This is a genomic window from Herbiconiux oxytropis, from assembly GCF_024979315.1.
Lineage (GTDB): Bacteria > Actinomycetota > Actinomycetes > Actinomycetales > Microbacteriaceae > Herbiconiux > Herbiconiux oxytropis.
Genome location: NZ_JANLCK010000002.1, coordinates 113,187 through 338,782, shown reverse-complemented (window position 1 = coordinate 338,782; position 225,596 = coordinate 113,187). Strand labels below are relative to the sequence as shown.

Here is a 225,596-nt window from a genome sequence, read left to right as displayed (position 1 = left end):
CCTCGATGCGGGCGTGCCCGCCTTCATGTACGGCCTCGACGTCTTCAACCAGGTCACCATCGACGAAGCGGATGCGGATGCGCTCCGCGACGGCCTCACCGCATCCGGCCGGCTCGCGGGAGCGCTGCTGCACTTCCAGATGGCCGACGACCCCGTGAGCGCCTCCTATGGCGGACACATCGGCGACGCCGGAGCGGTGTGCGCGCTCGTCGACCCCGCGGCCCTGCGCGTGGAGCGCCTCCCCGTGCGCGTCGAGCTCGCCGGGCACAGCCGCGGCCAGACGGTGGTCGACCGCCGGCAGCGGGCGGGTGAGGACACCGTCCACGGGGGTTCACCGGCGGGTGGTGCGGCCGCGCACCCGGTCGACGTCGCCCTCGACGTCGACGTGCCCCGCTTCGCCCGGCTCTTCCTCGACACGATCGCCCGGCTGCCGTGACCCCCGGCCGCCCCGCGCACCTCCTCCGGCCCCTGCAGGCCCTCGACCCGGAGGAGCTGCGTGCCGAGGCGGAGGGCGACCGGGCACCGGGAGCCAAGGAGATCGGGCCGGGCCTCTGGGTGCTGCCGCAGCCCACCGGGTTGGAGCATCCGCCCCGCTTCACCCTGAGCTACCTCCTCGAGGACGAGCGGGGCGGGCTGCACCTCATCGACCCCGGTGTCGACGACACCGGCAACCGCGCCCGGCTGAGCGCGCTGCTCACGAGCATCGGGCACTCCGAGTCCGATCTCGCCGGCACGATCGTGACGCACCTCCACGTCGACCACATCGCCCTGGCCGAGCGGCTGCAGCGCGAGCACGGCGTGCCCCTCGCCCTGCACCGGGCAGACCAGGAGGCGGCACGACGGCTGGCCGAGGCGGAGCCGTCGCGGGCGGCCACGACGAGAGCACGGCTGGGGGAGTGGGGCGTGCCCGAGGAGCAGCGTGCGGCACTCGAAGCGGCGGCGGCCGGCATGGCCGACTCCGGCGTGCAGCGCACCCGCCCGGTGAACGCCGACCTGCTGCTCGACGACGACCAGCTGCTCGAGATCCCCGGCCGGGCGATCCGCGTGCTGCCGACCCCTGGCCACACCCCCGGGCACATCGCCCTCGTCGACACGACCGAGCGCCTGCTCTTCACCGGCGACCACCTGCTGCCGTCGATGTTCCCGGGCATCGGGCTGGGCGGCCCCACCCCGGATGCGATCGGCGACTACCTGCGCTCGCTCGAGGCGCTCGAGCCGTTCGCGAGGGTCGAGACCGACGATGACCCCGGCTACCACGTGCTGCCCGGCCACGGGTACCGCTTCACGGGCCTCGCCGATCGTGAGGACACCACCCGGCGTCACCACCTGCGCCGCTCGCAGGAGGTCGCCGCGGTGCTCGCGCGGGCCCCGGATGCGTCGATCTGGCAGATCGCCGAGCGCATCCACTGGACGGCGGGCTTCGAGAACCTGGCGGGGTTCCACCTGCTCTCGGCACTCGCCCAGACCGCGATGCACCGCACCCACCTGGTCATCGAGAGGGCGGAGGGGCGCTGATGCCCGAGTTCGTCGACATCCCCTCGCCCGGCTGGCCGTTGGAGTTCGGCCAGGCCGGCCGACCCGTCGTGGTGATCGTGCACGACGCCTACGGTCGGCTGCCGTACCTCGAGGCCTACGCGAGAGCTCTCGCCGACCAGGGCTTCTTCGTGCAGGTGCCCGACCTCTTCGACGGGCTCGCGACGATCGATCCCGAGGGCGCCGCCGAGCTCGTGGCCGGCCTCGACGAGGGCTTCGCCGTGGCCGCGCTCGAGACGGCCCTCGACCTCGGCCGGGCGACCGCCCCGACGGGCCCGGATGCGCCGCGCGCCGGCGTGATCGGGCTCGGGATCGGCGGTCACCTGGCGCTCCGCCTTGCCCAGCAGGGCGCCGTGGATGCGGTGGTGGTCTACTACGCCTCGCTCACCGAGGAGGAGGCCGGCCTCATCCCGTGCCCCGTGCTCGTGCACCGGCCCGACGACCCGCGCTGGCCGCAGGGGCACGACGCCGACGAGTTCCTCAGCCGCCTCAAGGAGCACGGCACCCCCGTGACCCAGCATCGCTACTCCGGCACCACCGAGGGTTTCGCCAACGCGACCGTGCAGGCGCTGCTCGATCGGAACGCCGCCGCACTGTCGTTCGCGCGCTCGACCTATTTCCTGCAGGCTCAGCTCCTGGACTAGCGTGTGGTGCCGTGACCACTTTCTCGCCTGACATCGTCGACGCCATCCTCCGCCACATGAACGGCGACCACACCGACGACAACCTGCTCATCGCCCGCGCCTTCGTCGACCCCGCCGCCGAATCCGCCACCATGACGGGTCTCGACGGCGACAGGGGAGTGTGGGACGTGACGATCGGCGGCGCCGTGCGGAGCGCATCCGTCGCCTGGCCCGCGGGCCCCATCACCGAGCGCGGGGAGGTGCGCCGCGAGATCGTGGCGCTCTACGACGGCGCCTGCGCGGCTCTCGGAATCGAGCCCCGGCCGCATTCGTGACGAAACTCGTAGGTGTTCCGGGGCGTTCCTCCGCTAAAGTTAGGGCACACTAACTTCGTCTCGAGCGTCTTGGATTGATCGTATGGCTGCTGTAATCCCCTTCTCGCAGGCTCTTCGTGAGCGCACCTGGACCGGTCACAGCGACTCCGAGGGCGCGGGCTTCATGACCGACCTGATGAGCGGCAAGGGCACGCGCGACGACTACATCGCTCTCGTGGCCCAGCACTTCTTCATCTACGAGGCCCTCGAGGCCGCGGCCGACCGCATGAAGAACGATCCCGTGGCCGCCGCGTTCATCTCGCCCAAGCTCACGCGCCTCCCCGCCATCGTGGAGGACCTGCGCTTCCTGATCGGCGACGGCTGGCGCGACCAGATCACCCCGCTGCCCACCACCGCCCGCTACGTGCAGCGCATCAACGAGGTCGCGGCCACCTGGAACGGCGGCTTCATCGCCCACCACTACACGCGCTATCTCGGCGACCTCTCGGGCGGCCAGATCATCCGCACCCTCATGCAGCGCCAGTTCGGCTTCGAGACCAACGGCGTGGGCTTCTACCTCTTCGGTGACATCGCCAAGCCGAAGGAGTTCAAGGAGACCTACCGCACCCAGCTCGACGCGGTCGACTGGGACGACGCGGAGCGCGACCGGGTCATCGACGAGGTGCTCGTGGCCTACCGCTTCAACACCGAGCTCTTCCTTGACCTGGCCGACGCGAAGGCCGCTCAGGTCGCCTGAGCCGACCCGGCGAAAGCGCCTAGGCCGGCTGCGGGGCCACCGCGATCACGGTGCTCCGTGACCTCGCCCGCATGACCGCGATGAGCGAGAGCACGAGCCCGATCGCCGCGAACACGAGCAGCACGAGCGCTTCCCGGCCCGCGCTCGCAGCCGCACCGCCACCGATGAGCGCCTGCATGCCCGCGATGGCATGCGACAGCGGCAGCAGCTCCGCGAGCCCGGTGTAGAGCGGAGAGCTCAGCCCGTTGGGCACGATCACGGCGGCCGCCGCGACCTGCACCACCACGAGCGCGAGCGAGATCAGGCGCCCGGCCTGCCCGAAGAGCGCCACGAGCCCCTGGTGCAGCATCACGAAGCTGAGCGACATCACGAACGAGAACAGGATGCCTCCGGCGAGGTGGGCGGGCTGGGCCCCCACCGCGAAGAGCACCACGGCCACGACCGCCGCCTGCACGAGCGCGAGCAGCGCTGCGGGCACGAGCGAGCCGATCACCACCCGGAAGGTCGACGCGGTCGACGCGAGGTCGCGGCGCCCGAACGGCGCGAGCAGGAGGTAGATCGCGAAGGCGCCGATCCACAGCGCGAGTGGCACGGCGACGGCGCCGATGGCGGCCGCGGGCGAGGGCGGCGCCTTCAGGTCGCTCTGCTCGGTCACGATCGGCTGGGCGACCACGGTCGAGATCGTGGTCTGCTGATCGGTGGTGTAGCTCGGGATCTTCGCGGCGGCCTCGCCGAGCCCGGTCGCCAGCTCGCCCACCTTGCCCGCGAGGTCTGTGGAGCCGCCGGCGATGCCCGTCGCCGCGGTCGACAGGTCGCCGAGGCCCTTGGCGAGCCCCGCGGTCCCGAGAGCCAGCTCATCCGTGCCGTCGGCGACCTTGGTGAGAGTGGTCGTCAGCAGCGGCAGGTCCTCCGCGAAGGCGGCGCTACCGGTGGTCACCTGGGCGGAGAACGCCTCGAGCGCCGTGACACCGAGGGCGTCGACGCCGAGCCCGAGGGTCACGCCGAACGAGGCGACGCGGATGCCCGCAGCCGTCTCCTGCACGCCGGCCAGACGCGTCTGGATCTCGTCGGTGGTGAGGTCGGGCACGGCGGCGCTGAGCGCGGCGATCTCGGCCTCGAGATCCTTCTGCCGTTGGTCGATCGCGTAGCTCTCCAGGGTCTCGGTGGCGAGACGGCTCTTCACGATGTCGATGCCCCCGGTGACACCGGCCGATCCGGTGGCGATGTAGCCCGCGTAGACCGGCAGGTCCTCGGTGCCGACCGCGATCTCACGCATGCCACCAGCGAGGCCCTGCACGGCCGTGTTCAGGTCGGCACCGCCCTTCGCCGCCCCGGCCACACCCGTCGCGAGGTCGCCGGTGTAACCGGCAAGGGTGTTCGCGCCCGCGGCGAGCTGGGCGGCGCCGCCCGCCGCCGTGCCGAGCTGCGTGCTGAGCTCGGTGAAGGCGCCCAGGGTGCCCGTCACGTACTGCTCGGTCGCCTTCGCCGAGAGCGTCGCCTGCAGGTCGGTCGAGAGCGCGGTGGCGAGCAGGCCGGTCACGTAGCTGTTCGCCCCGTTGGTCTGCACGCCGAGCTGGGCCTGCACGGGATCGCTGGTGGCGGTCGAGACGTAGGCCGCCGAGAAGTCGGCGGGCACGGTGACGACGGCGGCGAACTGGCCGGAGGCCAGGCCGGCCGACGCGGTGTCGGCGTCGGTGACCGTCCAGCTGAAGCCCTGGCCCGACGTGCCCGCGGTGAGCTCGCTCACGAGGCCCTTGCCCGCGGCCACGGGCGTGCCCGCCTGGTTCGGGTTCGATGGGTCGGCGGGCACGATCGCCCCGTCGTCGAGGTAGACGATGGCGTCGAGGTTCACGACCGCGGCCGGGAGCAGGGGAGTGGCGGCAGGCGCCGGCGTGTCGGCCGCGGTCGTGGCGGTGGGAGTCGGCGCGGGGACGGCGCCGGCGGCCGCATTCGCGGAGGGGTCGGAGTGCAGCGCGGTCACGGCGACGCCGGCGATGAGCAGAGGCGTCAGCACGGCGAGCACGACGGCCACGCGCCGCGCGAGCGGTGAGAGGGCACCGCTGTCGCCACGGCGCACGAGGGAGCGGAGGCTCGTCATGCGGTCACCTCTTCTCGGGGATTCTGGTCGGTGGGGGAGTCCGGCGCGTCCGGGTCGGAGGCACCCGACGGGGAGGACGGCGGTGGCGACGCCGATGGCACCGACGGTGGGGTGGGCGGCTCCGGCTTCACGGCGGCGAGCGCGATCACGCGCACCGGCCTGCTGCCCGCCTCGAGGCGCGCTCCGTGGTGCGCCACCACGAGGGTGGTCTCGAGCGGGAGCGCCTGGTCGATCACGGCGAGCGCGTGCTGCAGGTGGGCGGTGGGGATGCCCGTGGCATCGATGGCGATCAGCCGCACCCGCGCCGCGCGCCCCGGACCGACAGAGGCGGATCCCGCTCCGGCGGCAGCCGTGGCGACGGCGACCTGGCGGATCCACTCCGCGGCGAGCTCGCGCCCCCACAGCTCGCGGAGCTCCTCGCCGACCTCGTGCTCGAGGCGCTCCACCACGCTCAGGGCGCCCGTGGGCAGTCGCCGGAGCGGCACGCGCTCCGGCAGCAGGTCGCCCTCGACGGGCCGCGCCACCAGCACGCTGTGCCGGCGGAGAGCTGCTGCGTGCACCGGCAGCGGCTGGTCGAGCACCCGCAGGTGGCCCTCCAGCAGGCGCTGGCGCCCGGTCACGGCCGCGGCGACGGCTTCCGGATGCGTGCCGGCGGCCCCGGTGACCACCACGAGCGATCCGGTCTCGGCGCGCACCGAGAACGGTGCCACGAGGGCACCCTCGGCGGCAGCCTCCACCACGGCGTGCTCCGCGGCCACGGCGAACGGCCGGGAGTCGCGTCCATCGGAATCTGCGTCGTCCGACGCCTCCGCCTCGCCCACGAGCGGCCGCCAGGCCACGGCGTCGAGCATCTCGCGCACGCCCTCGCCCTCGAGGTCGACGTTCGGCAGCACCCTCTCGAGCCGCTTCGGGATGGCCCAGCCCACGCGGCCGAGCAGCATCATGAGCGCGGGGATGAAGGTCATGCGCACAAGGAACGCGTCGATGAACACGCCGGCCGCGAGTCCCAGGGCGATCGGCTGCAGGATGGCGTTGCCGCCCGGCACGAACGACGCGAAGACCGCGAACATGATGCAGGCCGCCGCGGTCACGACGCGCGCCGCCCCGATGAAGCCGTGCGTGACCGAGTAGTGCGCATCCCCGGTCTTCACGAACTCCTCGCGCATGCGCGAGACGAGGAACACCTGGTAGTCCATCGCGAGGCCGAACAGCACGGCCATCAGGAGGATCGGGAAGAAGCTGATCACGGGGCCCACCTTCGCCACACCGAAGACATCGGCGAGCCAGCCCCACTCGAACACCGCGGTGACGATGCCGAACGAGGCGGCCACCGAGAGCAGGTAGCCGATGGTGGCCGAGATCGGCACGGCGAGCGAGCGGAACACGATCGTGAGCAGGATGATGCAGAGCCCCACCACGACCACCGCGAACGGCAGCAGGGCGTCGGCGAGCTGCGCCGAGACGTCGATGCCGAGCGCGGTCTGCCCTGTCACCATGTAGGTGAAGCCGTTGGCCTCCTCGAACGCGGGTGCGGCATCCCGGATGGTGTGCACGAGCTGCTCGGTCTGCACGCTGTCGGGCGCGCTCGAGGGGATGATGGAGACGATGGCCATGTCGAGCGTGGGGTTGGGGATGGCCTTGCTCACGCTCGCCACGTCGGCGAGGCCGGCGAACTGGCTCTCGAGGGCGTCGAGGGCGGGGGAGAGGTCGGTGATGGTCGAGATGTCGGCGGTGATGAGCAGGGGCCCGTTGAAGCCGGCTCCGAAGCCGTCGGTGAGCTGCTCGTAGCCCTCGCGCGACATCGAGCCCTCGGGGTTGTAGCTCGCGTCCGGGAGCGTGAGCCGGAGCGACGTGGCGGGCAGGGCCACGATCACGAGGCCGACCACGACCACCACGACCGTGATGACGGGCTTCGCGGTGGCGAGCGCCACCCAGCGGGCACCGAGGGTGCGCTTGGTCGAAGAGGGATCGCTCGAGGCGAGCTCGCGCCTGGCCGCACGGGAGGTGGGCTTCGGGATGAGCCGTCGGCCGAAGAGGCCGAGGACGGCGGGCAGCAGGGTGAGTGCCACGAGCACGGCGATGACGACCGAGATGGCGGCGCCCACGCCCATGACCGTGAGGAACGGGATCTGCACCACCGAGAGCCCGAGCAGCGCGATGATGACGGTGAGGCCCGCGAAGACGACGGCGCTGCCGGCGGTGGCGACGGCCGTGGCCGCCGACTCCTTCGGATCCATGCCGTGGATGAGCTGCGTGCGGTGCCTGGCCACGATGAACAGGGCGTAGTCGATGCCGACGGCGAGCCCGAGCATGGTGGCCAGCAGGGGGGCGGTCGACGAGATCGAGACGAAGCCGGAGACGATCGTGATGGAGGTCGAGGTCACGGCCACCCCGATGATGGAGGTCACGAGCGGCATGCCGGCGGCCAGCAGGGAGCCGAAGGTGATGAGGAGCACGATGAAGGCCACGATGAGGCCGACGGCCTCGGTGTAGTCGACGGCCGCCTCCGGGGCGTCGGTGACGCCCGAGAAGTAGACCTCGAGGCCGTCCGTGGCGGCCGCGTCGCCCGCCGCGACCACGGCCTCGTTCTCCGCCTCCGTCAGCTCGGTGGAGGCCACGTCGTACTGCACCGTGGCGTAGGCCATCGTGCGGTCGCCGTTGATCTGGGCCGTCGCGTTCGCGGAGAAGGGGCCCGTGACGCTCGTGACGTGGTCGAGCGGCGTGAGCGCCGTGACCGCGGCGGCGATCTGGTCCTCGAAGTCGTCGACGGTGCTGCCGGCGGGCGGCACGAAGATGACCTTCGCCGAGCCGCCCGACGCCGCGGCGAACCGCTGGTCGAGCATGTCGATGGCCGTCTGCGACTCGGTTCCCGGGATGGCGAACGACGACGACATGGTGCCGCCGAGCGCCCCCGCTCCGGTGATCGCGAGGCCGAGCACGACGACCCACCCCACGATCACGGCGATGCTCCGTCGTGCGGCGAATCGGCCGATGCGGTACAGCAGTGTAGCCATCTCTGTCCCCTCCTCTCGAAGGGTACCGGTCGCCGGAGGCGGCTCGAGGCCCAGGTCACGCCCCCGTTCAGGGGGTCGGAGGGCCCGCCCGCCTCGCCATGAACGACCGCACGGCCGGGTCGACGATGATGTCGGAGGGGCGGAGCGGGCGCGTGAGGTAGAGGCCCTCGAGCGAGGTGAGCCGGGAGAGTGCCACGTAGGTCTGCCCGGGGCTGAACACCCGGCTGCCGAGGTCGACGACCGCCTCGTCGTAGGTCTGCCCTTGCGATTTGTGGATGGTGACGGCCCAGGCCAGGCGCAGCGGGAACTGCGTGAACTCGCCGATCACCTCCTTGGTGAGCTTCTTCGACTCGGCGGAGTAGGAGTAGCGGTGCTTCTCCCAGGCCACCGGATCGACCTCGTGCACCTCGCCGTCGACCTCCACCCACACCGTCGACGAGATCTTCGTGACCGTGCCGACGGTGCCGTTCACCCAGCGCTGCTCGGCGTCGTTGCGCAGGAACATCACCTGGGCGCCGACCTTCAGCTCGAGCTTCTCGTCGGCCGGATAGGCCCGGCCGCCGAAGTCGCCCGAGATCCCGGCCTTCGCCGACAGCACGCGGCCGGGCAGGCGGCCGAGGGCCGTCTGATTGATGCGGTTGACCGAGTCGTTGCGCGTGGCGAGCGTGATGGCGCTCGGGGGTGCGGGGGAGCGGGCGCCCGTGCTGTTCAGCACGTCGGCGATCTCCTTGGTGACCATGCCGAAGCGCACCGCGTTGAGCATGAACTTGAACTCGTCGTCGTGCTGGCGGTGGATCTCGGTGAGCTCGACGATCTCGAGCTCCGTCTGCTCCCACACCTTGGCGTCGAAGAACCACATCGAGCGGTAGTGGTCGGTGAAGTAGGCCCGCTCGTCGCTGTCGCCCGGAACGGGCGCCAGCTGATACGGATCGCCGAACAGCACCACCTGCACGCCCCCGAAGGCCTCGAGCGGGCGCTGCCTGGCCTGGCGCAGCGATCTGTCCACTGCGTCCATGAGGTCGGCGTTGACCATCGACACCTCGTCGATCACGAGCGTGTCGATGGTGTTGAGGAGCTTCTTGACCTCGCGGTTCTGCTCGATGTCGTGGTCGGCCACGACCCCGATGGGCAGCTTGAAGAGGGAGTGGATGGTCTGCCCGCCCACGTTGAGGGCCGCGACCCCCGTGGGCGCCGAGATGACGAGCTGCTTCTCGGTGTTCCAGGAGAGGTGGTTGAGCAGGGTCGACTTGCCCGTGCCGGCGCGACCGGTGACGAAGACGTGGCTGCGCGTGCCCTCGATCAGGTCGAACACCCGCTGCTGCTCGGCCGAGAGGGTGGGACGTGCCATCAGGCCAATCTACCGCGCCGCCGGGCGCGATCCCGGCCGCCGCCTAAACTGTGCACATGGATCCGGCCGTTGTGGACAAGCGCACAGCGCTGCACCGCTCGATCGTGATCTACACCGGTCTGCTGCTGCTCACGCTGGCCGCGGTGTTCGCGTCGGTCGGCATCCTCAACCGCGAGCTCTACAGCGCCTCCTCGTTCGTGCGCATGTACCTCGAGGCCCTCGCCGAGCACGACGTCGAGGCCGCCCTCGCCACCCCGGGGGTCGATCTCGGCACCGACGACGAGCCGGGAACGGGCTCGGCCTCGCTCGTGGTCCCGGATGCGCTCAGCCGGATGGAGGCGATCACCGAGGTCAGCGACACCGAGATCGTGCCCGGCCGGCACCGCATCGTCTACTCCTACACGCTCGCCGCCGGAGGAGCCGACGGCAGCCCCGCGGTCACGGTGCCCGGCCAGACCGAGTTCGACGTGGTGCAGACCGGCATGAGCTGGTTGTTCTTCCCCGAGTGGGAGTTCTCCCGCTCTCCCACCGCCCACGCCGGCATCACGGTCTCGCACGCCGCCGACATCCTGGCCGGCACCTCCCGGGTGGCCGTGGGAGCGCCGGGCGACTTCCGGGCGAGCGGTGAGTACGAAGTGCTCGTGCCGAGCCTCACGATGCTCTCGCACCGCTCCACCTACCTCGGCGCCCTGCCCACACGCCTCACCGCCACCAAGCCCTCCGCGAGTGTGAGCGCGATCGTCGATGTGCAGCCCACCACCGCGTTCGTGAGCACGGTGCAGGCGACCGTCGACGAGTTCCTCGACTCCTGTGCCGACGAGCCGCTGCTCTACCCGCCCGGCTGCCCCTTCGGTCTCGATGTCGACGACCGCATCGTGTCCGAGCCCTCGTGGTCGATCGAGGCCTACCCCGTGCTCACGATCCTCGCCGGCCAGGAGAGCTGGGTGGTGCCGAACGCGACCGGCGCCGCCCGCGTGAAGGTCGACATCCGCTCGCTCTTCGACGGCACGGTCTCCACGCGGGACGAGCTCGTGGCCTTCGACACGACCTTCTCGCTCTCGATCGACGCCGAGGGCGCGATCGTGTTCGGCCCCCGCGGCTAGCGCGCCTGCCGCGGCGGTCCGCTCAGGTCAGCGGATGCACGCCACGAGCCGGTGCACGAAGGCGAGCTTCTTCGCCACCGGCGCCACGATGCCGAAGGGGTAGAGGTCGCGCAGCCCCATCGAGCGGTTGACGCGGTTGAACATCAGCGAGAGCCAGCGCCAGTCGGCGAGCACCTCGTCGAACCCCGCGTTCCGGTACGACACCCGCGGCTCGACGTCACCGTGGTCGAAGCCGCCGATGCGCTCGGCGCGCAGCACCACACCGGCGTGAGCGGCCGTCGACAGCGTGCCCGTGATGTGCAGGTAGTGCGCGAAGGTCTCGGCGAAGTCCTCCCAGGGGTGCATCGTGGCGTAGTCAGAGATGTACTTCTCGATCCAGCCCTCGGGCGCACCGTCCCGGTAGTGCCGCTCGAGCGCGTCGGGGTAGCTCGCGCGATCGTCGCCGAAGAGCGCACGGCACTCGTCCCAGCCCTCGCCCGTGCCCGGGGCCGCGCCCGGCTCGTCGAGCAGGATGGGCTGGAAGTAGTGCCCGATCTCGTGCCGGAAGTGCCCGAGCATCGTGCGGTACGGCTCGCCGAGACGCACCCGCAGCGCCTCGCGGTGGGCGTCGAGCGACTCGGCGAGGTCGATCGTGATCACGCCGTTCGCGTGCCCGATGATCACGGGCTCCCCGCCCACGCTCGACACGAGGTCGAACGCGAGCCCGCCTGGCTTGTCGTAGTAGGGCTCGATCGGCAGGCCGAGGTCGATCAGCTGCACGAGCAGCCTCCGCTTGTCGACCGCCGCGGTCGCGAGCTTGCCGAGCGCCACCTCGTCGTCGTCCGGCGGCCGACGACGGGTGAGCCGGCAGCTGAGGCACTGCCCGCTCGGCTCGTCGGTCTCCGCGAGCCAGTTGCAGCGCCGGCTGCGGTTCACGCAAGCGCGCCACGCCGGATCCTGTTCGACGGGCCGGAATGAGCCCGACGGCGGGTGGAAGCCCAGCTCGGTGGAGCAGCCGGGGCACTCGAGCGACTCGAAGAACACGACGGAGCCGCAGACCGGGCAGTGCGGGTCGACGCCGGCATCGGCGGAGTCGCTCACGACCGGCCTTCTCGCCGCGCGAGCTCCTCGAGCATGGCGTTGTACTCGCCGAGCTCGGCCTCGTTCGTGCGGTCGGCCTTCCGGTCGAGCCGCTTGGTCTCCTTCTTGTCGCTGCGCGACCACTGCACGGCCACGATGAGCGCGAGCGCGAAGGTGGGGATCTCACCGATCGACCACGCGATGCCCCCGCCGGCCCGCTGGTCGTCGATCGCGCTCGGCCCCCAGTCGCGGCCGGTGGCGCCGTACCAGTCCGAGAGCAGGAGCCCGTCGCCCTCCATCAGCGCGAGCCCGAAGAAGGCGTGGAACGCCATGGTGGCGAGCAGGAGCAGCAGCCGGAACGGGTAGGGCAGCTTGTAGGGCACCGGATCGATGCCGATGAGGGCCTGCACGAACAGGTAGCCCACGATCAGGAAGTGCACGATCATCCACTCGTGCCCGATGTGGTTCTCCATCGCCCAGCGGAACAGCGGCGTGTAGTAGAACGCCACGAGGCTCGCGGCGAAGAGCACGCCCGCCACGATGGGGTTCGCCACCACGGTCGCGAACTTCGAGTGCACCCCGATCAGGATCCACTCCCGGAAGCCCCGCGTGCCGTCGTCGCGCTTCTTGATGGCGCGGAGGGCGAGGGTCACCGGCCCCGCCGAGACGAGCAGCACCGGGATGGCCATGCTGAGGGTCATGTGCCCGAACATGTGCATGCTGAACAGGTACTTCTCGTAGACGTTCAGCCCGCCGTTGGTCACGTAGAACAGCATCAGGAGCCCGGCGACCCAGAGCACCGAGCGGTACCACGGCCAGCGGTCGCCGCGCCGGTGCAGGCGGATGACGCCGGCCAGGTAGAACACGATCCCGAAGGCGCAGACGAGGATCCAGATGAGGTCGAAGTTCCACTGCGCGAGGAAGGTCGACGCCGTGAGCTCGGGCGGCAGCGGCTCGCCCGTGAGGATCTGCGCGGCCGTCTGCTCGGGCGGCACGGTCTCGGGGATGGGCGTGGCCGTGCGGGCAAGGGCGGCCCCGAAGCCCGTGGCGATGCCCATGAAGCCGAGCTCGGCCACCACGAGCCACCAGAAGTGGTGGCGACGACCGGTGCCGGCGAGCTTGCGGATGACGAAGCGGCGGTGCACCGCGCCGATCAGGCCGAGCGCCACGAGCGCGCCGACCTTGACGAGCACGATCAGGCCGTAGGGGGTGAGCAGGCGGTCCAGCGAGCCGATCCGGAGCTCGGCGCTCACGTAGCCCGAGGCCGCCACCACGATGAAGCAGACGAGCGCCACCGACGAGTAGCGGCTCACGACCGTCACGAGGCGGGGCGTGTCGAGCCCGCGGCTGAGCAGGGCGATCACGAGCAGGCCGCCGAGCCAGGCGGCGGCGAAGACGAGGTGCAGGCCGAGGGCTGCGACGGCCGCGTCGTGCCCGTCGGTGCCGGCGGCGTGCCCCTGCTGCGCCATCGGCACGAGCGCGACCACGGCGAGGACCCCGACGAACAGCAGGGCGGTGAGATTGCGCACGGCGAAGCACAGCACGGTCACGACCGCACCGATGAGGGTCGTGGCGAGCCAGGCCTGGCCGAGCTCGATCTGGGTGAGGAACTGCCCGAGCCCCTGACTGAACGAGTCGTCGAAGCTCAGGGCCCTGGCGGTCACGCTGAGGTAGCTGAAGAAGCCCGTGAGCGCGGAGGCGATCGTGAAGAGAGCAGCGGATGCTGCGGCGACGTCGAGCGAGCGGGTGAACGACGGGCTCGCGGGCGGGATCGCGAAGAGCGCGAGACCGATGGCGCCGATCATGCCCGCGGCCGAGAGGTTGACGAGCAGCTTGGCGATCGGGAGCCCGTAGCGCACGACTTCGCCCGGATCCTCGAGCAGCTGGGGTGCGGCGCCGCCGCCAATGGCGAGGCCGGTCAGCAGTGCCACGAAGGCGACCACGACGAGCGTGGCCGGCCCGGCGATGCGTACGACTCTCAGCACCTCACTACTGTACGCGGCGCATCCTGAGCACTCGCACGGTGGGCAGGGCCCGGGAACGACGAAGGCGCCGACCGGAGTCGACGCCTTCGTGTGTGTGCAGCCCGAATTACTTGGCGGCGGCCTTCAGCTTGGAGCCGGCCGAGATCTTGACCGAGTGACCGGCCGGGATCTCGATGGTGGCGCCGGTCTGCGGGTTGCGACCGGTGCGAGCGGCACGCGAGGTGCGCTCGACGGCGAGCCAGCCCGGGATGGTGACCTTGGTGCCGGAGGCGACCGAGTCGGCCAGCGTGGAGAAGAGAGCGTCGAGGACCTCGTTGACGGAAGCCTGCGTCTGGCCGGAAGCGGCGGCGACGGCTGCGACGAGCTCGGTCTTGTTGAGTGACTTGTCAGCCATTTGAAGTGTCCTCCTCGGACCTTTTCGCTGCAGGTGCAGCTGTTTACGTGGAACGGACCCGGCCTCGCGGGCCAGTTCGGTTGGTCTGTTCGACCGGGGGTAATTTACCAGCTGGACTTCGTGATGCCCGGCAATTCGCCCCGGTGAGCCATGTCGCGGAACCGGACACGGCTGATTCCGAACTTGGTGAGGACACCGCGGGGGCGGCCGTCGACGGCGTCGCGGCTGCGCACGCGGATCGGCGAGGCGTTGCGGGGGAGCTTCTGCAGACCGAGGCGAGCGGCTTCGCGCTCCTCGTCGGTCGACGTGGGGCTCACGAGAGCCTTCTTCAGCTCGAGGCGCTTGGCCGCGTAGCGGTCCACGATCACCTTGCGCTGCTCGTTGCGGGCGATCTTGCTCTTCTTGGCCATGTGGTTACCGCTCCTCTCGGAAGTCGACGTGCTTGCGGATGACCGGGTCGTACTTCTTCAGCACGAGACGGTCGGGGTTGTTGCGACGGTTCTTCTTGGTCACGTAGGTGTAACCGGTGCCCGCCGTCGAGCGGAGCTTGATGATGGGACGGACGTCCTGCTGCTTTGCCATTAGAGCTTGATCCCCCGAGCCTGGATGTCCTTGACCACGGACTCGATGCCGCGGGCGTCGATGACCTTGATGCCCTTGGCGCTCAGCGTCAGGGTCACGTTACGGCGGAGCGACGGCACGTAGTACGTCTTCTTCTGCACGTTCGGGTCGAAGCGCCGCTTGGTGCGACGGTGCGAGTGCGAGATGTTGTGACCGAAGCCGGGAACGGCTCCAGTCACCTGGCACACTGCTGCCATTGTTTCCTCCGTTGATTACCGTGAAGCGAGTGCCTCACCCAAGATGACTTGTCGACAGGTCCTGCCGCGCTCTTTCGAGCATCGTGCACGACCCGCAATGGGCGGAGGATTCCACCCAACCTGTGAAGCTTACACCATCACGCGGGAACGGGCGGAACGCAGGCGGAGCAGAAGCCGAAGATGTCGACGACGTGCTCGGGCCGGCTGAAGCCGTGCTGCTGAGCGGTGCGACGGGCCCACTCCTCCACCTCGTCGGCCTCGATCTCGACCGTGAGACCGCAGCTTCGGCAGATCAGGTGGTGGTGGTGCTCGAGCGAGCAGGCGCGGTAGAGCGACTCGCCCTCGGGCGACTGCAGCGAGTCGGCCTCACCCTCCTGGGCCAGGTCGGCGAGCGCGCGGTAGACGGTGGCGAGCCCGATGTGCGAGCCCGAGTTCTTGAGCGAGGAATGCAGACCCTGCGCGCTCACGAAGCCCATCTGGGTGCCGAGCGCCGATCGCACGGCCTCCCGCTGCCAGGTGTTGCGCTTCACGACCGCACCGCCTCTTCCGTTCCCGCCGACGACCTTCCGGCCGGCCGCTTCCACCGTAGCCGCTGAAGCCGGGAGATCCCCAGGGCGAGCACGAAGAACAGAGCGGCTGTGAGCGAAATCGAGGCTCCGGCCGCCACCCCGAGACTCCGGGATGCCACGACGCCGATCACGCCGGAGAGGGCGCCGATCACGGGGGCGAGCACGAAGATCTGCGTGGTGGTGCGCGCGAGCAGCCGGGCTGCTGCGGCGGGCGCGGCCACGAGCGCGAGCGCGAGGATGGCGCCGACCGCCGGCATGGCCGTGACGACCGTGATCACCACGAGGGCGAGCGTGATCGCCTCGACCACCCACTCCCGGTAGCCCGCGGCCCGGAAGCCGGCCGGGTCGAGAGTGGAGAAGAGGATCTCCTTGCCGGTGAGCAGCAGCGTCACGGTCGCGACCACGAGCACCGTGGCGGTGGCCGCGAGATCCCCGTCGGTGGCGTTGAGGATCGAGCCGATGAGGTAGCTGTCGACGTGGATGGGCAGTTCGGGGAAGAAGGCCTGCAGGAACACCCCGAGGGCGAACCCGGCGGTGAGCACGACTCCGGATGCGACCTGCGAGCCCTGCCTGTGCACCCGGCCGAGCAGGGTCATCGCCACGATCAGGACGACGCTCGAGGCGAAGGCGCCGAGCATGACGTTGGCGCCGAGCGCGGCCGCGAGCACGGCTCCCGGGAAGGTCGCGTGCGTGAGCGCCTGGGTGAAGAAGGCGCGGCGGCGGAGCACCACGACGGTGCCGACGAGGCCGCAGACCACGCCCAGGAGGATCGCGATCACGAGGGCCCGCTCGTAGTAGCCCATCAGCGCACCCGTCCGGCCCTGGGGTGGTCGTGGTCCAGGCGCCCGGTTGCGCCACCGGCCCGGACCCGCCGGAGCGCATCCGCCACCACCCGCACGACGAGCACCACGAGGTAGCCCGCCACCACCACGAGCACGACCGTGGCCCCGCTCGGCGCCGGGATGCCGGCCCCCACCGAGAGCGCGAACGCCACCGAGAGCCCGAGCCAGCCCGCGAGAGCGGCGAACCCGCCTGCGACCGCGAAGATCAGCCCGATCCGCCCGGCCACGAGCCGCCCCACCGCGCCCGGCACGATGAGCACCGCGAGCACGAGCAGGTTGCCCACGGCGTTCGAGGCCGCCACCACCACGAGCGCGATGGCGACGTTCAGCACGAGGTCGAGGCCGAGCACCCGGTAGCCCGCCGCCGCGGCCCCCGTCGCGTCGAACGCGCGGTACACCTGGCCCTTGAGGGTGACGAGCACGAGCACGAGGGCGATCGCTGTGACGATGACGGTCTGCACGAGATCGGCATCGGTCACCGTGAGCAGGCGGCCGAAGAGCAGCTGGTCGAGCTGCCCCACGTAGTCGCTCTGGGTGGAGACGACGATGATGCCGATCGAGAACATGCCGGTGAGCACGATGGCGGTGGGCGCATCCGACGACCCGGCCCGGCGGCTCACGAGCGTGAGCACGACGGCGGCGATCACCGCGGCCACGACGGCTCCGACGTAGAGGCCCTCCCGCCCCGAGACGACGTAACCGATCACGAGGCCGGGGAACACCGCGTGCACGAGCCCGTCGCTCACGAACTCGAGCGCGCGCAGGTTCACGAGCACGCCGATGATGCCGGCGACCACCGAGAGTGCGAGCAGCACGCCGAGCGCCTTCGCCATGAAGGGCAGGGCGAAGGGATCGATGAGGAAGGCGGCGGGGTCCACCGTCAGGGGGTCCGCGGCGGTGCGGGCGGGAGCTCGCCCACGGCCATCCGCCCGTGCTCGAGCAGCAGCACGCGATCGCAGACCTGCTGGGCGAGGTCGAAGTCGTGCGTGGAGACGAGCACGGCCACGCCCTCGGCCTTGAGGGCCGCGAGGGTGCTCACGAGTGACGCGCGGTTCTCCTGGTCGAGGCCGTTGAACGGCTCGTCGAGCAGCAGCAGCGACGGGTCCGACACGATCGAGCGGGCGAGGATGCCGCGCTGCTGCTGGCCGCCCGAGAGGTCTCCGAAGCGCCGCTTCGCGCGGTCGGTGAGGCCCACCGCGGCGAGGGCAGCGGCCACCGCGGCCCGATCCGCCGCACCCGGCAGCCGGAACCAGCCGATGGAGCGGTAGCGGCCCATCATGACGACCTGCTCGAGGGTCACCGGGAACTGCGGATCGAGATCGTCGTGCTGGGGCATGTAGCCGATGCGGGAGGCGTAGCGCTGCCTCGAGGTCTGCCCGCCCACCTCGATCGTGCCCGCCACGAGCGGCACCTGGCCGAGCACTCCCTTCAGGAGCGTGGACTTGCCGGCACCGTTCGGCCCGATCAGCGCGACCGCCTCGCCGGGAGCGAGCTCGAGGGTGACGCCTTCGAGGGCGGTCTCTGCACCGTACGCGAAAGCCGCCCCCGTCACCCGGAGTGCGGGGGAGGGAGCGGCGGAGTCGCGAGCGGTCACCCGGTCAGTCTTCCAGGTCTCGAGGCACCGCGCTGGGGGTCACTCCCCACGACTCGAGGATGACGGTCGCGTTGTGGATCTGCGAGGCCAGGTAGGTGGCTCCGTCGCTGCCCTCGGGGCCGAGCGAGTCGCCGTAGAGCGCCTCCTCGCCCGAGTACACCGTGACGCCCGCCTCGGCGGCGATGGTGTCGGCGGCCTTCGGCGAGATCGATGCCTCGGAGAAGACGGCCTTGACCCCGGTGACCTTGATGGCGGCCACGAGCTCGTCGATCTCGGCCGCGCTCGGCTCGGCGTTGTCGTCGAAGCTCGGGATGACGGAGCCGACGTAGGTGATGCCGTAGGCGTCGACGAAGTAGGTGAAGGCGTCGTGGTTCGACACCAGCAGGCGATCGGCCTCGGGCACGGTGTCGACGTTGGTGTGGATCCACTCGTCGAGCTCGGCGAGCTTCGCTTCGTAAGCCGTGGCATTGGCCTCGAAGTCGTCGGCGGCAGCGGAGTCGGCCTCGGCGAGACCGGTCTCGATCGTGGCGACCATCTGCTCGGCGCGGTGCGGGTCGGTCCAGATGTGCGGGTTGCCGCCCTCGTGAGCGTGCTCGTCCTCCGCGTGCGCCTCGTCTGCGTGCGCTTCGTCGGTATGGGTCTCGTCGTCGGCGTGCTCGTGGCCGTCGCCGGCCTCGTCGCTGGAGAGCTCGATGCCGGTCGAGGCGTCGATCGTGGTGCCCGAGAAGCCCGAGGCCGAGATCGCGTCGTCGAGCCACTCCTCGAGGCCCGCGCCGTTGATCACGAGCACGTCGGCCGAGCCGAGCGCCGCGAGATCGGCCGCGGAGGGGTCGTAGCTGTGCGCGCTCTGGTTGGGCTGGATGAGCTGGGTCACGGTCGCGGCGTCGCCCGCCACCTGCCTAGTGAAGTCGGCGACCTGCGTGGTCGTCGCGACGACCTGCAGCTGCTCTCCTGCGGCTGCGGTCGCACCCGTCGCCCCTCCACCCGAGGCGCACCCGGCCAGAGCGAGCGCGGTGGAGGACAGGAGCACGGGGAGGACCAGCGTCTTCTTCTTCACTCGCCCAGTGTATTGATAATGATTTTCAATACCAAATCCGAGTCACCGTGCCGTTGTTCGTGCCCACTACGCTGTGGCCGTGCATCCGGACTTCGCCGCGTATCACCGAGCTCGTCGCCGCGCCGTGCTGCCCGGACGGATCGCGCTCGTGCTCGTGGCGGTCCTCCTCGTCGGAGCGGCCGGCTGGGGGATCGTCACCCGCCCCGTGCCGGTCTCGGCGGCCGCGGCGAGCGTCTCGGGCGACTCGATCGGAGTGCTCGCAGGCGCCCCGGCCGGCGGCGCTCCGGCCGGAACGGTGCCGGAGCCCCCCGCTGCAGACCTCCCGGTCGCGCCGGCCGCCGAGCCCGGGCCGGCACCGGCACCGGCACCGGGCGAGCCCCGCGCCCCGCTGAGCGTGGCGATCGGGGTCACCGCGCGCGGCCACCAGGCCGAGCTCGACCTCTGCCAGTGGGTGCGCATGGACATCGGGGCCGTGGCGCCGATCGTCGGGGCGCACAATTACTGCCGCGGCGACGTCGTGCTCGATCTGCTGCCCGGCGACCTCGTGGCTCTCACCGGCACAGAGCTCGACGGCGACTACCAGGTCACCGGCAGCCGTGACGCGCAGGCGGGCGACGACCCGGCGGCAGCCACCGCGGGTCTCGAGGCCGACCTGCTGCTGCAGACCTGCTACTGGGGCGACACGGGCCTCCGCCTCGTGGCCCTCCGCCGGGTCGACCTCTCGCTGCCGCCGACCCCGGCGCCCTGAGCCTCTGTCGAGGCGCACCGCATCTGGAGAGCAGCAGCGCGTCAGTCGAGCAGCAGCGCCGGCTCCTCGATGATCGACGCCACGTCGGCCACGAAACGACTGGCCACGTCGCCGTCGACCACGCGGTGATCGAAGCTTGCACCGATCGTCGTGACGAAGCGGGCGCGCACCTCACCGTCGACCACCCAGGGCTTCTGCTTGATCGTGCCGAGCGCGACGATGCCCACCTCGCCCGGATTCAGGATCGGGGTTCCCGTGTCCATCCCGAAGACGCCGATGTTGGTGACCGTGATCGTGCCGTCGGACATGTCGGTGGGGGAGGTGCGACCCTCGCGAGCCGTGATGGTGAGCTGCTCCAGAGCGCCGGCGAGCTCGCGCAGCGACATGTCCTGGGCATCCTTGATGTTCGGCACGATGAGACCGCGCGGGGTGGCCGCGGCGATGCCGAGGTTCACGTAGTTGCGCACGATGATCTCTTTGTCGGTCCAGGCCGAGTTGACCATGGGGTTCCGGCGAACGGCCCAGATGATGGCCTTGGCCATGATCAGGAGCGGGGAGACCTTCACACCGACGAAGTCGGGTGAGGTCTTCAGCCGCTTCACGTACTCCATGGTGCGGGTGGCATCCACGTCGACGAAGAGCGAGACGTGCGGCGCCGTGAACTTCGACGCCACCATCGCCTTGGCGATCTGCTTGCGCATGCCCTTGACCGGGATCCGCTCCTCGCGCACGGGCGCCCACTGCGGCGTCTCGATGTTGTGGAACACCTTCGCCTGGTCGGCGTGCCGGATGACGTCCTCCCGCGTGATGTCGCCGATGAGCCCCGTGGGGGTCACCTCGTCGAGCGCGACGCCGAGGTCTTTGGCGAGCTTGCGGATGGGCGGCTTGGCGATCACCGGGATGCCCGGGATGGGCTGGTGGATGCGGGCCGGGCGCTGGGACGGCGACTTCGCATCCGGCGCCTCGCCGATGGCCGGGATGGCCGTGCGGCGGGAGCGGCCCGTGCGGCGGCTCGAGACGTGGCCCTTGATGCCGTAGCCCACGAGCACGGCGCCGGGCTTCTCGGCCGGAGCCTCGGGGGCCGCAGGCGTCTCCGCGGCGGCGGTGGCCTGCGCCGTCGCTGCGAGCGTGGTCGTGGCCTTGAGATCGGGATCCGGCGCGTCGGTCTCGGGCGGAGCAGGCGGCGGCGCCTCCTCGCCCTCGGTCGCGGAGACCGTGATGATGGCGGTGCCCACGTCGACCGTCATGCCCTCCTCCACCAGCAGGCCCTCGACGGTGCCCGCGAACGGAGACGGAAGCTCGACGAGCGACTTGGCGGTCTCGATCTCGACGATCACCTGATTGATCGCGATGGTGTCGCCCGGGGCGACCTTCCACGAGACGATCTCGGCCTCGGTGAGTCCCTCGCCGACATCCGGGAGGTGGAACTGTGAGCTCATGCTGATCTCCAGGCGCTCTAGTAGGCCATGGCCCGGTCGACGGCTTCCAGGACGCGGTCGGCGTCGGGCAGGAAGAGCGTCTCGAGCTTCGCGGGCGGGAACGGGGTGTCGAAGCCGGAGACGCGGAGCACCGGCGCCTCCAGGCTGTAGAAGGCGCGCTCTGCGACCGTCGCGGCGATCTCGGATCCGACGCTCACGAAGCCTGAGGCCTCCTGGGCGACGACGATCCGGCCGGTCTTGGTGACCGAGTCGAGGATGGGGCCGTAGTCGACCGGGCTGAGCGATCGCAGGTCGACGACCTCCACGCTCACGCCCTCGCCCTGGGCGACCTCGGCGGCCTGCAGCAGCACGCTCACCATGGCGCCGTGGCCCACGAGGGTCACGTCGGTGCCGGTGCGCACGATGCGGCTCGCGTGAAGCGGCGCGGCGGAGGCGGTGAAGTCGACCGGGCCCTTGGGCCAGTAGCGGCTCTTCGGCTCGAAGAACATCACGGGGTCGTTGGAGGCGATCGCCTCCTGGATCATCCAGTACGCGTCGTTCGGGGTCGACGGGCTCACGAGCCGGAGGCCGGGGGTGTGCGCGAAGTAGGCCTCGGGGCTCTCCTGGTGGTGCTCGACCGCACCGATGTGCCCGCCGTAGGGCACCCGGATGACGACGGGCATGGAGAACGCGCCGCCGCCGCGGTTGGTGAGCTTGGCCAGCTGCGAGGTGATCTGGTCGAAGCCCGGGTAGATGAAGCCGTCGAACTGGATCTCGCAGACCGGGCGGTAGCCGCGGAGAGCCAGGCCGATCGCCGTGCCGATGATGCCGGACTCGGCGAGCGGGGTGTCGACCACGCGCTCCTTGCCGAACTCGGCCTGCAGACCCTCGGTCACGCGGAACACGCCGCCGAGCGGGCCGATGTCCTCGCCCATCAGCAGCACCTTGGGGTCGTCGGCGAGCGCCTGCCGGAGCCCGGCGTTCAGCGCCTTGGCCATCGGCAGCTCGTCGAGGGTCGTCTCGGTGCTCATGCCTGCTCCTTCGTGACGGACGAGGCCTCGGGCGAGGTGTCGAACGAGGCCTCGTAGCGCTCGAGCCACTGCTTCTGCTCGGTCACCACGGGGTGCGGCTCGCTGTAGACGTTGTCGAAGATCAGCGCCTTGTCCGGCGGAGTCAGCGCGAGGGTCCGGTGGCGGATGTCGGCGGCGAAGTCCTCGGCCTCGGCGGCGACCTCGGCGAAGAAGGCGTCGCCCTCGCCGAGCGAGCGCAGGTACTTCTCGAGCCGGATGATCGGATCGCGCGACACCCAGAGATCGTGCTGGGCCTGGTCGGCGTACTTCGTCGGGTCGTCCGAGGAGGTGTGGGCGCCGACGCGGTAGGTGAGCGCCTCGATGAACTGCGGGCCGTGGCCGGCGCGGGCCTCGTCGAGGTGCTTGGCGGTCACGGCGTAGCTCGCGAGCACGTCGTTGCCGTCGATCTGCACGCTCGGCACGCCGAAGCCGCGCGAGCGCAGGTAGAGCGGGGTGCGCGACTGCACGGTCACGGGCACCGAGATGGCCCAGTGGTTGTTCTGCAGGAAGAAGACGTTGGGGGTCTGGCTCGAGGCCGAGAACACGAACGCCTCGCTCACGTCGCCCTGCGAGGTGGCGCCGTCGCCGAAGTAGGCGAGCACGGCGGAGTCGACCTCCGGATCGCCCGTTCCGACGAGCCCGTCGCGCTGGAGCCCCATGGCGTAACCCGTGGCGTGCAGCGAGTGCGAACCGATCACGAGGCAGTAGCCGTGGAAGTTGCCGTTCGAGGGGTCGGTGGGATCCCAGCCGCCGTGCGTGTTGCCGCGCAGCAGCTCCACGATCGCGAGCACGTCGATGCCCCGCACGAGGCCGACGGCGTGCTCGCGGTAGGAGGGGAAGATGTGGTCCTGCGGCCGGGCGGCGTAGGCGGAGCCCACCTGGGCGCCCTCCTGACCGTGGCTCGGCACCCAGAGCGCCATCTGGCCCTGGCGCTGGAGGTTCGTGCCCTCCTGGTCGAAGCGGCGCACCACGGCCATGTCGCGGTAGAAGCGGCGCAACTCCGTCTCGCCGATGCGCTCCAGGTAGGAGGCGTACTCCTCCGCGCCGGGGGTGGGCTCGAACGCGCCCCCCGCGGTGAGGAAGCGGACGGTGGGGGAATCGGTCATCCGAAGGCCCTCGCAATCTCGTCTGAAGCGGCCAGCACATTCTCGACCGACTCGGCTTCGCCGATCGTCAGCCTGATGCCGTCCGGCAGGTAGGCGCGCGCCACGATACCGTGACGGCGGAAGATCTCGAGCGCCTCGGCGCTGCGTTCCCCCGTGGGGAACCACACGAAATTGCCGTGCGGGCGCGGGATGCTCGACCAGCCCTGCTCGAGCAGAGCCTCGTAGACGGCGTCGCGGCGGGCGGCGATGTCGGCCACCCGCGCGCGCAGCTCGTCGGCGCGGTCGAGCGAGGCGAGGCCCGCCATCTGGGCGTGGTCGGTGAGGCTGAGGGGCACGCTCGTGGTGCGGGCGGCCGCGAGGATCTCGGCGGGGCCGATCCCGTAGCCGAGCCGGAGACCGGCGAGCCCGTAGGCCTTGGAGAAGGTGCGGAGGACGACGAGGTTGGGGTAGCGGCCCACGAGGGTGCGGCCGTTCACGGCGGCGGGGTCGGTGACGAACTCGGCATAGGCCTCGTCGAGGACGACGAGCACGTCGGCGGGCACCTTCGCCATGAAGCCCTCGAACTCGGCTGCGGTGACGGCCGTCGAGGTGGGGTTGTTGGGGCTGCAGACGAGCACGAGCCGAGTGCGGTCGGTCACGGCGGCGGCCATGGCGTCGAGGTCGTGCCGGTGGTCGGCCGTGTTGGGCACGGCGACCTTCGTGGCTCCCGGGAGCACCGTCATCCAGGGGTAGACCTCGAACGAGCGCCAGGAGTAGACGACCTCGTCGCCGTGGCCGGCGGCCGCGAGGGTGAACTGCATCAGCAGGGCCACGGATCCGGCGGCCACGATCACCTCGTCGGGTTCCACGCCCCATTCGGCGGCCAGGCGCGCCGTGATCTCGGGCGCTGCGGCGTCGGGGTAGCGGTGAAGCCGACGGCTCGCGGCGTCGACGGCCTCGAGCACGCCGGGCAGTGGATCGAACGGATTCTCGTTCGAGGAGAGCTTGAAGCCCTCGGGAGCGGCCAGTCCCTGCCGATAGGCGGGCAGCGCCAGGATCTCGGGGCGCAGCTTGACGGGGCCGGTGGTCATTGCTTCATCCTAGTTCGGCCCGTCAAAGCGCCTTCGGAATATGTCCCGCCCGTCCGTCCGGGTTCTCCCGCTGCTCCCACTCCTCCGCGAGCATCGCGAACACGAGCGTGTCGGTCCATTCCCCTTTGAAGAACTCGTCGCGCACGAAGTGGGCCTCCTGCCGGAGCCCCAACCGTCGCAGCAGGCGGGCGGATGCGTCGTTCCGGGCATCCAGGCGCGCCACGATCCGGTGCAGGCCGAACTCCTCGAACCCCAGTCGCAGCACCGCTCGGGCGGCCTCGGTGGCGTAGCCGCGGCCGGCCACGTCGGCGGTCATCGCGTAGCCGAGCTCGCCCCGCGCATCCGTGGTGCTGTCGAGCTTCAGCAGCACCTCGCCGATCACGCGGCCGGCCTGCTCCTCCGAGGCGCCGAGCTCGATGGCGAGCACGAGCCACTGGCCCTCGGCGGTCACCTGGCCCTGACGGGTGCGCGAGTCGAGCGCCGCCGCCGTCTGCACCCGGTCGCGCACGGGCCACGGGATGTAGCGGACCACCTCGGGGTCGGAGTGGTAGACGAGCAGGTCGTCGAGATCGGCGCTCCGATGCGGCCGCAGCTCGAGCCTGGGGGTGCGGATCGGCAGGTCGGGACTCCACGGCAGGTTCACCATCCAGCGACTCTATGCGCCCGGTGCCCGGTCTGGGATAGTGGGGGCATGCGCAGATTCCTCGTCTCCCTGGTGGCCAACGCGATCGCCCTGTGGCTCACGACGCTGATCGTCGCCGGCGTCAAGATCGACCCGTTCGGCGAGGGCGGCACGGGCGAGATCATCCTCACCTACCTCATCGTCGCCTTGGTGTTCGGCCTCGTGAACGGCATCATCGGCTCGATCATCCGCGTGGTGGCGTTCCCGCTCTACATCCTCACCCTCGGCATCATCTCACTCTTCGTGAACGCCCTCCTGCTCTGGCTCGTCTCCGTGGTGACCGGCTGGTTCGGCTTCGGCCTCATCCTCGAGGGCTTCTGGTGGACCGTGCTGGGGGCCCTCGTGCTGGCCATCCTCTCGGCCATCATCGGGGCCATCCTGCGGCCGCTGGCAGGAGACAGCCGCCGCCGCTGAGTGCCACAATGGGCAGATGCCCCGTGACCTGGACGAGCCCCTCGACGAGGCCTTCCGCATCAGCATGGTCTGCACGGGCAACATCTGCCGCTCGCCCATGGCCGAGATCGTGCTGCGCGATCTCGTGGAGAAGGCCGGGCTCTCCTCGCGCGTGATCGTGACGAGCGCAGGCACCGGTGAGTGGCACGTGGGCGAGCACGCCGATCCCCGCACCGTGGCGGCCCTCGAGGCCCGGGGCTACGACGGCCGGAGCCATCGGGCCCGTCAGTTCGACGCCGAGTGGTTCGACACGCTCGACCTCGTGATCGCGCTCGACCGCAGCCACGAGCGGGTGCTGCGCTCGTGGGCGCGCACCGAGGAGGACCGCCAGAAGGTGCGCCTCCTGCTCGGCTTCGACCCCGAGTTCGCGGGCCGGTCGGACGTCCGCGATCCCTACTACTCCGACGCCGCGATGTTCGACGCCGTGCTCGCCGAGATCGAGCATGCCTGCACCGCCCTGTTCCGCCAGCTCGAGCCGGCCTTCCGCCGCTCACCCGCCCGCTGACCCGCCGACACGCCGACCCGTACCGCCCTCGACCGGAAGCCCCCATGCCCCCTCTGCCTCCCCAGCCCATCAGCCCGCTCGACGGCCGCTACCGCCCCGCCGTGACCGCGCTCGGCGACCACCTCTCGGAGGCGGGTCTCAACCGCGCCCGCGTGCACGTGGAGATCGACTGGCTGCTGCACCTCACCGACCACTCGTTCTTCGGCTCCGCACCCCTCGACCCCGAGCTCGCCCGGCGCCTCCGCGCGGTGGTGCAGGAGTTCGGCCAGGCTGACATCGATCGCATCGCCGAGCTGGAAGCCACCACGCGGCACGACGTCAAGGCCGTGGAGTACTACGTGCGCGAGAAGCTCGCCGCACTGGGACTGAACGCCGTGGCGGAGCTCACCCACTTCGGCTGCACGAGCGAGGACATCAACAACCTCTCCTACGCCCTCACCATCCGCTCGGCGGTTCAGGACGTCTGGCTCCCCGCCTTCACCGCGGTGATCGAGGAGCTCCGCCGCCAGGCGGCGGAGTACCGCGACGAGCCGATGCTCTCACACACCCACGGCCAGCCCGCCACGCCCACCACCATGGGCAAGGAGCTCGCGGTCACGGTGCACCGCCTCGAAAGGGTGAAGGCGCAGATCGAGGGCACCGAGTACCTCGGCAAGTTCTCGGGCGCCACGGGAACCTTCGCCGCCGACCTCGTGGCCGATCCGGAGACCGACTGGCAGGCCGTCTCGCGTGGGTTCGTGACCTCGCTCGGACTCACCTGGAACCCGCTCACCACCCAGATCGAGTCGCACGACTGGCAGGCAGAGCTCTACAATCGCATCAGCCACGCCAACCGCATCCTGCACAACCTCTGCACGGATGTCTGGACCTACATCTCCATCGGTTACTTCACCCAGATCCCCGTCGCGGGAGCCACCGGGTCGTCGACGATGCCGCACAAGGTCAACCCGATCCGGTTCGAGAACGCGGAGGCGAACCTCGAGCTCTCGAGCGCGCTGCTGGACTCCCTGGCCTCGACCCTCGTGACCTCGCGCCTGCAGCGCGACCTCACCGACTCCAGCGCCCAGCGCAACATCGGTGTGGCGCTCGGCCACTCGGTGCTCGCGCTCGACAACATCAAGGGCGGCCTCGGCCAGATCTCGCTCAACCGGCCGGCCCTCGCGGCCGATCTCGACGCCAACTGGGAGGTGCTCGGCGAGGCCATCCAGACCGTCCTGCGCGCCGAGGTCACGGCGGGCCGTTCGTCGATCGCCGACCCCTACGCCCTGCTCAAGGAGCTCACCCGGGGCCGCCGGATCGGCCAGGCCGAGCTCGTGGAGTTCGTCGAGGGCCTCGACATCGGCGCCGAGGCGAAGGCCCGGCTCGTGGCGCTCACCCCTGCGGCCTACACGGGTCTCGCGTCAGAGCTCGTCGACCACATCCTGCCCACCACCGACTGAGGGGGAGCGAGGGGGTCAGTGGCCCTTCGGGTGGTCGCTGTCCTCGTCGTCGATCTCGTGCTGCTCCAGCTCGTTGGGCTTGATCGAGAGCGAGAACATCGCCATCACGACGAGCACCACGATGAACGCGACGCCGAAGAAGATCGCGGCGAGGATCAGGTCGCGGGTGGTCAGCAGCACCGTCAGCCCCACGAAGAGCGACAGGATGGCGGACAGGACGAGCAGTTCGGCCGGCTTCAGCCGGTCGCGCCTCGAAGGTTGGTTCACGGTGTCTTTTCGATTCGGGTGGGGGACGCCTGGGCCTGGACGCCCCAGCGCAGGGAGAGACCGGCGATCACCAGCAGCAGGCCGACGATCGCGGCGTAGGCCCCGAGCATCCCCACCGCGAACACGGGATCGGTCGGGAAGAAGATGAGCACGAGTGCGAACACCACGGTGAGCGCCCCGGTGATGGCCCAGTCGCGCGCCGCCGGGTTCGTGGAGTTGCGGAGGCCGGCGTAGAGCTCGAGGAACCCGCAGATCGCCGAGTTCATGGTGGCGCAGAACAGCAGGAAGCCGAGGCCGCCGCCGTTCACCGCCAGCGCCAGGGCGCCGAACACGATGCCGGAGATGCCCTGGATGAGGAAGTTCACCCGCAACGACCGCTCGGCGAGCGTGCGCCAGGAGAGCACGGCGGTGAGAACGCCCGAGATCAGCGCGAAGACGCCGTAAGCGTAGAGACCGACCTGGGCGGAGTGGTTCGACGAGAACGTGATCACGAGCGCAGTCACGATGAACGGGATCGCCCGTGCCACCGGAACGCCCCAGTAGGGCGACCGCGGGAGGGTGCGGGGGGAGTCGGTCACTCCTGATTCCTCGATTCTGCTGGCACGCGTGCCACCAGTTTACCGAGCCGCGGCTGAGTGCCTCGCGTGTGCGGGGCCGCCGCCATCCGTCGCCCCACCCGTCTCACCGTCGCGCGAGGCATCCTGCACGGCGTTCCGCGCCGGCCGGGACGGCCACCAGAACCAGTCGCCGGTGAGGAAGACGAGGGCCGGCACGAGCACGGTGCGCACCACGAGGGTGTCGAGCAGCACGCCGATGCAGACGATCACGCCGATCTGCGTGAGGGCCACCACGGGGAGCACGCCGAGCACCGCGAACACGGCCGCGAGCAGGATGCCCGCACTCGTGATCACGCCGCCGGTGGAGCTGAGTGCCCGCACCATGCCGGCGCGCGTGCCGTGCTCGACCGTCTCTTCGCGCGCTCTCGTGGTGAGGAAGATGTTGTAGTCGACGCCGAGCGCCACGAGGAACAGGAACGCGAACAGGATGACGTTGGAGTCGAATGCCGGGAACCCCGACAGGTTCTGGAAGATCACGTTCGAGGCCCCGAGGCTCGCGAAGAAGGTGGCGAGCACGCTGGCGATGAGCAGCACGGGCGCCACGAGGCTCCGCAGGAGGAGTGCGAGGATGACGAACACGATCGCGAGGATGAGCGGGATGATGAGCGCCTGGTCGTTCGCCGCGGCCGTGTTGGTGTCGAGGGCCGTGGCATCCGCCCCGCCCACGAGGGTCTCGCCGACCTCCCCGCCCGCGGCGGCGTAGTCGGCGCGCAGCTGCTCCACGGTCGCGAACGCGGCGTCGCTCTCGGGCTCGGCCGCGAGGGTGGCATCGAGGCGGGTGAGACCGTTCGCGCTCTCGCCCGGGCGCACCGACTCCACGCCGTCGACCGACTCGGCGACGGTCGTGGCCTCGGCGACCACCGCATCCGGGGTCAGGATGACGGTCTGACCCGTGAGGCCGGCCGAGAACGAGTCGTCGACGATGCGCTGGGCCACGACCGACTCGGGGTCGCCGATCAGCTGGTCGGTCTGCGAGAGCCCCACCTGGTAGCCCGTGAGGCCTACGGCGAGCACACCGATGCCGAGGGTGGCGACGATCGCGACCACGGCGGGGCGGCGGCGCACGCCCTCGCCGAGCCGGGTCCAGAAGCCCGGCTTGGCGGCGGCATGGTGGTGCCCCTCGGCTCCGTGCACGCGCGGCACGAACGGCCAGAACAGTCCGCGGCCGCACACCACGAGGGCGGCCGGCAGCACGAGCAGGGCGAAGAGGATGGCGATGGCCACGCCGATCGCGCAGGCCACTCCGAGCGCGCGGTTGCCGGCGAGCTCGGCGAACAGCAGGGTGAGGAGGCTGAGGGCCACTGTTCCACCGCTGGCCGCGATGGCGGGGCCAGCGCTCGTGACGGCGGTGAGCATGGCGCGGTTGCGGCTCTCCTGGCGCGTGAGCTCCTCGCGGTAGCGGGCCACGAGCAGCAGGGCGTAGTTGGTGCCCGCACCGAAGACCAGCACGCTCAGGATTCCCCCGATCGACGCGTCGATCGTGATGCCGAGAGGGTCGGCGAGGCTCGTCACCACGACGCGTGCGAGCCCGTCGGCGATGCCGACGACCGCGAGCGGCACGATCCAGAGCACGGGGCTGCGGTAGGTCACGATGAGGAGCACCGCGACGACGATCACCGTCACGAGCAGCAGCCGGAAGTCGGCTCCCGCGAAGGCGTTGGTGATGTCGGCCTGGAATCCGATGGGCCCCGTGAGGAGGGCCTCGAGGCCGTCCGGAAGCCCCGCGTTCGCGTCGTCACGGAGGGTGGTCGCCGCCTGCTCGATGCCGCCCTCGGAGTCGGGGCCGTACTCGGCGCCATCGAGGGGCACGGCGAGGAGGGCGGCCGTGCCGTCGTCGCTGACCTGCGGCACCACCGCCTGGGGGGCGAGGCTCAGCTCGGCGAGTCTCGCCGCGCTGGCGGTGATGGCCGCCGTGTCGGCCTCGGTGAGGGCGTCGCCACCCCGGCTGTAGACGAAGATGGCCGCGGTCGTGTCGGCATCCGGGAACTCCTCGAGCAGGGCGCTGACCTGCTTGGCATCGCTCGAGTCGGGCAGGCCGCTCGGCGGGTAGGCGTCGCTCTCGCCCTGGGGGAGGAGGGCGAACAGCAGTGCGATGGCCACGGCGGCGGCGCCGAGCGCGATCCAGGCGGTGCCGCGACCGCTCACGAAACGGGCGATGGCGCGCATGACTCTCCTAGTGGCTCGGAATATAGCTAAGCAACTTAGCTACGTATGGGTTTAGCATGTCAGTCATGGTGGATGACCGCAACTCGCGCCCCGCCGCACCCGCCACGCCCGCCACCCCTGCAACCCCCGCGGAGGACGCGCCGTGGTCGCGCGACGAGCTGCGCAACCAGCAGCCGATCGAGCCGAACCCCATCAACGACTCGCTGCGCGAGATCAACACGCTCTCGCGGGCCTTCGAGCGGCGCCTCGGCAGCGTGCTCACCGTGAATCCCACCGATCTGGCGGCCATGGAGCACCTGATCCAGGAGGGGCCGCTCACCCCGAGCGATCTCGCAGCACGCCTGGGCGTGACCACGGCGGCCTCGACCCTCGTGGTCGACCGACTCGTCGCGCTCGGCCACGTCGAGCGGCATCGGCACGCGTCGGACCGCCGGAAGATCGTGGTCGTCCCGTCCCGCTCGTCGGTCGAGCGAGCCATCGACGAGCTCATGCCCGTGATCGCCGGGGTCGCCGGCCTCGTCGACGACCTGGCCCCCGCCGAGCGCGAGCTCATCGCCGGCTTCCTCGGGCGCGTGATCGCGCTCTACCGCTCGGCGGTCGCGGCCCCCCTCGACCTCCCCTGACCTCGGCCGAGACGACGGAGATCGCGGGGGTGGGTGGCGAACGACGGAGCCTCCGCGACTGTTCGCCACGAAGCTCCGTCGTCTCCGCCAGCGGCCGGCTAGGCCGGGGGCATGTCCGCGAAGCGGGAGAAGTGGCCGTGGAAGCCGACCGTGATGGTGGCGGTGGGGCCGTTGCGGTGCTTGGCCACGATGAAGTCGGCCTCGCCCGCGCGCGGGTTGTCCTTCTCGTAGGCGCCCTCGCGGTGCAGCAGGATCACCATGTCGGCGTCCTGCTCGAGCGATCCGGACTCACGAAGATCGCTGATGGCGGGCTTCTTGTCGGAGCGCTGCTCGGGGCCACGGTTCAGCTGCGAGAGGGCGATCACGGGCACCTGGAGCTCCTTGGCCATGAGCTTGAGCGCCCGGGAGAACTCCGAGACCTCCTGCTGGCGGCTCTCGACCTTCTTGCCCGACGTCATGAGCTGCAGGTAGTCGATGACCACGAGCTTGAGGCCGACCTTCTGCTTCAGCCGCCGGCACTTCGAGCGGATCTCGACGAGCGTCATGTTGGGACTGTCGTCGATGTAGAACGGCGCGTCGTTGATGCGACCCCGGGTGGAGGCGAGGGTGGTCCAGTCGCGACCTTCGATGCGGCCCTTGCGCATGCTCTGCAGGGGCACGGATGCCTCGGCCGAGAGCAGACGCATCGCGATCTCCGAGCGCCCCATCTCGAGCGAGAAGAAGATCGAGGGCATGTCGTTCTTGATCGACGCCGCGCGGCAGAAGTCGAGCGCGAGCGTCGACTTTCCGAGGGCAGGTCGCGCGGCGACGATGATCATCTGGCCGGGGTGGAAGCCGTTGGTGAGGTTGTCGAGATCGGCGAAGCCCGTGGGCACGCCCGTGAGGGAGCCGTCCTTGCCCGCCGCGGCCTCGATCTCGTCGATCGCGGCCGTGACCGCGATGTTGAGCGGCACGTAGTCCTCGACCTCGACCCCGCCGTTGACGGAGTAGATCTCGGCCTGCGCGTTGTTGACGAGGTCGGTGACCTCACCCTCGCTCGCGTAGCCCATCTGCACGATGCGGGTGCCCGCCTCGACGAGGCGCCGGAGCACCGCCTTCTCGGAGACGATCTGGGCGTAGTAGCCGGCGTTCGCTGCCGTGGGCACGAGCGACGTCAGCGTGTGCAGGTACTCCGCTCCGCCCGCCCGTGACAGCTCACCGGACTTGGTGAGCTCGTCGGTCACGGCGATCACGTCGGTCGGCTCGCCGTGCGAGTACAGGTTGAGGATCGCCTCGAAGATCACCTCGTGCTTCGGGATGTAGAAGTCGACCGAGCGCATGACCTCGACCACGTCGGCCACGGCGTCTTTGCTCAGGAGCATGCCGCCGAGGGCGCTCTGCTCGGCGAGCAGGTCGTGCGGGGGAGTGCGCTCACCGGCGCGGGGCTGACGCTCGCCGCCACGACCACCCTGGTCGCTCGGCCCCCACTCGCCGCCGCGGTCGCTCGGTCCGTCGCCCGCTAGTCCCAGGTGGGCAATCGACACGTCTACTCCTCGTCTGCCGCGCCGTGCGCACGGCCCAACTTCTGCTGCGACCCCATCCGACCACCCGCCACCGACACCACACAAACACACGTGTGGATAACTCTGTGGAGGAACTGCGCGAAACGCCGGGCGGCTTGTGCGAAAGGTGTGCAGTATCCTGTGGAGAACTTCACCAGTTCCTGCCTAATAGCACGCATGACCAGGGTTTTCACATTTCTACACCCTGTGAGTGAAGACTTCCTTCGACCGGCACTTGAAGCTTCGGGAGGCGGTGGAAACCTGTGTATAGAACTGGGGAGAATCCGGGCAGCGAAAAGGGGTGCCCCGCGCCCGAAAGCGCGGAACACCCCTTGACAGGCGGTGCTACTTGGCGGCGACCACCAGGAGCGAGATCGTCGCCGAGAGGTCATCGCGCAGTCGCACGGTGGCCTCGTGGTTGCCGACGACCTTGATGGCCACCGGGATCTCGATCTTGCGCTTGTCGAGCGATCCGATGCCGGCCGCCGACACCGCGTCAGCGATGTCCGAGGTCTTCACCGAGCCGAACAGACGACCGCCCTGGCCCGCCTTGACGGTCAGCTTGACCGTGGCGTTCTCGAGGGTCTGCTTGAGGTGCTGGGCCTCTTCGACCGTGGCGAGCTCGCGAGCGGTGCGGGCGGCCTTGATCGACTCGACCTGCTTCTCGCCACCGCGGCTCCACGCCACGGCGAAGCCCTTGGGGATGAGGTAGTTGCGGGCGAAGCCGTTCTTGACCTCGACGACATCGCCGGGGGTTCCGAGACCGGTCACCTCGTGGGTGAGAATGAGTTTCGACATGGTGCTGCTCCTTAACGGCCCGAGCCGGCGTAGGGCAGAAGTGCCATTTCGCGGGCGTTCTTGACGGCACGGGCGATGAGGCGCTGCTCCTGGACGGAGACTCCCGTGATACGGCGAGCGCGGATCTTTCCACGCTCCGAGATGAACTTGCGGAGGGTCGCGACGTCCTTGTAGTCGATCACGCCGACTCGGATGGACTTCGCGGGGGCGGCGTTCTTCGCGCCCTTGGCGCCGCGGAGCGGCTTGCGGCGGTCGCCGCTTGACTTTCCAGCCATGGTTGGATTCCTGTTCTAGAAGAAGAGAAGTTTAGAAGGGGGTGTCGTCGGAGTAGCTGCCCGGAGTGTTCCAGACGTCGCCACCACCGTTCGCACCGGCCGAAGAGGGAGCGGATGCGGCCCACGGCTCGTCGACAGCAGGCTGCCCACCGCGGTTTCCGCCGCCACCGCCGCCGAACGATCCGCCGCCGCCACCGGCGCCACCACTGGTGGCACGGGTGACCTGCGCGGTCGCGTAGCGGAGCGAGGGACCGATCTCGTCGACCTCGAGCTCGATCGAGGTGCGCTTCTCGCCCTCTTTCGTCTCGTAGGAGCGCTGACGCAGGCGGCCGGTCGCAACGACCCGCATGCCCTTGGTCAGCGAACCGGCGACGTGCTCCGCGAATTCGCGCCACACCGACGCCCGGAGGAACAGCGCTTCGCCGTCCTTCCAGTCGTTCGACGCGCGGTCGAAGGTGCGGGGCGTCGACGCGATCGTGAAGTTCGCGACCGCGAGCCCGTTCTGCGTGTAGCGCAGCTCAGGATCGGCGGTGAGGTTGCCCACCACGGTGATGACGGTTTCGCCGGCCATGACGGACTACTCGCTCGCCTCGGTCTTGGGCGCCTCTGCCTTGGGGGCCGCGGCAGCCGGCTTCGACTCGGCGGGCTCGGCCTTCGCGGCGGGCTTCGACGCAGCGGCCTTGACGGCAGCGGCGGGAGCAGCCGTGCTGGCGGCACCGGCGGGAGCAGCAGCGGCCTTCGGGTTGGCTGCCTTGCGGGCGGCCTTCTCGTCGGCGAGCTTCTGAGCGGCGGCGACCTGGGCGATGGCCTCCTCGGCACGCAGCACCTTGGTGCGCATGACGGCCTCCGACAGCTTCAGCTGACGGTCGAGCTCCTTGGTGGCGTCGGCGTTCGAGGTGAGCTTCACCACGGCGTAGATGCCTTCGGTCTTCTTGTTGATCTCGTAAGCCAGGCGACGGCGACCCCAGATGTCGACGTTGTCCACGGTGCCACCATCGTTGCGGATGACGTTGAGGAACTTGTCGAGACTCGGGGCCACGGTGCGCTCATCGATCTCGGGATCGAGGATGACCATGAGTTCGTACTGATGCGTCACAAACCCACCTCCTTCGGACTAGAACGGCCACAGACTCTCTGTGACAGGAGGGTTATGCATCGGTCCGGCACACGCGTGAAGAGCTCCACTGGGCGCAGGACAACCTGGTTAGCCTAGCAGACATGAGCTTTCGTGTCGCCCTGATCTCGCTGCACACGTCTCCGCTCGCCGGGCCGGGGTCGGGCGACGCCGGCGGCATGAACGTGTACCTCGTGGGACTCGCCGAGGCATTGGCCCAGGCGGGCACCGAGGTCGAGCTCATCACGCGGGATGCGGGGGAGGGGGCGACGGACGCCCGGACGCCGGGTGGGGTGCTCGTGCGGTTCCTGCGGGCGGGCCCTCGCGCCCCCGTGCCCAAGGGGGAGTTGCCGGCACAGACGCCGGAGTTCGCGCGCTCTCTCGCGCAGCTTCCGCGCTTCGACGTCGTGCACTCCCACTACTGGCTCTCGGGGCTCGCCGGGCTCGAGGCCGCCCGCGCCTGGCGCGCTCCGCACATCCTGAGCCTGCACACGGTGGCGGCTCTGAAGAACGAGCGGCTGGCACCCGGAGACCGGCCGGAGCCGGCCGAGCGGCTGAGCGGCGAGCGGATGCTCGTGCGGGCCTCCGCGCGCACGGTCACGGCCACCGACGCCGAGCGCCTGGCCGTGCTCGACGCTGCCGGGCCGGACCTCGACGACGGGCGGGTCGTGGTGGTGGCCCCGGGTGTCGACCCGTCGCTGTTCCATCCACGCGAGCCTGCCGCACCCGATCCCTATCTCCTCGTGCTCGCGCGCATCCAGCCCCTCAAGGGGATCGAGCTCGCGATCGAGGCGGTGTCGGCCCTCCCCTGCCACCGCAGGCCCCGGCTCATCGTGGCGGGAGGCACGAGCCCGGGGCATGACGACTACGCCGCCGCTCTCCGGGCGCTCGCCGAGCGGAGTGCCGCCCGGGTCGAGTTCCTCCCCGCCCAGTCGCGGTCCGCCACGGCCGGACTGCTCGCCGGGGCCGCCCTGCTGCTCGTCCCGTCCCGCTCCGAGACCTTCGGCCTCGTGGCCCTCGAGGCGGCGGCGAGCGGCACCCCCGTGGTGGCGGCAGCGAGCGGCGGTCTCGTCGAAGCCGTGGCCGACCGGTTGAGCGGAGTGCTCATGAGCGATCGCGATCCGGTGCGGTGGGCAGCGGCGATCGATCGGCTGCTGGCCGATCCCGCGCGCCTCGCGGCGCTCGGCGCCTCGGCGGCCGAGCACGCCTCACGCCACACCTGGGCGAGCACCGCCGCACAGCTGCGACGGGTCTACCGCCACGCGGTCGGGGAGTCGCTCCCCGAGTAGGGTTCGGGGAATGACCGACCTGGCCGCCTTCGGCGACGCTCCCTTCTTCCTGCACGCGCATCCGGATGACGAGTCGATCTCCACGGGAGGCACCATCGCTGCCCTGATCGAGGCCGGAGCCGAGGTCACGGTCATCACGGGCACGCGCGGGGAGCGGGGCGAGGTCGTCGCCGGCGAGCTCGAGCACCTCGAGGGCACCGACGAGCTCGCGCCGCACCGCATGGGCGAGCTCGCCGCAGCCCTCGACGCACTGGGTGGGCCGACCCACGCGTTCCTCGGCAGCGCACCGGCGCGCATCCCGCAGGCCGCCCGCCGTCTCTATGCCGATTCGGGAATGCGCTGGGGAGCCGATGGCTTCGCCGAGCCGGCGACGGATGCTCCGGTCACCGCCCTCAGCCTCGCCCCGCTCGCCGACGTGGTGGGCGACCTGCTCGCGGCGATGCTCGACGATGCGCGCCGCCCCGCCTTCAGCTCGATCGTGAGCTACGACGCCCGCGGCGGCTACGGGCACCCCGACCACGTGCGCATGCACGACGCCGGCCTCGAGATCGCACGTCTGACCGGCCGCCCTTTCCTCGCGATCGTCGAGCCGCGCATCCACGACGCCCCCCTGCCCGCCGGCGAGGAGCTCTCGGTCGACCTCCCGCCGGCGGCGCTGGCGGCCAAGACCGCGGCGATGGCAGCCCACCGCAGCCAGCTCACGGTCGACCCGGATGCCGGGACCTTCACCCTGAGCGGCGGCCAGACGCATCCGGTGGCGGAGGTCGAGCATTTCCGCAGGGTGCACCCGGATAGGATCGTTCAGTTCTGTATACAAGAAGGAAGCTGCACCGAATGAGCATCAAGGTCGCCATCGCCGGGGTCGGCAACTGCGCGAACTCCCTGATCCAGGGCGTCACCTACTACGCCGACGTTGCGGAGGACGAGGCCATCCCCGGTCTCATGCACGCCCGCTTCGGACCGTTCCACGTGGGTGACATCGAGTTCGTGGCCGCTTTCGACGTCGACGCCGCGAAGGTCGGAGCCGACCTCGCCGACGCCATCTGGGCGAGTGAGAACAACACCCTGAAGTTCGCCGACGTCGCGCCGACAGGCGTCACCGTCAAGCGGGGCCCCACCCTCGACGGCCTCGGCGAGTACTACGTCGACATGATCGAGGAGTCGGCGGCCGAGCCCGTCGACGTCGCGGCTGCGCTCCGCGAGAGCGGCGCCGAGGTGCTCGTGTGCTACCTGCCCGTGGGGTCGGAGCAGGCCGCCAAGCACTACGCCCAGGCCGCGCTGGATGCCGGGGTCGCGTTCGTGAACGCCATCCCCGTCTTCATCGCGAGCGACCCGGAATGGGCCGCGAGGTTCGAGGCGGCGGGCCTGCCGATCGTCGGCGACGACATCAAGAGCCAGGTCGGCGCCACCATCACGCACCGCGTGCTCGCCCGCCTGCTCGAGAGCCGCGGCATCAAGCTCGACCACACGTACCAGCTCAACGTGGGCGGCAACATGGACTTCAAGAACATGCTCGAGCGCCGCCGCCTGGACTCGAAGAAGATCTCGAAGACCCAGGCCGTGACCTCCAACATCGACATCGACCTGCCCGCGGGCGACGTGCACATCGGCCCGAGCGACCACGTGCCGTGGCTGAACGACCGCAAGTTCGCGTTCGTGCGGCTCGAGGGCCACGGCTTCGGCGGAGCTCCGATGAGCCTCGAGTACAAGCTGGAGGTGTGGGATTCGCCGAACTCCGCCGGTGTCATCATCGACGCCGTGCGCGCGGCGAAGCTCGCCCTGGACGCCGGACTCGGTGGCCCGGTCGAATCGGCGAGCGCCTACTTCATGAAGTCGCCTGCGGTGCAGCTGCCCGACGACGTGGCGCGGGCCGACCTCGAGGCCTTCATCGCCGAGAACACCCCCGCGACCTGATGGGTCCGGCGGCTAGGAGCGGGCCGCCCACCAGGCGAGCAGGCGCTCCGTGGCCTCCTCAGGGGGCAGCGGCCCCTCGTCGAGCCGCAGCTCGAGCAGGAACGCGCGCGCCTGGCCCACCTCGCGGCCGGGCGCGATGCCGAGGATCCGCATGATCTGCTCACCGTCGAGGTCGGGCCGCACCGAGTCGATCTCCTCCTGCGCCGCGAGCGTCGCGATCCGATCCTCGAGGTCGTCGTAGGCGAAGGCGAGCTGGTCGGCCTTCCGCCGGTTGCGCGTGGTCACGTCGGCCCTGGTGAGGATGTGCAGGCGCTCGAGCTGGTCGCCGGCGTCTCGCACGTAGCGCCGCACGGCCGAATCGGTCCACGCCCCGTCGGTGTAGCCGAAGAAGCGCAGGTGCAGCTCGATCAGCCGCGAGACGGCGGCGATCGTGTCGTTGTCGAAGCGCAGCGCCCGCAGCCGCTTGCGGGCGAGCTTCGCCCCCACCACGTCGTGGTGGTGGAACGACACCTGACCGCCTGGCTCGTTGCGCTTGGTGGCGGGCTTGCCGATGTCGTGCAGCAGTGCGGCGAGGCGCAGCACGAGGTCGGGCGAGGGGGAGGTGTCGCGCGAGCGCTCGAGGTCGATCGCCTGCTCGAGCACCGTGAGGCTGTGCTGGTAGACGTCCTTGTGGTGGTGGTGCTCGTCGCTCTCGAGCTGCAGCGCCGGGATCTCGGGGATGATCAGCTCGGCCAGCCCGCTCTCGACGAGCAGTTCGACTCCGCGGCGCGGCGCATCCGTCTTGAGCAGCTTGGAGAGCTCGTCGTTGATGCGCTCGACCGAGATGATGGAGATCGACTCGCGCATCTCGGAGATGGCGACCGCCGCATCGACCGCCACGGTGAAGCCGAGCTGGGCGGTGAACCGGATGGCGCGGAGCATGCGCAGCGGATCGTCGCCGAACGACACCTCGGGGGTGCCCGGAGTGCGCAGCACTCCCGCGATGAGGTCGTCCATGCCGCCGGAGGGGTCGACGAGCTTGAGCTCGGGCACCCGCAGCGCCATGGCGTTGACGGTGAAGTCGCGCCGCAGCAGGTCGCCCTCGAGGGTGTCGCCGAACTCCACGGCGGGCTTCCGCGTGGTGTGGTCGTAGCTGTCGGATCGGTAGGTGGTGATCTCCACGGTCTCGCCGTCGATGCGCGCGGCGATGGTCCCGAAGGCGCGGCCCACGTCCCACTGCGCCTGGGAGATCGGCGTGACGATGGCGAGGATCTCGTCCGGGGTGGCGTCGGTCGTGAAGTCGAGGTCGGTGATGGCCCGGCCGAGGAACGCATCGCGCACCGGGCCGCCGACGAGAGCGAGCTCGTGACCGGCGGCGGCGAAGGCCTCCGCGAGCAGACGGACGGGGCCGCCGGCGGCGAGCTCCGCCAGGAAATCGAGGGACTGCTGAACCGGCTGCACCGGCCCATTTTAGCGGGGCCGCCCGTGCCCCTCCGCGGCCGGCGCGGGCGCGGCCCTGCGGCCGGTCCGGGTGCGGCCCTGCGGCTGGCCCGGGTGGCTCGCACTTCTTCCAGGCCCGTTCTCCTACAATCGGCAGTACGGACGGAACCGGCTTCGAGCCCCGCCCGCCATCGACTATGTACTCACCTGCGCGACGACTTGCTCGAGTTGCGCCCGCGATCGCAGCCACCGCGCTCATCGCCGGTGCTCTGCTGGCGACCCCGATGACCGCCCGGGCGACGGAGACCCCCGCCCCGGTCGCGACCGACGCCCCCGCAGCACCGGCCGCAGGAGACGCCGGCGTCTTGCTCGCCCTCGCGCCGGCCTCGAACGGCGTCGTGGCGGCCGGCGCAGACCTGGTGCTGACGGTGGAGGTCACCAACGCCGGCAGCGCAACCCTCCTCGAGGGCTCCCTCGAGATCGGGGTCGCCGACGAGTCCGTCTCGAGCGGCACCGAGCTCACGGCATGGCTCGCTCCCGACGCACCGGATGCGGCGGCCGGCAGCGCCGACGACGTCACCTCCACGATCGCCACCGGCACCACTCCCGCCCTCGCCCCCGGCACCTCCCACACGGTGCAGCTCACCGTGCCCGCGGCCGCCATCGACTCCGGAGCGGGCGTGCAGGGCATCGACGCACAGCTGACGGTGGCCGGCACGGTCGCCGCGGCCGCCCGCTCCACGATCGTGATCGACGACGGCTCCCTCGCGGCGGGGGGAGTCGCCGACGTGACGGTCATCGCCCCCATCACCTCGGTGGCCTCCACGACGGGCCTCATCCAGCCGGCCGCCCTCGAGGCGTTCACGAACGACTCCGGTCTCCTCACCCGCGAACTGGATGCCGTGGTCGGTCGCCCGGTCACCATCGCGATCGACCCGCGCATCATCGTCTCGATCCGCGCGCTCGGCAGCACGGCCCCGGCCTCGGCGGTCGACTGGCTCGAACGGCTCGCGGCGGCCCCCAATCCGATCATCCCGCTGACGTTCGGCGACTCCGACCTGAGTGGCGAGCACCAGGCCGGAGCGGCCGCCGTGCTCGCACCCACCTCGTTCTCCTACGCCCTCGACGCCGCCGACTTCGCCGAGGCCGACGACGTCATGGAGCCCGAGCCCGCCGCCGACGGCGCCGAGGGCACGGAGGCCGGCACGACCAGCACCCCGACGCCGTCCGCCACGCCGACCGACGACGCGCAGCCCACCGAGCCCGTGGTGCCCACGCTCGAGCAGCTGATGGCGTGGGACTACACCTCCACGGCGATCGCTTGGCCCCGCGCCGGGAGCGTCGTCGGCTCCGACCTGCCCTGGTTCGCCGCGTCGGGCCTCACCACCACCATCCTCGACTCCGAGCAGCTCGCGGTCGCCGACGATGCGGCGGGTGATGACGCGCTCCCCGCCGTCGTCTCGGCAGGCGATCAGACGGTCCTCGTCTCCGACCACGCGGTCTCGTCTGCTCTGCAGGGCGCACTCGCGGCCTCGAACGACACCGCGAGGGCCGAGGCCCTCGCCGAGCTGAGCTCCGCGCTCGCCCTCAGCGCGACGGATGCCGGTGCCGGCGCGGGCGACGTCCCCGTTGCATCCACTCGCCCCGTGCTCGCCGTGCTCGACCGCACGAACCTCGACCACACACAACTGGGCCAGGCGCTCGACGCGCTGCAGTCACTGCCCTGGGCCACCACCGCGCCCCTGCAGGGCCTCCTCGACACAGCCCCCACCACCGCGGCCACCGTGGTCGACGCCCCGCAGCCGCCGGAGCGCGTGGCGAGCATCGCGCGCCTGCTCGGCAGCTCCCAGGCCGTCGACGCCTTCTCCTCCGTGCTCGCCGAGCCCGCACTGCTGAGCGGATCCGACCGCGCCGACCTGCTCGCCCTGTTGTCGAACTCGTGGACGACGAACACCGGCGGCTGGAACGTCGCGGTCGACTCGAGCGTCGAGGCGTCCGCCACCACTCTCGCCTCGGTGCAGGTGGTCGAGGGTTCCAACATCAACCTGCTCTCGAACCAGGCCGACCTGCCGATCACCCTCAGCAACGAGCTGCCCTACCCCGTGACCGTCGTCGTGCAGGTCACGCCCTCCAACGGCCGGCTCGTGGTCGACGAGAACCGCACCGAGGTCACCATCGAGGCGTCGTCGAGGCGCGGCACGCAGGTGCCCGTGACGGCCGTGGCGAACGGATCGGTGACCCTCACCATCCAGCTGCTGAGCCCCAGTGGCGTGCTCATCTCGGCTCCGTCGCCCGTGCGGGTGAACGTCAGCGCCGAGTGGGAGACGCTCGGCACGGTCTCGGTGGCGGCCCTCGCGGTCGTGGTGTTCGGCATCGGGCTCGTGCGCGTCATCCTGCGGCGTCGCAAGGCGGGGCGCACGGCCGGCGACGACATCCCCGCACCCACTGCCGAGACGACGCCGCGTGGCTGACGGCATCGGCCGCGCCAGCGCCCTGCTCGCCTCGGGCACGACGGTGTCGCGCATCCTCGGCTTCGTCAAGGCCATCGTGCTCGTGCAGACGATCGGCGCCTTCAGCCTCGGCGGCAACGCCTTCGCGATCGCCAACCAGCTGCCGAACACCATCTTCGTCATCGTCGCGGGCGGCATGCTCAACGCCGTGCTCGTGCCCCAGATCGTGCGGGCCTCCTCGCACGCCGACGGTGGCAGCGGCTACATCAACAAGCTCGTCACCGTGGCGCTCACGGTGCTCGCGGCGGCCGCCGTCGTCGCGACGCTGCTGGCACCCGTGCTCGTGCAGGTGGTGGCCGGGCTCGCCGGCGAGACGCCAGACTCCGTGCTCGAGCTCGCCGCATCCTTCGCCTACTGGACCCTGCCGCTGATCTTCTTCTACGGCCTCTACTCGGTGCTCGGCGAGGTGCTCAACGCCCGCCGCTCGTTCGGGCCCTTCACCTGGGCGCCGGTGCTCAACAACATCGTCGCCATCCTGGGGCTCATCGGCTTCAACCTGCTCTTCGCCCCCACGGCGGCGGATGTCGACACCCTCGTCTACTGGACCCCGGACAAGGTCATCTGGCTGGCCGGCACCGCCACCCTGGGCGTCGCCGCGCAAGCGCTCATCCTGTTCGCCTTCTGGCGCAGGATCGGCCTCCGCTACCGCCCCGACTTCCGCTGGCGGGGTGTGGGCCTCGGCCGCACCGGACGCATCGCCGGGTGGACCTTCGGCATGCTCATCGCGACCCAGATCGCGGGGCTCGTCGAGACCAACGTGGTCGCCACGGCGGCGGGCGGCGGCGACGCCTCGACGGCCGTGCTCACGAACAGCTGGCTCATCTTCATGCTGCCGCACTCGATCGTGGCGGTCTCCATCGCCACCGCTTACTTCACGCGCATGAGCGAGTACGCGAGCACCGACGACCTCGCGGGCGTACGCACCAACCTGTCGTCGTCGCTGCGCATCATCACGGCGTTCATGATGCTCGCGATGATCGGCCTGATCGTCTGCGCCTACCCGATCTCGAGCTTCTTCACGAAGACCTTCGGCGAGAGCGTCTCGATGGGCCAGGTGCTCATCGGGTTCCTGATCGGACTCCCGGCCTTCAGCGTGCTGTTCCTCGTGCAGCGCGCGTTCTACGCGCTGAGCGACACCCGCACGCCGTTCTTCATCACCCTGTTCCAGGTGATCGTGTTCTCGATCGCCGCCCTCGGAGTGCTGTTCCTCGTGCCCAAGGAGTTCGTGGGCGTGGCCGTGGCCATCGCGCTGTCGGCCGCGGGCATCGTGCAGACGCTGGTCGCCGCCATCCTGATCCGTCGCCGACTCGGGGGAGTGGGCGGGCGCACCGTGCTGCTCAGCCTCCTGCGCTTCACCGTCGCCGCCGTCCCGTCGTTCGCGGTGGGCATCCTGCTCGGCGCCGTGCTCGGCATCGCCTCGCCCGAGGGCTTCGGAAGCGCCTCGGTCTTCGGCTCCATCGTGTCGATGGTGATCATCGGCGCCGCCATGACGGCGGTGTACCTCGGGTCGCTCCTCCTCCTGCGATCGCCAGAGCTGAAGGATGCGCTGCGGCCCGTCCTCGGGCGCCTGCGACGCTCCTGAGCGCCGGAATACTGCGCCGTTAGGATGGGTTGTACCGGCAGTGAGCGCACTCCCGGTGTGCCCGCGATCATCCTCCAGGAGTAACGACATGCGCGAGATCATCATCATCGGCTCAGGGCCCGCGGGCTTCACGGCGGCCATCTACGCCGCTCGTGCCGGGCTGTCACCCCTCCTCCTCGCATCGAGCGTCCAGGCCGGCGGCGAGCTCATGAACACCACCGAGGTCGAGAACTTCCCCGGCTTCCCCGACGGCATCCAGGGCCCGGAGCTCATGATGAAGCTGCAGGAGCAGGCCGAGAAGTTCGGCACCGAGGTCATCCTCGACGACGTGACCTCGGTCGACTTCACGGGCGAGGTCAAGAAGGTCGAGACCGGCTACAGCGGCACGTTCGAGGCGCGCTCGGTGATCTTCGCGACCGGATCCGCCTACCGCAAGCTCGGCCTCCCCGACGAGGAGCGGCTCTCCGGCCGCGGCGTCTCGTGGTGCGCCACGTGCGACGGCTTCTTCTTCAAGACCAAGACCATCGCGGTCGTGGGTGGCGGCGACTCCGCCATGGAGGAGGCTACCTTCCTCACCCGCTTCGCCGACAAGGTCTACGTGGTGCATCGCAAGGACACCCTGCGGGCCTCGAAGATCATGCAGGAGCGGGCGTTCGCGAACGAGAAGATCGAGTTCGTCTGGAACTCCGAGGTCGTTGGCATCTCGGGCGAGAACGCGGTCGAGGGCCTGACGCTGAAGAGCACGACCGACGGCAGCACCTCTGAGCTGCCCGTGCAGGGCCTGTTCGTGGCGATCGGCAACGACCCCCGCGTGCACCTCGTGCACGGCCAGCTCGACCTCACGGTCGACGGCACCATCGCGGTCGCCGGCCGCTCCTCGAAGACCAACCTCGAGGGCGTCTTCGCGGCGGGCGACGTGGTCGACCCGCAGTACCGTCAGGCCGTCACCGCGGCGGCCTCCGGAACCGTGGCTGCCCTCGACGCCGAGCACTTCCTGGCCGCGCTCGACCAGGTGGAGGACGGCGAGACGGCTCGTGTCATCGCCGACGTGGTCGACGAGCTCGTCGCCGCCGACTGACCCGATCACCCTCGAAACCGAGAATTCCAGAACTCACACACGTACGATCCCCACGAAAGAAGGAACGATGTCCAACGCCAAGGCAGTCTCCGACGCCAGCTTCGATGCCGACGTCCTGAAGTCCGAGAAGACCATCCTCGTCGACTTCTGGGCCGAATGGTGCGGCCCGTGTCGCGCCGTCGCCCCGATCCTCGACCAGATCGCCGACGAGCACGGCGACAAGATCGAGATCGTGAAGCTCAACGTCGACGACAACCCCCAGACCGCCATGAAGTACCAGATCACCTCGATCCCGGCGCTCAAGGTCTACCAGGGTGGCGAGGTCGTCAAGACGATCATCGGTGCGAAGCCGAAGGCGGCCCTCGAGGCCGATCTCGCGGCCTTCATCTGAGGCCCGCCCCACCAGTTCCACCGAAGTGGCCCGTCGCCTTTGGCACGGGCCACTTTCGCATGTCCTACGATGGAATTTCGGTCTACGTCGGGATGTATGTCAGTGAGCAGCCAGAACCCCCCACAGCAGTCGGGTAACAACCTCGATCCGTGGTACTCCAACTATGCCGCGCGCACCGCGGGCCTCGCCGCCTCGGAGGTGCGCGCCCTGTTCGCCGTGGCCTCGCGACCGGAGGTGGTCTCTCTCGCCGGTGGCATGCCGGCGGTCTCGGCCCTGCCTCAGGAGCTCGTGATCGAGTCCATGAACCGCGTCATGCGCGATCAGGGTTCGGTGGCGCTGCAGTACGGCTCTGGCCAAGGGGTCCCGAAGCTCCGGGAGCAGATCCTCGAGGTGATGGCCATGGAGGGCATCAAGGCGAGTGCCGACGACGTCGTGGTCACCACGGGTTCTCAGCACGCGCTCGAGCTCGTGTCGAAGCTCTTCCTCGATCCGGGTGACGTGGTGCTGGCCGAGGGCCCGAGCTACGTCACGGCCGTCGTGATCTTCCGGTCCTTCCAGGCCGAGACCCATCACGTGGCGATGGATGCGCACGGCATGATCCCGGAGTCGCTCCGCGAGAACATCGCACGGCTCAAGGCAGAGGGTCGCCGCATCAAGTTCCTCTACACGATCCCGTCGTTCCAGAACCCCGCCGGGGTCACGCTGTCGTGGGAGCGCCGACTGGAGATCCTGCAGATCGCACGCGACAACGAGATCCTCGTGCTCGAGGACAACCCCTACGGCCTCCTGCACTTCGACGCACCGCCGCCGCCCGCGCTCCGCTCGATCGAGCAGGAGGGCGTGATCTACCTCGGCACCTTCTCCAAGACCCTGGCGCCGGGCTTCCGGGTGGGCTGGGCGCTCGCGCCGCACGCCATTCGCGAGAAGCTCATCCTCGCCAACGAAGCAGCCGTGCTCTCGCCCTCGTCGTTCAGTCAGCTGGTGGTGTCCGAGTATCTCGACAGCATCGACTGGCGTGCTCAGGTGGACCGCTTCCGCGGTGTCTACCGCGAGCGAAAAGAGGCCATGATCAGCGCTTTGAGTGAGTACCTGCCGAATCTGTCGTGGACGGATCCGGATGGCGGCTTCTACGTCTGGCTCACGCTGCCGCCGAATCTCGATTCGAAGCAGATGCTTCCGCGCGCGGTCAAGGAGCTGGTGGCCTACACCCCCGGCACCGCGTTCTACGCCGACGGGGGAGGGCGCAACAACATCCGCCTGTCGTTCTGCTACCCCACGCCCGAGGCGATCCGGGTCGGCATCCGTCGCCTGCAGAACGTCATCAACGGGGAGCTCGACCTGCTCGAGACCTTCTCCGCCACCGGGCCGCTCCAGACGGTGCGCGACCGCAGCTTCTCAGCTCCGCCGCCGAACCTCGACTAGCCCTCGACCTTCCCTGAGAACGAGAGACCATCATGAGCGATTTCCTTCCCGCCGCTTCCTCCTCGGCCGACGCCTCGACGGCGACGTCCGGACCCTCGCGAAATGTCGTCGTCCTGGCGGGCGGCATCTCGCACGAACGCGATGTCTCCCTCCGCTCGGGTCGTCGTGTGGCCGACGCGCTGATCGAGCGCGGCCACTCCGTCGTGCTGCGCGATCCGGATGCCTCGCTGCTGCCGTACCTCGCCGAGAACCGCCCCGACGTCATCTGGCCCGCGCTGCACGGCGCGAGCGGAGAAGACGGCGCCCTGCGCGCGCTCCTCGACATGCTCGCCATCCCCTATGTGGGTGCTGAGGCCAAGGCGGCGCGGCTGGCCTGGCAGAAGCCGAGCTCGAAGATCATCGTCGAGCGCGCGGGCCTCGCGACGCCACGCTGGGTGACTCTGCCTCGCGACACCTTCCGCGAGCTCGGAGCCACGCAGGTGCTCTCGCTGGTGCTCGACTCCTTCGGCCCCGAAGTCGTGGTCAAGCCCGCGATGGGTGGATCCGCCCTGGGCGTCGGCGTTCTCGATTCGGCGGATGATCTCCCGCGTGCGGTGGTGGATGCCTACACCTACGGCGAGGTCGCGCTCATCGAGCAGCGCGTGCGCGGCGTCGAGGTCTCCATCGGAGTGCTCGATCTGGGGGAGGGGCCGTTCGCCCTTCCGGCCGTGGAGATCGAGCCGCGATCGGGTGTCTACAGCTTCGAGGCGCGCTACAACGCCGGCGAGACCCGCTTCTACGCTCCGGCACGCCTCGACGAGGCGACGGCCGCGGCAGCTCGCGAGGCGGCACTCACGATCCACCGCACGCTGGGCCTCCGGCACATCTCCCGCATCGACCTCATCATCGACGCGGCCGGTACGCCGTGGTTCCTTGAGGCGAACGTTCTTCCGGGTCTGACCGAGACGTCGACCGTGCCGCAGGCGATCCTCGCGGCGGGCCATTCGCTCGGTTCCGTCTACGAGCAGCTCGGCGAGGTGGCGATCGCGGCAGCGACCGTCTGAGCCCGGACCGACAGAGAGATCCGCCCCTCACCTCGCAGGTGGGGGGCGGATCTCTTTGTCTTGTCTCGATGTTTCACGTGAAACGTTCAAACCGACACGGCAGGCGGTGGTTTCACGTGAAACATCGGTCAGACGAAGTGTGGTCCCTTTCGAGGTGAATTGCTCCCGTAGCCATCCTCACCGAGCTCCGTGAGGATTCGGTTGAGATCCTCGATCGTCGCGAAGTCGATCACGATCTGACCCTTCGAGCGCCCCAGGCTCACTCGCACGCGCGTGTTGAGCCGGTCGCCCAGGCGCTCCCCGATCTCGTCCAGGTGTCCGCGTTTCGTTCCCGCGGTCGTCTTCGCGCGTCCCTGCTTGGGTGCCTCAGAGGCCAGAGCCTCAGCCGCCCGCACTGACAGGTCTTCGTTCACGATCTTGTCGGCCAGCTTCGTCATCGCGTCGACGTCACCCACAGCGAGCACTGCGCGTGCGTGGCCGGCGCTCAGCACACCAGCGGCCACGCGCGACTGCACGGCCGGCGGAAGGCGGAGAAGCCGCAGAGTGTTGGTGATCTGGGGACGGGAACGTCCGATCCGCTCGGCCAACTGCTCCTGGGTGATCCCGAAGTCGTCCAGCAGCTGCTGATAGGCCGAGGCCTCTTCGAGTGGGTTGAGCTGCGAGCGGTGAAGGTTCTCGAGCAGCGCGTCGCGCAGCATGTCTTCGTCGGCGGTGTGTTTGATGACCGCCGGGATGGTGTCGAGCCCGGCCTCCTTGGTGGCGCGCAGTCGCCGCTCGCCCATGACGAGTTCGTAGCGCTGGGGCGCATCCGCTGCCTCGTCGGGTTCGCGGGGGAGCTCACGTACGATGATGGGCTGGAGCACCCCGATCTCGCGCACCGAGTGCACCAGTTCGGCGAGATCCGCGGGGTCGAACACGCTACGGGGCTGCTTGGCGTTCGGCACGATGCTGTTCGGATCGAGCTGGGCCAGGCGGGCGCCGGGAACGGCCAGCAGCTGCGTGGCGTCGTCGCCGGCCGGCACGCGGGTGTCGCCCACGCCCGCGCGAGTTCCGTCGGCGCGTGGAGCGTCGAAGAAGACGTCGACAGGGCGCGAGCCTTCGACCCGGGGAGTGTCGGTCGGGATGAGGGCGCCGATGCCCCGGCCGAGTCCTGCTCTCTTCTTAGTGGCCACGCTGTGGTGCTCCTCTGTCTGCTATCTCTGCGGCTGCCTCGAGGTACGAGACGGATCCCGTGGAACCGGGATCGAAGCTGATGACAGTCTGCCCGTAGCTCGGTGCTTCCGAGATTCTGACAGACCGGGGGATGACCGCGCGCAACGTCTGCTCGGGAAAATGCTCCCGCACGTCCTCCGCCACCTGAAAGGCGAGCCGCGTTCGCCCGTCGTACATGGTGAGCAGGATCGTCGACACGGCGAGCTCGGGATTGAGGTGCCGCTCGATCAGGCTGATGTTGTTGAGCAGCTGACTCAATCCTTCGAGCGCGTAGTACTCGCACTGAATGGGGATGAGCACTTCGCGCGCCGCCACGAAGGCATTGATGGTGAGGAGCCCCAACGACGGAGGGCAGTCGATGAAGACGTAATGAAACGGCGTGCCCGCCTCATCCATCGTGGCGAAGAAGCGTTCGAGACTGCCCCGAAGCCGCTGTTCGCGCGCCACCATAGGCACGAGTTCGATCTCGGCTCCGGCGAGGTGGATGGTCGCGGGCAGACAGAACAGATTCGGCGACTCGGGGCTCTGCTGCACGATGTCGGCCATCGGCTCGTCCCGGATGAGCGCGTCGTACACGCTCGCCACCTCCCCGCGGTGATCGATACCGAGAGCCGTTGATGCGTTCCCCTGCGGATCCAGATCGATCACGAGCACTCGCGCACCCTCGCGGGCGAGCGCCGCGGCCAGATTCACGGTCGTCGTGGTCTTGCCCACGCCACCCTTCTGGTTGGCGACCGTGAGCACGCGCGGCGAGGAGGGGAGAGGGAAGACCCGGCCCACCAGTCGGCGCTTGCGCTGCGAGAGATCCGCGAGTTCCCGTGCCAGCGGCGTCGACGCATCGAAGGCGGTTGAGTCACTGGTCATTCATGAATCCTGTCGGTATGTTTCACGTGAAACATGGAGGGCTGCAGCCCGAAACGAACGACTTCGATCGTACCGAACAACGCTGACAGTCGCGGACCGCGGGGGAGTGGTGACGGGCGAGCCGCACCAGCCACCGACGCAGACGACGGAAGAGCGTCGCACAATCGACGCGGAGCTCCGTCGACTCCCACCCATGCCCCCAGACTCCGTAGACCGCGCCGAGCCGCCCTCGGGCTTCCTGTGAGATCGGTCCAGCCAGCCCGCCCGCAAGCGGAGCGCAAGACACGATCTACGCGCCAGGCACCCGAGCCGTGATCACGCGAGTGACGTCGACCCCGAGGTCCTCGCCGAGCTCCACCACTGCGACGTCCTGCAGCCTGTACTTGCGGATCGCCTTCTCCGCCGCCGCGATCTCGCCCGCAGCCCCGGCGCCCTTCATGAGCACCATCTCGCCACCAGGCCGCAGCAAGGGAGCACACATGGGGATGAGCTTGCTGAACGCGCTCACCGCGCGCGCCGTCACCTGATCGAGCCGCGGCTCCGGATGGAACTCCTCCGCCCGCGCGCGCACCACGGTGACGTTCGACAGCCCCAGAAGGGTCACCTGCTCGTCGAGCCATGCCACGCGGCGCTCCATCGGCTCCACGAGTATGAAGGAGACGTCAGGTCGAGCGATGGCCAGCACGATTCCCGGGAGCCCGGCACCGCTGCCGATGTCACCGACGAGCCCTGGTCGTAGCAGGGGAGCAATCACCGCACAGTTCACGACATGGCGACTCCAGATGCGGGGGAGTTCGAGCGGCCCGATCAGACCGAGCTCTTCCCCGCGCCGCGCCAGGTCGTCCGTGAAAGCACGGGCCAGTGGCAGCCGGTCACCGAAGACCGTCGCCGCTACTGCCGGCTCGGCCTCCGCCGCCTCAGATTGTTTCACGTGAAACTACCCGCGCGACAGCACAGTATGCCGGTCGCGGCCTTCACCCTCGGACTCCGACGTGAGCCCTCGCTCAGCCGCGATGTCGTGCACCAGCTTGCGCTCGTACGACGACATGGGCTCGAGCGCTGCAGCAGTCGCCCCGCCGTCGAGCGTGGCGACAGCTTCGTCGACGAGCTTCTCGAGCTCGCGCTGACGACGCTCGCGGCTTCCGCCGACGTCGAGGATCAGCCGGGAGAACTCACCCGTGCTGGTCTGCACCGCCAGTCGCGTGAGCTCCTGCAGCGCTGCCACGGTGTCGGGCTGCGACAGCACCCGGAGGTTGCTCTCGCCCGAGGCATTCACCGAGATGTAGGCGCGGCCGTCGGTGACCTCGATGTCGATGTCGCCGTCGAGGTCGCAGATGTCGAGGAGCTCCTCGATGTAGTCGGCTGCGACGTCGCCCTCGTCCTCCCCGGCATCGGCCGTCGAAGCGTCCTCTGCCTCGGAGAGCTCGAAAGTGCCGGTGTCATCCCCGGAGGCATCCGCGGCGACCACCATGTCGCCCTCAGCGATGCCGTTCAGCGCCGCACTCTCGTCCGTCGTCACGTCGTTGCTCACTTCTTTCCCCCTTGCTTCTTCGCCCGGTTCTTGTTCACAGGCTGCTGGCGCTGAGTCGGCTTCGGCGGCTCAGGGATCTCCTCGATCGCCGGAGCGCCCTTCTTCGGTTCGAGCTTGCCCTTCTTCGCCAGGCGGGCCTCGCGGGCCTTGGCGGCCTCACTGCCGGGCGTGGGCATGTTGCGGATGACGATGAACTGCTGACCCATGGTCCAGAAGTTCGAGGTGAGCCAGTAGAACATGACGCCGAGCGGGAACGCCACACCGGAGAACACGAACACGAGGGGGAGCAGGTACAGCAGGATGCGCTGCTGCTTGTACATCGGGCTCTCTTTGGCCTCGGGAGACTGGTTCTTCGACATGATCTGCAGCTGCGTGTAGAACTGCGAAGCCGTCATGAGCACGACCATGAGCCCGGCGATGAGCATGACCTGCCAGGGCCCGCCCGCATTCCATGCACCGATGAAGGTGTCGTGCAGGGGCGCGACACCGAAGAGCGTGGCATCGCCGAACTGCTTGCCGAGGGTCGCGTCGAGCGGGCCCACACCGGCCAGACCCCGCTGAGCGTTGTTGAGCACGGAGAACAGGCTGAAGAAGATGGGCATCTGCAAGAGCAGGGGCAAGCACGACGCCAACGGGTTCGTGCCCGTCTTGCGGTAGAGCTCCATGGTCTCCCGAGACATCGCCTCGCGCGAGAACTGATCCTTCTTGCCCTTGTACTTGTCCTGGATCTTCTTGAGTTGGGGCGCGACCTCGAGCATCTTGCGCTGACTCTTGATCTGGCGCACGAAGATCGGGATCAGTGCGGCACGCACCACGATGACGAGCCCCACGATGGAGAGCACCCAGGTCAGTCCGGCAGCCGGGTCGAGCCCGATGGCCGTGAACAGCCAGTGCCACGCCACGAGGATCAGTTCCACGACCCATTTGATGGGCCAGAGGATCGTATCGATGAAGGGGATTTCCATGTGTGGGGCTAGCCCTTTCCGTGGCTGCTTGCAGGTACGACGAAACCGAACGGCGTGAGCCGGTACTTCTGGCGGCGCACGGCCGGCACGTCGTCGACGCCGCCCTTCGCCCAGGGGTGGCAGCGCACGATCCGGTAGATGCCGAGCCCGCTCCCCACCACGAGACCCCGCTGCTGGATGGCCTGCAGGGTATAAGAGGAACAGGACGGGTAGTAGCGGCAGACATCGCCGTACAGAGGAGAGATCACCGCGCGATAGCCACGCAGCAGCACGATGGCCACGTTGCGCGGCAGGAGGAGGATCATCGCGACCCACGCAGGGAGCACCGGAGCAGTCGCGGCGGTCACCGTCGACATCATGCGAGTACGGATCCTTTGGTGAGTGAGCGCGAGAGTTCTTCGAAGAGTACGCCGTAAGGCTGGGACGCAGCTTGGGGTAGCACTCGCACGACGACGTCGACCCCGGGAGTGACGGCCGGCAGCAGCGCGAACGATGCGGCCTTCAGTCTCCGGCGCACCCGGTTGCGCACCACGGCCACACCCACGGCTTTCGACACGATGAACCCGAAACGCGCATCCGACGAGGAGTCGGATGCGCGAATGTAGGTGACGGTGCAGGTGCCCACGAACTTCGCACCCCGACGCACCGTGCCGCGGTAGTCGCGGCCGTGCGTGATGCGATTGCGCTTGGCCAGCACCGCTCGGCGGGAGGCTCTAGGCGGAGAGCTCGGTGCGGCCCTTGCGGCGACGAGCCGCCAGGATCGAGCGGCCCGCGCGAGTGCGCATGCGCAGACGGAAACCGTGCACCTTGGCGCGACGACGGTTGTTCGGCTGGAACGTTCTCTTGCTCATAATCTTCTCCGGTGTCCGACGGACGAACCGGCTGCCGGAAGCAGCGGAGGGCCGTCGTCAAGTAGGGGGCGTGGCAGATCGCCACAAGTCAACTGATTAAAACTACGGCCTGAATCGCTCGGGGTCAAACCCATCAGCACAGAGGATCAATTATCCACAGTCTGTGGAGAATGCCTGTGTACGACACGCACGCCGTCAATACAGCGAACTTGCCCTGTGGCATGGCAGTGGCTAGCTTAGTTGCCTACAGTTACTAACAGCCGGCGGGGGCGCAGACGCGGCACGAGTCGAACCGATCAGTTCGACGGCATTCAGGGTTCGACAGGAGTTCCATTGGCAGAGGATGCCGGTTCGACGGAAGACAACTGGCGAACGGTTCTCCAGGTTCTCGCCACAGACGAGCGGATCACTCCGCAGCTGAGAGGTTTTCTCGGTCTCGTGGTGCCCAAGGGCATCCTCGGCGGCTCTTTCTACCTGGAGGTGCCCAACGACTTCACGCGCGACATGCTCGAGCAGCGCGTGCGACCCGCTCTCCTGGCAGCGCTCGCCACCCTCGGCCCCCGGCTGGACGTGACGAACTTCTCCGTGGTCGTGAACCCGGATGTCGACGCCTACGAGTCGGCGCCCCTGGCGGTCACCGGCGAGCAGCCGACGGTGCCGGGTGAGGCCGGCTACGTCGAGTCCTCTTTCCCGGAGTCGATGTACCCCGAGACGAAGTACTCCGAGACCGTGGCCCCTCCCATGCAGGAGACGGTCGGCCCGCTCCGCAACAACGACACCCGCCTCAACCCCAAGTACAGCTTCGACAACTTCGTGATCGGCGGCTCCAACCGCTTCGCCCACGCCGCTGCGGTGGCGGTGGCCGAGGCGCCGGCCAAGGCCTACAACCCCCTCTTCATCTACGGCGACTCCGGCCTCGGCAAGACCCATCTCCTGCACGCCATCGGCCACTACGCCATCTCCCTCTATCCCGGGGTGCGCGTGCGCTACGTGAGCTCGGAGGAGTTCACGAACGACTTCATCAACTCGATCGCCAACAACCGCGGTGCCGCGTTCCACAGCCGCTACCGCGACATCGACCTGCTGCTGATCGACGACATCCAGTTCCTGCAGGGCAAGGCCGAGACGCAGGAGGCCTTCTTCCACACCTTCAACACCCTGCACGACCACAACAAGCAGGTGGTCATCACGAGCGACCTGCCGCCGAAGCACCTCACCGGATTCGAAGACCGGATGCGCACGCGCTTCGAGTGGGGCCTCATCACGGATGTGCAGACCCCCGACCTCGAGACCCGCATCGCGATCCTCCGCAAGAAGGCGCAGAGCGAACGGCTCCGGGTGCCCGACGACATCCTCGAGTTCATGGCCACGAAGGTCTCGAGCAACGTGCGCGAGCTCGAGGGCACGCTCATCCGCGTCACCGCGTTCGCGAGCCTCAACCGCACGCCGGTCGACATGTCCCTCGTGCAGACGGTGCTGAAGGATCTCATCACCCTCGACGACGACAACATCATCGCTCCGGTCGACATCATCAACCACACCGCCGAGTACTTCAAGCTGTCGGTCGACGACCTCTACGGCTCGAGCCGCTCGCAGGCGATCGCGACGGCGCGACAGATCGCCATGTATCTCTGCCGGGAGATGACGAGCCTGTCGCTGCCGAAGATCGGACAGCTGTTCGGCGGCCGCGACCACACCACAGTCATGTACGCCAACAACAAGATCGGCAAGCTCATGACCGAGAAGCGCTCGATCTACAACCAGGTCACCGAGATCTCCAACCGGATCAAGCACAACCAGCGCTACAAGAGCGCCTGAGAGCCTTCCTGAGTGCTTTCCGACAGGCTTTTCCACAGATTGTGAAAAGCATGTGGAAAACGGGCCGATTAATGGTGACAAGACGGCCCGGCTTGTGGAACGGTTCACACGACGTTCAGACGGGGGAGGTCGTCGTGAACATGCCATTCACACGCTGCCAACAACTCACAGTCGTGTAGTTCTCCGACTCGGTGCGGTTTAAACAGACTTATCCACATATCCACAGCGGTTAAGACCGTTAAAGACTTAATTCTTTAATGAGGGCATCCGACAACCTCGACGGAAATGACAGGCCGGATCGAGCGGGCTGCACCCGATAACATGAACCGACCCATGGTCTCTAATGCCGACAGAGGTGACTTCGTGAAGTTCCAAGTAAACCGAGACGTCTTCAGCGAAGCAGTGTCGTTCGCCGTGAAGCTCCTGCCTCAGCGCACCACGCTGCCGATCCTCAGTGGAGTGCTGATCCAGGCGACCGACGACGGTCTCACCCTGTCGTCGTTCGACTACGAGGTCTCGGCTCAGACGCAGATCGCAGCTGACGTGGAGGAGCAGGGCGTCATCCTCGTCTCCGGCCGGCTGCTCTCGGACATCGCGAACCGGTTGCCCAACGCTCCCGTGCGCTTCAGCACCGAAGAGGGCCGGATCGTGGTGAGCTGCGGCTCCGCGCGCTTCACCCTGCTGAGCATGCCGGTCGAGGAGTACCCGACCCTCCCGCAGGTGGGCGCCGAGTCCGGCCTCCTCCCGGCCGACCAGTTCGCCGCGGCCGTCTCGCAGGTCGCCGTCGCCGCATCGCGCGACGACGTGACCCCCGTGATCACAGGCGTGCAGCTCGAGGTGACCGAGAACAGCATCTCGCTCGTGGCGACCGACCGCTATCGCGTGGCGGTGCGCAACATCGACTGGGATTCCAACGACTCCGGCACCACGAGCGCCACGGCCCTCGTGCCCGCCCGCACGCTCCAGGAGGTCGGCAAGACCTTCGGCAACGCCGGTACCATCTCGGTGGCCATCACCAACACCGACGACCGCGAGTTGATCGCCTTCAAGAGCGACAAGAAGACCGTGACGACGCTGCTCATCAAGGGCAACTTCCCGCCCGTGAAGCGACTGTTCCCCGAGAGCGTCGACAACTACGCCGTCATCAACACCGCCGACCTCATCGAGGCCACGAAGCGCGTCAGCCTCGTGCTCGAACGGGAGGCGGCACTGCGCTTCACGTTCACGATCGACGGCGTGACCCTCGAGGCCATCGGCTCGGAGCAGGCGCAGGCCTCCGAGTCGATCGACGCCCTGCTCACGGGGCAGGACACCGTGGTGTCGCTCAAGCCGCAGTTCCTCCTCGACGGCCTGAGCGCCGTGCACTCCGAGTTCGTGCGGATCTCCTTCACCAAGACCGACAACCCCAACAAACCCGGTCCCGTGCTCATCACGAGCCAGTCCTCGAAGGACCAGCCGGGATCGGACGATTACAAGTACCTGCTGCAGCCCAACCTGCTGCTGCGCTGATCACCACGTCACGCTGACACCTAATCCACAAGGAGACGTCATGAACATCGGACTCATCGGCCTGGGCAAGATGGGCAACAACATGCGCGCCCGGCTGAAGAACGCCGGGATCGACGTGGTCGGCTACGACACCAACCCCGCCGTGAGCGACGTGCCCGACCTCAAGGCCCTCGCCGCAGCGCTCCCCGCCCCCCGCATCGTCTGGGTCATGGTGCCGGCCGGCGCCATCACCGATGGCGTCGTCCACGATCTCGCCGAGGTGCTCGACGAGGGCGACCTCATCATCGACGGCGGCAACTCCAAGTTCACCGAGGACTTCAAGCACTCCGAGTTCCTCGCCCCGAAGGGCATCCAGTTCATGGATGCCGGCGTCTCCGGCGGAGTCTGGGGCCTCGAGAACGGTTACGGGCTCATGGTGGGCGGCACCGCCGAGAACGTCGAGCGCGCCATGCCCGTCTTCGACGCCCTGCGCCCCGAGGGCCCGCGCGCCGAGGGCTTCGTGCACGTGGGCGAGGTGGGCGCCGGACACTACGCGAAGATGGTGCACAACGGCATCGAGTACGGGATCATGCAGTCCTACGCCGAGGGTTACGAGCTCCTGGATGCCAAGAAGGACATCATCAAAGACGTCACGGGCACCTTCAAGGCCTGGCAGCGCGGCACCGTCGTGCGCTCGTGGCTGCTCGAGCTGCTCGTGCGGGCCCTTGAGGCCGATCCCGAGTTCCACGACATCCAGGGCTATGTCGAAGACTCCGGCGAGGGCCGCTGGACCCTCGAGGAGGCCATTGAGAACGCCGTGCCGATGCCCGCCATCAGCGCCTCGATCTTCGCCCGCTTCGTCTCGCGCCAGGAGGATTCCCCCTCCATGAAAGCCGTCGCGGCGCTCCGCAACCAGTTCGGCGGCCACGCGGTCAAAGAACTGGACTGACCTCCTCTCCGCTTGATCGTCCGACACCTCAGCCTCACCGACTTCCGCAACTACGCGGCGGCCGAGGTCGCTCTCGAACCCGGTGCGAACCTCTTCGTGGGGCGCAACGGCCAGGGCAAGACGAACCTCGTCGAGTCGCTCGGCTACCTCGCCACGCTTGGATCGCACCGGGTCTCGACCGACCAGGCGCTGATCCGGGCGGGCCAGGATGCGGCGATCGTGCGGGCGCGGCTCGAGCACGAGGGCCGGGAGCTCCTCGTGGAGCTGCAACTCAACCGCTCCTCGGCCAACCGGGCGCAGGTCAACCGGGCGGCGATCAAGCCGCGGGAGCTCCCGCGCTACGTCTCCACCGTGCTCTTCGCGCCGGAGGATCTCGCGCTCGTCCGCGGTGAGCCCTCCACCCGCCGCCGCTTCCTCGACGCCCTGCTCGGCGCCAGGTCGCCTCGGCTGTTCGGGGTCTTCGCCGACTACGACCGGGTGCTCAAGCAGCGGAACGCGCTGTTGAAGTCGGCTCGCGCGCAGGGGCTCCGGAGTGAGAAGCTCTCGACCCTCGAGCTCTGGAACGAACGGCTCGTCGAGCTGGGCTCCGAGATCATCACCGAGCGGCTCGCCATCGTGGCCTCTCTCGAGCCTTTCGTGCGCGAGGCCTATCAGGGCGTGGCCGGCTCCGATCAGGAACCCGCTCTCGATGCGGTGCTGAGCATCCTGGCCGCGCATCCGGAAGCAGACGACGACGCGGATGCCCCGGGTGAGTCGACGAGGAACGGCGACTCCCGCCCGATGCTCGGCCGCGCCGAGATCGCCGACGCGTTCCGCACCGCCCTCGAGCGCGTCGCCCGCGCCGAGCGCGACCGCGCCATCACCCTCGTCGGCCCTCACCGCGACGACCTTCTGCTCACACTCAACGGCTTGCCGGCGAAGGGCTACGCGAGCCACGGTGAGTCGTGGTCGTTCGCCCTCGCCCTCAAGCTCGCCTCCGCCGAACTGCTGCGGGCCGACTCCTCCACGGGCGACCCGGTCGTGATCCTCGACGACGTGTTCGCCGAGCTCGATCAGCGCCGTCGCGGCCGGCTCGCAGATGCCGTCAAGGACTACCAGCAGGTGCTCATCACCGCCGCGGTGCTGGAGGACGTGCCTGAAGCACTCACCGCCCACACCGTGCGCATCGAGGCCGGCACGATCGTGGAGAGCAGCACGATCGCCGAGGACCTCGCATGACCGAGTCGCAGGACGTCTATCTCCGCCTCAAGGCCGCGTTCGGCGACCCGACCTCCCGCGCGGCACGCTGGCGGCAGAAGAAGTCGCGGGCCCGCGGGGACGACGAGTCGAGCGTGCCCTACGGCGTCGGCCGTGACCCGAAGGGCCTCGGCGACGTCATGTCGAACCTCTCGTCAGAGCTCGGCTGGACCTCGTCGCTCGCGAAGTCCGATCTGCTCCTGGCCTGGGCCGAGATCGCGGGCCCCGAGACCGCCGAGCACTCGACCCCGATCGGCATCACGGATGCCGTGCTCACGGTGCAGTGCGATTCGACCGCCTGGGCCACGCAGCTGCGGCACATGCGCGTGCTCATCATGACGACCATCGCCCAGCGGTTCCCGGAGGCCGGCATCGAATCGATCCGCTTCGAAGCCCCCCACGCCCCTTCCTGGAAACGGGGCTCCAGATCGATTCCAGGGCGGGGCCCTCGCGATACCTACGGTTGACAGGGCAAATGTGGTCACGGCACCGAGATAAACCCCACAGCGGGGCATATGAGCGCGGAATCGACCCCCGGGTTTGATAGAATTAAGGGTCGCCTGCCCGGCCGGTGGGCGCGACACTGAGGAGCACATTTCCATATGTCTGAATCGGACAAGGTCCACCCTGACAACGAGTACGGCGCGGACCAGATCCAGGTTCTTGAAGGCCTCGAAGCGGTGCGCAAGCGCCCGGGCATGTACATCGGATCGACGGGCCCCCGAGGGCTGCACCACCTTGTGTACGAGATCGTCGACAATTCGGTCGACGAAGCTCTCGCCGGCTACGCGACGCACATCGAGGTCGTCATGCGCAAAGACGGGGGGATCACCGTCACCGACGACGGTCGAGGCATCCCCGTCGACATCCACCCGGTCGAGAAGAAGTCGACCGTCGAGGTCGTGCTGACGATCCTGCACGCGGGTGGCAAGTTCGGCGGAGGAGGCTATGCGGTCTCGGGAGGCCTGCACGGCGTGGGCTCCTCCGTGGTCAACGCGCTGTCGAGCGAGCTCGACGTGGAGGTGCGCCGCCAGGGCAGCGTCTACCGCCAGAGCTACAGGATCGGTGTGCCCCAGGCGCCGCTCGAGAAGGGCGAGTCGACGACCGAGACGGGCACGCGGATCACCTTCTGGCCGAGCAAGGAGATCTTCGAGACCGTCGAGTTCGACTACGAGACCCTCCGCGCGCGTTTCCAGCAGATGGCCTTCCTCAACAAGGGCCTCGCCATCAAGCTCACCGACGAGCGCGGTCGCGACGCCGGGCTCGGTGAGGAGGAGTCGGTGGGGGAGACCACGGTCACCTACCTCTACGAGAACGGCCTCAAGGACTACGTGGAGTACCTCAACCGCTCGAAGAAGGCCGAGCTCGTCAACGAGGAGATCATCTCGTTCGAGCAGGAGGACACCGAGCGGAAGATCGCTCTCGAGGTCGCGATGCAGTGGACGACCGCCTACAACGAGAGCGTGCACACCTACGCGAACACCATCAACACGCACGAGGGAGGCACGCACGAGGAGGGCTTCCGTGCGGCGCTCACGACCCTCGTGAACAAGTACGCGCGCGAGAAGAACATCATCAAGGAGAAGGACGAGAACCTCTCCGGCGACGACGTGCGCGAGGGTCTCACCGCCGTCATCTCGATCAAGCTCGCCGAGCCGCAGTTCGAGGGCCAGACGAAGACCAAGCTCGGCAACACCGAAGCGAAGGCGTTCGTGCAGCGCGTGGTGGGCACCGAGCTCACCGACTGGTTCGATCGCAACCCCGTGCAGGCGCGCGACATCATCCGGAAGGCCATCCAGGCCTCGCAGGCCCGCCTCGCCGCCCGGAAGGCGCGCGAGCAGACCCGCCGCAAGGGCCTGCTCGAGGGCGGCGGCATGCCAGGCAAGCTCAAGGACTGCTCGAGCCGCGACCCCGCCCGCAGCGAGATCTTCATCGTGGAGGGCGACTCGGCCGGCGGCTCCGCCATCCAGGGCCGGAACCCCGAGACGCAGGCGATCCTGCCGCTCCGGGGCAAGATCCTCAACGTGGAGAAGGCACGCCTCGACCGCGCGCTCGGCAACGCCGAGGTGCAGGCCATGATCACGGCCTTCGGCGCCGGCATCGGCGAGGACTTCAACCCCGAGAAGGCCAGGTACCACAAGATCGTGCTGATGGCCGATGCCGACGTCGACGGCCAGCACATCACGACGCTCCTGCTGACACTGGTGTTCCGCTACATGCGGCCGCTCATCGAGCTCGGCTACGTCTACCTCGCCATGCCGCCGCTCTACCGGCTCAAGTGGTCGAACTCGCCGCACGAGTACGTCTACTCCGATGCCGAGCGCGACGCGCTGCTCGTCGACGGCCAGGCCGCCGGCAAGCGCATCCCGAAGGAGAACGGGATCCAGCGCTACAAGGGCCTCGGCGAGATGGACTACCGCGAGCTGTGGGACACCACGATGGACCCGGACACGAGGACCCTGCGCCAGATCACCCTGGACGATGCCGCCGCCGCCGACGAGATCTTCTCCACCCTCATGGGTGAGGACGTCGAATCGCGCCGCAACTTCATCCAGAAGAACGCCAAAGACGTTCGCTTCCTCGACATCTGATCACCGACAGAGACTGACATTCAGACATGACAGACGACACCACTCCGGAGTTCGCGGACGCAACGCCCGGTGACCTCGGGCAGGCCCCCGACTCCTCCGGTGCCATGGTCGACCGCATCGAACAGGTCGACCTGCAGCTCGAGATGCAGCGCTCCTACCTCGACTACGCCATGAGCGTGATCGTGGGCCGCGCCCTGCCCGACGTGCGCGACGGCCTCAAGCCCGTGCACCGCCGTGTGATCTACGCGATGTACGACGGCGGCTACCGGCCCGACCGCGCCTTCTCGAAGTCGGCGCGCGTCGTCGGCGAGGTGATGGGGCAGTTCCACCCGCACGGCGACTCGTCGATCTACGACGCCCTCGTGCGCCTCATCCAGCCCTGGAGCCTGCGCTACCCGCTCGCCCTCGGCCAGGGCAACTTCGGCTCGGCCGGCAACGACGGAGCGGCCGCCCCGCGGTACACCGAGACCAAGATGGCTCCACTCGCGCTCGAGATGGTGCGCGACATCCAGGAAGAGACCGTCGACTTCCAGGACAACTACGACGGCCGCACCCTCGAGCCCGTCGTGCTGCCCGCCCGGTTCCCGAACCTCCTGGTGAACGGATCGGTCGGCATCGCGGTGGGCATGGCCACCAACATCCCGCCGCACAACCTGCGCGAGGTCGCCGCCGGTGCCATCTGGTACCTCCAGAACCCCGAGGCCGACCGCGAGGAGCTCCTCGAGGCGCTGATGGAGCGGATCAAGGGACCCGACTTCCCGACGGGAGCCCAGGTTCTCGGCACCAAGGGCATCCAGGACGCCTACCGCACCGGCCGTGGATCCATCACGATGCGCGCCGTCGTGAGCGTGGAGGAGCTGCAGGGCCGCACCTGCCTCGTGGTCACCGAGCTGCCGTACCAGGTGAACCCCGACAACCTCGCCATCAAGATCGCCGACCTCGTGAAAGACGGCAAGCTCGCCGGCATCGCCGACATCCGTGACGAGACCTCGGGCCGCACCGGTCAGCGCCTCGTGATCGTGCTGAAGCGCGACGCGGTGGCCAAGGTCGTGCTCAACAACCTCTACAAGCACACCCAGCTGCAGGACAACTTCGGCGCCAACATGCTCGCGATCGTCGACGGCATCCCGCGCACCCTCCCGCTCGACGGCTTCATCACCGAGTGGGTGGCGCACCAGATCGACGTCATCGTGCGCCGCACCCGGTTCCGCCTGCGCGAGGCCGAGGCCCGCATGCACATCCTGCGCGGCTACCTCGCGGCCCTCGACGCCCTCGACGAGGTGATCGCCCTCATCCGCCGCTCGCCCACCGTGGAGGAGGCTCGCGACGGACTGATGGAGCTGCTGTCGATCGACGAGCTGCAGTCCCGCGCCATCCTCGAGCTCCAGCTGCGCCGCCTGGCCGCGCTCGAGCGGCAGAAGATCCAGCAGGAGGCCGAGGACCTCCAGCTGAAGATCGACGAGTACAACGCGATCCTCGGGTCTCCCGCCCGCCAGCGCGAGATCATCATCGAGGAGCTCAGCGAGATCGCCGACAAGTTCGGCGACGACCGGCGCACCGAGATCATGTTCGGCTTCGACGGCGACATGAACATGGAAGACCTCATCCCCGAGGAGGAGATGGTGGTCACCGTCACCCGCGGCGGCTACGTCAAGCGCACGCGGAGCGACAACTACCGCTCGCAGCACCGCGGCGGCAAGGGCGTCAAGGGCGCACAGCTGCGGGCAGACGACGTGGTGGAGCACTTCTTCGTGACCACCACGCACCACTGGCTGCTGTTCTTCACCGACCGGGGGCGGGTCTACCGCGCCAAGGCCTATGAGCTGCAGGAGGCCGGCCGCGACGCGAAGGGCCAGCACGTGGCCAACCTGCTGGCGCTCGCTCCGGATGAGCAGATCACGCAGATCCTCGACATCCGCGACTACAAGGTGGCCAAGTACCTCGTGCTCGCCACCCGCGAGGGGCTCCTGAAGAAGACCGCCCTGACGGAGTACGACACCAACCGCTCGGGTGGCATCATCGCCATCAACCTGCGCGACGACGACGCGCTCGTCTCCGCCCTCCTCGTGGAGGAGGACAGCGACCTGCTGCTCGTGTCGAAGAAGGGCATGTCGATCCGCTTCACGGCCACCGACGAGGCGCTGCGGCCGATGGGCCGGGCCACCTCCGGTGTGATCGGCATGAAGTTCCGCGGCGACGACGCGCTGCAGGGCGCCTCCGTCGTCTCGGACGAGGGCTTCGTGTTCATCGTGACCGAGGGCGGCTACGCCAAGCGCACCTCGGTCGAGGAGTACCGCGTGCAGGGCCGTGGCGGCCTCGGCATCAAGGTCGCGAAGCTCCAGGATGCGCGGGGCGATCTGATCGGCTCGCTCATCGTCGGCGAGGACGACGAGGTCCTTGTGGTTCTTGCCAGTGGCAAGGTGGTACGCTCTGCCGTGGCCGAAGTACCGGCCAAGGGACGCGACACGATGGGCGTGGTCTTCGCTCGCTTCGCGGACGACGATCGCATCATCGCGGTGGCGAAGAACACCGAACGCAACCTGGAATCGGAGCTCGAAGCCATCGAGGCTGAGACCTCCGCCGCTCCTGGAGAGGACGTAACGACGGATGAGTAATCTTGGCGACAAATTCGCGAAGAAGACCGCACGGGTCGCCACCACCAAGCAGGTCCGCCTCAAGCTGGTCTACATCGACTTCTGGTCGGTGCTGAAGATCTCCTTCCTTCTCGCGATCATCCTCGGCATCGTGACCGTGGTCGCCAGCTTCCTCGTCTGGTCGGTGCTCAACCAGACCGGCGTGTTCGACTCCGTCAACACGCTGCTGCAGGACATCGCCGGTGCGAACAACTTCGACCTGTTCGACTTCGCGTCGCTTCCGCAGGTCATGGGCTTCTCGGTGGTGGTGGGCGTTCTGAACGTCATCGTCATCACCGCCCTGGGTGCGATCGGGGCGGCGCTGTACAACCTCGCCGTGCGCATCACGGGCGGCATCATGCTCGGCTTCACCAACAAGTAGGGCCGATTGGCAGAACAGGGCCTCCGTAAGGTAGTCTCGTCTCTGGTCAAAAAACGGGGTTATAGCTCAGGCGGTTAGAGCGCTTCGCTGATAACGAAGAGGTCCAAGGTTCAAGTCCTTGTAACCCCACGAGAGATCCACAAGAAATCTCCCAAGGGCTCCGGCCCCATGGGGGGCCTTAGCTCAGTTGGTAGAGCGCCTGCTTTGCAAGCAGGATGTCGGGAGTTCGATTCTCCCAGGCTCCACGTGTTCATGGTCGTGGATGCGTACACGCATCCACGACGTCATGAATGGCTGGGATCAGAGAGAAGGCCCCGCACCTGATAGGTGCGGGGCCTTCTCCGTGAGCGGCGAGATCAGCTCTCGGGATTGGTCTCGGGCTCGGGGTCTTCGTCGGCGATCCACAGCTCGTCGTCGGCGCGCAGGGTCTGCCACAGGGCGTACCCGACTCCCACGGCGGTGACCACACCGAGGCTCACCACGAAGACGAGGCCCACGGTGGAGCCCGCCGAACGCGGGGTCTGCTTCTGCAGAGCCTTGGCGGCCTTGCCGGCCTTCTTGCCCGCCTGCTTCAGCAGCTCGGGGTTGTTCTTGGACTGCAGCACGGCAGCAGCGGAGCCGATGGTGCCGGCGAGGGCCGGCAGCACGTCGGAGGCGAACTGGCGCTTCACGGTCTCGCCGGCCACCTTCACCTCGGCGACCTTGCGGCTCACCGTCGGGGCCACGGCACCCACGGCGGACTTGACGCGGGGCTTGACCTCCTCGTCGGTGAGGAAGCTCGCCTGCTTGGCGGCCTCACGCAGGATCGCGTTTGCACGGTCGAGGACATCATGCTGATCGACCCACAGGTCTTCAGCGTTTCCCTTCAGACGCTTCAGCGCTTTGCGACGCTTACGGGTAAGACTCATGGGAAACCTCCATCGGCGAGAGCACGGACGATCTCATCTTGGCACGCATAGCGGCGGTGCAGTAGGCCACGGCACTGACCATCCACTCCACATACGCTGGAGCTTCACTGGAAGCGCATGCACGGTGTGACAGAATCGACCCATGCCCGTACACACCCACGTCGCCACTCTCACCACCAACCACGGCCCGATCGTGGTGAACCTCTACGGTCACCACGCTCCGAAGACCGTCAAGAACTTCGTCGGCCTCGCCACGGGTGAGCTCGAGTGGACCGACCCGAAGAACGGCCAGTCGACGTCGGCTCCCCTCTACGACGGCAGTGTGTTCCACCGCATCATCCCCGGCTTCATGATCCAGGGCGGCGACCCGCTCGGCAACGGCACCGGCGGCCCTGGCTTCAAGTTCGACGACGAGATCAACCCCGAGCTCGACTTCACCGAGCCCTACATCCTCGCCATGGCGAATGCCGGCGTGCAGGGCGGCAAGGGCACCAACGGCTCGCAGTTCTTCATCACCGTGGGCCCCACCACGTGGCTCCAGGGCAAGCACACCATCTTCGGCGCCGTGGCCGACGACGCCTCCAAGCGCATCGTCGACAAGCTCGCCGGTCTCGCTACCGACGCCTACGACCGTCCGCTGGATGAGGTCGTCCTCGAGAGCGTCACCATCGAGGCGGTCTGACCCCCTCCGCCTGACCTCTCGCCGAGCAGCCGATGACCACCGCTCCGGATTCCCGGGACAACTTCTGCTACCGCCATCCGGAGCGCCAGAGCTACATCCTGTGCCAGCGCTGCGGCCGGACGGTGTGCCCGGAGTGCTCGGTGCAGGCCGCCGTGGGCGTGCACTGCGTCGAGTGCGCGGCCCGCGACCGGCGTGAGGCCCCGAAGGTCAACCGCGGGCGACCGGCGTTCCTCCGCAACCTGACGGGGTCGGAGGCGCCCGTCGTCACCTACGCCATCATCGCGCTCTGCCTCGTGGTCTTCGCCCTGCAGTCGCTTCCCGTCATCGGGGGCACCGTGACATCGGCGCTCCAGTTCGCGCCGCTCTACGTCATGCCGATCCCCGGCGTGCCGTTCGAGCCCTGGCGCATGATCACCGCGGCGTTCGTGCACGGCGGGATCTTCCACGTGCTGCTGAACATGTACACGCTGTTCATCTTCGGCAGTGCGCTCGAGCGAGGGCTCGGGCGCTGGCGCTACATCGCGCTCTACCTCATCTCCGGATTCGGCGGATCCGTGGCCGTGCTGCTGCTGGATGCCCCGAACCAGGCCGTGGTGGGGGCATCCGGGGCCATCTTCGGCCTCATGGGCGCGTTCTTCGTGATCAACCGTCACCTCGGCGGCAGCAGCGTGCAGCTTCTGATCCTCGTGGCCATCAACCTGGCGTACGGGTTCATCGTGCCGGGGATCTCGTGGCAGGCACACGTCGGCGGACTCATCGCCGGCGCGCTGGTGGCGCTCGTCTACGTGCGCACTCGCCGCGTCCGGCAGAAGAGGTTGCAGATCGTGCTGGTGGGGGCCGTGGCGACGGGGCTCGTGGCCATCACGACGGCCGGTGCCGTGCTCATCCCCGCTGCGCTCTGAGGGCCCGCCGGCTAGTTCTCCACAGGCTTGTCCACAACTGTGGACTTATCCACAGATGTTTCCACATTGGGGATAATTACAGCCGTGTAATTAGCGCCAGCGGGTCGTCATGATGAAGCCGATGAAGGCGATGCCGAACCCGATCAGGATGTTCCAGCTCTGCAGGTCCGGGATGGGGAACTGGCCCTGGCTGACGTAGAAGACGATGATCCAGAGCAGGCCGACGAGCATGAACCCGAACATGACGGGCTTGAACCAGACCGGGTTCGGGTTGTTCGACGACGAGTCGTCGCGGTTCGAGCGCTGAACCTCTCGTGTGCGGCGGGCGACGTCCGTCGAAGTATCTTTGTCTCGAGCCATGCCGACGATTCTAACGGGCTTTGCCGACGGGTTCTCCACCGGTTGTCCACAGGTTCTCCACAGGCCGTAACTCGGGGCGGCTCCCCAGCCAGGGCATTCTAGGATTGACCCATGACCGAGCAGCAGGACGATGACCCCTTCGCGGCCTTGAGGGCCGACGACGGCGATGCCGCTGAGCCGGTTCCGTCGCGGAAGGCTGCCCGTCGCGCCCAGGCCGAAGCGGAGCCTGCCGGTGACGCCGACCTGCGCCGGCCCCGTCGCAAGAAGCGCAGCATCGGGTCGCGCGTGGTCGGCGTGTTCGGCGAATTGCTCATCACGGCGGGTGTGCTCGTGCTGCTGTTCCTCGGCTGGCAGTTCTCGCTCAACGGCATCATGCTCAACAACCAGCAGGCTTCGGATGCGAACGACCTCGCCGCGGGCTGGGCCACGAGTGCGCCGTCGGCCACGCCGGTGCCGTCTGTGACTCCGACCGACCCGGCCGCTTTGGCACCGTCCTGGCCGTACGGCGAGCCGCCCGTGATGGGTGCCGTCGAGAACACCGAGAGCTTCGCCGTGATGTACGTGCCGCGCTTCGGTGCCGACTTCAAGAAGACCATCGCCGAGGGTGTCGACCCGCGCGCCGTGCTCAACAACGGCGGCGCCGGGCACTACTCGAACTCGCAGATGCCCGGCGAGGTGGGCAACTTCGCGATCGCCGCCCACCGCGACGGCTGGGGCAGCCCGTTCCTCAAGATCAATGAGCTGCAGCTCGGCGACAAGGTCTACATCGAGACGCAGGACGGCTGGTACACCTACACCTACCGGAGCTCGGAGTACGTCACGCCCTTCGGTGTCGGCGTGATCGACCCCGTGCCTCAGGTTCCGGATGCGACGCCGGTCGACCGCCTGATCACGCTCACGAGCTGCAACCCCCTCTACATCGCCTCCGAGCGCATCATCGCCTACGGAGTGCTGACAGACTGGACACCGCGATCGGTCGGCGCGCCCGCCGAGATCGCCGCGATCGTGGGAGCCTGACCGATGTACGCAGCCTTGTGGCGCATCCTGCCCGGACCGATCTGGGTGCGCATCCTGATCGTCGTCGTGCTCCTGGCGGCGGTGCTGTTCGCACTCGCCACCTGGGTCTTCCCCTGGATCGACGACCTCACCACGCCGGCGCAGGACGTGACGGTCGAGCAATGACGAGGGTTCTCGTCGTCGACAACTACGACAGCTTCGTCTACACGCTGAACGGCTACCTCCAGCAGCTCGGTGCCGAGACCGAGGTGGTGCGGAACGACTCCTTCGATGCGGCCGACGCGGCGTCGACGATCAGCGGCTACGACGCCGTGCTCGTCTCTCCCGGCCCGGGCAAGCCCTCGGAGGCGGGGGTCTCGATCCCGGTCGTGCTCGCAGCGCTCGAGTCGGGCACCCCGCTGCTCGGCGTGTGCCTCGGCCACCAGGCGATCGCAGAGGCCCTCGGGGCCACCGTCACCCACGCCGACGAGCTCATGCACGGCAAGACCTCGGTCATCCGCCACGACGGCAGTGCGTTCTACGACGGTGTGGCCGACGGCTTCACCGCTACCCGCTACCACTCGCTCGCCGTGGTCGACGGCACGGTGCCCGACTCTCTCGTGGTGACCTCGCGCACCGAGGGCGGCGTCATCATGGGCCTCCGGCACGTGAGCGCCCCCGTCTTCGGCGTGCAGTTCCACCCCGAGTCGGTGCTGACCGAAGGCGGCTACGCGATGCTCGGCAACTGGCTCGCCGTGGCCGGTCTCGACGACGCCCCCGCGAGGGCGGCGCACCTCAACCCCCTGCTGCGCGCGGTCTGACCAGGCGTGGCCGCCCGCTCACCGGCGGAAGCGGCCTCGGCCCCTCGTCAGGCGGCGGGACCGGTGCAGTAGCGGATGACGATCTCCGAGCCCTGCATGGCATCGCCCTCGGCGATCGACTGCGACGAGACCGGGCTCGCGGGCTGCGCGGGGCAGCCCGGATCCTGCTCGACCCGCACCTGCAGCTTCGCCTGCGCGGTGAGCGTCTCGGCGGCGATGTCGATGGGCTGACCCGCGACATCCGGAACCGACACCATGCCGCTGGAGACGACCAGGTCGATCGTGTCGCCATTGAAGGCGGGCGTCGCACTCGCAGGATCGGTGCGGAGCACGATGCCGGCCGAGACGTCGGGGGAGTTCTCCACGATCGTCTGCCCCACCACGAAGCCCGCGCCCGTGAGGGCGGCCGAGGCCTGCTCCACGTTCTGGCCGGTGAGATCGGGCACCGCCACGCTCTGCCGCCCGAGGGAGACGCGCACCTCGATCACCGTCTCGGGGCTCACGATGGTGCCGGCGGGCGGGTCGGTGTCGATCACCTGGCCCTCGGGGATGGTGTCGTGGTACTCGTCGAAGCGGGCCGTCACGAGATCGAGCTGCTGCAGCGTCGCATCTGCGGCATCGAAGCTCTGGCCCGTCATCGTCGGCACCTCGCGCGACATGGAGGGCAGCTCGTCTGAGGGCTGGAGCGTGAGCACCCAGAACACGATGGCGACCAGGATGACGGCGACCGAGGCGATGCCCGCCCAGATCCACACCACGGGCGGGCGGGACTGCGTGCGCACGGAGTACTCGTCGTCTCCTGCGAGCTGCGTGAGGGCCGACTCGCTGCCCTGGGCGAGGCTCGGAGGAGCGCCGAACAGCGACGACTGGAAGTCGTCGGCCGGCAGGCGCTTCGAGGGGATCTTGCCGGCGCCGGCGACCTCGAGGTCGGTGCGGAACTCCACAGCGCTCTGGAACCGGGCGAACCTGTCCTTCGCGAGGGCGTGCAGCACCACCTGGTCGATGGCGGGCGAGACGAGCGGATTGATGCTCGAGGGCGCGACCGGCATCTCACTGACGTGCTGGTAGGCGACCGCCACGGGGGTCTCGCCCTTGAAGGGCGGCTCTCCCGTGAGCATCTCGAACAGCACGACGCCCGTGGAGTAGAGGTCGGTGCGGGCGTCGACGGATTCGCCGCGCGCCTGCTCGGGCGAGAAGTACTGGGCGGTGCCGAGGATCGCGGTGGTCTGCGCGACCGTGGCCGAGGAGTCGGAGATGGCCCTGGCGATGCCGAAGTCCATCACCTTCACCTGGCCGCCGTGGGTGACCATGACGTTGCCCGGCTTGATGTCGCGGTGCACCACGCCCGCCCGGTGCGAGTACTCGAGGGCGGTCAGGATGCCCTCGGTGATGCGGATCGCCTCGGCCGAGTCGACGGGACCCTCGCGGATCAGGTCTTTCAGCAGCTTGCCCTCGACGAACTCCATGACGATGAAAGGCACGACGCCCTCGAAGCCGCCCGCTTCGGCCACCCGCTCCTCGCCCGCGTCGAAGACGCGCACGATCGTGGGGTGGGCCATGCGCGAGGCCGCCTGCGCCTCCTGGCGGAAACGGGTGCGGAAGATCGGGTCTCCCGCGAGCGACGACTTGAGCAGCTTGATCGCGACCTGGCGGCCGAGCCGCTCGTCACGGCCCGAGTAGACATTGGACATGCCGCCTCGGCCGATGAGCTCGCCGAGGCGATACCTTCCGGCGAGGAGTCGGTTGTCGTCAGTCACCCGGTCAGTCCTGCTCGGCGGGAGTCACGGTGGGGTTCGGGACCGGAGCCTCCGACGTGACCAGGGTGAGCGAAGGCGAGAAGCCCGAGACCGCACCCGAGCACGAGACGCTGTAGCGGATCTCGATGCTCGCACCGGGCTCGCTCGGCGCCACGAGGGTGGCCGAGGGGCTCGTGCCGGGCTCGATGGTCACCGTGGCGTTCGTGGCCTCGAGCGTGTAGGTGTCGAGGGTGGTGCCGGAGGGGCAGCTGTACGAGGTCCAGTTGACCACGAAGGTTCCACCGGGCTCGACCTCGCCGTCGGCCACGCCCGTGCCGCCCGTGGGGGCCGCGGTGGGCGCATCCGGAACGATGACGTCGCCGTAGACCGTGAGCGAGATGGTCGAGCCTGGCGGCACATTGCCCACCGGGGTCGCCTGATAGACGAAGTCGACCTGGTCGGCGGATGGGGCCGCGTTGCCGACGACGCGCGCTGCGCTGAGCCCCTTCTCCGAGAGGATGGCGGCCGCCTCGTCGAACGACTTGCCGCGGAGCTCGGCCTCGGAGATCGGCACGGCCGACGAGGTGGGCGGGACCGAGGGAGTGACCGACGGAGTCGGTGTCGAGGAGGTCTGTGTGGGGGGCGTCGAGGTGGCGGGTGCGCTGCCGCCGGTGTTCTGCAGCACGAGGGCCACGATCGTGCCCACGAGCACGAGGCCCAGGATGATGATGAGCACGATGAGCGGCCAGGTCCAGGCGCTGCGCTTCTTGGGCTCCTCCTCGGCCTCGTCGACCTGCGTGGCAGGCGAGCCGGTGGGGATGATCGGAGCCGCGGCTGCGGCGGCGGGGGTGGAGAGCAGCTGAGTGGCCTCGGTGGTGGAGCCCGGGGCCGGCATGAGCTGGGTGGCCGTGGTGGGCGGCAGCGGTTCGTTGCCGAGCACGGCCGGAACGGCGGCGGCCGCCGAGGCGATGTCTCCGCGGCGCAGAGCCATGGCGGCGCGCGCGAGGCTGCCGGTCGACGACGGGCGGTCCTCCGGCTTCTTGGCGATGCAGGAGAGCACGAGGTTGCGCACGGGCTCCGCCACCGTGACCGGGAGGTCGGGCGGGGTCTCGTTGATCTGCGCCATCGCGATGGCGACCTGCGACTCACCCGTGAACGGGCGCTTGCCCGCGAGACACTCGTAGGCCACGATGCCGAGCGAGTAGATGTCGGTGGTGGGGGAGGCGGGGTGGCCGCTCGCCTGCTCGGGCGAGAGGTACTGCACCGTGCCCATCACCTGACCGGTGGCCGTGAGCGGCACCTGGTCGGCGATCCGCGCGATCCCGAAGTCGGTGATCTTGACGCGGCCGTCGGGCGTGATGAGCAGGTTGCCCGGCTTGATGTCGCGGTGCACGAGGCCCGCGGCGTGGGCCGCCTGCAGGGCGAGCGCGGTCTGCGCGACGATGTCGAGCACGCGGTCGGTCGAGAGCACGTGCTCGCGCTCGAGGATGGTGGAGAGCGCCTCGCCGGGCACGAGCTCCATCACGAGGTAGGCGCTGCCCTCCTCCTCGCCGTAGTCGAAGACGTTCGCGATGCCCTCGTGGTTGACGAGTGCGGCGTGCCGGGCCTCGGCGCGGAAGCGCTCGAGAAAGCCCGGGTCGCCCAGGTACTCGTCCTTCAGGATCTTGATGGCGACGGTGCGCCCGATCACGAGGTCCGTGGCCTGCCAGACCTCGCCCATGCCGCCGATCGCGATGCGATTGGACAGCTCGTACCGGCCCCCGAAGGTCACCCCTGCTGTGGGTCTCATCTGTTCAAGCCCGCCTCTAGTACTCGTTGTGCGATCGGTGCGGCCACTTCGTTCCCCGTCCCGTCCTGGCCCAGTCCGCCGCCGTCCTCCACGACCACTGCGACCGCGACCCGAGGGTTCTCCGCGGGAGCGAAACCGGTGAACCACAGGGTGTAGGGATCGCCCTCCCCGTTCTCCGCGGTGCCGGTCTTACCGGCCACACTGACCCCGTCTATTCTTGCATTAGTCCCCGCGCCGCTCTCGACGGCATCGACCATCAGCGCGGAAAGTGTCGAAGCTGTTACCGAACTCAGCGGGGTGCCGAGCTCCTTCGCCTCGAAGCTCTCCAGCACGCTCAGATCCGGTGCCCGGATCTCGTCGACGAGCGTGGGGGTCATGAGCGTGCCGCCGTTGGCGACGGCCGCCGAGAGCATCGCGATCTGGAGGGGCGTGGCGACGTCGCTGCCCTGGCCGAAGGCCGAGAGGGCGACCTGCGCGTCGTCGAGACCGCGCGGGTACAGGCTCGCCGAGACGTCCATGGGCACCGAGAGCTCGGCGCCGAAACCGAAGGCGTTCGCCATGTCGCCGAGCGCGCCTTCGCCGATCTCCATGCCGAGCTCGGCCATCGGGATGTTGCAGGAGAGCACGAAGGCCGTGGCGATCGTGGTGGTGTCGCCGCCCCCGCAGGTGCCGCCGCCGGCGTTGCTCACGGTGTTGCTCGAGCCCGGGAGGGGGAGCCGCGCGAGGTTCGGCTCGGTGTGGTCGATGCCGAGGCCTGCCGTCTGCACGGCGGCAGCCGTGGTGACGATCTTGAAGGTCGACCCGGGCGGGTAAAGCGCGTTGATCGACTTGTTGATGAGCGGATCGCCGTCGGCGGCCAGCAGCGAGTCGTAGGTGTCGATGACCTGCTGGGTGTCGTGCACCGCGAGGGAGTTGGGGTCGTAGTCGGGCTTGGAGACCATGGCGAGGATCTTGCCGGTCGCGGGCTCGATCGCCACCACGGCACCGCGCTGGTCGCCGAGGGCGTCGTAGGCGGTCTGCTGCAGTACGGGGTCGATCGTGAGCTCGACGGAGGCGCCCTGGGGGTTCTGCCCCGTGACGAGGCGGTTGAGGTAGTCGAGGAACTGCGAGTCGGAGGTGCCCGAGAGGTAGTCGCCCAGTGACTGCTCGATCTGGCTCGAGCCCTGGCCGAGCGTGTAGTAGCCCGTGACCGCGCTGTAGAGCGGGCCGGCCGGGTAGGTGCGCTGGTACTTGAACTCGTCGGTCGTCGGCACCGAGAGCGCGATCGGCTGGCCGTCGACGAGGATGGGGCCGCGCTCGGTGTCGTAGCTGGCGTAGATGGAGCGGGCGTTGCGGGCGTCGCCGTCGAGGTTGCCGGCTTGGAAGTACTGGATGATCGTGGTCGAGACGAACAGCGTCAGGAACATCAGGAACACGACGACGCTCACGCGCTTGAGTTCTCGGGTCACCGGTCTAGATCACCAGCCTCGGCTGATTGCGCACTGTGTCCGAGAGCCGGAGCAGCAGCGCGACGATGATCCAGTTCGCCACGAGCGACGAACCGCCCGCCGCCATGAACGGCGTCGTGAGGCCCGTGAGCGGGATCACGCGGGTGACGCCGCCGATCACGATGAAGCACTGCAGGGCCACTGTGAACGACAGGCCGACACCGAGGAGCCGGCCGAAGTCGTCCTGCCCGGCGAAGCTGATCCGGAAGCCGCGCGCGATGAACAGCAGGTACAGCGCCAGGACGGCGAACATACCGGCGAGGCCCAGCTCCTCGCCGAGCGAGGCGATGATGTAGTCGCTCTGCGCGAGGGGGGTGATGTCGGGTCGGCCCTGGCCGAGGCCGGTGCCGATCATGCCACCGCTGGCGAGTCCGAAGAGCCCCTGCACGAGCTGGTAGCTGCCGCCGACGGCCTCGTAGTTCGCCGGGTTGAAGGCGTCGAACCAGTTGGTGAAGCGGTCGTTGACGTAGGTGAGCACCTGGCCGGCGAGCACGCCTCCGGCCAGGAACAGGCCAACACCGAGCACGACCCAGCTCGCACGGCCCGTGGCCACGTAGATCATGACGACGAAGAGGCCGAAGTAGAGAAGCGCCGTGCCGAGGTCGCGCTGGAAGATGATGACCGACATCGACAGGGCCCAGAGCACGAGGATGGGCCCGAGGTCGCGAGCGCGCGGGAAGCGCATGCCGAGGAACTTCGTGCCCACCATCGACAGGCTGTCCCGGCGCGACACCAGGTAGCCCGCGAAGAACACCGCGAGAGCGATCTTGGCCACCTCGCCCGGCTGGAACGAGAACGAGCCGACGTGGATCCAGACCCGGGCGCCGTTGATCTCCTGGCCGATGCCCGGGAGCATCGGCAGGAGCAGCAGCACGGCCGCCACGAGCATCGCGATGTAGGTGTAGCGCTGCAGCACGCGGTGGTTGCGGATGACGAGGATGACGGCGATCGAGATGGCCACGGCCACGGCGGTCCACACCACCTGCCGCACCGCCGTGCTCTCCCAGCCGGTGAGCTCCTCGGCGATGTCGATGCGGTAGATCATCGCGATCCCGATGCCGTTCAGCAGGGCCGCGATGGGCAGGATGAACGGATCGGCGTTCGTGGCCACGAAGCGGAGCGCGATGTGCATGCCGAAGACGAGGATCGACAGGCCCGCACCCAGGTAGACGACTGTGCTGTCGGCGTAGCCGAGGGCCCCGAACTGCACGAGGACGACGGCGAAGGCGTTGACCGAGCAGACCAGGATGATGAGGAACAGCTCGAGGTTGCGCAGCTTCTGCGGCACGCGGATGCGCCGGACGCCCTTGGTGGGGGTCTCGACGGCGACGGGAGCGGAGACGCCGGTCACGGGGTCGGCTCCGGTGCGGGGGCGGGCGCCTGTGTGGGAGTGGGAGTGGGCGTGCTAGGCCGGTCGACGTTCTGGTCGACCCCGGTCGCCGCGGCGTCGCTCAGCCGCTTGACGATCTCGAGCGCGGCGGTCACCGAGTCGGCGCTGATCGTGGTCTCGACCTGACGCCTCGTGTACGGCGGAAGGGCATCCGTCTCGACGTCGGTCTGCTGGAAGACGTGCGAGAGCTGCACAGGACCGATGCCCTGCTGCACGCCCTGGTAGATGGCGACGTAGCCGTTGGCCTCGCCCACGTAGAAGCGGGTCTGGGTCCACTGGTAGCCCGCATAGAGCACGCCGGCGATGATGCCGAGCACGATCAGGGCACCCACGAGCCAGGTGGCCTTCCGGCGGCGGCCGCGGCGGCGGTCCTCCTCGATCAGCTCGTCGAGGTAGTCGTCGGACTCGGGCTCGAAGTGGCTCGGCTCGGAGCTCGCGGGGCTCCGCGGATGCAGGCGGAGGCCGGGGATGCGGGAGGTGCGACGACCGACCGTCTGCTCGAAGGCGATGGGCTGGGCTGCCGAGCCGACCGTGACCGGTGCGGCCTCGGGGGTCTCGAACGACTGGTGCACGTCGACGACCACGACCGTGACGTTGTCGGGGGCGCCGTGATCCAGGCTCACCTTGAGGAGTCCGTCCGCGGCATCCTGCGGCGTGATGCTGCTCTTGAGGATCTCCTCGATCTCGTCGTGCTCCACGACGCCCGAGAGGCCGTCGGAGCAGAGCATCCAGCGATCGCCCGGCCGGGTGTCCATCACCTGCAGGTCGACCTCGGGGGCCGCGTCGACGTCCCCGAGCACGCGCATGAGCACCGAGCGGCGGGGGTGCGTCTTGGCCTCCTCGGCCGTGATGCGGCCGGAGTCGACGAGGCGCTGTACGAAGGTGTGGTCGACGGTGATCTGGGTGAGCACGTCCTCCCGGAGGCGGTAGACGCGGGAGTCGCCGATGTGCGCGAGGGCGACACTGTGGCCCACCCGCACGAGGGCGCTCAGGGTCGTGCCCATGCCGGTGAGCTCCGGGTGGTCGTAGACCGTCTCGGTGAGCACGGCGTTGGCCGCGACGATGGCCTCCTGCAGCGCGAACTCCGCATCGACCGCCGAACTGTACTCGCCGTCGATCTCGATCAGGCGCTTGAGGGCGAGCGCGCTCGCGACATCGCCTCCCGCGTGACCCCCCATGCCGTCGGCCACCGCGAAGAGCGTCTGCCCCGCGAAACCCGAGTCCTGGTTGTTGGAGCGGATCTTGCCCACATGGGACACGGCGGCGCTCACGGTCACGATCGCCATAGGCTCACCGTCGGAGTTCGAAGCTCGTGGCGCCGATTCGGATCGGCGTGTTCAGCGGGATGTGCACCGGGGCGGTGACGCGATTGCCGTCGAGGAAGGTTCCGTTCGTGGAGTCGAGGTCCTGGATGACCCACTCGTCGCCCCAGATCATGAGCCGGGCGTGGTGGGTGGAGGTGTAGTCGTCTCGGATCACGACGCTGGAGTCGGACGAGCGGCCGATGGTCAGCGGCTCGGAGCCGAGACTGATCTCGCTGCCCGACTTGGGGCCGGAGGTGATGACGAGGCGGCTCGCGTTCGAGGTCGTGGCCCGTGGGGGCCCGCTCAGCTCGGTGCCGGGGGCGGGGACGAAGGTGGGCACCTTCGGGGCCGGGGGAGGGGGAGCCGCGGGGGACTGCGGCTGCGCGGTCTGCTGAGCCGAGCCGCCCTGTGCAGCACCGTTGTGGGACGGCTGCCCGCCGGCGGGCGCCTCCCGCAGCTTCCGCACGCGCTGACCGAACAGGTCGGAGCGCATGGCGTAGACCACGATGAAGATGAACACCCAGAGCAGCGCCAGGAAGGCGAGCTGGAGGATGAGGAGTGTGAGTTCGCTCATGATCGCCCGCCTACCTCCAGAATCCGCCGGGATCGGACTGCGGCGGGCGGGAGGAGGCGGGAGCGGCCGAGCCGCCCGGCCGGCCGGCGCGGCTGCCGGACTGCGGCACGATGCGGAAGACGATGCTCGTGCGGCCGATCTGGATGACGGAGTCGGGCTCGAGTGCCGCCCGGGAGAACGACTGGCCGTTCAGCTGGGAGCCGTTCGTCGAACCGAGGTCGCGTGCCTCGGCGCGCGTGCCGTCCCACAGGATCTCGACGTGCTTGCGGCTCGTGCCCGTGTCGTCGACCGTGATGTCGGCATCGCTGCCTCGGCCGATGACGGTGCGTGAGCGGGTGAGCGGATGACGCGTGCCCGCGATGTCGACCACCGGCATCCAGCTCACGTTCTGCTGCACGTTGGCCGATTCGATCTGCATGACGCCCGTGGTGAGCGAGGGGCTCTCGACGAGGTCGATCGAGATGCCGCCCGCGAACTGGAACCCCTGCTGCGCCGCGTGCTGCTGCACGATCTGCGTCAGGTCGTCGATGAGCGTGGGGCCGATGGTGGTCATGCGCTGATGGTCTGCCGGGGCCAGGAGCACGCGGAAGCTGTTGGGCACGAGGATGCGATCGCGCGACACGACGGCCGCCTTGGTGTCGAGCTCGCGCTTCAGCGCCGCGGAGATCTCGACCGGCTGGAGCCCCGAGCGGAAGGTCTTCGCGAAGGCGCCGTTGACGGCGCGCTCGAGACCCTTCTCGAAGTTGTCCAGGATTCCCACGTCGTTCGGTTCCCTTTCTGGGGCTCTCTGCTCGGGCCGTCTGCTCGCGCTTCTCGGCACAGGATTTCGCGCAGCCGGGAGTCGTCAAGGCGTGAACGCTAGGACGATGTTACTTGCCCTGGGTGACAATTCCCCTCGTTCCCGCGGCGAGGGGGTTCTCGGGGCCGTCGTGGTTCGCACCACGCCGCATCCGCATGCTAATCTCTCCTAGTTCGCGCGAGTGGCGGAATTGGCAGACGCGCTGGCTTCAGGTGCCAGTGCCCGCAAGGGCGTGGGGGTTCAAGTCCCCCCTCGCGCACGGACAAGGCCCGATCATCTGGAATTCTCCGGGTGGCCGGGCCTTCTTGCTGTGTGCTCGCGCCCGATGACGAGGGTGAAGGTGAAGGAGCGGGCGGCCGACGGAGGTGGCGGTGGCGACGTCACGGGGGGCTGGGCCGCGGGTTCGGCTGCGGACTGGGCTGAGGCGGTCGGCGCGTCGAAGACGGCTTCGAGCAGACGTATGCGACGGAGCCTGGACTCGAGCTCGGCTCGTTGGAGGCCGTGGATGACGAGTCGCGCTGCGGCCCTCGGACCGATCCGGAATCGCGACGCGCGGCCGGGCGCGAGCAGTGCCGAGACCGGAATCGCCGAGGGTGAGGCGAAGATGGCTCCCAGCAGAAGGGCTTGAGCGATCGGCATGCCGGCGCGCACGAGGACGACGACGAGCCAGACGGTGAACCCCACGGCCGGCGCGAGGAGCAGAACCGAGCCGACGACCGCGAGGGGGCGCGCGGGCGCCGACCACCGCGATGTGCTCGCGCGACTCGCCCGTGCCAGAGCGACCGCAGCGATCGCGAAGGCGACGAGGAGCGCTCCCGTGAGCGCGATCTCGAGCGCCGCCGCTGGCGCCCCGGTGCTCAGGGCACGGAGCCGTGCCGGTTCCGCCTGCGGCTCGCTCGCGCCGACCAGGGCGACGAAGGAGGCGATCAGGATCGCCTCGATCACCGCGATCCAGGCGATGCCGAGGGCCACTCCCGCCGCCGTGGCCGCTCGCGGGTGCCGACGCAGGGCTCTGCGGTCGCGAGCAGGCAGCCCGGCGTACGCGGTTACGGCGCGGCGCTGCGCGGGGATCAGCTGAGGGCGAGTGTCGAAGCGCAGCACCACGGTCGCGGCATCGACCGCGAAGAAGACGACGCCGGCCATGCCGAGGGAGGTCAGCAGCTGCACGGCCGGCTCCGCTGTGAGTGCGAGCAGTGCGAGCAACCAGGCATTGAGTGTGAAGGCACCGGCCAGGAGTGCCGCCCACCGGAAGCGGGCCACCCGGCGCAGCCTGTCATCGAGCCGGGCCGTGGACACGGGATGGTGGCCTGGTGGGGACCCGCCGGTTCCGTCTGACAGGCTCGTCCAGGAGACCTGCAGGGCGATCACGAATGCCCCGGCGACGGCCAGGAAGCCCCAGACGGTGGCGGCGGTCGTGCTCTCCAGCAGATCGGTCACCACCGTGGCGGGGCTCTCGCCTCGGACTGCTCCGAGGACGATCGCGCCGGCGAAGCCGAGTTCGGCGACGAAGGCGGCGAGCAGCACCGTGAGACCGGCGGTGGCCGGGAAGGGGTGGACGGCGGGGACACGCGGACGGGCGTTCATGCCGACAGTGAAGCGTGACCCACCGACAGTGTCGCGTCGTCGGAGGGGACTCTTCCGTGTCGAAAGGTGCGAGTTAGTTGACCGAGGTTCACAATTGGGGTGTGACCAGAGAGAACGAGACAGCACGCATCCACCCGCTCATGTCGGCCGAGACGAACGTGCAGCGGATCATGTGGACGGGGACGGCGTGGTTCGCCGTGGCCGCGGGCTCGGCGGCGATCGTGCTGGGGATGCTGCTGTCGTCGGGATGGCGGCCGGCGCAGCTGCCGGACGACCTGCAGGTGCTCTGGTGGGTGGGATCGGTGCTCGTGGCGCTCAGCGTGGGACTGATCGGGTGGTCGGGGTGCCCCATCCTCGAGGTGGACGTGCCGACCGCGAGCCGGAACAAGAGCCGCACGATGCAGCTGGGCACGATGTTCTTCATCATCGGCGGGGCCGTGGCGCTGTTCGCCGTGCTGCTGGGGCCTGCCGCCTGAGAGGGCCCGTGCGTCAGTCAGGTGCCGCTGAGGTTCTGATGAGATCGGTGACCGCGGCGGTGATCTGGGAGCGCACCACGGCATCCGTGGTGGTGGCGGTGCCGTCGCCCGGCTGCAGGCCGTAGTCGCCGAACTGCGCATGCGCGGCACCGGGGAGCTGCACGAAGACCGTGTCGCTCGGGAGCGCATCGCGGGAGGCGTCGATCTTCGCCGGCGTGCTGAGACCGTCGTTCTCGCCCGAGAGGGAGAGGACCGGCTTTCCGAGCCCGGATTCGTCGCCCGCGCAGTAGGAGGCGAAGAGCACGAGGCCCGAGACCGCAGGGTCGCCCGCGTACTGGCAGGCCTTCACGCCACCGAGTGAGTGGCCGCCCACGAACCACTGCTCGACGGTGGGGGCGAGGGAGGTGAAGGCCTCCAAGGGGCGGAACTCGGCGATCGCGAAGTTGAGCACGGGGCGCACGATCACGACCGTGGTGCCGGCGGCGGCGATGCCGCTGAGCTTGTCGGCGTAGGCGAGGGGGTCGACCTTGGCGCCGGCCAGGAAGACGAGACCGGTGCCGTCGGGGTCGGCAGGGGTGAGGACGACGTGGTCGTAGGTCCACTGGGTGGTGACCACGGGGTCGGCGGCGAGTGCCTCGACGGGGCCGCGTTCGGCGGCGAACGTGATGTGGGCGTAGACGAGGAAGGCGCCCGGGGCGGGGGGGAGGGGGGGGGGGAGGGCGGCCGGGGGGGGGGGGGGGGGGGGGGGGGGGGGGGGGCCGCGCTTCGGCCCGCCGGGGGGCAGGGCGGGCGGGCCGGGCTGGCGGGGGTGGCCGGGCTGGCGAGGCGGGCCGGGCTGGCGGCGCTGGCCGGGCTGGCGGGGGCGCTGGCCGGTGGGACTGCCGGTGGGACTGACGGCGGGGGGCTGCTCGGGTGGGGTCACGGGCGCAGGCCGCTCGCGTCGTAGCGGGCGAGGGCGTCGGCGTCGGTGGCTCGGGTGGCGGCGCGGCGCGCCGCGTCGAGGGCGGCCACCGGATCGGCCTCGAGGCGGGCGTGCTCGAGCTCGCGGCGTGCGTCGGCGAGGCGGGTGCGGGCATCCGTGCCCACGCGGCTGCGACGGCCCTCGATGAAGTCGCTCGCCTGGATGATGCGGCTCTCGGCCAGGGCGAGGGCGCCGCGCAGCGCTTCCCGGGCGGAGTCGAGGCGCTGCTGGGCGGTGCGGGCGATGGCCAGGGTGTCGTCGAGGCTGGTGGAGGCGGCGGTGAGGGCGTCGAGGTCGGCCACGGGATGGCGGAGGGCGGGTGCGGATGCGGCGGGTGTGGATGCGGCGGGTGTGGATGCAGCGGGTTCTGACGCGGCGCTCGTGGCGGACGCGCTGCCGAGGGCGGGTGCCGAGGCGCCGGGAGTGGCGCCTCCGGCCGTGTCGCGGGCGCGGGCGGTCTCGGTGGCGGAGGAGAGGCGGGCCGCCGCCTCGATGATGCGGGCGGCGGCACCCTGATCGTCGACGGTGTCGCGGAGGCGCGTGGCCTCGGCGAGGAGAGCGCTGGTGCGGTCGAGGGCCTCTTGGCGGGCTGCGGTGGCGGCGAGGAGGTCGGCGCGCAGCCGTTCGAGCGATTCGAGGAGTGTGCGGCCTCTGCGCATCCGTGCCGCCGCGATGTCGAGGCGCTTGGCCACGGAGGCCAGCGGGTCGGTGCGGAGAGTGGCGTCGACGTCGGCCGCGAGGGCCTCGGCCTCGTCGAAGCTCTCGGTCGCCGCCTCGATGTTGCCGGCGACGGCGGTGAGCGCTGCGGGGTCGTAGGCGGCCGCGAGCTCCTCGTGCACGGCGGCCGACCGCGTGAGCTCCGCGCGAGCGGCGGCGAGGTCGTCGTGGAGGCGCGCCACGGCGGCGGGGGCGGAGGTCTCTCGCCGTCGGCGCTCGCCGAAGGAGCGGGACTGGGCGGTCACGAGGGCGAGGGCGGAGTCGCTCAGCGAGAGGATGCGCTTGGTCCACTCGCGCTGCCGCTCCTCGGTGTCGGGGATGTGGTCGTCGAGCTGCTGCTGCAGGGCGAAGGCCTCGGCGGCCCGGCGCTCGGCGGTGTCGAGGGCGTCGGCGAACCCGTGCGTGCTCGCCTCGCCGAACTCGGCTTGGGCGAAGAGCAGCTCGTCGCGGCCGGCGCGGAGCGCGTCGTCCATCTGCACGAGCTGGATGCCGGCCTGACGGCGGAGGTCGGCGATGTCGACCTTCACGGGGGCGCCGCCGCCGATCTCGGGGAGCCCGGAGCCGTTCGGCCCGATCCGCACAGCGGCACCGCCGCCGGACCGCCCGCGCGCGGCGGCACGGTTGCGGCTCCGCCGGGTCAGGACCGTGGACACGGCGGCGAGCCCGAGCACGACGATGCCCAGCACGATCAGGCTCGGAAGGAGGGAGGTCTCACCCATCCCCGCATTCTACGAACCCCGGATGCCGCCGGGCTGGGCGTGCCGTGGCCTGTGGGATGCCACCCGGTTGCACACACCGCGGTCGGCGAATGAGTAGGGATTGCTCATAACGCCGGTCGGCTGCTGTCGGAGAAGGTGGGGCGCATGTCGCATCACCGTCGTCTTCGTCGATCGCTTCTCGCCTCCGTCCTGCTTGCGGGGCTCCTCGGGGTCGGTCTGGGAGCGGCGGTGGGAGCCGGGCCTGTCCCGGCCGCCGTCGCGGCGCCGGGCGATCAGGTGTCGGTGTCGATGCCCGGGCTCCCGCCCGACTTCGGCTATGTCAAGCAGGGCCAGACCGTGCAGCGCACGATCGAGATCCTCAACGACGGGACCGACAGCATCACCATCGACCCCGCGCCGCTCTCGGCGCTCGCTGCTCCCTTCACCCTCGTGGGCACGACGCTCGCGGCGGGTGATGTGATCGCACCCAACTCGCGGCGCAGCCTCACCGTGCGCTACACAGCACCGGCAGCCGGCACGGTGTCGTCGCAGCCGATCACGCTCACGATCGCCGACAACGACGTCGTCGGGGTCGGCGGGAGCGTCACGCTGGTCTTCGCGGCGCACGCGCTCGCCACCGATCGCGCCCACTTCGACGTCACGACGCCCGACGGCGCGGCGTCGCTCTCGTTCGGCAGCGTGGAGGTGGGGTCGAGCACGACCCGGCGGCTGACGCTCGCGGTGAAGGGGGTCGATCCGCTCGTCTTCGTCAACGGCGCGGTCTCGATCCTGGACACGTCGGGCAACCCGGCACCGGGAGTCCGCATCGCAGGCTCGTCGTTCGGAACAGCAGGCGTGAGATATCTGCCGGGCCAGACGGCGACTCTCGACCTGCAGTTCTCCCCGACTGCTGCGGGCACCTTCTCCGGGGTCGTGCGCATCACGGGGCAGGTCTCCAACGGCAACCCCGAGGCCCCGAGCCTCACCGTCGTGACGCCGTTCACCGCAGCCGCCACGGCGGTCGTCGTGCCGACCCCGACGCCCACACCCACGTCGACGCCCTCGCCTACCGCCACGCCGCAGCCGTCGCCGTCGCCGTCGCCGCAGCCCACGTCGGGCACCGCCGGTGGCCCGTCGGTGGCAGGCGGGTCGCCGGCCGGGGGCGCGGGCCGCTCCACGGCTGACGGCGCACGCCGCTCGGGGCTTGCGAACACGGGTGCGGAGGGTGCGCGCCTCGCCGGGTTCGGCATCCTGACGCTGCTGGCCGGCGCGGTCGCGCTGACTGTCGTGCGCCGCCGCGCCTGACGGGCTCCGGCTCCCGCTGCGGTTCCGGCTGCGACTGCGACTGCGCCTCTCGCTCCCACTTCCACGCCGTCTCCGAACGGTCGTTCGCGTTCAGAAGCGCACACGTAACGGCATCCGACGCTCTCTGCGGCTCGGCTGCCGTTGCGTGTGCGGTTTCGAACCGAAACGGTGGAGGCGGGGACGTCTGGAGGTGCGAGTGCGTGCCGGCGGCGGGCGGGCGGGCGGTGCATCGTGCCGCCGCGGCACCGGCCGGCTGCGCCCGCCCGGGCTACACGAGCGCTGTGCGGAGCTGGTCGACGGAGTGGACGACGCCGATCGCGCCGACCGACTCTGCGGGGGAGCCGTAGCCCCACTCGACCATGATGACCGGCACCCCGTGCTCGGCGGCCCCGTGCACGTCGTGCTCGCGATCGCCGACCATCACGAGGTTCGAGAGGTCGACGTCCTGCTCGCGCAGGCGTCGCAGGGCCTCGCCGACCACGTCGGCCTTCGCGCTGCGGGTCTCGTCCTCCGAGGCGCCGCAGATTACGGTGAAGCACTCCGTGAGCTCGAGGTGCGCGAGCACGCGGTTCGCCTGAACCTCCGACTTCGAGGTGGCCAGGGCGAGCGGGATGCCGGCGGCGTGCAAGGCGCGCACGAGCCCGAGCATGCCGGGGTAGACGGCCGCGTCGTCCTGCGGTCCGTCCGAGGCGGCGAGCCCACGGTAGACCTGCAGCGCCTCCTCGGCCTCGGCGGTGGTCATGGAGGCGACGTCGCGGAAGCCGTCGAGGATCGGCGGACCCACGAACGCCACGAGCTCCGCCGGCATCGGGACAGGCCGGCCCATCGCCTCGAGCGTGCGCGAGAGGCGCCCGATGATGCCGGGGGCGGAGTCGGTGATGGTGCCGTCGAGATCGAAGAGGATGCACGACCACGGCTTGGTGGGGTTCTGACGAGTCACCCGAGACATCCTAGGGTCGGCCCCCGAACTGCCCGAATCACGGACACCGTGGGGAGCACGGTCGCCGAGGATCTACAGTGGCCCGAGGATGGTTGCGAAGGCTCTGCAGCGGACAGGTGCGCTGCTCACGGTGCTGCTCATGGTGGCGGCGGCCGTCGTGGTCGCCACCGGGGCCCTTCCGTGGCCGGACGCCACCGCGCTCGCCGCCCGGGTGGCGCCCGTTCTGGCCTTCGTCGTGGCCATCACGGTGGTGGCCGAGCTCGCGAGCGCCGCCGGCGTCTTCACCGCCCTCGCCGAGCGGATGGCCGCGTGGGGCCGGGGTCGGGTCGCCGTGCTGTGGCTCCTCGTCATCGCCCTGGCGGTCGTGAGCACCGCCTTCCTCTCGCTCGACACCACCGCGGTGCTCGTGACACCCGTCGTGGTCGTGCTCGCGCTGCACATCGGTGTCTCCCCGATCCCGTTCGCCCTGGCGACCGTCTGGCTCGCCAACACCGCCTCCCTCTTCCTCCCGGTCTCGAACCTCACCAACCTGCTCGCCGCGCGCAGCTTCGACGGCGGCACCGCCGCCTTCGTAGCCGCCGCCTGGGCACCCGCGCTCGTGGGGGTCGTCGCCAGCGCGGGCATCCTGACCCTGGTCTACCGCCGATCGCTGCGCGGCCGCTTCGAGCTGCCCGAGCGCACGCCGGTGACCGATCGCCCGCTGCTCGTCTACTCCGCGGTGGTGGTGCTCCTGCTGCTGCCGCTGCTCGTCTCCGGCCTCGAGGTCGCGATCGTGGCGGGCGCGGCCGCCGTGCTGCTGCTCGGCGCCTTCCTCGTGCGCGACCGCTCGGCGCTCACCGCATCGCTCGTGCCCTGGCAGGCGCTCGGCATCGCGGCGAGCCTCTTCGTGCTCGTGGAGGCGGCCCAGGTGAACGGGCTCGAAGACCTGCTGACGGCGGTGAGCGGATCGGGCGACGACCCGCTCAGCCTCCTGCACCTGGCCGCCATCGGAGCGCTCGGCGCCAACACCATCAACAACCTCCCCGCCTACCTCGTGCTCGAACCCCAGGCGGCGGGAGACACGACGCGGCTCGTGGCGCTGCTGATCGGCGTGAACCTCGGCCCGCTCGTCACCCCATGGGCCTCGCTCGCCACCCTGCTCTGGCACCAGCGGCTCACCACGCTCGGGGTGCGCATCTCGTGGCCGCGCTTCATGGGGCTCGGCCTCGTGGGGGTCGCGGTGGTCGTTCCGGCGGCGGTCGCCGCCCTCGCGCTCCTCGGCTGAGCGCGGGGCCGCCTCAGGCCACGACGAAGTCGCGCTTGATCACCTGGCCGAGCGAGCCGACGTCGAACTGCACCGCCACGAAATCCGCGGTCTGCACGAGCGCCAGCGCATCCGGAGCCGGAAGGATCATGGCCTGAGCGCCCGCCCGGGCCTCGGCCGGCACCGCGAGCCGCAGCTCGGCGATCGAGGTGAACAGCGGAAGCACCAGCTCGCCGCTCGTGGAGAGCAGGGTGCGCACCTGGGGGTCTGCCGCATCCGTGGTGCCCGTGATGTCGACCACGAGGCCACCCGAGCGCATCGCCTTCAGCAGCGCGTCGAGCGTGGTGCGGTTCGGCAGAGCGCCGAAGGTCTCGAGGGCCTTCCGCAGAGGGCGGTTGGCGTAGGACTTGGGGAAGGCGGGGGTGCGGGAGGCCACGACACCAGCCTAAGAGAGGGTCAGAACAGTCGCGAGTCGGCGTCGTCGAGGCCGCGCATGGCGTCGTAGTCGAGCACGAGGCAGCGGATGCCGCGATCCTCTGCGAGGGTGCGGGCCTGCGGCTTGATCTCCTGTGCCGCGAACACACCGCGCACGGGAGAGAGATGGGGATCGCGGTTCATCAGCTCGAGGTAGCGGGTGAGCTGCTCGACGCCGTCGATGTCACCCCGCCGCTTGATCTCGACCGCCACCGCGGCCCCGACCTGATCGCGAGCGAGGATGTCGACCGGCCCGATGGCCGTCATGTACTCGCGTCGCACGAGGGTGTGGCCATCGCCGAGCAGGTCGATCTGCTCGGCGAGGAGCTTCTGCAGGTGCGCCTCCACCCCGTCCTTGACGAGCCCGGGGTCGATGCCGAGCTCGTGCGAGGAGTCGTGCAGCACCTCGTGGATCGACACGATCAGCACGTCGTCGGTCTTCTTCTGGGTGACCTTCCAGAGCTCCGTGATGCCGGCTTCGAGCTGGTCGGCGTCGGGCTCCTGCGTGGTGATGGAGCACGGCGGGCTCATCCAGTTCAGCGGCTTGTAGCTTCCGCCGTCGCTGTGCACGAGGATGCTGCCGTCGCTCTTCAGCATCAGCAGCCGCTTCGCGAGCGGGAGGTGGGCGCTGAGCCGGCCGGCGTAGTCGACGGAACAGGTGGCAATGACGAGACGCACCTGTAGAGCGTAACGCCCGGGGGGTCAGGCGTCGGCCGGGCCTGAGCCGGAGGTGGTGCCCGGCGTGCCCGTGCTGGTCGTGCTCGTGCCTGCGCCCGTCGTGCTCCGGATGCGGCCGCGCTCACGGGCGGCCGGCGAGGCGAGCCCTGCGATCACCACGAGCACCAGCACGAGCACGAGCGCGTTCAGGATGCCGAGCTCGTGACCGAGCAGGCCGATCACCGGCGGGCCCACGAGGAACGCGACGTAGCCGATGATCGCGACGGCGCTCACGCGCGCCGCAGAGAGCTTCGGATCGTCGGTGTCAGCCGCCGCCGACATGCCCACGGGGAAGCCGAGCGAGCATCCGATGGCCCAGAAGGCGACGCCGACGTAGGCGATCCACGGTTCGGGGGCGAAGATGAACGCCGCGAGGCCCAGCACGCCGACGGCGGCGCTCACCCGCAGCACGGGCACGCGGCCGAAGCGGTCGAGCACGGGGCCGCCCAGCACGCGGCCCGCGGTCATCGACACGGTGAACAGGCCGAAGATCACGGCGGCGGTGGTGTTGGACTGGCCGTAGCCGTCGACGACGGCGATGGTGAGCCAGTCGTTCGCGGAGCCCTCGGCGAAGGCCATGCCGAGCATGATGAGGCCGATCAGGAGGAGGCGGCCGTCGCGCCACACCGAGAGGCTGTCGGCGAGGCGGCGGAGGAACGGTGTGCGGACGGCGCCCGCTGCTGCTCCGGTGGTCGCCTCGACCTCGGTTTCGGCGCCACGGGGCACGAAGCGGATGGCGAGCACCGCGCACACCGCGATCACGACGGCGATGCCGGCCAGGTGCACGGCGACGGAGACACCGAGACCGGAGGCCAGGGCGCCGACCCCCGCGCCGGTGACGGTGCCGAAACTGAAGAAGGCGTGCATGAGGGGGAGGATCGTCTTGCCGATGGCGCGCTCGGCGGCGGCGCCCTCGACGTTCATCATGACGTCGACCGATCCGTTGCCGAAGCCGGCCAGGGCGAGGCCCACGGCTACCACGGGTGCGGAGACGAGCAGATCGGCACCGACGCCGATGACCGCGATGCCGACGGCGACCACCGTGAGGGCCACCAGCATGCCGGCCTTGGCGCCGATGCGATGCACGATGGGCGGCGCGGCGATGAGGCCGATGACGCTGCCCGCCGACATGGCGAAGATGAGGATGCCGAGCTCGGCGGTATCGAGGCCGAGCTCGTCGCGCACGGCGGGGAGGCGTGCCACCCAGCTCGCGAGCGAGAGGCCGCTGAGCGCGAAGATCACGAACAGGGCGTTGCGCCAGGCGAGCAGCTGGCGGCGGGTCAAGGTGCTCTTGTGGGGGGCGGGCGGAAGGGCGCTGTCCGTCATGGTTCTCCGTATCGAATCGATTCGATCGAATCGATTCGACTACAGTAGCAAGCGTGTCCGCCTCCGATCAAGCACGAGCCACCCTGCTCGATGTCGCGCGGCTCGCCGGCGTCAGCCGCTCGACCGCGTCGCTCGCGTTCAGCGGAGCTGGGCCCGTCTCGGAAGCCACGCGCGCGAAGGTGATGGCGGCATCCGCCGAACTGGGCTACTCGGGGCCCGATCCGCGGGCGCGGTCGCTCCGGCAGGGGCGGTCGGGTGTCGTGGGGATCGTGTTCGACGAGACGCTGCTGAGCGCGTTCCGCGATCCGGTGAACGTGGCGACCCTCGACGGCATCGCGAGCGGCCTCGGCGACGGCAGCAACGGACTCCTCCTGCTCACCGAGACGGGCGCCGTCGAGTCGAGCATCGCGTCGGCCGCGATCGACGCCGCCGTGCTGATGGGGTGCTCGCCCGTGTTCGACCGCGTGGTGGTGGAGCTCGAGCGGCGCGGGGTGCCGGTGGTGTCGATCGAGGGTGGCGCTGGCGCCGCGTCCGCGTCTGGTGCCGACCCAGTGCCTGCCGACCCGGTGCCCGCCGACCCGGTGCCCGCCGCCCCGGCGGGGCCTGCGCGGGTCGACGTGGCGCTCGACAACGTCGAGGCATCCGAGACCCTCGCGCGGCACCTGCACGAACTGGGGCACCGGCGGGTGGGGGTGCTGAGCCTCGCCACCGACCCCTCGCGCGAGACCGGTCTGATCACGCCCGAGCGCGAGGCCTCGCTCACCACCACCGTGACGGCGGATCGGCTGGCCGGGGTGCGGCGCGTGTTCCCGGATGCGGTGGCCGTGTCGTCCGGGTGGAACTCGGTCGACGAGGCGGTGCGCGCCGCGCGGATCCTGCTCGGGGTGGAGGTCGAGGTCCGCCCGACGGCGGTGCTCGCGCAGAGCGACCTGCTGGCGGTGGGGGTGCTGCAGGTGGCCGCCGAGCTCGGGCTGCGCGTGCCCGAGGACCTCAGCCTCACGGGCTTCGACGGCGTGCCCATCGAGGGGCTCGCCGGCCACGACCTCACCACCATGGTGCAGCCCGCCGCCGAGAAGGGCCGGGAGGCGGGCCGCGCAGTGCGTGCCCTGCTGGCGGGGGAGGAGGTGGGTTCGGTGGTGTTCCGCTGCACCTTCCACCGGGGTGCGACGACGGCACCGCCGCGCGCCTGACTCACCTGGCTCGGGCGCGGCGGAGCGCCTGGGAGAATCGAGGCATGCAGCTCACCGTGCTCGGAACCGCCACGCCGTACCCGCGCCCGGACGAGCCCTGCTCCGGCTACCTCCTGCGGGGCGGCACGGACGGGTCGGCAGCCGGCTCGCGCACCACTCTCTGGATCGACGCGGGAACCGGCACCCTCGCCGAACTGCAGCGTCACATCACCCTCTCCGAACTCGACGCCATCTGGATCTCGCACCGTCACGCCGATCACTCCGCGGATCTCCTCGTGGCCTACTACGCCCTGCGCTTCGCCGATCCGGTGCTCCGCCCGGTCGCACCGATCCCTCTCATCGGCCCCGAGAGCCTGCTCGAGCGGCTCGCCGCCTTCCTCGGCCCGAACGCGGTCGACGAGCTGCCGAGGGTGTTCGACTTCCGCCCGATGAGCGGTTTCGGAGACGCTCGCTTCGGTGATCTCGAGCTCTCCTGGGGCCCGGTGCAGCACGGCGTGCCTGCCTTCGGCCTCACGGTCGACGAGCGCCAGACGACCGGCGGCACCCGCCGTTTCGCCTACTCGGGTGACTCGGCCCCGTGCCTCTCCCTCGAGGAGATCGGCGAGGGTGCCGACCTCCTCCTCGTGGAGTGCGGCTATGAAGCCGACCCGTCGACGCGATCGGATGCGTCGCGCACCCCTCCCGCCCACCACACCCCCGAAGACGCCGGCCGCACCGCCACCGCGGCCCGTGCTTCCCATCTCGTGCTCACCCACCTCGCCGATGGCCTCACCGCCGCAGATGCCACCTCCCGAGCGGCCGCCCACTTCACGGGGCCCGTCGACATCGCTGTCCGAGGGGCGCTTCTGGACGTGTGAACCGCGCCGTCAGGCGGCGGGGGCGCCCGTCACGATCCAGCGGGAGCCGCGGGCGCGGAGGCCGAGGGTGAGCGCGCGGGCGCCGATGTAGCCGAGGCCGAATGCGAGCCAGAGCCAGACCAGCGCGGCGACCCCGCCGATGGCATCCGGCGGCCCTGCGCTGCTGAGCGCGTCGGCGGTGCCCACCGCATCCGCACCCCCGCCCCGCGTGAAGACCACCGCCACCGCCGCCAGCAGCGGCGCGTACATCGCGAGGTTCACAAGCCCCGTCAGGGCGAGGTACCGGGCGTCGCCCGCGCCGATGAGCACGCCGTCGAGCACGAAGACGTAGCCGGCGAGCGGCACGCCCACTGCCATCGCGAGAAGCACCGCCGTGACCGCCTGCTGCACCGACGCCGACGACGAGAACACCGGCCCCGCGAACGGCGCGAGCACCGCCACGAGAGCACCGAGCACCACGCCCGACAGCAGTCCCCAGCGCACGAGCCGCCGGGTCACGGCGTGCACGCGGTCGACGTCGGCGGCGCCGAGCCCGTGCCCCACCATCGCCTGGCCCGCGATCGCGAGGGCATCGAGCACGAAGGCGAGGGTCGTGAAGATCGTCATGGCGATCTGGAACGCCGCGAGCGAGGTCACCCCGAAGCCCGCCGCCACGGCGATCGACGCGAGCAGCGCTGCCCGCAGGCTCGCGGTGCGGAGGAGGAGCCAGCCTCCCGCCATCGCCGCCCCGCCGACCCCGTCGAGCCCTGGGCGGAGCGACACCGCCACCCGCCGGGCCGCCCGCACCGCGATCACCACGTAGACCGCGGCCATCCCCCACTGGGCGAGCACCGTGCCGATCGCGGATCCGGCGATCCCCCAGCCGAAGCCGTAGATGAACAGCGCGTTCAGCATCGCGTTGACCGCGAACCCGCCGACCGCCACGACGAGCGGCGTGCGCGTGTCCTGCAGCCCCCGCAGCAGCCCGGTCGCCGCGATCACGACGAGCATGCCGGGCAGCCCGATGAGGGAGATCGTGAGGTAGGTGGTCGCGGCCTCGGAGACGGCCGCCGTGGAGCCGAACAGCCGCACCACCGACCCCGCGAGCGGCCACCCCAGGAACGCGAGCACGACGCCCGCGCCGAGCGCGAGCCACATGCCGTCGATCCCCGCCTTGATGGCCCCCGGAGCATCCCCTGCCCCGAGCCGCCTGGCGACCGCCGGCGTCGTGGCGTAGGCGAGGAAGATGAGCAGCCCCACCACCGTCTGCAGCACCGCACCCGCCACCCCGAGGGCGGCGAGCGGCGTCTCACCGAGGTGACCCACGAGAGCGGTGTCCGTGAGCAGGAACAACGGCTCCGCCACGAGTGCGCCGAGCGCCGGCACCGCCAAGCGCAGGATGTCGCGGTCGATCGTCAGCACCCGTTCAGCCTAGGACGCTGGTCGCGTGCCGCCTCGGGCTGATAGCGTGCCGACCAGCAGCGCGAAGACGGCTACGGGTCGCTCCGGCACGCTGGCCCGAGGCGAGGATGTCCCATGACCGAATTCCGCTACGGCCCCGTCGAGCTGATCCTGGTGGGCTTCGAGGGCGAGCGCCCCGGCCCCGAGATCGTCGACGCCTTCCGCGATGTGATCGACGCCGGCGCCGTGCGGCTGCTCGACCTGCTCTTCGTGACGCGCTCGCCGGAGGGCGAGCTGACCGTGCTCGAGCTCGACGAGGCGGGCGACTCGATCGGTCTCGATGCCGTGGCTCTCGAGGCGACGGGACTGGCCTCGATCGAGGATGTCGAGGAGCTCGCGAGCGAGATCCCCGCCGGCTCCTCCGCCGCCCTGCTCGTGGTGGAGCTCACCTGGGCGAAGGCGCTCGCCTCGAAGCTCGCGGCCGGGCGCGGCTCGGTGCTCAGCACCGAGCGCATCCCGGCCCCCGTCGTCAACGAGGTCCTCGCCGCCATCACGGCCTGACCGGCACCACCCCCGCACCACCACTCGAACAGGAGAACCAGATGCCCATGTTCCGACGGATGGGCCGTCCCGGCCTCCTCGGCCTCGCCGCCCGCACCGCCGTGGTGGCGGGAACAGCCTCCATGGTGACGGGCGGGATGCGGAACCGCCAGCAGGCCCGCGCCGAGAGCGCCGAGCAGCAGCAGGCGTACGCCGCCCAGCAGCAGCAGGCGCAGATCGACGCGGCCGCCGCTGCCGCCGTCGCCGCCCAGCAGCCGGCCGCCGGAGTGGCGCCCGCGGTGCCGCCACCCGCATCCGCTTCACCCGCTGCCCCTGGCGCCGCCGCCGGGGGCGTCGACATCATCGCCGAGCTCCAGAAGCTGGCGGCCCTCAAAGATGCCGGCGTGCTCACCGACGCCGAGTTCACCGCCGCCAAGGGCAAGCTCCTCGCCTGACCCTCCGCCGACCCGTCACTTTCCACACCGACGAGGCACGGGATGTGTGCGCAGTGACGTCTCGGCAGGGGCTGGGGTGGGGTGCGTAGAGTTGGTGCGTGACTGACTCCGGAATCGACCTCGCCGAACTCGACCCGACCATCCGCCCCCAGGACGACCTGTTCCGCCACGTCAACGGGAAGTGGATCGCGCGCACCGAGATCCCCGACGACAAGGCGCGCTACGGCTCGTTCTACCAGCTCGCCGAAGAGGCCGAGAAGGCGGTGCGCGACATCGTGGTGGAGGCGCAGTCGGCCGCCGAGGGCACGGAGCAGCGGAAGTTCGGCGACCTCTTCACGAGCTTCATGGACGAGGAGCGCATCGACGCCCTCGGCGCCGCCCCGCTCGAGCCGCAGCTCGCTCTCATCGACGCGATCGACGACATCCCTTCGCTGGCCCGCACGCTCGGCCGGCTCGAGCGCCAGGGCGTGCCCGGCCTTCTCCGCCTCTTCGTCGACAACGACCCCGGCAACCCGGAGCGCTACCTCGTGTTCGTGGAGCAGGGCGGCATCTCGCTGCCGGACGAGAGCTACTTCCGCGACGAGAAGTTCGCGTCGGTGCGGGAGGCCTACGTCGGCCACATCCAGCGGATGCTCGAGCTCGCCGGCCTCGACGACGCGCCCGTGCGCGCCCAGCGCGTGTTCGACCTCGAGACCCTGATCGCCTCCTCGCACTGGGACAACGTGCGCACGCGTGACGCCCAGGCCACCTACAACCTCGTCTCCTGGAGCGAGTTCCTCGATCAGGCGGGTGCTGCCGCCACGGTGTCCGAGGCCTCGGCCGACGGCTCATCGCGCGTCTCCCTCTTCGACCTCTGGCGCGACGCGCTCGACGCGCCGGCCGGCGTGTTCGACGAACTCGTGGTGCGCGAGCCGAGCTTCATCACGGGTCTCGCGGCCGCCCTCACCGAGGCGCCGCTGGAGAGCTGGAAGGACTGGCTGAGCTGGCAGGTCGTGCACGGCTGGGCCCCCTACCTGCCGGGCGCCTTCGTGGAGGAGAACTTCGACTTCTACGCCCGCACCCTCACCGGCACCCCGAGCATGCGTGACCGCTGGAAGCGCGGTGTCTCGCTCGTGGAAGGGTCGATGGGCGAGGCGGTCGGCCGCATCTATGTGGAGAAGTTCTTCCCTCCCACCGCCAAGGCGGCGATGGACGTGCTCGTGGCCAACCTCATCGAGGCCTACCGCGAGAGCATCTCGACGCTGTCGTGGATGAGCCCGGCCACGCGTGAACGCGCCCTCGAGAAGCTCGGCAAGTTCACGCCCAAGATCGGCTTCCCCGCGACATGGCGCGACTACTCGGCGCTCGAGATCGACCCCACCGACCTCATCGGGAACGTGCGGGCCACGAGCGAGTTCGAGTTCCAGCGCGAGCTCGGCAAGATCGGCAGGCCGCTGGATCGCGACGAGTGGTTCATGACCCCGCAGACCATCAACGCCTACTACAACCCCGGCTTCAACGAGATCGTGTTCCCGGCGGCCATCCTGCAGCACCCGTTCTTCGACGAGGCGCGGGATGCCGCGGCCAACTACGGCGCCATCGGCGCGGTGATCGGCCACGAGATCGGGCACGGCTTCGACGACCAGGGCTCGCGCTTCGACGGCGACGGGCGGCTCACCGACTGGTGGACGGCCGACGACCGTGAGGCGTTCGAGAAGCTCACGTCGTCGCTCATCGAGCAGTACGACGCGCTCGCACCCGCCCAGGTGCCCGACCACCACGTCAACGGCGCCCTCACGATCGGCGAGAACATCGGCGACCTCGGGGGTCTCGGCATCGCCTGGAAGGCGTACCTGCTGTCGCTGCGCGACGCATCCGGTGCACCCGTCGAACCGCCCGTGATCGACGGACTCACGGGAGCCCAGCGGTTCTTCCTGAGCTGGGCGCAGGCGTGGCAGCAGAAGTCGCGCGACGCCGAGGTCATCCGCCTGCTCTCGATCGACCCGCACTCGCCCAACGAGTTCCGCTGCAACCAGATCGTGCGCAACATCGACGAGTTCTACGAGGCGTTCGAGGTGGGTTCTTCGGACGGACTCTGGTTGAATCCAGCTGAGCGTGTGACCATCTGGTAGGAGCGGGCTCCGGTTCGCGCCCCGCTGCGACCCTCTCGGTCGCGCCGACATCTCGAGGAGGCCTGCTGGCATGCCGGATCCGATGCGCCGCCGTGGCCGTGAAGGCCAGCGCGACGAGGCGGCCGCCGCCGACTCGCTGCAGCGCGGTCGGCGGGGCGATCCGGCGGGCAGCGGTGGCATCATCTTCCGGCAGGGTTTCGCGGCCCTGACCGAGCTCGCGCTCTCGGGCGTGCAGGTCACCGCGTGCGCCCTCGACCTCGCGACCGGGCGCGTGCTGTTCTCCGTCGACGACCACCTCTCGGTGCCGACCGCGTCGATCGGGAAGGTGCTGCTGCTGATCGAGGTGGCGGCGCGGATCTCGGCTCGGGACGGTTCCGGCTCGTCCGAGGGGTCCGACGACTCTCGCGCTCCGCGGGGCGGTGCGCGGCCGGGGCCGGGAGCGGAGGGTCTGAGCATCCTGAACCGCACGGCCCACGACACCGTCGCGGATTCGGGGCTGTGGCAGCACCTCCAGGTTCCGGCGCTCCCCGTGGTCGACCTGGCGGCGCTCATCGGCTCCACGAGCGACAACCTCGCCACGAACGTGCTGCTGCGCCGGATCGGTCTCGACGCGGTGCGTGCGCGCGCCGAGTCGCTCGGGCTCCGGCGCACGCTGCTGCTCGACATCGTGCGCGACGAGCGGGGGCCGGATGACGCGCCGCAGCTCTCGGTCGGGTCGGCTCGCGAGCTGGCGACGCTGTTCCGGCGGCTCGAGCTCGGCGAGATCGTCGACGAGACGGCGTCGCGGCTCGTGACCGGCTGGCTGCGGCTCGGAGTCGACCAGTCGCTCGTGGCGAGTGCGTTCGGATTCGATCCGCTCGCCCACACCGGGATCGACCACGGCCTCACGCTGTTCAACAAGACGGGGTCGGATGCGGGCATCCGCTCGGAGGCGGGCGTGCTCACGGGGCCGAGCGGTGGCATCTCCTATGCGGTCACGATGCGCTTCAACGACGAGCACCTGCGCAACCGCCTCGCCGTGATCGAGTCGATGCGCACGCTCGGCACCGACTTCCTGGAGCACGTGCACTGAGGTGGCGCTGCCTTGGTCCGTGCGCGTAGCCGCTGGGGCCTGCCCCGTCGTCGCCCTGTCGTCGTCATCCGCCGACTTGACACTCGATGTGCCGAAAGTCGCCGACTTGACACAAGATGTGCCAAGTCGGCGCTCTCAGACGCGACTTCTGTCAAGTCGGGGTGGGAGGCGGGGCGCGTCGTCGGGACGGGCCGTGAGGCGGCGCAGGATGCGCATGGTCTCGCCCACGGCCGGGATGCGGTCGGCACCTGGGCGCGTGACCGCCACGATCATCCGGTGGTCACCCGACGTGGTGGGGGCCGCGGCCACGCCCGGCGGCAGGGGCGACGCCGTGATGGTGAGCGCGGGCAGGAGTGCGACACCGAGGCCCTCCGCCACCATGCGCATCACGGCCACGAAGTTGTCGGTCTCGAAGGCGATCGTGGGCGCGAAGCCGCTGCGGGCACACGAGTCGAGCAGATGGGCGCGGCAGCGCGGGCAGCCGGCGATCCACGTCTCGTCGCGGAGGGCCGCGAGATCGACCGCGGTGGGCGAGGCCGGCTGGGGCGCGGCGGATGGCGTGGGGTGCTCCGGCCCGGACGGGCGCGGCAGGGCCGCGTGCCCGTGGGGCACGAGCAGGAGCAGTTCGTCGCGGGCGAGCTCGTGCACCACGAGGCCCTCGGACCCCGCGGCGAAGGGGTCGTCGCGGTCGGCGGGATGGCGGAACGCGATCGCGATGTCGATCGCCCCGTCGCGCACGGCGGCGATGGCCTCGGGCGGCTCCGCCTCGAGGTAGGTGAAGCGCACGCCCTCGTGCTCCTCGCCCATCGAGCGGATGAGCTGCGGCACGATCGTCGACGACGCCGACGGAAAGGCTGAAAGCCGCACCTGTCCCGAGCGCAGGCCCGCCAGGTCGGCGAGTTCTCCCGAGGCCGATTCGAGGGCGGCGAGCACGGTGGCGGCGTGTCTCGCGATGACGAGCCCGGCATCCGTCAACCGGATGCCGCGCCCCGCCCGCGTGACCAGGGGCATCCCGATCCGGGCCTCGACCCGCTTGATCTGCTGACTGAGCGCCGGCTGACTGAAGCCGAGCACACCGGCCGCGCGCGTGATCGAGCCGTACTCGGCCACGGCGGCCAGGAGCCGCAGGGTCTGCGAGTCGAGGTCGAAGGCGCTGGGGAGCGGGGTGAGGGTCATGAGGCGAGCGTAGCCGGATCCATCACGTCGGCTTATGGAGAGCATGGCTGACTGGGCGTTGTCCAATGAGTCACGCGGCGAGACCATGGGGGCATGAACACGATCGACCAGCTGCGGGAGCACTTCGACGTGCGGCCGGGCTACCTCGCCGCCTGCATGATCGGGGTGCCTCCGCGGGAGACGGTGGCGGCGCTCGCCGCCGACCTGGCCGACTGGTCGCACGGGCATCCGGAACCGGCTCGCTACGGCGCGGCGGTCGAGCGATCGAGGTCGGCGTACGCCGGGATGGTCGGGGTGCCGGCCGACGACGTCGCGGTGGGATCGCAGGTGTCTGTGCAGGCCTCGCTCGTCGCGGCATCGCTGCCCCCGGGCTCGGAGGTGCTCGTGGTCGACGGCGACTTCAGCTCGATGGTCTTCCCGTTCCTGGTGCAGGAGCAGCTCGGACGCATGAGCGTGCGGTGCGTGCCGCTGGAAGGGCTCGCGGATGCGATCGGGCCGGCGACGACTCTCGTGTCGTTCTCGCTCGTGCAGTCGGCCACCGGGGCGCTCGCCGATGTCGAGGCCGTGCTGGCGGCGGCGGAGCTGCACGGAGCGTCGACCTTCTGCGACACCACGCAGGCCTGCGGCTGGATGCCGGTCGACGCCTCGCGCTTCGACGCGACGGTGTGCCACGCCTACAAGTGGCTGTGCGCTCCGCGGGGCACGTCGTTCCTCACGCTGAAGGCCGCGTTCGCCGAGCGGCTCGTGCCGGCGCAGGCCGGCTGGTATGCGGGCGACGACGTGTGGGGCTCGTGCTACGGCCCCGGGATGCGGCTGGCCGCGGGGGCGCGCCGGTTCGACGTCTCGCCGGCCTGGCAGGCGTGGCTCGGCACGGCGTCGTCGCTCGAGCTGTTCGCGCGGGCCGACCTCGCCGCCGTGGGGGAGCACTGCACCGGGCTGGCCGACGAGCTCTGCGCCCGTCTCGGGGTCTCGTCGAGCGGATCGGCGATCGTGACCTGGCCGGATGCCGACGGCAGTGCCATCGCGGCGCTCACGGCGGCGGGCATCGCGGCGTCGGCGCGGGCGGGTCGGGCGCGGGTGGCGTTCCACCTCTGGAACGACGCCTCCGATGTCGAGGGCGTGTGCGAGGCCCTGGACCGCTGATCGCGCGGCGCCCCTCGCGCTCGGGGCTGCTGATCGCATCCGCTTGACAGAAGTTGCACCTCTGGCTCCCGACTTGACACAAGATGTGCCAAGTCGGCGGTTATTCGCGCAGGTAGTGGCAAGTCGTGGTGCCGGCGGTGCCGGCGCGGGCCGAGGGGGCGGGAGGCGCCTCAGTCGATGAGGCCCGCCTCCACGAGCCGGCGGAGCGTCTCCGCGCCGGCCGGCGGGCAGCGGTGGGAGTCGGCCGAGGTGACCCAGTGCAGGGCGTCGATCTCGCTCGAGGCGCGCGGCGCATCCGGTGTCGTGGCCGCGAAGACCTGCATCTCGACCTGGCGTCCCTGCGGCTCGCCGTGGGCCTGGGTCGAGACCGTGAACAGCGGCGTCACCTCGGCGGGGTCGAGCTCGACCCCGATCTCCTCGCGGGCCTCCCGCACGGCCGCCTCGATCGCGGTTTCGCCCGGATCGATCTTGCCGCCGGGCATGTAGTGCACGTCGCGGGCCCGGGCAGTCACCATGAGCAGCCGGCGGTCCCGGATGAGCGCGACGGCCGCGACCCGGATCGGGGGCAGCTGATTGTCATCGGTCACGCGTCACCTGCTCGTCCACTTGACAGAAGCTGCGCTCATTCTCGTCGACTTGGCACATCTTGTGTCAAGTGAGTGAGGAGGGGGTCAGGCGCCCGCGCGGCGGTAGTCGTCGAGGTCGATGGGGCCGGCGTCGGACGACTCTGCGAGCGACGACTCGAGCGCGGTCTGGAGAGCCGAGCGCTGGGCGGCCTCGGAGCCCAGCCCGAAGAGGGTCTCGACCGCCGCGAACACCTCGTCGGCCCGGCCGTCGCGCGCGAGCTCGCGCGCCCGCACCGAGGGCGAGTGCAGGATGACACCCACGAGGTGCCGGAGCGCCCGCTCGGTCTGTGCGGCGGCCTCCGCCCCGCTCAGGGTGGCGGTGGGCGAGCCGCCGAACGCACCGGCACGCCCGCGGGAGCGCTCGATCTCGGCGTCGAGGAGGTCGAACAGATGCGCGCGCAGCGAGACGACCGCGGGGGTGACCGCAGCTTCGGCCTTGCCCGCGCGGTACTCGGCGGCAGCCTGGTCGACGAGCGCCCGCGCATCCGACTCGGCGTTCAGCTCGTCGAGGGGGGCGTGCAGGCTGATGGTCTCGAGGTCGAGCAGCTCGGTGCCGTGGAGGCCCGAGACGGAGGGGTCGACGTTGCGGGGCAGCCCGAGGTCGATCACGAGACGGCGCTCGAGCGCACCCGGGAGGGCCGCTGCAGCAGCGAGGTGCCCGGCGTCGAGCACCACGGTCTCGGCGGTCGAGCAGGTGATGACGACGTCGGCGGTCGCCACGGCCTCGAGGTAGCCCTCGGCCGCCACGGGCTCGAGCTCCTGCTTGGCGGCGAAGGCCACGGCGCGGCCGGAGGGGGAGTAGACGCGGATGTCGGTGACACCCCGATCGCGCAGGTTCGAGAGCGTGACCCGCGCGTACTGACCCGTGCCCACGAGCAGCACGCGCGTGCGGGCCCACTCGGTGACGCGGCTCTCAGCCAGATCGAGGGCGAGGCGGGCGAGCGAACGACCGGCACCGCCGAGCCCGGTCTTCGTCTTGACGCCTCGCGAGGTGTGGGCGGCGCGCTGGAAGAGTCGCTCGAGGTCGGAGGAGGTGGTGCCCTCGATGCGCGCGGTGCTGAGGGCACGCTTGACCTGCCCGGCGATCTCGTCTTCACCCACCACGACGGATTCGAGACCCGACGACACCGAGAAGAGGTGGTCGGCCACGGTGTCGCCGCAGAGCACGGTGAGGCTGTCGCGCAGTTCGCCCACGTCGGTGCCCGCCGCTCCGCCGAACTCCTCGGCCGCCTGCTCGACGGCCAGGGAGACCCCGGCGGTGAGCGGCTCGTCGATGTCGAGGTAGGCCTCGAAGCGGTTGCAGGTGGCGAGCACGACAGCTCCCTGCACGAAGTCGCTCTCGGCGACCAGCCGCTTGGCCACGTCTGCGGTGCCCACCGAGAGCTTCTCGAGGAGGTCGAAGCTCGCGTTCCGGTGGTTCGCGGTCAGGCAGATGAGCACTGAGCAATTGTACGCCCGTTGCGGATGTGCCCGTGCTGAACGCGGAGCATCCGTCGGGTGGGGCGCGGGGTCACGGTGTCGGGGGCGCCGCGGTCAGTCCCACAGCACCGTCGGGTTCTCGGCCGCCATGTCGACCGAAGGACTGCCGAGCGACGGTCCGAACAGCAGGCTGCAGACACCGGTCTGCCCGTTCTGCGTGCACGGCGCCTCGACGTCGATCGAGCCGATGTAGTCGCCCTGCGCGAGCGTCGGATTGTCGTAGCTGAGCGTCGCCTCGAGCGAGTCCAGCGTGGCGATCGTGTCGGCGGGCAGCGTGCGCTTGATGGTGCCGTCGGTGAGCTGCGTGCCGTCGTCGAGCGTGGGCTGCAGGTCGAGTCCGCAGCCGGCGACGAGCGCCGTGGAGGCGACGCAGGCGTCGACCGCAGCGCGCACGAGGCTGCGGAACTGGGCGAGCCCCGCCTCCGAGAGCTCGGCGGTGGTGTCGGAGAAGTCGGCCGAGGAGTACGGATCAGTGACCACGATGGTGGAGGTGCCGGCGATCGTGAAGTTCGGCAGGTCGGTGGCGAGCTCGTATGTGCCCGGGAAGACCTGCAGGTCGTCGCCCTCGGCCGGTTGGCCGTTGACCGTGACGTCGAGCCCGTCGAACTGGCCGAGCGGGAGGTAGGCGAGGCCGCTGTTGATCTCCCAGACGCCGTCGTCGTCGTAGTCGAGCAGCGAGAACTCGGTGTCGACGGAGGAGCCGCCGAGATCGTACGACGTGGTCACGATGGCGGAGCCGCTGTCGACGACCTCGTTGAGGACCGTGACGTCGGTGATGGCTCCCAGCTCGGCGGAGGCGGCCAGCACCTCGTCGGTGAGGAGCGTGTCGTCCTGCGGCTCGTCGGAGAGGAGACCGAGGGCGGTCTCGGCATCTCCCTCGGAGAGGGCGGTGAGGTAGTCGGTGACGACCACGGAGGGGGAGTCGCCCGCGTCGCTGCCCGAACCTCCTGCGCCGGGGTCGCCTCCGCGGGAGCCGGCGAACTGGTTGACCAGGACGACGGCGATCACGATGACGATCACGAGCACCAGCGCGACGGCGCCGAGGATGATGCCCACGAGGGCGCCGGTGCCGAGGCGCTTGCGCGGGGGCTGGGGGCCTTGCGGGCCCTGGGGTCCCTGGGGGCCTTGGCCGGGAGTCTGAGGGTAACCGGGGTGGGGCTGCTGCTGCGCGTAGGGCTGCTGGGGCTGGTTCGTCTGGGGGTAGCCGGGGTGGCGCTGCTGGCCGTAAGGCGGCTGGGGCTGCTGGGGCTGACTCGCCTGGGGGTAGCCGGGGTGGGGCTGCTGCTGGGCGTAGGGCTGCTGGGGTGTCTGCGGCGGCTGGTACTGGGGTGGCTGATACTGCGGCGGCTGGTACTGGGGCGGCTGCTGACCCGGGTAGGCCGGATACGTCGGTGCCGCATCCGGAGTGCCCTGCGTCGGTGCCGCATCCGGAGTGCCCTCGGTCGGACGCTGCTCAGGTGCGCCCTGGGCGTCGTCTCGCTGGTCGTCGGCCTTGTCGTCGCTCATGGAGCCTCCCCGTCTGCGTCCTGTCTACCACCCGAGGGCACCGGTGGCCCAGCCTCCGCGCATCCGGGTTCCGTAGGATGTGGCGGTGACTCTGCCCGCGAACCACCCCCTCGAAGACGGCCGAACGAGCGCATCCGCTCTGGTCACCACCTACCGTGGAACCCGCGGCGACCGCACGCCGGTGTGGTTCATGCGGCAGGCCGGCCGGTCGCTGCCGGAGTACCGCGAGCTGCGGGTGGGCACGCGGATGCTCGACGCCTGCCTCGACCCGGCGATGGCGAGCGAGATCACGCTGCAGCCGGTTCGCCGGCACGGGGTCGACGCGGGCATCTTCTTCAGCGACATCGTCATCCCGCTGAAGCTCGCGGGAGTCGACGTGGAGATCGAGCCAGGGCGCGGCCCCGTGCTCGCGAAGCCCGTGCGCACGCTCGCCGATGTCTCGGATCTCCAGGATCCGGCCGGTGCCGACTTCTCGGCCATCGCGCAGGGCGTCGCCCTGACCGTCGCGGCGCTCGGCAGCACGCCGCTGATCGGCTTCGCCGGGGCACCGTTCACGCTCGCGGCCTACCTCGTGGAAGGCGGCCCGTCGAAGGACCACATCCGCGCCCGCACCCTCATGCACTCCGATCCCGAGGCGTGGGACGGACTGCTCACCTGGGCCGCCGACGTCACGGGCGCCTTCCTGCGCGCGCAGGTGCTCGCCGGCACGAGCGCGGCGCAGCTGTTCGACTCGTGGGTTGGGTCGTTGTCGAAGGCCGACTACGTGGCGCGCGTGGCGCCGTACTCCGCGCGGGCGCTCGCCGCCATCCGGGATCTCGACGTGCCCGTTGTGCACTTCGGCGTGGGCAGCGGTGAGGTGCTGGCCGAGATGCGGGACGTGGGGGCCGGAGGCGATCCGGGTGCTCCTCGAGTGGATGCGGTGGGGGTCGACTGGCGCATCCCGCTCGACGAGGCCGCGCGCCGGCTCGGGGGTTCGGTGACGGTGCAGGGCAACGTCGATCCGGCGCTGTTGGCTGCTCCCTGGCCGGTTCTCGAGGCGCACGTGCTCGACGTGCTGCGGCGCGGGCGGAGTGCCAGGGCGCACGTGCTGAACCTCGGGCACGGGGTTCCGCCCGAGACGGATCCGGCGGTGCTGACCCGGATCGTCGAGCTCGTTCATGCGCAGGGCGGCGCGGCGGGCGGGGAGGACTCGGCCGGGGAGAGCCGGTCGTGAGCGATCCGGAGTCCGGGCGGCTCGGCGGGGAGCCGGACGGGGCCCGTTCGGGCGGGGTCGGGTCGGATGCGGCCGGGGCGGTGCCGGTCCGGTCGGGCGGGGCCGGGTCGGATGCGGCCGGGCCGGTGCCGGTCGGGTGGGGCGGGGTCGGGTCGGATGGGGCCGGGCCGGTGCCGGTCGGGTCAGGCGGTGCTGCGTCGGATGGGGCCGGGTCGGTTGTGGCTGATGACGTCGACGCTGCGACTGCCGGCGCTGGCACCGATTGCGACGTCGTCGTGGTGGGCGGCGGTGTCGCCGGGCTCGTGATGGCACGACAGCTGGCACGACTGGGGCTGGCGGTGACCGTCGTGGAGCAGCGCGAGGCGCTCGGCGGCTTCGTGGCCTCGCACGAGGTGGGCGGTGTGCGACTCGACGCGGGGGCCGAGAGCTTCGCCACGCGGAAGGGCACCGTGGCGGGCCTGGCGAAGGAGCTCGGACTCGGCGACGACATCCTGACGCCGAGGCCGGCCGGAGCCTGGGTGGCCTGGGACGGCGGAGCTGCTCCGCTGCCCGCCGCCGGGGTGCTCGGCATTCCCGGGGTGCCGCTCGCCGACGACGTGCGCCGCATCATCGGCTGGGGCGGATCGCTCCGCGCCTACCTCGACCGCCTCATGCCCCTTCTTCGCGTGCGGCCCGAGCACGATCTCGGCGACATCGTGCGTCGTCGCATGGGCGCGAAGGTGCTCGACCGGCTCGTGACACCCGTGGTCGCCGGCGTGCACAGCGCCGACCCCTCGATGGTCGACGTGCGCACGGTGGCGCCTGGCCTCACGCAGGCGATGACGACTCAGGGATCGCTCTCGGGTGCCGTGATGGCGCTGCGCGAGCAGGCCCCGGCGGGGTCGCAGGTGCAGGGCATCGTGGGCGGGGTGTTCCGGATCGTCGAGGCGCTCGAGGCGGATGCGCGGTTCTACGGGGTGCGGATTCTGACGTCGGCGCGGGTAGCCGGCGTGACGCGCCTGGGTTCGCCGCAGGAGGAGGCGGCGGCCGCGGGGGCTGCGCCTGCTTCTGCGCGGACTTCGCCAGCTCTCGGCGCGACCGAGGCGTATGCGGTGGAGGTCGTGCACAGGGTTGGCGATCTTCGTGCGGGCGCGGATGCGGGTGCGGGCGCTGCGGGCGCGACTCCAGCCGGAGCGGCTGCGGGCGCGGCGGCCGAGTCGGTTGCTGGCGGGGACGGCGCTGAGACGATCCGGGCGCGGGCCGTCGTGGTGGCGACCGACTTCCGGCCGGGGCTCGCGCTCCTGGCGGGGCTCGGCGTGGGGACGGCAGCGGCCGGCGCCACCGCGGCCCTGCCGGGGGAGGCGGAGTGGCCGGAGCCGGCATCCGTGACCCTGGCCACCCTCGTGGTCGACGACGCGAGGCTGGACGCCCGCCCGCGGGGCAGTGGGGTGCTCGTGGCGGAGGGCACGCCCGGTGTCACGGCCAAGGCGCTCACCCACTCGAGCGCCAAGTGGGAGTGGCTCGGTGCGAGCCTTCCAGCCGGCCGGCACGTGCTGCGGCTGTCGTACGGGCGGCGTCCGACGCCGGCCGGCACGAAGGCGGCGGGCACGACGTCGGCGGGCGCGAAGGCGGCGGCCGAGGCGGCGCGGCCCGCGGCTGCTGCACCCCGGGTCGACCGGGCGACCGCGCTTCGCGACGCGAGCGCGCTGCTCGGAGTGCCCTTGCGGGAAACCGACGTGGTCGACTTCGCCGTCACGGCGTGGAACGACTCGCTCGCCTTCGCGACGGTCGGCCACAAGGCGCGGGTGCGCCAGACGCTCGCGGCGGTCGCCGAGGTGCCGGGGCTCGACGTGGTGGGAGCGTGGGTGTCCGGCACGGGGCTCGCGGCCACCGTCGAGCACGCCCGGGTCACGGCCTCCGGTCTCGCGGCAGAGCTCCGCGGTGATCGCAGACTCGACCGCGAGGACTGACGGGCCCGGCAGACCTGGCCCGACTCACCTGACCCGACGGACTGACTGACCGTCGACCGAGAACCTCTCCGCCGCCGTCATGCGGCTCCAGAGCGAGAGGGCTACGCTGGTGGAGACCTTGAAGTCATCGATCGGAGATCACATGCGCGGAAAGATCGTGTTCGTCGTCGGCCTCGCCACAGGGTATGTCCTGGGCACCCGCGCCGGTCGTGAGAGGTACGAGCAGATCAAGGCCGGTGCCGAGAAGGTATGGAGCACTCCCACCGTGCAGGCCGGTGTGGAGAAGGTGCAGGAGTTCGCCGGCGCACGTGTCGACGTGGCGAAGTCGAAGCTCTCTCGCCAGGCTCGCAACGCCCTCGCCTCGCTCATCGGCCGTGAGCCGCTGAACGACCCGAAGCAGTCGACCAGCCGACCGGCGTCGAAGGCCCCTGCAACGCGCAAGCCCGCCACCCGCCCGAGCTCGGCCGCCGGCACGGCAGCCAAGCCGGCCGCTGCGAAGTCGGCCGCCGCGAAGCCGGCCGCGGCGAAGACGACCGCGGCGAAGACGACCTCCACCAAGCCCACCGCCGCGACGTCCGGCGCCGCGGCGTCCGACTCGTCCGATTCGGGCGAGTAGCCCGAGAACTGGAGTACACCCCGTGACCGAAGAACGCGACAAGCGCGCTCGCCGCTCGCTCGTCTCCCTGTTCGCCGAGCTCCCCACTCTCGTCATCCAGCTCCTCAAGGACGAGATCGAGAACCTCAAGCGCGAACTCACCGCCCGGCTGGCGAAGCTCGGCATCGGTATCGGCCTGTTCGTGGCCGCCGCCCTCTTCGCTTTCTTCGCTCTCGCGACGCTCATCGCTGCAGCGGTACTCGGAATAGCCACCGCGCTCCCCGCCTGGCTCGCAGCCCTGATCGTGGCCGGCGGACTCCTCGTGCTCACTGCCATCCTCGCGCTGATCGGCGTCTCGTCACTCAAGAAGGGGCTGCCGCCGGTGCCCGAGGAGGCCATCTCGAGCATCAAGAAGGACATCAACACGGTGAAGGGATTGGGCCAGCCATGAGCGCAGCAGCGGACAAGTCGAAGGCCGCCGTCTCGCCGGCGGATCGCAGCAGCAGCGAGCTGCAGGCCGACATCGAGAAGACCCGCACCGACCTCCGGGCCACTCTCGACGCGATCGAGTTCCGTCTCAACGTGCCCAAGCAGGCCAGGCACGCCGCCCACCGCATGAAGAGCAGAATCACGCGCTTCCAGGCCGCCAACCCGGTGGCCTTCGCCGCAGTCGCAGCCGGGGCGGCCGCTCTCGTCGTGACCGCCGGGGTGCTCGGCTACCGTTCGGCAGCTCGCCGCTAGCTGCTCCGCGTGGGCTTCGCGGTCCCTCCGGACTGCGGGATCAGCACCGCACCGAAGAGAGCAGCACCGAAGAGAGCAGCACCGACGAGAGCACCACCGACCAGAGCAGCACCGCAGAGCAGCATCGCTGCCGCACCACCCCCCAGCACCACCGCACCACATCGCACCGAAATGAAGAGGAACATGACTGACGACCCGACAGTCGCACCCACCGAGACCCACATCGCCCGCGACATCGAGGGATCCGACCCCGTTCCGGTGGTGGGGTACACGCTCTGGGCCGTCTTCCGCCGCAACCCCGAGCAGCCGCTCGCGATCGACGGGCACGACGTGGCCGGAGCGCTCGAGGAGGTCGACGGCGTCATCGCCATGATCGAGGACGAAGACGTCATGGTGCGCGGCATCTACGACGTCTCGGGCCTGCGGTCGGACGCCGACATCATGGTGTGGCTCCACGGCAGCGTGCCCGAGACCTTGCAGTGGGCGCTCCGCCAGTTGCGCCGCACGAGCCTGTTCGTGACCCTCCTCCCCACCTGGAACGCGATGGGCGTGCACCGGGACGCCGAGTTCTCCGCCAACCACCTCCCCGCGTTCATGCGCGGCAAGGAGCCGGCGGCGTGGCTGACGGTCTACCCGTTCGTGCGCTCCTACGAGTGGTACATCCTCCCCGAGGACGAGCGCCGGCGGATGCTCGCCGAACACGGCCGGCAGGGTGCCCAGTACCGCTCCGTTCTCACCAACACCGTGGCGTCCTTCGCGCTCGGCGACTACGAGTGGATCCTGGCTCTCGAGGACGACGACCTGTTGAACCTGGTCGATCTCATGCGCCACCTGCGGGCGACGGATGCGCGCCTCCACGTGCGCGAGGAGGTCCCCTTCTACACGGGGCGGCGGATCGAGGTCGCCGAGATCGTGGAGGTGCTGCAGTGAGCGCCCTGAACCTGGGCGCCGGTGACCCCGGCACAGGCTCGACCGTCGATTCATTCGGCACACCCGCCCCTGTCGTGCTCGCCGCGAGCCCGGCCGCTCTGCACGGTCCGGAGCACGTCACGGTGCCCGTGGCCTACGACGCCATCCTCCTCGCCTCGTTCGGCGGGCCGGAGGGTCAGGACGACGTGATCCCGTTCCTCCGCAATGTGACCCGGGGTCGCGGCATCCCGGACGAGCGGCTCGAAGAGGTGGCCCACCACTACCGCGCCTTCGACGGCATCAGCCCGATCAACGCCCAGAACCGCGCCCTCAAGGCCGCTCTCGAGGCCGAGATCGCCGAGCGCGGCCTCGATCTGCCGGTGCTCTGGGGCAACCGCAACTGGGATCCCTACCTCCGCGATGCCCTCCTGGAGGCCGACGAGCGCGGCTACCGCTCGCTCATCGCGGTCGCGACGAGCGCCTACAGCTCGTACTCCAGCTGCCGGCAGTATCGCGAGGACTTCGCGATCGCGCTGGACGAGACCGGCCTCGGTGGGCAGATCACGATCGACAAGGTGCGGCAGTTCTTCGACCATCCCGGGTTCGTGCGCCCCTTCATCGACGGTGTGCGCGATGCGCTGGCCGACATCGAGGCACGCTTCGAGGGGATCGATCTCGCGAGCGAGGTCGAGGTGCTCTTCACAACCCACTCCATTCCCTCGGCCGACGCCGAACGCTCGGGGCCCGCAGCTCGCGGCTTCGGTGCCGGAGGGGCCTACGCCGCTCAGCACGAGGCCGTGGCCGAGGTGGTCATGATGGCTGCGGCGGGCGGTGGCACGGGCGGAACCGGGGCAGGCGCCTCCGGACCCGCCGTGTCGTGGCAGCTCGTGTACCAGTCGCGCTCCGGACCGCCGAGCCAGCCGTGGCTCGAACCCGACATCAACGACGCGATCGCCGAGCTTCCGGCGCGGGGCATCCGCGCCGTGGTGATCGTGCCGCTCGGCTTCGTGAGCGACCACATGGAGGTGCTCTGGGATCTCGACAACGAGGCGCTCACGAGCTGCGAGGAGCACGGCCTCTACGGGGTGCGCACGCCCACGCCAGGGATCGACCCGGCGTACGTGAAGGGTCTCGTCGACCTCGTGCTCGAGCGCGTTCACGGCACCGCCGTGGCTGCGCGGCCGGCCGTGACGAGGCTCGGACCGTGGTACGACGTGTGCCGCCCCGGCTGCTGCGAGAACGTTCGGCTCGGCTTCAAACCCGCTGTCTCAGGAATAGCGCCGTGAGTTCCCGGCCGCTGCGGGTCGCCACCCGGGGCAGTGCTCTCGCTCGGGCGCAGACCGGTCATGTGGTGGCCGCCCTGCATGAGGCGACCGGTGTCGAGATCGACGTCGTCATCATCACGTCGGAGGGCGACAGGTCGAAGGAGTCGCTTGCGAGCCTCGGCGGGACCGGGGTGTTCGCGAGCGCACTCCGCGAGGCCCTCACGGCCGGCGAGTGCGACATGATCGTGCACTCCCTCAAGGATCTGCCGACCGCTCCGTACCGGGGACTCACGATCGGCGCGGTGCCCGAGCGCGAGGATCCGCGCGACGCCCTGTGCAGCCGCGACGGTCTCATGCTCGACGAATTGCCCGAGGGGGCCCGTGTGGGCACCGGTTCACCGCGACGAATGGCCCAGCTGCTCGCCCTGCGACCCGACCTCGAGATCGTCGACATCCGCGGCAACGTCGACACCAGACTCGCTCGCGTGCGCGACGGGGATCTCGACGCCGTCGTACTCGCGTCGGCAGGGCTTGCCAGGCTCGGTAGGCTGGACGCAGCATCCGAACTGTTCGCGCTCGACATCTGGCCGACCGCACCGGGGCAGGGTGCACTCGCGATCGAAATCCGAGAGGGCGACAGCATTCCCGAACTGTTGAGCATCGAGCACTCCGCCACGCGCACGGCTGTTCTGGCCGAGCGCTCGGTTCTCGCCGCCCTCGAGGCGGGCTGTGCCGCTCCCATCGGGGCCACCGCCGCTGTGACCGGCGACCTCCTCGAGCTCTCGGCCACCGTGTACCAGCCCGATGGAGCCGCCGAGCTCGGCTGCGAACGGAGCGCCGAACTGCTCGGCGACGACCACCTCGTGGCCGATCTCCTCGGCCAGGCAGTGGCCACCCAGCTCCTCGAGGACGGAGCGGCGGAGATCGCGCCCCTCAGCGGGCGCGGCCCGGAGGAGTCGGCGTGACGGCCTGGTCGAAGCGGCCCCTCGGAGGCTGGCGCATCCTCGTTCCGCGCGGCGGGCCGTGGGGTCACGGCGTGGCTGCGGACCTGCGCGCCGTCGGAGCCAAACCCATCGTCGCGCCCATGATCAACTTCGCGCCCACGGAAGACGCGGAGACCCTCGATCGGGCTCTCGAGGCGCTCGCGGCGGGTCGATTCGACTGGCTCACGATGACGAGTGCCACGACCGTCGACGTGCTCACCGCTCATCAGGCGGTCGTGCCTGGCTCGACCCACATCGCCGCCGTGGGAGAGACCACTGCCGCCGCGCTCACGGCCGCCGGCTACAAGGTGGATCTGGTGCCTCCGGAGGACAACTCGGCCAAGGGGCTGCTGCGTGAGCTCAAGCGCTTCGAGCAGTTCGGCCCCGAGCTTCGCGTGCTGACCCTCCGCAGCGACATCGCGAAGCCCGTGCTCACCGAGGGGCTCATCAAGCGGGGCCACACCGTCGAGTCCGTGGTGGCCTACCGCACGATCGGCGTCGAGGTCGATCCGCAGATCCGCACCGACATCGCCGAGGGCTCCATCGACGCCGTGTTCGTGACCTCCGGATCGGTCGCCGAGCAGGTGCAGAAGCAGCTCGGCCCCATTCCGGAGTCGACGCTCGTGGCGGCGATCGGGCCGCGCACGGCCGAGGACGCGCGGGCCTACGGCCTGCGGGTCGACGTGATCGCCAAGGGACGCTCCGCCGAATCGCTCATCAACGCGGTGATCGAGGTGGCGAATGCCCGACGTGCGGCCGACCCGGATGCCGAGACGGACGACTTCGGGCACTGACCCGTTCACGCTGACCTTCTCACGAGGACCACACCGGCCTGAACTGCACGCTGATGCGCGGGCCCACCGCCTGTTTCGTCTTCAGCACGGCGTGCTCGTGCGTGCGCTGGCAGCTGCCGCCCATCACCACGAGGTCTCCGTGACCGACCGGGAACCTGAGGGTCTCCCGAGGGCCGTCGCCGGCCTCCTTGGGCCGCACCGAGAGGGTCCGCTCCGCGCCCACGGAGACGATCGCGACCATCGTGTCGCCGTCTATCGCCCTGCCCACCCGGTCGCCGTGCCAGGCGACACTGTCGTCTCCGGTGCGGTAGAAGCACAGCCCGGCGGTCTCGAACACCTGACCGGCGGGCCGCCCGTAGTGGTCGTTGAGCGCATCCTGGGCCCGGGTGAGCACGAGATCGGGGTAGTGAGCCCCCCGACCGAAGTGAGCCACCAGGCGCGGCACGTCGACGACCCGGTCGAACATCTCGCGGCGGTCGGCCTTCCACGGCACGTCGAGAGCGAGGCGCTCGAAGAGCGAGTCTGAGTTGGAGAGCCACCCCGGCCGCACATCGACCCAGGCGCCCTGCCCGAGCTCGGTGCGCTGCACGGTGGAGCCGAGCGGGCCGAGCCCGGGGTCGGCGTCGAGGTCGTCGAAGAGGGAGGACTGATACACGAGATCCATGTCGGCCACCTTACCGACATTCGAAACTATGTTCGATGGTTGTGGAGAAGTCGGATCGTTCTCCACAGCTTCTGCGCGGTCGGCTCGCTCGCACCGGGTCGACATAGGCTGGGAGCATGGATCAAGGAGTCTTCCCCGCTGTGCGACCTCGTCGCCTCCGCAGCACACCGGCCATGCGCCGGCTCGTCGCGGAGACGCGCATCGACCCCGCGCAGCTCGTGCTGCCGCTCTTCGTGCGCGACGACATCGTGGAGCCCACGCCCTTGCAGTCGATGCCCGGGGTGGTGCAGCACACCTTCGACAGCCTCAAAGGCGCCGTCGCGGAGGCCGCTGAGGTCGGTCTCGGCGGGGTGATGCTCTTCGGCGTGCCCGCCGACTCCGCGAAGGATGCCTCGGGCAGCGCCGCGACCGATCCCGACGGCGTGCTCAACGCGGCCACCCGCCTCGTCGCATCCGAAGTGGGTGAGGCCCTCGTGGTGCAGACCGACCTGTGCCTGGACGAGTTCACCGACCACGGCCACTGCGGGGTGCTCGCGGCCGACGGCTCCGTCGACAACGACGCCACCCTCGTGCGCTACCGAGACATGGCGGTCGAGCAGGCGCGCGCCGGGTCTGCGCTGCTCGGGCTCTCCGGGATGATGGACGGCCAGGTCGCGGCGGTGCGTGCGGCCCTCGACGCCGACGGTTTCGAGCACGTCGCCATCCTCGCCTACGCGGCGAAGTACGCGTCTGCGTTCTACGGACCGTTCCGTGAGGCGGTGGGATCGACCCTCCGCGGCGACCGCAAGACCTACCAGCTCGACCCGGCCAACGGGCGCGAGGGTCTCCGCGAAGCGCTCCTCGATGTGGCGGAGGGCGCCGACGTCGTGATGGTGAAACCCGCGTTGAGCTACCTCGATCTCGTGGCCGAGGTCTCGGCGGCCGTCTCCGTGCCCACCTGGGCCTATCAGGTGTCGGGGGAGTACGCCATGATCGAGGCGGCCGCCGCGAACGGCTGGATCGACCGGGAGCGCGCGATCCTGGAATCCCTCACGAGCATCCGCCGCGCCGGCGCCGAGGCCGTGCTCACCTACTGGGCGGTCGAGGTCGCCCGCACACTGAAGGGCCTGTGAAGATGTCCGCCACCACCAACGCCGCCGAGTTCGAGCGCGCCCAGCGCTCCATCCCCGGTGGAGTCAACTCGCCGGTGCGCGCCTTCCGCTCGGTCGGCGGCGTGCCGCGCTTCCTCGTCTCGGCGCGCGGACCCTACGTCACCGACTCCGAAGGGGTGGAGTACGTCGATCTCGTGAGCTCCTGGGGGCCAGCGATCCTCGGCCACGCGCATCCGCAGGTCGTGGAGGCCGTGCAGAAGGCGGCGGCGCACGGTCTCAGCTTCGGTGCCACCACGCCGGCTGAGACCGATCTCGCCGAGGTCGTGCGTGAGCGCGTACAAGCGGGCGGGGTGCACCCGGTCGAGAAGCTCCGGCTGGTCTCCACCGGCACCGAGGCCACGATGACGGCCATCCGGCTCGCTCGGGGCTTCACGGGCCGCGACGTGCTGATCAAGTTCGCAGGGCACTACCACGGCCACTCCGACTCCCTGCTGGCCGAGGCGGGCTCGGGGCTCGCCACGCTGGCTCTCCCCGCCTCCGCCGGAGTGCCCGCGGCGACGGCTGCGCTCACGATCGTGGTGCCCTACAACGACCTCGCCGCCGTGCGCGAGGTCTTCCGGCTGCGCGGTGACGAGATCGCGGCGATCATCGTCGAGGCGGCGCCCGCCAACATGGGGATCGTGCCGCCGGCCGAGGGCTTCAACGCCGCGCTGGCCGACATCGCTCATGCGCACGGTTCGCTGCTCATCGTCGACGAGGTGCTCACGGGCTTCCGGGTGGGTGCTGCCGGCTGGTGGGGCCTCGAGAACGCCGGCCGGCCGGTGGCCGAGGTGCATCAGGATGCGCCGGACGCACACCACGTGCCCGCCTACGTGCCCGACCTCATCACCTTCGGCAAGGTCATCGGTGGGGGTATGCCGCTCGCGGCGCTCGGCGGTCGGGCCGACGTGATGGACCACCTCGCACCCCTCGGGCCCGTCTACCAGGCGGGCACACTCTCCGGCAACCCGGTCGCGGTGGCTGCGGGTCTCACCACGCTGCGACTCGCGGATGCCGGAGTGTACGACGCCCTCGACGCCGCGGCCCGCACGGTCTCCGCCGCCGTCTCGGAGGCTCTCGCCGAAGCAGGGGTCGCCCACAGCGTCCAGCGGGCGGGCAACCTCTTCAGCTTCACGTTCGGCAGCGAGACGGCGCCCCGCGACTACGTCGACGTGCAGGCGCAGCAGGGTTATCGATACGGGCCGTTCTTCCACGCCATGCTCGACGCGGGAGTCTCGCTGCCGCCATCGGTGTACGAGGCGTGGTTCGTGTCGGCGGCCCACGACGAGGCGGCGATCGACCGCATCATCGCCGCGCTTCCCGCGGCGGCGCGGGCGGCAGCCGGGGCCCGTCGACCGGCGTGATCAGCCGAGCGCCGGGCCTGAATTCCTGAATCGTTATATGCCCTCGCGGCCAATCCTGCCGTTCTTCAGGCAAGCCACGGCAGGATAGGAGCATGGCCGTTCTCTTCGTCCACACCGATCGCCTCGAGATCCGCCTGACGCGGGCCGAGAAGATGCTCTCCTTCCGCCGCACGGACATCGTGGTGCCGCTCGAGAGCATCCGCTCCGCCGCGCTGACGGACGATCCGTGGGTGTGGGTGAGGGGCATCCGTGCTCCGGGCATGGCCGTCCCTCTCACGCTCGCGGTGGGCACGTGGAAGTTCCACGACGGCAAGGACTTCCTGCTCGTCAAGGGCACCCGCACCTCGGTCGTGATCGACCTCGAGGATCAGGAGTTCTCGCGCATCATCGTCACGACCTCGCACTCCGTGCAGCTGCTGCGCGCGCTGCGGCTGCCGCCGCTCGAGGGCACCGAGATCATCGACTGACGGCACGTCGCGGAGTTGCTGCCGCGGCGGCGGCCACCGCGGCAGTCCGCTGCCCGCCGTCAGAGCGCCGGGTCGACCACGGTGCGCCCCCGAACCCCGCCTTCGAGGATGCGCTCGGCCACCTCGAGCACCGAGCCGAACCCGATCGTCTCCGTGAGCGAATCCAGCGCGGCCGTGTCGAGCTCGTCGGCCAGCGCCGCCCACGCTCGCTCGCGCAGCGCACGCGGAGCCTCGACCGAGTTCGCCCCGGTCAGGGTCACCGATCGCAGGATGAAAGGCATGACCGACGTCGGCAGATCGGGCCCCTGGGCGAGTCCGCAGGCCACGACCGTGCCGCCGTAGCGGGTCTGCGCCACGATGTTGGCGAGGGTGTGAGAGCCGACCGAGTCGACGGCTCCCGCCCAGACCTGGCTCTGCAGGGGCTTCCCGGCCGAGGAGAGCTCAGAGCGGTCGACCACCCGTGAGGCCCCGAGTCCGCGCAGGTAGTCGCCCTGCTCCGAGACCCGGCCGCTCGAGGCGACCACCTCGAATCCGCGGCCTGCGAGCAGCGAGATCGCGAGGGAGCCGACGCCGCCGGCGGCCCCGGTGACGATCACCTCACCGGATTCCGGCGTGACCCCCGCATCCGAGAGCGCGAGGACGGCGAGCATGGCCGTGAAACCGGCGGTGCCGACCGCAGCAGCGCGCTGGGGTGACAGCGACTCGGGAAGCGGGATGAGCGCATCCGGTCGCACGCGGGCCCTCGTGGAGAGACCACCGTGGCGCGACTCGCCGATGCCGTCGCCGTTCAGGAGCACGAGCTGACCCTCGGAGAAGCGGTCGGAGCCGCTGGCGGAGACCCGTCCGACCAGGTCGATCCCGGGGATCAGCGGCCAGTCCCTCACGACGCCAGGGCGGCCGAGAAGAGCGAGCCCGTCTTTGTAGTTGATGCTCGAGAACAGCACGTCGAGGTCGACCGCCTGGTCGCCGCCCGTGCCTTCGAAGAACTCCTCGTCGTCGATCTCGAGGAGCCGTGCCGGCGCGCCCTTCTCGGTGGTCACGAAAGCCTGGGTCACGAGTCCTCCTCCAGTGGAGTGCCGCGGACCGGCACCCGATCCACGCTACTCCGGCACTCGTGGGAACGTCAGGAGACGTCGCGCCGCCAGCTCGTGAGGAACCCGATGAGCGTGGCGATCGCCGCGTACGCGACGAGGACGAGGCCGCCCTGCCACCAGTCGAGGCCGGCGGAGGCGCCGGACATCGCCGTGTAGATGCTGGCCCCGACGAGAGAGTCGCTCGCCGCTCCCGGGAGGAACTGCGCCACCTGTGCCGACCAATCGGTGAAGCTCGCCGCGAGCCGCAGGAGCGGCTCGACGAACTGCGTGAACGCGAGCACGATCACGATAGCGGCGACCTGGCTGGGCACGAGCACGCCGAGTCCGACTCCGATGGCCGACCACAGCGCCATCGCCAGGACGGAACGGCCGATGAAGGCCCAGGTCTCGGGATCACCGAGCAGCGGGTCGATCCCGAAGGCGGCCAGGAGCGACGCGCCGAGCCCGATGGAGGCGATCAGCGCGACGACTCCGAAGAGGGCGCCGACGATGAGCAGCGTCGTCGCCTTGCCGCCGAGGACGACTCCCCGGCGCGGGTTGGCCAGGAAGGTCGGCGTGAGCGACTGGAACCGGAACTCGCTCGTGACGGCTAGGGCCCCGAAGAGCACGGGGAAGACGTAGCCCACCGACGTGGCGAAGCTGTAGACGAGCAGGGGAAGCTGGGCATCGGGGATGACGGGCCCGTTCGCGCCGCCGCCGAGTCCGCCGAGGATGCCGGCCATGCCGCCCGCGCAGAGCCCGACGTAGGCGGCCATGATGACGAGGAGCACCCACCACAGCCGAGTGGTGCGCACCTTGGTGAACTCGGAGCGCACGGCCCCCAGATATCCGGCGCTCACAGCGCTCCCTCCTCGCCGACGAGGGTGAGGAAGCTCTCCTCGAGTCCCGTCCGCTTCTGCGACAACCCGGTGAGCGGGATGCCGGCCTCGAAGGCCAGCCGTCCGATCGTGGCGGCGTCGGCGTTCTCGACGAGCACCCCCGAGCGGAGGTTCGACACCTGGTAGCCGGCTTCGGTGAGCACGGTGGCGAGCCGGTCACGATCCTCGGCGTTGACCTGCACCTGCTTGGTGTCGGACGTGTCGAGGCTCGACAGCTCTCCCCGATGCACGAGGGTGCCGTGGGAGATGATGATGACGTCGTCGACGGTCTGCTGCACTTCGCTCAGCAGGTGCGAGCTGATCAGCACCGTGCGGCCCTCAGCGGCCATCGCCCGCAGCAGCAGGCGGATCCACTTGATGCCCTCGGGATCGAGGCCGTTGATCGGCTCGTCGAGCACGAGCACGCCGGGGTCGCCCAGCAGGGCGAAGGCGAGACCGAGGCGCTGGCGCATGCCGAGCGAGTAGCCACCGACCCGACGGTCTCCGTAGCCGGACAGGCCCACCTTCTCGAGCGCGGCATCCGGTGCTGTCTTCGGCAGCCCCGCCGACTGCGCGTAGACGGCCAGGTGGTTGCGGGCGCTCCGACCGGGGTGGAAGCTCGCGGCCTCGAGCGATGCACCGACGGTCTGGAGCGGGGAGTCGAGCTTGGCGTAGGCGGTGCCCCCGAAGGTAGCGGTGCCGGAGGTCGGGCGCACGAGTCCGAGCAGCATGCGCAACGACGTGGTCTTGCCGGCGCCGTTGGGCCCGAGGAACCCCGTGACCTGGCCGGGCTCGACCGTGAAGGTGAGGTTCGAGACCGCACTCACCTGGCCGAACGTCTTCGTCAAACCGGAGAATTCGATTGGTACGCCAGTGGGCATCGATGTGGTCCTGTCGGTGTCCGGGGCGGGCTCGCAGTTCGCGACCGCCCTTCAACCCTAGGGGTGGCGGCTCGGGGTTGTCACAGCATTCCCACAATCCTGAGAGAATCCCTCTGACGGAAGGATGCGCGTGACCGAGGAGCTCGAAGACGCCGGTCTCGTCGAGCACATCCGGCGTCGCACCCTCCGCGGCTCGGTGGGCCTCGTGGTCGACAGCCTGTTCTTTCTGTTCGGAACGCTCTCGATCGGCTGGCTCGCCTTCCTCGTGGCGACGGAGTCGTTCGCCAAGGGCTGGGGCCAGCTGTGGTTCCTGCTCGTGTTCTGGGTCGTGGTGGCCTACCTGCTGCTGCCGCGCGTGCACAGCATCCTCACCCTCTTCTACGTGCCCGACTACTTCATCGGCCGCGCGAAGACCAGAGAAGGTCTGCTCGGCGACCCGGTGAACGTGGCGCTGAGAGGCACCGAGCAGCAGGTGCACGCCGCGATGCTCGCCGCGGGCTGGCACCAGGCCGACGACATGGGACTCACCTCGGCCCTCCGCACGGTGCGCGGAACGCTGCTGCGCCGTAGCTACCCCGGCGCTCCCGTCTCGCGCCTCTACCTCTTCGGCACCGTGCAGGACTTCACCTACCAGCAGGAGGTCTCGGGGAACCCCTCGAAGCGGCATCACGTGCGTTTCTGGCGCTGCCCTCCCGGCTGGCTGCTGCCCGGCGGCCACCAGGCCGATTGGCTGGCGGCCGGCACCTACGACCGCAGCATCGGCATCTCGTTCTTCACGCTGCAGGTGACGCACCGCATCGACAAGGAGACCGACAAGGAGCGCGACCACATCGTGGCCTCGCTCGCGGAGGGCAACCCCGTGGCCTCCGTGGAGCTCATCCGCAACTTCTCGACCGGCTACCACCACGTCAACGGCGGCGGAGACGCGATCGTGACCGATGGCGACCTTCCCGTGGTCGATCTGCGGGACGTGGCCGCCCCCGATCCGGACGCCCCTGGTGGCCTCGAGGCCGCGCTTCCCGAGGCTGAGCGTCCGATCCCGCCGACGCCCTCGGCCGTGTTCTCCGAGCAGCCGATCAAGAGCGTGCGGCGGCCGGCTTCGCTCTACCTGGGCGTGCTCCTGATGGCCCTTCGTGTGCTGGCGGCCCTCGCCGCAGCGGTGGTGGTGGCCTTCTCGATCGGCGACGGCGAACTCGACTTCCGCGGCGTCACCGGCGCGCTCACCCCGGACGACACACTCTTCCTCACCTCCCTCGTGGCGGCGCTGTTCGTGACCATCGCACTGCTCATCGCCGCGCTGTACTCGGTGCTCGCCTTCCTCATCTACCACGGGCACAACTGGGCGCGGTTCGCCGCCATGGGCCTGAGCTCCGCCGCCATCCTCATCACCGCCCTCGACTTCGTGAACGGCGGGCCGCAGATCACCCTCGAGACGAACCTCGTGGGCCTGTCGTTCGACGTGCTCGTGCTGCTCGCCCTCTCGGGCACGGATGCGCGCCGGTTCTCGCACCGCCGGGCACTCGAGCGGCGGGCGGCGCGCGCGGAGCGGAAAGCAGCGCGCACCGCCGGGGCCAGGAGCGCCGCGGCCTGAATCACCGGCCGGCTCAGCTGGTGGTGGGCGTGTCATCGGGGAGTCCGGCTCCCGCATAGAGGGAGAGCGCCGATTCCTGGAGCGCCGCGAGGGCGACCCGCTGCGGCCACGGACCGTAGGAGATGCGAGCGATGCCGAGCTGCTCGTAGCGCGCCGCTGAGGGGCCGCCCGGAATTCCCATCACGCTGACCCTCAGGTGTCCGATCCCCTCGACGAGGCGCAGCGCCGTGGCCTCGTCGACCGCGCCCGGCACGAACACGCAGGCCGCGCCCGCGTCGAGATAGGCGCGCCCGCGCTCGATCGCATCCTGCACCGCCTCGTCCCACCCCGGCCCGGCGGCGTCGCCGGTGAGCAGCGCATCGGTGCGCGCGTTGAGCACGAAGCGCACCCCCTCCTGCTCGGCAGCCTTGACCACCTCGGCCACGTTCTCGACCGACTCGATGTGGGGGCGCATCCGGTCTTCGATGTTCGCCCCCACGACACCCACCCCGATGGCACGCCGCACGATCTCACCCGGGTCGCCGTAGCCGCTCTCGAGGTCGGCGGTCACGGGCAGGGAGGTGGCGAGCGCGATGCGGCCCACCGCGTCGATCATGAGCTCGGGCGGGATGCGCTCGCCGTCTTCGTAGCCGAAGGCCGCTGCGATGGCGTGGCTCGCCGTCGCGAGCGCCTTGGTCTCGGGCAGCTCGGCGATCACGAGTGCACTGGCGACATCCCACACGTTCACGAGCGTGAGGATCTCGGGGGCGTGGTGCAGGCTCAGCAGGGCGTCGGCGCGGTCGTGGATGAGCTCGTGGCTCGGATGCGCGAGCCGTGGGTCGTAGGAATCGGTGGCGTGCGGGGAGTCGGTGGCGCTGCGGTCGGTCTCGCTCATGGCCAGAGCCTACGGCGAGGGGTCAGGAGTGCGCGGGACAGAACTCCGAACTGTTGAAGGCGATCCCGTCGGTGGCGGATGTGCAGGAATCGCAGAGCACGAGCTGCGTGCGGCATGAGGGGTCGGCGCAGTTCTGCAGGCGGGAGGTGGCGGCGCCGCAGGAGACGCACTCGCCGATCACCGCGGCATCTGGCGAGAACTCGATCGAGCCGCGGCGGTCGAAGACGTAGAGGGACCCCTCCCAGAGGCCCTTGTCGCCGAAGGCCTCGCCGTAGCGCACGATGCCGCCCTCGAGCTGATAGACCTCCGAGAAGCCCCGGGCGACCATGAGAGAGGAGAGCACCTCGCACCGGATGCCGCCCGTGCAGTAGGTGACCACGGGCTGCGACTTGAGATGGTCGTAGCGGCCGCTGTCGAGCTCGGCCACGAAGTCGCGCGTGGCGGCGACATCGGGCACGACCGCGCCCTTGAAGCGGCCGATCGAGGCCTCGAAGGCGTTGCGGCCGTCGAAGAACACGACCTCCTCACCGGCGGCGGCACGCTCGTCGACGAGGGAATGCAGCGCCGAGGGGTCGAGCTTGGTCCCGCCCCCCACGACGCCCCTCTTATCGACCTCCAGCTCATCCGGAGCACCGAAGCTCACGATCTCGTCGCGCACCTTGACGCTCAGGCGCGGGAAGTCGGTGCTCGCCCGGCAGACGGTGTGCTTCGAGGCCGGCCCGGGCGTCAGCCCCGAGCCCTCGCTCCACTTCACGTCGAGATCGCGGAACGGCGCGAACTCGCGGGTCTTCCGCACGTAGCGCTTCACCGCGTCGAGCTCACCGCCGAGCGTGCCGTTGATGCCCTGCGGCGATATCAGCAGCCGACCGCGGAGGCCGAGCGACTCGGCCAGGTCGCGCTGCCAGAGCCGCACCGCCTCGGGGTCCTGGATCGGCGCGAAGACGTAGTAGAGGATGATCTTCGGAACGGCCACCCGGCGATTGTAGTTGTAGATCTCGCACAGCGATCGCCGTCGCATCGGGTGCCGACCCTACGATCGTGCCGTGCACTTCTTCTTCCGGACCCTGCTCCAGACCCTCCTCGGCCGCTTCCGCTCCCCGCTGGGGGCGTGGGACGTCGCGTCGACCCCGTTCCGCGTGCTGCCGACCGATCTCGACCTGCTGCGGCACATGAACAACGGGGTCTACCTCTCGGTGCTCGACCTCGCGCGCGTCGACCTCATGCAGCGGAGCGGGCTGTACACGACGTTCACCGAGCGGGGCTGGTACCCCGTGGTGGTGGCTGAGACGATCAGCTTCCGGCGCTCGCTCGAGCTGTGGCAGAGGTTCACTGTCGAGACGCGGCTGCTCGGCTTCGACGAGAAGGCCTGCTACGTGGAGCAGCGCTTCGTGGTCGACGGGCAGATCTCTGCACGTGCGTATGTGCGGGCGCGCTTCCTCAAGCGCTCCGGCGGAGTGGTGACGGTGGACGAGATGCGGTCGCTCGCCGGGGATGCGCCGGACGACGGGCGGATGCCGGAGTGGGTGCGGGAGTGGGGCGCCTCGTCGGAGCTGCCGCCGAGGAAGACGGCCACACCGAGCGAGTGGAGCTGACGGGACGCCCGTCGGACGACGGCTGCCGTCGACGTCAGCCGTCGAGGTCGTCTTCGAGCACGGCCATCGCGGCACTGTGACCGCCGAGACCCGAGACGGCACCGCCGCGCCGTGAGCCGGAGCCGCACACGAGGATGCGCGGATGCCTCGTGGCCACCCCCCAGCGTTCGGCCGGTGTGGTCAGCGGGGCGTCGTCGTCGACGAACGGCCAGCTGAGCGGGCCGTGGAAGATGTGGCCGCCCGGCAGCCCCAGGGCGGCCTCGAGGTCTGCGGTGGTCTTGGTCTCGATGCACGGCCGGTCGTGCGCATCCGTGAGGAGGAGACTCTCGATCGGTTCGGCCAGCACGCTGTCGAGCGAGTCGAGCACGGCCCGCTCGAGGTCGGCGGCGCTCGCGCCGAGCCGGTGCGGGGCATGCAGGCCGAAGACGGTGAGGGTGTGTGCGCCCTGCTCGCGGAGCTCCGGCGAGAGGATGCTGGGGTCGGTGAGCGAGTGGCAGTAGATCTCGGCGGGCAGCGGCTGCGGCGTGCGGCCGGCGCTCGCCGCCCCGTGCGCATGCTCGAGCTGGGAGGCGAGCTCGTTGATGTGGAACGTGCCTCCGAAGGCCGCCTCGGGTGCGATCTCGGGATCGCGGAGGCGCGGGAGACGCGAGAGGAGGAGGTTGACCTTCACCTGGGCGCCCTCCGGGGCGCCTGGCAGGTCGCCTGGCTGCTCTCCGAGCAGGCGATCGAGCACCGCGGGAGCGACGTTCGCGAGGATGCGACGGGCCCTCAGGGTCTGGATGCCCCTCTCGCCGTCGACGGCCCGGTACCGCACCTCGCCCTCCGCGGTGACCGAGACGACCTCGGTGCCCGTGCGGAGCATCGCTCCCGCCGTGCGCGCCGCTCGGGCGAGCTCGCCGGTGACGGCACCCATGCCGCCCACCGGTACGTCCCAGTCGCCGGTGCCGCCGCCGATCACGTGGTAGAGGAAGCAGATGTTCTGGGCGAGACCCGGATCGTCGAGTGAGGCGAAGGTGCCGATCAGGGCGTCGGTGGCCACGACCCCCCGCACGATGTCGCTGTCGAAGCGCTCCCGGATGACCTCCCCGAGCGGCCGCTGGATGTACGCCTGCCAGAGGCTCTCGTCGCCGAGCATCCGCTTCGCCTCCGATCGGGTGATCAGCGGATCGGTGAGCCCTGGCCAGAAGGCGGCGGCGAGCCTCGCGAGATCCCGGGAGAACGAGTCGAACGCCGCCGCATCGCTCTGGGCACCGACGGCCGTGAACGAGGCGCGCGTGGCCTCCGGGTCGTCGTTGTCGATCAGGAGGCCGCGATCGGTGCCCGGAAGAGGGGTGTACGAGGAGTAGCGGCGCCGGAGGAGCTCGACGTCGAGGCCGAGCTCGTCGATGATCCTCCCCGGGAGGAGGCTGACGAGGTAGGAGTAGCGCGAGAGCTTCGCCTCCATGCCCTCGAAGGCATACGACGACACGGCTGCGCCGCCGAGCTCGTCTAGCCGTTCGAGCACGCACACCGACCGTCCGGCCTGCGCGAGGTAGGCCGCGGCGACGAGGCCGTTGTGTCCTCCACCGATGACGACGACGTCGAAGTCCTCCACAGACTGCATGCCTTGAGCCTAACCGCGCGACCCACGATCTATTGTCGAAGCATGACCGACCCCCACCTGTCTCCAGCGGCCGCCGACCTCGGTGAGCGGGCTGTGGAGCTCGCCCGGCACTGGCTCGACGCGAGCCGCGATGCACCGGTCGACCCCGCGGCCGCGCGGCTCGCGGGAGTGCTGAAGGATCCGGACGGCCTGGCGTTCACGGTCGGCTTCGTCGACGGCGTGGCACGGCCGGAAGACCAGGGGGTGGCGGCCAAGAACCTGGCTCAGCTCGCCAAGCGCGTGCCGGGCTTCCTCCCGCGGCACCTGCGAGCCGCCATCTCCGCCGGCGGCGTCGTGGGGGAGGCGCTTCCCGGAGTCGTCGTGCCGATCGCCCGACGAGTGCTGCGCGATATGGTCGGCCACCTCGTGATCGACGCTCGGCCTGCCAAGTTCTCGGCCGCCATGGAGAAGCTCCGCTCCGAGGGCACGCGGCTGAACATCAACCTCCTCGGCGAAGCGGTCCTGGGCGACCGTGAGGCGGCGCGACGCCTCGAGGGCACCAAGCGACTGCTGCAGAGGGACGATGTCGACTACGTCTCGGTCAAGGTGTCGTCGATCGCCAGCGGGCTCACGATGTGGGGATTCGACCAGAGCGTCGAGCGCGTCGCGCAGCTGCTCCTGCCGCTCTACCGGCTCGCCGCCCGCAAGGGTCCCCTCGGCGATCTGGGCGCCGACGCGCACGACCCGGAGACCGGCGCTCAGGGCGGGGAGGCCCCGCCCGCGGGCACCCCGCCGCGCCGCAAGTTCGTGAACCTCGACATGGAGGAGTACCGCGACCTCGACCTCACGATCGCCGTCTTCCAGCGGGTGCTCGACGAGCCCGAGCTGCTCGACTTCGAGGCCGGGATCGTGCTGCAGGCCTACCTGCCCGATGCCCTCGGTGCTCTGCAGCGCCTGCACACCTGGGCCGCGGATCGACGTGCCAGGGGAGGAGCTCCCATCAAGGTGCGCGTCGTCAAGGGAGCCAACCTCGCGCTCGAGCGCGTCGATGCCGCCCTGCACGACTGGCCGCTCGCCACCTACGGCACCAAACAGGAGACCGACACCAACTACAAGCGTGTGCTCGAGTGGGCGCTGCGGCCCGAGCACACCGACGCGGTGCGCGTCGGTGTGGCCGGTCACAACCTGTTCGACCTGGCCTGGGCGTGGCTCCTCGCCACCGATCGAGGGGTCACCGACGCGGTCGACGTCGAGATGCTGCTCGGCATGGCGTCGGCGCAGGCGGATGCGGTGCGCGAGACGGTGGGTTCGCTGCTGCTCTACACGCCCGTGGTGGAGCCGGCCGAGTTCGACGCCGCCATCGGCTACCTCGTGCGCCGACTCGAGGAGAACGCGAGCGAGGCCAACTTCATGTCGTCGCTGTTCGACCTCGCCACCGACCCGCAGGCCTTCGAGCGGGAGCGCGATCGGTTCCTCGGGTCGTTGCGGGCGCTGGAGCAGCCCGGCGCGGGGCGCCCCGTTCCCGCGCCCCATCGCACGCAGGACCGATCCCGCGCCGAGCTCGAACCCGCGGGTGGCGGCTTCTCCAACGCGCCGGACACGGATCCGTCGCTCCCGGCCAACCGGCAGTGGGCCGAGCGCATCCTGGCACGCGTGCCCGACTCCATCCTCGGCGCGCAGACCATCGCCGACGTCGAGGTGACCGACGGAGCCGCTCTCGACGAGCTCATCGACACGGCCGTCGCGGCGGGTGAGGCCTGGGGCGCGAGGAGCGCACGGGATCGCGCGGGGTACGTGCGTCGCGCCGGCTACGCCCTGGAGGCCAACCGGGATCGGCTGATCGAGGTCATGGCGAGTGAGACCGGCAAGACGATCGATCAGGGCGACCCCGAGGTGAGCGAGGCAGTGGACTTCGCTCGCTACTACGCACACTGCGCCCTCGAGCTCGACGATGTCGACGGAGCGCTCTTCGTGCCCTCCAAGCTCACCGTGGTGGTGCCGCCGTGGAACTTCCCGGTCGCGATCCCTGCGGGCGGGGTGCTCGCAGCACTAGCGGCGGGCAGTGCGGTCATCATCAAGCCCGCGCCGCAGGCGAAGCGATCCGCGGCCGTGATGGTGGAGGCCCTCTGGGAATCCGGGATCCCGCGCGACCTGCTCACCCTGCTCGACGTCGAGGAGGGTGATCTGGGCCAGGCCCTGATCGCCGATCCGCGGGTCGACCGGGTGATCCTCACGGGCGCCTACGAGACGGCCGCGCTCTTCCGCTCCTGGCGTCCGCAGCTGCCGCTGCTCGCCGAGACGAGCGGCAAGAACGCGATCGTGGTCACGCCCAGCGCCGATCTCGATCTCGCCGTCTCCGACATCGTCAAGAGCGCGTTCGGCCATGCCGGGCAGAAGTGCTCGGCGGCGAGTCTCGTCATCCTCGTGGGTTCGGTGGCGCACTCGAAGCGCTTCACACGTCAGCTCGTCGACGCGGTGCGCTCACTTCGGGTGGGGTTGCCCGACGATCCGGCGGTGCAGATGGGCCCGCTGATCGAGCCGGCCTCGGGCAAGCTGCTCGAGGCGCTCACCACCCTCGGTTCCGGAGAGCGCTGGCTCGTGGAGCCCCGGCCGCTCGACGAGACCGGACGGCTGTGGGCGCCAGGGCTGAAGGAAGGCGTGCTCCCGGGCTCGGCCTTCCACCTGACGGAGTACTTCGGGCCGGTGCTCGGCATCCTGCACGCCACGACGCTCGAGCAGGCCGTCGAGCTGCAGAACGCCGTGGCGTTCGGTCTGACGGCCGGCATCCACTCGCTCGATCCGTCAGAGATCGAGCAGTGGCTCGCGACCGTCGAGGCCGGCAACGTCTCTGTGAATCGCGGCATCACGGGAGCGATCGTGCGTCGGCAGCCGTTCGGAGGCTGGAAACGGTCGTCGGTCGGCGCGGGTGCGAAGGCCGGCGGGCCGAACTACCTGGTGCATCTCGGCTCCTGGCGCAATGAGCCCGGTGAGCAGAGCGACGGCCTCAGCCTCGCGGGCCTCGATCCCCGGGTGGCCAAGCTGCTCGACTCGGCGACCGGCGGGCTCGAGTGGAGCGATTTCGACGTGGCACGGCGAGGCGCCAAGAGCGACCAGCTCGCCTGGGAGACCCACTTCGCGGCCCAGGACGTCTCGGACCTCGGAGTCGAGCGGAACGTGCTGCGGTACGTGCCGGCTCACGTGGTGATCAGGCTCTCGGAGGGGCGGCGGCTGCACGAGCTCCTGCGCGTGCTCGCTGCGGCCACCCTCGCGAGAGCCACCGTGGTGGTGAGCTCGGCGGTCAAGCTGCCGCGGCCGCTCCGTGCCCTGCTCAAGGAGCGGCGCATCCGGGTGGTCATCGAGAAGGATGAGGCGTGGCTCGGTCGGGCGCCGGAGTACCTGGGGAGCGGGTCGTCTGCGAGCCGACCGGCGGAGGCCGACCACGCCACGGGCGGGGGCGCTGCGGCCGCGGGCGCCGTGCCGCGCATCCGTCTCATCGGTGGCGACGCGTCGGCGCTCGCCGAGGCTCTCGGCGGTTCGCCGGACATCGCCGTCTTCGGGGGCGAGGTCACTCTGGCGGGTCGCATCGAGCTCCTGCCCTTCCTCCGGGAGCAGTCGATCAGCGCCACCGCGCACCGCTTCGGCAACCCCAGCGCCCTGCTCGACGACGTCCTCCCGGCCGTCGACGACACGGCCCCCGAGCATCCGGAGCTCGTCCGGGTGGACTGACGGGGCGGGCTCCGTCAGGGGCGGTCGGTGCGGAGGGCCGCGGCCACGAGGGCCAGCGCATCGGTCGCGGGGATGCCGAGGGAAGTTGTGCGGTCGGCGTAGGCGCGGGCGGCGAGCTGCGCCTCACGCTCGGCGGGGGATCCCGTGGCCGAGACGAACGAGCCGAGACGGCCGCGGGTCTCGATCAGGCCGTCCGTCTCGAGTTCGCGGTAGGCGCGGGCGACGGTGTTGGCGGCCAGCCCGAGCTCGCCGGCCAGCGCCCGCACGGTCGGCAGCCGGGCGCCCGCAGCGAGCTCGCCCGATGCGACTGCGTCCCGGATGCCCGTGCGCAGCTGCTCGAACGGCGGCACGTTCGACCCCGGGTCGACGTGCAGACCGAGTCCCGACGAGCCGCTCATCGGCGGATGAGGTTCGACAGCACGATCGCGCTGCGCGTGTGGTCGACGTTAGGAGCGATCCGCACGCGCTCGAGCGCATCCTCGAGGCTCGGGATGTCGCGCGAGCGGATGTGCACAATGGCATCGGCGCTGCCCGTCACGGTTCCGGCATCGACCACCTCGGGCACTCCCGAGAGGATGCGCTTGAGCTCCGCGGGGGCGACCGTGCCGCGGCAGAACAGCTCCACGTAGGCCTCGGTGACGGTGCCGTCGAGGGCCGGGTTCAGCTGGATCGTGAAGCCCGTGATGATGTTGTCGGCGACCAGCCGGTCGATCCGCCGCTTCACCGCGGAGGCCGAGAGGCCCACGACCTGCCCGATGTCGCCGTAGCCGCTCCGGGAGTTGATCTTGAGGAGGTCGATGATCCGGTGGTCCAATGCGTCCATCCGGAGATGCTACGGCAGAATCTTGCGCGACAGCGCGAACTCTGCACAGAACCCGGTCTCGAGCGCCACGAAACGGCGGAATCTCCGTGCCACACTGAAGCTGGCGTGCCCCGTGCGGGGCCCGAGGACAGCGCGCTGGTCCGCCGTCGACCCTCCCAGGAGACCGTATGCCGACGCCCACACTGCACGACGCACCGAGCCCCGCCCCCGCCGACACCCCTCGCACCGCGACCCCTCGCCACTACCTCATGTGCCGCCCCGACCACTTCACGGTCGCCTACCGCATCAACCCGTGGATGGATCCGGCGGTCCCCACCGACACCGGTCTCGCCGTGCGGCAATGGCAGACCCTCCACGACACCTACCTCGAGCTCGGCCACGAGGTCGAGCTCATCGACCAGCTCCCGGCGCTCCCCGACATGGTCTACACCGCCAACGGCGGCTTCGTGATCGGCGGCATCGCCTACGGCGCCCGCTTCACGCACGAGCAGCGCGCGGCGGAGGGTCCGGCCTTCATGGAGTGGTTCGGCGAGAGGGGCTACCGCGTGATCGATCCCGCGAACACCAACGAGGGCGAGGGCGACTTCCTGCTGGTGGGCGAGCGGATCCTCGCCGGCACCGGTTTTCGGAGCGACACCGGCAGCCACGCCGAGGTGGCCGCGCTGTTCGGCCGCGAGGTCGTGAGCCTCACGCTCGTGAACCCCAGCTACTACCACCTCGACACGGCCATCTCGGTGCTCGATCCACTCACCGACGACGCCGGTGCGAACATCGCCTACCTCCCGAGCGCCTTCGACGAGCCGAGCCGCGCAACCCTCGAGCGGCTCTATCCGCAGGCGATCGTCGTCAGCGAGGAAGACGCCTCCGTGCTCGGCCTCAACTCGATCTCCGACGGGCTCAACGTGGTCATCGCCACCCGCGCCACCGGCTTCGAGCGCCAGTTGCGCGAGCGCGGCTACAATCCCATCGGCGTCGACCTCTCCGAACTGCTGCTCGGCGGGGGCGGCGTGAAGTGCTGCACCCTGGAGCTCAGGCGATGACCACGGCCACGAGCGCCATCCAGCAGGTCGACGACCACGCCGCGCACAACTACCACCCCCTCCCGGTCGTGGTCGCCACGGGCGAGGGCGCCTGGGTCACCGACGTCGACGGCCGTCGCTACCTCGACTGCCTGGCTGCCTACTCCGCCGTGAACTTCGGTCACGGCCACCCGCTGCTCGTCGCCGCCGCGAAGGAGCAGCTCGACCGCATCACGCTCACGAGCCGCGCCTTCCACTCCGACCGTCTCGGCCCATTCGTGGAGGAGCTCGCGGCCCTCGCCGGCAAGGAGATGGTGCTGCCCATGAACACCGGAGCCGAGGCCGTGGAGTCGGGCATCAAGCTCGCTCGTGCCTGGGGCTACCGGGTGAAGGGAGTGCCCGAGGGCACCGCGACCATCATCGTGGCCGACGGCAACTTCCACGGCCGCACCACCACCATCGTGAGCTTCTCGGACGACCCGACCGCTCGCGACGACTTCGGACCCTTCACGCCGGGCTTCGTGCGCGTGCCCTTCGGCGACTCCGTGGCGCTCGAGGCCGCGCTCGCCGAGCACCCGAGCACCGTGGCCGTGCTGCTCGAGCCCATCCAGGGAGAGGCCGGCATCATCGTGCCGCCCACCGACTACCTCCCACGCGTGCGGGAGCTCTGCACCCGGCAGAGCGTGCTGTTCATCGCCGACGAGATCCAGTCCGGCCTCGGCCGCACCGGAGCCACCTTCGCGTGCGACCTCGCGGGTGTGGTCCCGGATGTCTACCTGCTCGGCAAGGCGCTCGGCGGCGGTATCGTCCCCGTCTCGGCGGTCGTGGCCGACCGCGACGTGCTCGGCGTGCTGCGGCCGGGGGAGCACGGCTCGACCTTCGGCGGCAACCCGCTCGCGGCATCCGTGGGTCTCGCGGTGGTGCGGATGCTCGCCACCGGCGAGTACCAGGAGCGCGCGGCCCGCCTCGGCGAGCACCTGCAGTCGCGACTGCGCGAGCTCCTCGGCCGCGGCGTGGTCGCGGTGCGGGGGGCAGGTCTCTGGGCGGGCATCGACATCGATCCGGAACTCGCGGATGGACGCCGCGTCTGCGAGCTGCTGATGGAGCGCGGCGTGCTCGCGAAGGACACCCACGGCTCCACGATCCGTCTCGCACCGCCGATCGTGGTCGAGGCCCATGAGCTCGACCACGCCGTCGATCAGCTCGCGATCGTGCTCGAGGGGCTCCGCGTGCGCTGAGTCGCTGCCCCGCGCATGCACACGCGAGAGTGCACAAGCGTGCATTCGCGCGGCGGGTGCTCGGGCGGGCGGCGTTATATTGGTACCGGAGGACGGTGACTGATGGCGATAGCGACGGAAGCAGGATCGCGCGTCGACAACGCGTACGAGTGGCTGCTGGCCGAGATCACCGGGTTCCGGCTTCGCTCGGGCTCACCGCTGTCGGAGAACCGGATCGCGACGCAGCTCGGCATCAGCCGCACGCCCGTGCGCGAGGCTCTGCAGCGGCTCGAGAAGGAGGGGCTGGTCAAGCGCACCGACAATGCGCGCTTCACCGTCTCGCAGCTCACCGCCAAAGAGGTCAACGATGCGTGCGACCTGCTCGAAGTTCTCGACTCGTACATCTGCCGGAAGGCGGCGTCGAAGCTGACCGATGCGGATGTGGCGGCGCTGCGGAAGCTCGTGGAGGACATGGCGACGGCTGCGGCCGCGGAGGACCGCGCGGCGTGGTCGAACGCCGACATCCACTTCCACAGGCTGTGCAACTCCATCGCGGGAAACGCGCTCGTGGCCGAGACGGTGAAGGAGACGCGCCGGCGCATCCAGCGGTTCTGGCTGCGCGCCGCCTCGCTGCAGCACCGCCTGCAGGAGTGCTCGCGAGAGCACCACGTGCTCTCGGAGGCCATGATCGCCAAGGACTACGAGGCCATCGAGCCCGCGGTCAAGGAGCACATCGGCCACATGCGCCAGCGCATGCTCGACATGATCGCGGCCGCCGCCATCCTCCTCGGCGACGAGTAGCGGCGGCGGCGTCCCCTTCGTCCGCAGGCCACCGACTGCCGCGGCGACATCGCTCCGGGAACTCCTGGCCCGAGCGCAGGCGGTTTCGGACCAGGAGTCGACGGGCGTTCAGGCGTCGGAGCCGGGTGGTCAGTTCGTGTGGGGCCGACGACGGGTCCAGAGCACGAGCAGTGTCAGGCCGAGGAGCGATACCGTCAGCGCAGTGCCCACGAGGGGAGCGGCATCGAAGCCCGTGCGGGCGAGCGAGCCGCTTGAGCTCCCGGCGCCTGTCGAACCGCCGGAGCCGGAGCCGCTGCCGCCGCTGCCGTCGCCGGAGCCGCTGCCGCTGCCGCCGGAGCCGCTGCCGTCGCTGCCGTCGCTGCTGCCGCTGCCGTCGCCGGAGCCGCCTCCGCTGCCGCCGCCTGACCCGTCGCCGCCGCCGTCCGGCCCTCCGGGGGTGGAGTTCGTGGGGGCCGGCGTCGTCGGTCCCGGCTCACCGGGTCCGGAGTTCGTCGGGCCCGGGCTCGTCGGTGACGGGCTCGACGTGGTGGGTGACGGGCTCGTCGTAGGGGGGCCCGTGGTCGTCGGCGGCCCCGTGGTCGGGATCGTCTCGTCGGCGCACGGCCCGCCGGTGAAGACGTTGTCGAGCAACGTCACCGAGCCGGTCCGGGCGAGGGCGCGGCCGTCGACGGTGGCGCCCGAGTTGAGGGTGATCGACTCCATGGCGAGGATCGTGCCGACGAAGGAGGTCCTCTCCCCGATCGTGGCCGAGCTGCCGATCTGCCAGAACACGTTGCAGCTCGTCGCGCCGTTGACCAGGACGACGCTGCTCGACGAGGCTGTCGTGAGCGCGGAGGTGATCTGGAAGATGAATACGGCATCCGGGTCGCCATGGGCGTCGAGGGTGAGGGCGCCCGTGAGTCCGGCCGAGCTCTCGGCGAAGTAGACACCCGGGTCGAGCTCCTGGTTGCCGAGGTCGGTGGTGATCGTGGCATCGGCCGCCTGGGATCCGATGGCGTCGTAGGCGGTGACCACCGCGGCCTTCGCATCACGGGCGTGCTTGTCGTCGACATGGGTGTCACCCAACCGGATGCCGGGCGGGAAGCCCGAGATCGCCGAGCCGGGGCTCACGCCGAGGTCGCCCCAGAGCACGGTGTTGAGATTCGGGATGGTCCCGTGGTCGTTGGTGACCGACGCGCCTCCCAGCACGGCGTACGAATCGGCGACGCCGAGCCCCACCGATGTGCCGATGGCGGTGGCCGACTGCGAGACGAGCAGGAGCGAGCCCGCGCCGAGCACCAGGGCGGCAGCACCGCCGATGACCCCTGTTCGGCGGCGGCGAACCGCTGCGGTCGGGCGATGAATCGTACGGACGTGATCGGTCGTCTGGCTTCGCATGAAGCCCCCCAGGTCCCCGTCTGACGGGGGCTCCACTCGCAAAGCGCGATTGCGCTCAACCTAGGCCCGCACGCGCCGGACGTTCCGTATTGGTGCCTGACTGGCAGGTTCGGCTCTACGAATCCTCCAGCAGCGGGTCGATCAGCGCCTCGATCTGCCGGCGGGCGGCCTCCGGATCGCCGGCGACGATGGCCTCCACGAGGCGGCGGTGGTGTTCGGCGTGGGGGTCGATGTCTCCCTCCACGTCGGCGCGCTGAACCTCCTCGAACACCGCGGTGAGGCCCTCGTAGAGCTCGAGATAGAGCGCGTTGTGGGTGGCCTCCACGATGGCGCGGTGCAGGGCGAGGTCGGCGCGGATGCGACGGTCGAGGTCGGGTGTGGAGACCGCGTCCGCGTCTCCGGCACCGGCGCCGGCGGCATCCGGCGCCTCCCACGAGGCGGCGCGTTCCGCGAGGAGGCGCTGGAGGCGGGTGATGTCGGCAGCGGTGCGGCGAACGGCCGCAAGCGCGGCGGCCGAACTATCGAGCGCGCTGCGGAGTTCGAGACCGTCGCGACGCAGTCCGTGGGAGATGCTGCGCGAGAGTGTCTGGGCGAGCTGGGACCGGGCGATCACGAAGGTGCCGCGGCCCTGCTCCCGCCGCACGAGGCCCGACTGCACGAGCGACTGCACCGCCTCGCGCACGGCGTTGCGGCCTGCGCCGGTCCACTGGACGAGTGCGCTCTCGACCGGGATCCGCTCGCCCACCGCCCACCGGCCCGAGCGGATCTCCTCGTGGAAGAGCTCCGTCACGTGGTCCGTCACACCCGGCCGACGCCGGACACGCGACCCGCCGGCACCGGCACCGGGACCGGCCACGGCCCCAGCATCCGCACTAGACTCGTCGAGATTCATCCCATCATCCTATCTTTGGACCACTTCATGACCTCCGCCGTCCACCCGCCGCGTCGCGCCACCGGCGTCGCGCTCGTGCTCCTCGCCATCATCGCCACCGCGATCAACCTCCGCACGGCCGTCACGGGGTTCAGCCCGCTTCTCGAGCTCATCGGCGACGAGCTCGGCTTCGGCGCGGCTCTGTTCGGGGTCTTCGGCACGATCGTGACGGCGTCGTTCGCCGTGTTCGGGCTGCTCACGCCGATCGTCGCCCGCCGCGTCGGCCTCGAGACCATGATCGCCGTCGCGACGCTGCTGACCACCCTCGGCATCCTGCTGCGTGCGTTCTCCCCGAACGCGGCGATGCTCGTGTTCTCGACGATCGTGGCGTTCGCGGGCATCGGAGCCTCGAACGTGCTGATCGTGCCGATCGTCAAGAAGTACTTCCCCGACCGGCTCAAGTCGGTCAGCTCCCTCTACCTCTCGCTGCTGCAGCTCGGGCAGTTCGTCGCGCCGCTCATCGCGGTGCCGGTGGCGGTGGCCGCGGGGTGGCGGTTCGCGCTCGGCATGTGGGCCGTGCTCACGGCGGTGGCGTGCGTGCTGTGGCTCGTCGTGGTGCTGCGGGGCCGGGGGCCCGCAGCGGCGGCGAAGAGCGCTGCGAGTGCTCCCTCGAGCGGCCGCATCGCGGGCGCCTGGCGCACCCCGCTCGTGTGGAGCCTCGTGCTCATGTTCGGCATGACGGCCCTCAACACCTACGCCGTCATCACCTGGCTGCCCACGATCTTCGTCGACGCCGGGGCCGATCCGGCGCTCGGAGGCTCGCTGCTCGCCCTGTTCTCCATCTTCGGGCTGGGTGCGGCGTTCGTGGTGCCCCCGCTCACCATCCGGCTGCGCAATCCGTTCCCCATCGTCGCCGTCTGCGCCGCCTTGCTGGCAGTGGGGTACACGGGACTCCTCGTGGCGCCGCTCGAGGGCGCCGTGGTGTGGGTGGTGGCGCTCGGGCTCGGTGTGAGCACCTTCCCGATGACCCTCACACTCGTGAACGCCCGCACCCGCACGCCGGCCGGCTCGTCGATGCTGTCGGGCGCGACGCAGGGCATCGGGTACGCCGTGGCCTGCGTCGGGCCGTTCTGCATCGGCCTGCTCTACAGCGCCTCCGGCGGTTGGGAGAGCTCCTACGCGCTGCTCTACACGAGCATCGGCGTGCTCGTGGTGAGCGGCTTCGTCGCCTGCCGCCCGCGCCCGCTCGAGGAGCTCGCCGAGCGGGCCGCCCGCCCCGCTGCTCCTGCTGCCGCTACTGGGGCTCGGTGACGAAGTCGATGAGGTGCTCGACGCGGCCGAGCAGCACCGGTTCGAGGTCGGTGTAGGTGTTCACGCGCGAGAGGATGCGCTTCCAGGCGCGCGCGATGTCGGCCTGATCGGCGTGCGGCCAGCCGAACGCCTCGCAGATCCCGTGCTTCCACTCGATGCTCCGCGGCACGGTGGGCCAGGCGCGGATGCCGAGGGCCTTCGGCGTGACGCCCTGCCAGATGTCGACGAACGGATGCCCCACGACCAGCACGTGCGCCCCGAACGGTCCGCGCGCCACGGCCTCGGCGATGCGGCTCTCCTTGGAGCCCTTGACGAGGTGGTCGACGAGCACGCCGATGCGGCGCTCGCGGCTGGGCGCGAACTCGCGCACGATCGCCTCGAGGTCGTCGACGCCCTCGAGGTACTCCACCACGACGCCCTCGGCGCGCAGGTCGTCGCCCCACACCTTCTCCACGAGCTCGGCGTCGTGTCGGCCCTCGACGTAGATGCGGCTGGGGCGGGCGACCCTCGCGCGCTCCTGGGCAGCGGCGATGCTGCCGGATGCAGTGCGCTTCGGGCCCGAGGGTGCGGCCTTCGGGTGCACGAGCTGCACCGGCCGGCCCTCGAGCAGGAAGCCGGGGCCGAGCGGGAACACGCGGCGCGTGCCGTGCCTGTCCTCGAGCTCGACCGTGCGGCCCTCCACCCGGGTCACGCTGCCGCAGAAGTCGCTCGCGACCTCCTCCACGACGAGGTCGAACTCGGCCTCCACCGTCGGCAGCTCGACGGGCTTGCCGCGCCGCTTGAAGTCGGCGAGCACGTCGCCGCCGTACCGGTCGTAGTCATCGCGCACCGCACCACCCTACGTCGCCCCGCGCCCGACCCCGCGGAGGCACCGCCGGGGTCAGCCGCGCGACCGGAATCCTCCGTTGCCGCCGGCGCTCACTAGACTGGGCGGGTTTCAGCTGGGCGGGCGCAGGGAGGCAGGCATGGCCGCGAGGATCGTCGCGATCGGGGAAGCCCTCGTCGACGTGGTGCAGCCCGCAGCCGGGCGCAAAGAGCCCGCCGAGCACCCCGGCGGATCGCCGCTCAACATCGCCTACGGGCTCGCCCGGCTGGGTCGCGACGTGACCCTCGTGACCGCCCTCGGCGACGACGACCGCGGACGCGCGGTGGCCGACCACGTGCGCTCGTCCGGCGCGGCGATCGACCCCGTCTCGTTCCGCCCCGAGCCCACGTCCTCGGCCACCGCGCACCTCCGCGCCGACGGATCCGCCGACTACGTCTTCGACATCCGCTGGTCACTGCCCGGCCCGGCCGAGCTCCGGATGCCGCCCGCCGAACTCGTGCACGTCGGTTCGCTCGGGGCGTTCGTCGACCCGGGCGGAGCATCCGTCGTGGAGCACCTGGGTGCGCTCACGCGTCACCAGCCCGCCCCGATCGTGGCATTCGACCCCAACATGCGGCCCTCGATCGTGACCGATCACGCCGCCGCCTTCGCCCGCTTCGAGGCGATCGCGAGGCTCAGCACGGTGGTCAAGCTGAGCGACGAGGATGCCGACTGGCTCTACCCGGGGGCCGGGGTCGACGGCGCGATCGAGCGCATCCTGGCCCTCGGCCCGGCGCTCGTGGCGGTCACCCGCGGCGGTGACGGCGCCGTGCTCGCCACGGCGGCCGAGCGGGTGCAGGTGCCCGGCCTCGCGGTCGGCGTGGTCGACACGATCGGCGCGGGCGACTCGTTCATGAGCGCGCTCCTCGACGGCATCGCGGGCCTGCTCGATGTGGGCACGACTCCGGATGCGCTCCGCGACGCCTCGGCGCTCGACCGCGACACCCTCGAACGCCTCGGTGCCTTCGCGGTACGCTGCGCGGCCATCACGGTCTCCCGCGCGGGCGCCAACCCGCCGACCCTGGCCGAGACCCAGGCCCAGTCCCAGGCCGGGACCCAGGCGTAGCCGAGGTCGCGGGGCGGAGACGACGGAGCCGTCGCTCCCGGGCGGGCTGAACATCCGTCGTTCCCGCCTCTCGGGCCGGAACTCCGTCGTTTCAGAAGCCTCAGGCAGTGGGGAGGGCCGCCGCCGCCACCCGCTCGAACTCCGCGGCCGACTGCTCGGTGACCGGGTCGACCATCATCGCCAGCAGCACGGGCACGTCGGCCGTGATGTGGCTCACGCCGTTGAGCGCGAGCGTGGCCGCCGCGTTCGGCGACCGCACGCTCGCCACGAGCACCCGGGTGCGGGTCGCCGACAGCACCTGCGTCATGTTCGCCACCTTCGACAGCCCGTCCTCGCCCGAGTCGACGAGCCGCCCGAAGTAGGGAGCGATGTAGTCGACCCCGAGCGACGCTGCGAACGTGGCCTGCGCGAGGCTGTACACCGCCGTCAGCAGCACCCGCACATCCTGCTGCAGGAGCTCGTGCGCCACCCGGAAGCCGTCCTGCGTGGCCGGAACCTTCACCACGATCCGGTGCCCGAAGGCGGCGATCCGCTGCGCGTCGGCGAGCAGTGCGGCCCGGGTCGCGCCCGTGGCCTGGAGGAAGATCTCGTCGGCCCCCGCTGCGCTGAACTCGTCGTAGAGCCGCGGCAGGTCGGCGGCGCCGAGCCCATCGCGCGCGAGGATCGACGGATTCGTGGTGACCCCGCGCACGAGCCCGTCCCGGAGGAGCGGCAGCACGGCGTCGACGGCCGCGCTGTCGGCATAGAGCTTCACGGCCGGCCTCAGACGGTGCTCGAGGCGAGCTCGTGGAACTGCTCCACCGAGCCCGCGGTGAGCTCGTCGGTGAAGAACAGGTCCCACACGGGTGGCCCGAAGGTGAAGTTGCGAACACCGGCGGAGGCCAGCTCGAGGATCTGCTCCGGGGTGCGCAGGCTCCCGGCGAGCAGCTGGAGCGCGGACCCGGTGGCGTCGATGGCACTCTGCATCGAGACGATCTCGCCGATGCCGTCGCGGCCGGCCGCGATCATCCGCCCCACGAAGGGAGCGAGGAAGGCAGCGCCGGAGGCCATGACCGGCAGCACCTGTGTGGCCGCGAAGACGGCGGTCACAAGCACCTCCCCGCCCCCCGAGAGCTGCCTGGCAGCTTCGATGCCCTCGCGGGACGCGGTGACCTTGACGACGACGTTCTCGCCGAGCGCCCGGAACGAGGCACCGCGGTCGGCGATCTCGGCGGCCGAGCGCCCCCACGACTGCACGAACACGCGCTTCGCACCGGCCTCGGTGGCCCAGCCCACGATCGACGGGATGTCACGACTGCCGAGCCCCGCCTTGTCGAGGATGGCGGGGTTCGTGGTGACACCGGCCGCCAGGCCCGTGGCCAGCAGCCGCTCGACCTCGGCGCGGTCGGCGCTGTCGATGTAGAAGGCGGGCATCAGATGCCCCGCGCGGACTCGTCGAGGGTGCCCTCGGCGCCGGGGCCGTCCTGCACCTCGTGGCCGGGGAGCGGCACGATGCGGGTGTGCACGGCGTCGACGATGTCGGCGGGGGTCACGAAGAAGTCCCACTCGAGTTCTGCGGGAGGCGCGATCCAGTTGCGGGCGCCGAGCACCACGACGGGGGCGTCGAGGTCGTCGAAGGCCTCGGTCGTGACGGTCGCGGCCACGGTGTTGAGCCAGCTGCCGCGGAGGTTGGCGTCGGAGACGCAGACGAGGCGACCGGTCTTGGCGACCGATTCCAGGAGCAGGTCGTACTCGAACGGCACGAGGGAGCGAGCGTCGATGACCTCGGTCTCGATCCCGTACTGCGACGACAGCGCTGCGGCGGCCTCGAGCGAGCGCGAGAGCACCGCCCCCACCGACAGGATCGTGAGATCCGAGCCCTCCCGCACCACGTGGGGCACGCCTATGGGCGTCTGGTAGTACTCGGCCGGCACACCCTCGGGGTAGACGGTCTCGACCGTGTCGTAGAGCCGCTGGCTCTCGAAGAACACGACGGGGTCGTTGCCGGCGAGGGCCGAGGCCAGCAGGCCCTTCGCGTCGTGAGCGGTGGCCGGGAAGACCACCTTGAGGCCGGGCACACCCGCCACCATCGAACTCCAGTCCTGCGAGTGCTGGGCGCCGTACTTGGCGCCCACCGAGACGCGCAGCACCATCGGCACGGTCGCGAGGCCGCCCGACATGGGCTGCCACTTCGCCATCTGGTTGAAGATCTCGTCGCCGGCCCGCCCGATGAAGTCGGCGTACATGAGCTCGACCATCGCGCGGCCGCCGGAGAGGGCGTAACCGACGCCGGCGCCCACGATCGCGGCCTCCGAGATGGGGGAGTTGAACAGGCGGTGGCGGGGCAGCAGCTCGGTGAGTCCGCGGTAGACGCCGAACGATCCGCCCCAGTCGCGGTTCTCCTCGCCCCACATCGCGAGCCGGTCGTCTGCGGCGGCGTGGTGCACGATCGTCTCGAACAGCGCGTCGCGGAACGTGATGGCCTTGGCACCCGAGAAGGGCTTGCTGCCGGGGCCGTCGGAGAGTCCGGACCGCGACTTGCGGGCGAGGGACTGCAGGTGCGGGAGTTCGGACACCGGCACGGAGGTCTCGCCGGCAGGGGCGTCGGCGAGGTCGATCGAGGTGTTGTTGAAGGTGAGCTCCGCCATCACGGCGGGGTCGCGGCGAAGCGACAGCCGCGGCGACACCGAGGCGTCGATGGCGACCTCGAGCGAGGCGGCGATGCGCTCCTCGGCCCAGGTCTTGAGCTCGGCCTGACGGCCGGCGGCCACCACGCCACCGTCCGTCAGGCGAGCGAAATAGGTGTCGATCGGATCGTGCGAGGCCCAGAGGTCGAGCTCGTCCTTCGTCCGGTACGACGACGCGTCAGAGGGGGAGTGCCCCGACTGGCGGTAGGTCTGGCAGTCGATCAGCACGGGGCCGTCGCCCGCCTCGAGGTGCTGGCGGGCCACCGTCATGGCTTCGATCACGGCGAGCGGGTTGTTGCCGTCGATCGTCTGCGCGTGCATGTTCTGGGCGTTGATCCCCGCGCCGATGCGGGCCAGGCGGTCGTAGGCCATGGTCTCGCCGATGGTCTGGCCGCCCATGCCGTAGAAGTTGTTCACGATGAAGAAGACCACGGGGAGTCCGCCGCGGTGCTTCTCGTCCATGAGAGTGTGCAGCTGCGCCATGCCGGCGAAGTTGAACGACTCCCAGACGGGGCCCGTTCCCGTGGCGGCGTCGCCGATCGAGGCCACCACGATGCCGGGCTTCGCCTGCAGGCGGTTGTAGAGCGCCGCGCCGGTGGCGAGCGGACCCGATCCGCCCACGATGGCGTTGTTCGGGTAGATGCCGAGCGGCGGGAAGAAGGCGTGCATGCTGCCGCCGAGCCCTCGGTTGAAGCCCGTGCGGCGGCCGAAGGTCTCGGCGGTCATGCCGTAGAGCAGGTAGTCGATGGCCTGCTGCTCGGGGTCGTCGGAGGCGAGGCGATCCTGCACCACGTTCCAGATGGCACCCTCCGACCAGGTGCGGAAGGCCTCGTCGAGCTCGGGCCGCGGGGTCGAGTGGATGGCCGAGAGGCCCTTCGCGATGACCTCGCCGTGGCTGCGGTGGCTGCCGAACACCTTGTCGACGGCGCCGAGCGTGAAGGCCTGGCCGACGGCCGCGGCCTCCTGGCCGATCGAGAGGTGGGCGGGCCCGGCGTGCACGTAGTCGATGCCCTTGTACGAGCCGTCCCGCTTGATGGCCTGCAGCATGAGCTCGAACTCGCGCACGAGGATCATGTCGCGGCCGATGCGCAGGAGGGCCTCGTCGCCGTGCAGCGCACGCTCGGCGGCGAGGTCTGGTGCGTAGGTGTTGACCTGGATCGAGTCGAAGGTCAGCTCCGACCGGCTGCGTGTGGTGGCCGGGTCGATGAGGAGCTCTTTAGCCATGGTTCGTCGTGTCCTTCAGGTAGAAGACTTCAGGGTGAGAAGAGGGGTGGCCGTCAGAGGGCCGAGAGGATGTCGACCGTCTCGATCGCCTGCGCGATGGCCGCGAGCACGGTGGCGGCCGCGGCGCCGTCGAGGGCGCGGTGGTCGAACGTGAGCGAGAGCGGCAGCAGGCTCGGCGCCTCGGGGTGCGTCTGGTGCGCCGCCCCCACACCGAGGATGCAGCTCTGCGGTGTGTTGAGCACCGGCGTGAACCAGTGCACGCCGAGCGAGCCGAGGTTCGAGACCGTGAAGGTGCCGCCCTCCATCTCGGGGGTGGTGAGCTTTCCAGCGCGGGCCTTCTCGATGGCGCCCTTCGCGGCCGCGGCGACCTGCGCGATGCTGAGCGAATCCGCGTTCGGGATGACGGGCACGAGCAGCGCCTGTCCTGTGTCGACCGCGAAGCCGAGGTGCACCGAGCGGTACTGGCGGATGCCCTCCCAGTCGAACACCGAGTTGGCTTCCGGATGCCTCGCCACGGCCTTCGCGGTGGCGAACAGCACGAGGTCGTTGACGCCGATCTTCGGCAGCCCCTGCGATTCGGTGACACCGCGGAGGCGCTTCACGAAGGCGAGCAGCGCGGTGGCGTCGGCATAGCGGGTGAGCGTGACCTGGGCGGTGCCGGCGAGCGAGGCGTGCATCCGCTGGGCCGTGACCTTGCGGGCGCCGCGCACGGGCACGAGATCGAACTCCGCGTCGGGAGCGGCAGGCTTCTCGATCGTCGGAGGAGTCACTGCCTTCTTCGCCGCGAGCACGTCGACGATGATGATCCGTCCGCCGGGGCCCGATCCGGTGACGGTCGATAGATCCACACCGTTCCTTTGCGCCAGGATCCGCGCTCTCGGAGATGCCTTCTGGCGGTCGTCACGCGTGGAGGTCGACGGCTCGACCACGATGGACACGGCCGGCGACGGCTCGGCCGGTGCGGTGGCGCCGGGATCGTCGGCGTCGGAGGCGGGACCGGCTTCGGCGACGACCTCGCCGGCCGCACCGAGCACGGCGAGCACCTCGTGCTCGGGCACCTCGTCGCCGGAGTCGAACAGGATGCTGAGCACCTCGCCGCCCTCGGGCGCTTCGACCTCGATGGTCGCCTTGGCGGTCTCGAGGGTCACGAGCACGTCGCCCGCGCTGACCTGCGAACCCACCGAGACGTTCCAGTCGACGATGACAGCGTCTTCGCCCGCGTTGCCGGTGGTGGGGACACGAACGTCGATCGACATCGCTCTCCGTTCCATAGTCTGCTCAAAAGTGAAGTGTGCGCTCCTATGAGCACACGCTCACAGTACACTGGCATCCGGATCGCGTCAAAGGTCGATCCGGAGAACTCGGGAGGAAGCGTTGCTCGGTCAGGACCGCCCCGCCGTCTCGCTCGAGGCTGCCATCGTGGCGCGCCGCTACTACATCGACGACAAGCAGAAGAACGAGATCGCCGACGAGCTCGGCATCTCACGCTTCAAGGTCGCGCGCCTGCTCGACGAGGCCAAGGCGAGCGGCATCGTGCGTATCTCGGTCGACATGCCGGCCGACATCGACCTCCCACTCGGCGAGGAGCTCTCGCGCGCCTTCGGCATCCAGCGCGCCATCGTCGTGCGCGCCATCGAGGCGGCCCCGGATGCGACGGGCGCCCTGATCGGCGACGCCGCGGCCCAGTACCTCGCCGGGATCGTCGGCGCCGACGACGTGCTCGGCATCTCGTGGGGCTCGAGCCTCACGGCGTTCGTCGATGCCGTCACGACCCTCGCCCCGGCCGAGGTGGTGCAGATGGTCGGCGGTGTGCGCGCCGCGCAGATGGACGTCTCGGGCGTGGAGCTCGTGCGCCGCCTCACCCGCAAGACCGGCGGCCGGGCCTTCCCGCTGCACGCCCCGCTGCTCGTGCGCACGGCGACGATGGCCGAGGAGCTCCGCGCAGATCCGAGCCTCGCGGATGCCACGGGGCGCTTCAGCCGGCTCTCGATCGCCCTCGTGGGCATCGGCTCCTGGAACCCGCCCAAGTCGTCCCTCCACGGGGAGTTCACCGACGCCGAACGCGCCGACCTCGAGTCCCGCGGTGCCGCCGCCGATGTCTGCACGATCGTCTTCGACGCCGACGGCAGTGAGCTGCATTCGCCCGCCCTCGAACGGGCCGTGGGCATCTCGGCGGCGGAGCTGCGGGGCGTGCCCGAGGTCGTCGCGGTCGCGGGGGGCGACGAGAAGGTGGCGGCCATCCGTGCGGCCCTCCGCAGCGGCGTCGTGCGCACCCTCGTCACCGACTCCCGCACCGCGGAGGCCCTGCTCCCCCGCTGATCTGGGCGGGTCGGCAGGGCCTCGCGGTGTTGCGGACTACTCGCAGGTCTCCTTGTAGAAGTACTTCGAGATCTCGGGGTCGCTGGCGTTCTCGGTGGTGGCGATCACGTTCTCGAGCTCGGTGTTGCGCACGATATCGCTGTCGTTGCCCGTGGCGGCGTCGTAGGCGTACTGCACGGCCAGTCGGCCCTCGGTCTGGAAGTCCTGCACCACGAGGATCTCGATCGATCCGTCCTCGAGCAGCTTCACCGTCGCCGGCTCGGCGTCGTAGCCCGCCACGTGGATGTCGGCCTTCTTGCCCGCCTGGGCGATCGCGTTGGCGGCGCCCGTGGCGGAGTTGCCGTTCACGCCGAAGACTCCGGCGAGATCGGGGTTGGCCAGGATGAGCGCCTGCACCTGGCTGGCCGCGGTCGAGATGTTCGACTTGGAGTACTGGATCTCGAGCAGCTTCACATCGGGGAACTCCGCGGCCATCCGGTCGGTGAAGCCCTTGACCCGCGCCTCGTCGGTCGTGGCGCCGGGAGCGCCGCTGATGATGGCCACGCTGCCGGTGCCGCCGATCGACTCGCCGAGCGCGTCCGCCGCCGCGGCGCCACCCTGCTCATTGCTCGAGGTGATCTCCGCGGTGAGCTCCGAGGGATCGGCGAGCGTCGTGTCGGTGGCGATCACCGGGATCCCGGCGTTGACGTACTGCTTCACCACGGGGGCGAGCGCCGTGCCGTCGGTGGGGGTGAGGATGAGCGCGGAGGGATCCTTCGCGAGCAGGGCCTGCACCACGGGAATCTGCTGCGACGGATCCCAGGTGGTCGCCCCCTGGTACTCGATCCCCACGCCGAGCTCCTCGGCCTGCTTCTGCGCACCGCAGTACATCGTGAGGTACGCGGGGTGCGTGGTCAGTCCGGGCACGAGGTAGAAGGTCAGGTCGCCGGAGGCCGCCTGGTCGACGTTCTCCGCGGCGGCGTTCTCGGCCGCCTGCTCCGGCGTCTCGACGCAGGCCGAGAGGCCGGCGAGCAGCGCGACGGAGGCGCCGATCGCGAGTGCGGAACGGACTCGACGGCCCGAACGCGGAAGGGTGCTGTGCATGGGTGCATCTCCTGTCTGGAGCCGCCATTGGCTCCGGTGGTGGGTGTGGTGGGTTCCCCGCCGCGGGCGCGGTGGGGGAGTGGTGGTTCAGGCGCGGGAGAACGTGATCCGCAGCTGGTCGCCGAAGACGGCGAGCACGATGATGACCCCGACGGCGACGGTCTGCCAGAAGGAGGCGACCCCGGCGAGGATGAGCCCGGTCTGCAGCGTGGCCGTGATCGCGGCACCGATGACGGCGCCGAGGATGGACCCGCGGCCGCCCGTGAGACTCGCTCCGCCGATGACGGCGGCGGCGATGGACGCGAGCTCGGCGTCGGCACCGGCCAGGGGCGAGGCGTCGACGAAGCGGGACATCAGGAGCACTCCGGCGATGCCGGCCATGACCCCGGAGAGCACGTAGACCTTGATCAGCTGGCGGTCGACGCCGATGCCCGCCCGGCGTGCGGCGGCCGCGTTCGAGCCGATCGCGTAGGTGCGCATGCCGAAGCGGGTGCGGGAGAGCACGAGACCGGCCACGACCGCGGCGACGATCGTGACCAGCACGGGGATCGTCAGCCATCCGCCGAAGACGGTGGCGTTGCCCACGGTGTTGAGTTGAGCCGGGAGCTCGACGATCTCCGATCCGCCACTGATGAGGTTCGTCCCTCCGGTCGCGACCCCCAGCATGCCGAGGGTCGCGATGAAAGGGGTGATCTTCATCTTCGTGATCACGAGGCCGTTCACGAGCCCCATCACGGCGGCGCTGCCCACGCCGATGGCGAAGCCGACCACCACGATGAGCGTCTCGTCCATCCCGGTGCCGAGCATCGATCTCATCGAGACCGCCGAGATCATCGCGGAGCAGCCGAGCACGGCGCCCACCGACAGATCGATGCCGCCCGTGATGATGACGAAGGCCTGGCCGATGGCGAGGAGGACGATCTGGGTGGAGTACTGCGACGTGGCGATCCAGCTGGCCTTCGAGAAGAACGCCGGCGCGATCAGGCCGAGCACCACGACGAGCAGCAGCAGGATCAGGACACGGGCGACATCGCCGTCGCCCCGCCCGAGGAGGCCGGTGAACCGGCTGAGGCCGGATCGCTGTTCTGAGCCGGTCATGTCGGTGGAGGTCGTGAACGAAGTGGCGGACATCGGGTTCTTCCCCTGGGTCGTGGAACGGTCGGTGGTGTCAACGGGCATGGGTCTGCTCCTCGAGTGCGGCGCCGGTGATCCAGCGGATCATCTCCTCGACCCCGTGCACCTTGGGGTCGAGGTCGGCGACGATGCGGCCGCGATGCAGCACGAGCACGCGGTGGCAGAGCTCTCGCACCTGCGGAAGGTTGTGGCTGATCAGGAGCACCGGCAGTCCTGTGGCCGAGACGTTCTGGATGAGCTCCCCCACCCGATGCTGCTGCTCCACGCCGAGGGCCGCGGTCGGCTCGTCCATGAGCACGAGCTTCGAACCCCAGGAGACCGCCCTCGCCACGGCGATGGCCTGGCGCTGCCCGCCCGAGAGCGCGCTCGCCCGGCCGAGCGTCGAACCGATCCGGATGCGGGTGTGCTTCAGCTGCGCCTCGGCCTCGTCGATCATGGCCTTGCGGTCGAGCCAGCCGAGCCGCCCCAGGAGACCCTTCTTGAGCTTCTCGCGCCCGAGGAACAGGTTGGCCCAGACGGCCAGGTCCGGAGCCAGGGCGAGATCCTGGTAGACCGTCTCGATGCCGAGGGCTCGAGCATCGAGCGGGCTGTGCATGTTCGCCGGGCGGCCCTCGAACTCGAGGGTGCCCTCGCTCGGTGCGTGCGTGCCGGAGAGCACCCCGATGAGGGTCGACTTGCCGGCGCCGTTGTCGCCGACGAGGCCGACGACCTCGCCGGGATAGATGTCGAGATCCACGCCGCGCAGCGCCTGGACGTGCCCGTAGTGCTTGGTGATCCCGCGCGCGGAGAGGACCGGCTCTCGTGTGGTCATGACTGTGGTTCCTTTCGGTTCGCGAGGGCGAGCTCGACGGAGGCCAGCTCGGATCGGAGTTCGGAGTAGACCGCCACGGCTGCGGGGTCGGGGTGGATGGTCTCGCCCACGTGCGTGCCGAAGTCGGTCTCGAGCGGTCTGCCGACGGCGAGAGCGCCGGTCGACGCCGCGCCCATGGCGGAATGCTCGAGATCGGAGCTCACGACGACCGGGAGCCCGGTGACGTCGCTGAGCGTCTGGCGCCAGACGGGGAAGCGCGCTCCTCCACCGGAGACGACGATCTCCCGGATCGGCTCGCCGGCCTGCGCCATGCTCCGCACGGAAGCGTCGAGACCCACGCAGACCCCCTCCACCATGGCGCGGGCGATGTGCGCCTTGCCGTGCTCGAAGCCGAGACCCACGAGCGATCCGCGGCGCGAGGCGTCGACTCGCGGTGTGCGCGTTCCCGCGAGGGCGGCCGAGAACATGAGGCCTTCGGATCCGGCGGGCACGTCGTCGGCGTCGGCCATCAGCGCCGAGAGGGCTGCGGGGGAGCGCTGCTCGCCGAAGACGCGGTCGGCGAGCCAGTCGATGCCGAGACCGGCCGAGAGCACCACTCCCATGGCGAGCCATGTCCCCTCGACCGCGTGCGGCATCACGTGCAGGCCGAACCGGCTGTCGAGCGGTCGGGCGGTGCGCTTGAACACGGTGCCCCCTGAGCTGATGGCGATCGCCACTCGGGAGGGGTCTTCGAGTCCGAGCACCATCGTCCCCATCGACTGGTCGCTGCCTCCCGCAGCCACGGGTGTGCCGGCCGCGAGCCCGGTCTCCCTGGCGGCCTCGGAGGAGACGGCTCCGCTCACCGAGAGGCTCGGCACCACGGAGGGGAAGAGGTCCGGGTCGAGTTCGAGCTCGGACATGATGGCGGTGGCCGGCGTGTGATGGCGGATGTCGTAGAGCAGCGACCCGCCGGCATCCGTCGGCTCGGTCGAGAGCTCTCCCGTGAGGCGGTAGCGGATGAAGTCCTTGGGCAGCAGCACCGTCGAAGCCCGCCCGTAGGCCTCGGGCTCCTCGTCTCGCACCCAGCTCAGGCTGACTCCGGCGAAGCCCGTGGCGATGGGGAACCCCGTGGTGGTCGTGACGGTGTCGTTCCCTACGCGGTCGGCCCAGATGCGCTCCTGCGCCCGGGAGCGCGAGTCGGACCAGATGATGGCGTTGCGTGTGGGGAGCCCGGCGTCGTCGACCAGCACCAGGCCGTGCATCTGGCCCGCGAGCCCGACCGAGAGCACCCGGAACGGACCCCGGCTGAGCACGTCGGAGATCACGCCGCAGACCGCTCGCCACCACGACTCGGGATCCTGTTCAGCCCAGTCGGAGGCGGGACGATGCACGTCGTAGCGGCTCTGGGCCTGCGCGAGCACGAGCCCCTGCCCATCGAGCAGCACGGCTTTGGCACTCGACGTGCCCAAGTCGACACCGAGATAGACATCGCGCATCGGTCGAAACCTCCATTGGTCCGGGAGCGTCCGCATCGCGGTGTCGCTCGGTGCTGGCCACACTAGAGGACACGTAAGCCCTTGCGCAAGCGCTTACTTCGCGAACATGCAAGCGCTTACGCCGAGCGGGTATAGCGTGGACCCCACCCTTGATGCCGAGAGTTGCGAGGTTCGCTGTGCCGACGATGGACGACGTTGCCCGCCGTGCCGGCGTCTCGGGAGCCACCGTCTCCCACGTCCTCAACGAGACCCGCCGGGTGAGCGATTCCACCCGGAAGAAGGTCGAGGCCGCGATCCGGGAGACCGGCTACCGGCACAACACCCTCGCCAGGGCTCTGGCCGCCGGACGCACGCACACCATCGGTATGTGCGTGCCGATCCTCACCAACCCCTACATCGCGAACCTCGTCAACGCGATGGAGACCGCCGCGAGCGAAGCCGGTTACACGCTCATGATCGGTGACTCACGCGATGACGCCGAGATCGAGGTGCGAACCGTCAACACCTTCCTCGAACGCCGGGTCGACGGGATCATCGTGGCCCCGGGCGTCGACTCGCAGCGGTTGACGATGCCGCTGCTCGAAGCGAGCGGGATCCCGCTCGTGCTGATCGATCGGCACGTGCGGGAGGTGGACGCCGACCAGGTCTTCGCCGAGGGCATCGACTCGACGAAGCGCCTCACCTCGCACATGCTCGAGCATGGACACCGCGAGATCGCGGTGCTCGCCGGAACCCCTGGCATCCGCTCCACCGATGAGCGCCTCGAGGGCTTCCGCGCGGCCTTCGCCGCACGGGGGCTCGAGGTCGATCCGGAACTCGTCGTCGTGGGCAACTCGAACGCGGAGTCGTCGGAGCGTGCGCTGCTCGAGCTGCTCGGGCGTCGTCGCCCGGAGGCCGTGGTGGCCCTCAACAACGCCATGACCATCGGCGCCATGCGGGCCTTCCGTGGGCTCGGGCTGCGCGTGCCGCAGGACATCGCCCTGGCCTCGTTCGACGACTTCGAATGGGCCGACCTCTTCGAGCCCCGGATCACCGCACTGGCGCAGGATGTCGCGGGCATGGGCCGTCAGGCGCTCGAGCTGCTGGTCGCCCGCATCGCGGATCCCGAGCGCCCCACCCGCCTCGTGTCCCTCGCCCCCGCGCTGCACGTGCGCGACTCCTGCGGCGTCGACCGGCATTCCGCCGCCGACTCGATAGGGTCGGACGCGTGAGCGCCCGGATCGACTCCAGCATCCTCGACGCCTGGCTTCTCCCACGCCTCGTCCTGACAGTCAGCTGCCGCGCACGCTGATCCCACGTGCCTCGAGCGCGAGCCCGTGGTCGTCGAGCGCGACGCTGCGGATCGTCGAGTCGTCATAGGTGTTCCAGTAGTAGCGGCCGGTTCGGGACGAGAAGAGCCCCGTGTAGATCGTCTTCTCGAACTCTCCGGAGCTCATCGCGGCTGAGCCCTCGACCATGGCCACCTGCTGCAGGGTGTGGAACGCACGGTTGACGTTCTCCATCTCGTCGGACTTCCCGGGATAGTGCGCATTCACGTAGGCCGCACGCACGAACCTCGACGGGGAGTAGTAGTCGCCGGGGATCCCCCGCATCTGCGACCCCGAGCCGAACGGGGTGAGGTGCGCCCGCCCGACCACACGGTTGTCGGGGAAGTCGGGCGACGCATTGAGGTAGTTGCGCAGGTTGTCGTGATGCCAGCCGAAGCCCGGCTGGTTCGCCAGCACGTCGACGTCGTCATCGAAGACGTGCAGACCGTCCTCCGTGTGCTCGACGACGATGGAGCGCTCGGCATCACCGATGATCCAGTGCAGCAGAGAGCTCGGGTACTTCTCGTCGATGGGCCGGTCGACGATGACGACGTGGGCGAGTGCAGCTTCGACCTCGTCGACACTGCTGAACTGCGACGCGGCCCAGAGCGGGAACTCGAAGGCGGCGACGTTCGTCGCGCCCTCCACCGGGCCGGGTGCGTAGTGGGCGTAGCCCGGGAAGTTGAGACCCGCCACGGCGAGACCGGCGTCGTTGCCGCAGTCGAAGTACAGCGGAGTGCCCTGCTCCACGATGCCCATCCCGATGACGGCGTGCGGCGTGGCCGCCACGGCGCCGAACGGCGACGTGGCGGTGGTTCCGCTCGGCGTGACGACCACCTGCTCGCCGTATCCCGACTCCCAGTCGAGATTGCGCGCCAGATAGAGATGACCGTTCCCGTCGGAGAACCTGATCGCTGTGCACATGTCTACGCCTTCCTCGTGGGGCCTCGGTGACGGCCCTCCGCCACTCTCGCCTGCCCGACCGGTGGGCGTAAGGGCCCAAAGCCTCTGGTCGGCCGCCGGCGGTCCGACCTAATCTCGTCGCACGTTGGACGAGAGATCGGAAAGAGGACCTGATGAGCACACGCCCCGCAGACGGCGCACTCACCCCGCAGTTCACCCGTCCGGGGGAGGCGACGATCACCTCCAGGCACGTCATGCCGCGGCAGGAGTCCCTGCCCGAGACGGCGCGGCAGATCGTCGAGGACGAGACCATGCTGGACGGCAACTCACGGCTGAATCTCGCCACCTTCGTCGGGACCTGGATGGACGACGCCGCCAAGCAGGTGTATCAGTCCTCGTTCGACAAGAACATGATCGATAAGGACGAGTACCCTCAGACCGCCGCCATCGAGGACCGCTGCTGGCACATGCTCGCGAACCTCTGGAACGCGCCCGACGCGGAAGAGACCATCGGGACCTCGACCATCGGCTCCTCCGAGGCGTGCATGCTCGGCGGGCTCGCCCTGAAGCGGCGCTGGCAGAAGGGCCGCCGCATCGCCGGTGCGGACGCGTCCCGGCCCAACCTCGTGATGTCGTCTGCGGTTCAGGTCTGCTGGGAGAAGTTCTGCAACTACTTCGATGTCGAACCGCGGTTCGTGCCCATCACCATAGAGCACCGCGTGCTCGACGGGCATCATCTTCCCGAGCTCGTCGACGAGAACACCATCGGGGTCGTCGCCATCATGGGAGTCACCTACACCGGCATGTACGAGGCCGTGGCCGAGATCGCTCGAGCGTTGGACGAGATCCAGGCCTCTTCGGGACTCGACATCCCCATCCACGTCGATGGGGCCTCCGGCGCGATGATCGCTCCGTTCCTGCAACCGGATCTGCTCTGGGACTTCCGGGTCGAACGAGTGCACTCGATCAGCACCTCGGGCCACAAGTACGGGCTCGTGTATCCGGGCCTGGGCTGGGTGGTGTGGCGTCGCCGGGAGTGGCTGCCGGAGGACCTGATCTTCGACGTGAGCTATCTCGGAGGGACGATGCCGACTTTCGCGTTGAACTTCTCCCGCCCGGGTGCCCAGGTGCTGCTGCAGTACTACATGTTCCTCCGCCTGGGATTCGAGGGCTACCGGGCGGTGCATCAGTCGGCGCAGGACGTCGCCAGGTTCCTCTCCGCCGGCATCGCGAAGCTCGATGCGTTCGAGTTGTGGAACGACGGCAGCGACATCCCCGTGTTCGCCTGGTATCTCCGCCACGGGCACACGTCGAACTGGAACCTCTACCACCTTCAGGACAGGCTGCGGCAGAGAGGCTGGCTCGTTCCGGCCTATCCGATGCCCGAGGCTCTGACGGGGCTCACCGTGCAGCGCATCGTGGTGCGCAACGGACTGAGCATGGATCTGGCGGCGGAACTGCTCGCCGACATCGAGACCGAGACCGCCTACCTCGACGCCCTGACGTCGCCGATGCCCACCGAGGGCCAGCGGCCGGGCTTCCACCACTAGGCCATCGACGTGTCGGCACAGAGCAAGGTCTCGACCTACCTCGGGGTGGGGCAGCTCGCGCTCCTCACCCTCGTGGTGGTCGCGAGTCTCCGTTCGCTCCCCGCTATGGCCATCTACGGGCTCGGCAGTGTGACCCTCTACATCATCCCGGCGGTGCTGTTCCTCATCCCGACGGCGCTGGTGGCCGCCGAACTGGCCACGGGATGGAAGGGCGGCGTGTACGTCTGGGTGCGGGAGGCCTTCGGCAACCGCTGGGGATTCCTCGCGGTCTGGCTCCAGTGGATCCAGAACGTCGTCTGGTACCCGACCCAGATCGCCTTCATCGCGGCCGCCCTCGCGTTCACGTTCCTGGACCCGTCGTTGTCCGGTTCGGGGCTCTTCACCGCGATCGTGATCCTGGTGCTGTACTGGGGATCCACCCTGGTCACGCTGCGCGGGGGCAACCTGTTCGCCAAGCTGGGATCGTGGGGCGGCATCCTGGGCACGCTGCTGCCCGCCGTGCTCCTGATCGTCTTCGGCTTCATCTGGCTGGGGAGCGGACGGGAGAGCAATGTGTCTCTGGAGCCTTCGGCGATCATCCCGCCCTTCACCGGCATCGCGTCGATCGTGCTCATCGTCTCCAACGTGCTCGCGTATGCCGGCATGGAGGTCAACGCCGTCCACGTCAACCAGCTGAAGGATCCAGGCCGGGGCTATCCCCGTTCGGTGTTCCTGGCGGCGGTGCTCATCCTCCTGGTGTTCATCCTGCCCACCCTCGCCATCTCGATCGCGGTGCCCGAGAAGCAGCTCGGGCTCACCAACGGCATCATGCTGGCCTTCCAGGCCTACTTCGACCAGTGGGGGCTGGGCTGGGCGACGGCCGTGGTGTCCGCACTCATCGCCGCAGGCGCTCTGGCGTCGGTGGTGACGTGGATCGCGGGCCCCTCGAAAGGCCTCCTCGCGGCTGCGGAGACCGGGTTGCTCCCTCCGGTGCTGCAGAAGCGCAACAAGGCGGGCGTGCAGTCCGGGATCCTCATGCTGCAAGGCACGCTCGTCACGCTGCTGGCCGCCATCTTCGTGATCGTGCCGAACGTGAGCGCAGCCTTCGTGGCGCTCGTCGACATGGCTGCGGCGCTCTACCTGATCATGTACATGCTGATGTTCGCTGCGGCGATCGTGCTGCGGCGCAAGCGGCCAGACGTCAAGCGCACCTATCGGGTGCCGGCGCTGAGCATCGTGGCGGGCGTCGGCTTCGTCGCTTGCCTCGCGGCGTTCGTGCTCGCGTTCGTGCCGCCGCAGGGCTTCACGGCCTTCGATCCATCGGCGTACCCGTGGATCGTGGCTCTCGTCATCGCGGTGCTGGGAAGCCCCGCTCTGATCTTCTACGCATTCCGCAGACCGGGATGGGACCGCACACAAGGAAAGGACACATCATGACTGAACGAAACCTGGTGCTCGTCGTCGGAGCCTACGACGATCCGGCGGCCGCGGAACGCGACTTCGCAGCCGTCAGGGCGCTCGACGACACGTCGGTGGTCGCCGCCGTCGTGCTCTCCCGGAGCGAGGACGGGCGGGTGCGCGTGGAAGAGCACGGCGGGAGACTCATCGCTGTCGGCACGGCGCTCGGTGCCGTGGCCGGCCTGGCCGTCGGACTCTTCGCTCCTCCGCTGCTCCTGCTCGGCGTCGTCGGCGCCGGTGCAGGGGCGGGTGTGTCGGCGCTCGTGAAGCGTCACGAGGAGAACACGATCGGAGTCGACGCCGAGGAGTGGTTGCCGGCCGGCTCGTCGGCCATCGTCGTCGTGCTCGACGACGTCTATCTGGACCGCGTCGATGCCGCTATCGAGCACGCCACGAAGAAGCTCGACAAGGCGATCGATCACGGTGATTATCGCGCCGTGGCCAAGGCGGTGGACGAGGGCGACAAGAAGATCCTCGATGCGCTGATGCGGTGACAGGCCGACCACCACCGCGCACGCCGACGGACCCTGCTCATCAGCGGGGTCCGTCGGCGGCGTCGAGCGCTCTGATCACGGCCGCGACGTCGAGAGGCTGGGTCGGAGTTGATTCGACCTCGTCGCGGTCGCGCTCTCCGTCGTGCGGTCCTGACTCGTTCATCGTTCTCCTTCGGCCATCTCGGTCATCGGTTCCCCGTGCGTCGTACGACGTCGGACCAGCGTCTCCGGAGTCGCGGCGAGTGGGTAGGGGCGTAGGTCACTCCGCATCGATCACGAGTGGTCCGGGACCTAGTTCCCTACCCGCGAGACATCGTCGCCCCCACTCTGGACGAGTGGGATCGATCACTCCGACCGGTCTCGAATGTCTACGAAGGGAACCGTCGTGATCCACCTGTGGGACCTCATCTGGTCGTTGTTCTGGGTCTTCGCTTTCGCTGCCTACCTGCTGGCTCTCATCGCGGTCGTGGCCGACCTCTTCCAGGATCATGACCTCAACGGGTGGTGGAAAGCTCTCTGGATCGTCGCACTGGTGTTCGTGCCCTTCCTCACCGCGTTGGTCTACCTGGTCGTGCGCGGGCCCGCGATGCAGGAACGGGCGGCTCGAGCCGCGTCCCAGCTCCGGCAGACGTTCGACGGGGAGGAGGACCACCCACGGACACCGGTGGACGAGATCGAGAAGGCCAAGGCGTTGCTGGACGACGGTGCGATCACGGTCGACGAGTTCGCCTTGCTCAAGGGCCGCGCCCTCGCATCCGCCTAGGGCGACGTGATCGGGCACTCGACTTCGTGAGGGGGGACCAAGGCCTCTGTCGGCCCGCCGCGGACGCTTCTACCGTGAACACACCATCACCGATCACCCAAAGAAGGAGATACCCCATGGCACGAAATCTGGTCAGGTTCGATCCGCTCGCAGAGCTGACGGCCCTGCAGCAGCAGTTCCTCTCCGACGGCGTCTTCGGCGTCACCAGGCGGGCTGCGCTTCCCACCACAGACATCTACACCGAGGGCGACCGCCAGCTGACGGTCGAGGCCCATCTACCCCACTTCTCCGAAGAGGATGTGAGCGTCGACGTCGATCAGGGCGCTCTGGTCATCCAGGCCGAGAGACATGAGAAGGAGGAGAAGGGCAAGCACCAGAAGAAGTACGTCGTCCGGGAGAGCGCCACGAGCTTCTACCGCCGCATCGCCCTGCCGGAGCAGGCCGATGAGGAGGGGGTGACCGCGAGCTTCGACGACGGCGTGCTGAAGGTCGTCGTGCCCTTCAAGGAGCTGCCCGCTCCCCGGAAGATCGAGCTCGCCAGCACCAAGGAGCAGAAGAAGCTGAGCTCGGAGTAACGCCGACCCGAGGGAGCACTCCGCGGGGGAGAACCGGGGATCCCCGGCGCGGCCCGGGTCGCCGACCTGGTCCACGACCTCCGCCTCGCAGGGCAGGTCACGACGGCCCGTCGCGTGCCGGTGCGATGATGCGAATAGGGTCGAACCCGTGAGCGCACGAATCCACCCCAGCATCCTCGCCGCCGACTTCGCCCGACTGGGCGCTGAGCTCGAGCGCATCCGCACCGCCGATCTGATCCACTTCGACGTGATGGACTACCACTTCGTGCCGAACCTCTCGTTCGGCATGCCGATCTTCGAGACCATCACCGCGAGCTCGCCGCTGCCGCTCGATGTGCACCTCATGATCAGCGATCCGGGGCGCTGGGCTCCCGGCTACGCCGAGGCCGGTGCCGCGAGTGTCACCTTCCACGCCGAGGCGACCGACGACCCCGCCGCCGTGGCCCGTGACATCCGCGCCGCCGGCGCCCGGCCGGCTCTCGCCCTCAAGCCGGGCACGGCCATCGAGCCCTACCTCGAGATCCTCGGCGAGTTCGACATGGTGCTCGTGATGACCGTGGAGCCCGGCTTCGGCGGCCAGGCGTTCATGCCAGAGACCATGCCCAAGCTCCGGGCCCTGCGCGAGCGGGTCGACGCCGAAGGACTGGAGCTCCGCCTGCAGGTCGACGGCGGCATCGACGCGACGACGATCGCGACCGCGGCCGAGCACGGGGCCGACACGTTCGTGGCGGGCTCGAGCGTGTTCGGCGCCGAGAACGCCGCCGCCCAGATCGAGCTCCTCCGCGAGACCGCGGACGCCCACACCCACGCGCACTAGCTGTACTGCCGGCGACGCGCGCGGCTACATCGTGCGGAGCAGCTCCGCGAGCGAGTTGTCGGTCACGAGGGTGGTGCCGAGCCCCGCGTTGATGACGGCGTGCACGGCCTCGGCCTTCGACTCGCCGCCCGCGATGAGCACGAGCTCCGGAATGCCCCGCAGCACGTCGATGCCCGTGGCCATGGCCCGGTCCTGGAGGTCCGGCAGCACCGTGCCGTCGTGCTTGATGAGCGTGGCGAGCACCTCGGCCGCCACGCCCTTGCCCACGAGCGCCTCGCGCTCCTCCACCGGCAGGCTCGCCATCATCTGCGAGTCCGGCGGATCCCAGCTGCCGACCGCCACCGCCGCGACCGTGATCGAGTCGAAGAGCTTCATGGCGGCCGCGACGCCCGGCTGACCCGCGAGGCTCCTCGCGGTCAGCGCATCCTGCACCACGAGGGGAACGAAGAGCGGATACGCCTGCCCACCGCCCACCTCGCTGATCTTGCGCACGAGCTCGAGCGAGTTCTCGGCCACCGAGCCCACCATGCCGCCCATCTGCACCACGAGGCAGCGGGCGATCTCGGTGAGCTCGAGCGACATGGCACTGAGCGTGCGGCCCCAGCCGATGCCGAGCACGTCGGTCTCGGAGACGAGGTCGCTCAGCACCGCGGCGGCGCCCCGGCCCACGGCCTGCCGGATGCCGGCGGGCGTGCGCTCCTCGTCGGGCACGTCGATCACCACCACGCGCCGGAGGCCGAAGCGCTTGCGCACGATCTCGGAGAGCTCGGAGTTGAACGAGTCCGGCGTCGCGATCTCGAACCTCACGATGCCCTCGCGCACGCTCTGCTCGAGCAGCCGCGCCACCTTGAAGCGGGAGAGCCCCATCTCGTCGGCGATCTCGGACTTCGTGCTGCCGTCGATGTAGAAACGGCGCGCGACGGTCGCGGCGAGGATCGCGGCGCCAGGACTCAACGGGGGAGACACAGCCCTCATGATATGCGCGAATCACCGTCTGTAACCCGCTCATTTGAGCGGCCTGTTTGACAGACGTGCAAACGCGTGCTCATACTGATGCCAGGTACACCGCCGTGCGAGAAGGACATCCGGACATGAACGACACCCCAGAATCCGCCGTCATCGAGGCAGGCCGTCAGCAGGTCCGGCTCGAGGCCGAGGCCCTTCTCGACGTGCTCGACCAGATCGACGAGCGCTTCGTGCGCGTCGCCTCCCTGCTGCAGGCGATGACCGGCAAGGTCGTCATGACGGGCTCCGGCACGAGCGGCTTCATCGCCCGCCGATCGGCCCACCTCTTCTCGGTCTCCGGCACGCCCGCGTTCTTCCTCAACCCGGGTGACGGCCTGCACGGCTCCATGGGCGCCGTCGAGGCCGACGATGTCATGATCGCGCTCTCGAAGGGCGGCTCGTCCTCCGAGCTCAACGACCTCGCGGCCCGCGTGCAGAGTGTCGGCACCACCGTGGTAGCCATCACGGCCAACGGCCGGTCACCGCTCGGGCAGCTCGCCGACATCACGGTCGAGCTCCGCAACTTCCCGTCGGCCGACCCCGGCAACCTGCTCGCGATGGGCTCGACGCTCGCGCACAGCACGTGGCTCGATGCGCTCGCCGTGGTGCTCATGCGAGCGCGTGCGGTGAGCTGGGAGCGCGTGCACTTCACCCACCCGGGTGGGGCCGTGGGCCTTCTGGCGAACCTGCCCGAGCAGCTCGAGGGCCTCACCATCCCCGCCCACGTCGACGAACGGGGCTGACCGTGCCCGTCGTCGCCGGGGTCGACTCCTCGACCCAGTCCACCACCGTCGTGCTGCGCGACGCCGACACCGGAGCCACCCTGGGCTCGGGCAGGGCGCCGCACACGCCGACGTTCCCGCCCGTGAGCGAGCAGGATCCCGCCGAGTGGTGGGCCGCCACGGTGCTCGCCTTCGGTCGCGCCCGCGAGAACGCCGGAATCGCTGCGGACGACATCGTGGCCGTGAGCGTCGCCGCCCAGTGCCACGGCCTCGTGCCGCTGGATGCCGAGGGCCGCGTCATCCGCCCCGCCAAGCTCTGGAACGACACCACGGCGTCGGCCGAGATCGCCGCCCTCACCGAGCGCATCGGCGGCGATGCCTGGACCGACCGCATCGGAACCCTGCCGCCGCCCTCCTTCACGATCGGCAAGCTCGCCTGGCTGAAGGCCCGCGAGCCCGAGCATTTCACCCGGTTGGCCGGTGTGCTGCTGCCGCACGACTACCTCACCTGGCGCCTCACCGGGGGCACCCCGGGTGCCAGCCTCCGGAGCGAACGCACCGTGACCGACCGCTCCGACGCGAGCGGCACCGGGTACTACAGCGCGCCCGAGGGCCGCTACCTCACCGAGGTGCTCGAGCTCGTCGATGCCCAGAAGGCCTGGGCCGACATGCTGCCCGAGGTGCTCGGCCCCTCCGAGCAGGCCGGCACCGTGCCCGCCGCCACAGCGGCCGAGCTCGGCGTGCGGGCGGATGCGGTGGTCGGTGCGGGCGCGGGCGACCAGCACGCGAGCGCGGTCGGCCTCGGCATCGCCCCGGGTGAGCTCGCCTACGTGCTCGGCACCTCCGGCGTCGTGTTCACCACGAGCGAGTTCCCCGTGTTCGACCACTCCGGCATCGTCAACGCGGTCGCGGATGCCACGGGGGCCTACCTCCCCCTCATCTGCACCCTCAACGCCGCGAAGGTCACCGACACGGTCGCTCGCCTGCTCGGCGCCGACCACGGCGAGCTCGAGCGTCTCGCCCTCGCCGCGCCGCGCGAGGCCGACCGGCCGCTCCTCGTGGCCTACCTCGACGGTGAGCGCACCCCCAACCGCCCGCACTCCCGCGGCCTCCTCGCCGGCCTCAGCAGCGAGACGAGTCGCGAGGATCTCGCGCTCGCCGCCTTCGAGGGCGTCGTGCTCGGCATGGAGCGCGGCCAGCGCCGCATGCAGGAGACCGGGCTCGCCCTCGGCGGCCGCCTCCTCGTGACCGGGGGCGGATCCGGTTCGGCCGCCTACCGCCAGGTGATCGCGGATGTCACGGGCCGGCCCGTCGAGATCACCGACGCCGTCGACGCGGTGGCCGGGGGAGCGGCGGCCCAGGCGGCCGCGGTGCTCCGCGGCGCCGACATCCGCACGCTGCGCGACGAGTGGGCTCCGGCCTCCCGTGTGGTCGCCGAGCCCGGCGGCCATGACTACACCCGCATCCGCGACACCTACACGAGGGCCGCCGACTGGGCCGGCCTCGACGGAGCGTTCCATGACTGACACCACCACCGCCCGCAAGCCACCGACCAGCAAGAACAGCGAGGTTCACGTGAAGAAGCGCAGACTGCCCGACGAGACGGGCATCTTCATCGTCCTGGTGGCGGTGCTGCTCGTGTTCAGCATCCTGTCGCCGAACTTCCGCACCATCGACAACGGCTTCACGCTGCTGGTCAACGGCACGGTCATCGGCTTCCTCGCCCTCGGCCAGACCTTCGTGCTGCTCACGGGAGGCATCGACCTCTCCACGGGCGCCAACATCGCCATGTCGGGCGTGCTCGTGGCGCTCGTGATGCAGGCGGGCGTGCCATGGCCGGCCGCCATGCTCATCGCGCTCATCGCCGCGACCTCGCTCGGCGTGCTGAACGGGCTGCTCATCCACTACGTGCGGATCCCCCCGTTCATCGCGACCTTCTCCACCCAGGGCGTGGCGCTCGCGATCCCGCTCATCATCACGGGAGCGAACTCCATCCAGGTGCGCGACATCGGCTTCTCCTGGATCGGCCAAGGCCGGATCGCCGGCGTGCCGCTGCCCGTGCTCCTGCTGCTCGTGGCCGCGGTCATCGCCGGGCTGTGGCTCCGGATGACCCGCCAGGGCGTGCACGTCTACGCTCTCGGTGGCAACAAGAACGCCGCGCGCCTCGCGGGAGTCAACATCGCGAGGACCACCATCCTCGTCTACGCCATCTCCGGCTTCTGCGGCGGCATGGGCGGCATGATCGTGACCAGCCGGCTCATGGTCGGCTTCCCCGCCACCGGAACCGGCAACGAGCTGTTCTACTCCATCGCCGCGGCGGTGGTCGGCGGCATCTCACTGTTCGGCGGCGTGGGCACGGTGCTCGGCGCCATGATCGGCGCGGTGCTCATCGCTGCGGTCTCCAACGGCATGAACGTGCTGAGCGTGCAGAGCTACTGGCAGTCGCTCGTGATCGGCGTCATCATCCTCGTCGGCGTCTCGTTCGACACCCTGCGCCGCTCGCGTGCCGGCCGGCCGGTGTTCGCCAAGAGACCCGCGGTAGACACTCCCTCGCTTCCCCCGTCCACCACACCCAGCAAGTCCTGAAGTCACACCAACGAGAGGAACAACCATGAACACGAGAAAGGTCCTCGGCACTGTTGCCGTAGGCGTTTTCGCTCTCTCCCTCGCCGCGTGCAGCAATGCCGCCACCGGCGACGGAGCCGGCAGCTCCACCGACGCGGCAGGCAGCCTGCCCGCATCCTGTTCGGACGAGAACCCCACCATCGGTGTGGCCCTGCCGAACACCATCAACCCGTACTACATCGCCATGCAGGAGGGTTTCGAGGACACCGCCGAGGAGCTCGGCTACGAGGTCGACGTGGCCATCGCCAACGACAGCGAGAGCGACCAGCTCGCGCAGATCGACGCGTTCGTGCAGAAGGGTGTCTGCGCCATCGCGCTCAACGCCGTGAATTCCGACACGGGCGTCTCGAGCGTGCGGGCGGCCAACGCCGCGAACATCCCGGTGTTCTCGGTCAACGTGACCATCGACCCCGAGGGCCTGGAGAACCAGGGCGCCACGATCGTGCAGTACGTCGGCGCCGACCAGACCGAGGGCGGCAAGCAGCTCGGTGAGCAGGCCATCGCGGATCTCGGCACCGAGACCCCGCTCGTCGTCGGCATCCTGGGCGAGCCGTCGCAGATCCCCACCATCCAGCGCGACGAGGGCTTCACCGAGGCCATCATGGCCAACCCGAACACCACGGTGCTCGAGACCCTCGACACCAACGTCGACCCCGCCGTGTCTCTGCAGGTGACCGGTGAGCTGCTGCAGGGCAACCCGGATGTCAACGTCATCTTCGGCGACACCGGCCCCGCCGTGGTCGGTGCGCTGCAGGCCATCAAGGAGGCAGGCAAGCAGGACCAGATCAAGGTCTACGGCTTCTGCGCCGCCGACACCCCGCTCGAGGGCGAGTACGTGGCGTGCGCCGCGCAGGAGCCCTACGAGTACGCGCGGATCGTGCTCGAGAACGTGCAGACCTACCTCGGTGGCGAAGACGTTCCGGCCGAGGTGCTGCAGCCGCTGAAGCTGTACACGTCCGGCCAGGAGGTCGGCGCCAAGGAATTCGGATAAGCCTCCGGACTCCGGACGGCCGGGTCTTCGCAGGCCCGGCCGTCCACCCCCCTTCTTCTCCACATAATCAGCAGGGAGCACGCCATGACCGGTGAAGGACTGCTCGTCGACGGCATCTCGAAGAGCTACGGCCCCACGAACGCCCTCACCGACGTGAGCCTGGCCATCCGGCCCGGTCGCGTCACGGCCCTGATCGGCCACAACGGCGCGGGCAAGTCGACCCTGCTGCGCTCGCTCTCGGGGGCCGAGGTGCCGGACTCCGGCTCGATCCGGATCGACGGAGAGGCCCAGTCGTTCACCGGACCCCGCGACGCCTCGACCGCGGGCATCGCCTGCGTCTACCAGGAGCTCTCGCTCGTCGACCAGCTCACGGTCGCGCAGAACATCTTCCTCGGCCAGGAGCAGGTCTCGGGCGGTGTGCTCAGCCGCCGCCAGATGAACCGCCGCGCCGACGAGCTCTGCGCCGAGTACGGCATCACCGCGCGCGCCACCGACCTCATCTCGTCGCTGCCGGTCGCGCAGCGGCAGATGGTGGAGGTGGCCCGTGCCATCAACCAGAAGGCCAAGTACATCCTGCTCGATGAGCCCACGACCGCGCTCGAGGAGCAGCAGGTCGAGCACCTGCTCGGCATCGTGCGCCGGCTCGTCGACGAGCAGGGCATCGGCGTGCTGCTGGTCGACCACAAGCTCGACGAGGTCTTCGCCGTGGCCGACCACGTCATCGGTCTCTCCGGCGGGCGGATCGTGCTCGACGGCTCGGTCGAGGACGTCGATCGGGCCGCCGTGATCGAGGCCATCGTGGGCGACCACGGATCCGGGCCCGTCGACACCGCCGCGGTCGCCGCGATCGTGGGCGACGGCCTGGGCGAGACCTCCCTCGAATCGGTCGAGACCGTCTCCGAGGCGGCGCGCGCCCGCGAGTTCGGAGCGCCCGTGCTCGAGGCCACCGGTCTCTCGGGCAACAACCTCCACGGTGTCGACCTCACGGTGCACGCCGGCGAGATCCTCGGCATCTACGGTCTCGTCGGATCCGGCCGCACCCGGTTCCTCCGCACCGTCTACGGAGCCTTCCCGCTCGCCGAGGGGTCGCTGAAGCTGCTCGGCAAGCCGTTCCGGCCCAAGAGCCCGGCGCAGGCCATCAAGGCGGGCGTTGCGTTCCTCAGCGAGGAGCGCAAGTTCGACGGCTTCGTGCCGCAGATGTCCTCGATCGAGAACGTCGTGCTGCCGGTGCTCGGCAAGTACATCCGCGGCGGCGTGCTGCGCTGGCGCGCGCTCAAGGGATCGGCCGACGACGTGCTGTCGCAGGTCTCCATCCGCGGCCAGGTCTCGGCGCCCATCACGTCGCTCTCGGGCGGCAACCAGCAGAAGGCGCTGTTCGCCCGGGCCACCCTGCAGGCGCCCCTGCTGCTCCTGCTCGACGAGCCCACGAAGGGCGTCGACATCGGGGCCAAGCGCGAGATCTACGGCATCATCCGCACGCTCGCGGCCGAGAAGAACGTGGCGGTGATCGTGGTCTCCTCCGAGGAGGAGGAGCTCACGGAGCTCGCCGACTCCATCGCGGTCTTCCGCGGCGGCTCCTGCGACGGGGTCGTGTACCCGCGCTCGTCGGTCACGGCGGCCCAGCTCCGGGAGCTCGCCTGGGCCGACGCGTCGCCGGCGTCGGCCGGCCCGTCCGCACCCTGAACTCCCTCCCACTTGACAGAATTCGCGCCTAAGAGCGCCGACTTGACACAAGATGCGCCAAGTCGGCGCTCTTAGGCGCATCTAGTGTCAAGTCGGAGGTGCCGCGGGGCATCGTGAGGGATCGTGGGGCTGCTTGGGCGCCGTGGGGCCGCAGGGGCCGCGGCATGTCCGACCTGCTACCGCGGGTCGACAGCGGTTCCCGTGTGCGAGGCGATCCCCGTCTGCACGGGCTCAGGGCAGTCCACCTTCTCGATCGACACCTCCGTGCTGCCGGGGGTGGCGGTCAGTGTCGCGCAGGCGTGGGCATAGGCATCCGAACTGCCCCCGAATCCCTGGAGCTGTGCGTACCCGTATGCGATGACGTGGATGGCGAGCGCATCAGGCTCCGTCCGGTACAGCATGGGTTGACCGCTCCGCAACGGATATCTGTCCAGTTCTGCGACGGTCAGACCTTCGATCGACAGCGTGGGTGCCAGTCCGAAATCGAGTGCAATGCGCAGGGTCTCCCGGGTGCTGTAGTGGGAAGCGAAGGTCCCGTAGGATTCTGCAGCCCGCCGGAAGGCATCGCGCACTTCATCGGCAGCCAGCGGTTGGGGTCCCGATCCGAGGCAGCCGCTCAACCCGACCGTGATCATGGCGGCGCCGAGCAGCATGGTGACGGCGCGACCGGCGCGCCGCCGGGGGTCAGGTGGGGTTGACAACGTCGCCCCAGTAGCCCGCGAGGGCGGATTGGACCGGTTCAGGGCAGTCCTCCTTGTGTACGGATACCTCCGTGCTCCCAGGGGTGGCTGTCAGCACTGCGCAGGAGTGCGCGTAGGCGCTCGAGCTTCCCCCGAAGCCCTGCAGCTGCTCGTAAGCGACGGTGAGTACGTGGATCGACAGCGCCCTCGGATCGGTCTTGTACAGCATGGGTTGTCCTTCCCGCACCGTATGTCGCTGCAATTCCGCGAAGCTCAGCGCCTCGATTGAGGGTGTGGGCGCCAACCCGAAATCGAGCGCGATGCGCAGGGTCTCCCGGGTGCTGTAGTGGGAGGCGAAAGTTCCGTAGGATTCCGCGGCACGACGAAACCCATCACGCACCTCTGCCGCGGCCAGGGGCTGAGGGCCTGACCCGAGACAGCCAGTCAGTCCAAGCAGCACCACCAGTGAGATCATCAGCGTCGTCGACCCGCGTCGTCGGGTCGCCTGATCCACGCGGGCCCTCAGCACAGTGTGGGGAGCGTGACGGCTTCGGAGACGCTGTTCGGTCCGCCGAGGATGGTCACGCCGGTCGCGCCGAGGCTACGGACCCGGTCCAGCACGCCCTGCGGGAGGCACCCCGACCGCACGAGGAAGAGCGGGCCCGCCTTCCGGGAAGCCAGCACCGCGCCGACGAGGGCGTCCGGGAAGCCAGACCCGGTCGCCACGAAGACGGTCTTCGCCGTCGAGTACACGTCGGTGCTCGCCGCGAGCGACGCGGCATATCGGTCGGCACCGGCCACGCGGGTCGTCGGCACGACAGCACCCAACGATGACACCAGTCCCGGCGTGACCGAGCTCACCCCGCCGACGACCGTGACCGCCTTCGTTCCGAGCGACACGAGCGCGGCCTTCGACTCGGCGTCGGCGGCCGAGGCCTGGCCGTTCACCAGGAGCACCGGGTTCCGTCGCGCCGCCGCGGCGGCACCCGCGGAGACGGCGTCCGGGAAGTCGTTGCCCGTCGCGACGTACACGCGGGACGCGCTCGACCCGAAGGCCTCGGTCGCGATCCTGCGTGACACCTCGAAGCGGTCGACGCCGCTGATGCGTGACGTCGGGGCGAGGTTCGAGAGCTCGGTCCGCACCAGGTCCGAGACACTGCTCACACCGCCGACCAGCACGATCCGCGCGGGATGCAGCCTCTGGATCTCGGCCTTGACGGCGGGAGGGAGGGCCGTCGACGACGTGAGGAGGAGCGGGCCGCCCTGCTTCGCGGCCGCAGGCCCCGCGCTGAGCGCATCCGCGAACTTCACCCCGCTCGCGACCCAGACCACCGGGGCACCCCCGCCGCTGTCGGGGAAGGCGGCGAGCGACATCGCCGCACTGGCGGAGTAGCGGTCCGGCCCGGCGATCCGGCTGAACACGTAGTTGTGGTCGCCCAGCTTCTCCATCATCGTCCGCGCGTAGAGGTCGGTGCCGATGAGGTTCGGGTGGAAGGACTGCTGCGACACGGGCTTCCCTCCCGAGCTGAAGAGCGGCTGATCACCGGGGGTAAACTGGAAGACCAGGCCGGTGTTGCTCGAGACGCCAGCCGGTGTGCAGAGGTTCGTGCCCGAGAAGTTCGGGCGCGGGTCAGCGTAGATCACCGGATGGGCGGCGGAGTTCGCCGCATTCCGGGCTGCCAGGAGCGCGTTGCTCAGATCGATCGTGACCTGCTGCAACCACGGCACGTCTGCTGACTTCACGAGCGCGCACAGGGAGCCGCTCTCGAACAGAGCCGGATAGCCCATGAGAAGGATGCGCGCGTTGGGGGCCCTCTGCTGGATCTGCTTCAGCACCGTCGTGACGGAGGCCGGAATCTCTGTGCTGGTGCGGTGAGCCGTCGCGGCCTCGAGCTTCATCGTGTCATCGGGGAGCTTGAGCGATTTGCACAACTCGAGGAGCAAGACTGCCTCGATGCACGTCTTGATGATGTCGGCGAAGCCCGCATCGTTCCCGCCGATCGACAGAGTCACGAGCGTCGTGTTCTCGTCGAGGTATCCCTGATCGAGCTGGGTGAGTTCATGATACTGACCTTCATTCACCTGCCCACCTGCGTTCCTCGGTCCACCGACCGGAAGCATGTTCTCGGTCTGCGCAGACGAGCAGGCCGTCATGTGATGGTCGAGAGTCGGGTCCCAGGTATCGGCACGAACTCCGATGGAAGTGGGGGAAGCGCCGACCGAGGCCTTCCTCGACCACGCGTGACGCGATCGATGGCACGCGTTCCGCAACTGCGGGTCGCTGCCGTGCGTGTCGGAGTCGCGGAAGTAGTCGGCGCCGTCGAAGGAGGACGCGCCTTCGCCCGAGGAGAAGGAATCCCCCATGGAGACGACGATGTCGGCCGGCTTCGCATCGAGCGGTTGGAATGCCACGGCATCCCACGCCACGTCATCGAGGCCCAAGCCGTCGGCTGTGACATTCGAGAGGGACACCTTCGGCTGGCCCGAGAACGGGAACACGCCGAGGGACACCCATGCGTTCCTGCCGTGCCGCTGCAGCAACGCGCGCTTCTTGATGGTCCCGTCACCGAGATCGATCGAGTACATGGCCTGCTGCGTCCAGGCTCCGTGATCAGGCAGATGCACCATCACCCGGGCCCATTGGGTGAGGTTCCGCCCGAGCGTCCAGGTGCCGGTGACGTTCAAGGAGCCGTCGTGGTACGTGTCGGGATCGCTGTCAGGACTCCGCGTGTGCGCGAAGTAGAAGTGGCTGTTGAACCCCGCCCCCAGCTGGTGCAGATCCATCTTCGAGGGATACAGCCCCTCGTCGTCGTTCCCGAAAGTGAACGCGAATGTGCCGTTCGAGGCGACCGTCGCGGGGCACGGCCCCGGCCGCCTGCTCGCCGTGCCGTTCGGCAGCTCGTCGATGACGAGGCTGCCGGCCGGAAGGCCCGCTGTGCCGCAGTTGGGTGGGAAGCTCGTCGCGTCCGGCTCCTCCCGGTAGCCAGGGTCGAAACGGATGACCTCGAGCCCGCAGCTCGAGTCGCAGTCGCCCTTCCACGTCGCGTTCGTGTGGTACCAGCACTCGAGGTCGTAGGCCCCGGCAGCACTCCTGTGCAGGCACGGCCCGGGCTTCTCATCCGGATCGGCCGGTGGCTGGTGGGCGCCGGGGGAGCAGGTGTTGGAGGCATTGCAGAAGGTGAAGATCGGCGGTTTCACCGTGAACCGGTTGAGCGTTCCGTCTCGCCCGTCGGTCGCCAGCCACTGGGCCGGCCGGAAGGCGCTGACGATCGTGTCGTCGTCTTCGAAGAGGTCGGTCGAGTGGGCGGCGAACCCCAGGACCTTCTCCGGATACGGCCAGTGCTGGGGGTGCGCGGCGTCACTCGGACTGCCGTCGAGGAAAGGACCACGACTCGGGTCATAGGCGGGGTTCGCCGGGTTGTTCATCCATCCGACGCCCCACGGAGATCCGTCCCGCTTGTTCGGATGCACGCCCGTGTTGTAGGCCCAGACCGCGAAGAACCAGTTCTCCAGGTACTGCGATCCTCCGTCGTTGATCGTCAGCCCCGCACCTCGCGTCTCGTTCCACTTGTCGCCGAGCATCTGCACCGCCTTCGCCACGTTGGCGGCGTAGTCGAGGGCGATCGCGCGCTGCTCCCGGGCGGGCAGAGCCTTCTCGCCCGGCCGCTCCCGGCCCGCCAGTCGCATCCCGTCGGTGATCTGCCCCACGCCGTAACCGCAGTCCGCCGACGGGAAGCTCAGATCCCAGAACGAGTCCTCGGGAGCGCTGCGATCGTTGCCGTAGTAGTTGCCGATGAGAGGAGTGCCCGTGACGCCGGGGGTCGTGTACACGGACGCCTGCCAGAGATTCGACTCCTGGGCCAGCACGCCGAGCACGATCTGCGCCGGTATCGTGCCGCCGCTGCTCAACGTGCGTCGGGGGAAGAGCCCTTGAGGCGAGTACGCAGGCATGGCGAGGTTCCGCCAGTTGTCGGGTCGCGACGTGGTCAGCCTGCCGGCGACCGCCTGGTCGACGGCCCACTCCACCTGACGGGGCTTCGGCTGCAGCGCCTGGCTCTGGGGATCGTTGCGGGGCACCGCGCAGGCGCGTTCTGACTCGACGGGATCTGTGGGCGAGCCGGTTCCCCAGGGACTGTCGGGGCCCGTGAGCCTTCCGTCGAGGTGAGCGGGGGCGGGGCCGTCTGCCGCCCCCTCGCCCGGATCGAGCGTGAAGCCGACGGCCGCATCCGTGTCGGTGGTGACGGCCTCGAGGTGGATCGCCTGATTCGGATCGGGCAGGGCACCCGATGCCGGTGCCGCGCCTAGCACGGCGGGCGCCAGGAGGAGCTGCCCCTCGGACGACGCTGCGGACCGCGCGACGGCGGAGGTGAACGCGATGTCGTCCGGGAGGCTCTCGGCCTCCTGGGTGGGCGCTCCCGTGACGAAGACCTGGCCGTTCGCGGCCTGAGCGAGGGTGACCTCGAGGGCGTCGCCCTGCGCGAGGATCTCGGGCGGACTCGAGGCGTCAAGAGTGCCGAGGTGCAGCACGGTCGCGGATTCCTCGTCGCGGGTCAGGAAGGCGAGGCCTCCGGCCGGCGTGGCCCTCAGGTCGTACGGCACGCCGACGACCTCCGCGAGCTCGGTCACCGAGCCGTCCTCGCCGACAGCCACCACGGCATCGGAGGCCGCTGCGACGATCCCGCGCGGGGCGACGGTCGCTGAGGTGAACTGGCCCTCCACCTCGCTCTCGGCGACGACGTCCCGCGACCCGGCATCGACCACGCGGATGCGGGTGCGGCCGGCCTCGCTCGAGTAGGACGTGAGGGCGACTTTCGACTCCAGCCCGCACCCGGGATTGAAGTAGGCGAGCGTGTAACCGGCGCCGAGATCTGTCATGGATCCGTCGCGCAGCCCCACGAGAGCGGCGAACGCACCACGTCCGAACGTGCCCTCGTCGTTCGTGTACGAGCGTGGCGCGTAGACCACGGCCAGGGTCTCGCCGTCGCTCGCGAGGCACGCGTTGCCGATCCACCGGTCCGTCTCGATCCCGACCACCTTCAGCGACGCCACCGTCGTCCAGGCGTAGCCTGTCGACTCCGCCGCCGCCATCACGTGCAGCCCCGTCGTGTCGCCCGACACGCTCCAGGCCAGGTCGGTGCTCGCCGCCCAGTCGCCCCCGAGCAGCGTCGGCCGATCGTCGACCGGCACCTCGGATGGCGCGGGGGTGACCTCGGGGGGAACCGAGACGGGAGGGGTCTCGCCGATCGGCCGGTCGACGGCGAAGGCCGGTGGCGACGCCATGATCGACACCCCCAGGGTGATCGACAGCGCCAGAACGGCAACGGCACGGAACCTCATCGAACCCCTCCAACGGGTCAGCGGCCCCCCAGGCGACTTCGCGGCAACCCTATACGAGAAATCCTCACGCTATCCACAACTTCTTCTCGAGCGCTGGTGCATGCGACTCGACTGGGTCATGATCTCTCCAACGAAAGGAAAGTGATGAATAATCGACAAAACCGGAATCGGATCATCGTGGCGTCCACCCTTGCCGCGCTGACCGCGGCAGCTCTGCTGGGCGTCGTGCTGATGGTGAATCCGGGGGGCACGGGGCAGCGCGACAGAACGGCTTCGGCAGAGCCGGCGGGTCCTGCGGATGCGGTGGATGCTGCGGAGCTGGAATCGGTGGAGCCCCCGGACACCTCGGAACTCGCAGAGGAGTACCTCACCCCGGAGGAGGCGCCCGGTGCCTGGTCGTCCGATACCTCCGCGTTCCCCGAACCGCTTCCGCGCGGCCGATCGTGGCCAGAGGTTCCGCCGTCGGTCCTCACCACGGAGGGCGAGGTGAGTGAAGACGGGCTCTCGCAGGTGATGGCGGCCTACCACTGGATGTGTGCATGGGAGGACGAAGCGGTCACTGCGGCGGCGGGGAAGGACCCAGCACGCGCGGCAGAAGCCGTGGCACAGCTCGAGAAGTTCACGGGGCTCCCGGGGATCGTCGACAACCTGCAGAACTCCGATTCGTGGGTGGAACACGTGCTGGTGCCGGCACGAGAGGGAGAGTTCGTCGAGATGGAGGACGAGTTCGAGGGCCCCACCTGCGACGGCTATCGGGAGACGGAGGCCTCTCGGTGAGGGCCGGCAGGCCAATCGGGGCCGCCGCCGCCATCGGCGTGGTCGCCGCGGTGGTGCTGGGAGCGGTCCTGCCCGCCGCTGCGCTCCAGCTGGATCGGATCGAGGGCAGGCTCCCGGACGCGGGGGTGCTCGTCAAGTTCGACACCCCGCACTACAAGCCGAACCCGGGGTCCATCATGGCCGACCTCCCCTACGTGACCACCCCCACCTGTGGTGCCCCGGTGATGCTGGGCCTCCGCGGCGCGACGCGACAGTTCACCTTGAGCAGCGGGTGGATCAGGCCGGGAAATCTGACCTTCGTGCACGTGGACTCGCACGAGCCGTACATCCGTGGAGACATCACCTTCTGGGTGAACGGTCGCCAACTCGGCACTTGCAGTGCGATCCCCGTGGCAGATCGCGGGTTCCGGGGAGGCCTCTGGTTCTAGGGCGGGCTCCCGGGAGAAACGCTCACGAGACGAAGTCGCCCTGCGGGTCGCACCGAAGTCGCGGTCGCGCCGCGCTTGGCGGGGGCGCGGGTTCGTGCGACGGTGAGGGGATGGGGAAGAACGAGGGTTCGAAGGGCGTCGTCCGGATCGGGCGGCACGCGGGGGTCGGCAGCATCGCGCTCGTGGTGGGGGCATCGGCGGCGCTCGGGCTGCTGTTCGCGGGACCGGTGGCGGAGGTGCTCGACGGCCTCGACGTCGAACTCGGAGGTGCGGAGTGGGTGGTCGGCTTCCTCGGGGCGGGGGTCGTGTTCGCCGGCATCATCCTGCTCTGCCTCACGCTCGCCTACGGCACCGTGCACTGGAACCCGCAGAAGGGAACGGCCAGGCTCGGGCGGCGCGAGGTGCCCGTCAGCTCCATCACGGTGGCGTGGCGCTCCGTCTCGTCGTCCGATCTGAACGGCGCCGCCTACCTGGTGTACCGGTTCGTCTCCACGGAGGGGGCCTCCGTGCGCGTGCTCGTGGCGGGCCGGCCCGTACGCGGGCTCGACGCCGAAGGCCTTGGTGCGCTCACCCGGTTCGTGGCCGAGCTGCCGCTGGAGGCTCCCGCAGACACCGCCGTCGATGCCGCGGGTCTCACCGAGCAGCAGCGGGCCGCCGCGGTCTCTCTCACGAGCGGTGGCGGGAAGTCCCGGGTGGGTCGCGACACCCTCCTCGCCGAACTCGCCGAGCTCATGGGCGCTGCGCCTGGTGCGTCGACCGATCCCGCCTACCCGGCCGTGACCGATCCCGCCTACCCCGCCGGCCCGGATCCCATCGCACCGCAGAATCCCGCCCCCGGGACGATCTCCCGTGCGCGTGCCGCCGAGCTCGAGCGCGAGTGGCAGGCCGACGACGAGAGCGCCGTCGCCCTCCTGCTCGCCGAGCCCGCCCCGGCCCGCACCGTGCGACGCATCTTCTTCTGGCTCATCGCGGCCGCACTCGCCGTCGCTGCGTTCGCCATCGTGGCCGCCGTCATCGGCGAGACCATCGGGGGCGGATTCCTGCCGAGCGACACCAACGAGATCGTGGGACTCCTCGTGCTCGGAGCCGGCGGCGTCGCCCTCCTCTTCTACCTGGTCTGGTGTGCCGCAGCCGACACCGATGTCCGCAACCGCCGGCGCCTCGCGCTCCGCTGGAGGGACGAGGCGGATCCGGGTACGCGCACCCGCGGGCTTCCCCTCCTCCTTCTCGCGGCGTGGGGTGAGCACCCCCGCCGCCTCTCCACGGCCGCCTCCTTCCTCAGCCTCTTCGTCGGGCTGCTCGCCGCCCTCGCGGCCATCGTGCTCTTCACCGACGACGAGTTCCCCCTTCTCGCGCCGGTGCTCGCCCTCCTCGGTGGTGTGGCCCTGCTCGCCCTCGGCATCGTGGGCTTTGTCCGCGTCCAGCGCCGCCGCCGCACCGACGCCGAGGAGCTCGTGCTGCTCGGCGGCTGGCGCGTGGTCCCGCCCGAGGTGCGCGACTGAGCAGTCGCCCGTCCGCCGCGCCCTTGAGCCTCAGCTCGAGCCCCGCCCCGCCCCGCTCCGCCCGCGGGGCGGCTACGGCGCCGGGCGGGCCCGGAGCTCGACCTCGGGATAAGCGGGAGCGAGTGACTCCGCGAGGCTGACGGCGGCGGGGTCGGGCACCGTGATGTCGAGCAGCTGGAGCGGCGGGAGGTCGCCGACGGGTTCGACGGGCCAGGCGTGGGCCGAGAGGATCGGGACCTGCTGCTCCGAGAGGTGCTCGAGCAGGGCGACGGAGTCGTCGATGGGCGCCAACGGCTCAGCCGTCACCGCCAGGAGGTCGTCGGGCGTGGTGGCGGTGAAGGTGAGGTTGGACTGCACGCCCCCGGCCTCATCGGCGGCGGCCAGCATCCGCTTCACGGCGGCGAGGAGCTCGGCCGGGTCGGAGGTCGGCAGCTCCACGCAGAAGAAGCCGCCGCACCCGCCCTCGCCACGAGCGCTGAGAACGGGGTAGCGGGGGTCGTCGCGGAGCGCCAGGAAGACGTCGAGGGTGACGCGGCCGCCGAGGTTCGAGTAGCTCTCGCCCTCACCGACCGTGGCGCCGATGAGCGGATGCTCCCACCCGGCTTCACGGGCGCGTCGCTCGGCCGCCGTGGTGACGGCGATCAGCTCGGCGTCACCGATGTCGGGCTCGAGCACCATGTCGATCGTGATCGCCTTGTTCCACGGATCGTCGGACACCCATGACGACGCGCTCAGCACGTGCTCCTGCTCCTCGACCCACTCGGCCACCCGCGCACCCACGTCGGCACCCGGCCCCGCGCATCCGCCGAGCAGCCCCGCGAGCCCGACGACCGCGAGGGCTGCGAGGCCCGCACCCGCCCGCAACGGCCGAGCGGAACGGCGAGGCGAAGGCGTCATCCCCTCACTCTACCGAGAAGATGACGATTCGTCATCGCTGCGCGTCGGCCACCGCCACAGCAGCCGCCGAGACCGCGCGCGGCACGAGCCGCTCGAGTTGCGTCACGTGCGAGGGGTTCAGCTCCTCGAGCGCGTTCACCCCGAGCAGCCGCATGGTGCGGGCGATCTGCTCGCCGAGGATCGCGATCATGCGGTCGACGCCCTCACGCCCGCCGGCCATGAGCCCGTAGAGGTACGCGCGCCCCACGAGGGTGAAGCGCGCCCCGAGGGCCACGGATGCCACGATGTCGGCGCCCGACATGATGCCTGTGTCGAGGTGGATCTCCATGTCCTTCCCGAACTCGCGCGAGACATCCGGGAGCAGGTGGAACGGGATGGGCGCACGGTCGAGCTGGCGCCCGCCGTGGTTCGAGAGCGTGATGCCGTCGACGCCCATGTCGGCCAGTCGCGCGGCGTCGCCGAGGCTCTGCACGCCCTTGACCACGACCTTGCCCGGCCACTGGTCCCGGATCCAGGCGAGATCGTCGAAGGTCACGGTCGGGTCGAACATCGAATCGAGCAGCTCGCCCACGGTGCCCGACCAGCGGTCGAGCGAGGCGAACGCGAGCGGTTCGGTGGTGAGGAAGTTGATCCACCACTCCGGCCGCGGGATGGCGTTGACCACCGTGCCGGCCGTGAGCTGCGGTGGGATCGAGAACCCGTTGCGCTTGTCGCGCAGGCGCGCCCCCGCCACCGGCACGTCGACCGTCACGAGCAGCGTGTCGAACCCGGAGGCGGCCGCGCGCTCGACGAGCGCCATCGAACGCGGGCGGTCCTTCCACATGTAGAGCTGGAACCAGTTGCGGCCGGTGGGGTTGGCCTTCTTCACGTCCTCGATGGCGGTCGTGCCCATCGTCGAGAGGGAGAACGGGATGCCTGCGGCTCCGGCCGCACCCGCTCCCGCGACCTCGCCCTCGGTCTGCATCATGCGCGTGAAGCCCGTCGGTGCGATGCCGAACGGCAGCGACACGGGGGCCCCGAGCACGTCCCACCCGGTCGAGACGCGCGAGACGTCACGGAGCACCGACGGGTTGAACTGGATGTCCTCGAACGCCTGGCGCGCCCGGGTGAGGCTGATCTCGCCCTCGGCGGCGCCCTCGGTGTAGTCGAAGGCGGCCTTGGGGGTGCGCCGCTTCGCGATGGTGCGGAGGTCCGCGATCGTGAGGGCGGCGGCCAGGCGCCGCTTCTTGGCGTTGAGCTCGGGCGCCTTGAACTGCATGAGCGGGGCGAGGTCTTTGATCTTGGGGATCCTGCGCTGGACCATGGGGACTCCTAGAGCGTCGTGAGGGGCTGGGGGCGGGCCGCGACGAGCGTCTCGGCGTGATAGGTCTCGATGTGCGAGCGGATGCGCGCTTCTGCGGTCGCGGGGTCACCGTCGCGGATGGCGGCGAGCACGGCGCGGTGCTCGGCCCGCAGCCGCCGTGCGGTGGCCGGCCAGTCGCCGAGGCGGGTGGCGCCGTGCCGCACGTAGGTCTCGACGGAGTCTCGGAGGCCCGCCATCATGGTGGCGAGCACGTCGTTGCCTGACGCGGCTGCGAGGGCGCGGTGGAACGCCTGGTCGAGGGCGAGGAAGCCGTCGCGCTCGTCTGCTCCATCGCCGACGGCGTCCCCGTCGGCGACCGTGTCCCCTTCGGCCACGGCGTCCATGGCATCGAGCAGCTCGTCGGCGGCGCCGAGCTCGGGCTGCCGGCCGGCGCGCACGGCGGTGGCGAGCTCGGCGGCCACGGCGCACTCGAGCACCACGCGGGTCTTCACGACATCGGGCACCGCGAAGCCCTGCGCGGCGACCTGCAGGCGGATGAGCGCGGCCAGCCCGCCCGTGGGCCGTGCGACGATGACGGCGCCGGACTGCGGCCCCGATCCGGTGCTCGTGCTGATGAGCCCGAGCACCTCGAGCACCCTGAGGCCCTCGCGCACGCTCGACCGGCCGACGCCGAGCTCGGCGGCGAGGGCGCGCTCGGGGGGAAGGTGGTCGCCGGGGCCGAGCCTGCCCTCCACGAGGTCGCTCTCGACGCGCGCGAGCACGCGCTCCCAGGAGCGCTCCGCGCCAGGGGTGCCCGCGCCTTCTGCGACCGCCATCCCGCCTCCTGTGGTCAGACCATGTGGTCAGACCACACTACCCTGTCGAGTGCGCGAAGGCCAGCACCGGGCATCCGCCACTCGTGGGATGCCGGAAGCGGCGCGGATGCGGCAGAGTGAGAGCATGACCGACTACAGCGACGCCGCCGGCGCGAGCATCCGTCTGAGCAACGCCGATCGCGACGAGGCCGTCGCGCGGCTCGCCCGCGCCCACGGGGACGGGCGGCTGACCGCGGACGAGTACACCGAGCGCTCCGACACCGCGAAGACCGCCACGACCCGTGGTGAGCTCGCGCCGCTGTTCGCCGACCTGCCCGACACCACCAAGGAGAGCGTGATCGGCTCGGCGGCCGGCTCCGCTCCCGACCCCGACTTCGGGCCGCCACCGGCCGCGGCCTACCCGTCGAAGCCGGGCGACGAGTCCCGCGACAGCTACAACCGCACCCGGCCGCTCGGCGGCACGGCGGGCGTCGTCGCCGTGAGCGTCACGCCGCTCATCGCCCTCGCGGCGTTCCTCCTCTGCGGGTTCCTCGCGCCCGACGGCTTCGCCTGGTCGTGGCTGTTCTGGCTCGCCGTGCCCATCGTGGGCATCATCGTCTACGGCCCCGCCGGCCGCTCCGGCAACCGCGACTGACGCCGGGGGTCACTGCACGCGGGACTCGGGCTCGTCGGCGTCGTCCGAGGGGATGTGCACGTCGCTGACCGTCACGTTGACCTCGGTGACCTCCATGCCGACCACGGTCGAGATCGCGCGGATGACGCCGGCGCGCGCGACCTTCTCGATCACGCCGTCGGCGACGACGTTCCGGCCGCGGCTGTCGGCGGAGGGGGCAGCGGCCAGCGTGTCGGCGGAGCCGGTGCTGGAGGGCTTGGTGGTGATATCGGACATCGTCGTGACTCCTGTTCGGTTCGGTCGTCAGGGTGGTGGGTCCGCCCCGGTGCGGTGGTGACGCGCACATCAGGAAGACGCGGGGTCCTGCGCACCCGGCATGCGCTCCCAGGATCTTGCCAGGTGTAGGTCGGCCAGCTCGGGCGATGGTCGCCGGTGGCCGACCGTAGTAGGAATGTGCTCAACGCCCGATCGAGGGCGGCACCGGCGGCCGACGTGCTCCTGGGGCACCGAGCGGGAGGAGCCGGCATCGACCTGCATGGGCCCCTCCGCGACGCCTCCGACACCATCCTCGCGTCACGGGCGATCGACGGCGACCTCGTCGCCTTCGAGGTGATCGCCCACCGGCACGGGCCCCTGATGCGCGTGCTGGCGGCGAATCTGCTGGGTTCCGAGCTCGAATCGGACGATGTCGTGCAGGAGGCCTTCATCTCGGCCTGGCGGCACCTCGGCGAGCTCAATGATCCCGCGCGCATCCGGAGCTGGCTGATGCGGATCGTCAGCAACCGCGCGCTCGACCGCATCCGGGCCCGCCGGCATCACGACGACATCGACGCGGCGGATCGTGCCTCCACAGGACCCTCGACGGAGGCGCTCGTGGAGCATCGGATGCAGCTGGATGCGGTGTGGATCGCCCTCGGGCGCCTGCCGGCCGACCAGAGACGGTGTTGGCTGTTGAGGGAGACGGCCGGCTACTCCTACGCGGAGATAGGCGAGACCCTCGACATCCCCGTCTCGACCGTGCGAGGGCTCCTGGCCCGGGCGCGGGCGACCCTACTCCTCGAGATGGAGGCCTGGCGGTGACGAACTCCGACTTCGACGACCTCGACGGCCACACCCTCGAGGAGCTCTCCGACTACCTCGAGAGCGGGCGCACCCCTCGTGATCCGGGCATCGAGAACTCTGCCGCCTGCCGCCTGGCGCTCGAGGGCCTCGCCCGGCTCCGCGCGCTCTCCCTGGACGCCCTTCAGAGGGAGGCCGATCGCGACCCGACACGCGACGACGGCTGGATCGCCGGCCTCCTCGACATCATCAAGGACGAGATCCGCCCGGGGCGCGACATCCCGATCAGCGATCCGGATGCGATGACGAGCCTCTCGGTCACGGAGGCGGCCGTGCGGGGGCTCGTGCGCGCCGCGGCCGACGCGTTGCCGAGCGTGATCATCGGCCGCACGGAGATCGAGGGCGACGTGTCGACCCCGGGGGCGCCCGTTCGGGTGCGGATCACCGCAGCGGCCGAGTACGGCCACGCACTGCCTCCCCTCGTCGAGGAGCTGCGGCGCGTGGTGGCGGAGGCCCTCGCCGAGCACACCGAGCTGGTGATCGACCAGATCGATGTCACGATCGACGACGTCTACCGGAGGGCCGAGCGGTGACCGACGACGAGCTCTCCCGGCTGCTGACCGAGACGGCCGCCGCCGCACCCGGGGTGAGTTCGGTGCTGCCCACGGCCCCGCTGCGGGAGGCCGCCGCCCAGGTCGTGTCGTCTGCGCTCGACCTGCCCCGCTCCGACGCGGACGCGTTCGTGCAGGTCGATCGCACGGGCGCGGGAGTGCTCGTGACCGTCCACGTCTCGACGGCCGTCGGCGTGCCGACACCCACCACGCTACGAGCGGTGGCGCGAGCGATCCGCGGCAGGGTGGGGGAGCTCCACCCGGAGGCCATTGCGGTCTCGGTGCGGGTGAGAGCCCTGCACATCGACCCGCGCCCCGGCGCCTGACCGAGCGCTTTCTCCCGCCCCACTTGACAGTAGTTGCGCCTAAAACAGCCGACTTGGCACATCTTGTGTCAAGTCGCGCGTTTTGGGCGCAACTACTGTCAAGTCGAGACGACGCGGGCAGGCGTCAGGCCCGGCTCAGTCGTCGACGCCCGCGCGGATGAGGATGGGCAGGTGGTCGCTCTCGCCCTGGGGGAGCGTGTCGATCGAGTCGATGCGCGTGTGCGCCGAGGTCACGAAGTCGAAGTGGCCCTTGAAGTACTTGTAGCGCGCATAGGTGGGCTTGTCGCTGAACGAGAGCAGGTAGCCCGCCTCCTCCATGCGCTCCGACAGGTTCGCGCGGAACCACGGGTAGTTGTAGTCGCCCACCATGATCGTCGGGAGCGAGGGCCCCATGATCCGCAGCGCGTCGTGCGCCGCGGCGATCTGCTTGCGCCGGAGCGAGTTCGAGGCCGTGAGGGGAGCCGCGTGGAACGAGCCCACGAGGATCTCCTTGTCGATGAGCTTGTCGTGCAGCTTCGCCGCGAGCAGCCGCTCGTGCGCCGGCGCCATCACGCGGTCGTGCATCGACTTGCGGAGCGCGAACACGCGCGTGCCCGTGAGCTCGAACCGGTCGTCGCGGTAGTAGACGGCGAGCCCGAGCCGGTTGGTCTTGGTGGAGTCGGCCAGCACGAGGTGGTCGATGCGGTCGGGCATGTCCTGGGTGTCGCACTCCTGAAGGCACATCACGTCGAGGTCGTAGATCCTCGCGAGATCCAGCAGCTCCCCGCTGGCGTGGTGCTTGCGCAGGTTGTAACTGAGGATGTTCAACTCGCGTCCCATGCTCGCCATTCTGGCATGGCCGGACCCCGCCGAAGCTGGGGTCACGCGGTGAGCGCCGGCGCCGTACCGGCGGGGTCGGCGAGGAGCTCCTCGAAGGCGAACTCCGCGGCCCCCACGATGAGCAGCCGGGAGCGCAGCTGTGCCCGCTCGAGGGTGAGGCCCGCGGCGAGTTCGCCGAACGAGGCGTCGCGCACACCCTGCTGGATGCGCTCGGGATGAGCGGCCATGAGCGAACCGAGGAACCCGCCGAGCAGCACCCGCTCGGGGTTGAACACGCTGATGAAGTTGGCCAGCCCCAGGCACAGCACATCGATCTGCCGCCGGATCTCCGTCTCGAGGGCCGGGTCGGTGCTCGTGGTGAGCACCTGGTCGAGCTCGTCGGCGTCGATGGTCTCGCGGCCGATCACGGCGAGGATGCGGTTCAGCTGCACCTCGGTCTCGAGGCAGCCCGAGCGGCCGCAGTGGCAGAGCAGGCCGCCGGGGTTCACGAGCGTGTGGCCGAGCTCGGCGCCGTAGCCGCTCGCGCCGCGGAGCGGGACCCCGCCCACGAGCACGCCGCCGCCGATGCCGCTGGGGCTGCCGTTGACGTAGACGAGGTCGGAGACACCTCGGCCCGCGCCGTAGATGCTCTCGGCGATCACGCCGACGTTGGCGTCGTTGGCCGCCACGGCGGGGTAGCCGAGGGCTTCGCTGAGGAGCTCGGCGAGCGGCTCGTCGTGCCAGTCGAGATGGGGGGCGAGCGCGACGACTCCGGTGTCGACCCGCACGAGACCCGGAACGGCGATGCCGATGCCCGCGATGCGGAAGGTGGACTCGAGCTCGCCGCGCATCCCGTCGACGACCGCCTTGACGATGTTGACGGTCTCGCGCACGCTCGGCAGACCGTCGGTCTCGTAGCGGATGCGCTTGTGCACGACGCCGCCGAGCCCCACGAGGCCGATGATGATGGCATCCGTGTCGGGGTTCACGGCGAGGGCGGCGATCCGGTCGTTGGGATGCACGTACGGGCTCGGCCGGCCCACGGTGCCGTGCTCCGTGCGGGCCGTCTCGTACGCCAGGTCGAGGTCGACGAGCTCGCCCACGAGGGCGGCGATGGTCGAGCGGTTGAGTCCCAGCTTGCGGGTGAGGTCGGCGCGGGTCTGGGCGCCGCCGTGGTGGAGCGTGGTCAGGATGGTCGAGAGGTTGTGCCGGCGGGTCTGGTCGTTGCTGTTGCCGACGCCGGCCACGAGGGGGCGGGAGGGAGCCGGGCGTGAGGAGCCGACGGTGGACACGACGCCTCCTTGGCAGTTCGGGGTGGAGAAAAGGGACGTGCGGAGTCGGGGGCGATCGTCTGGCGACCGCCCCCGAGCCTGGCCTCAGCGGCCGGAGCGCCTCTTGTTGATGATGTCGAACGCGACGGCGAGCAGCAGCACGAGGCCCTTGATGGCCTGCTGCCAGGCGGCGTCGACCGAGAGGATCGACAGTCCCATGTTGAGCACGCCCATGACGAGACCACCGATGACGGCGCCGACCACGGTTCCGACACCACCCTGCACGGCCGCGCCACCGATGAACACGGCGGCGATCGCGTCGAGTTCGTAGTTCTGACCGGCCGAGGCCACGGCCGAACCGGCACGGGCGGTGGCGACGACACCGGCGAGGCCGGCGAGCACGCCCATGTTCACGAAGATCGCGAAGTTGATCCACTTCGTCTTCACACCGCTCATCTGCGCGGCGAACAGGTTGCCGCCCATCGCGTAGACGTGACGGCCGAAGACCGAGCGGTTGAGGATGAACGTGTAGAGCAGGATCAGCACGGCGAGGATGATGAGGATGATCGGGGTGCCCGAGTATCCGCTCAGCTGCCAGGCCAGCGCCATGATGGCGACCACGAGGATGACGCTCTTGACGATCGTGGAGACGGCGGGCTCGCGCGGGAGATCGAGCTTGCGGAGCGTCGCACGGGTGCGGATCTGCTGGATGACGAAGCCGGCCGAGGCCAGGAGGCCCAGCACGAGCGTGAGCACGTCGCGTCCGTCGAGGGCCTCGCCGAGGAAGGGCGGGATCCAGCCGGCGCCGATGGCCGTGAACTCGTCCGGCAGACCCGAGATGGTGCCGCCGGTGAGCAGCACGAGGGTGAGGCCACGGAAGATCAGCATGCCCGCGAGGGTCACGATGAACGCCGGTATGCCCACGAACGCCACCCAGAAGCCCTGCCAGGCTCCGATCACGGCTCCCACGACGAGGGCGATGATGACGGCGGCCCACCAGGGCAGGCCCCAGCTGTTCATCGACAGCGCGGCCACCGCTCCCACGAGCGCCACGACCGATCCCACCGACAGGTCGATGTGGCCGGCGATGATGACGATCACCATGCCGATCGCGAGGATCAGAACGTAGGAGTTCTGCTGGATCAGGTTGTTGATGTTGCCGGGCATGAGGAGGCGCCCGTTGGTGAGGATCTGGAAGAGCACGATGATGATCGCGAGTGCGGCGAGGATGCCGTACTGCCGCAGATCGATCCGCAGCTTCCTCGCGGATTTGACCGGAGCCTTGCCCGTGGGCTCGCTCGGTGCTTCGGTGGCCGTGTTGCTCATCGGGGTCAGTCCCTTCCCGCGGTCATGTAGTGCATGAGTGTTTCCTGCGTCGCCTCTGCTTTGGCGACCTCGCCGGTGATCCGGCCTTCGGAGATGGTGTAGATGCGGTCGGAGAGACCGATCAGCTCGGGCAGCTCGGAGGAGATCACGATGACCGCCTTGCCCTGCGCCGCGAGCTCGTTGATGATGCCGTAGATCTCGTACTTCGCGCCCACGTCGATGCCTCGCGTGGGCTCATCGAGGATGAGCACGTCGGGGCCGGTGAACATCCACTTCGAGAGCACGACCTTCTGCTGGTTGCCGCCCGAGAGCTTGCCCACGATGGCCGAGACCGACGGGGTCTTGATGTTCATCGAGGCCCGGTACTCCTCGGCGACCTTGGTCTCCTTGTTGCGGTCGACCACCCCGCCCTTGGCGAGCTTGTCGAGGCCGGCGGCCGAGATGTTCTCGGCGATGTCGGCGATGAGGTTGAGTCCGTACTTCTTGCGGTCCTCTGTGGCGTAGGCGAGCCCGTTCTGGATGGCCTCGCTCACCGTGCGGGTCTGGATCTCCTTGCCGGCTTTGAAGACCCTGCCGGAGATGTTGATGCCGTAGGAGCGGCCGAAGATGCTCATGGCGAGCTCGGTGCGCCCGGCGCCCATGAGCCCGGCGAAGCCGACGATCTCGCCGGCCCTGACCGTGAACGAGGCGTCGTCGACGACCTTCCGCTCGGTGTCGACCGGGTGGTAGGCGTTCCAGTTCTCGACCCGGAAGTACTCCTCACCGATGTCGGGGGTGCGCGGGGGGAACTGGTTGTCGAGCGGGCGGCCGACCATCGAGCGGATGATGCGCGACTCCGAGGCGTCGTCCTCCTTCATGCTGAAGGACTCGATCGTCTTGCCGTCGCGGATGATCGTGACGGTGTCGGCGATCTTGCGGATCTCCTTCAGCTTGTGGCTGATGATGATGCAGGTGATGCCCTGCTCGCGCAGGTGGTTGATGAGCGTGAGGAGGTGCTCGGAGTCGTCGTCGTTGAGCGCCGCGGTGGGCTCGTCGAGGATGAGCAGCTTCACGCGCTTGGAGAGCGCCTTCGCGATCTCGACCAGCTGCTGCTTGCCGACGCCGAGCTCGAGCACGGGGGTCGCGGGGTTCTCGTTGAGCCCCACCCGGGCGAGCAGCGTGGCGGCTTCGCGGTTGGTCTTGTTCCAGTCGATGATGCCGCGCTTGGCGTTCTCGTTGCCGAGGAAGATGTTCTCGGCGATCGAGAGGTACGGGCTGAGAGCGAGCTCCTGGTGGATGATGACGATGCCGTCGTGCTCGCTGTCGTTGATCGACTTGTACGCGGTGGGGTGTCCCTCGAACTCGATCGAGCCGCCGAACGAGCCGTGCGGGTACACGCCGGAGAGCACCTTCATGAGGGTGGACTTGCCGGCGCCGTTCTCCCCGCAGATGGCGTGGACCTCACCGCGCTCCACGACGATCGAGACGCCGTCGAGCGCCTTCACACCGTTGAAGTCCTTGGTGATGTCCCGCATCCACAGAATCGCGTTGCTCATGGGTCGCGTCGCTGCCTTCCAGTAGGGGTGGGGGTGGAGAGGGGTGGAACAGGGTGATCGGCGGCGGCCTCTGGGAGGAGGCCGCCGCCGACCGGTTCAGTGCTGGTTAGAGACCGACGTCCGAAGCCTTGATGAAGCCGGAGTCGATGAGCAGGGTCTGCACGTCGTCCTTGACGACCACCACGGGGTCGAGCAGGTACGAGGGGACGACCTTCTCGCCGTTGTCGTAGGTCTCCTCGTCGTTGACCTCGACCTCTTCGCCGGCGGCGATCGACTGGATCATCTGGAAGACGCGGTCACCCAGCTCGCGGGTGTCCTTCCAGACGGTCATCGACTGCTCGTCGTTGAGGATGGCCTGCACGTTGGCCTTGTCGGCGTCCTGACCGGTGATGACGGGGTAGCCCTCACCGGGGGTGTAGCCGGCCGACTTCAGCGAGGCCTCGATGCCGAGGGCCAGGCTGTCGTTCGGGGAGAGGACCACGTCGACCTTCTCGCCACCGGAGTAGAACGAGGAGAGACGGTTGTCCATCTCGGCCTGGGCGTCATCCGAGCCCCAGCCGAGGATACCGATCGACTTCCAGCCGTCGGTGCCGGACGGGTCCTTGCCCGAGGGGATGACGAGCTTGCCCGACTCCACGTAGGGCTCGAGCACGTCCCACGCGCCCTGGAAGAAGAACCCGGCGTTGTTGTCGTCGGGGCTTCCTGCGAAGGGCTCGAAGTTGAACGGGCCGGCAGCGTTCTCGAGGTCGAGAGCGTCGACGATGAACTCGCCCTGGAGCTGGCCCACCTTGTAGTTGTCGAAGGTCGCGTAGTAGTCGACGTCGGGGGTGCCGTTGATCAGGCGGTCATAGGCGATGACCGTGATGTCCTGCTTCTTGGCGTCGGCGAGCACCGGGCCGAGGGTCTCACCGTCGATGGCGGCGACCACGAGGATCTTGGCGCCTCCGGCGACCTGGTTCTGGATCTGCGAGATCTGCTGCTCGGTCTTGTTGTCTGCGTACTGCAGGTCGACGGTGCAGCCGGCGTCGGTGAGCTGCTTCTGCAGGCCCTCACCGTCGTTGATCCAGCGCTCGAGCGAACGCGTGGGCATCGAGATGCCGACGTTGCAGTCGCCCGAGGCGGCGTCGCCCGATCCGGAGCCCGAGTCGCTCGAGCCGCCGGAGGAGCAGGCGGCGAGGGTGGCGGCGAGGCCGCCGGCGACGGCGAGAGCCATCAGTTTCTTCGTCATTGACATGGTGGTGTCAGTCCCTTTCATCCTTGGAAGGGGATCACAGCTGTGCGCTATTACTCCCTTGTAACGCGTCAACTCCTCCTGGTGCGGCTTTGTTGACTCCCGAAACATATACCAGCGTCCATGCGAACGCAAAGTTTTCTGGCACCCGTTTTTCATCGTGGCCGAATCGTGATCTTTGACATCCGGGCGCGGATATGAATATGTTGTGGGAGATAACTATTTCGTTGCGCTCGGACCACGAGCCGCTCACCAAAGACGTTGAACTGGAGTGACCTGATGTCGCTGACCCCTACCCGCGAAGACAAGTTCTCATTCGGACTGTGGACCATCGGCTACAACGGCGCCGACCCCTTCGGCGGCCCCACCCGCGCATCGCTCGACGTGGTGCACGCCGTCGAGAAGCTCTCCGAGCTCGGCGCCTATGGCCTCACCTTCCACGACGACGACCTCTTCGCCTTCGGCTCGACCGACGCCGAGCGCCAGACGCAGATCGATCGCCTGAAGGGCGCCCTCGCCGACACCGGCCTGATCGTGCCGATGGTCACCACCAACCTCTTCTCGGCCCCCGTGTTCAAAGACGGCGGCTTCACCTCGAACGACCGTGCCGTGCGCCGCTTCGCGCTCCGCAAGGTGCTGCGCAACATCGACCTCGCCGCCGAGCTCGGCGCCAAGACGTTCGTGATGTGGGGCGGCCGCGAGGGCGCCGAGTACGACGCGGCGAAGGACATCCGCGCCGCCCTCGAGCGCTACCGCGAGGCCGTCAACCTGCTCGGCGACTACGTCACCGACAAGGGCTACGACATCCGCTTCGCCATCGAGCCCAAGCCCAACGAGCCCCGCGGCGACATCCTGCTGCCGACGCTCGGGCACGCCCTCGCCTTCATCGAGACCCTCGAGCGGCCCGAGCTCGTGGGCGTCAACCCCGAGGTCGGCCACGAGCAGATGGCGGGCCTGAACTTCGCCGCCGGAATCGCCCAGGCGCTCTACCAGGGCAAGCTCTACCACATCGACCTCAACGGCCAGCGCGGCATCAAGTACGACCAGGACCTCGTGTTCGGTCACGGCGATCTGCAGAACGCCTTCGCGCTCGTCGACCTGCTCGAGAACGGCGGCCCGAACGGCGGCCCCTCCTACGACGGACCGCGCCACTTCGACTACAAGCCGTCGCGCACCGAGGACGAGACGGGCGTCTGGACCTCGGCGGCCGCCAACATGCGCACCTACCTCCTGCTCAAGGAGCGCGCAGCGGCCTTCCGCGCCGACCCCGAGGTGCAGGAGGCGCTCGCCGCCTCGCGCGTGCCCGAGCTCTCGGAGCCCACCCTCTCGGCCGGCGAGTCGTACGACGACCTCCTCGCCGACCGTGCCTCCTACGAGGACTTCGACTCCGACGCGTACTTCAACGGCAAGGGCTTCGGCTTCGTGCGGCTGCAGCAGCTGGCGCTGGAGCACCTGACTGGGGCTAGGTAACTTCTACCGCGGTGCGACTTCTACCGCGCCGCCGCCTCTGCGGCGCGGGCGACATGTGAGGCCGGCGTCGTTCCGCGTCGCTGCGCGGCGCGGACCGGCGTCGGTCTCACTCTGGGTCAATGAGTACGGCCCGTCACCTTTGGGTTGCGGAGGATGTGGAGAAGGGCCCGTCACCTTTGGGTGGCGGGCCCTTCGTCGTTTCACTACGGGGTGTAGGGGGTGGCGGTGTACTTGGTGAAGGCGGGGGCCTCTAGGGAGGCGGCCGCTATGAGGGTGGTCCAGGCTGCTACGTGGGGCTGGGTGGTGTGGAGGTCGTAGGAGGGGACGTCGTCCCAGGCCTCGTTGAGCACGATGCGGTTCGGCTCGGAGATGTCCCAGCTGAGGCGGTAGTCGATGTTGCCGGCCTCCTTGCGGCACTCCGCCGCGAAGTCGGCGGCGGCCGCGCTGATGGCGGCCACCTCATCGGGGGAGACGGCGACGCCGCCGGTGATCACGATCATGGATGGTCCTTTCGTGGGTGGACGAGGTCAGATCGAGGCGCGAAGGGCCGGGAAGACGGCTTCGCCCAGGATCTTGACGGAGGTCATGGAGTCCGGCCCCATCGGGGGTCCGAAGCTGATGTGGTCGACGCCCGCGTCGATCAGCGCCGCGCACTGGTCGATGACCTCGGTGGGGCCGCCGACGATCCCGAGCTCGAGCATCGAGGCGCTCACCGACCGGATCGCGTCGTCCTCGCGCCCCTCGAGCATGAGCGCCTGGGTGTGGGCGAACTCCTCAGGGTCGAGGCCGTTGCTCGCGAGCGCCTCCACCGACAGCGATCCGCTGTAGAGGGCGATGTGCTTGGCGAGGAGCCATCTGGCCTCGTCGCGGTCCTCGGAGATCGAGCACCAGATGCAGGCCGCCACGTCGATGTCGTCGATGCTCCGGCCGGCCTTCCCGGCGCCCGCCGTGATCTGCTCGATCACGCCGTAGACGTGCCGCGGCGGCAGGCACAGCGGCAGCGCGCCGTCGCCGAGCCGCCCCGTCATCTCGAGCATCCGCGGGCCCATCGCGCCCACGTAGATCGGGGCGGGCCGCGCGAAGCGGAGGACCGCCTGCTCGGTCCAGCCGTCGGCCACGCCGGGGAGCCCCAGCGGGCTCTCGCCGTTCATGAGGGCCCGGATGGCGATGACGGCCTCGCGCGTGCGCACCACAGGGCCTGGCGGGGTCAGCCCCGCCCAGGAGTAGAAGACGTCGGAGCCCGCACCGAGCCCGAGCAGGAAGCGGTCGCCCGAGAGATCCTGCAGCCCCGACGCCAGCATGGCGATCTGGGCGGGGTGGAGCGACACGGGATCGATCACCGCTGAGCCGAACCGGATCCGCTCCGTGCTCATCGCGATCGCCGCGAGCGAGACGAGACCGGGTTCGCCGAAGAGGTCGTTCCCGATCCACACCTGGTCGAAACCGGCTTCCTCGACGAACGTCGCCTTGGCCGCGAGCGGGCGCACGCCCTCGTGCGAGGAGATGCGGGCGCTGAAGGTCAGGCCGTCTCGGCTGAGGCTCATTCTGGGATCTCCGGATCGTGGATGCGCTCGAGTCGCAGGTACAGCGCCTCGGGCGGGTCGGGGCAGGCGATGAGGGGGCGGGAGTCGAGCCACGCGTCGCCCTCGGGCCGATCGAGCCGGCCGCTGAGCAGCGGGATCGCGTTCGCGATGGCGAAGTAGCAGAACGGCCGGCCGGTGGGCAGCGACAGCTGTCCGTCGATCACGTCGAAGTGGTCGCCGGCGACGAGTCCGCAGGCGGAGTAGTTCATCGACTCGACGGTGCAGCGCACGTGCATCTCACGCCTCCCCGTCGTGCAGGTAGGAGATCTCGGAGACCGGGATGCGATCGAGCCGCATGACGATGTTCTCGGTCGGATCGGGCGAACAGATGTAGGGCTTCCGCGAGAGCCAGTCGTTCTCCTCGCCGAAGTCGCCGAGGCGGAGGGCCAGCACCGGGAAGACCGCGTTCATGGCGTAGATGTCGAAGGTCGCCCCGGGCGGCAGCACGAGGGTCGACCCGATCACGTCGAAGTAGTCGCCGACCTTCGTGGTGCTCGTCGGCGAGTCGACGCGGTCCACGATCACGCGCACGGCGTACTCCGTCATCCGAGCACCGGTTCTGCAGCAACCGCAGCCTCAACCGCAGCCGCAGCGTCGTCGAGGTCGTCGAGCAGCAGCCCGGGCCCGTCGGCGTCGACGACGGCCTGGGCGAGGAACCCGTGCATCATCGCCCGGCCGCCGACGTGCGCCACGGCGCCGTAGGAGTCCCGGACGACCCGCTGCATCGGGTGGTCGTCGAACAGGAAGCGGGCGGAGACCAGGTCGGTGGCGGTCTGCACGACGCGGCGCATGACCTGGGTGGCGGTGGTCTGGGTCGAGATCATGCGCCAGAGCTGCGGCCCGGTGAGGGGGCGACCGGCCTCGAACAGGATCTCGTCGGTGCGGCGGGCGACCGCCGTGACCCCCGCGTAGAGGTGGTCGACGTCGGCGAGGATTCCGCCGAGCGCCTGTGTGGTCGCCGAGTCGAGGGCGACCGCGGGGCGAGGTCCGCGCTTGCCCCGCACCGCCTCGACCGCGAGATCGACGGCGTGCTGCGCGATGCCCACGGCCACGCCCGCCAGTCCGAAGAAGGCGATGTGCACGCTCTTGTTGAGCGGATCCTTCGCACCGTCGTCGGGCGCCTCGCGATCGAAGGTGTGCGCGTCCGGCACGAAGACCGGGACCGGCACGGAGTAGGAGGTGCTCCCGGATCCGCGCACCCCGAGCGTCTGCCAGTTGTGGGCGAACACGATCGACTCGGGCGGGAGCCAGGCCCCGAGCACGAGCTGCTTGCCGCTCGCGCCGATCACCGGCTCACCGTTCTCGAACGCGAAGCAGCCGCCGAGCACGTGGTCGGCCGACTGGCTGCCGCTGCCCCAGTCCCACGATCCGCTCACCATCCAGCCGCCGTCGACGCGGTCGGCCCGCCCCCGCGGGTGGAACGATCCGCTCGTGGGGCGGTCGGCATCCGGATACAGCTCGGCATAGGCGTCGACACCCAACCGGCCCGCGTACATGCCGGTGGCGTTCAGCACGCCGACGTTCCAGCCGGCCGAGGCGTCGACCCGGGAGATGCGGGAGACCACGCCGAGCTGCTGCTCGAGGCTCATCTCGAGACCGCCCCGAGAGGCGGGGAACGCCATCCGGAAGAGGCCCGCGTCGCGGAGCACGCGCGCGACGTCGTCGGGCAGCTGGCGGGCTCGGTCGATCTCGTCGGCCTTGCCGGCGAGGTAGGGGCCCACCGCCCGGGAGTTGGCGATGACGGCGTCGGCCGTGGTGGGGGCGAGGAGATCGAGCTCGAGGGTGGAGGTCATGGCGCTGGTCCTTGATCGGTAGTTCGAGTGAGTGGGGAAGTCAGGCGATCGGTTCGCCGCCGGTGACCCAGAGGGTCTGCCCGGTGAGGTGTCCGGATGCTTCGCCCACGAGCAGAGCCGCTACGGTAGCGACCTCGTGGGTGTCGGGCCAGTCGGGGAGTGCCAGGCGACCGCGCAGCACGTCGGCGAGCTGCTCGAAGCTCTCGTCGAGCACGCTGTCGTCGTCGCGGTCCAGGATGCGGCCGGGCGCGATGATGTTGGCCGTGATGCCGTGACCGCCCTCTTCGAGCGCCAGGTAGCGCGTGAGGGTCGTCGCGGCGGCCTTCGCGGCGCCGAAGAGTCCGAAGCCCTTCGAGGGGCGGGCCATCAGCGCGCCCGAGACGTACACGATCCGCCCGAAGCCGGCCGCGCGCATGCCGGGGACCGCCCGCTGCACGAGGGCGAGATGGCCTCGCACCCCGTCCAGCTGCCGTTCGAGCAGCCCCGGAGATGCTTCGGCCACCCCGGGGTGGCTGTCGTCAGGCGGATGCGCGCAGTTGACCAGGATGTCGACGGGCCCGAGCGCGGCCTCCACCTCGGCGAAGGCGCGATCCACCTCCCCGGGGTCGGTGCAGTCGGCGGCCACCGCGATCGTGGGGCCGCCGAGCGCGGCCGCCACGGCTTCAGCGCGCGCGGGGGAGGACCGGTAGTGCACCGCGACCGACGCGCCCAGGGAGGACAGCCGTTCGGCGACGGCCCTGCCGAGGGCTCCGCTTCCGCCCGCGACGAACGCGACCCTCCCGGCGAGCTCGCCCGTGGCCGCCCTCACCGGAGCACCGCGGAGAGGAACGCCTTCGTGCGCTCGTGCTGGGGATCGCCGAGCACCTGGGCGGGCGGGCCCTGCTCCACGATCCGCCCGGCATCCATGAACACGACCCGATCGCCGACCTCGCGCGCGAACCCCATCTCGTGGGTGACCACGAGCATCGTGACGCCGCCGGTGAGGGCGAGATCCTTCATGACGGCCAGCACCTCACCGACCAGTTCGGGGTCGAGCGCGCTCGTGGGCTCATCGAACAGCATGACCTTCGGGCGCATCGCGAGGGCGCGGGCGATCGCCACGCGCTGCTGCTGACCGCCGGAGAGCTGCGAGGGGTATGCGCCCTCGCGGCCGGCGAGGCCGACGCGCTCGAGCAGCGACCTCGCGTATTCCCTGGCCTCGGCCTTGTTCTCGTTCTTCACCGTGATCGGCGCGAAGCTCACGTTCTCGAGCACCGTCATGTGCGGGAAGAGGTTGAAGTGCTGGAACACCATGCCGACCTCCACGCGCTTGCGGCACGCATCCGCCTCACGGAGCTCGTGCAGCCGGCCGTTTCGCAGGCGGTAGCCGACGAGCTCGCCGTCGACCCAGACGCTGCCGGCACCGATCTCCTCGAGGTGGTTGACGCAGCGCAGCAGGGTGCTCTTGCCCGAGCCGGAGGGGCCGACGAGGCAGACGGTCTCGCCCTCCTCGACGGCGAGGTCGATGTCGTGCAGCACCTGGTTGTTGCCGTACCACTTGTCGACGTGCTGGATGTGCACCATCGGCCGCGCGGGATCCTGGATCTGGTCGTTCATTTCTCCGCCGTCCGTCGCTCGAGGAAGTACTGCCCGATCGAGAACACGATGATCACGAGCAGGTACCAGATGGTGGCCACGATCAGGAGCTCGATCGTGCGGTAGTTGGTGCCGGCGATGCCCTGCGCCACCGTCAGCAGGTCTCCGCCGGCGATGACGGAGACGATGGCCGACGCCTTGAGCATGCCGATGAACTCGTTGCCCATCGGCGGCAGGATGACGCGGAGCGCCTGGGGCAGCACGATGAAGCGCAGTGTGCGGGAGCTCGTGAGTCCCAGGGCCTTCGCCGCCTCGCGCTGGCCGCGCCCGATGGCGAGCAGTCCCGAGCGCACGATCTCCGCCATGTAGGCCGCCCCCGCGAGCGAGAGCCCGGCGACCGACGCGACGAACGGCGTGATCACCTCGGAGATCGGCACGTCGATGAGCACGACCTGGGTGCCCGGGATGCCGATGGTGATCGACTTGAGGAAGAGCCCGAGGTTGCCGAGCAGGATGAGCAGCACGATCAGCGGGATGCCGCGGAAGACGAAGACGTAGAACGCCGCGACCGAGCTGATGATACGGCTCGGCGAGATCCGCATGACGGCGATCACGACCGCCAGCACGACCGCGATCACCATCGAGACGATCGTGATGACGAGCGTCGACCCGAGCCCCCGCAGGATGCTGGGGCTGAAGAGGAACTCGGCCACCACCGACCACTCGAAGTTCGGATTGGTCGCGATGCTGTAGACGGTGCCGATCACCGCCAGCACCACGATGACCGCGAAGATCATGCGGCCGTAGTGGCGCACGGGCACCACCATCAGATTCCTGCCCACTTCAGACAACTCGTCGTCTCCTCGTCGATCGACCCGGAAGGGACGGGCGGGAGGCCGGAGCCACCCCGCCCGTCGGTGCTACTCGGTCTCGCCGACCGGAGTGCCGCTCAGCGGGTTGATGACGACCTCGTCGGCCGTGAGGGCGGAAGACTCGAGGCCGTAGCCCGCGAGGATCTCCTCGTAGGTGCCGTTCTCGATGATCACCTTCAGTGCGTCGGCGAGGGCCGTCGACAGCTCGGGGTTCGACTTCGCTACGGCGATGCCCAGGAGTCCGGGGTCGGCGACCTCGGACTCGGCGACCGGGATCTCGACGGCGGCGAACGCGTCGGGCAGGGCCTCGACTGCGGCGAGCTGGTTGGCGGTGCCGTCGACCCAGCCGTCGATCGTGCCGGCCTGCACGGCGCTGACGGCGTTCTGCGCGTTCGGGTACTCCGCCACCGAGATGGCGGGTTCGCCTTCGGCCACACAGGCGTCGCTCGCAGCGGTGATCATGGCCGAGACGGTGGAGCCGACCCCGCCGCCGAGGGTGAGACCGCAGCCGCTCGCGAGGGAGTCGAGGTCCTCCGGGTTCCCGGCCGGAACGAGGATCGAGTACGTGCCGCGGTAGAAGGGGATCAGGTCGACGACGCCGACCTCGCGCTCGGCCGTGACGCTGACCTGCCCGAGGAGCGCGTCGACGTTGCCGCTCTGCACGCCGGGAAGCTGCGCCGGCCACTGCAGGTTCTGCCACTCGGGGGTGACGCCGAGCACGTCACCGAGGGCCGCGGCGAGCTCGGGGGCGAGGCCGATGGGCACGGTGGAGTCATCGACCGAGACGTTCACCATGGGCGGGTTCTCCCAGAGGGCGCCGAACGAGACCGCCTTGGACTCCTGGTTGGCGGCGGGCAGCTCGTCGAAGAGGGCCTGGTCGAACGAGGCCGCGGCCTCGGTGGCGGCGGGCGTGCCGGCATCGCTGCCGGTGCTGCACGCGGCAAGGCCCGCGAGGGTGGCCACCGCGACCGCCGCGACTGCGAACTTCGTGACGGTCGGGGGCAAGAGGTGCGGAGTGCTCAATGGATGTCCTTGGAGTCGAGGGATGAAGACATTGCTGACGGTGCACTGTGCCGGGGAGAACGTTCCCCGCATCCCTTTCTAGCCCCCGAATATGTCGCCAGTTCGCTCCTCGTATTACGGTCATGTTTCTTTTTGCTGACTTGCGTCAAGATTACGTCAGATCGTTGTCGGTCCATCCCACGTCGATGCCCTCGGCGGCCGCCGCCGCCGCGATCCGGTCCCGATCGAGCCCGCCGGAGAGGGGGAAGAGGGCTGCACAGTACTCGTGGCCGTAGCGCTGGAAGAAGTCCACGACGTCGTCGGTGCGGAGGGCCGACTCGCCGGGCCTGGACTGCAGTCGGTTGAGGCGGCGATCCGGAACGAGCCCTTTCGCCGTCACGATCCTCACGGCCTCCTCCTCGACGATCTCCGGGATCGGCGAGCCGAGCATCACCTGCATCCGGGGGCTCTCCGGCCGGTAGGACTCCTCGAGGAAGGCGCGGACGGAGTCGCGGTCGGGCAGCAGGGTCATGTCGTCTCCTCCAGGACGCCCACCACGGAGCGGACGTAGTCCCAGCCCGCGTCGGCGTAGGTGGTCGAGATGGCGGAGAACAGTGCCGTGGTCTCCTCGCCCGGCCAGTCGGCCGGCAGGAGGTCGGAGGGCAGGCCCGGATCGATGTAGGGGATGATCCGCCAGGTGTCGACACCGCGGATGTACCGCGCGAAGGCCACGGCATCGGTCGGGGCGGTGCCGTCGGCGAGGAGCGCCGAGAGCTCGGCGGCGACCTCGCGGTGCAGCGTCTGGAGCGCGGAGAGATCCCACCACTCGGCGATCGCATCCGACAGCTCGCCTGCGACCCGCGGGCGCTCGGTGCGCAGAAGGGTCGCATGGCGGCGGATGTCGAGGTCGTTCAGGATGTCCTCGACCTCGTCGGCGAGGAAGTCGGGGCAGATCCAGAGCGCGGGCGAGATCATCCCCCCGCCGATCCAGTACAGCCGGCGCCTCAGCTGGTGCCGCACGTGCCGGAGCTCCTCGGGCAGTGAGAACGAGATGACGCACCACGGGTCGTCCGGCTGCATGTGCCTGGCCGAGAAGATCCGCCGGTCGCCCTTGCCGAGCATCGCCTCCGCCTCGGGGGCGAGGGAGTAGCCGCTCACCTTGTCGCGGGAGTGCGGCACGAGCAGCCCCTTCTTCTTCAGCCGCACGACCGCGGTGCGGGTGAGGGGTGCCGAGACGTCGAGCTGCTCCATGACCTCGATCAGGTCGGCGATCGAGATCCAGCCGCCCGCTCGCCGGAGGTAGAGCCCGATCACGGTGCGGATGAGTGACGTGGTGCTCCCGGGGCGGGAGTCCATGTCATCCAGGATGTGGCTCACCGCCCGGGGCCGGCTTCCGCTGCGGATTCCGTGTCGGCGAGGATGTCGCGGATCGCCTCGACCGCCACGAGAACCTCGCCGAAGGAGGTGCTGAGCGGCGAGAGCCCGAGCCGGAGGCCGTCGGGGTTGCGGAAGTCCGGGATGATCCCGCGCTTCCACAGCTCGGCGGTCACGGCCTTGAAGCGTGGGTGCCGGATGGTGACGTGGCTGCCGCGCTCGCCGCTGTCGCGGGGGCTCGCGACCTGCACGCCGAACGGCGTCAGCAGGTCGTCGACGATCCGGATCGTGTACTCGGTGAGCGCGATCGACTTCTGGCGGATGGCGGGCATCCCCGCCTCCTCGATGAGCTCGAGCATGCCCTGCATCGGGAGCATGCCCAGAATGGGGGGAGTGCCGCTGATGAAGCGGCGCATGCCCTTCGCCGGCACGTAGCCCTCGGCCATGGCGAAGATGTCGCTCGCCCCCATCCAGCCCTGGATGGGCTGGTCGAGCTCGTTCTGCAGGGCGCTCGCCACGTAGGCGAAGGCGGGCGAGCCCGGGCCGCCGTTGAGGTACTTGTAGGTGCAGCCCACGGCGATGTCGACGTTCCAGGCATCGAGCTCGATCGGCGCCGACCCCGCGGAGTGGCAGAGATCCCAGAGCACGAGCGCGCCCGCGTCGTGCACGCGCGCCGTGATGGCGGCCACGTCGGCCAGGTGGCCGGAGCGGTACGAGACGTGGCTGAGCACGACGAGCGCGACCCGGTCGCCGAACGCCTCGCCCGAGGCCGCCGTGAGGGCCTCGTCGATCAGGTCGATGGTGATCCCGGCCGCCTTGTCGACCGGGATCCACTGCAGCTCGAGGCCGCACTCCCGCGCGATGCCCTCGGCGATGAAACGGTCGGTGGGGAAGTTGTCGTCGTCCATGAGGATGCGCGTGCGACCCGGCCGCGCGGCCACCGCGGCGCGCATCATCTTGTAGAGCAGCACGGTGGTGGAGTCGGCGACCACGGTCTGGCCGGGAGCCGCACCGAGGGTCGAGGCGGCGATCCGGTCGCCGAGGCCGAGCGGCAGGTCGAGCCAGCGCTCGTCCCACGAGCGGATCAGGCGGGTGCCCCACTCTCCCGCCACGACGTCGGCGAAGTCGGCACCGGTCTGCCGGAGCGGGCGCCCGAGCGAGTTGCCGTCGAGGTAGGCGACCACGCCGTCTGCCGGGAGGAAGCGGTCCCGGAAACGGGCCAGTGGATCCGTGCCGTCGAGTTCCTCCGCCGAGGGCCCCGTGGCGCGGCCTGCGCCTTCGGCCGTGGCCGTGGCGGCGGATGCGGGTGTCGCGGTGGTCATGAGGTCATCTCCTGGATCTCTGTGGCCGGAACGGCCTGAGCGGTGGCGAGCCATGCGGCGAGGCCGCCGAGCTCGCGGGGGCGTGGGGTCGGGATGATCGAGATCAGGCCGCCCGGGCGTGCACCGGGGCGAGTGCCGGATCGCGGGCGGGCCAGCGACCCCACGAGGGCGTCGGCACCGAGGCCCGCGTCGACGAGGGCCAAGAGCTCGCGCTCATTGATGCCGGTGGGCAGCGGTCCGTTGCCGAGATCGGTGCCGTAGAGCACCTCGCCGCCGGCACGGTGGAAGCGCGCCAGGTTGTCGCGTGCGACCTCGAAGTCGTCGGTGCGCTCACCCCAGCCGTGGATGTCGAGGGTCGAGACCCAGCGCATCCGCGTCGCCATGGCATCGACGAGGGCGTCGGGGAGGCGTTCGCTCCACGGGGTGTGCGCCAGCAGGTCGACCCCGGCGTCGGCGGCCCGGGCGGCCGAGCCCCGCCCCTCGACGTGGGCGACGACCGGCAGGCCGAGCTCGTGAGCGGAGGCCACCACGGCCCTCGAGATGTCGCCGTCGAGCACGGCCTCGTCGTCGTGCAGGGCGAGCTTGATCACGTGGGCGCCGAAGCCGTGCATCTCGCCGACCGCCGCGATCGCATCCTCGACCGAGGCCAGCTCGCGCACGGCGGCGGGGTCGGCCCAGCTGCGGGTGCTGGGGTAACCGCCCGTGGCCGTCAGGAACGCGCCGGCGTACTCGACCTCGAGCGCGGGGTCGCCGCTCGCGTTCTCGCCCGCCGACCGGGCTGCGCGCGCCGACAGCGCCGTCGGATCCCCGCCGAGATCGAGCACTCGGGCGATCCCGCCCGGAACGAGCGCATCCGCATCGATCAGGCCGAGGTGCACGTGCGAGTCGGTGAACCCGGGCAGGATCGCGGCATCGAGGGTCCCGTCCACGCCGCCGGGAGGTGCCGTCTCGACGATCGAGGCGACGCCTCCGGCGACCTGCACGAGCGAGGGACCGCGCCAGCCGTCGGCCCACGCATCCGCCACCGCGAAGCAACCGTCTCCCACCGCGCTCAGACCCCGATCTCGGTGCGCACGGCGAACAGCTCGGGGAAGAAGGTGAGGTTGAGGGCGCGCTGCAGGAACTCGGCACCGCTGGAGCCGCCCGTGCCGGTCTTCATGCCGATCGTGCGCTGCACCGTGCGGAGGTGCCGGAACCGCCAGAACTGGAAGTTGTCCTCGAGGTCGACGAGCTCCTCGCAGGCCTCGTAGACCCGCCAGTTGTCGGTGGCCGAGGTGTAGATGGTCGTGAAGACCGGCACGAGCTCGGGGGTGAAGACGTGCGCCTTCGTGACGTCGCGCTCGAGCAGGCTCGCCGGCACGTCGAAGCCCTGGCGCGCGAGGTAGCGGAGGAACTCGTCGTAGAGGCTCGGCGCCTCGAGGAGCTCCCGCAGCTCGGCCTGGGCGGTCGGGTCGGCCTCGAAGACCGAGAGCATCTTCTCGTTCTTGTTGCCGAGGATGAACTCGATCGCTCGGTACTGGTGCGACTGGAAGCCGGAGGAGTTCGCCAGGAAGCCGCGGAACTCGGAGTACTCGGTCGGCGTGAGGGTGGCGAGCACCGACCACTGCTGGGTGAGGGTCTCCTGGATGTGCTTGATCCGGGCGATCCGCTTCAGGGCCGTGCCGATGTCGTCGTCGCGGAGGCAGATCTGCGCGCTCCGCAGCTCGTGCAGCATGAGCTTCAGCCAGAGCTCGCTCGTCTGGTGCTGGATGATGAACAGCAGCTCGTCGTGGTGCTCCGGAACGCTCACCGGCCGCTGGAGGTCCAGCAGCTCGTCGAGCGCGAGGTAGGAGCCGTACGACATCCGTGTGCTGAAGTCAGTGACGATACCGGCCTCGAGCGGCCTCGTGTTGTCATCGGTGCTCATGATTCAGGATCATAGCGCGCGTCAGGACTGTGACATAGACCTCGGGATGATCAGGGGGTCGACTCGGCCACCTGCTCAAGCGGCGGCCTCGGGCGGTCGCGCTGGCTGGCGATGGCGGTGGCGGCCGCGATGCAGACCACCGCGATCGCGACGACCTCCACCACCGTGAGGTGCTCGCCGAGGATGAGGACGCCGAAGATCGCGGCCACCACCGGGCCCGAGGCCGTGATGATGGCGTAGAGGCGCGGGGTGATGCGGCGGAGCACGAAGGTGTCGAGGCTGTACGGGATGGCCGAGGAGAGCACGCCGACGCCCACGAGGATGCCGAGCACGCGCCAGTCGATCGCCCCGACGTCGAGGGTCCAGAACGCGATCGGCAGCAGCAGCGCGAGGCTCACCACTGTGGCGACCGTGAGCCCCTCGAGCCCGGGCAGCCGCAGCGCGACCCGCCGGGTGAGCAGGATGTAGGCAGCCCACGCGCCCGCCGCGGTGAGCGCGAGCACGACGCCCCAGACGTTCATGGTGCCGTCGAAGCCCGTGAGGGTGAAGACCCCGGCCGCCGCCACGAGCGCGCAGACCACGTCGAGCGCCCGCCGCGAGGCGACGAGGGCCACCGCGAGCGGGCCCAGGAACTCGATCGTGGCGGCGATGCCGAGCCCGAGGAGGTGCACGGCCTCGTAGAAGGAGAGGTTCATGACCGCCATCGCGACGCCGAGGAGGAGCGCCGGCCAGAGCCGGCGAAGCGTGAGGTGGGCGCGCTTCGGGCGGTAGATCGGCAGCACCACGGCGGCCATGACGAGCTGGCGCGCGGCGACCACCACGAACGCGCCCACGACCGGGATGACGAGGCCCGCGAGCGCCGACCCGAGATTGACGCTCACGCTCGTGCCGAGCTGGGTGACGGATCCGGCGACCGTGCGGCCCCGGGAGGAGGGGGCGGGGCCGTCTGGGGTGCTCACCACCCGAGTCTGCCGTGTTCCGGCGGGCCGCGCCTCGTGGGCCGGCCGCCGCTCGGGGCTCAGGCCGCGATGACCCAGCGCCCGTCGTCGAGGGTGTCGGGCTTGGCCGGTGCGGCATGCAGGGTGTGGAACCCACGGGTGGAGGTGATCGACGCCGCTGCGGCGGCGTGTTCGAGCTTCTCGGCGAAGGCGGTCCAGTACGACAGCCCCTGGGGGAACCCGAAGTGCTCCCGCAGCGAGGTCACGAGCACCTCGGATCCCTCGCCCGCCGGCCGCACCTCGATCACCACGTCGTCGGCCGAGACGTAGTTGAGGCCCCACACCCCGGGCCGGAGCTCCTTGGCCCGGCGCTTGGGCAGGTTCGTGATGAGCTTCTGCGCCGTGGCCGGGTCGGTGCCGAGCACCACGGAGCGGCCGAACTCGGCGAGCATCTCGGGCACCGCCGTGACCCTGCGCTCGGCCGACGTGGAGCGGAGCTTGCGCCTCGCCCAGACCCGGAACGAGGCCAGGCCGATCACGACGACGAGGAATCCGATGACGATGAGTCCGAGCAGGTTGCTGTCCATGTCGCTACTGTGCCGAGCCCCGGGGTGGGGCGGCAATGGGGAGAACTCCCCGTCAGCGCCCGGGCGAGCGCTCGAGGGTGATGTTGCCGGCGCTGGATTCGAACGAGTACACCCGGTCCGCGCCCGGCGTGCTCGCGAGCTCCTGGTGGACGCCGCCCGCGGAGGTGTCGGTGCGGATCTCGTACTCGCCGTCCGGCAGCGCCACCCGCACGTTCCCGGCCGAGCTCCCCATCCGGATCGAGGAGGGCAGCGTCACGAACTCGAGTCGCACGTTGCCGGCCGAGCTCTCCGAGAGCACCTCGCCCGCCACGTCGAGCCCCGTGCCCGTGATGTTCCCGGCCGAGGTCTCCGAGCGCAGCGACGCGGCCGAGCCCTCGAGCTCGATGTTCCCCGCCGAGCTGTCGATCGCTATCGCGGCGAAATCGCCGTCGACGAGCACCTCGCCGGCCGACGAGCCGATGTCGAGCGCCACGGGCTCGAGCGACTCGGGCAGCACGACGTCGAGCGAGGCCGAGTCGGTGCCCGAGAGCAGCCCGAAGATCCACCAGCCGCGGCTCTTCACCGTCACGTGCAGGGTGTCGCCGCGCTGTTCATGATCGAAACGGAGCGGGGCGCCGGCCGAGTCGAAGTCGAGCTGCACCTCGTCGACGTCGCCGTAGCGCACCGAGACGTTCGCCGCGCTCGTGTCGATGTCGACGGCCGCGAAGTCGCCGTCGGCCGTGTACACCCCGGTCTCGTCGTCGCCGGTCGAGGCCTGGGCGAACTGCACGCCACCGAGCACGAGGAAACCGGCCACGAGAGCCGACCCGGTGATGAGGAGGCCGTTGCGGAGCGCGGTGCCGCCCGGGGCCTCCGGGGCTGTGGGGGAGGAGGGGGTGGTGGTCTTGTCGGTCATGGGATGTCGCTTCCGTAGCAGGGGATCGGGGAGGAGTGGACGAGGGGTCAGGTGCGCGCGCCGAGGTACTTGAGCACGGCGAGCACACGCCGGTTGCCGCTCTCGGCGGAGGGCAGCCCGAGCTTGGCGAAGATCGAGGAGATGAGCTTCTCGACCGCACCCTCGGTCACGTGCATCCGCGCGGCGATCGCGTTGTTGGAGCGACCTTCGGCCATCAGCTGCAGCGCCTCGCGCTCGCGGGCGGTGAGGGCGTCGAGCTCGCGCGAGCGCTGGGAGCGGATGACGATCTGCGCCACCACCTCCGGGTCGAGCGCCGTGCCGCCTGTGCCGACCGTCTCGACCGCCACGAGGAACTCCTCGATGTCGGCCACGCGATCCTTCAGCAGGTAGCCGAGGCCGGCCGAGTCGCCGGCGATGAGCTCGGCGGCGTAGCGTTCCTCGACGTACTGCGAGAGCACGAGCACGGGCAGCGGATCGGCGCTCGAGCGCAGCAGCACGGCGGCGCGGATGCCCTCGTCGGTGAAGGTCGGCGGCATGCGCACGTCGACGATCGCGAGGTCGGGCCGATCGGCGTCGACGGCCCTCAGCAGGTCTTCGGCCGAAGCCACCGAGGCGGCGATCTCGTGGCCCGCGTCGGCGAGCAGTCGTTCGAGTCCGGCGCGCAGCAGCACCGAGTCCTCTGCGATCAGAATGCGCACGGTGCCTCCACGGTGAGGATGGTGGGGCCCCCGGTGGGGCTCTCCACGGTGAGGGTGCCGCCCGCGGCGCGCACCCGGTCGCTCATGCCGCTGAGGCCGACGCCTCCGCCGCGACCGGTCGCCGCGCCGCCCACGCCGTTGTCGAAGACGACCGCGCGCACCCCTGCCTCGGTCTGCGTGACGCTCACCGAGCATCCGGATGCCCGGGAGTGCTTGCTCACGTTGGTGAGCGCCTCCGAGACGGCGAAGTAGAGCATGGCCTCCGTCTCCTTCGACGGGCGCGTGGGCAGGTCGACGCGCACGGTCGTGGGCACGGTGCAGTGCTCGGCCACGGCCGAGAGCGCCGCGTCGAGACCGCGGTCGGCGAGCACGGCGGGGTGGATGCCGCGGGCGAGGTGGCGGAGATCGGTGATCGACTCCTTGGTCTCGCGGTGCGCCTCGTCGAGCAGGGCGCGGGCGCCCTCGGGGTCGGAGTCGAGCTTGGCGCGGGCCATGCCGAGGGTCATGGCCACCGAGACGAGCCGGGGCTGCACTCCGTCGTGCAGGTCGCGCTCGATGCGCTGGCGCTCGGTGGCGGCGGCGTCGACCGCGCCCTGCCTGGCGCCCTGCAGCACGTCGACCCGCTCCTCGAGGGCGGCCGTGCGGCTCGCACCGAGAAGCACCCTGCTGAGCTCGCGGTCGAGCAGACCCGCGCCGTAGGTGTACGCGACGAGCACGGCGAGGGCGAGCACACCGGTGACGACGGAGAGGAAGCCGGGCGGGATGACGTCGGCGGCACCGCGCTGCGCTCCCACCAGGAGTTCGACGGCGGTCTGCAGCAGCACCCAGAAGACGCTGCCGAGCACCAGGCTGAGCAGGTTGTGCAGCAGCCCCTTCCAGAGTGCGGGGGAGAAGGTGTCGAGAAAGACCTGGCCGAGCCAGCCTGCGAAGCCCGTGTTCGCGCTGCGGCGGCCCGCAGGGGGCGGTGTGATGATGACGCCGTGCAGGGCCTCGGCCCGGCGCCGCTCCACGAAGCGGATGCCCTCGGCGAGCCGCACGACGACCCACAGCAGGAGGATGCCGACCCCGAACACCGGGATGAGCCCGATGCCCGTCGGAATGAGCGAGACGAGCACCGTGAACCAGACGACACCGAGGATGCCGTCGATCGCGAGGTCGGCCGCTCGGGACCAGAGGAAGAGGAGTCTGCGTTGCACGGTTCAACCGTAGGGCGACGCTCTCAGGCGGGTCGATGGTGCCTCCCGGCCTCTTCGCACGGGGGATAACCCCCGGCTCTCCACAGCCGCTGGGCCGGAAACACCCCCGCAACACCCGAGCAGTAGGCTCGCGTCCATGGTTGACCTGTTCGACGGCTACGGCGCCACCCTCCTGCCGAGATCCCGGCGCGGGGGCGCCTCCCCGTGGGACGAGATGTTCCCCGAGCCCAAGTCGCTCGACCCCGTCGAGGCGCGCGCGGCCTACAAAGACATCTACCGGGCGCTCGCCAAGATGACCCAGGAGGAGCTGCGCGGCCGCACCGACGCGCTCGCCTCGAGCTACCTCGCCCAGGGCGTCACGTTCGACTTCGCGGGCGAGGAGCGGCCGTTCCCGCTCGACGCAGTTCCGCGCGTGATCGCGCAGAGCGAGTGGGTCGACGTCGAGGGCGGCATCAAGCAGCGCGTGCGGGCGCTCGAGGCCTTCCTCTCCGACATCTACGGCTCCCAGGCCGCCGTGCGCGACGGAGTCATCCCGGCCGGGCTGATCAGCTCGTCGAACCACTTCCACCGCGAGGCCGCGGGCATCGTCTCGCCCAACAATGTGCGCATCCAGGTCTCGGGCATCGACCTCATCCGCGACGAGCACGGCGCCTGGCGGGTGCTGGAGGACAACGTGCGCGTGCCCTCCGGCGTCTCCTACGTCATCTCCAACCGGCGGGTCATGGCGCAGACCCTGCCGGAGCTCTTCGTCTCGATGCGGGTGCGGCCGGTCGGCGACTACCCCAACAAGCTGCTTCAGGCCCTCCGCGCCTCCGCGCCCACGGGGGTCGACGACCCGACCGTGGTGGTGCTCACCCCCGGCGTCTACAACTCGGCCTACTTCGAGCACACGCTGCTCGCGCGCCTCATGGGCGTCGAGCTCGTCGAGGGGCGCGACCTGTTCTGCTCGGGCGGGCGGGTGTGGATGCGCACGACGGCCGGCCCCACCCGCGTCGACGTGATCTACCGCCGGGTCGACGACGAGTTCATCGACCCGCTGCAGTTCCGCGCCGACTCGATGCTCGGCTCGCCAGGGCTCCTCATGGCGGCCAGGCTCGGCAACGTCACCATCGCCAACGCGGTCGGCAACGGCGTGGCCGACGACAAGCTCGTCTACACCTACATGCCCGACCTCATCGAGTACTACCTCGGCGAGAAGCCCATGATCCCCAACGTCGACACGTGGCGGCTCGAAGACCCGGGAGCGCTCGAGGAGGTGCTCGACCGGCTCGACGAGCTCGTGGTGAAGCCCGTCGACGGCTCGGGCGGCAAGGGGCTCGTGGTGGGGCCCGACGCCTCGCCCAAGGAGCTCGAGACCCTGCGGACCCGGCTCATCGCCGACCCGCGCGGGTGGATCGCGCAGCCCGTCGTGCAGCTCTCGACCATCCCCACGCTCGTCGAGGAGGGCATGCGGCCGCGGCACGCCGACCTCCGGCCGTTCGCCGTCAACGACGGCAACGACGTGTGGGTGCTGCCAGGCGGGCTCACCCGGGTGGCGCTGCCCGAGGGGCAGCTCGTGGTGAACAGCTCGCAGGGCGGCGGATCGAAGGACACCTGGGTGGTGGGCACCGACCCGCTCTCCTCCTCGAGCGACGGCCACAACATCCAGGGGCTCGTGCACGAGCAGGCGGCCATCACGCAGGCGATCACGATCGTGGGGCATCAACCCGATCACTCGCCCGAGGATCGGCCGCGCAACCAGGATCAGGCGCAGCAGCAGCAGCAGCAATCGGCGTCGGTCTCGTCGGTCTCGTCGCAGTCGGGGGAGGTTCTCTGATGGCCATGCTCTCGCGCATCGCGGAGTCGCTGTTCTGGATCGGACGCTACATCGAACGCGCCGACGGCACCGCCCGCATCCTCGACGTGCACCTGCAGCTGCTGCTCGAAGACCCGTGGATCGAGGAGAACCTCGCCTGCCGATCGCTCCTCAGCGTCATGGGCTCCGATGTGCCAGACGACGAGCGCTCGCTCACCCGCGCCGATGTGCTCGCCACCCTCGCGGTCGACCGCACGCACCCCGCCTCCATCGCCTACTCGCTCGGCGCCGCCCGCGAGAACGCCAGGCGGGCCCGCGAGATCGTCTCGACCGAGCTCTGGGAGTGCCTCAACACCACCAGGGCCCGCATGCCGCGCAAGATCGCGGGCGAGAAGACGCACGAGTTCTTCGGCTGGGTGCGTGACCGGTCGGCGCTCGCCGTGGGCATCATGGAGTCGTCGGCGTCGCGCGACGAGGCCTGGCACTTCTTCACGCTCGGCCGCTCGATCGAGCGCGCCGACATGACGGCGCGCCTGCTCGCCACGCGCTCGCTCACCGAGGCGTCCGGTCCGTCCTGGACCACGATCCTCCGCTCCTGCGGCGCCTACGAGGCCTACCTCCGCACCTATCGGGGTGTCCCCTCGGCGCGGAACGCGGCGGAGTTCCTGCTGCTCGACCGCCTCTTCCCCCGCTCCATCCTCTATTCGGTCTCGCGGGCCGAGCAGTGCCTCCGCGATCTCGGGCCGCGCAGCGAGCGGATCGGTGTCTCCGACAACTCGCAGCGCCTGCTCGGCCAGATCCGCTCGCAGCTGGAGTACCGGCCGATCACCGACATCCTGCACGAACTGCCCCGCTACATGGACAGCGTCCAGGATGCGACGAGTGCGGCCTCCGAGGCCGTACGGCAGCGCTACTTCCCCACCAATACCGCACCGAGCTGGATCGGAGAGAGCGTATGAACCGGTTGCGCATCCGGCACGTCACCGGCTACCGCTACGAGGGCGAGGTGCAGGCCTCCTACAACGAGGCGCGCATGCTGCCCGTCTCCTCCGAGGGGCAGTTCGTGCTGCACTCCTCGCTCGACATCGCACCGGTGTCGTCGTCGCACAACTACGTCGACTACTGGGGCACGCGCGTGTCGTCGTTCGAGGTGCTCACGCCGCACAAGGAGCTCTCGCTGACGGCGACCTCGCTCGTGGAGGTGCGGAATCGCACGCACGCGGCGCATCCGGTCGACTGGGAGCTGCTCGCGAACTCGGCGGCCACCTCCACCTCCTCGGTGGAGCAGGCGAAGCAGACGAAGCTCACCGAGCCCTCCGCCGATCTCATCGAGCTCGCGGAGTCGATCGCGTCGAAGCACGTGAGCCCGTGCGAGGCCGCCCTCGAGATCTGCACCGAGATCGGCCGCCAGGTCGAGTACGTGCAGGGAGTCACGGGGGTTCAGTCGAAGGCGCGGGACGCCTGGGTCGACAAGCGTGGGGTCTGCCAGGACATCACCCACATCGCGCTCGGCGCCCTGCGCGCGGTGGGCATCCCGGCCCGCTACGTCTCGGGCTACCTGCACCCCAAGCCCGACGCGGCGATCGGCGAGACCATCGCGGGGGAGTCGCACGCCTGGGTCGAGTGGTTCTGCGGTGACTGGCGCGGCTTCGACCCCACCAACCTCATCGACATCGGCGAACGCCACGTCATCGTCGGCCGGGGCCGCGACTACAACGACGTCGCCCCCCTCCGCGGCGTCTACGCGGGCCCCTTCGGCTCGCAGCTCTTCGTGACCGTGGAGATCACCCGGGAGTCCTGACGGCGGTGTCCCCGCCTACGGGCCTGCCCCTGCTGATTCACCCGTCATCCGACGGTGTAGCGCTTCAGCTGAGCTTCGACAGCCGGTGACACCGTGCTCGTGCCGCCCAGGATCACGATGCGCGCGGGCTTGAGCCGGGTGAGTTCTGTGGCAACGGGGCCGGGGATGGAATCGGGACGCACGAGCAGGACGGGCGAGCCGTGAGCGATCGCGGCCCCCGAGCCGGAGAGCGCATCTGGGTAGACGAGGCCCGAGGCGACGAAGACGGTGTCGGTCTTCGGGGGGAAGACCGGCCGGGACACGGCTGCAGAGACCTCGAATCGGTCTGCGCCGTCGACGCGGATCGTGTTGCTCTGAAGCGCGGTGAGCGAGTCCATCACGGCCTGGCTGATCGAGGCGGTGCCGCCGACCACGACGATCTTCGCGGGGGCGAGCCGGCGCAGCTCGGCCTCCACGCTGCCGGGAATGGAGTCCTTCCGCACGAGCAGCACCGGGCCACCGGTCTTCCCAGCCGCGGCGGACGCGGAGAGGGCGTCGGTGAAGGTGGCTCCGGCGGCGACATACGCCACGGGGCGCGCAGGGCCGAAGGCGTCGAGGGACACAGCGGCCGAGACCTCGTAGCGGTCGACGCCCTTGATACGGGTCACGTTGCGCGAGTACGCCAGGAGAGCTGACTCCACGGACGCATCGATGGTGGCGAAACCGCCGAGCACGACGATGCGCTGTGGATCGAGTCGGTCGAGCTCGGCCGCGACTGCTGCCGGAATCGCATTCTTCTGCACGAGCAGCACGCCGCCGCCGTGCGCGCCGGCGGCCGCCGAGGCGGAGAGGGAGTCGCTGAAGACGGCGCCGGAGGCGACGTACACGACGGGGGTCATGGGGTCGAACTGGCCGCGCGAGATCGATGCCGAGACCTCGTACCGATCGGCCCCGCTGATGCGCTGCACGGCGGAGGTGGAACTGTACAGACGGATGGTGGTTCCGTCGTTGACCATCGTCCGTTGGGTCGGGGAATTCAAGGTGAGCTCCCGGACATTGGGGAGCAGGCCGACTTCCCCCTCGGTGGCGAGAGTGTCGGCGTTGAGGATCACGGGCGGAGCCGATCCGTTCGTCCGCAGGCCGTAGACCACTCCTACCGACTCATCGACATGGAGGACAACCGGGATGCTTCCCAACGCCGCGGACACTCCGGTCTGGGACCAATCCGCCGGGTTGTATCGCTCCACTCTGCCCGCATACGTCGAGACGAGCACTTGACCGCGCCAGAGAGCCAGGGCGATCGGCTTGGAGTCGAGGTCTTTGATCGAGGTCGATCCGTCGGGTTCGATGACGACGATCCGGGACAGAGGCTCCTGCGCCACGTACACCCGGTGGGTCAGGGGATCGACCACCATCATTCCTGTCGACGTGGAGATGCCCGCTTCTGTGGTCGGCCCACCGCTCAAGGGGACACGCACGACTCTGCCCGTGTTCATGTCGTAGACGATGGCGACATCGCCGTCGACAGCGAGCCGGAAGGTGGTCGCCCCGCCGGTGCTCAGCGACCTCACAACGGTGTTGACCGTCGGCGACCGCGGGTCGATGTCGATGATCGCCAGGTAGGGCATGCCGGCTTCGGACACCACGAGTCGATGCCCCGCCTTATCGATGGCGAGTCTCCACGGCTGTGAAATGCCCGTGGTCACGGTCGCGATCAGCACAAGCCGATCGCCTGAGATGTCGTAGACGTCGATTCCACGCGCGCTCCCGTTCACGACGTAGGCGCGATGAGAGGTCTCATCGATCGTCATCTCCCCAAGTCGAGAACTCGAGGTCGTCTCATCGAGCAACTCGAGGCGCACCGAGGAGGTGCCGAGTGCGTGGGCGGGGACGGCGCCGGTGAGGACCGCGGCGGCCACGACGAGAGCGAGGAACACACCGGCCAGCCGGGATCGAACGTGAGAAGTCATCGTAGTGGACATTGCGCGAGAATAACTCATTTTAGGAGCAATGTCCACGCAGGCCGGCCCGGAAAGGGGGGTGGCCCGGCACCCGATCCGGCGGGGCGGGCGTGCAAGGATGACGTATGGCTGAGCACGACCCGCACGAACCGGTGCGCCCCCACGAACCGCACGACAGGCAGGACGCGCACAGGATGGGCGGCGCGCATCCGGCGGCGCATTTCACGGCGGTGTTCGTGGACGAGGTGGGCGTGAGGATCACCTACTACGGGTGGACGGTCACGCGGCCGAAGGCCGTGGTGCAGATCTCCCACGGTGTCGGTGAGCACGGAGCCCGTTACGCGAGCCTCGCGGCCGACCTCAACGAGGCCGGCTACAGCGTCTACGCCGCCGACCAGCGAGGGCACGGTGCCACCGGCCTCGCCCAGCACGGTGGCGACCGGTCGAAGCTCGGGCGGTTGGGTCCGGGTGGACTGCGGGCGACGGTCGACGACATCCGGCAGCTGGGGGTGCGCATCGCGCGCGAGCACCCGGGTGTGCCGCTCGTGCTGCTCGGGCACAGCTGGGGCTCGCTCATGGTGCAGAAGCTCGTGAACTCGCCGGCGCTCACGCACTACGCGGGCATCGTGCTGAGCGGAACGGCCTACCGCATGCCCGGTTCGATGGACGGCGGCGACCTCACCCGCAAGCACCGGCCCGTCGCCGTGCCTGGGCAGAGCCCCATCGCGGGCAACGGCTTCGAGTGGCTGAGCCGCGACGTCGCGGCCCAGGAACGGGCGGCCGGCGACGAGCTCATGTTCCCCGCCGAGGTGCTGAAGCTCTTCGGCCTGCCCGATGCACTGCGGCTCTTCGGCCGGCCGGCGAAGCGCCTCGACGCCGACGTGCCGCTGCTCATCCTCGTCGGCTCCGACGACACGCTCGGCGGCCGCCGCAGCGCCGAGAAGCTGCGCGATGCCTACCGCACGCGCTCGAAGCTCACGGATGTGACCCTCACCGTCTACGACGACGCCCGCCACGAGATCTTCAACGAGACGAACCGCCTCGAGGTGGTGGCGGACCTCGTCGCTTGGCTCGACTCGCGCGTCGCCGTGGCGCCTGCGTCCGCTGACTCGCCCACCGCTCCCGGGGCTCCCGGGGCTCCCGCCTGATGTTCGACGCGCTCCTCGACACCCGCATCATCGACGGGCCCGTGCCGTGGACGGTGTGGATCCTCGCCGCCGTCGCGTTCGTGTACCTGCTCGCGCGGCCGCCGCGCATCCGCTGGGTGCTCACGGCGCTGATCGGGCTGCTCGCGGGTGCCCTCGTGGCCTTCGCCACCATCTGGGTGGTCGAGGCGCTGAACGTGTTCGGGGTGCCGCTCACGGTGCAGACCGACGCGTGGGTGGTCGCGACCTTCGCCGCGATCGGGCTCGCGGTCGTCAACCTGTGGCGGTCGCGGTGGTGGCGGAAGGTCATCGCCGTCGTCGGCATCCTGCTCTTCGCCGCCGCCGGCACGCTCGGGGTCAACGCGTACTTCGGGCTCAACGCCACGGTCGCGTCGCTCTTCGGGATCACGGTCGAGCATCCGATCGACATCAACAAGCCCACGCCCGGCCCCAGCGGAGACCCCGATGCCAGCCCTGCCAAGCCTCTCTACGAGACCTGGCAGCCACCCGCCGACATGCCCGCCGCCGGCAAGCAGGGAACCCAGGTCATCCCGGCGACCTCCTCGGGCTTCAGCTCGCGGCCCGCCGGCATCTACCTGCCGCCCGCGGCGCAGGTGGAGAATGCGCCCGACCTGCCGCTCATGATCCTGATGATGGGGCAGCCCGGCAACCCGGATCCGCAGTACGTCGCGCAGGTGCTCGACGAGTACGCCGCGAAGAACAGCGGTCTCGCCCCGATCGTGATCGTCGCCGACCAGCTCGGAGCCGAGGACATCGATCCGGTGTGCGCCGACACCGACAAGCTGGGCAACGCGGAGAGCTTCATCACGGTCGATGTCGTCAACTGGGCGAAGGCGAACCTGCGCATCCTGCAGGATCCCGCCCACTGGACGATCGCCGGCTACTCCAACGGCGGCGGATGCGCGTTCAAGTACGGCGCGAAGTACCCGGAGCTCTTCGGCAACGTCCTCGACATCTCGGGCGAGCTCTACCCGGGCTCGGAGCAGCCGGACGAGGTCATCGCGAACCTCTTCGGCGGAGATGCGGCAGCCTTCGAGGCGCAGAAGCCGGTCGCCATCCTCGAGTCGAAGACGCACCCCTACCCCGACACCACCGCGATCTTCACGGTCGGCGGCAACGACCCCACCTTCGAGCCGGAGGCCGAGGCGGCCTCAGAGGCGGCGGCGTCAGCGGGCTGGGCCACCACCTACTACGTCATCCCGGGCGCCGGCCACGTGGCTGACGCCCTCCAGGGTGGTTTCGAGAAGGGCTTCGAGATCCTGTACCCCCGCCTGGGCCTCTCGGCCCCCGCCGGCTGACGCCCGCTCAGTCCATGCCGACGACGCTCTCCGTGTCGTCGTAGTCCGAGACGATGGTGGGCATCGAGGCCGTGATGACCGAGCCGTCGGCGCGGACCGTGCCCTCGATGTCGGAGGTGGTGGGGGCGCCCTCGATCGTGGGGCGGTCGTCCGCGAGGGCAACGGTCAACGGCGCATCCGGACCCACGAGGATGCGCTCGCCGCGCACCCAGAGCTCGAGCGGTTCCGCGCCCTCGGCCGCGGGCGGGATCGGCGTCTGCGGGGAGGTCGACGGAGACGACAGCACCGTGAACGTCATCCTGTCCTGCCGCAGGTCGACCTCCAGCAGTCGCCCGCGGATGGTCACATGGAACACGAGCGAGGGCCACTCCTCCGGCAGCCGCGGATCGAACGTGAAGCGCCCCAGGTAGTCGCGCATACCTCCGAAACCGAAGGCGAGCGCACTCCACACGCCACCGGTCGAGGCCACGTGGATGCCGTCGGCGGTGTTGTTGTGCAGGTCGCCGAGGTCGACGTAGAGGGCGGCCAGGAAGTAGCCGAGCGCGAGCTCGCGGTAGCCGACCTCCGCCGCGATGATCGACTGGGTCGACGCCGAGAGGGTCGAGTCGCCCGTGGTGAGCGCGTCGTAGTACTCGAAGTCGGCGCGCTTCTCGGCGGTGGTGAACTCGTCGCCCTGGAGGAGCAGGGCGAGCACGACGTCGGCCTGCTTGATCACCTGGAAGCGGTAGATCACGAGCGGATGGAAGTGCAGCAGCAGCGGGCGCTTCGACGGCGGGGTGTTGTCGAGGTCCCAGAGCTCCTTCTCGAGGAACTGGGCGTCCTGCGGGTGGATGCCGAGGTCGGCGTCGAAGAGGATGTGCATGGCCTCGGCGGCCTGCGCCCACTCCTCCACCTCGTCGAGCTCGAGGTCGAGCCGGTTGACCATCGCGGTGAAGGCCGCGGGGTCGTCGGCCTGCATCGCGCGGGTCTGACGCACGGCGGCGCGCAGGTTGGCGCGGGCCATGACGTTCGTGAAGAGGTTGTCGTTGACCACGGTGGTGTACTCGTCCGGCCCGGTCACGCCGTGGATGTGGAACGACGACGTCTCCGGATCCGTCGAGCCACCACGACCCCGCCAGAACCCGAGATCCGCCCACATCCGCGCCGTCTCCACGAGGATGTCGATCGCGCCGCGGGCGAGGAAGTCGACGTCGCCCGTGGCCGCCACGTACTGCGAGAGCGCATGGGAGATGTCGGCGTCGATGTGGTACTGGGCCGTGCCCGCCGCGTAGTACGCCGACGACTCCAGACCGTTGATCGTGCGCCACGGGAACAGCGCGCCGCGCTGGTTCAGCTCCACCGCGCGCTCACGGGCGGCGGGCAGCATGCCCTGACGGAACCGCAGGGCGTTCCTCGCCACCTGCGGCGACGTGTAGGTGAGGAAGGGGAGCACGTAGATCTCGGTGTCCCAGAAGTAGTGCCCGCCGTAGCCCGAGCCCGAGACGCCCTTCGCGGCGATGCCCCCGCCGTCGGTGCGGGCGGTCGACTGCGCGAGCTGGAAGAGGTCCCAGCGCACCGCCTGCTGCACATCCGGATGCCCCTCGATCTGCACGTCGGAGCGGCGCCAGAAGTCGTCGAGCCACGCCGTCTGCCGCGCGAAGACCTCCTCGATCGGCTCCTCGCGGATGCGGTCGAGCGTGCGGTTGCACCGGTCGGCGAGCTCGGTCGTGGGCACCGTCGACGACGTGTGATAGGCGATCGTCTTGACCAGGCGGGTGCGCTGGCCGGCCTTGGCCCGGATCCGGTAGACCTGCTTGGCGATGTCGTCGTCGATCTGCGACGTCTCGTCCCACTCGTTGCTGGTCTCGATGTGGTGCTCGGCGCCGACCGCGAGGGTCATGCCCGAGTTGGCGGTGCGGTAACCCAGGATGTAGCGGCCCTCGCGCACCGTCTTCACCCGCGGGAGCAGCACGCGGTCGGCGAAGCCCGAGGCCTTCCGCGGGTCGGGGATGGAGCCGTTCGAGCCCGTGCCCGGAGCCGGCGTGTACTCGTCGACCCGGTCCTGGCGGTTGAGGATCTGGCTCGAGATGAGCAGCGACGCATCCGAATCGAGCATCGTGACCTCGTAGTCGATCACGGCGAGGTGGCGGTCGGTGAACGAGACCAGGCGGCACGAACGGATGAGCACGCGCTTGCCCGAGGGCGTGCGCCACTCCACGACCCGCTCGAGCACGCCGGTGCGGAAGTCGAGGCGCCGGGAGTACTCGATCACATCGGCATCGGCCACCACGAAGGGCTCGTCGTCGACGTAGAGGCGGATGACGCGGGCGTCGGGCGCGTTGACGATCGTCTGGCCCACCCGGGCGAAGCCGTAGGCCTCCTCGGCGTGGCGGATCTGCCAGGTGTCGTGGAAGCCGTTGATGAAGGTGCCCTCGGCGTAGGCCTTGTGCCCCTCCTCGAAGTTGCCGCGCATCCCGAGGTAGCCGTTGCCGACGGAGAACAGGGTCTCGGTGCGACCCTGGGTGGCGGTGTGGAACTCGGCCTCGGTGAGCGCCCATTCGTCGACGGGGAACTGCGAACGGTCGAGCGGATCGGAGGTGATGGGGTTCATCGCGGGCTTTCTCGGGAGGGCAGCGAGAGGGTCGGTGACCGCGGCGCGGTCGATCGATGGTAGCGGAGCGGGAGGCTAGCGGAGTGCGGGGAGCAGTTCGGCCAGATCGTCGACCACGATGTCGGCACCGGAATCGAGCAGCAGCTGGGGGCCCACTCCCCGGTCGACGCCCACCACGAGTCCGAAACCGCCGTCGCGCCCGGCCTGCACACCCGAATGCGCATCCTCGAGCACGACGCACTCCTCGGCGCTGAAGCCGAGCAGCTCCGCGGCACGCAGGTACGTGTCGGGTGCGGGCTTGCCCGCGATGCCTTCGTGGGCGGCCACCACGCCGTCGACGACGACCCCGAAGCGGTCCCGGATGCCGGCCGCCCGGAGCACCGGATCTGCGTTCCGCGAGCTCGACACCACGGCGACCCCGTAGCCGGCGTCGAGCGCCGCTATGAGGAAGTCGAGCGAGCCCGGGTAGGGCGCCATGCCGTTCTCGGCGAGCTCGGCGGCGAAGGCGTCGTTCTTGCGGTTGCCGAGTGCCCAGACGGTGTCCTCGCCCGCGGCGTCGTCCGGAGTGCCCTCGGGCAGCGTCAGTCCGCGCGAGGCCAGCAGCGAGCGCACGCCGTCGACGCGGGGCTTGCCATCGATGTGGAGGTAGTAGTCGTCGTCGGTGTAGGGGGCTGCCCCGTGTGCCTCGAGGAACGGGGTGAACAGGCGTGACCAGGCCCGCATGTGCACGTCGACCGTGGGGGTGAGCACGCCGTCGAGGTCGAACAGCAGGGCGCGGGCGGTCGCGAGGCGGCGGGCGTCGCGGGTCATCGTGTCGGTCATGCTTCCACGTTAAGGGGTGGGCGTGAACGGCGTGTTATCGCCGCGTTTCGCGTGGTGACCGGCTGCGGGCGATCCGCCCCGCTCATCCGCCGGCTCATCCGATGCCGATGGCGCCGATGACGACACCCACGACGAGCATCGCGAGGGCGACGACGACCGCGCGCCAGAGCACCTTCTTGTGGTGGTCGCCGAGGTTGACGCCCGCGAGCGAGACCAGCAGCAGGATGGCGGGCACGAGCGGGCTCTGCATGTGCACGACCTGGCCGGTGATGGAGGCTCGCGCCATGTCGACGGGGTCGATGCCGAAGGCGGAGGCGCTCTCGGCGAGCACCGGGAGGATACCGAAGTAGAAGGCGTCGTTGGAGAGGAAGAAGGTCATCGGGATGCTGAGGAGGCCGGTGATGACCGCCGAGAACGCCCCGAGCTCGGCCGGGATCGAACCCGCCACCCAGGCCGCCATCGCGTCGACCATGCCGGTGCCCTCGAGCACGCCGATCAGCACGCCGGCCGCGATCACCATCGACACCACGCCGACGATCGAGGGCGCGTGCGCCACGATCCGCTCGGCCTGCTCGGAGACGCGGGGGAAGTTGACGATGATGGCGATGGCGCTCCCGGCCATGAAGACGTAGGCGAGCGGCAGCACGTCGGCCACGAGCAGCACCATGACGACGACCGTGAGCACGAGGTTGAACCAGAACAGCTTCGGGCGGAGCGTCGGGCGCTGCGGGTCGAGCATGGTGTCGGCCATCGCGGTGTCGGCGGGGTTCACGATCGCCTTGAGCGAGACGGTCGAGATGCGGCGCACCTGCGTGCCGGCGGCGGCTCGGCTGCCGGCGCCGCGGGGGTCTTTGCCCGAACCGGTGCCGGTGCCGCGGGTGCCGCGGGTGCCTCGGGAGCCGCGCGCGCCGCCGGTGGCGGCATCCGCCTCGCCGGGGAGGTCGATGGTGCCGAGGCGCTTGCGCTCCATCAGGCCGAGGTGCCAGGCGAAGACGAAGATGATGGCGAGGCCCACGAGCATCGAGGGGATCATCGGCACGAACACGTCGGTGGGCGAGAGGTCGAGGGCGGCGGCCGCGCGGGCTGTGGGGCCGCCCCAGGGGAGGATGTTCATGGTGCCGTTGGCGAGGCCCGCGATGCAGGTGAGCACCACCGGGCTGAGCCCGAGCCGGAGGTAGATCGGCAGCAGGGCGCTCGTGACCACGATGAAGGTGGTCGAGCCGTCGCCGTCGAGTGAGATCACCGCGGCGAGGAGCGCCGTGCCCACGACGACCTTCACGGGGTCGTGACCGACGACCCTCAGGATGATGCGCACGAGCGGATCGAACAGGCCCACGTCGATCATCAGGCCGAAGTAGATGATGGCGAACATCAGCAGGGCGGCCGTGGGGGCCAGGCCGCCGATCGCCTCCATCGCCATGTCGCCGATGCCGAGGCCGGCTCCCGCGAACAGGCCGAAGATGGTGGGGACGATGATGAGCGCGAGGACCGGGGTCATCCGCTTGGTCATGATCAGCACCATGAAGGTGGCGACCATTCCGAATCCGAGTAGGACGAGCACGAGAGACTCCTTCGTCTGTTCCGTCTGCGCCGGCTGTGCGCGGCTGGTCCCGTTACCCTAGGGACGGGTCGAGCGGGGGCGCGCGCTAGTGCGCATTGGGCGCGAATCGAGCATTGAGTTCGTTCTGCGCATTCTGCTCAGCAGGCGCCGGATGCGCCGGGCTAGCATGCGGGGATGGCGACGAGGCGGAGTGCGCGGGTGCACGGCGCGCGGGTGCCCGGCACGCGGTTCACCACGCAGGTGAACCGGTCGATCGTGCTCGCGATGATCGCGGTCTCGCTCATCACGACGGCGCTGTTCGCGGTGACGGCGTTCAACCGGCTCGTGCAGCAGACCCAGGAGTCGGCGCTGCGGGTGGCTCAGAGCGTGGCGTCGACGCCGGATGTGCGGGCCGCGGCCGAGGAGGAGTCGCGGCGGTCGGTGGCGTCGACGGATGCGGAGCTCGTGGCGGGCGACCTCGACGACTACGCGCGCTCGGTCGAGGCGCGCACGGGGGCGCTGTTCGTGGTGATCACCGATGACACGGGGCGGCGCCTCGCGCATCCGAACCCCGCGGAGATCGGCGATCCGGTGTCGACGAGTCCCGATGCCGCACTCCGCGGCGAGGAGGTCGTGAGCTGGGAGCGCGGGACCCTCGGCGACTCCGCCCGGGCGAAGGTGCCGATCTACGGGATCGTCTCGCCGGAGACGATCGTGGGGGAGGTCTCGGTGGGGCTGCCGCCCGCCGAGGTGTGGTCGACCGTGCTGTCGGACGCGGTGCCCGTGGCGCTCACGACCGCCCTCGCGCTCGGCGTGGGAGCACTGCTCGCCGCTTTCATCGCGCGACGGCTGCGCACGAAGACGCTGGGGCTCGAGCCGGAGGAGCTGCTCGCGCTCGTGCACGACCAGCAGGCCGTGCTGCAGGGCGTCGACGACGGGGTGCTCGGGCTCTCGACCTCGGATGTGGTGACCGTCTGCAACGACCGCGCCGCCCTGCTGCTCGGCCTCCGCTCGCCGGTCGGCCTCCCGCTCGCCGAGGCGGTGCCGCACCCGGAGGTGCTGGCGCGCGTCGGCGGGGCCCGCGAGGGCGAGGTGGCGGGCGGGCCGCGGGAGAGCGGGCCGGGGGAGGGCGGGCCGCTCGTCGTGGGGGCGCGGATGCTGTTCGTCGACGTGCACGAGGTGCGGCGCGAGGGGCGGTTGCTCGGGAAGGTCGTGATCGTGCGCGACGTGACCGACGTCGAGGACCTCACGCGACGCCTCACCGCCGTGGGCACCCTCGCGAGCGCGCTGCGAGAGCAGCGGCACGAGTTCGCCAACCGCATCCACGTGGTGACCGGCCTCGTGCGCGGCGGAGACACCGAGGAGGCGCTCGAATACCTCGCCGAGGTGGGTGACCACGGGCCGGTGCGGTTTCCGCTCGAGGGGGCCGGGCGCATCCGGGAGCCGTACCTGCAGGCGTTCCTCGGGGCGAAGGCGATCGAGGCGGAGCGACGCGGCGTGCTGCTGCGGGTGGGGCCGGATGCCGACGTGGTCGGGTCGTTGCGGCATCCGGAGGACGTGACGACCGTGCTCGGCAACCTCGTCGACAACGGCATCGCGGCGGCGGCCGCCTCAGCGCGCACGCCGCGCTGGGTGGAGGTGGAGGCGCTCCGGCACGGCGACGAGCTGCACCTCTCGGTGATGGACTCGGGTGACGGCGCCGCGCGCGATCCGCTCGCCGGTCCCACCGACGCGGGGACAGACGAGCCCGCCGCCGAGGCCGGGGCGTCGGCCGAGCAGGGGCCGGGCTCAGCCGGAGCGGCGCACGGGCACGGGATCGGGCTCCGGCTGTCGGCGGAGGTCGCGCGGCGGAACGGCGGGGAGCTGTGGCTCGCGATGGCGGGTGGGGGAGACGTGCGCACGACGTCGGGCATGCCGCACGGTGCGGTGTTCTGCGCGCGGCTCGAGGAGCAGTTCGAGAGGGAGGACGGGTCGTGAGCGAGGCGAGGTTCAGGGTGGTGGTCGTCGATGACGACTTCCGGGTGGCGCGGCTGCACACCCGCATCGTGGAGGGTGTCGACGGATTCGTCGTGACCGGCACCGCGGGCACGGTGGCCGAGGCGCGCGAGCTCGTGGAGTCGGTGCAGCCCGACCTCGTGCTCGCCGACATCTACCTGCCCGACGGATCGGGCCTCGACCTCGTGCGCGCGATCGACGTCGACGCCATCGTGCTCTCGGCCGCGGTGACGGCCTCGGCCGTGCGGCGGGCGTTCCAGCGCGGCGCGTTCGCCTACCTCGTGAAGCCGTTCGCCGACGAGGAGCTCGCGGAGCAGCTCCGCGCGTACATCCGCTACCGCAACCTGCTCGACGCGCAGCCCGAACTCGACCAGTCCACCGTCGATCGCGCCCGCCGCGTGCTGCACGGTGCGGGTGCTGCGGGCGGCGCTGCGGGAGCCCGCCGTTCGCCCACCGAGACGGCCGTGCTCGAGGCGCTCGCCGCATCCGGGACCGCCCTGTCGGCGCCGGCGATCGCCGAGCGGATCGGGATCTCGCGGGCGACGGCCCAGCGCTACCTCTCGTCGCTCGCGCACGAGGGCCAGCTCGCCATCGAACTCCAGTACGGCGCCACGGGCCGCCCCGAGCACCGCTACCGCACGGCCGGCCCGAGGTAGCCGGCGCGGCGGGCGGCGGAAGTAGGGTGGGAGGGAGCCGAGGAGGGCGTTCATGCACGGTGAGTACAAGGTTCCGGGCGGCAAGCTCGTGGTGGTCGATCTCGAGGAGAGCGACGAGCGGATCAGCGGGTTCCGGCTGGCGGGTGACTTCTTCCTCGAGCCCGACGACGCACTGCCGCTCATCGATGCGGCCGTGGAGGGCCTGCCGGTCGACAGTGACGCCGCCACCATCACCGCGGCCGTCAAGGCGGCCCTCCCCGAGGGCGCCGTGCTGCTCGGCTTCTCGGCCGAGGCCGTGGCCGTGGCGGTGCGTCGTGCCGTGGCGAAGGCCACGAGCTTCGACGCCTACGAGTGGCAGCTCATCCACACCGGGGCAGAGAGCCCGCAGATGCAGCTCGCCCTCGACGAGGTGCTCGCCATCGAGGTGGGCGAGGGCCGCCGGGGGCCCACCCTGCGCATCTGGGAGTGGAACGAGCCCGCCGTGGTGATCGGCAGCTTCCAGTCGGTGAAGAACGAGGTCGACAAGGACAACGCCGAGAAGTACGGCTTCGAGATCGTGCGCCGCATCTCGGGCGGCGGGGCGATGTTCATGGATGCCAATTCCGTCGTCACCTACTCCATCTACGCCCCCGCGGCGCTCGTGCAGGGCATGTCGTTCGCCGACTCCTACGCGTTCCTCGACGAGTGGGTCATCACGGCCCTGAAGTCGCTCGGCATCGAGGCGTTCTACCAGCCGCTCAACGACATCTCGTCGGCGAAGGGCAAGATCGGCGGTGCCGCCCAGAAGCGCCTCGGCAACGGCGCCGTGCTGCACCACGCCACGCTCAGCTACGACATGGACGGCGAGAAGATGGTGCAGGTGCTGCGCATCGGCCGCGAGAAGATGAGCGACAAAGGAACGAAGTCGGCCGCCAAGCGCGTCGATCCGCTCCGCAGCCAGACGGGACTTCCGCGCACCGAGATCATCGACCGCCTCATCTCGACCTTCACGGGCCTCTACGGCGCGGCCCCCTCCGAGATCACGCCCGAGGAGCGCGCGGCCGCCGAGGAGCTGGTGCGCACGAAGTTCGCCACGCCGGAGTGGATCGGCCGCGTGCCGTGAGCGCCGCCGGTGAGGCCCGCGAGGCCGCCCTCGCCCCCTTCACGGTGGCCTCCCTCGAGGCCGTGGAGCCCTTCGACGTCTCGTCGTTCACCAATGACGATGCCTTCGAGCTCGGAGTGATCGCCTCGATGCTCATCCGCGAGCGCGGGCTCGACCTCGCGGTGGAGATCGTGCTCGGCGACGACACCGTCTTCCGCGCCAAGTTCGGCGACACCGACACGGGCAACGACCCGTGGCTCGCGGGCAAGGCCGCCCTCGTGCGCCACTTCTCGCAGCCCTCGCTCCTCGTGCGCCGCCGCTTCGAGGAGGCAGGAACCCCCTTCGAGACCCTGACCGACCCCGCCCTCGACCACACCACCATGAAGGCCCACGGCGGCTCGATCCCCCTCTTCGTGCAGGGCGCCCTGGCCGGCACCATCACCACCTCAGGTGAACCGGACACCGTGGATCACGAGACCTCCGCCGACGCCCTCGCCGCCTACCGCACAGCGCACACAGGGGGCCAGGTCAGGCGCTCAGCTCGCGTTTCAGCTCGCCCCACACCGACGGATCCACCGCATAGGGAGCATTGAACGACAGCCGCTGGATCACCCCGGCGTATCGAGCCCGCAGCCCCTCCGCGACCTCCGCCGGTGATCCGATCGTCGCGATGGCCTCGAGCATCTCGTCGGGCACGAGATCGGCCATGGCCTCCCACTCCCCGCGCAGCGACCCCGCGTGCAGCGGCTCGTAGAGCTCACCCCACCCGTTCGTCTCGAGCACGCCCCGGTACGACGGCGTCGATCCGTAGAACGCGATCTGCTTGCGCACGGCGCGCACCGCGGAGTCGACCTCGGCCTGGCCGTCGCCGATCGCGATGAAGGCGGGCAGGCTGAGCTCCACCGCATCCGTGCGCCCGCTCGTCGCACGCCCCTTGGCGAGGGCGGGCAGGGTGACCTCGTCGAGGTAGCGGCGCGTGGTGAGCGGATGCACGAGGAGCCCTTCGGCGACCTCGCCCACCACCTCGGTCATGAGCTCGCCGACGCCCGCGACCACGATCGGCGGGGCTCCGTGCGGGTTCGCGCCCGGGCTGAACATCGGCGGGAGCAGGGTGTGCGAGTAGAACTCGCCCTCGAACTTCAGCCGCTCGCCCGTCTCGAAGGCGTGCTGGATGGCGCGCACCGCCTGCACGTACTCGCGCATGCGACGGGCCGGATGCGACCAGGGCATGTCGAAGCGGCGCTCGATGTGCGCCTTCACCTGCGACCCGAGTCCGAGCACGAACCGGCCGCCGGAGATGAGCTGGATGTCGTTGGCGAGCATCGCGGTGTTCATCGGATTGCGGGCGAAGGCCACGGCGATCGCGCTCGTGAGGCGCACGCGCGAGGTGGCGCGGGCCGAGAGGGCGAGGCTCACGAAGGGGTCGTGCTTGAGCTCGATGGCGAGCACGCCGTCGTAGCCGTCGGCTTCGGCACGGACCGCCTCGGCCTCGGCCTCGAGGGGGTTCGCCGCGACGTCGCCACCGGCGTCCAGGAGGAACGGGGCAGGAAGGGCGGGGGTGGTGGGGGCGAGCGCTTCGTCGGGCATGGCTCCATCCCACCACACCGCGGCCGAGCATGCGGGAGGCTCAGCCCCGGTCGACGAGCTCCTGGTAGTCGGGGTGCGTGTCGATGAAATGGGCCACGAAGCTGCAGCGGGGAACCACGGCGAGCGATCCGCTCACCCGCACGTCGTCGAGCGCGTGCCGCACGAGCTCGCCGGCCACGCCCGCCTTGCGCTTCTTGGGGTCGACCTCGGTGCGCACGAAGACGATGCGCTCGCCCTCGATGCGATAGTCGGCGAAGCCCGCCACCTGGTCGTCGAGACTGATGGTGTAGCGGTTCTGGCTGTGCTCATGGCGGATCTCGGTGCTCATTCTGCCCCGAGGATAACCCCGCCCGATGGGAACTGCCAGAATTGCACCGTGCCCGTCGCCGATCCGTTCCCTGTCCATCCGGGAGGCTCGGGTACTGCAGACCCCCGCCGGCAGTTCGGCGCCGACGCCCGCGGCGAGGGCCTCGTGTTCCACGCCGACAACCTCGAGGTGACCCCGGGTCTTGCGGACGGCTCGTTCACGGTGATCTACCTCGATCCGCCCTTCAACACCGGCCGCACGCAGGCCAGACGCTCCACGACCTCCACCCGCACTGCTCCGGATGCGGACCCGGACGAGAGACGGCCGGGCCGGGTCACCGGCTTCCAGGGCCGCCAGTACGACCGCATCAAGGGTGATCTGCTGAGCTACGACGACCGGTTCGACGACTACTGGGAGTTCCTCGAGCCGCGCATCGTGGAGGCGTGGCGGCTGCTCGCCGACGACGGCACCCTCTACCTGCACCTCGACTACCGCGAGGCGCACTACGCCAAGGTGCTGCTCGACGCCCTGTTCGGCCGCGAGAGCTTTCTCAACGAGATCATCTGGGCCTACGACTACGGTGCCAAGTCGAAGAACCGCTGGCCCACGAAGCACGACACGATCCTCGTCTACGTCAAGGATCCGCGCGGCTACTACTTCGACTCGACGACCGTCGACCGCGAGCCCTACATGGCACCCGGCCTCGTGACTCCCGAGAAGGCGGCGGCCGGCAAGCTGCCGACGGACGTCTGGTGGCACACGATCGTGTCGCCCACCGGTCGCGAGAAGACCGGCTACCCCACGCAGAAGCCCGAGGGCATCCTGCGCCGCATCGTGCAGGCGTCCTCCCGCGAGGGCGATTGGGTGCTCGACTTCTTCGCCGGCAGCGGCACCACCGGCGCCGTGGCAGCGGCCCTCGGCCGCAACTTCGTGCTCGTCGACCGGAGCGCCGACGCCCTCGACGTCATCCGCCGTCGGCTGCCGGGAGCCCGCTTCGTCTAGCGGACACGCTGTCTCTACGGCCCGAGCACGACGTCGGAGGTCGGCACCGCGCAGCAGGTGAGGATGCGCCCGTCGGGCGGCGTGATCACCGGGTCGACGAGGTACGCGATCGTGCCGGAGCGGAGCGCTCCCTCGCAGGTGCCGCACGCGCCGGAGCGGCACGCCGACGGCCAGCCGCGCCCGGCGGCCTCGGCGACGTCGAGCAGCGCTCCGGCGGCCGGGCGCCACTCGATCGGAGCGCCGCCGTCGCCCGGATCGACCGTGAACGGACCGGGGCGGGGTGGCACGCGCGGAGCCTCGTCGGTGAGTCGGGGGGTGTAGAAGACGTCGAAGTGGATGCGCTCGCGCGCGATCCCGGCACCCTCGAGCGCGCGACGTGAGGCGTCGAGCAGTCCGGGTGGCCCGCACAGGTGGGCGGTCACCTCGGCGACCGCGCGACCGGCCCCCCTGCTCGGCTCGGCGCCGTCGTGACCCCTCCCGCCGCCGGCCGCGGCACGGCAGGCGGCTGCCGCGAGATCGTCGTGGCTCGGCCGGCCGGTGCGCACCCGTACTCGACCTCCGGCGCGGGTGGTGGCGAGGGCGCTCGAGTCCGGATCACCGCCGGTGAGATGCAGCGTCAGGCTCGCGTTCGGCAGTGCATCGACGAGGTCGAGGATCTCGTCGAGGTGGGCGACCCCCTGCTGGCTTCGATCGACGTGCAGCAGTTCGACCGGGGCTCGCGAGCCCGCCGCCACGAGCGCCCGCAGGATGGCCACGGCGGGGGTGACACCGATGCCCGCGGTCACCAGCACGAGCGGATGCTCGGCTGTGGAGGTGGCGGCCGTGGAGGTGGCGCTGGTCGTGGCGGTGGACCCCGTGCCTGCGACGTCATGCACAAGACCGAACGGCCCGCTCACGAGCAGCTCGGTGCCGGCCCCGAAACGTTCGTGCAGCACCGAGGAGATGCCGCCGATCCGTTTGACCGTGATGCGCACCGAGGCGCCCTCGACGGCCGAGATCGTGTAGTTGCGCCAGTTCGGGGAGGGCTCGTCGGGCAGATGCACCCGCACGTGCTGCCCGGGGCCGGCGCCGGCGAGGAGACCCGCGGCGTCGTCGAGCCAGAGGCTCTCGATGCCGTCGGTCACGTGCTCCCGGCGGGAGACGGTGGCGAGGCGGGGCCACTCCGCGATCGCCTCGATCGGGGCATCGGGGGCGACGCCCGCGCGCGCTCCCGGCGGCAGCACGCTCACGGCATCGCCGACCGCGATCCGCCCGGCCGCGACCGGGCGCAGGTACACGCCGCAGAACATGTGCCCGAAGCGTGCGGCCAGCTGCGCGGGCACATTGAGGTCGACGGCGCCGGAGAGGGGGTCGACCGCGGTGGCGCGGCACCGATCGGTGGGCTGGAAGACCTCGAACCGCGCGTCGCCGATCGAGATCGTGCGACCCACGAGGCCGAACTCCGACCACGCCGGGAGCCCGGAGACGAGCAGGTTGCCGCGGAACCGGCGGTCGTCGACCTCTCGCCCCGTGTGCTCCTGCAGGGCGGCGACCGTCTCGAGGTTGATGAGCGAGATGAGCGCGTTCTCCCAGTCCCAGAGCCGGGCACCCGGAGCCACGACGGCGGCGTCCCCCGTCCTGCCGTGCGGGAACCACTCGCGCACGGCCGCGTCGAGCGGAGCGAGATCCGGGTCGGGGAACCGGATGCTCGCGCTCGTTCCCTGTGGATCGGTCACGATCAGCCGCACCACAGCTCCGGGGTCGTCGATGCTGCCCGCCTCTGCGCCCCCTTCGCGCTCGAGCGCGGTGCCGAACCGCACGAGGGACGGGTTCTTGGCGACGTGGTGGAAGGCTCCGCGCCGACGCCAGCCACCTCCCTCGACGTGCTCCGAGTCACCGGTCTCGATCGCCAGCACCCGGTCGAAGCCGAGCCCCTCCCCGGGTGCGACGGCCGCCGAGGCCGTGCTCGTTCCCGGCAGGCCCTTCACGGGATAGCGGGTGATGCGCGCCAGCGTCACGGTGGTGTCGCCCTGCTCCCGTGCTGTCATCGTGCCTCCTCCGTCATCCTCCCAGACCACGGGCGCGGAGGCATCCGGTGCATAATTAGGTAATGCTTACCTATCAAGCCCGCACCGACGCCGAGCGCTCCGCGCGGCCTTCGTACCGGCCGTTCCGGTCGCGGGTGGTGCGCATCGAGCAGGTGAGCCCGAGCTTCCGCCGGGTCACCTTCACAGGCCCGGAGTTCGACCGCTTCGGCACGGCCGGGCTCGATCAGCGCATCAAGATCGTGGTGCCCTTCGCCGACAAGACCTACGGCGGCGACTTCTGGTTCGACGACGAGAGCCTCGACGCCGGCACCTGGTACCAGTCCTGGCGCGAGCTGCCCGAGGCGCTCCGCAACCCTTTCCGCACCTACACCGTGCGCGCCATCCGCCCCGCCACCGCCGACGCACCCGAGGAGCTCGACGTCGACTTCGTGGTGCACGCGAGCGCCACCGGAGCGCCCGAGGGCCCCGCCGCCGGCTGGCTCGAGAGCGCCACCGTGGGCGACGAGATCGTCATCGTGGGGCCCGACGACCTCAGCATCGACTACCGGCTCGGCCTCGACTGGCACCCGGGCGAGGCCGTCGACTACCTGCTCGCGGGCGACGAGACCGCGGCACCCGCCATCTGCAGCATCCTCGAGTCCCTCCCCGCCGGCACCCGCGCCCAGGCCTTCATCGAGGTGCCGCACGCGGGCGACCACTGGGCGCTCGAGACCGCCGCCGACGTCGACCTCGTGTGGCTCGCGCGCGACGAGCACCCGGCGGGCGCGACCCCGCTCCTGGATGCCGTGCGCGACTGGGTGGGCACCCACCGCGACCGGATCGCCCCCGCTCTCGCCGACTCCGCGCAGGAGCTCGCCGACATCGACGTCGACGTCGAGATGCTCTGGGACTCGCCCGAGGACGCGGCCGGCCGCTTCTACGCCTGGCTCGCGGGCGAATCCGCGTGCATCAAGCAGCTCCGCCGCCTGCTCGTGAGCGAGACGGGCGTCGACAGGCACCGCGTGGCGTTCATGGGCTACTGGCGGCTCGGCAAGGCCGAGGGCCAGTGAGAGCCGCCCGCCGGTGACCGCGACCCCGCGGAACGCCGGGAAGCCGGGCGCGGCTGAGCTCCTCTCGGCACACCACTCCCCGGCGAGGCGCCGTCTCATCCGCGTGCTCGGGCTCGGCGGCCTCCTCGTCGGCGTGCTCGTGGCGGTCGGCCTCAGCCTCTTCCTCGGCTCGCGCTCGATCGATGTCTCGACCGTGCTCGAGGCGCTCTCGGGGGGCCGGAGTGGCGATGCGGTGGAGCAGATGGTGGTGCTCGACCTCCGGGTGCCGCGCACGATCGTCGGCGTCGTCGCCGGCGCCGCTCTCGGCCTCGCCGGCACGCTCATGCAGGGCCTCACCCGCAACCCGCTGGCCGATCCCGGCCTCCTCGGCGTGAACTCGGGGGCCTCCCTGGCCGTCGTGATCTCGATCGCCGTCTTCGGCGTGGCGAGCCCCGCGGGCTACATCTGGTTCGCGTTCCTCGGCGCCACGGTGGCCGCCGTGCTCGTCTACGCCGTCGCTTCCGGCCGCACCGGGCCCACACCGCTCAGCCTCACCCTCGCGGGGGCCGCGGTCACCGCGGTGCTCACCGCCCTCACCACGCTCGTGCTGCTGCGTGACCTCGACACCCTCGCGCAGTACCGCTTCTGGTCGGTGGGCTCGCTCGTGGCCCGCGACGCCGGCACGGTCGTGACCCTCGCGCCCTTCCTCCTCGTGGGCGCCGTGCTCGCGCTCGTGCTCGGCCGCAGCCTGAACGGGCTCGCCCTCGGCGACGACGTCGCGAGGGGGCTCGGCCAGCGGGTGGGTCTCACTCGCGTGGTCGCGGGCATCGCCGTCATCCTGCTCTGCGGGTCGGCGACCTCGCTCGCGGGCCCGCTCGTGTTCGTGGGGCTCGTCGTGCCGCACGTGGCCCGGCGGCTCGTGGGGGCCGACTTCCGCTGGATCGCGGCGTACTCGCTGCCCCTCGGCGCCATCCTGCTCGTGCTGGCCGACACCCTGGGCCGCCTCATCGCCCAGCCCGCCGAGCTGGAGGCGGGCATCGTGGTGGCCGTCATCGGCGCGCCCGTGCTCATCGCGCTCGTGCGACGCGATCGGGGCGTGATCCGGTGACCGGCGCAACGCCCGGACCCATGCCCGGCTCGGGTTCCGGCCCCACGCCCGGCTCCGCATCCGGCCCCACGCCCGGCCCCAGACCCGGCCCCGAAACCGTCGTGCCCGACCCGCTCGCCGACCGGCGGATGCTCGCGGCCGTCCGCCGAATCGGCCTCGGCCGCCGCCTGATCGTCATGGGCGTGCTCGTCGTCCTGCTCGTCGTGCTGGCCTGCCTCGCCCTCGTGCTCGGCGACCGCGTGCTCGCGCCCGGCGACGTCGTGGCCTCGCTCCTCGGCCTCGGCTCCGGTGGTGACAACTTCGTGGTGCAGGGCCTCCGGCTCCCCCGCCTCACCCTCGGGCTCCTGGTGGGCGCGGCGTTCGGCCTCGCCGGCGCCGTCTTCCAGAGCCTTCTCGGCAACCCGCTCGCGAGCCCCGACATCATCGGCATCTCGCAGGGTGCGAGCGCCGCGGCGGTCGGCGCCATCCTCGTGCTCGGCTGGGGCGGTATCGGCGTCTCGTTCGCCGCCTTCGCCGGAGCCGTCGTGGTGGCAGGGCTCATCACGCTCCTCGCCACGCGCAACGGCGTCGCCGGCTCCCGGTTCGTGCTCATCGGCATCGCGCTCGCCTTCCTCGCCCAGGCGCTCATCGGCTACCTCCTGACGCGCGCCGACGTGCGCGACGCCCAGTCGGCACTCGTCTGGCTCGTCGGCAGCATCGGCACGGTGAAGGGCGAGGAGCTGGCCGTCACGGCCACGGCCGGGCTCGTGCTCGTGATCGGTCTCATCCTCCTGGCTCCACGGCTCCGGATGCTCCAGCTCGGCGACGAGACGGCCGCCGGTCTCGGCGTGCGCGTCACCCCCACCCGCCTGCTGCTCACCCTCGTGGCGGTGGGGTTCGCCGCCGTCGCCACCGCGGCCGCCGGCCCCGTGGCCTTCGTGGCCTTCGTGGCGGCGCCCATCGCCAGGCGACTCCTCGGCGGGGCGGGCACCGCCTCCGCCCTCGTGGCGAGTGCGCTCGTGGGGGCCGTGGTCGTGACCGGAGCCGACGTCATCGCCCAGCACGCCTTCCCGGGGCTGCAGGTGCCGGTCGGCATCGTCACCGGCATCGTCGGCGCACCGATCCTGCTCGGACTCCTCGCCCGCGGCAACCGAACGAGAGGAACCGCATGAGCTCGCACGAGCTGCGCGCCGAGGCGCTGTCCCTGGGCTACGACGGCCGCCGGGTGGTCGACGCCCTCGACGTGGCGATCCCGGACGGCGGGGTCACCGTGATCGTCGGCCCCAACGCGTGCGGCAAGTCGACGCTCCTGCGCGCGCTCGCCCGGCTGCTGAAGCCCGAGGAGGGTGCGGTGCTGCTCGACGGCACCGACGTGCACCGCTACCCGAGCAAGAGACTCGCCACGCTCGTGGGCCTCCTGCCGCAGCAGCCCGTGGCGCCCGAGAGCATCACCGTTGCCGACCTCGTGGGCCGCGGCCGCTTTCCGCGCCAGGGCCTGTTCCGGCAGTGGACCGCGGCCGACGACCACGCGGTCGCCACCGCCCTCCGCTCCACCGACACCCTCGGCATCGCCGAGCGCCGCGTGGAGGAGCTCTCGGGAGGTCAGCGGCAGCGGGTCTGGATCGCGATGGCTCTCGCACAGGAGACCGACATCCTGCTGCTGGACGAACCCACGACCTTCCTCGACGTGACCCACCAGGTGGAGGTGCTCGACCTCCTGCACGAGCTCAATCTCGAGCGCGGCACGACCGTGGTGATGGTGCTGCACGACCTCAACCTCGCCGCGCGCTACGCCGACCACCTCGTGGTGATGTCGGGCGGGCGGATCGTGGCCGAGGGGGCCCCGAGAAACGTCATCTCGGCCGAGATCGTGCGGAGCGCCTTCGGGCTCGAGGCCCTCGTGATCGACGATCCCGTGAGCGGATCGCCGATGGTCGTGCCCCGGGGACGGTTCCGAAGCACGCCTGCGTGACCTACGATGGTTAGGTAAGGCAACCCTTACAAGCACCTTGAGCACCCACAGCACCCACAGCGCCCTGAACTCCCTGGAGGAACCCGTGCCCCGTCTCCGTCCCCGCCTCGCGACACTCGCCGCGTCGACGCTCGCCGCAGCCCTCGTGCTGACCGGCTGCGCCGCCGGTTCGAGCGAGACGCCCTCGACCGCCGATGCGGGCGCCGGCTCCGGCGAGTCCGTCACGATCGAGCACGCCTTCGGCGAGACCGTCGTGCCGGCCGACCCGCAGAACGTCGTGACGCTCGGCTGGGGCTCGACCGACGCGGCCATCGCGCTCGGCACCATCCCCGTCGCGATCCCGTTCGACTCCTACGCGGGCGACGAGAACGGCGTGCTGCCCTGGGTCGCCGAGGCCGTCGAGGCCGCGGGCGCCGACCTGCCCACCGTGCTCCCCGAGTCGCCCGACGAGCCGCCCTACGAGGCCATCGCCGAGGCCGATCCCGACGTCATCCTCGCCGTCTACTCGGGTATCACCGAGGAGCAGTACGAGACCCTCAGCCAGATCGCCCCCACCGTGGCCTACCCGGGTGAGGCCTGGAGCACCCCGTGGCGCGACGTCGTGACCACGGTCGGCGAGGCGCTCGGCAAGTCGACCGAGGCCGAGGAGGTGCTCGCGGGCATCGACGACCAGCTCGCCGAGCAGGCCGCGGCGCACCCCGAGTTCGAGGGCAAGACCATCGCCGCCGTCTGGGACATCGCAGGCACCTTCTACGTCTACAAGAAGGAGGATCCGCGGGTGGAGTTCATGCTCGACCTCGGCTTCGAGAGCGCACCCTCGGTCGACGAGCTCGCCAACGGCGACTCGACGTTCTTCTCCACCCTGAGCTACGAGCAGCTCGACCAGCTCGAGGCCGACGTGGTGCTGAGCTACTCCGACACGCAGGCCGAGGCCGACGCGTTCCTCACCGCCCCGCAGACCTCGGTCATCCCCGCCGTGAAGGCCGGCACCGTGGCCCAGCTCGTGGGCACCGAGTACATCGCCGCGGTCTCCCCGCCCACCGCCCTGTCGCTGCCCTGGGGTCTCGACCAGCTCGTGGAGGCCC

At 70.1% G+C, this 225,596-nt stretch carries 216 protein-coding genes, 3 tRNA genes and 2 pseudogenes (2 of these 221 cut by a window edge); 103 read left to right on the top strand and 118 right to left on the bottom strand.

Annotated elements, in window-relative coordinates; all coding sequences use genetic code 11:
- The 5 genes from N1028_RS04710 to N1028_RS04690 all read left to right on the top strand — a co-directional run.
- On the top strand, positions 1–436 hold the 3' portion of the coding sequence (locus N1028_RS04710) for a nucleoside hydrolase (protein ID WP_259525664.1). Its footprint begins 527 nt before the window's first position; only the last 436 of its 963 coding nucleotides appear in the window; the start codon falls outside the window, past its left edge; the stop codon is at positions 434–436.
- Entirely contained in the window at positions 433–1,515 is a 1,083-nt protein-coding gene (locus N1028_RS04705; protein ID WP_259525663.1) for an MBL fold metallo-hydrolase, read from the top strand. Before N1028_RS04710 ends, N1028_RS04705 begins: the two co-directional genes overlap by 4 nt.
- Complete coding sequence (locus N1028_RS04700; protein ID WP_259525662.1) at positions 1,515–2,177, top strand: dienelactone hydrolase family protein; 663 nt, start codon at positions 1,515–1,517, stop codon at positions 2,175–2,177. The genes N1028_RS04705 and N1028_RS04700 overlap by 1 nt, the downstream gene beginning before the upstream one ends.
- Before the next feature lie 11 nt (positions 2,178–2,188).
- A complete protein-coding gene (locus N1028_RS04695) occupies positions 2,189–2,491 on the top strand; it encodes a DUF2470 domain-containing protein (RefSeq protein ID WP_259525661.1) in 303 nt (100 codons plus the stop codon).
- Between the two features lie 82 nt (positions 2,492–2,573).
- Positions 2,574–3,227: a biliverdin-producing heme oxygenase gene (locus N1028_RS04690; protein ID WP_259525660.1), complete on the top strand. Its 654-nt coding sequence runs from the start codon at positions 2,574–2,576 to the stop codon at positions 3,225–3,227.
- A 19-nt stretch (positions 3,228–3,246) separates the two neighbouring features.
- Here N1028_RS04690 and N1028_RS04685 read toward each other — a convergent pair whose 3' ends face one another.
- The 3 genes from N1028_RS04685 to N1028_RS04675 form a co-directional block, all read right to left on the bottom strand.
- On the bottom strand, positions 3,247–5,325 hold the full coding sequence (locus N1028_RS04685) for a YhgE/Pip family protein (RefSeq protein WP_259525659.1): 2,079 nt from the start codon (positions 5,323–5,325) through the stop codon (positions 3,247–3,249).
- Positions 5,322–8,339 carry an MMPL family transporter gene (locus N1028_RS04680; RefSeq protein ID WP_259525658.1) on the bottom strand — a complete coding sequence of 1,006 codons (3,018 nt, stop codon included), beginning with the start codon at positions 8,337–8,339 and terminating at the stop codon, positions 5,322–5,324. Before N1028_RS04680 ends, N1028_RS04685 begins: the two co-directional genes overlap by 4 nt.
- 67 nt (positions 8,340–8,406) lie before the next feature.
- A complete protein-coding gene (locus tag N1028_RS04675; RefSeq protein ID WP_259525657.1) occupies positions 8,407–9,687 on the bottom strand; it encodes an ATP-dependent DNA helicase in 1,281 nt (426 codons plus the stop codon).
- A gap of 56 nt (positions 9,688–9,743) precedes the next feature.
- Here N1028_RS04675 and N1028_RS04670 point away from each other — a divergent pair, with 56 nt between their 5' ends.
- Positions 9,744–10,790 (top strand): hypothetical protein, encoded by a 1,047-nt coding sequence (locus N1028_RS04670; protein WP_259525656.1) that lies wholly within the window; start codon positions 9,744–9,746, stop codon positions 10,788–10,790.
- Positions 10,791–10,817: 27 nt separating this feature from the next.
- Here N1028_RS04670 and N1028_RS04665 read toward each other — a convergent pair whose 3' ends face one another.
- From N1028_RS04665 to N1028_RS04615, 11 genes are all read right to left on the bottom strand, one after another.
- Entirely contained in the window at positions 10,818–11,870 is a 1,053-nt protein-coding gene (locus N1028_RS04665; protein ID WP_259525655.1) for a zinc-binding metallopeptidase family protein, read from the bottom strand.
- Positions 11,867–13,834, bottom strand: a complete 1,968-nt coding sequence (locus N1028_RS04660; protein WP_259525654.1) for a bifunctional copper resistance protein CopD/cytochrome c oxidase assembly protein — start codon at positions 13,832–13,834, stop codon at positions 11,867–11,869. The genes N1028_RS04665 and N1028_RS04660 overlap by 4 nt, the downstream gene beginning before the upstream one ends.
- A 106-nt stretch (positions 13,835–13,940) precedes the next feature.
- Positions 13,941–14,228: an HU family DNA-binding protein gene (locus N1028_RS04655; protein WP_022897485.1), complete on the bottom strand. Its 288-nt coding sequence runs from the start codon at positions 14,226–14,228 to the stop codon at positions 13,941–13,943.
- Between the two features lie 104 nt (positions 14,229–14,332).
- Positions 14,333–14,638, bottom strand: a complete 306-nt coding sequence (rpsN, locus tag N1028_RS04650) for a 30S ribosomal protein S14 (RefSeq protein WP_022897486.1) — start codon at positions 14,636–14,638, stop codon at positions 14,333–14,335.
- A 4-nt stretch (positions 14,639–14,642) separates the two neighbouring features.
- Positions 14,643–14,810: a 50S ribosomal protein L33 gene (gene rpmG, locus N1028_RS04645; protein WP_259525653.1), complete on the bottom strand. Its 168-nt coding sequence runs from the start codon at positions 14,808–14,810 to the stop codon at positions 14,643–14,645.
- Entirely contained in the window at positions 14,810–15,046 is a 237-nt protein-coding gene (rpmB, locus tag N1028_RS04640) for a 50S ribosomal protein L28 (protein ID WP_259525652.1), read from the bottom strand. Before rpmB ends, rpmG begins: the two co-directional genes overlap by 1 nt.
- Before the next feature lie 137 nt (positions 15,047–15,183).
- A complete protein-coding gene (locus tag N1028_RS04635; RefSeq protein ID WP_259525651.1) occupies positions 15,184–15,576 on the bottom strand; it encodes a Fur family transcriptional regulator in 393 nt (130 codons plus the stop codon).
- Positions 15,573–16,418 (bottom strand): metal ABC transporter permease, encoded by an 846-nt coding sequence (locus N1028_RS04630; RefSeq protein ID WP_259525650.1) that lies wholly within the window; start codon positions 16,416–16,418, stop codon positions 15,573–15,575. The genes N1028_RS04635 and N1028_RS04630 overlap by 4 nt, the downstream gene beginning before the upstream one ends.
- Complete coding sequence (locus N1028_RS04625) at positions 16,418–17,335, bottom strand: metal ABC transporter permease (protein WP_259525649.1); 918 nt, start codon at positions 17,333–17,335, stop codon at positions 16,418–16,420. The genes N1028_RS04630 and N1028_RS04625 overlap by 1 nt, the downstream gene beginning before the upstream one ends.
- Positions 17,336–17,337: 2 nt before the next feature.
- Entirely contained in the window at positions 17,338–18,051 is a 714-nt protein-coding gene (locus tag N1028_RS04620) for a metal ABC transporter ATP-binding protein (RefSeq protein WP_259525648.1), read from the bottom strand.
- 4 nt (positions 18,052–18,055) lie between these two features.
- Positions 18,056–19,108, bottom strand: coding sequence for a metal ABC transporter substrate-binding protein (locus N1028_RS04615; protein WP_259525647.1), 1,053 nt, complete (start codon positions 19,106–19,108; stop codon positions 18,056–18,058).
- A gap of 79 nt (positions 19,109–19,187) precedes the next feature.
- On the opposite strand from N1028_RS04615, the gene N1028_RS04610 reads away from it, so the two are divergent.
- The gene (locus tag N1028_RS04610; protein WP_259525646.1) at positions 19,188–19,856 is read left to right on the top strand and encodes a hypothetical protein; all 669 of its coding nucleotides are present in this window, start codon (positions 19,188–19,190) and stop codon (positions 19,854–19,856) included.
- A gap of 41 nt (positions 19,857–19,897) precedes the next feature.
- Here N1028_RS04610 and N1028_RS04605 read toward each other — a convergent pair whose 3' ends face one another.
- Genes N1028_RS04605 through N1028_RS04585 form a run of 5 tightly spaced genes read right to left on the bottom strand, consistent with a single transcriptional unit; the run spans position 19,898 to position 25,166 of the window.
- The gene (locus tag N1028_RS04605; protein WP_259525644.1) at positions 19,898–21,295 is read right to left on the bottom strand and encodes a dihydrolipoamide acetyltransferase family protein; all 1,398 of its coding nucleotides are present in this window, start codon (positions 21,293–21,295) and stop codon (positions 19,898–19,900) included.
- 17 nt (positions 21,296–21,312) lie between these two features.
- Positions 21,313–22,305 carry an alpha-ketoacid dehydrogenase subunit beta gene (locus N1028_RS04600; protein WP_259525643.1) on the bottom strand — a complete coding sequence of 331 codons (993 nt, stop codon included), beginning with the start codon at positions 22,303–22,305 and terminating at the stop codon, positions 21,313–21,315.
- Complete coding sequence (locus tag N1028_RS04595; RefSeq protein WP_259525642.1) at positions 22,302–23,450, bottom strand: thiamine pyrophosphate-dependent enzyme; 1,149 nt, start codon at positions 23,448–23,450, stop codon at positions 22,302–22,304. The genes N1028_RS04600 and N1028_RS04595 overlap by 4 nt, the downstream gene beginning before the upstream one ends.
- Positions 23,447–24,520, bottom strand: a complete 1,074-nt coding sequence (locus tag N1028_RS04590; protein WP_259525641.1) for a histidinol-phosphate transaminase — start codon at positions 24,518–24,520, stop codon at positions 23,447–23,449. The genes N1028_RS04595 and N1028_RS04590 overlap by 4 nt, the downstream gene beginning before the upstream one ends.
- Positions 24,521–24,542: 22 nt before the next feature.
- Positions 24,543–25,166 carry a GNAT family N-acetyltransferase gene (locus N1028_RS04585; RefSeq protein ID WP_259525640.1) on the bottom strand — a complete coding sequence of 208 codons (624 nt, stop codon included), beginning with the start codon at positions 25,164–25,166 and terminating at the stop codon, positions 24,543–24,545.
- A gap of 45 nt (positions 25,167–25,211) precedes the next feature.
- Between N1028_RS04585 and N1028_RS04580 the strand changes: the two genes are divergently transcribed.
- From N1028_RS04580 to purB, 3 genes are read left to right on the top strand one after another with little or no spacing between them, the layout of a single operon-like run.
- Positions 25,212–25,616: a phage holin family protein gene (locus N1028_RS04580; RefSeq protein ID WP_259525639.1), complete on the top strand. Its 405-nt coding sequence runs from the start codon at positions 25,212–25,214 to the stop codon at positions 25,614–25,616.
- Between the two features lie 16 nt (positions 25,617–25,632).
- Positions 25,633–26,160 (top strand): low molecular weight protein-tyrosine-phosphatase, encoded by a 528-nt coding sequence (locus N1028_RS04575; protein WP_259525638.1) that lies wholly within the window; start codon positions 25,633–25,635, stop codon positions 26,158–26,160.
- Between the two features lie 44 nt (positions 26,161–26,204).
- Positions 26,205–27,599, top strand: a complete 1,395-nt coding sequence (purB, locus tag N1028_RS04570) for an adenylosuccinate lyase (protein ID WP_259525637.1) — start codon at positions 26,205–26,207, stop codon at positions 27,597–27,599.
- A 15-nt stretch (positions 27,600–27,614) separates the two neighbouring features.
- Here the strand turns inward: purB and N1028_RS04565 are convergent, their stop codons facing one another.
- Genes N1028_RS04565 through N1028_RS04555 form a run of 3 tightly spaced genes read right to left on the bottom strand, consistent with a single transcriptional unit; the run spans position 27,615 to position 30,649 of the window.
- Positions 27,615–27,866, bottom strand: a complete 252-nt coding sequence (locus tag N1028_RS04565) for a hypothetical protein (protein ID WP_259525636.1) — start codon at positions 27,864–27,866, stop codon at positions 27,615–27,617.
- Entirely contained in the window at positions 27,863–28,444 is a 582-nt protein-coding gene (locus N1028_RS04560) for a hypothetical protein (protein WP_259525635.1), read from the bottom strand. Before N1028_RS04560 ends, N1028_RS04565 begins: the two co-directional genes overlap by 4 nt.
- A gap of 39 nt (positions 28,445–28,483) precedes the next feature.
- Positions 28,484–30,649, bottom strand: coding sequence for an MMPL family transporter (locus tag N1028_RS04555; RefSeq protein WP_259525634.1), 2,166 nt, complete (start codon positions 30,647–30,649; stop codon positions 28,484–28,486).
- A gap of 65 nt (positions 30,650–30,714) precedes the next feature.
- On the opposite strand from N1028_RS04555, the gene N1028_RS04550 reads away from it, so the two are divergent.
- Positions 30,715–31,272 carry a MarR family winged helix-turn-helix transcriptional regulator gene (locus N1028_RS04550; RefSeq protein ID WP_259525632.1) on the top strand — a complete coding sequence of 186 codons (558 nt, stop codon included), beginning with the start codon at positions 30,715–30,717 and terminating at the stop codon, positions 31,270–31,272.
- 98 nt (positions 31,273–31,370) lie between these two features.
- On the opposite strand, the gene dnaB is transcribed toward N1028_RS04550, so the two are convergent.
- The 5 genes and pseudogenes from dnaB to rpsF form a co-directional block, all read right to left on the bottom strand.
- Positions 31,371–32,795: a replicative DNA helicase gene (gene dnaB / locus N1028_RS04545; protein ID WP_375163447.1), complete on the bottom strand. Its 1,425-nt coding sequence runs from the start codon at positions 32,793–32,795 to the stop codon at positions 31,371–31,373.
- A gap of 363 nt (positions 32,796–33,158) precedes the next feature.
- A complete protein-coding gene (rplI, locus tag N1028_RS04540; protein WP_259525631.1) occupies positions 33,159–33,611 on the bottom strand; it encodes a 50S ribosomal protein L9 in 453 nt (150 codons plus the stop codon).
- 11 nt (positions 33,612–33,622) lie between these two features.
- Positions 33,623–33,886: a 30S ribosomal protein S18 gene (rpsR, locus tag N1028_RS04535; RefSeq protein ID WP_022895757.1), complete on the bottom strand. Its 264-nt coding sequence runs from the start codon at positions 33,884–33,886 to the stop codon at positions 33,623–33,625.
- A 31-nt stretch (positions 33,887–33,917) separates the two neighbouring features.
- Positions 33,918–34,457 carry a single-stranded DNA-binding protein gene (locus N1028_RS04530; RefSeq protein WP_259525630.1) on the bottom strand — a complete coding sequence of 180 codons (540 nt, stop codon included), beginning with the start codon at positions 34,455–34,457 and terminating at the stop codon, positions 33,918–33,920.
- A 153-nt stretch (positions 34,458–34,610) separates the two neighbouring features.
- Positions 34,611–34,961: pseudogene (gene rpsF, locus N1028_RS04525) on the bottom strand (30S ribosomal protein S6); the annotation flags it as partial.
- A 143-nt stretch (positions 34,962–35,104) separates the two neighbouring features.
- On the opposite strand from rpsF, the gene N1028_RS04520 reads away from it, so the two are divergent.
- Genes N1028_RS04520 through N1028_RS04510 form a run of 3 tightly spaced genes read left to right on the top strand, consistent with a single transcriptional unit; the run spans position 35,105 to position 38,203 of the window.
- Positions 35,105–36,289: a glycosyltransferase gene (locus N1028_RS04520; RefSeq protein WP_259525628.1), complete on the top strand. Its 1,185-nt coding sequence runs from the start codon at positions 35,105–35,107 to the stop codon at positions 36,287–36,289.
- Between the two features lie 10 nt (positions 36,290–36,299).
- Positions 36,300–37,127 carry a PIG-L family deacetylase gene (locus N1028_RS04515; RefSeq protein WP_259525627.1) on the top strand — a complete coding sequence of 276 codons (828 nt, stop codon included), beginning with the start codon at positions 36,300–36,302 and terminating at the stop codon, positions 37,125–37,127.
- Positions 37,124–38,203, top strand: coding sequence for an inositol-3-phosphate synthase (locus N1028_RS04510; protein ID WP_259525626.1), 1,080 nt, complete (start codon positions 37,124–37,126; stop codon positions 38,201–38,203). The genes N1028_RS04515 and N1028_RS04510 overlap by 4 nt, the downstream gene beginning before the upstream one ends.
- A 12-nt stretch (positions 38,204–38,215) precedes the next feature.
- Here N1028_RS04510 and N1028_RS04505 read toward each other — a convergent pair whose 3' ends face one another.
- Positions 38,216–39,643, bottom strand: coding sequence for a CCA tRNA nucleotidyltransferase (locus N1028_RS04505; RefSeq protein ID WP_259525625.1), 1,428 nt, complete (start codon positions 39,641–39,643; stop codon positions 38,216–38,218).
- 176 nt (positions 39,644–39,819) lie between these two features.
- Here N1028_RS04505 and N1028_RS04500 point away from each other — a divergent pair, with 176 nt between their 5' ends.
- From N1028_RS04500 to N1028_RS04475, 6 genes are all read left to right on the top strand, one after another.
- Positions 39,820–42,093, top strand: a complete 2,274-nt coding sequence (locus N1028_RS04500) for a DUF6049 family protein (RefSeq protein ID WP_259525624.1) — start codon at positions 39,820–39,822, stop codon at positions 42,091–42,093.
- The gene (murJ, locus tag N1028_RS04495; RefSeq protein WP_259525623.1) at positions 42,086–43,714 is read left to right on the top strand and encodes a murein biosynthesis integral membrane protein MurJ; all 1,629 of its coding nucleotides are present in this window, start codon (positions 42,086–42,088) and stop codon (positions 43,712–43,714) included. The genes N1028_RS04500 and murJ overlap by 8 nt, the downstream gene beginning before the upstream one ends.
- An 88-nt stretch (positions 43,715–43,802) precedes the next feature.
- Positions 43,803–44,792 carry a thioredoxin-disulfide reductase gene (gene trxB / locus N1028_RS04490; RefSeq protein WP_259525622.1) on the top strand — a complete coding sequence of 330 codons (990 nt, stop codon included), beginning with the start codon at positions 43,803–43,805 and terminating at the stop codon, positions 44,790–44,792.
- A gap of 67 nt (positions 44,793–44,859) precedes the next feature.
- The gene (trxA, locus tag N1028_RS04485; protein WP_259525621.1) at positions 44,860–45,183 is read left to right on the top strand and encodes a thioredoxin; all 324 of its coding nucleotides are present in this window, start codon (positions 44,860–44,862) and stop codon (positions 45,181–45,183) included.
- Positions 45,184–45,279: 96 nt separating this feature from the next.
- Positions 45,280–46,605, top strand: a complete 1,326-nt coding sequence (locus N1028_RS04480) for an aminotransferase-like domain-containing protein (protein ID WP_375163448.1) — start codon at positions 45,280–45,282, stop codon at positions 46,603–46,605.
- A gap of 32 nt (positions 46,606–46,637) precedes the next feature.
- Positions 46,638–47,648, top strand: a complete 1,011-nt coding sequence (locus tag N1028_RS04475; RefSeq protein ID WP_259525619.1) for a D-alanine--D-alanine ligase family protein — start codon at positions 46,638–46,640, stop codon at positions 47,646–47,648.
- Between the two features lie 128 nt (positions 47,649–47,776).
- On the opposite strand, the gene N1028_RS04470 is transcribed toward N1028_RS04475, so the two are convergent.
- From N1028_RS04470 to rpmH, 8 genes are all read right to left on the bottom strand, one after another.
- The gene (locus N1028_RS04470; RefSeq protein ID WP_259525618.1) at positions 47,777–48,820 is read right to left on the bottom strand and encodes a ParB/RepB/Spo0J family partition protein; all 1,044 of its coding nucleotides are present in this window, start codon (positions 48,818–48,820) and stop codon (positions 47,777–47,779) included.
- Entirely contained in the window at positions 48,810–49,724 is a 915-nt protein-coding gene (locus N1028_RS04465; RefSeq protein ID WP_259525617.1) for a ParA family protein, read from the bottom strand. The genes N1028_RS04470 and N1028_RS04465 overlap by 11 nt, the downstream gene beginning before the upstream one ends.
- A 289-nt stretch (positions 49,725–50,013) precedes the next feature.
- Complete coding sequence (rsmG, locus tag N1028_RS04460) at positions 50,014–50,655, bottom strand: 16S rRNA (guanine(527)-N(7))-methyltransferase RsmG (RefSeq protein WP_259525616.1); 642 nt, start codon at positions 50,653–50,655, stop codon at positions 50,014–50,016.
- A 6-nt stretch (positions 50,656–50,661) separates the two neighbouring features.
- Positions 50,662–51,195 (bottom strand): Jag family protein, encoded by a 534-nt coding sequence (locus N1028_RS04455; protein ID WP_375163450.1) that lies wholly within the window; start codon positions 51,193–51,195, stop codon positions 50,662–50,664.
- Between the two features lie 56 nt (positions 51,196–51,251).
- Complete coding sequence (gene yidC / locus N1028_RS04450) at positions 51,252–52,214, bottom strand: membrane protein insertase YidC (RefSeq protein ID WP_259525896.1); 963 nt, start codon at positions 52,212–52,214, stop codon at positions 51,252–51,254.
- A gap of 14 nt (positions 52,215–52,228) precedes the next feature.
- A complete protein-coding gene (gene yidD, locus N1028_RS04445; protein WP_375163451.1) occupies positions 52,229–52,576 on the bottom strand; it encodes a membrane protein insertion efficiency factor YidD in 348 nt (115 codons plus the stop codon).
- A complete protein-coding gene (gene rnpA / locus N1028_RS04440; RefSeq protein ID WP_259525613.1) occupies positions 52,576–52,917 on the bottom strand; it encodes a ribonuclease P protein component in 342 nt (113 codons plus the stop codon). Before rnpA ends, yidD begins: the two co-directional genes overlap by 1 nt.
- A gap of 16 nt (positions 52,918–52,933) precedes the next feature.
- Entirely contained in the window at positions 52,934–53,071 is a 138-nt protein-coding gene (gene rpmH / locus N1028_RS04435) for a 50S ribosomal protein L34 (protein ID WP_055823896.1), read from the bottom strand.
- Between the two features lie 333 nt (positions 53,072–53,404).
- Here rpmH and dnaA point away from each other — a divergent pair, with 333 nt between their 5' ends.
- From dnaA to N1028_RS04385, 10 genes are all read left to right on the top strand, one after another.
- Positions 53,405–54,889, top strand: coding sequence for a chromosomal replication initiator protein DnaA (gene dnaA / locus N1028_RS04430; protein WP_259525611.1), 1,485 nt, complete (start codon positions 53,405–53,407; stop codon positions 54,887–54,889).
- A gap of 363 nt (positions 54,890–55,252) precedes the next feature.
- Positions 55,253–56,398: a DNA polymerase III subunit beta gene (gene dnaN, locus N1028_RS04425; protein ID WP_259525610.1), complete on the top strand. Its 1,146-nt coding sequence runs from the start codon at positions 55,253–55,255 to the stop codon at positions 56,396–56,398.
- A gap of 40 nt (positions 56,399–56,438) precedes the next feature.
- Positions 56,439–57,326 carry a phosphogluconate dehydrogenase (NAD(+)-dependent, decarboxylating) gene (gnd, locus tag N1028_RS04420; protein ID WP_259525609.1) on the top strand — a complete coding sequence of 296 codons (888 nt, stop codon included), beginning with the start codon at positions 56,439–56,441 and terminating at the stop codon, positions 57,324–57,326.
- Positions 57,327–57,338: 12 nt separating this feature from the next.
- Positions 57,339–58,544, top strand: coding sequence for a DNA replication/repair protein RecF (gene recF, locus N1028_RS04415; protein WP_259525608.1), 1,206 nt, complete (start codon positions 57,339–57,341; stop codon positions 58,542–58,544).
- Positions 58,541–59,029 (top strand): DciA family protein, encoded by a 489-nt coding sequence (locus tag N1028_RS04410; RefSeq protein WP_259525607.1) that lies wholly within the window; start codon positions 58,541–58,543, stop codon positions 59,027–59,029. Before recF ends, N1028_RS04410 begins: the two co-directional genes overlap by 4 nt.
- A 135-nt stretch (positions 59,030–59,164) precedes the next feature.
- Entirely contained in the window at positions 59,165–61,153 is a 1,989-nt protein-coding gene (gene gyrB, locus N1028_RS04405) for a DNA topoisomerase (ATP-hydrolyzing) subunit B (protein ID WP_259525606.1), read from the top strand.
- A 26-nt stretch (positions 61,154–61,179) separates the two neighbouring features.
- Positions 61,180–63,768, top strand: a complete 2,589-nt coding sequence (gene gyrA, locus N1028_RS04400) for a DNA gyrase subunit A (protein ID WP_375163449.1) — start codon at positions 61,180–61,182, stop codon at positions 63,766–63,768.
- Positions 63,761–64,168: a DUF3566 domain-containing protein gene (locus tag N1028_RS04395; RefSeq protein WP_259525605.1), complete on the top strand. Its 408-nt coding sequence runs from the start codon at positions 63,761–63,763 to the stop codon at positions 64,166–64,168. Before gyrA ends, N1028_RS04395 begins: the two co-directional genes overlap by 8 nt.
- A 55-nt stretch (positions 64,169–64,223) precedes the next feature.
- Positions 64,224–64,297, top strand: a tRNA-Ile gene (locus tag N1028_RS04390).
- Positions 64,298–64,340: 43 nt separating this feature from the next.
- A tRNA-Ala gene (locus tag N1028_RS04385) sits at positions 64,341–64,413 on the top strand.
- 111 nt (positions 64,414–64,524) lie between these two features.
- Here N1028_RS04385 and N1028_RS04380 read toward each other — a convergent pair.
- Entirely contained in the window at positions 64,525–65,076 is a 552-nt protein-coding gene (locus tag N1028_RS04380) for a hypothetical protein (RefSeq protein ID WP_259525604.1), read from the bottom strand.
- A gap of 142 nt (positions 65,077–65,218) precedes the next feature.
- Between N1028_RS04380 and N1028_RS04375 the strand changes: the two genes are divergently transcribed.
- Together N1028_RS04375 and N1028_RS04370 are read left to right on the top strand one after the other, a co-directional pair.
- On the top strand, positions 65,219–65,758 hold the full coding sequence (locus N1028_RS04375) for a peptidylprolyl isomerase (RefSeq protein WP_259525603.1): 540 nt from the start codon (positions 65,219–65,221) through the stop codon (positions 65,756–65,758).
- 32 nt (positions 65,759–65,790) lie between these two features.
- Positions 65,791–66,660 carry a rhomboid family intramembrane serine protease gene (locus N1028_RS04370; protein WP_259525602.1) on the top strand — a complete coding sequence of 290 codons (870 nt, stop codon included), beginning with the start codon at positions 65,791–65,793 and terminating at the stop codon, positions 66,658–66,660.
- A gap of 90 nt (positions 66,661–66,750) precedes the next feature.
- Here N1028_RS04370 and N1028_RS04365 read toward each other — a convergent pair whose 3' ends face one another.
- The gene (locus N1028_RS04365; RefSeq protein WP_259525601.1) at positions 66,751–67,020 is read right to left on the bottom strand and encodes a cell division protein CrgA; all 270 of its coding nucleotides are present in this window, start codon (positions 67,018–67,020) and stop codon (positions 66,751–66,753) included.
- 111 nt (positions 67,021–67,131) lie between these two features.
- On the opposite strand from N1028_RS04365, the gene N1028_RS04360 reads away from it, so the two are divergent.
- Genes N1028_RS04360 through N1028_RS04350 form a run of 3 tightly spaced genes read left to right on the top strand, consistent with a single transcriptional unit; the run spans position 67,132 to position 68,837 of the window.
- Positions 67,132–68,037, top strand: a complete 906-nt coding sequence (locus N1028_RS04360; protein WP_259525600.1) for a class E sortase — start codon at positions 67,132–67,134, stop codon at positions 68,035–68,037.
- Positions 68,038–68,040: 3 nt separating this feature from the next.
- On the top strand, positions 68,041–68,202 hold the full coding sequence (locus N1028_RS04355) for a hypothetical protein (RefSeq protein ID WP_259525599.1): 162 nt from the start codon (positions 68,041–68,043) through the stop codon (positions 68,200–68,202).
- Positions 68,199–68,837, top strand: a complete 639-nt coding sequence (locus N1028_RS04350) for an anthranilate synthase component II (RefSeq protein ID WP_259525598.1) — start codon at positions 68,199–68,201, stop codon at positions 68,835–68,837. The genes N1028_RS04355 and N1028_RS04350 overlap by 4 nt, the downstream gene beginning before the upstream one ends.
- A 47-nt stretch (positions 68,838–68,884) precedes the next feature.
- Here the strand turns inward: N1028_RS04350 and pknB are convergent, their stop codons facing one another.
- The 7 genes from pknB to N1028_RS04315 are packed head-to-tail and all read right to left on the bottom strand — an operon-like array spanning position 68,885 to position 77,877.
- Positions 68,885–70,594, bottom strand: a complete 1,710-nt coding sequence (pknB, locus tag N1028_RS04345; protein ID WP_259525597.1) for a Stk1 family PASTA domain-containing Ser/Thr kinase — start codon at positions 70,592–70,594, stop codon at positions 68,885–68,887.
- 4 nt (positions 70,595–70,598) lie between these two features.
- Positions 70,599–72,362: a serine/threonine-protein kinase gene (locus N1028_RS04340; protein WP_259525596.1), complete on the bottom strand. Its 1,764-nt coding sequence runs from the start codon at positions 72,360–72,362 to the stop codon at positions 70,599–70,601.
- On the bottom strand, positions 72,359–73,810 hold the full coding sequence (locus N1028_RS04335; RefSeq protein WP_259525595.1) for a peptidoglycan D,D-transpeptidase FtsI family protein: 1,452 nt from the start codon (positions 73,808–73,810) through the stop codon (positions 72,359–72,361). Before N1028_RS04335 ends, N1028_RS04340 begins: the two co-directional genes overlap by 4 nt.
- A 4-nt stretch (positions 73,811–73,814) precedes the next feature.
- The gene (locus N1028_RS04330) at positions 73,815–75,200 is read right to left on the bottom strand and encodes an FtsW/RodA/SpoVE family cell cycle protein (protein WP_259525594.1); all 1,386 of its coding nucleotides are present in this window, start codon (positions 75,198–75,200) and stop codon (positions 73,815–73,817) included.
- Positions 75,197–76,525, bottom strand: a complete 1,329-nt coding sequence (locus tag N1028_RS04325) for a PP2C family protein-serine/threonine phosphatase (protein ID WP_259525593.1) — start codon at positions 76,523–76,525, stop codon at positions 75,197–75,199. The genes N1028_RS04330 and N1028_RS04325 overlap by 4 nt, the downstream gene beginning before the upstream one ends.
- A gap of 4 nt (positions 76,526–76,529) precedes the next feature.
- Positions 76,530–77,117: an FHA domain-containing protein FhaB/FipA gene (locus N1028_RS04320; protein WP_259525592.1), complete on the bottom strand. Its 588-nt coding sequence runs from the start codon at positions 77,115–77,117 to the stop codon at positions 76,530–76,532.
- 10 nt (positions 77,118–77,127) lie between these two features.
- On the bottom strand, positions 77,128–77,877 hold the full coding sequence (locus tag N1028_RS04315; protein WP_259525591.1) for an FHA domain-containing protein: 750 nt from the start codon (positions 77,875–77,877) through the stop codon (positions 77,128–77,130).
- Positions 77,878–78,091: 214 nt separating this feature from the next.
- Between N1028_RS04315 and N1028_RS04310 the strand changes: the two genes are divergently transcribed.
- Positions 78,092–78,175, top strand: a tRNA-Leu gene (locus N1028_RS04310).
- Between the two features lie 14 nt (positions 78,176–78,189).
- On the opposite strand, the gene N1028_RS04305 is transcribed toward N1028_RS04310, so the two are convergent.
- Complete coding sequence (locus N1028_RS04305) at positions 78,190–79,500, bottom strand: hypothetical protein (protein ID WP_259525590.1); 1,311 nt, start codon at positions 79,498–79,500, stop codon at positions 78,190–78,192.
- Positions 79,501–79,601: 101 nt separating this feature from the next.
- Here N1028_RS04305 and N1028_RS04300 point away from each other — a divergent pair, with 101 nt between their 5' ends.
- Entirely contained in the window at positions 79,602–79,976 is a 375-nt protein-coding gene (locus N1028_RS04300; RefSeq protein ID WP_259525589.1) for a hypothetical protein, read from the top strand.
- Positions 79,977–79,989: 13 nt separating this feature from the next.
- On the opposite strand, the gene N1028_RS04295 is transcribed toward N1028_RS04300, so the two are convergent.
- Together N1028_RS04295 and N1028_RS04290 are read right to left on the bottom strand one after the other, a co-directional pair.
- Positions 79,990–80,592, bottom strand: coding sequence for an alpha/beta hydrolase (locus N1028_RS04295; RefSeq protein ID WP_259525588.1), 603 nt, complete (start codon positions 80,590–80,592; stop codon positions 79,990–79,992).
- 302 nt (positions 80,593–80,894) lie between these two features.
- Entirely contained in the window at positions 80,895–82,373 is a 1,479-nt protein-coding gene (locus N1028_RS04290; protein ID WP_259525587.1) for a coiled-coil domain-containing protein, read from the bottom strand.
- Positions 82,374–82,517: 144 nt separating this feature from the next.
- Here N1028_RS04290 and N1028_RS04285 point away from each other — a divergent pair, with 144 nt between their 5' ends.
- Positions 82,518–83,657 (top strand): choice-of-anchor D domain-containing protein, encoded by a 1,140-nt coding sequence (locus N1028_RS04285; RefSeq protein ID WP_259525586.1) that lies wholly within the window; start codon positions 82,518–82,520, stop codon positions 83,655–83,657.
- Positions 83,658–83,925: 268 nt separating this feature from the next.
- Here the strand turns inward: N1028_RS04285 and N1028_RS04280 are convergent, their stop codons facing one another.
- The gene (locus tag N1028_RS04280) at positions 83,926–84,597 is read right to left on the bottom strand and encodes an HAD hydrolase-like protein (RefSeq protein ID WP_259525585.1); all 672 of its coding nucleotides are present in this window, start codon (positions 84,595–84,597) and stop codon (positions 83,926–83,928) included.
- Between the two features lie 88 nt (positions 84,598–84,685).
- Here N1028_RS04280 and N1028_RS04275 point away from each other — a divergent pair, with 88 nt between their 5' ends.
- Positions 84,686–85,861, top strand: a complete 1,176-nt coding sequence (locus N1028_RS04275) for an SLC13 family permease (RefSeq protein ID WP_259525584.1) — start codon at positions 84,686–84,688, stop codon at positions 85,859–85,861.
- Positions 85,862–85,874: 13 nt separating this feature from the next.
- Here N1028_RS04275 and N1028_RS04270 read toward each other — a convergent pair whose 3' ends face one another.
- From N1028_RS04270 to N1028_RS04260, 3 genes are read right to left on the bottom strand one after another with little or no spacing between them, the layout of a single operon-like run.
- Positions 85,875–86,276 carry an SseB family protein gene (locus N1028_RS04270; protein ID WP_259525583.1) on the bottom strand — a complete coding sequence of 134 codons (402 nt, stop codon included), beginning with the start codon at positions 86,274–86,276 and terminating at the stop codon, positions 85,875–85,877.
- 20 nt (positions 86,277–86,296) lie between these two features.
- A complete protein-coding gene (nucS, locus tag N1028_RS04265) occupies positions 86,297–86,992 on the bottom strand; it encodes an endonuclease NucS (protein WP_259525582.1) in 696 nt (231 codons plus the stop codon).
- 24 nt (positions 86,993–87,016) lie between these two features.
- A complete protein-coding gene (locus tag N1028_RS04260) occupies positions 87,017–88,357 on the bottom strand; it encodes an MFS transporter (protein ID WP_259525580.1) in 1,341 nt (446 codons plus the stop codon).
- A gap of 53 nt (positions 88,358–88,410) precedes the next feature.
- Between N1028_RS04260 and N1028_RS04255 the strand changes: the two genes are divergently transcribed.
- Together N1028_RS04255 and N1028_RS04250 are read left to right on the top strand one after the other, a co-directional pair.
- Complete coding sequence (locus tag N1028_RS04255) at positions 88,411–89,547, top strand: LacI family DNA-binding transcriptional regulator (RefSeq protein WP_259525579.1); 1,137 nt, start codon at positions 88,411–88,413, stop codon at positions 89,545–89,547.
- Between the two features lie 44 nt (positions 89,548–89,591).
- Entirely contained in the window at positions 89,592–90,404 is an 813-nt protein-coding gene (locus N1028_RS04250; protein WP_259525578.1) for an MBL fold metallo-hydrolase, read from the top strand.
- Between the two features lie 9 nt (positions 90,405–90,413).
- On the opposite strand, the gene N1028_RS04245 is transcribed toward N1028_RS04250, so the two are convergent.
- A complete protein-coding gene (locus N1028_RS04245; RefSeq protein ID WP_259525577.1) occupies positions 90,414–91,805 on the bottom strand; it encodes an MATE family efflux transporter in 1,392 nt (463 codons plus the stop codon).
- Positions 91,806–91,919: 114 nt separating this feature from the next.
- Between N1028_RS04245 and N1028_RS04240 the strand changes: the two genes are divergently transcribed.
- The 4 genes from N1028_RS04240 (at position 91,920) to N1028_RS04225 (ending at position 95,962) form a co-directional block, all read left to right on the top strand.
- Positions 91,920–92,345, top strand: a complete 426-nt coding sequence (locus N1028_RS04240) for a DUF6325 family protein (protein ID WP_259525576.1) — start codon at positions 91,920–91,922, stop codon at positions 92,343–92,345.
- A gap of 41 nt (positions 92,346–92,386) precedes the next feature.
- Positions 92,387–92,779 (top strand): SHOCT domain-containing protein, encoded by a 393-nt coding sequence (locus tag N1028_RS04235; RefSeq protein ID WP_259525575.1) that lies wholly within the window; start codon positions 92,387–92,389, stop codon positions 92,777–92,779.
- Between the two features lie 98 nt (positions 92,780–92,877).
- Positions 92,878–94,890, top strand: coding sequence for a M13 family metallopeptidase (locus N1028_RS04230; protein WP_259525574.1), 2,013 nt, complete (start codon positions 92,878–92,880; stop codon positions 94,888–94,890).
- Positions 94,891–94,960: 70 nt separating this feature from the next.
- Positions 94,961–95,962, top strand: coding sequence for a serine hydrolase (locus N1028_RS04225; RefSeq protein WP_259525573.1), 1,002 nt, complete (start codon positions 94,961–94,963; stop codon positions 95,960–95,962).
- Between the two features lie 135 nt (positions 95,963–96,097).
- On the opposite strand, the gene N1028_RS04220 is transcribed toward N1028_RS04225, so the two are convergent.
- A complete protein-coding gene (locus tag N1028_RS04220) occupies positions 96,098–97,138 on the bottom strand; it encodes a LysR family transcriptional regulator (protein ID WP_259525572.1) in 1,041 nt (346 codons plus the stop codon).
- A gap of 93 nt (positions 97,139–97,231) precedes the next feature.
- Here N1028_RS04220 and N1028_RS04215 point away from each other — a divergent pair, with 93 nt between their 5' ends.
- Complete coding sequence (locus tag N1028_RS04215; protein ID WP_259525571.1) at positions 97,232–98,281, top strand: aminotransferase class V-fold PLP-dependent enzyme; 1,050 nt, start codon at positions 97,232–97,234, stop codon at positions 98,279–98,281.
- Between the two features lie 170 nt (positions 98,282–98,451).
- Here N1028_RS04215 and N1028_RS04210 read toward each other — a convergent pair whose 3' ends face one another.
- The 3 genes from N1028_RS04210 to N1028_RS04200 form a co-directional block, all read right to left on the bottom strand.
- Positions 98,452–98,868: an NUDIX hydrolase gene (locus tag N1028_RS04210; protein ID WP_259525570.1), complete on the bottom strand. Its 417-nt coding sequence runs from the start codon at positions 98,866–98,868 to the stop codon at positions 98,452–98,454.
- A gap of 84 nt (positions 98,869–98,952) precedes the next feature.
- Positions 98,953–100,347, bottom strand: coding sequence for a glutamyl-tRNA reductase (locus tag N1028_RS04205; RefSeq protein ID WP_259525569.1), 1,395 nt, complete (start codon positions 100,345–100,347; stop codon positions 98,953–98,955).
- Between the two features lie 93 nt (positions 100,348–100,440).
- Positions 100,441–101,892: a hypothetical protein gene (locus N1028_RS04200; protein WP_259525568.1), complete on the bottom strand. Its 1,452-nt coding sequence runs from the start codon at positions 101,890–101,892 to the stop codon at positions 100,441–100,443.
- Positions 101,893–101,977: 85 nt separating this feature from the next.
- On the opposite strand from N1028_RS04200, the gene hemE reads away from it, so the two are divergent.
- The 9 genes from hemE (at position 101,978) to N1028_RS04155 (ending at position 110,341) form a co-directional block, all read left to right on the top strand.
- Positions 101,978–103,105, top strand: coding sequence for a uroporphyrinogen decarboxylase (gene hemE, locus N1028_RS04195; protein WP_259525567.1), 1,128 nt, complete (start codon positions 101,978–101,980; stop codon positions 103,103–103,105).
- The gene (locus N1028_RS04190; RefSeq protein WP_259525566.1) at positions 103,102–105,054 is read left to right on the top strand and encodes a protoporphyrinogen/coproporphyrinogen oxidase; all 1,953 of its coding nucleotides are present in this window, start codon (positions 103,102–103,104) and stop codon (positions 105,052–105,054) included. The genes hemE and N1028_RS04190 overlap by 4 nt, the downstream gene beginning before the upstream one ends.
- Before the next feature lie 142 nt (positions 105,055–105,196).
- The gene (locus tag N1028_RS04185) at positions 105,197–105,670 is read left to right on the top strand and encodes a YtxH domain-containing protein (protein ID WP_259525565.1); all 474 of its coding nucleotides are present in this window, start codon (positions 105,197–105,199) and stop codon (positions 105,668–105,670) included.
- A 22-nt stretch (positions 105,671–105,692) separates the two neighbouring features.
- Entirely contained in the window at positions 105,693–106,100 is a 408-nt protein-coding gene (locus N1028_RS04180; protein ID WP_259525564.1) for a phage holin family protein, read from the top strand.
- A complete protein-coding gene (locus N1028_RS04175; protein WP_259525563.1) occupies positions 106,097–106,390 on the top strand; it encodes a DUF3618 domain-containing protein in 294 nt (97 codons plus the stop codon). The genes N1028_RS04180 and N1028_RS04175 overlap by 4 nt, the downstream gene beginning before the upstream one ends.
- Before the next feature lie 183 nt (positions 106,391–106,573).
- Positions 106,574–107,320 (top strand): hydrogen peroxide-dependent heme synthase, encoded by a 747-nt coding sequence (gene hemQ, locus N1028_RS04170; protein ID WP_259525562.1) that lies wholly within the window; start codon positions 106,574–106,576, stop codon positions 107,318–107,320.
- Positions 107,321–107,394: 74 nt separating this feature from the next.
- Positions 107,395–108,585 carry a ferrochelatase gene (locus tag N1028_RS04165; RefSeq protein ID WP_259525894.1) on the top strand — a complete coding sequence of 397 codons (1,191 nt, stop codon included), beginning with the start codon at positions 107,395–107,397 and terminating at the stop codon, positions 108,583–108,585.
- Positions 108,582–109,529 (top strand): hydroxymethylbilane synthase, encoded by a 948-nt coding sequence (gene hemC / locus N1028_RS04160; protein WP_259525561.1) that lies wholly within the window; start codon positions 108,582–108,584, stop codon positions 109,527–109,529. Before N1028_RS04165 ends, hemC begins: the two co-directional genes overlap by 4 nt.
- Positions 109,526–110,341 carry a uroporphyrinogen-III synthase gene (locus tag N1028_RS04155; protein WP_259525560.1) on the top strand — a complete coding sequence of 272 codons (816 nt, stop codon included), beginning with the start codon at positions 109,526–109,528 and terminating at the stop codon, positions 110,339–110,341. The genes hemC and N1028_RS04155 overlap by 4 nt, the downstream gene beginning before the upstream one ends.
- A 19-nt stretch (positions 110,342–110,360) precedes the next feature.
- On the opposite strand, the gene N1028_RS04150 is transcribed toward N1028_RS04155, so the two are convergent.
- Entirely contained in the window at positions 110,361–111,005 is a 645-nt protein-coding gene (locus N1028_RS04150; protein ID WP_259525559.1) for an alpha-ketoglutarate-dependent dioxygenase AlkB, read from the bottom strand.
- Between the two features lie 116 nt (positions 111,006–111,121).
- Here N1028_RS04150 and hemB point away from each other — a divergent pair, with 116 nt between their 5' ends.
- From hemB to N1028_RS04135, 3 genes are all read left to right on the top strand, one after another.
- The gene (gene hemB / locus N1028_RS04145; protein WP_259525558.1) at positions 111,122–112,117 is read left to right on the top strand and encodes a porphobilinogen synthase; all 996 of its coding nucleotides are present in this window, start codon (positions 111,122–111,124) and stop codon (positions 112,115–112,117) included.
- Positions 112,118–112,119: 2 nt separating this feature from the next.
- A complete protein-coding gene (gene hemL / locus N1028_RS04140) occupies positions 112,120–113,499 on the top strand; it encodes a glutamate-1-semialdehyde 2,1-aminomutase (RefSeq protein WP_259525557.1) in 1,380 nt (459 codons plus the stop codon).
- 92 nt (positions 113,500–113,591) lie between these two features.
- Positions 113,592–113,966, top strand: a complete 375-nt coding sequence (locus N1028_RS04135) for a hypothetical protein (RefSeq protein WP_259525555.1) — start codon at positions 113,592–113,594, stop codon at positions 113,964–113,966.
- A gap of 59 nt (positions 113,967–114,025) precedes the next feature.
- Here the strand turns inward: N1028_RS04135 and N1028_RS04130 are convergent, their stop codons facing one another.
- The 3 genes from N1028_RS04130 to N1028_RS04120 form a co-directional block, all read right to left on the bottom strand.
- A complete protein-coding gene (locus N1028_RS04130; RefSeq protein ID WP_375163391.1) occupies positions 114,026–115,021 on the bottom strand; it encodes an MDR family oxidoreductase in 996 nt (331 codons plus the stop codon).
- 68 nt (positions 115,022–115,089) lie between these two features.
- Positions 115,090–115,899, bottom strand: a complete 810-nt coding sequence (locus N1028_RS04125) for an ABC transporter permease (protein WP_259525554.1) — start codon at positions 115,897–115,899, stop codon at positions 115,090–115,092.
- On the bottom strand, positions 115,896–116,765 hold the full coding sequence (locus tag N1028_RS04120; protein ID WP_259525553.1) for an ATP-binding cassette domain-containing protein: 870 nt from the start codon (positions 116,763–116,765) through the stop codon (positions 115,896–115,898). Before N1028_RS04120 ends, N1028_RS04125 begins: the two co-directional genes overlap by 4 nt.
- A 163-nt stretch (positions 116,766–116,928) precedes the next feature.
- On the opposite strand from N1028_RS04120, the gene N1028_RS04115 reads away from it, so the two are divergent.
- Positions 116,929–118,389: an LssY C-terminal domain-containing protein gene (locus N1028_RS04115; RefSeq protein WP_259525552.1), complete on the top strand. Its 1,461-nt coding sequence runs from the start codon at positions 116,929–116,931 to the stop codon at positions 118,387–118,389.
- Positions 118,390–118,402: 13 nt separating this feature from the next.
- Here N1028_RS04115 and N1028_RS04110 read toward each other — a convergent pair whose 3' ends face one another.
- Positions 118,403–119,263 (bottom strand): isocitrate lyase/PEP mutase family protein, encoded by an 861-nt coding sequence (locus N1028_RS04110; RefSeq protein ID WP_259525551.1) that lies wholly within the window; start codon positions 119,261–119,263, stop codon positions 118,403–118,405.
- 22 nt (positions 119,264–119,285) lie between these two features.
- Positions 119,286–120,236: an oxygen-dependent tRNA uridine(34) hydroxylase TrhO gene (gene trhO, locus N1028_RS04105; protein WP_259525550.1), complete on the bottom strand. Its 951-nt coding sequence runs from the start codon at positions 120,234–120,236 to the stop codon at positions 119,286–119,288.
- A 70-nt stretch (positions 120,237–120,306) separates the two neighbouring features.
- On the opposite strand from trhO, the gene N1028_RS04100 reads away from it, so the two are divergent.
- On the top strand, positions 120,307–120,855 hold the full coding sequence (locus N1028_RS04100) for a thioesterase family protein (protein WP_259525549.1): 549 nt from the start codon (positions 120,307–120,309) through the stop codon (positions 120,853–120,855).
- Positions 120,856–120,889: 34 nt separating this feature from the next.
- Here N1028_RS04100 and N1028_RS04095 read toward each other — a convergent pair whose 3' ends face one another.
- The gene (locus N1028_RS04095; RefSeq protein ID WP_259525548.1) at positions 120,890–122,458 is read right to left on the bottom strand and encodes a phytoene desaturase family protein; all 1,569 of its coding nucleotides are present in this window, start codon (positions 122,456–122,458) and stop codon (positions 120,890–120,892) included.
- Positions 122,459–122,500: 42 nt separating this feature from the next.
- Between N1028_RS04095 and N1028_RS04090 the strand changes: the two genes are divergently transcribed.
- The gene (locus tag N1028_RS04090; protein ID WP_259525547.1) at positions 122,501–126,163 is read left to right on the top strand and encodes a proline dehydrogenase family protein; all 3,663 of its coding nucleotides are present in this window, start codon (positions 122,501–122,503) and stop codon (positions 126,161–126,163) included.
- Positions 126,164–126,177: 14 nt separating this feature from the next.
- On the opposite strand, the gene N1028_RS04085 is transcribed toward N1028_RS04090, so the two are convergent.
- Together N1028_RS04085 and N1028_RS04080 are read right to left on the bottom strand one after the other, a co-directional pair.
- Entirely contained in the window at positions 126,178–126,561 is a 384-nt protein-coding gene (locus tag N1028_RS04085) for a GntR family transcriptional regulator (protein ID WP_259525546.1), read from the bottom strand.
- Positions 126,558–126,986: an Lrp/AsnC family transcriptional regulator gene (locus N1028_RS04080; protein ID WP_259525545.1), complete on the bottom strand. Its 429-nt coding sequence runs from the start codon at positions 126,984–126,986 to the stop codon at positions 126,558–126,560. The genes N1028_RS04085 and N1028_RS04080 overlap by 4 nt, the downstream gene beginning before the upstream one ends.
- 167 nt (positions 126,987–127,153) lie before the next feature.
- Here N1028_RS04080 and ddaH point away from each other — a divergent pair, with 167 nt between their 5' ends.
- The 3 genes from ddaH (at position 127,154) to N1028_RS04065 (ending at position 130,023) form a co-directional block, all read left to right on the top strand.
- Positions 127,154–128,026 (top strand): dimethylargininase, encoded by an 873-nt coding sequence (gene ddaH / locus N1028_RS04075; protein WP_259525544.1) that lies wholly within the window; start codon positions 127,154–127,156, stop codon positions 128,024–128,026.
- The gene (gene rocD / locus N1028_RS04070) at positions 128,023–129,243 is read left to right on the top strand and encodes an ornithine--oxo-acid transaminase (protein ID WP_259525543.1); all 1,221 of its coding nucleotides are present in this window, start codon (positions 128,023–128,025) and stop codon (positions 129,241–129,243) included. The genes ddaH and rocD overlap by 4 nt, the downstream gene beginning before the upstream one ends.
- Positions 129,244–129,345: 102 nt before the next feature.
- The gene (locus N1028_RS04065; RefSeq protein WP_259525542.1) at positions 129,346–130,023 is read left to right on the top strand and encodes a GntR family transcriptional regulator; all 678 of its coding nucleotides are present in this window, start codon (positions 129,346–129,348) and stop codon (positions 130,021–130,023) included.
- Between the two features lie 129 nt (positions 130,024–130,152).
- Here N1028_RS04065 and N1028_RS04060 read toward each other — a convergent pair whose 3' ends face one another.
- Both N1028_RS04060 and N1028_RS04055 read right to left on the bottom strand, forming a co-directional pair.
- On the bottom strand, positions 130,153–131,400 hold the full coding sequence (locus N1028_RS04060) for an ice-binding family protein (RefSeq protein WP_259525541.1): 1,248 nt from the start codon (positions 131,398–131,400) through the stop codon (positions 130,153–130,155).
- A 115-nt stretch (positions 131,401–131,515) separates the two neighbouring features.
- Complete coding sequence (locus N1028_RS04055) at positions 131,516–132,292, bottom strand: FadR/GntR family transcriptional regulator (protein WP_259525540.1); 777 nt, start codon at positions 132,290–132,292, stop codon at positions 131,516–131,518.
- 27 nt (positions 132,293–132,319) lie between these two features.
- Between N1028_RS04055 and N1028_RS04050 the strand changes: the two genes are divergently transcribed.
- Positions 132,320–133,582, top strand: a complete 1,263-nt coding sequence (locus tag N1028_RS04050) for an MFS transporter (protein ID WP_259525538.1) — start codon at positions 132,320–132,322, stop codon at positions 133,580–133,582.
- Here the strand turns inward: N1028_RS04050 and N1028_RS04045 are convergent.
- Positions 133,566–134,411 carry a DUF3097 domain-containing protein gene (locus N1028_RS04045; RefSeq protein WP_259525537.1) on the bottom strand — a complete coding sequence of 282 codons (846 nt, stop codon included), beginning with the start codon at positions 134,409–134,411 and terminating at the stop codon, positions 133,566–133,568. The two genes, N1028_RS04050 and N1028_RS04045, sit on opposite strands and share 17 nt — an antisense overlap.
- 136 nt (positions 134,412–134,547) lie before the next feature.
- On the opposite strand from N1028_RS04045, the gene N1028_RS04040 reads away from it, so the two are divergent.
- A complete protein-coding gene (locus N1028_RS04040; protein WP_259525536.1) occupies positions 134,548–135,513 on the top strand; it encodes a carbohydrate kinase family protein in 966 nt (321 codons plus the stop codon).
- Positions 135,514–135,613: 100 nt separating this feature from the next.
- On the opposite strand, the gene N1028_RS04035 is transcribed toward N1028_RS04040, so the two are convergent.
- From N1028_RS04035 to N1028_RS04020, 4 genes are read right to left on the bottom strand one after another with little or no spacing between them, the layout of a single operon-like run.
- Positions 135,614–136,267 carry a transaldolase family protein gene (locus N1028_RS04035; protein ID WP_259525535.1) on the bottom strand — a complete coding sequence of 218 codons (654 nt, stop codon included), beginning with the start codon at positions 136,265–136,267 and terminating at the stop codon, positions 135,614–135,616.
- 8 nt (positions 136,268–136,275) lie between these two features.
- The gene (locus N1028_RS04030; RefSeq protein WP_259525534.1) at positions 136,276–136,926 is read right to left on the bottom strand and encodes a transaldolase family protein; all 651 of its coding nucleotides are present in this window, start codon (positions 136,924–136,926) and stop codon (positions 136,276–136,278) included.
- Positions 136,926–139,403 (bottom strand): alpha-ketoacid dehydrogenase subunit alpha/beta, encoded by a 2,478-nt coding sequence (locus tag N1028_RS04025; RefSeq protein WP_259525533.1) that lies wholly within the window; start codon positions 139,401–139,403, stop codon positions 136,926–136,928. Before N1028_RS04025 ends, N1028_RS04030 begins: the two co-directional genes overlap by 1 nt.
- A gap of 53 nt (positions 139,404–139,456) precedes the next feature.
- Positions 139,457–140,659, bottom strand: a complete 1,203-nt coding sequence (locus N1028_RS04020; RefSeq protein ID WP_259525532.1) for a dihydrolipoamide acetyltransferase family protein — start codon at positions 140,657–140,659, stop codon at positions 139,457–139,459.
- Positions 140,660–140,777: 118 nt separating this feature from the next.
- Between N1028_RS04020 and N1028_RS04015 the strand changes: the two genes are divergently transcribed.
- The gene (locus N1028_RS04015; protein ID WP_259525531.1) at positions 140,778–141,722 is read left to right on the top strand and encodes a sugar-binding transcriptional regulator; all 945 of its coding nucleotides are present in this window, start codon (positions 140,778–140,780) and stop codon (positions 141,720–141,722) included.
- A gap of 36 nt (positions 141,723–141,758) precedes the next feature.
- Here N1028_RS04015 and N1028_RS04010 read toward each other — a convergent pair whose 3' ends face one another.
- The 4 genes from N1028_RS04010 to xylB (N1028_RS03995) all read right to left on the bottom strand — a co-directional run bounded on the left by N1028_RS04010 (position 141,759) and on the right by xylB (N1028_RS03995) (position 146,225).
- On the bottom strand, positions 141,759–142,805 hold the full coding sequence (locus N1028_RS04010; RefSeq protein WP_259525530.1) for an ABC transporter substrate-binding protein: 1,047 nt from the start codon (positions 142,803–142,805) through the stop codon (positions 141,759–141,761).
- An 87-nt stretch (positions 142,806–142,892) separates the two neighbouring features.
- Complete coding sequence (locus N1028_RS04005) at positions 142,893–143,984, bottom strand: ABC transporter permease (protein WP_259525529.1); 1,092 nt, start codon at positions 143,982–143,984, stop codon at positions 142,893–142,895.
- The gene (locus tag N1028_RS04000; protein ID WP_259525528.1) at positions 143,974–144,750 is read right to left on the bottom strand and encodes an ATP-binding cassette domain-containing protein; all 777 of its coding nucleotides are present in this window, start codon (positions 144,748–144,750) and stop codon (positions 143,974–143,976) included. The genes N1028_RS04005 and N1028_RS04000 overlap by 11 nt, the downstream gene beginning before the upstream one ends.
- Positions 144,747–146,225, bottom strand: a complete 1,479-nt coding sequence (xylB, locus tag N1028_RS03995) for a xylulokinase (RefSeq protein ID WP_259525527.1) — start codon at positions 146,223–146,225, stop codon at positions 144,747–144,749. Before xylB (N1028_RS03995) ends, N1028_RS04000 begins: the two co-directional genes overlap by 4 nt.
- A gap of 185 nt (positions 146,226–146,410) precedes the next feature.
- On the opposite strand from xylB (N1028_RS03995), the gene N1028_RS03990 reads away from it, so the two are divergent.
- Positions 146,411–147,436 (top strand): LacI family DNA-binding transcriptional regulator, encoded by a 1,026-nt coding sequence (locus N1028_RS03990; RefSeq protein WP_259525526.1) that lies wholly within the window; start codon positions 146,411–146,413, stop codon positions 147,434–147,436.
- Between the two features lie 60 nt (positions 147,437–147,496).
- On the opposite strand, the gene bsh is transcribed toward N1028_RS03990, so the two are convergent.
- Complete coding sequence (gene bsh, locus N1028_RS03985; protein ID WP_259525525.1) at positions 147,497–148,456, bottom strand: choloylglycine hydrolase; 960 nt, start codon at positions 148,454–148,456, stop codon at positions 147,497–147,499.
- A gap of 152 nt (positions 148,457–148,608) precedes the next feature.
- On the opposite strand from bsh, the gene gad reads away from it, so the two are divergent.
- Genes gad through N1028_RS03970 form a run of 3 tightly spaced genes read left to right on the top strand, consistent with a single transcriptional unit; the run spans position 148,609 to position 151,916 of the window.
- Positions 148,609–149,985 (top strand): glutamate decarboxylase, encoded by a 1,377-nt coding sequence (gene gad / locus N1028_RS03980; protein WP_259525524.1) that lies wholly within the window; start codon positions 148,609–148,611, stop codon positions 149,983–149,985.
- A 9-nt stretch (positions 149,986–149,994) separates the two neighbouring features.
- A complete protein-coding gene (gadC, locus tag N1028_RS03975) occupies positions 149,995–151,401 on the top strand; it encodes a glutamate/gamma-aminobutyrate antiporter GadC (protein WP_259525523.1) in 1,407 nt (468 codons plus the stop codon).
- Entirely contained in the window at positions 151,398–151,916 is a 519-nt protein-coding gene (locus N1028_RS03970) for a DUF1269 domain-containing protein (protein WP_259525522.1), read from the top strand. The genes gadC and N1028_RS03970 overlap by 4 nt, the downstream gene beginning before the upstream one ends.
- Before the next feature lie 40 nt (positions 151,917–151,956).
- Here the strand turns inward: N1028_RS03970 and N1028_RS03965 are convergent, their stop codons facing one another.
- Entirely contained in the window at positions 151,957–152,079 is a 123-nt protein-coding gene (locus N1028_RS03965; protein WP_259525521.1) for a hypothetical protein, read from the bottom strand.
- Between the two features lie 201 nt (positions 152,080–152,280).
- On the opposite strand from N1028_RS03965, the gene N1028_RS03960 reads away from it, so the two are divergent.
- From N1028_RS03960 to rpe, 3 genes are all read left to right on the top strand, one after another.
- Positions 152,281–152,679: an SHOCT domain-containing protein gene (locus tag N1028_RS03960; RefSeq protein WP_259525520.1), complete on the top strand. Its 399-nt coding sequence runs from the start codon at positions 152,281–152,283 to the stop codon at positions 152,677–152,679.
- Between the two features lie 116 nt (positions 152,680–152,795).
- Positions 152,796–153,254 (top strand): Hsp20/alpha crystallin family protein, encoded by a 459-nt coding sequence (locus N1028_RS03955; RefSeq protein WP_259525519.1) that lies wholly within the window; start codon positions 152,796–152,798, stop codon positions 153,252–153,254.
- A 148-nt stretch (positions 153,255–153,402) separates the two neighbouring features.
- Positions 153,403–154,071: a ribulose-phosphate 3-epimerase gene (gene rpe, locus N1028_RS03950; protein ID WP_259525518.1), complete on the top strand. Its 669-nt coding sequence runs from the start codon at positions 153,403–153,405 to the stop codon at positions 154,069–154,071.
- Positions 154,072–154,095: 24 nt separating this feature from the next.
- Here rpe and N1028_RS03945 read toward each other — a convergent pair whose 3' ends face one another.
- The gene (locus tag N1028_RS03945; RefSeq protein ID WP_259525517.1) at positions 154,096–155,037 is read right to left on the bottom strand and encodes a sugar-binding transcriptional regulator; all 942 of its coding nucleotides are present in this window, start codon (positions 155,035–155,037) and stop codon (positions 154,096–154,098) included.
- A 125-nt stretch (positions 155,038–155,162) separates the two neighbouring features.
- Here N1028_RS03945 and N1028_RS03940 point away from each other — a divergent pair, with 125 nt between their 5' ends.
- The 6 genes and pseudogenes from N1028_RS03940 (at position 155,163) to N1028_RS03920 (ending at position 161,097) form a co-directional block, all read left to right on the top strand.
- Positions 155,163–155,819 (top strand): KpsF/GutQ family sugar-phosphate isomerase, encoded by a 657-nt coding sequence (locus N1028_RS03940; protein WP_259525516.1) that lies wholly within the window; start codon positions 155,163–155,165, stop codon positions 155,817–155,819.
- A 2-nt stretch (positions 155,820–155,821) separates the two neighbouring features.
- Positions 155,822–157,324 (top strand): xylulokinase, encoded by a 1,503-nt coding sequence (gene xylB / locus N1028_RS03935; protein ID WP_259525515.1) that lies wholly within the window; start codon positions 155,822–155,824, stop codon positions 157,322–157,324.
- Positions 157,317–158,384 carry an ABC transporter permease gene (locus N1028_RS03930; protein WP_259525514.1) on the top strand — a complete coding sequence of 356 codons (1,068 nt, stop codon included), beginning with the start codon at positions 157,317–157,319 and terminating at the stop codon, positions 158,382–158,384. The genes xylB (N1028_RS03935) and N1028_RS03930 overlap by 8 nt, the downstream gene beginning before the upstream one ends.
- A gap of 25 nt (positions 158,385–158,409) precedes the next feature.
- The gene (locus tag N1028_RS03925; protein WP_259525513.1) at positions 158,410–159,414 is read left to right on the top strand and encodes a substrate-binding domain-containing protein; all 1,005 of its coding nucleotides are present in this window, start codon (positions 158,410–158,412) and stop codon (positions 159,412–159,414) included.
- 156 nt (positions 159,415–159,570) lie between these two features.
- Positions 159,571–159,996 (top strand): annotated as a pseudogene (locus tag N1028_RS19795) (ATP-binding cassette domain-containing protein); the annotation flags it as partial.
- A 51-nt stretch (positions 159,997–160,047) separates the two neighbouring features.
- Positions 160,048–161,097, top strand: coding sequence for an ATP-binding cassette domain-containing protein (locus N1028_RS03920; protein ID WP_445727702.1), 1,050 nt, complete (start codon positions 160,048–160,050; stop codon positions 161,095–161,097).
- A gap of 176 nt (positions 161,098–161,273) precedes the next feature.
- Here the strand turns inward: N1028_RS03920 and N1028_RS03915 are convergent, their stop codons facing one another.
- From N1028_RS03915 to N1028_RS03905, 3 genes are read right to left on the bottom strand one after another with little or no spacing between them, the layout of a single operon-like run.
- Positions 161,274–161,750, bottom strand: coding sequence for a hypothetical protein (locus tag N1028_RS03915; protein WP_259525511.1), 477 nt, complete (start codon positions 161,748–161,750; stop codon positions 161,274–161,276).
- A gap of 31 nt (positions 161,751–161,781) precedes the next feature.
- Complete coding sequence (locus N1028_RS03910) at positions 161,782–162,291, bottom strand: hypothetical protein (RefSeq protein WP_259525510.1); 510 nt, start codon at positions 162,289–162,291, stop codon at positions 161,782–161,784.
- Between the two features lie 8 nt (positions 162,292–162,299).
- The gene (locus tag N1028_RS03905; RefSeq protein ID WP_259525509.1) at positions 162,300–167,114 is read right to left on the bottom strand and encodes a cell wall-binding repeat-containing protein; all 4,815 of its coding nucleotides are present in this window, start codon (positions 167,112–167,114) and stop codon (positions 162,300–162,302) included.
- A gap of 177 nt (positions 167,115–167,291) precedes the next feature.
- On the opposite strand from N1028_RS03905, the gene N1028_RS03900 reads away from it, so the two are divergent.
- From N1028_RS03900 to N1028_RS03890, 3 genes are all read left to right on the top strand, one after another.
- Complete coding sequence (locus N1028_RS03900) at positions 167,292–167,891, top strand: hypothetical protein (RefSeq protein ID WP_259525508.1); 600 nt, start codon at positions 167,292–167,294, stop codon at positions 167,889–167,891.
- A complete protein-coding gene (locus N1028_RS03895) occupies positions 167,888–168,319 on the top strand; it encodes a hypothetical protein (protein WP_259525507.1) in 432 nt (143 codons plus the stop codon). Before N1028_RS03900 ends, N1028_RS03895 begins: the two co-directional genes overlap by 4 nt.
- Positions 168,320–168,429: 110 nt before the next feature.
- Positions 168,430–169,821: a hypothetical protein gene (locus N1028_RS03890; protein WP_259525506.1), complete on the top strand. Its 1,392-nt coding sequence runs from the start codon at positions 168,430–168,432 to the stop codon at positions 169,819–169,821.
- Between the two features lie 72 nt (positions 169,822–169,893).
- On the opposite strand, the gene N1028_RS03885 is transcribed toward N1028_RS03890, so the two are convergent.
- From N1028_RS03885 to N1028_RS03875, 3 genes are read right to left on the bottom strand one after another with little or no spacing between them, the layout of a single operon-like run.
- Positions 169,894–170,718 (bottom strand): hypothetical protein, encoded by an 825-nt coding sequence (locus N1028_RS03885; RefSeq protein WP_259525505.1) that lies wholly within the window; start codon positions 170,716–170,718, stop codon positions 169,894–169,896.
- Between the two features lie 31 nt (positions 170,719–170,749).
- Positions 170,750–172,021, bottom strand: a complete 1,272-nt coding sequence (locus N1028_RS03880; RefSeq protein ID WP_259525504.1) for an alpha-hydroxy acid oxidase — start codon at positions 172,019–172,021, stop codon at positions 170,750–170,752.
- A gap of 8 nt (positions 172,022–172,029) precedes the next feature.
- Positions 172,030–172,836, bottom strand: a complete 807-nt coding sequence (locus N1028_RS03875) for a FadR/GntR family transcriptional regulator (protein WP_259525503.1) — start codon at positions 172,834–172,836, stop codon at positions 172,030–172,032.
- Positions 172,837–172,960: 124 nt separating this feature from the next.
- Between N1028_RS03875 and N1028_RS03870 the strand changes: the two genes are divergently transcribed.
- Positions 172,961–173,470, top strand: a complete 510-nt coding sequence (locus tag N1028_RS03870) for a DUF1707 SHOCT-like domain-containing protein (RefSeq protein WP_259525502.1) — start codon at positions 172,961–172,963, stop codon at positions 173,468–173,470.
- Positions 173,471–173,479: 9 nt separating this feature from the next.
- Here N1028_RS03870 and N1028_RS19740 read toward each other — a convergent pair whose 3' ends face one another.
- A complete protein-coding gene (locus N1028_RS19740; RefSeq protein ID WP_310795567.1) occupies positions 173,480–173,725 on the bottom strand; it encodes an Asp23/Gls24 family envelope stress response protein in 246 nt (81 codons plus the stop codon).
- A 177-nt stretch (positions 173,726–173,902) separates the two neighbouring features.
- On the opposite strand from N1028_RS19740, the gene N1028_RS03860 reads away from it, so the two are divergent.
- From N1028_RS03860 to N1028_RS03850, 3 genes are read left to right on the top strand one after another with little or no spacing between them, the layout of a single operon-like run.
- Entirely contained in the window at positions 173,903–174,529 is a 627-nt protein-coding gene (locus N1028_RS03860; RefSeq protein WP_310795566.1) for an RNA polymerase sigma factor, read from the top strand.
- Positions 174,526–175,101, top strand: coding sequence for an Asp23/Gls24 family envelope stress response protein (locus tag N1028_RS03855; RefSeq protein WP_259525501.1), 576 nt, complete (start codon positions 174,526–174,528; stop codon positions 175,099–175,101). The genes N1028_RS03860 and N1028_RS03855 overlap by 4 nt, the downstream gene beginning before the upstream one ends.
- Complete coding sequence (locus N1028_RS03850; protein WP_259525500.1) at positions 175,098–175,445, top strand: hypothetical protein; 348 nt, start codon at positions 175,098–175,100, stop codon at positions 175,443–175,445. Before N1028_RS03855 ends, N1028_RS03850 begins: the two co-directional genes overlap by 4 nt.
- A 135-nt stretch (positions 175,446–175,580) precedes the next feature.
- On the opposite strand, the gene N1028_RS03845 is transcribed toward N1028_RS03850, so the two are convergent.
- The 5 genes from N1028_RS03845 to chvE all read right to left on the bottom strand — a co-directional run bounded on the left by N1028_RS03845 (position 175,581) and on the right by chvE (position 181,609).
- Complete coding sequence (locus N1028_RS03845; RefSeq protein WP_259525499.1) at positions 175,581–176,264, bottom strand: endonuclease/exonuclease/phosphatase family protein; 684 nt, start codon at positions 176,262–176,264, stop codon at positions 175,581–175,583.
- Between the two features lie 41 nt (positions 176,265–176,305).
- Positions 176,306–177,535 (bottom strand): ROK family transcriptional regulator, encoded by a 1,230-nt coding sequence (locus N1028_RS03840; RefSeq protein ID WP_259525498.1) that lies wholly within the window; start codon positions 177,533–177,535, stop codon positions 176,306–176,308.
- A gap of 84 nt (positions 177,536–177,619) precedes the next feature.
- Complete coding sequence (gene mmsB / locus N1028_RS03835; protein ID WP_259525497.1) at positions 177,620–178,840, bottom strand: multiple monosaccharide ABC transporter permease; 1,221 nt, start codon at positions 178,838–178,840, stop codon at positions 177,620–177,622.
- A gap of 5 nt (positions 178,841–178,845) precedes the next feature.
- On the bottom strand, positions 178,846–180,375 hold the full coding sequence (gene mmsA / locus N1028_RS03830; protein WP_259525496.1) for a multiple monosaccharide ABC transporter ATP-binding protein: 1,530 nt from the start codon (positions 180,373–180,375) through the stop codon (positions 178,846–178,848).
- Between the two features lie 106 nt (positions 180,376–180,481).
- Positions 180,482–181,609 carry a multiple monosaccharide ABC transporter substrate-binding protein gene (chvE, locus tag N1028_RS03825; protein WP_259525495.1) on the bottom strand — a complete coding sequence of 376 codons (1,128 nt, stop codon included), beginning with the start codon at positions 181,607–181,609 and terminating at the stop codon, positions 180,482–180,484.
- Positions 181,610–181,885: 276 nt separating this feature from the next.
- On the opposite strand from chvE, the gene xylA reads away from it, so the two are divergent.
- Positions 181,886–183,076: a xylose isomerase gene (xylA, locus tag N1028_RS03820; protein ID WP_259525494.1), complete on the top strand. Its 1,191-nt coding sequence runs from the start codon at positions 181,886–181,888 to the stop codon at positions 183,074–183,076.
- Positions 183,077–183,279: 203 nt separating this feature from the next.
- On the opposite strand, the gene N1028_RS03815 is transcribed toward xylA, so the two are convergent.
- The 19 genes from N1028_RS03815 to N1028_RS03725 all read right to left on the bottom strand — a co-directional run bounded on the left by N1028_RS03815 (position 183,280) and on the right by N1028_RS03725 (position 198,817).
- Complete coding sequence (locus N1028_RS03815; protein WP_259525493.1) at positions 183,280–183,576, bottom strand: putative quinol monooxygenase; 297 nt, start codon at positions 183,574–183,576, stop codon at positions 183,280–183,282.
- Between the two features lie 27 nt (positions 183,577–183,603).
- A complete protein-coding gene (locus N1028_RS03810; RefSeq protein WP_259525492.1) occupies positions 183,604–184,620 on the bottom strand; it encodes an LLM class flavin-dependent oxidoreductase in 1,017 nt (338 codons plus the stop codon).
- Positions 184,617–184,895 carry a TIGR04076 family protein gene (locus N1028_RS03805; protein WP_259525491.1) on the bottom strand — a complete coding sequence of 93 codons (279 nt, stop codon included), beginning with the start codon at positions 184,893–184,895 and terminating at the stop codon, positions 184,617–184,619. The genes N1028_RS03810 and N1028_RS03805 overlap by 4 nt, the downstream gene beginning before the upstream one ends.
- 1 nt (position 184,896) lies before the next feature.
- Positions 184,897–185,205 carry a hypothetical protein gene (locus N1028_RS03800; RefSeq protein ID WP_259525490.1) on the bottom strand — a complete coding sequence of 103 codons (309 nt, stop codon included), beginning with the start codon at positions 185,203–185,205 and terminating at the stop codon, positions 184,897–184,899.
- Positions 185,202–186,452 carry an acyl-CoA dehydrogenase family protein gene (locus N1028_RS03795; protein WP_259525489.1) on the bottom strand — a complete coding sequence of 417 codons (1,251 nt, stop codon included), beginning with the start codon at positions 186,450–186,452 and terminating at the stop codon, positions 185,202–185,204. Before N1028_RS03795 ends, N1028_RS03800 begins: the two co-directional genes overlap by 4 nt.
- A gap of 40 nt (positions 186,453–186,492) precedes the next feature.
- Positions 186,493–187,260 (bottom strand): SDR family NAD(P)-dependent oxidoreductase, encoded by a 768-nt coding sequence (locus N1028_RS03790; RefSeq protein ID WP_259525487.1) that lies wholly within the window; start codon positions 187,258–187,260, stop codon positions 186,493–186,495.
- Positions 187,257–188,048 (bottom strand): amino acid ABC transporter ATP-binding protein, encoded by a 792-nt coding sequence (locus N1028_RS03785; protein WP_310795565.1) that lies wholly within the window; start codon positions 188,046–188,048, stop codon positions 187,257–187,259. Before N1028_RS03785 ends, N1028_RS03790 begins: the two co-directional genes overlap by 4 nt.
- The gene (locus N1028_RS03780; protein WP_259525890.1) at positions 188,045–188,869 is read right to left on the bottom strand and encodes an amino acid ABC transporter permease; all 825 of its coding nucleotides are present in this window, start codon (positions 188,867–188,869) and stop codon (positions 188,045–188,047) included. Before N1028_RS03780 ends, N1028_RS03785 begins: the two co-directional genes overlap by 4 nt.
- A gap of 78 nt (positions 188,870–188,947) precedes the next feature.
- Positions 188,948–189,922 carry a transporter substrate-binding domain-containing protein gene (locus tag N1028_RS03775; protein ID WP_259525486.1) on the bottom strand — a complete coding sequence of 325 codons (975 nt, stop codon included), beginning with the start codon at positions 189,920–189,922 and terminating at the stop codon, positions 188,948–188,950.
- Positions 189,923–190,073: 151 nt separating this feature from the next.
- The gene (locus tag N1028_RS03770; protein WP_259525485.1) at positions 190,074–190,433 is read right to left on the bottom strand and encodes a hypothetical protein; all 360 of its coding nucleotides are present in this window, start codon (positions 190,431–190,433) and stop codon (positions 190,074–190,076) included.
- Positions 190,430–191,257 carry a PaaX family transcriptional regulator gene (locus tag N1028_RS03765; protein WP_259525484.1) on the bottom strand — a complete coding sequence of 276 codons (828 nt, stop codon included), beginning with the start codon at positions 191,255–191,257 and terminating at the stop codon, positions 190,430–190,432. Before N1028_RS03765 ends, N1028_RS03770 begins: the two co-directional genes overlap by 4 nt.
- A 17-nt stretch (positions 191,258–191,274) precedes the next feature.
- A complete protein-coding gene (gene kynU, locus N1028_RS03760) occupies positions 191,275–192,597 on the bottom strand; it encodes a kynureninase (protein WP_259525483.1) in 1,323 nt (440 codons plus the stop codon).
- The gene (locus N1028_RS03755) at positions 192,594–193,622 is read right to left on the bottom strand and encodes an amidohydrolase family protein (protein ID WP_259525482.1); all 1,029 of its coding nucleotides are present in this window, start codon (positions 193,620–193,622) and stop codon (positions 192,594–192,596) included. The genes kynU and N1028_RS03755 overlap by 4 nt, the downstream gene beginning before the upstream one ends.
- 26 nt (positions 193,623–193,648) lie before the next feature.
- The gene (kynA, locus tag N1028_RS03750; RefSeq protein ID WP_259525481.1) at positions 193,649–194,503 is read right to left on the bottom strand and encodes a tryptophan 2,3-dioxygenase; all 855 of its coding nucleotides are present in this window, start codon (positions 194,501–194,503) and stop codon (positions 193,649–193,651) included.
- A gap of 50 nt (positions 194,504–194,553) precedes the next feature.
- Entirely contained in the window at positions 194,554–195,462 is a 909-nt protein-coding gene (locus N1028_RS03745) for an EamA family transporter (RefSeq protein WP_259525480.1), read from the bottom strand.
- Positions 195,463–195,521: 59 nt separating this feature from the next.
- Complete coding sequence (locus N1028_RS03740) at positions 195,522–196,028, bottom strand: hypothetical protein (RefSeq protein WP_259525479.1); 507 nt, start codon at positions 196,026–196,028, stop codon at positions 195,522–195,524.
- 52 nt (positions 196,029–196,080) lie between these two features.
- The gene (locus N1028_RS03735) at positions 196,081–196,923 is read right to left on the bottom strand and encodes a DUF4097 family beta strand repeat-containing protein (protein WP_259525478.1); all 843 of its coding nucleotides are present in this window, start codon (positions 196,921–196,923) and stop codon (positions 196,081–196,083) included.
- A 47-nt stretch (positions 196,924–196,970) separates the two neighbouring features.
- Positions 196,971–197,621, bottom strand: a complete 651-nt coding sequence (locus N1028_RS03730; protein ID WP_259525477.1) for a response regulator transcription factor — start codon at positions 197,619–197,621, stop codon at positions 196,971–196,973.
- Positions 197,609–198,817 (bottom strand): sensor histidine kinase, encoded by a 1,209-nt coding sequence (locus N1028_RS03725; RefSeq protein WP_259525476.1) that lies wholly within the window; start codon positions 198,815–198,817, stop codon positions 197,609–197,611. Before N1028_RS03725 ends, N1028_RS03730 begins: the two co-directional genes overlap by 13 nt.
- A gap of 136 nt (positions 198,818–198,953) precedes the next feature.
- On the opposite strand from N1028_RS03725, the gene N1028_RS03720 reads away from it, so the two are divergent.
- The 3 genes from N1028_RS03720 to N1028_RS03710 are packed head-to-tail and all read left to right on the top strand — an operon-like array spanning position 198,954 to position 202,413.
- Positions 198,954–200,633: a circularly permuted type 2 ATP-grasp protein gene (locus tag N1028_RS03720; RefSeq protein ID WP_259525475.1), complete on the top strand. Its 1,680-nt coding sequence runs from the start codon at positions 198,954–198,956 to the stop codon at positions 200,631–200,633.
- 5 nt (positions 200,634–200,638) lie between these two features.
- Positions 200,639–201,571, top strand: a complete 933-nt coding sequence (locus N1028_RS03715; protein WP_259525889.1) for an alpha-E domain-containing protein — start codon at positions 200,639–200,641, stop codon at positions 201,569–201,571.
- Positions 201,568–202,413: a transglutaminase family protein gene (locus N1028_RS03710; protein ID WP_259525474.1), complete on the top strand. Its 846-nt coding sequence runs from the start codon at positions 201,568–201,570 to the stop codon at positions 202,411–202,413. Before N1028_RS03715 ends, N1028_RS03710 begins: the two co-directional genes overlap by 4 nt.
- A 44-nt stretch (positions 202,414–202,457) precedes the next feature.
- On the opposite strand, the gene N1028_RS03705 is transcribed toward N1028_RS03710, so the two are convergent.
- Positions 202,458–204,362 (bottom strand): cell wall-binding repeat-containing protein, encoded by a 1,905-nt coding sequence (locus N1028_RS03705; protein WP_259525473.1) that lies wholly within the window; start codon positions 204,360–204,362, stop codon positions 202,458–202,460.
- Positions 204,363–204,478: 116 nt separating this feature from the next.
- Here N1028_RS03705 and N1028_RS03700 point away from each other — a divergent pair, with 116 nt between their 5' ends.
- Together N1028_RS03700 and N1028_RS03695 are read left to right on the top strand one after the other, a co-directional pair.
- A complete protein-coding gene (locus tag N1028_RS03700) occupies positions 204,479–205,501 on the top strand; it encodes an alpha/beta fold hydrolase (RefSeq protein ID WP_259525472.1) in 1,023 nt (340 codons plus the stop codon).
- Complete coding sequence (locus N1028_RS03695; protein WP_259525471.1) at positions 205,501–206,817, top strand: alpha/beta hydrolase-fold protein; 1,317 nt, start codon at positions 205,501–205,503, stop codon at positions 206,815–206,817. Before N1028_RS03700 ends, N1028_RS03695 begins: the two co-directional genes overlap by 1 nt.
- A 7-nt stretch (positions 206,818–206,824) precedes the next feature.
- Here the strand turns inward: N1028_RS03695 and N1028_RS03690 are convergent, their stop codons facing one another.
- The 3 genes from N1028_RS03690 to N1028_RS03680 form a co-directional block, all read right to left on the bottom strand.
- Positions 206,825–209,407 carry a glycoside hydrolase family 65 protein gene (locus tag N1028_RS03690; protein WP_259525470.1) on the bottom strand — a complete coding sequence of 861 codons (2,583 nt, stop codon included), beginning with the start codon at positions 209,405–209,407 and terminating at the stop codon, positions 206,825–206,827.
- A 75-nt stretch (positions 209,408–209,482) separates the two neighbouring features.
- Positions 209,483–210,229 (bottom strand): HAD family hydrolase, encoded by a 747-nt coding sequence (locus N1028_RS03685; RefSeq protein WP_259525469.1) that lies wholly within the window; start codon positions 210,227–210,229, stop codon positions 209,483–209,485.
- Between the two features lie 94 nt (positions 210,230–210,323).
- A complete protein-coding gene (locus tag N1028_RS03680) occupies positions 210,324–211,766 on the bottom strand; it encodes a CitMHS family transporter (protein ID WP_259525888.1) in 1,443 nt (480 codons plus the stop codon).
- Positions 211,767–211,964: 198 nt separating this feature from the next.
- On the opposite strand from N1028_RS03680, the gene N1028_RS03675 reads away from it, so the two are divergent.
- Genes N1028_RS03675 through N1028_RS03660 form a run of 4 tightly spaced genes read left to right on the top strand, consistent with a single transcriptional unit; the run spans position 211,965 to position 216,094 of the window.
- Entirely contained in the window at positions 211,965–213,746 is a 1,782-nt protein-coding gene (locus tag N1028_RS03675; RefSeq protein ID WP_259525468.1) for a sensor histidine kinase, read from the top strand.
- Positions 213,743–214,420 (top strand): response regulator transcription factor, encoded by a 678-nt coding sequence (locus tag N1028_RS03670; protein ID WP_259525466.1) that lies wholly within the window; start codon positions 213,743–213,745, stop codon positions 214,418–214,420. The genes N1028_RS03675 and N1028_RS03670 overlap by 4 nt, the downstream gene beginning before the upstream one ends.
- Positions 214,421–214,472: 52 nt before the next feature.
- On the top strand, positions 214,473–215,522 hold the full coding sequence (gene lplAB / locus N1028_RS03665) for a lipoate-protein ligase LplAB (RefSeq protein WP_259525464.1): 1,050 nt from the start codon (positions 214,473–214,475) through the stop codon (positions 215,520–215,522).
- Positions 215,519–216,094 (top strand): heme-binding protein, encoded by a 576-nt coding sequence (locus N1028_RS03660; protein ID WP_259525463.1) that lies wholly within the window; start codon positions 215,519–215,521, stop codon positions 216,092–216,094. The genes lplAB and N1028_RS03660 overlap by 4 nt, the downstream gene beginning before the upstream one ends.
- Here the strand turns inward: N1028_RS03660 and N1028_RS03655 are convergent.
- Positions 216,030–217,088: a TIGR03617 family F420-dependent LLM class oxidoreductase gene (locus N1028_RS03655; RefSeq protein WP_259525462.1), complete on the bottom strand. Its 1,059-nt coding sequence runs from the start codon at positions 217,086–217,088 to the stop codon at positions 216,030–216,032. The two genes, N1028_RS03660 and N1028_RS03655, sit on opposite strands and share 65 nt — an antisense overlap.
- 40 nt (positions 217,089–217,128) lie before the next feature.
- A complete protein-coding gene (locus N1028_RS03650; protein WP_259525461.1) occupies positions 217,129–217,416 on the bottom strand; it encodes a GNAT family N-acetyltransferase in 288 nt (95 codons plus the stop codon).
- Between the two features lie 48 nt (positions 217,417–217,464).
- On the opposite strand from N1028_RS03650, the gene N1028_RS03645 reads away from it, so the two are divergent.
- Positions 217,465–218,397, top strand: coding sequence for a DNA-methyltransferase (locus N1028_RS03645; protein WP_375163392.1), 933 nt, complete (start codon positions 217,465–217,467; stop codon positions 218,395–218,397).
- 14 nt (positions 218,398–218,411) lie between these two features.
- On the opposite strand, the gene N1028_RS03640 is transcribed toward N1028_RS03645, so the two are convergent.
- Positions 218,412–220,424, bottom strand: coding sequence for an MOSC domain-containing protein (locus tag N1028_RS03640; RefSeq protein ID WP_259525459.1), 2,013 nt, complete (start codon positions 220,422–220,424; stop codon positions 218,412–218,414).
- 62 nt (positions 220,425–220,486) lie between these two features.
- Here N1028_RS03640 and N1028_RS03635 point away from each other — a divergent pair, with 62 nt between their 5' ends.
- The 5 genes from N1028_RS03635 to N1028_RS03615 form a co-directional block, all read left to right on the top strand.
- Positions 220,487–221,473: a siderophore-interacting protein gene (locus tag N1028_RS03635; RefSeq protein ID WP_259525458.1), complete on the top strand. Its 987-nt coding sequence runs from the start codon at positions 220,487–220,489 to the stop codon at positions 221,471–221,473.
- Positions 221,474–221,486: 13 nt separating this feature from the next.
- Positions 221,487–222,560, top strand: a complete 1,074-nt coding sequence (locus tag N1028_RS03630; RefSeq protein ID WP_259525457.1) for a FecCD family ABC transporter permease — start codon at positions 221,487–221,489, stop codon at positions 222,558–222,560.
- Positions 222,557–223,711, top strand: a complete 1,155-nt coding sequence (locus N1028_RS03625) for a FecCD family ABC transporter permease (protein ID WP_310795564.1) — start codon at positions 222,557–222,559, stop codon at positions 223,709–223,711. Before N1028_RS03630 ends, N1028_RS03625 begins: the two co-directional genes overlap by 4 nt.
- Entirely contained in the window at positions 223,708–224,511 is an 804-nt protein-coding gene (locus N1028_RS03620; protein ID WP_259525456.1) for an ABC transporter ATP-binding protein, read from the top strand. Before N1028_RS03625 ends, N1028_RS03620 begins: the two co-directional genes overlap by 4 nt.
- Positions 224,512–224,596: 85 nt before the next feature.
- A protein-coding gene (locus N1028_RS03615) for an iron-siderophore ABC transporter substrate-binding protein (protein ID WP_259525454.1) crosses the window boundary here: on the top strand, positions 224,597–225,596 show its 5' portion. It continues 20 nt past the right edge of the window; only the first 1,000 of its 1,020 coding nucleotides appear in the window; the start codon lies at positions 224,597–224,599; its stop codon lies beyond the right edge, outside the window.

Bases quoted from the DNA above. Each gene is read 5' to 3' on its own strand.
- N1028_RS04700 (WP_259525662.1), top strand. From the start codon at position 1,515: ATGCCCGAGTTCGTCGACATCCCCTCGCCCGGCTGGCCGTTGGAGTTC.
- N1028_RS04690 (WP_259525660.1), top strand. From the start codon at position 2,574: ATGGCTGCTGTAATCCCCTTCTCGCAGGCTCTTCGTGAGCGCACCTGG.
- N1028_RS04685 (WP_259525659.1), bottom strand. From the start codon at position 5,325: ATGACGAGCCTCCGCTCCCTCGTGCGCCGTGGCGACAGCGGTGCCCTC.
- N1028_RS04680 (WP_259525658.1), bottom strand. From the start codon at position 8,339: ATGGCTACACTGCTGTACCGCATCGGCCGATTCGCCGCACGACGGAGC.
- N1028_RS04675 (WP_259525657.1), bottom strand. From the start codon at position 9,687: ATGGCACGTCCCACCCTCTCGGCCGAGCAGCAGCGGGTGTTCGACCTG.
- N1028_RS04670 (WP_259525656.1), top strand. From the start codon at position 9,744: ATGGATCCGGCCGTTGTGGACAAGCGCACAGCGCTGCACCGCTCGATC.
- N1028_RS04655 (WP_022897485.1), bottom strand. From the start codon at position 14,228: ATGGCTGACAAGTCACTCAACAAGACCGAGCTCGTCGCAGCCGTCGCC.
- rpsN (WP_022897486.1), bottom strand. From the start codon at position 14,638: ATGGCCAAGAAGAGCAAGATCGCCCGCAACGAGCAGCGCAAGGTGATC.
- rpmG (WP_259525653.1), bottom strand. From the start codon at position 14,810: ATGGCAAAGCAGCAGGACGTCCGTCCCATCATCAAGCTCCGCTCGACG.
- rpmB (WP_259525652.1), bottom strand. From the start codon at position 15,046: ATGGCAGCAGTGTGCCAGGTGACTGGAGCCGTTCCCGGCTTCGGTCAC.
- N1028_RS04630 (WP_259525650.1), bottom strand. From the start codon at position 16,418: ATGGGCTACTACGAGCGGGCCCTCGTGATCGCGATCCTCCTGGGCGTG.
- N1028_RS04605 (WP_259525644.1), bottom strand. From the start codon at position 21,295: ATGAGCTCACAGTTCCACCTCCCGGATGTCGGCGAGGGACTCACCGAG.
- N1028_RS04600 (WP_259525643.1), bottom strand. From the start codon at position 22,305: ATGAGCACCGAGACGACCCTCGACGAGCTGCCGATGGCCAAGGCGCTG.
- N1028_RS04595 (WP_259525642.1), bottom strand. From the start codon at position 23,450: ATGACCGATTCCCCCACCGTCCGCTTCCTCACCGCGGGGGGCGCGTTC.
- N1028_RS04590 (WP_259525641.1), bottom strand. From the start codon at position 24,520: ATGACCACCGGCCCCGTCAAGCTGCGCCCCGAGATCCTGGCGCTGCCC.
- N1028_RS04585 (WP_259525640.1), bottom strand. From the start codon at position 25,166: ATGGTGAACCTGCCGTGGAGTCCCGACCTGCCGATCCGCACCCCCAGG.
- N1028_RS04580 (WP_259525639.1), top strand. From the start codon at position 25,212: ATGCGCAGATTCCTCGTCTCCCTGGTGGCCAACGCGATCGCCCTGTGG.
- N1028_RS04575 (WP_259525638.1), top strand. From the start codon at position 25,633: ATGCCCCGTGACCTGGACGAGCCCCTCGACGAGGCCTTCCGCATCAGC.
- purB (WP_259525637.1), top strand. From the start codon at position 26,205: ATGCCCCCTCTGCCTCCCCAGCCCATCAGCCCGCTCGACGGCCGCTAC.
- N1028_RS04555 (WP_259525634.1), bottom strand. From the start codon at position 30,649: ATGCGCGCCATCGCCCGTTTCGTGAGCGGTCGCGGCACCGCCTGGATC.
- N1028_RS04550 (WP_259525632.1), top strand. From the start codon at position 30,715: ATGGTGGATGACCGCAACTCGCGCCCCGCCGCACCCGCCACGCCCGCC.
- rplI (WP_259525631.1), bottom strand. From the start codon at position 33,611: ATGTCGAAACTCATTCTCACCCACGAGGTGACCGGTCTCGGAACCCCC.
- rpsR (WP_022895757.1), bottom strand. From the start codon at position 33,886: ATGGCTGGAAAGTCAAGCGGCGACCGCCGCAAGCCGCTCCGCGGCGCC.
- N1028_RS04530 (WP_259525630.1), bottom strand. From the start codon at position 34,457: ATGGCCGGCGAAACCGTCATCACCGTGGTGGGCAACCTCACCGCCGAT.
- N1028_RS04520 (WP_259525628.1), top strand. From the start codon at position 35,105: ATGAGCTTTCGTGTCGCCCTGATCTCGCTGCACACGTCTCCGCTCGCC.
- N1028_RS04515 (WP_259525627.1), top strand. From the start codon at position 36,300: ATGACCGACCTGGCCGCCTTCGGCGACGCTCCCTTCTTCCTGCACGCG.
- N1028_RS04510 (WP_259525626.1), top strand. From the start codon at position 37,124: ATGAGCATCAAGGTCGCCATCGCCGGGGTCGGCAACTGCGCGAACTCC.
- N1028_RS04500 (WP_259525624.1), top strand. From the start codon at position 39,820: ATGTACTCACCTGCGCGACGACTTGCTCGAGTTGCGCCCGCGATCGCA.
- trxB (WP_259525622.1), top strand. From the start codon at position 43,803: ATGCGCGAGATCATCATCATCGGCTCAGGGCCCGCGGGCTTCACGGCG.
- trxA (WP_259525621.1), top strand. From the start codon at position 44,860: ATGTCCAACGCCAAGGCAGTCTCCGACGCCAGCTTCGATGCCGACGTC.
- N1028_RS04480 (WP_375163448.1), top strand. From the start codon at position 45,280: ATGTCAGTGAGCAGCCAGAACCCCCCACAGCAGTCGGGTAACAACCTC.
- N1028_RS04475 (WP_259525619.1), top strand. From the start codon at position 46,638: ATGAGCGATTTCCTTCCCGCCGCTTCCTCCTCGGCCGACGCCTCGACG.
- N1028_RS04465 (WP_259525617.1), bottom strand. From the start codon at position 49,724: ATGACCAGTGACTCAACCGCCTTCGATGCGTCGACGCCGCTGGCACGG.
- N1028_RS04455 (WP_375163450.1), bottom strand. From the start codon at position 51,195: ATGGTGGTCGCCGCGGATGCCTCCGGGGATGACACCGGCACTTTCGAG.
- yidD (WP_375163451.1), bottom strand. From the start codon at position 52,576: ATGTCGACGGTGACCGCCGCGACTGCTCCGGTGCTCCCTGCGTGGGTC.
- rpmH (WP_055823896.1), bottom strand. From the start codon at position 53,071: ATGAGCAAGAGAACGTTCCAGCCGAACAACCGTCGTCGCGCCAAGGTG.
- gnd (WP_259525609.1), top strand. From the start codon at position 56,439: ATGAACATCGGACTCATCGGCCTGGGCAAGATGGGCAACAACATGCGC.
- N1028_RS04410 (WP_259525607.1), top strand. From the start codon at position 58,541: ATGACCGAGTCGCAGGACGTCTATCTCCGCCTCAAGGCCGCGTTCGGC.
- gyrB (WP_259525606.1), top strand. From the start codon at position 59,165: ATGTCTGAATCGGACAAGGTCCACCCTGACAACGAGTACGGCGCGGAC.
- gyrA (WP_375163449.1), top strand. From the start codon at position 61,180: ATGACAGACGACACCACTCCGGAGTTCGCGGACGCAACGCCCGGTGAC.
- N1028_RS04395 (WP_259525605.1), top strand. From the start codon at position 63,761: ATGAGTAATCTTGGCGACAAATTCGCGAAGAAGACCGCACGGGTCGCC.
- N1028_RS04380 (WP_259525604.1), bottom strand. From the start codon at position 65,076: ATGAGTCTTACCCGTAAGCGTCGCAAAGCGCTGAAGCGTCTGAAGGGA.
- N1028_RS04375 (WP_259525603.1), top strand. From the start codon at position 65,219: ATGCCCGTACACACCCACGTCGCCACTCTCACCACCAACCACGGCCCG.
- N1028_RS04370 (WP_259525602.1), top strand. From the start codon at position 65,791: ATGACCACCGCTCCGGATTCCCGGGACAACTTCTGCTACCGCCATCCG.
- N1028_RS04365 (WP_259525601.1), bottom strand. From the start codon at position 67,020: ATGGCTCGAGACAAAGATACTTCGACGGACGTCGCCCGCCGCACACGA.
- N1028_RS04360 (WP_259525600.1), top strand. From the start codon at position 67,132: ATGACCGAGCAGCAGGACGATGACCCCTTCGCGGCCTTGAGGGCCGAC.
- N1028_RS04355 (WP_259525599.1), top strand. From the start codon at position 68,041: ATGTACGCAGCCTTGTGGCGCATCCTGCCCGGACCGATCTGGGTGCGC.
- N1028_RS04350 (WP_259525598.1), top strand. From the start codon at position 68,199: ATGACGAGGGTTCTCGTCGTCGACAACTACGACAGCTTCGTCTACACG.
- N1028_RS04340 (WP_259525596.1), bottom strand. From the start codon at position 72,362: ATGAGACCCACAGCAGGGGTGACCTTCGGGGGCCGGTACGAGCTGTCC.
- N1028_RS04325 (WP_259525593.1), bottom strand. From the start codon at position 76,525: ATGGCGATCGTGACCGTGAGCGCCGCCGTGTCCCATGTGGGCAAGATC.
- N1028_RS04320 (WP_259525592.1), bottom strand. From the start codon at position 77,117: ATGAGCGAACTCACACTCCTCATCCTCCAGCTCGCCTTCCTGGCGCTG.
- N1028_RS04305 (WP_259525590.1), bottom strand. From the start codon at position 79,500: ATGAACGCCCGTCCGCGTGTCCCCGCCGTCCACCCCTTCCCGGCCACC.
- N1028_RS04290 (WP_259525587.1), bottom strand. From the start codon at position 82,373: ATGGGTGAGACCTCCCTCCTTCCGAGCCTGATCGTGCTGGGCATCGTC.
- N1028_RS04285 (WP_259525586.1), top strand. From the start codon at position 82,518: ATGTCGCATCACCGTCGTCTTCGTCGATCGCTTCTCGCCTCCGTCCTG.
- N1028_RS04275 (WP_259525584.1), top strand. From the start codon at position 84,686: ATGGTTGCGAAGGCTCTGCAGCGGACAGGTGCGCTGCTCACGGTGCTG.
- N1028_RS04260 (WP_259525580.1), bottom strand. From the start codon at position 88,357: ATGACGGACAGCGCCCTTCCGCCCGCCCCCCACAAGAGCACCTTGACC.
- N1028_RS04250 (WP_259525578.1), top strand. From the start codon at position 89,592: ATGCAGCTCACCGTGCTCGGAACCGCCACGCCGTACCCGCGCCCGGAC.
- N1028_RS04240 (WP_259525576.1), top strand. From the start codon at position 91,920: ATGACCGAATTCCGCTACGGCCCCGTCGAGCTGATCCTGGTGGGCTTC.
- N1028_RS04235 (WP_259525575.1), top strand. From the start codon at position 92,387: ATGCCCATGTTCCGACGGATGGGCCGTCCCGGCCTCCTCGGCCTCGCC.
- N1028_RS04225 (WP_259525573.1), top strand. From the start codon at position 94,961: ATGCCGGATCCGATGCGCCGCCGTGGCCGTGAAGGCCAGCGCGACGAG.
- N1028_RS04220 (WP_259525572.1), bottom strand. From the start codon at position 97,138: ATGACCCTCACCCCGCTCCCCAGCGCCTTCGACCTCGACTCGCAGACC.
- N1028_RS04215 (WP_259525571.1), top strand. From the start codon at position 97,232: ATGAACACGATCGACCAGCTGCGGGAGCACTTCGACGTGCGGCCGGGC.
- N1028_RS04200 (WP_259525568.1), bottom strand. From the start codon at position 101,892: ATGAGCGACGACAAGGCCGACGACCAGCGAGACGACGCCCAGGGCGCA.
- N1028_RS04185 (WP_259525565.1), top strand. From the start codon at position 105,197: ATGCGCGGAAAGATCGTGTTCGTCGTCGGCCTCGCCACAGGGTATGTC.
- N1028_RS04175 (WP_259525563.1), top strand. From the start codon at position 106,097: ATGAGCGCAGCAGCGGACAAGTCGAAGGCCGCCGTCTCGCCGGCGGAT.
- hemQ (WP_259525562.1), top strand. From the start codon at position 106,574: ATGACTGACGACCCGACAGTCGCACCCACCGAGACCCACATCGCCCGC.
- N1028_RS04150 (WP_259525559.1), bottom strand. From the start codon at position 111,005: ATGGATCTCGTGTATCAGTCCTCCCTCTTCGACGACCTCGACGCCGAC.
- hemB (WP_259525558.1), top strand. From the start codon at position 111,122: ATGGATCAAGGAGTCTTCCCCGCTGTGCGACCTCGTCGCCTCCGCAGC.
- hemL (WP_259525557.1), top strand. From the start codon at position 112,120: ATGTCCGCCACCACCAACGCCGCCGAGTTCGAGCGCGCCCAGCGCTCC.
- N1028_RS04135 (WP_259525555.1), top strand. From the start codon at position 113,592: ATGGCCGTTCTCTTCGTCCACACCGATCGCCTCGAGATCCGCCTGACG.
- N1028_RS04110 (WP_259525551.1), bottom strand. From the start codon at position 119,263: ATGAGCGAGACCGACCGCAGCGCCACCGACTCCCCGCACGCCACCGAT.
- N1028_RS04095 (WP_259525548.1), bottom strand. From the start codon at position 122,458: ATGCAGTCTGTGGAGGACTTCGACGTCGTCGTCATCGGTGGAGGACAC.
- N1028_RS04090 (WP_259525547.1), top strand. From the start codon at position 122,501: ATGACCGACCCCCACCTGTCTCCAGCGGCCGCCGACCTCGGTGAGCGG.
- N1028_RS04085 (WP_259525546.1), bottom strand. From the start codon at position 126,561: ATGAGCGGCTCGTCGGGACTCGGTCTGCACGTCGACCCGGGGTCGAAC.
- N1028_RS04080 (WP_259525545.1), bottom strand. From the start codon at position 126,986: ATGGACGCATTGGACCACCGGATCATCGACCTCCTCAAGATCAACTCC.
- ddaH (WP_259525544.1), top strand. From the start codon at position 127,154: ATGCCGACGCCCACACTGCACGACGCACCGAGCCCCGCCCCCGCCGAC.
- rocD (WP_259525543.1), top strand. From the start codon at position 128,023: ATGACCACGGCCACGAGCGCCATCCAGCAGGTCGACGACCACGCCGCG.
- N1028_RS04065 (WP_259525542.1), top strand. From the start codon at position 129,346: ATGGCGATAGCGACGGAAGCAGGATCGCGCGTCGACAACGCGTACGAG.
- N1028_RS04060 (WP_259525541.1), bottom strand. From the start codon at position 131,400: ATGCGAAGCCAGACGACCGATCACGTCCGTACGATTCATCGCCCGACC.
- N1028_RS04055 (WP_259525540.1), bottom strand. From the start codon at position 132,292: ATGAATCTCGACGAGTCTAGTGCGGATGCTGGGGCCGTGGCCGGTCCC.
- N1028_RS04050 (WP_259525538.1), top strand. From the start codon at position 132,320: ATGACCTCCGCCGTCCACCCGCCGCGTCGCGCCACCGGCGTCGCGCTC.
- N1028_RS04040 (WP_259525536.1), top strand. From the start codon at position 134,548: ATGGCCGCGAGGATCGTCGCGATCGGGGAAGCCCTCGTCGACGTGGTG.
- N1028_RS04030 (WP_259525534.1), bottom strand. From the start codon at position 136,926: ATGCCCGCCTTCTACATCGACAGCGCCGACCGCGCCGAGGTCGAGCGG.
- N1028_RS04025 (WP_259525533.1), bottom strand. From the start codon at position 139,403: ATGGCTAAAGAGCTCCTCATCGACCCGGCCACCACACGCAGCCGGTCG.
- N1028_RS04020 (WP_259525532.1), bottom strand. From the start codon at position 140,659: ATGTCGATCGACGTTCGTGTCCCCACCACCGGCAACGCGGGCGAAGAC.
- N1028_RS04010 (WP_259525530.1), bottom strand. From the start codon at position 142,805: ATGCACAGCACCCTTCCGCGTTCGGGCCGTCGAGTCCGTTCCGCACTC.
- N1028_RS04005 (WP_259525529.1), bottom strand. From the start codon at position 143,984: ATGCCCGTTGACACCACCGACCGTTCCACGACCCAGGGGAAGAACCCG.
- N1028_RS04000 (WP_259525528.1), bottom strand. From the start codon at position 144,750: ATGACCACACGAGAGCCGGTCCTCTCCGCGCGCGGGATCACCAAGCAC.
- xylB (WP_259525527.1), bottom strand. From the start codon at position 146,225: ATGCGCGATGTCTATCTCGGTGTCGACTTGGGCACGTCGAGTGCCAAA.
- N1028_RS03990 (WP_259525526.1), top strand. From the start codon at position 146,411: ATGGACGACGTTGCCCGCCGTGCCGGCGTCTCGGGAGCCACCGTCTCC.
- bsh (WP_259525525.1), bottom strand. From the start codon at position 148,456: ATGTGCACAGCGATCAGGTTCTCCGACGGGAACGGTCATCTCTATCTG.
- gad (WP_259525524.1), top strand. From the start codon at position 148,609: ATGAGCACACGCCCCGCAGACGGCGCACTCACCCCGCAGTTCACCCGT.
- N1028_RS03970 (WP_259525522.1), top strand. From the start codon at position 151,398: ATGACTGAACGAAACCTGGTGCTCGTCGTCGGAGCCTACGACGATCCG.
- N1028_RS03965 (WP_259525521.1), bottom strand. From the start codon at position 152,079: ATGAACGAGTCAGGACCGCACGACGGAGAGCGCGACCGCGACGAGGTC.
- N1028_RS03960 (WP_259525520.1), top strand. From the start codon at position 152,281: ATGTCTACGAAGGGAACCGTCGTGATCCACCTGTGGGACCTCATCTGG.
- N1028_RS03955 (WP_259525519.1), top strand. From the start codon at position 152,796: ATGGCACGAAATCTGGTCAGGTTCGATCCGCTCGCAGAGCTGACGGCC.
- N1028_RS03940 (WP_259525516.1), top strand. From the start codon at position 155,163: ATGAACGACACCCCAGAATCCGCCGTCATCGAGGCAGGCCGTCAGCAG.
- N1028_RS03930 (WP_259525514.1), top strand. From the start codon at position 157,317: ATGACTGACACCACCACCGCCCGCAAGCCACCGACCAGCAAGAACAGC.
- N1028_RS03925 (WP_259525513.1), top strand. From the start codon at position 158,410: ATGAACACGAGAAAGGTCCTCGGCACTGTTGCCGTAGGCGTTTTCGCT.
- N1028_RS03915 (WP_259525511.1), bottom strand. From the start codon at position 161,750: ATGCTGCTCGGCGCCGCCATGATCACGGTCGGGTTGAGCGGCTGCCTC.
- N1028_RS03905 (WP_259525509.1), bottom strand. From the start codon at position 167,114: ATGAGGTTCCGTGCCGTTGCCGTTCTGGCGCTGTCGATCACCCTGGGG.
- N1028_RS03890 (WP_259525506.1), top strand. From the start codon at position 168,430: ATGGGGAAGAACGAGGGTTCGAAGGGCGTCGTCCGGATCGGGCGGCAC.
- N1028_RS03885 (WP_259525505.1), bottom strand. From the start codon at position 170,718: ATGACGCCTTCGCCTCGCCGTTCCGCTCGGCCGTTGCGGGCGGGTGCG.
- N1028_RS03880 (WP_259525504.1), bottom strand. From the start codon at position 172,021: ATGGTCCAGCGCAGGATCCCCAAGATCAAAGACCTCGCCCCGCTCATG.
- N1028_RS03875 (WP_259525503.1), bottom strand. From the start codon at position 172,836: ATGGCGGTCGCAGAAGGCGCGGGCACCCCTGGCGCGGAGCGCTCCTGG.
- N1028_RS03870 (WP_259525502.1), top strand. From the start codon at position 172,961: ATGACCGACTACAGCGACGCCGCCGGCGCGAGCATCCGTCTGAGCAAC.
- N1028_RS19740 (WP_310795567.1), bottom strand. From the start codon at position 173,725: ATGTCCGATATCACCACCAAGCCCTCCAGCACCGGCTCCGCCGACACG.
- N1028_RS03845 (WP_259525499.1), bottom strand. From the start codon at position 176,264: ATGGGACGCGAGTTGAACATCCTCAGTTACAACCTGCGCAAGCACCAC.
- mmsB (WP_259525497.1), bottom strand. From the start codon at position 178,840: ATGAGCAACACGGCCACCGAAGCACCGAGCGAGCCCACGGGCAAGGCT.
- mmsA (WP_259525496.1), bottom strand. From the start codon at position 180,375: ATGAGCAACGCGATTCTGTGGATGCGGGACATCACCAAGGACTTCAAC.
- chvE (WP_259525495.1), bottom strand. From the start codon at position 181,609: ATGTCAATGACGAAGAAACTGATGGCTCTCGCCGTCGCCGGCGGCCTC.
- xylA (WP_259525494.1), top strand. From the start codon at position 181,886: ATGTCGCTGACCCCTACCCGCGAAGACAAGTTCTCATTCGGACTGTGG.
- N1028_RS03815 (WP_259525493.1), bottom strand. From the start codon at position 183,576: ATGATCGTGATCACCGGCGGCGTCGCCGTCTCCCCCGATGAGGTGGCC.
- N1028_RS03810 (WP_259525492.1), bottom strand. From the start codon at position 184,620: ATGAGCCTCAGCCGAGACGGCCTGACCTTCAGCGCCCGCATCTCCTCG.
- N1028_RS03805 (WP_259525491.1), bottom strand. From the start codon at position 184,895: ATGCACGTGCGCTGCACCGTCGAGTCGATGAACTACTCCGCCTGCGGA.
- N1028_RS03800 (WP_259525490.1), bottom strand. From the start codon at position 185,205: ATGACGGAGTACGCCGTGCGCGTGATCGTGGACCGCGTCGACTCGCCG.
- N1028_RS03795 (WP_259525489.1), bottom strand. From the start codon at position 186,452: ATGACCTCCACCCTCGAGCTCGATCTCCTCGCCCCCACCACGGCCGAC.
- N1028_RS03785 (WP_310795565.1), bottom strand. From the start codon at position 188,048: ATGAACGACCAGATCCAGGATCCCGCGCGGCCGATGGTGCACATCCAG.
- N1028_RS03770 (WP_259525485.1), bottom strand. From the start codon at position 190,433: ATGACCCTGCTGCCCGACCGCGACTCCGTCCGCGCCTTCCTCGAGGAG.
- N1028_RS03765 (WP_259525484.1), bottom strand. From the start codon at position 191,257: ATGGACTCCCGCCCCGGGAGCACCACGTCACTCATCCGCACCGTGATC.
- kynU (WP_259525483.1), bottom strand. From the start codon at position 192,597: ATGACCACCGCGACACCCGCATCCGCCGCCACGGCCACGGCCGAAGGC.
- kynA (WP_259525481.1), bottom strand. From the start codon at position 194,503: ATGAGCACCGATGACAACACGAGGCCGCTCGAGGCCGGTATCGTCACT.
- N1028_RS03740 (WP_259525479.1), bottom strand. From the start codon at position 196,028: ATGGACAGCAACCTGCTCGGACTCATCGTCATCGGATTCCTCGTCGTC.
- N1028_RS03735 (WP_259525478.1), bottom strand. From the start codon at position 196,923: ATGACCGACAAGACCACCACCCCCTCCTCCCCCACAGCCCCGGAGGCC.
- N1028_RS03720 (WP_259525475.1), top strand. From the start codon at position 198,954: ATGGTTGACCTGTTCGACGGCTACGGCGCCACCCTCCTGCCGAGATCC.
- N1028_RS03715 (WP_259525889.1), top strand. From the start codon at position 200,639: ATGCTCTCGCGCATCGCGGAGTCGCTGTTCTGGATCGGACGCTACATC.
- N1028_RS03710 (WP_259525474.1), top strand. From the start codon at position 201,568: ATGAACCGGTTGCGCATCCGGCACGTCACCGGCTACCGCTACGAGGGC.
- N1028_RS03705 (WP_259525473.1), bottom strand. From the start codon at position 204,362: ATGACTTCTCACGTTCGATCCCGGCTGGCCGGTGTGTTCCTCGCTCTC.
- N1028_RS03700 (WP_259525472.1), top strand. From the start codon at position 204,479: ATGGCTGAGCACGACCCGCACGAACCGGTGCGCCCCCACGAACCGCAC.
- N1028_RS03695 (WP_259525471.1), top strand. From the start codon at position 205,501: ATGTTCGACGCGCTCCTCGACACCCGCATCATCGACGGGCCCGTGCCG.
- N1028_RS03690 (WP_259525470.1), bottom strand. From the start codon at position 209,407: ATGAACCCCATCACCTCCGATCCGCTCGACCGTTCGCAGTTCCCCGTC.
- N1028_RS03685 (WP_259525469.1), bottom strand. From the start codon at position 210,229: ATGACCGACACGATGACCCGCGACGCCCGCCGCCTCGCGACCGCCCGC.
- N1028_RS03680 (WP_259525888.1), bottom strand. From the start codon at position 211,766: ATGGTCGCCACCTTCATGGTGCTGATCATGACCAAGCGGATGACCCCG.
- N1028_RS03675 (WP_259525468.1), top strand. From the start codon at position 211,965: ATGGCGACGAGGCGGAGTGCGCGGGTGCACGGCGCGCGGGTGCCCGGC.
- lplAB (WP_259525464.1), top strand. From the start codon at position 214,473: ATGCACGGTGAGTACAAGGTTCCGGGCGGCAAGCTCGTGGTGGTCGAT.
- N1028_RS03655 (WP_259525462.1), bottom strand. From the start codon at position 217,088: ATGCCCGACGAAGCGCTCGCCCCCACCACCCCCGCCCTTCCTGCCCCG.
- N1028_RS03650 (WP_259525461.1), bottom strand. From the start codon at position 217,416: ATGAGCACCGAGATCCGCCATGAGCACAGCCAGAACCGCTACACCATC.
- N1028_RS03640 (WP_259525459.1), bottom strand. From the start codon at position 220,424: ATGACAGCACGGGAGCAGGGCGACACCACCGTGACGCTGGCGCGCATC.
- N1028_RS03635 (WP_259525458.1), top strand. From the start codon at position 220,487: ATGCTTACCTATCAAGCCCGCACCGACGCCGAGCGCTCCGCGCGGCCT.
- N1028_RS03620 (WP_259525456.1), top strand. From the start codon at position 223,708: ATGAGCTCGCACGAGCTGCGCGCCGAGGCGCTGTCCCTGGGCTACGAC.